Below are 225,523 nucleotides of genomic sequence, written 5' to 3'. Positions count from 1 at the left end.
TGCCCTGGAGACGGGGTGGGAGAGTAGGACGCCGCCGGACAACCCTTCACCGAAGGCCCACCCCACACGGGGTGGGCCTTCGGCATTTCCGCGCCCAGCACGCCGACTCGCTGGTGCCGCAGCACGCCGTGCAGAGCGCGTGCGAGAGCCGCCGACCGGACCGGACGCCACCGCGCGTCCGCCGCCGGGTGCGAAGCCGGGCTGCCGCGTCGTCAGCGCGTCGCCGGTGACACGGCACGAGCCTCGTCGTCCCGTCGTGGGAGGATGGCCTGCGCAAACTTCAGAACGAGAGGGAACCCCGGTGAACGACACCCCCCGTGAGCCCGAGCCGGATCGTCCGTCCTCGGGCGACGACCGCGGCGGTCGCCGCGACCGTGACGGCCGGCAGGAGCCCCCCCGTGAGGGACGTGGCCGGCAGGGCGGCGCGCCGTCGGGCGACCGCCGTGGCGGGCCCGCCCGGGGAGCGGGCCGAGGCGCCGGGGACCAACGGGGCCGCGGCGAGGGCGGATACCGTGGTCGGCGCGACGACGATCGGGGCCGCCCGGGCGGTGACCGGCCCGCACGGGACGGCGCGAGCCGCGGTACCGGCGGACGCCCGGACCGCGACCGGCGCGACGGGGCTCGCGGCACCGGTGACGCCCGGAGCGGCGACCGCTCCGAGCGTCGGGGTGCGTGGGGCGAGCGTGGCGACGCGTCGCGTGGTCCGCGGCGGGACTACGGCGCAGCCCGTGACGATCGGTCGCGTCCTCGGGACGGTGACAGCGGGTCGCGTCCGTGGCGTGACGGTGCGGACCGGCCGGCACGGGGCGGCGACGCGGGTCGGGGTCGCTTCGACCGCGACTCCGCGGGCGGGCGCCGGGGACCGGGCGGACCGCGCGACGATCGCCGCGGTGGTGACCGTCCCGGTGGCGAGCGCCGGGGTCACGCCCCGCGCGCCGGGGCGGGGCGCGACCGCGAGGGCTTCGACCGCCGTCCCGAGCCCCGACACCCTGCCGGCCCGGACCTGCCCGAGGACGTGCAGATCTCCCAGCTCGACCGCGCCGCGCGCGGCAGGCTCCGGACGCTGAGCAAGGACACCGCCGAGGTCGTCGGGCGCCACCTCGTCATGGCCGGCCGCCTCATCGACACCGACCCGGAGCTCGCGTACGAGCACGCCCAGGCCGCGGTGCGTCGTGCGGGTCGCGTCGACGTGGCGCGCGAGGCCGCGGGCCTGACGGCCTACCGGACCGGTCGGTACGCCGAGGCGCTGCGCGAGCTGCGCACGGTGCGCCGTCTCAACGGGTCCTCGGAGCACCTGCCGATCATGGCCGACTGCGAGCGCGGTCTGGGGCGGCCCGAGCGCGCGCTCGCCCTCGCGTCGTCGGACGAGGCCGCGACCCTGGACGATGTCGGCCGGACCGAGCTGGCGATCGTCGTGAGCGGCGCGCGCGTCGACCTCGGCGAGCTCGACGCCGCTCTCGCGGCGCTCGACAACGTGCCGCCGGTCGGCCGCGGCGGCGAGCTCGGCGCCCGCGTGCTCCAGGCGCGCGCGTCCGTCCTGGAGCTCGCCGGCCGCACGGAGGAGGCCGCCGAGATCCTCGCCGGCATCGACGCGCGCCTGCTGGCGGCCGCGCTGGGCGAGGAGGACGAGGACGTCGTCGTCTACGACCTGAGCGAGGAGCTCGAGGAGGAGGACGGCGACACGGACGGCTCGGAAGAGCCCGACGCCACGACCGACGAGCCCGGCGGTGCTCCCCACGCGGACGAGCCCGGGCCGGCGTCGTCCGGCTCGGACGAGCGCGAGACGGACGAGCACGCGACGGACAGGGGCGACCGGTGAGCGCGGGCCTGCTCGCGAGCGACGTCGCCCTCGCGGACCGCTACGACCTCGCGCTCGTCGACCTCGACGGGGTCGCGTACCGCGGGCACGAGCCGATCGAGCACGCGTCCGAGGGCCTCACGGCCGCGCGGGGGCGCGGGATGCGGCTCGTCTTCGTGACGAACAACGCGTCCCGCGAGCCCGAGTCGGTCGCGGAGCAGCTCACCGGTCTCGACATCCCGACGACGCCGGACGAGGTGATGACCGCGGCGCAGGCCGCCGCGGCCCTCCTGCGGACCCGGCTCGAGCCGGGTGCGCGCGTCCTCGTCGTCGGTGGCGCGGGTCTGCTGACGGCGGTCCGCGAGGCGGGCTTCGTCGTCGTGGCGAGCGCGGACGACGAGCCGGACGCCGTCGCGCAGGGTTTCGCGCCCGAGCTCGGCTGGACCCAGCTCGCCGAGGCCGCCTACGCCGTCCAGCGCGGTGCCTGGCACGTGGCGAGCAACCTCGACCTGTCCCTCCCGACGGCCCGCGGGTTCGCGCCCGGCAACGGGGCGCTCGTCGGGGCGGTGCGGGCCGCCACGGGCGTGACGCCCGACAGCGCGGGCAAGCCGTCGCCCACGATGTACGGCCTCGCGATCGACCGGGCAGGCGCGCGGGCGCCGCTGGTCGTCGGCGACCGCCTGGACACCGACCTCGCCGGAGCGCGTGCCGGGGGCTACCCCGGTCTGCACGTGCTCACGGGCGTGAGCACCGCGCGGGACGCGATCCTCGCGGAGCCCGGGCTGCGGCCCCACTACGTGGGCGCAGACCTGCGCAGCCTCCTGGAGCCGCACCCCGCGCCCGAGCGCGGCGCCGAGGGCTGGTGGACGTGCGGTGACAGCGCGGCGCGCGTCGACGACGGCGCACTCCGGCTGGACGTGCGTGGCGCGGCGACGATCGACACGGTGCGGGCCGCGGCGTCGGCCGCCTGGGCGGTGGTCGACGAGGGCCTGCCCGTCGACCCGGCGAGCGTCCCCGACCTCCCGGTGGGGACGCACTGACGGCACGCGGGGCGGACCACGGCGGCGACGCGCGGCGCGCGGCGCGCTTCCGGCACCGCGCACGGTCGTCCGTGGGACGCTACCGGTAGCGTGGTCCGCGGTCCCGGGGCGACCCCGGGCGACGAGCGACCAGACAGGAGGCAGGACATGTCGGACGGTCCGCAGCGACCCGTGCCCGGTCCGCCTCCGGGCCGCGCGGCCGACCCGGGCGTCGGCGACGCCGAGGGGTCGCTCGAGCCCGTGCTCGCCCGTCTCGCCGAGCTGGACGGCCTCGCGACCACCGACCACGTGGGGGTGCTGGAGGCCGTGCACGACGCGCTGGTCGCCGAGCTGGCCCGCGCGGAGGACTGAGCGTGGGGGAGCGGGACGGCGCCCGGCTGGACGGCGAGCTCGTCCGGCGCGGGCTCGCACGGTCACGTCGGCACGCGGCGGAGCTCGTCGCGGCGGGCCGCGTGACGCGTGCCGGGACGGTGCTGACCAAGCCGTCGACCGGCGTCGGCCCGGAGGACGTCGTCGAGGTGGCCCCCGACCCGCACGACCCGGGCTACGCGTCCCGGGCCGCGTTCAAGCTCGCGGGCGTCCTCGACGCGCTCGACGCGCTCGACGCGGTCGCGGGCGAGAGCTCGGCGGAGTCGGGGGCGCTGCCCCGCGGCCCGGTGGTCGACGGCGCGCGGTGCCTCGACCTCGGTGCGTCGACCGGGGGTTTCACCGACGTGCTGCTGCGGCGCGGCGCGCGCGAGGTCGTCGCGGTCGACGTGGGCCACGACCAGCTCGTGCCCGCGCTGCGCGCCGACCCGCGCGTCGTCGTGCACGAGGCGCTCAACGTGCGCGACCTGTCGCCCGAGCACGTGGGGGTCGTGCCCGACGTCGTGGTCGGCGACCTCTCGTTCATCTCGCTGGCGATGGTCCTGCCCGCGGTGGCCGGCGTCGTCGGGCCCGGGACGGACCTCCTGCTCCTCGTGAAGCCTCAGTTCGAGGTCGGCCGCGAGCGGCTCGGCAGCGGCGGGGTCGTGCGCGACCCGGCGCTGCACGTCGAGGTCGTCGCCGCGGTCGCGCGGCACGCCGCGCTGGTCGGCCTTCGGCCGCTCGCCGTCGTGCCGAGCCCGCTCCCCGGTCCGAGCGGCAACCGCGAGTACTTCTGGTGGCTGCGCGCGGGCGACCCGGGCCGGGCCGACGGCGCGGCGTTCGAGGACGAGGCGCTCGAGGCCGCCGCGGCGCAGGCCGTCGCGTGGCAGCCGGGGCCCGACGGCGGCCCGCCCCCGGTCGTCGCGGTCGCCCGCGCCGCGGCTGCGTCCGCCGAGCTGTCCTTCGAACCGCCCGCCGAACCGCCCGCCGAGACGTCCGCCCGACCTTCCGCCGGGGCCGTCCCGCCATCGGCACCGCACGCCGCACCGGGTGCGACCGAGACCACCGACCGACCCCTGACCGGAGGAGCAGCGTGACGCGACGCGTCCTGATCGTCACCCACGGCGGCCGCCCCGAGGCGGTCGTCGCGCTGCACGAGGCGGTGAGCGAGCTCGAGCGCGCCGGGTTCGAGGTGACGCTGCACGACGACGACCTCGCGGAGTCGTTCGGCGACCACATGGCGCGCACGCGGGCGCGCGAGGGCGTCGCGGAGTCCGAGGTCGTCATCGTGCTCGGCGGTGACGGCACGATCCTGCGGGCCGCGGAGCTCACCCACGGCACGGGCGTGCCGCTGCTGGGCGTGAACCTGGGCCACGTCGGGTTCCTGGCGGAGAGCGAGCGCGAGGACCTGCGCGCCGCGGTGGGCCGTCTCGCGGCGTTCGACTACACGGTCGAGGAGCGCACGATCGTCGAGGTGCGCGCCTACCTGCCGGGAGAGCCGGAGCCGCTCGTCGGCTGGGCGCTCAACGAGGCGACGGTGGAGAAGGCGCAGCGCGAGCGCATGATCGAGGTCGTGCTCGGCGTCGACGGCCGCCCGCTCTCGTCGTTCGGGTGCGACGGCGTCATCACGGCGACCGCGACGGGGTCGACGGCGCACGCGTTCTCGGCCGGCGGGCCCGTGATGTGGCCCGAGGTCGACGCGGTGCTCGTCGTGCCGCTCGCGGCGCACGCGCTGTTCGCACGCCCGCTCGTGGTCGGTCCCCGCTCGACGATCACGGTCGACGTCCTGCCCGACTCGGCGTCGTCGGGCGTCCTCACGTGCGACGGCCGCCGCCGCATCGACCTGCCGAACGGCTCGCGCGTCGAGGTGCGGCGCTCGGACACGCCGCTGCGTCTCGCGCGCCTGAGCACGGCGCCGTTCACGGACCGGCTGGTGTCGAAGTTCTCGCTGCCGGTGGTCGGGTGGCGCGAGCGCGCGGCGAGCGTCGCCGCGACGGCGGGCACCACCGCGGAGCGCGCCGCCGCCGCTCCGGACGGCGCGGGCGAGACGGCCAGGCTCCCGGGCGACGGGGGCACCACGGACGAGGAGGAGTGAGCGTGCTCGAGGAGATCGCGATCGAGAACCTCGGGGTCATCCGGTCGGCGCGCGTCCCGGTCGGCGCCGGGCTGACGGTGATCACGGGCGAGACGGGTGCCGGCAAGACGATGGTCCTCACCGGCCTCGGCCTGCTCATGGGCGGCAAGGCGGACCCGGCGACGGTGCGACCGGGCGCGGCGAGCGCCGTCGTGGAGGGCCGGGTGCGCGTCGCGGACCGCCCGGCGGTCGCGCAGCGCGTCGACGACGCGGGCGGGCAGGTCGACGACGACGGCTCGGTCGTCATCCTGCGCACGGTCGCCGCGGAGGGCCGCTCGCGAGCGCACCTCGGCGGGCGCAGCGTCCCGCAGGGCGTCCTCGCCGAGATCGCCGACGACCTCGTCACGGTGCACGGCCAGTCGGACCAGCTCCGGCTGCGCACCGCGAGCCGACAGCGCACGGCGCTCGACGCGTTCGCCGGGCCGCAGCACGCCGAGCTCCTCGGGCAGTACCGCGAGGCGTGGGCCGAGCGGTCGGCGCTGCAGGCGCAGATCGACGACATCGAGACGCGCGCGGGCGAGCGCGCCCGCGAGGCGGAGCTGCTGCGCCTCGGGCTCGCCGAGGTCGAGCGGGTCGCGCCCCAGCCGGGCGAGGACGTCGAGCTCACCGCGCTCGTCGCGCGGCTCGGGAACGTCGAGGAGCTCCGGGTCGCCGCGCAGCTCGCGCACGACGCCGTCGCGGGCGACGAGGCCGCGGAGCCGCAGGAGAACGCCGTCGTGTCGGTGGATCGCGCGCGCCGCGCGCTCGAGTCGGTGGCCGGGACGGATCCCGCGCTCGCCCGCCTCGCAGAGCGGCTCGCCGAGGTGGGGTACGTGCTGGCCGACGTGGCCACGGAGATCTCGGGCTACGTCGAGGACCTGGCGGCGGACCCGGCGGGACTCGAGTCCGCGCACGCGCGCCTCGCCGAGCTGGGGACGCTCACGCGCAGCTACGGGGACACGGTCGACGACGTCCTCGCCTGGGCGAGCGACGCGGGGCTGCGGCTCCTGGACCTGGACGACGGCGGCGAGCGGCTCCAGGCCGCGACGGCGCGCCGCGACGAGCTGGACGCGGAGCTGGACCGGCTCGGCACGGCGATCACGGCCTCGCGCGAGCGGGCCGCCGCCGAGCTCGCCGCGGCCGTGACCGACGAGCTGCGCGGGCTCGCGATGGGCGGGGCGAGCCTCGTCGTGGACGTCGAGCGGGCCGAGGAGCCCGGCCCGTGGGGCGTCGACGCGGTGACGTTCTCGCTCGTCGCGCACGCGGGCGCTCCCGCCCGCCCGCTGGGCAAGGGGGCGTCGGGCGGCGAGCTGTCGCGCGTCATGCTCGCGATCGAGGTCGCGCTCGCGACGGCCGCCGTCGACGGCACCGGCCAGGTGCTGCCCACGTTCGTGTTCGACGAGGTCGACGCGGGGGTCGGGGGCAAGGCCGCCGTCGAGGTAGGGCGGCGGCTCGCGTCGCTCGCGCGGCGCACCCAGGTCGTCGTCGTCACCCACCTCGCGCAGGTCGCCGCGTTCGCGGACGTGCAGCTCGTCGTGACCAAGGCGTCGGGCGAGGGCGACCCGTCGACCGCGGTCACGGTCACCGGTGTGCGCGAGGTCACGGGGGAGGAGCGCGTCCGCGAGCTCGCGCGGATGCTCTCGGGCCAGGAGGACTCCGACGCGGCCCGCCGCCACGCGGTGGAGCTTCTGGAGTCGTCGGTCGTGGGACGATAGGGCACGATGAGACTCACTCTGCGCAAAGCCTCCCTGCCGGAGGCCGGGTCCGGCACGCTCGGCCCGGCCAAGGTCGACGCGCGCACGAAGGCGCTCACGAAGCGGCTCAACCCGGGCGACGTCGCGGTGATCGATCACGTCGACATCGACCGGGTCGCTGCCGACGCGCTCGTCGCCGCGAAGCCGTCCGCCGTGCTCAACGCGGCCAAGTCGGTCTCCGGCCGCTACCCGAACCTCGGCCCCGACGTCCTCGTCGAGGCCGGCATCGTGCTCGTCGACGACCTCGGCCCCGCGATCATGGCGATCCCCGAGGGACGCGTGGTACGGCTCGACGGCGGCAAGGTCTACCTGGGCGACGACCTCGTCGCCGAGGGCGTGCTGCAGAGCGAGGAGACGGTCGCGCGCAGCCTCGAGGAGGCGCGCGCCAACCTCTCGGTCGAGATCGAGTCGTTCGCCGAGAACACGATGAACTACCTGCGCCGCGAGCGGGACCTCCTGCTCGACGGCGTCGGCGTCCCGGACATCCGCACGTCCATCGAGGGGCGTCAGGTCCTCATCGTCGTGCGCGGCTACCACTACCGCGAGGACCTCGCGACGCTGCGCCCCTACATCACCGAGTACCGCCCGGTGCTCATCGGCGTGGACGGCGGCGCGGACGCGATCCTCGACGCGGGGTGGAAGCCCGACATGATCGTCGGCGACATGGACTCGGTCTCCGACCGCGCGCTGAGCAGCGGCGCGGAGATCGTCGTGCACGCCTACCGCGACGGCAAGGCGCCCGGTCTCGAGCGCGTGCAGGAGCTCGGCGTCGAGCCCGTCGTCTTCCCGGCGACCGGCACGAGCGAGGACATCGCGATGCTTCTCGCCGACGACAAGGGCGCCGAGGTGATCGTGGCCGTCGGCACGCACGCGACGCTCGTCGAGTTCCTCGACAAGGGCCGTGCGGGCATGGCGAGCACGTTCCTCACCCGGCTCCGGGTCGGCGGCAAGCTCGTCGACGCCAAGGGCGTGTCGCGCCTGTACCGGCACCGGATCTCCAACCTCCAGCTCTGGCTCCTGTCGATCGCCGGGCTCCTCGCCGTCGTCGCGGCGCTGTGGTCGACGGCGGCGGGCCAGACGTTCTTCGGGATCGTGGGCGCCCGGTTCGACGACCTCTGGTCGTGGATCGGGACGCTCTTCTCGGGCGGCGGCTGATCCCGCCGGGCCGTCGTGGTCGACGGCCCGCGCACGTGCCTGCGGCCCGTGCCCTCCGGCGGCCAGCGCCGACCCTGACCCTTGCCAGCACGCAGCAGCTCGAACCGAAGGACACCACCGCACAGTGATCGACTTCAGGTACCACATCGTCTCGTTGATCTCGGTCTTCCTGGCGCTCGCCGTGGGGATCATCCTCGGCGCGGGCCCGCTCCAGGGCGCGATCGGCGACCAGCTCACCGGGCAGGTGGAGCAGCTGCGCACCGAGCGCAACGAGCTGCGCGACCAGCTCGACCAGGCGAACGTGACGCTCGGCGACGACGCACGGTACATCGAGGCCGCAGGTCCGCAGCTCGTCGCGGGCTCCCTCCAGGACCGTCGCGTGGCGGTCGTCGACCTGGACGGGGCGGACGACGAGCGCGACGACGCGATCGCCGCGCAGCTCGAGACGGCCGGTGCGTCCGTCGTCGGGCACGTGCGCCTCACGGACTCGTGGACGAGCCAGGACGAGGAGAGCGCGCGGCAGACGGTGGCCGAGGGCCTCGGCGACAAGCTGGGGGACGTCCCGCAGGACGCGACCCCCGAGCAGCGCCTCTCGCGCGCGCTCGCGCTGTCGCTCACCGGGGCGGCGCCGTCGAGCACGGAGGAGCGCAGTCCCGAGGCGCTCGAGCTCGAGGCGCTGCTCGAGCGCTTCGCGCTCGTCGACGTGGTCTCCGAGCAGACGCTGCCGGCGGACGTGGTCCTGCTGCTCGGGGGCTCCGCGCCCTCGTCGGCCACCCCCGCCGCGGAGGGCGAGGAGCCGCCCGCACCCGACACCTATGCGGTCGACATCGAGGTCCAGGTGGCCGTCGCCGCGCAGGAGGTCGCCGGAGCCGCGCTGGTCGCCGGCCCGACGGCGGTCTCGGGCGACGTCGTCTCGACGATCCGCGCGAACGAGGACCTTGCCTCGACCGTCTCGACCGTCAGCGGCATCGAGGCCGAGCCGGGCCGGATCAACGTCCCGCTCGCGCTCGCGGCGCGGCTCGCGGACCAGGTGGGGCAGTTCGGGTTCGAGGAGAATGCGACGGCCGTCCTCCCGCCCGCGGTCGAGCTCCCGCCGGTGACGCGCACGACGGCGTCCCCCACCGGTGCGCAGGACGCCGCGGCGGACGACACCACGGGCGAACCGGCCGGTGACGGGGCCGACGTCGAGCAGGCCGGCGACGGCGCGGGGGAGGGCTGACGTGGGGCGCGCGCTGCGCACGCTCGCGGCCGCCGGCGTCGCCGCGACGGTGACGGCCGCGGCACGCCGGGCGGCCGGGTCGCGCGCGCCCGGGGGTGCGGAGCGCTGGACCCGGACCAACCACCGGGGCGAGCCGATCAGCCTGCTCGAGGGCCCGGCCGTGGCCGCCGGCCTCGTCGCCGGCACGCTCGCGGCGGGAGGCGACGCCCGCACGCGCGCGGCGGTCGCCCTCGCGACGGCGAGCGCGGGCACGTTCGGCCTCGTCGACGACCTCGCGGAGGACACGACGAGCCGCACCAAGGGGCTGCGCGGCCACCTCGGCGCGCTCGCGCAGGGTCGGGTCACGACGGGTGCGCTGAAGATCCTCGGGATCAGCGGCGTCTCGCTCGTCGCGGCGGCGATCGGCACGCGACGCACGGGCGGTGCCTTCGGGCACCTCGTGGACGTGGGCGTGAACGGCGCGCTCATGGCCGGCACCGCGAACCTGCTCAACCTCCTCGACCTGCGGCCGGGGCGCGCCCTCAAGGCCGCCGGCGCGGCGTCGCTCCCGTACCTCGGCACCGCCGCCGCGCCGACGACGGGCGCCGTCCTGGGTGCCGCCGTCGCCGCAGCCCCGGGGGACCTCGGCGAGCGCGACATGCTCGGCGACTGCGGCGCGAACGCGCTCGGTGCCGCGCTGGGCTCCCAGGTCGCGTTCACGGCGCCCCGCCCGATGCGCTGGCTCGCGCTCGCGGGCGTCGTGGGGCTCACCCTCGCGAGCGAGAAGGTGAGCTTCTCGAAGGTCATCGAGGGCAACGACGCGCTGCGGCGCGTGGACGCGTGGGGCCGGCGCCCGGCGTGAGCGCGCGGGCGGGGCGGCTGCGCGCCGCCACGGGCACCCTGGCGGGCGCCGCCGCGATGATCACGCTCGTGACGATCGCGAGCCGCCTCGTCGGGTTCGCACGGTCGCTCGTGCAGTCCGCCGCCGTCGGCACCGAGGGCGTCGGGTCGGCGTTCACGGCGGCGAACCTCCTGCCGAACGTGCTGTTCGAGGTCGCCGCGGGCGGCGCGCTCGCCGGCTCGGTGGTCCCGCTCCTCGCCGGGCCCATCGCCCGGCGCGCGGGCGGCGAGGTCTCGCGCATCGCCTCGGCCCTGCTCGGGTGGACGCTCGTCGTGCTCGTCCCGCTCGGGGCGCTGCTCGCGCTCCTCGCGCAGCCGATCGCCGGTCTCCTCATGCGCGAGCACCCGGAGCTCGTCGACGTCACGGCGACCTTCGTGCGCGTGTTCGCCCTCCAGGTCCCGCTGTACGGGCTCGCGGTCGTGCTCGGCAGCATCCTCCAGGCGCACAAGCGGTTCTTCTGGCAGGCGTTCTCGCCGCTCCTGTCGAGCCTAGCGGTCATCGTCGTCTTCCTCGTGTTCGCGGGTCTGGCGGGGGGCCACCAGAAGGACGTCGCCGCGTTGTCGGGCCAGGCCATCGCGTGGCTCGGCTGGGGCACGACGGCGGGCGTCGCCGTCCTCGCGCTGCCCCTCGTGCTCCCCGTGCACCGGCTGGGTGTCCGCCTGCGCCCCACGCTGCGCTTCCCGGGCGGCGAGGCGGTCCGGGCGCGCAACCTCGCGTTCGCGGGAGTCGGGGCGCTCGTCGCGCAGCAGCTCTCGGTGCTCGCGATCATGGGCGCCGCCTACGAGTTCGGACCGGAGCAGACCTTCCCGACCTACTGGTACGCCCAGCAGGTCTACCTGCTCCCGTACGCGGTGCTGGCGTTCCCGCTCGCGACGAGCACGTTCCCGCGCCTCGCGGAGCACGTCGCGCACGCCCGGCACGACGCCTACCGGCGCCTGCTCGCTGCCACGACGCGCACGCTGCTCGTCGTCGCGGGGCTCGGCGTCGCGGCCCTGATCGCCGCGTCGGCGGCCGTCGAGGCGGTCTTCGCCCGCATCGCGACGGGCTCGGTCGACGGGCTCGGGGGAGCGGTCGCCGCGATGGCGGTGGGCATCGTCGGGTTCTCGCTGATCCTGCACCTGTCCCGCGCGCTGTACACGATCGACCGCCAGCGGGTCGCCGTCGTCGTGACCGCCGCGGGCTGGCTCGTCGTCGCGGCGGCCGCCTACGTGCTCCCCGCCCTCACGGGCGCCCGCGACCAGGCCGGGGTGCTCCTGCAGCTCGGCCTCGCGACCGCGGTCGGGATGTCGGTCGCGGGCGCGGGGCTGCTCCTCGCGACGCGGCGCCACGCCGGCCCGGACGCGACGCGCGGCGTCCCGCGCACCCTCGTCGTCCTCGCGGTCGGCGTGACGCTGGGCGCGCTCGCGGGCTCGGCGCTGTCGAGCGTCCTGCTGCCCGACGACGCGGGCTGGCTGCCCGCCGTCGGCGTCGGCGCCCTCGCGGCCCTCGTCGCGGGGGTGGTGGTGCTCGGCGTCTCGCTCGTCGGCGACCGCGCGGCCCTCCTGGGCGTTCTGCGCCGTGGTGCGCCAGGCGCAGGCGACCCGGCCGCTCCCGGGGCGGGCGACGCCGTCGGGCCCACGACGGACACGCCTGCGGGGGACGAGCCCGCGGCGGGCGAACCCACGACGAACGGCCCCGGCGACACGTCGCCGAGGTGACGCGCAAGTGACGCGCGCCGGGTCGCGCATCGAGGCGAGGGAGACCTCGCCGTGCCGCCCGGTGTGAGCGGACCGACCCTGGGGTCCGCGTGCCGTCGTCGGGCACGCTGTTAGGATGGAGTTCCGTGGCAGATCACCTGAACCGGCCCTCCTCCCGCCTCAACGCCTCGGGCGCTCGTACCGAGCACCGCACCGCGCACGTCTTCGTCACCGGCGGCGTCGCCTCCTCGCTCGGCAAGGGCCTCACGGCGTCCAGCCTCGGTCGTCTGCTCCGCTCGCGCGGCCTGCGCGTCACCATGCAGAAGCTCGACCCGTACCTCAACGTCGATCCCGGGACGATGAACCCGTTCCAGCACGGCGAGGTGTTCGTCACCGAGGACGGCGCCGAGACGGACCTCGACATCGGCCACTACGAGCGCTTCCTCGACGTCGACCTCGAGGCGTCCGCGAACGTCACGACCGGTCAGGTCTACTCCCAGGTCATCGCGCGCGAGCGGCGCGGCGAGTACCTGGGCGACACGGTCCAGGTCATCCCGCACATCACCGACGAGATCAAGACGCGCATGCGCGCCCAGGCCGGTGAGGACGTCGACGTCATCATCACCGAGATCGGCGGCACCGTCGGCGACATCGAGTCGCAGCCCTTCCTCGAGGCGGCCCGCCAGGTGCGCCACGAGCTCGGCCGGGACGACGTCTTCTTCCTCCACGTGTCGCTCGTGCCGTACATCGGCCCGTCGGGCGAGCTCAAGACGAAGCCCACGCAGCACTCGGTCGCGGCGCTGCGTTCCATCGGCATCCAGCCCGACGCGATCGTGCTGCGCGCGGACCGCGTGGTGCCCGAGCCGGTGAAGCGCAAGATCGCCCTCATGTGCGACGTCGACAACGAGGCGGTCGTCAACGCGATCGACGCGCCGAGCATCTACGACATCCCGCGCGTGCTGCACGCGGAGGGCCTCGACGCCTACGTCGTGCGCCGCCTCGGCCTGCCGTTCCACGACGTCGACTGGGACGGCTGGAGCCAGCTCCTCGAGCGCGTGCACCAGCCCGCCCACCGCGTCGAGGTCGCGCTCGTCGGCAAGTACATCGACCTCCCGGACGCCTACCTCTCCGTCACGGAGGCGCTGCGCGCCGGCGGGTTCGCGAACGACGCCAAGGTCACGATCCGCTGGGTCGCGTCCGACGAGTGCCAGACGCCCGAGGGCGCGGACGACGCGCTGCACGGCGTGGACGCCGTCCTCGTGCCCGGCGGGTTCGGCGTGCGGGGCATCGAGGGCAAGCTCGGCGCGCTGCGCTGGGCGCGTGAGAACAGGGTGCCGACCCTCGGCATCTGCCTCGGCCTGCAGTCGATGGTCATCGAGTACGCGCGCAACGTGCTCGGCATCGACGACGCGTCCTCGACCGAGTTCGACCCGGGCACGTCCCACCCTGTCATCGCGACCATGGAGGAGCAGCTCGCGATCGTCGGCGGCGACGGCGACCTCGGCGGCACGATGCGCCTCGGCTCCTACGAGGCCGCGCTCGCCCCGGGCTCGGTCGTCGCGAAGACCTACGGCGCGGAGCGCGTCACGGAGCGCCACCGTCACCGCTACGAGGTGAACAACACCTACCGCAAGCAGCTCGAGGAGGCGGGGCTCGTCATCAGCGGGACGTCGCCCGACTCGTCGCTCGTCGAGTTCGTCGAGCTCCCCGCGGACGTCCACCCGTACTACGTGAGCACGCAGGCGCACCCGGAGTTCAAGTCGCGCCCCACGCGTTCGCACCCGCTGTTCAGCGGCCTCGTCCGCGCCGCGCTCGAGAACCAGGCGGACTGAGTGGCCGGCGAGCACCCGGTCGTGGACGCGCTCGCGCCCCGACCGGTCGTCGAGACGACGGTCGTGCACGAGGGTCGCGTGTTCGACCTGCGGTCCGACGTCGTCGACCTCGGCGACGGCGGCCGCGTCACGCGCGAGTACCTCGACCACCCCGGTGCGGTCGCGATCGTCGCCCTCGACGCGGACGAGCGCGTCCTGCTGCTGCGCCAGTACCGCCACCCGGTGCGGCGCGAGCTGTGGGAGGTGCCCGCGGGGCTGCTCGACGTCGTGGGCGAGGACGGGCGCGTCGCGGCGGCCCGCGAGCTCGCCGAGGAGGCGGACCTGCGGGCGGCCCGGTGGGACGTGCTCGTGGACTACTTCACGACGCCCGGCGGGTCCAACGAGGCGCTGCGGGTGTTCCTGGCGCGCGACCTGTCGCCCGTGCCGGACGACGAGCGGTTCGCGCGCGAGGCCGAGGAGCTCGACATCGAGCTGCGGTGGGTCCCGCTCGACGAGGCGGTGTCCGCCGTCCTCGGGGGCGCGCTGCACAACCCGTCGGCGGTCGTCGGGATCCTCGCCGCCGCGACGTCGCGCGCGGGCGGCTGGGCCTCCCTGCGCCCCGCCGACGCGCCGTGGCCCGAGCGCCGCGGGGGCTGACGCGCCCTCGCGGGCGGGACGGCGTCGGCCCCGAGGACTAGTGTTCTCCGTCGTGCGCGACCACGAGGACCTCCCGGCACCGCCCGAGACGATCGTGCGCGTCCTCGGGCCGGTCCGCGTGCCCGGGCCCGACGGCCGGGCGGTCGCCCCGCGCGGGCCGCGTGCGGCGGCGCTCGTGGTCGCGCTCGCGCTCGCGGGCGGTCGGACGCTCGGCGTGGCCTCGCTCGTCGAGGACCTGTGGGGCCCGGACGCGCCCCAGGACCCGCGCGCCGCGCTGCAGAGCCTCGTGTCGCGCCTGCGGCGGGACGCGGCGCCGGGGACCGTGCTGTCGCGCTCCGAGGGCTACGCGCTCGGCGCGCCGAGCGACCTCGAGCTCGCACGCGGGGCGCTCGCCCGCGCGCGCGGCGCGCTCGCCCGGGCCCGGGAGGGCGGTCGGGACACCGACGGCGCCGCCGCGGTCGTCGCCGACCTGCGCGGCGCGCTCGCCTCGTGGAGCGACGAGGAGCCCGGCACGGGCGTTCCCGGTCCCGTCGCCCAGGCGCTGCGCACCGAGGCCGCGCGGCTCCGGGCCGGACTGACGGCCGCCCTGCGACCGGCCGCCGCGGTCGCCGGGGACCACGCGACCGTGACGGCGCTGGCGTCCGCGGCGCTCGACGAGGACGCGACCGACGAGGACGCCGCGCGCGACCTCATGACGAGCCTCGCGGCGTCGGGCCGGGAGGGCGAGGCCCTCGCCGCCTACGCGCGCCTGCGGCACGCGCTCGTCCGCGAGCTCGGCACCGACCCGGCCCCGGACCTCCAGCAGCTCGCCGCGAACCTGCTCGGCAGGTCGTCGTCCGCGCCCGATGCGGTGCCCACCCGCGTGTCTGCCCCCGTGAACGTCCCCGTGCCCGGTCCTCCGGCCGAGCGCGGCGGTCCGGGGGACGGCGGGGGACCCCGCCCCGGCGGTGAGTCGCCGGTCGAGCCGGTCGGTCGCACCACGTCCGTGCGTGGCCTGCGGGCGGCGCCGGACGCGCTCGTCGGCCGGGACGAGGACGTCGACGCTGTCCGGGACGCGCTCGCGCGGGCCCGGCTCGTGACCGTCCTCGGCCCCGGCGGTCTCGGCAAGACGCGCCTCGTGCAGGAGGTCGCGCGGCGCACGGCGGCGACCGGCTCGGTCGACCTGGTGGTCGTCGTCGAGCTCGCGGGCGTGCGCTCGGACGACGACGTCGTCGTGGGGCTGGCCGACGGCCTGGGCATCTCGCCGCCGGCCCGCACCGGGCGGCTCGCCGACCGCCTGGCCGCGCCCGAGCTGCGCGAGCAGGTGCTCGACCGGGTACGCGGACGCGCGGCGCTGCTCGTGCTGGACAACTGCGAGCACGTCCTCGACGGCGCCGCGCGCTGGGCCGCCGACCTGCTCGGCGCGGCGCCCGGGCTCGTGGTGCTCACGACGAGCAGGTCGCCGCTCCGGCTCGCCGCCGAGCTCGTCTACCCGCTCGAGCCGCTCGGTGCGGCCGCGGGCGACGGTCCCGCCGTGCGCCTCTTCGTCGAGCGTGCGCACGCGGTCCGGCCGGGTGCGAGCCTGCCGCCGGCCGTCGTCGCGCGGCTGTGCGACCGCCTCGACGGGCTGCCGCTCGCCATCGAGCTCGCCGCCGCGCGCGTGCGGACCCTGAGCGTCGAGGAGGTGGAACGTCACCTCGACGAGCGCTTCGCGCTCCTGCGCTCCGGGGACCGGACCGCCCCGGACCGGCACCGCACGCTCGAGGCGGTGATCGAGTGGAGCTGGAACCTGCTGGGCCCGGCCGAGCAGGACCTGCTGTGCCGCGTCGCCGTCTTCCCGGACGGCTTCTCCGCCGAGGCGGCGCAGGCCGTGTCCGACGCCGGTAGCCGGGCGCCGGCCTGGGAGGTCCTCGACGCGCTCGACGGGCTCGTCGCGCAGTCGTTGCTGCGCGTCACCGAGGACGACGGCGTCGTGCGCTACCGGATGCTCGAGACGGTGCGCGAGTTCGGCGCCCTCCGGCTCGAGGCGACCGGGACGACGGGCCCGGCGCGCGAGGCCGTGCAGCGCTGGGCGGCCCGCCTCGCGACGCGGTGCGCCCACGCGCTGGTGGGCGGGGACCAGGCCGCCGCGGCGACGGACCTGCGCCGCGAGCAGGAGAACCTCGTCTTCGCGCTCCGCGAGGCGGTGCAAGACGAGCGCCCCGACGTCGTCGTGCGCGTGTTCACCGCGCTCACCGGATCGTGGCTCCTGCTCGGCGTCGAGGACCAGGCCACCGGGCTCGTCGAGGTGGTCCTCGACTCGGTCGTCGGGTGGGACGTGCCGCCCGGCGACGTCCAGCCCGCCGCGCTCGCGCTCGCCGCCGTCGCGGGGGCGAGCGCGTTCGCCCGGCCCGAGCTGACGGCCCGAGCCCTCGGCCGCCTGCGCCGGCTGCTGCGACGCCCCGAGGCCGGGCCGCGGACCCGTGCCCTCGCGCGCCTGCTCACCGTCCGCAGCCAGGAGGAGATGGAGGCGACGCTCGCCGGGCTCCGCGCGTCCGACGACGCGTTCGTGGCGATGCTCGCCGAGTTCACGACGGCGCAGACCGCGGAGAACGAGGGCCGGCTCGCCGAGGCCCGGCGCTGGGGCGAGCGCGCGCACGACCGCGCGGTGGCCCGCGGCGACGTCGCGGCCCGCGCCACCACGGCGATGTTCCTCGCGTCGTGCGCGAGCGAGGCGGGGGACGCCGTGGACGTCGGACGCTGGGCGCACGCCGCGCGCGCCCACCTGCGGGCCCTCGGCGCGACGGCGACGCTGCAGCAGCTCGACTGGGTCGAGATGTCGGCCGCGGTGACGCTCGGGGAGACGGAGCGCGCCGAGCGGAAGCTCGCGGCGCTCGCGGGCGCGGTCGAGCACGGTCCCGTGGGCCCGGACGTCCCGGCGGACGTGCGGTCCGTCGTCGCGATGGCGCGCGCGGAGGTCGCGGCGCTGCACGGCGACGACGCCGGCGCCCTCGAGCTCTACGGGCAGGCCGCGGCGTCGTTCGACGGCGACGCGCGCTGGTCGCCCTGGTACGTGCTCCTCGTGTCGTCGTGGCTGGTACGTCTCGCCGGGACCGGCGCGGGTGCCGGACCAGGGGCGTCCGCGGCCCGGGCGCGGGCCGCGGACGTCGCCGCGGAGCTCCGCGAGGTCGTGCTCGCGATGCACCGGGCCCGGCCGCACTTCGTCGACTACCCCGTCGCCGGGACGGCGTTCCTCGCGCTCGGTGTCGCCGCGGTGCTCGACGCCGGCCGGCACCCGGGGCCGGGAACGGGGGAGGGAGCCCTCCTCGTCGCGCTCGCCGAGCGGATGGGCTCGCGCCAGGACCAGCCCGCGCTGCGGCACGAGAGCGCCTGGGCCCAGGTCGCCGGAGCGGCGGGCGCGGATGCGGCGGAGCGCGCCCGGACGAGGGCTCGCGAGCTGTCTCGCGCCGACCTCGCCCGGCAGGGCTTCGCGCTGCTCGCCGCCGCGGACGGGGCCGACGACCCGACCGCCGCGGGCGGCCCGGACGACGGCGGGGCCGGCGCCCGTGGGGGCGCCGGCCCCCTCTGAGGACGGCTCGGCCGTGCGGCGTCAGGCCTTGCGCATGTAGGCCCGCACGGTGAGCGGCGCGAAGACCGCCACGATGACGGCGGCCCCGACGAGCGAGACCACGGCGTCCGACCCCAGGCTGCCGGTGTTCGCCAGCTCGCGGACCGCAGTGACGAGGTGCGACACGGGGTTCACGGCGACGAATCCCTGGAGCCAGCCGGGCATCGTGTCGGGCTGCACGAACGCGTTCGACAGGAACGTCAGGGGGAACAGGACGATCATCGAGATGCCCTGCACGCTCGACGCGGTCCGCGCGACGACGCCGAAGAACGCGAAGATCCAGCTCACCGCCCACGAGCAGACGATGACGAGCAGGCCCGCGAGCACAACCGCCCCGAGCCCGCCGCCGGGCCGGTAGCCCATGACGTAGCCCATCGTGAACGTGAGCGTCGTCGCGATGAGGTACCGGACGGTGTCGGCGAGCAGCGCGCCGGACAGCGGCGCGATCCTGGCGATGGGCAGCGACCGGAACCGGTCGAACACGCCCTTGTCCATGTCCTCGCGGAGCTGGGTGCCCGTGACGACCGACGTCGTGATGACGGTCTGCACGAGGATGCCGGGGATGATCGTCGGGAGGTAGCTCCCGACGTCGCCCGCGATCGCCCCGCCGAAGATGTACGTGAACATCAGCGTGAAGAGGATCGGCTGGAGCGTCACGTCGAACAGCTGCTCCGGCGTGCGCTTGATCTTCAGCAGGCCGCGGTAGGCCATGGTCAGGGTGTGCTCGGCGGTCGCGCGGAGCGACGGCCGGTCGGCGAGGACGCGGTCGACGCCGGCCTCGATCCGGCCTCGTGCCGTGGGGACGGCCGGTGCGGTGGTCGTGGTGGTGGTGCTCATCGCAGCGCCGCCTCTCGTGTCGTGGCCGCGCGGTCGCCGCGCGGGCCGGGGCCAGAGTCCGTCGGGCCGGGATCCGTCGGGCCGGGGTCGTCGTCGGCCGGGCTGCCCGCCGCGGTGCCGTGCCCGGTGAGCGTGAGGAAGACCTCGTCGAGGCTGGGCTTGTCCATGCTCAGCGAGCCGACCTCGATCCGGGCCTCGCGCAGGCGTACGAGGAGGTCGGTCACCGAGCCCGGTCCAGGCACGGGGACGGTGAGCCGTCGGGCCTCGGGGGAGACGGTCGCGGTGAGGCCGAGGGTGCGCTCGACGATCTCCAGCGCGGGCGCCACGTCGTCGCCGTGGGCGAGCGAGAGCTGCAGCGACTGGTCCCCGACGGCGTCCTTGAGGTCGTCCGCGGTGCCCTCCGCCACGACGCGCCCGCGGTCGATCACCGCGATGCGGTCCGCGAGCTGGTCCGCCTCGTCGAGGTACTGCGTCGTCAGCAGGACCGTCGAGCCGCTCGCGACGAGGTCGCGGATCGTGCCCCACATCTGGGCGCGCGTGCGCGGGTCGAGGCCCGTCGTCGGCTCGTCGAGGAAGATGAGGGGCGGCTGGGCGATGAGGCTCGCGGCGAGGTCCAGCCGGCGGCGCATGCCGCCCGAGAAGTTCTTCAGCGGTCGCGACGCCGCCTCGGAGAGCCCGAACGCGTCGAGCAGCTCCGCGGCCTTGCGCCGCGCCTGCCCGCGCGAGAGTCCCAGCAGCCGCCCGAAGATCACGAGGTTCTCCGTCGCGCTGAGCGTCTCGTCGACGGACGCGTACTGACCCGTCACGCCGATGAGCTGGCGCACCCGGTGGGGGTGCGCGACGACGTCGTGCCCGAACACGCGGGCCTGACCGGCGTCGGGACGCAGGAGCGTGGCGAGCATGCTGATGGTCGTCGTCTTGCCGGCGCCGTTGGGCCCGAGGACCCCGTAGACGGTGCCCGTGCGCACGGTGAGGTCCACGCCGTCGACGGCGCGGTGCGCGCCGAAGACCTTCACGAGGCCCTCGGCCTCGATCGCGGGGATGGTCATGTGTCCTCCTGGTCGGTGGGTTCACGACCAGGCTGGACGGGTGGCCTCGCACCGCGCTGTCACGGGAGCGCGGCCCGCTGTCACGCCGCTGTCACGCCGACGCGCAGCCGTCGTCCTCGGCGGCGCGTGCTAGCGTCGACGACGGTCGTGAACCGAGCCGAGGAGGTGAGCCCCGTGAACCCTGTGTCCCTACCGGGCGCTCCCTCGCTGCCCACGATCGCGCGACGGCCGTAGCCGTCCCCGGGAGCGCTCGCCGCACCATCGCGAGAGGCGACTCCCATGAGCACCACCACACCTTCTTCTGCACCCGGCTCCTCAGCAGGCGCCGCGGCCCCTGGCCCGGCGGCAGTCCCGGTCCCGGCCCCGATCCCGGTCCCGGCCCCGGCCCCGACGACGGGCGAGCGCGCCCTCGTGCTCGGGGGCGGCGGGTCCACCGGCAACGCGTGGCTGATCGGCGTCGTCGCCGGTCTGGCCGACGCCGGGGTCGACGTCACGACGGCCGACCTCACGGTCGGGACGTCGGCCGGCGCCACCACCGCCGCCCAGCTCGCCGGCGCGACGCCCGCCGAGCTCTACGCCGCCGTCGTCGCCGGAGCCCCGACGCGGCGCGCACCGGCTCCCGGGCGCGACGACCGCCGGGAGCGGACGCGCCAGGCGGCGGACCAGATGGCCCGCACGGCCGCCCTCATCGCCGCGTCGCGCGACGCTGCGGACATGCGGCGCCGGCTCGGCGCCGCGGCGCTCGACCTCCCGGCGGCCTCGGACGCGTCCGCGCAGGCGCGCTGGCGGGCGACGGTCGCGGCGCGCCTGCCCGGCACGGCGTGGCCGCGCCGCGCGCTGCTCCTCACCGCGGTCGACGCGCGGACCGGGGAACCGGTCGTCCTCGGCGCGCACAGCGGGGTCGACCTGGTGGACGCGGTCGCGGCGAGCTGCGCGGGCGGGTTCGCGTACGGCGTCGGGCCGGACCGGTTCATCGACGGCGGGTACCGCCGCAACGAGAACGCCGACGTCGCGGCGGGCTACCGCCGCGTGCTCGTGCTGTCGCCGCTGGGCGGCAGGACGCGCACCCCGCGGGAGTGGGGCATGCAGCTCGACGCGCAGGTCGCGGAGCTGCGCGCGCAGGGCAGCGCGGTCGAGACGCTCGTCCCCGACGGGTCCGCCGAGGGCCTCGTGGGACCGCGAGCGATGGACCTGACGCTGCGCCCGGCCGCCGCCCGCGCGGGCCACGCCCAGGGCGTGGAGGCCGCCGACCGCGTCGCGCGCCTCTGGCGCTGAGCGCGGGCCCGGCCCGGCGCGTCGTCCGTCGACGCGCCGCACCCCGGCGTCAGGCGCGCGTGCGGGTCGTGAGGACGACGCGCGTGGACCCGGCGACGAGCAGCGCCGAGCCGAGCATGTGCAGGCCCACGAGCAGCGCGGGCAGGCCCGTGAAGTACTGGACGTAGCCGACCGCGCCCTGGGCGAGCGTGATGGCGAGGAGGATCCACCCGGCGCGACGCACCTCCTGCGGCCCGCGGCGGACGCTCACGAGGTACGCGACGAGGACGGCGACGAAGACCCACACGGCCCACGCGTGGACCTTGCTCATGAGCGCCGGGTCGACGGCGAACCGGTACCCGACCTCCTCGTCACCGCTGTGCGGGCCCGCGCCCGTGACGATCACGCCGAGGACCACGACGACCGCGGTGAGCCCGTACAGCGCCCACGCGAGCGCGCGCGAGCGCGGCGCGACCGTCGGGACGGGCGGGCTGTCGCCCTCCCCGGAGCGGTGCAGCAGCAGCAGCGAGACGGACACGAGCGCTGCCGAGACCACGAAGTGGAGCGACACCCAGCCCGGGTGCAGGTGCAGCAGCACGATGACGCCGCCGATGACCGCCTGCGCGGCGACGCCGAGGAGCGGCACGGCGCCCAGGAGCCGGTAGGACAGGACGCGCGAGCGGTCGGTCCACACGAGCACGAGGGCCGCGATCGCGATGACGCTCAGCACCCCGGTGAGCGTGCGGTTCCCGTACTCGACGAACTGGTGGTACGTCGTCTCCGGGTGGAAGCGCGCCGCGAACTGCCCGGGCTCGCACTGCGGCCACGTGGAGCACCCGAGGCCCGAGCCGGTCAGCCGGACCGCGCCGCCGGTGACGATGATGCCGATCTGCGCCACGAGGTTGGCGACGAGCACCGGCCGGGTCCAGCGGCGCAGCGGCGCGAGCCGGTCCGGTCGGGCGACGCCGTCGCCGGCGGGGCGGTCGGTCGTGCCGGGGTCGAGCGCGGGGGGCGGGGTGCTCACGGTCCCACGGTATCGGGACGCGCGCGCAGCCCCGGAATCCTGCGGGTGTGAGATGTGCCCTGGGAGAGTCAGGTCCAGCGGAAGAGCTTGCCCGCGCCCCAGCCGAGCGCGGCGGTCCAGCCCAGCAGCACGACGACCGAGAACGGCGGGACGGAGCCGTCGAGCAGGGCGCCGCGCATCGCCTCGCCGAGCGCGCCCGACGGCAGCAATAGGGCGACGTGCGCGAGCGGTCCGGGCAGCTGGTCCGCCGGGACGAGCACGCCGCCGCCGACCGTGAGGAGCACGAGCACGAGGTTGGCGACCGCGAGCACGCCCTCGGCGCGCAGCGTGCCGGCGAGCAGCATCGCGAGCGACGTGAACGCCGCCGTGCCGAGCAGGACGGCGAGGAGCGCGGCCGGGATCCCCGCGACGTCGGGCTGCCAGCCGAGGGCGAGCGCGACGGCGGTGATGACGACGACCTGCACGACCTCGACCGCGAGCACGCCCAGCACCTTGCCCGCGAGCAGGCCGCCCCGGCCGAGGGGGGTCGTCGACATGAGGCGCAGCACGCCGTTGCGGCGGTCGAACGCGGTCGCGATGGCCTGGGACGTGAACGCCGTCGACATCACGGCGAGCGCGAGCACGCCCGGCGTCACGAAGTCGACGCGCGACGCACCGCCCGTGTCGAGGTCGACGAAGGACGTGAGCACGAGGCCGAGCAGGAGCATGACGGGCAGGATGATCGTCACGAGCAGCTGCTCGCCGTTGCGCAGGATCATCCGGGTCTCGAACGCCGTCTGGGCGGCGACGCGGCGCCACGCGGGCGCGGCGAGCTCGGTCCCGGCCGGTCCCCGGGCCGCGGCGGCGGCCGACGGCGTCTCGTTGGAGGTCATCGCAGGTGCCGTCCCGTGAGGTCGAGGAACACGTCCTCGAGCGTGCGGCGGCCCACCGTGACGCGCGACGCGAGGACGCCGCGCGCGGCGAGCCACGTCGTCAGCGCGACGAGCGTCGCCGGGTCGGCGGGGCCGGTGAGGGTGTACGAGCCGGGCTGCGGCTCGGCGACGGTCCACGACCCGGGGCCGGGGGCGCCGTCGGCCGCGGCGAGCGCGTCGCGCAGCCCGCCGAGGTCCAGGCCCGCCGTCGCCTCGACGCGGACCGTGCGGTCCGTCTCGCCGTCGGCACCGGACTCGAGCAGGTCCCGCGTCGCGCCCGCCGCGATCACCTTCCCGTGGTCGACGACGTACACCCGGTCCGCGAGGTCCTCCGCCTCGTCCATGAGGTGCGTCGTGAGGACGATCCCCACGCCCTCGGCGCGCAGCTCGCGCACGAGCTCCCACACCGCGTGGCGGCTCTGCGGGTCCATGCCCGCGCTCGGCTCGTCGAGGAAGACGACCTCGGGCCGCCCGACGATCGCCGCGGCGAGCGCGAGGCGCTGCCGCTGGCCGCCGGACAGGCGCCGGACGGTGGTGCGGGCGAAGCTCTCCAGCCCGAGGCGCTCGGTGAGCTCGCCGACGTCGCGCGGGCGGGCGTACATCGACGCGACGTGCCGCAGCATCTCCAGCGCGCGCACGCCCGTCGGCAGCCCACCGTCCTGGAGCATGACGCCCACGCGGGGGCGCAGCTCGCGCGCGTCGGTCAGCGGGTGCAGCCCGAGCACCTCGACGCGTCCGGCGTCGGGGGAGCGCAGGCCCTCGCAGCACTCGACGGTCGTCGTCTTGCCGGCGCCGTTGGGGCCGAGCACCGCGGTGATCGCGCCGCGCTCGGCGGTGAGGGACACGCCGTCGACGACGGCACGACCGTCGTAGCGCTTGACGAGGTCGTGCACGAGCACGGCGGGGGCGGGCACCCGGCCGATTCTAGGCGGAGCGCGCGCGCCCGCCGACCCGCGCCCGCCCAGGTCGCGCGGGGTGTCGCGTACGCCACATCCGCCGTGTCAGGGCCCCGTCTGAGGGTCGCCTTGCTTGCGCCGGAACAATTAGGGAACAACCATGTTGTCTATATCGAGGGCGCTGCGCGCGCAGGCGTGCCCCCGACCGACCACGGAGGTGAGCATGGGAGCAGGAGCCGTCCGACCGGACGCGCTGCGTACCGTCGCCCCCTCCGGCGCGCCCGCTGCCGACGTCGACCGGCGCACGCGCGAGCGCGTGCTCGAGCTCGTCGCGAGCGCGGGCCCCGTCAGCGCGGCCGACCTCGCCGCGACGCTAGGCCTCACGCCCGCCGCGGTGCGCCGCCACCTTGCCCTCCTCGAGGAGGACGACCTCGTCGCCGTGCACGACGCCGGGCACCCCACCGGGATGCGCGGCCGCCCCGCGCGGCGGTACGTGACGACGTCGGCCGGCCAGGGCGAGCTCAGCGGCACCTACGCCGACCTCGCCGCGCAGGCGCTGCGCTACCTGCGCGACGTCGCGGGACCGGGCGCCGTCGAGCGCTTCGCCCAGGACCGGCTGTCCGAGCTCGCCGACCGCTACGCGGACCGGCTCGACGCGCCGGACGTCGAGGGCCGCGCGGCCCAGCTCGCCGCCGCGCTCGCCGACGACGGCTACGCCGCGAGCGTGCGCCCCGTGCCGGGCACCTCCGCCGTCCAGCTGTGCCAGGGGCACTGCCCGGTGCAGCACGTCGCCGAGGAGTTCCCCCAGCTGTGCGAGGCGGAGGCCCAGGTCTTCGCCAAGCTGCTTGGCTCGCACGTGCAGCGCCTCGCGACCCTCGCGACGGGCGCGCACGCGTGCACCACGAACGTGCCGGTCGGGATCTCCGTCCCGGCCCCCGCACCGCGGGTGGCGCGAGCCGCCCTGGCCCACGACGTCCGGGCGCGGGGGCGCCCGTCGTCGGGCGAGACCTGACCCCGAGGGGCGCCCCGCCCCGCCCGTACGACCTCCCCCGAAGAACCTGTACCGACTGCCCCCGCCCGCAACGACGGACAGTGGAAGGACGACCATGAGCGCTCCCACCCAGGACGCCGCCGGCACGGCCCTGCCGACCGGTGAGAAGCAGACCGACGACGAGATCATCGCCTCGATCGGCGCCTACGAGTACGGCTGGCACGACTCCGACGAGGCGGGCCAGATCGCGCAGCGCGGCCTCAACGAGGACGTCGTGCGCAACATCTCCCGGCTCAAGAACGAGCCCGAGTGGATGCTGAACCAGCGCCTCAAGGCGCTGCGCCTGTTCGGCAAGAAGCCCATGCCGAGCTGGGGCTCCGACCTCACCGGCATCGACTTCGACAACATCAAGTACTTCGTGCGCTCCACGGAGAAGCAGGCCGCCGCGTGGGACGACCTGCCCGAGGACATCAAGGAGACGTACGACAAGCTCGGCATCCCCGAGGCGGAGAAGCAGCGCCTCGTCGCGGGCGTCGCCGCGCAGTACGAGTCCGAGGTGGTCTACCACCAGATCAACGAGGAGCTCGAGCGCCAGGGCGTCATCTTCCTCGACACGGACACCGCGCTGCGCGAGCACCCGGAGATCTTCCAGGAGTACTTCGGCACCGTCATCCCGTCGGGCGACAACAAGTTCGCCGCGCTCAACTCGGCCGTGTGGTCGGGCGGGTCGTTCGTCTACGTGCCGCCGGGCGTGCACGTCGAGATCCCGCTGCAGGCCTACTTCCGCATCAACACGGAGAACATGGGCCAGTTCGAGCGGACGCTGATCATCGCGGACGAGGGCTCGTACGTGCACTACGTCGAGGGCTGCACCGCGCCGATCTACTCGTCGGACTCGCTGCACTCCGCGGTCGTCGAGATCGTCGTGAAGAAGAACGCCCGCGTGCGCTACACGACGATCCAGAACTGGTCGAACAACGTCTACAACCTCGTGACCAAGCGGGCGACCGCGGCCGAGGGCGCGACGATGGAGTGGGTCGACGGCAACATCGGCTCCAAGGTCACCATGAAGTACCCGGCGATCTACCTGCTCGGCGAGCACGCGCGCGGTGAGACGCTGTCGATCGCGTTCGCGGGCGAGGGCCAGCACCAGGACGCCGGGGCCAAGATGGTCCACGCGGCGCCCCACACGTCGTCGTCGATCGTCTCGAAGTCGGTCGCGCGCGGCGGTGGCCGCACGTCCTACCGCGGTCTGGTCCAGGTGCTCGAGGGCGCCTCGCACTCGGCCTCGACGGTCCTGTGCGACGCGCTGCTCGTCGACCAGATCTCCCGGTCCGACACCTACCCGTACGTCGACGTCCGCGAGGACGACGTGTCCATGGGGCACGAGGCGACGGTCTCGCGGGTGAGCGAGGACCAGCTGTTCTACCTCATGTCCCGAGGCATGGAGGAGACCGAGGCGATGGCCATGATCGTGCGCGGGTTCGTCGAGCCCATCGCGCGCGAGCTGCCCATGGAGTACGCGCTCGAGCTCAACCGCCTCATCGAGCTGCAGATGGAAGGGTCCGTCGGCTGATATGACCACCACCACCGTTCCCGAAGAGGCCGGTCTGACCACCGACCACTCGCGCGCGCAGGCCGACGGGGCGCACTCCCACGGCGTCGTCGTGCCCCAGGGCTCGCGCGCCGAGCGGCTCACGTCGTTCGACCTCGCCGACATCCCCGTGCCCTCCGGGCGCGAGGAGGAGTGGCGCTTCTCGCCCGTGGCGCGCCTCGCGCCCCTGTTCGACGACAAGATCGTCGGGCAGAGCGGCGGCGGCGACGTGCGCGTCACGGTCGTCGAGGCGCCCGAGGTCGAGGTCACGATCGTCGGCCGCGACGACGAGCGTCTCGGCACCGCCGGCAAGCCCGGCGACCGCACGGCCGTGACGGCGTGGAACGCCTTCGAGCAGGCCACGGTCGTCACGGTGCCGAAGGAGGCCGTCGCCTCCGACGTCACCTCGGTCCGCATCGAGGGCCACGGCCCCACGCCGACGGCGAGCCACGTCCTCGTGCGCGCCGAGCGGCACTCCGAGGCCGTCGTCGTGCTCGACCACGTGGGCGCCGCGACGCTCAACGAGACGGTCGAGATCGTCGTCGAGGACGGCGCGCACCTCACCGTCGTGTCGGTCCAGGACTGGGCCGACGGCGCCGTGCACGCGTCGTCGCACCGCGCGCGGATCGGGCGCGACGCGCGCCTCAAGCACGTGGTCGTCACGCTCGGCGGCGACGTCGTGCGCGTCACCCCGGACGCGGAGTTCACCGCCGAGGGCGGCGAGGTCGAGATGGTGGGCCTCTACTTCGCCGACGCGGACCAGCACCAGGAGCACCGCCTGTTCGTCGACCACGCCGTCCCGCGCTGCAAATCCCGCGTGACGTACAAGGGCGCGCTGCAGGGTGAGGGCGCGCACGCCGTGTGGGTCGGGGACGTGCTCATCCGGGCCGAGGCCGAGGGCACGGACACGTACGAGCTCAACCGCAACCTCGTCCTCACGGACGGCGCGCGCGCGGACTCCGTGCCGAACCTCGAGATCGAGACGGGCGAGATCGAGGGCGCGGGGCACGCGTCCGCGACCGGCCGCTTCGACGACGAGCAGCTCTTCTACCTGCAGGCTCGCGGCATCCCGGAGGTCGAGGCGCGCCGTCTCGTCGTCCGCGGCTTCTTCGCCGAGCTCATCCAGGAGATCGGCGTCGCGTCGGTCGAGGAGCGCCTGCTCGAGGCGATCGAGCGCGAGCTGAGCAAGTCCATGTCGATCATCGACGGGAGCGCCGAGCCCGCCGAGGCGACGGCGTGACCGCACAGCCCGCCTGCACGACGTCCGACCTCGGCCCGGAGGAGGCGCTCCGCGTCGAACTCCCGGCCGAGGACGGGCGCGTCGTCGAGGTCGCGGTCGTGCGCGACGGCGACGGCGGGTGGCACGCGATCTCCGACATCTGCTCGCACGGGGCCGTGTCCCTGTCCGACGGGGAGGTCGAGGGCTGCTTCGTCGAGTGCTGGCTGCACGGCTCGCAGTTCGACCTGCGGACCGGCATGCCGACCGCGCTGCCCGCGATGCGGCCCGTGCCGGTCTACCCGGTGACGGTCGACGGCGAGCAGGTGCTCGTCGACGTCGACCGTGTCGTCGCTCCCACCTGACCCGACCTCCTCTGACCCGGCGCGCCGCGCGCGCCCCCCAGCTCAAGAACCTCTTGGAGAACCACTGATGTCCACTCTCGAGATCCGCGACCTGCACGTCAGCGTCGAGACCAAGGAAGGGCCGAAGCCGATCCTGCGCGGCGTCGACCTGACGATCGCCAGCGGCGAGGTCCACGCCATCATGGGCCCGAACGGCTCGGGCAAGTCCACGCTCGCCTACTCGATCGCCGGCCACCCCAAGTACCAGGTCACCGGCGGTACCGTGACGCTCGACGGCGAGGACGTCCTCGCCATGAGCGTCGACGAGCGCGCCCGCGCGGGCCTGTTCCTCGCCATGCAGTACCCGGTCGAGGTCCCCGGCGTCTCCGTGTCCAACTTCCTGCGCACCGCGAAGACCGCGATCGACGGCGAGGCCCCCGCGCTGCGCCACTGGGTCAAGGACGTCAAGGGCGCCATGGAGCGACTGCGCATGGACGACTCGTTCGCCGAGCGCTCGGTCAACGAGGGCTTCTCCGGCGGTGAGAAGAAGCGCCACGAGATCCTCCAGATGGAGCTCCTCCAGCCGAAGTTCGCCGTCCTCGACGAGACCGACTCGGGTCTCGACGTCGACGCGCTGCGCATCGTCTCCGAGGGCGTGAACCGCGTCCACGGCGAGACCGACGCGGGCATCCTCCTCATCACGCACTACACGCGCATCCTGCGCTACATCAAGCCGGACTTCGTCCACGTCTTCGTCGACGGCAAGGTCGCGGAGGAGGGCGGCCCGGAGCTCGCCGAGCGCCTGGAGGAGGAGGGCTACGACCGTTACCTCTCCGGCGCGGTCGAGTCCGCCTCGGCCGCCTCGGCCTGAGCGCTCGCACCACCTCCGAGGAGACGACCATGACGACCACCGCGCACCCCGCAGGGCAGCACGCCGGTCCGGCGCGCCTGACCGACGTCGAGCTCGCCGCCGTGCGGGCGGACTTCCCGCTGCTCGAGCGCACCGTGCGCGGTGGTCGTCCGCTCGTCTACCTCGACTCCGCGGCGACGTCGCAGAAGCCGCAGGTCGTCCTCGACACCGAGGTCGACTTCTACGAGGAGCGCAACGCGGCCGTGCACCGCGGCGCGCACCAGCTCGCCGAGGAGGCGACCGAGGCGTTCGAGGACGCCCGGGACGACGTCGCGGCGTTCGTCGGTGCGCGCCCGGGCGAGATCGTCTGGACGTCCGGCGCGACGGCCGCGATCAACCTCGTCGCGTACGGGATCTCGAACGCGACGCTCGGCCGCGGGGGAGAGGCGGCCCGCCGCTTCGCGCTCGCGCCGGGCGACGAGATCGTCGTCACCGAGGCGGAGCACCACGCGAACATCGTCCCGTGGCAGGAGCTCGCGGCCCGCACCGGGGCCGTCCTGCGCTGGTTCGAGGTGGACGACGACGGCCGCGTGCGTGTCGAGGACGCGGCGACCGTCATCACCGAGCGCACCCGCGTCGTGGCCTTCACGCACGTGTCGAACGTGACCGGCGCGGTGACGCCGGTCGAGCCGATCGTGGCCCGGGCACGCGAGGTCGGGGCGCTCACGGTGCTCGACGCGTGCCAGTCCGTGCCGCACCTGCCGGTCGACCTGCCCGCGCTCGGCGTCGACTTCGCCGCGTTCTCGGCGCACAAGATGCTCGGGCCCACGGGCGTGGGCGTGCTGTACGGGCGGCGCGAGCTGCTCGAGGCGCTGCCGCCCGTGACGACCGGCGGGTCGATGATCGAGGTCGTCACGATGACCGAGTCGTCGTACATGGCGCCGCCGCAGCGGTTCGAGGCGGGCACGCAGCCCGTCGCGCAGGTCGTCGGGTTCGGCGCCGCCGCGAAGTACCTGCACGAGCTCGGCATGGACGGCGTCGCCGCGCACGAGCACGAGCTCGCCGCGGAGCTGCTGCGCATCGCGGAGATCCCCGGCGTGCGCATCATCGGCCCGCGCGAGCCGGAGGGCCGGCTCGCCGTCGTGTCGTTCGTCGTGGACGGCGTGCACGCGCACGACGTCGGCCAGGTGCTCGACGACGCGGGCATCGCCGTGCGCGTGGGTCACCACTGCGCCCAGCCCCTGCACCGCCGCTTCGGGATCGCCGCGACCGCGCGCGCGTCGGCGTCGGTGTACACCACGCGCGAGGACGTCGACGCGTTCCGGGAAGCATTGGCCGGGGTGCGCGCGTTCTTCTCGGTGGACTGAGAGAGGACCCGATGAGCTCGATCGAGCAGATGTACCAGCAGGTCATCCTGGACCACGCCAAGACCCCGCACGGTCGGGGCCTGGTCGAGGTGGCCGACGGCGCGGCCAGCGGCCAGTCGCACCAGGTGAACCCCACGTGCGGCGACGAGGTGACGCTGCGCGTCGAGCTCGCCGGCGACACGATCGACCGCGTGAGCTGGGAGGGGCAGGGCTGCAGCATCTCGCAGGCGTCCCTGTCCGTGCTCACCGACCTCGTGACGGGACGCCCCGCCGCGGAGGCCGAGCACCTCGGCGACGTGTTCCGCGAGCTCATGGGTTCGCGGGGCAAGGGCCTCGACGAGGCCGCGGAAGACGAGCTCGGTGACGCCACGGTGTTCACGGGCGTCTCGCGCTACCCTGCACGGATCAAGTGCGCCCTGCTCGGCTGGGCCGCGCTGCGCGACTCGCTCGTCACCTCGGGCGCCCTGAACCCGCTGGGCGACGCATCGACCGCAATGGCTTCCGACGCGGCGCTCGCCGCGCGGGGAACGACGGAGGAGAACCGATGACCACCGAGACCGGCGCGCCCGCCGAGGGCGCCACGCCGAGCCCGCCGAACGTCGCGGACGTCGAGGAGGCGATGCGCGACGTCATCGACCCCGAGCTCGGCATCAACGTCGTCGACCTCGGCCTCGTCTACGGCATCCAGATCGACCAGAACAACCACGCCGTCATCGACATGACGCTCACGTCCGCGGCGTGCCCGCTGACCGACGTCATCGAGGACCAGTCCGCGCAGGCGCTCGAAGGCCTCGTGGACGGCTTCCGCGTCAACTGGGTCTGGATGCCGCCGTGGGGCCCGGAGAAGATCACCGACGACGGCAAGGAGCAGCTCCGCGCGCTCGGCTTCAACGTCTGAGACCACCGCTGCGACCGACGCCGCGTCCCCGTCCGGGGGCGCGGCGTCGTGCTGTTCCCGGCAGGTCGTGCGGTGCCGGTCGTGCCTGCCCGCGGTTCGCCCCTTCCGGTACGTTGACGCGGATCGTCCTGAGTGTTGGGATATGTGCGCCCACACCACTTTTCGGAGGACGACGTGACACAGCAGGACCAGACCGGCGCGGGCGGTTCCCCGCGGCAGGTGCGCTATCGCGGCCGGCACCTCCCGATGGTGGCGGTGGTCATCGCGGCGACGATCGCCACCGCCCTGGCGTACAGCGGCATGGTCCTGTTCGGTCTCGAGGTGGCGCACATGTCGCCGCTCGAGGCGTACGGGCTCGCGGGCTTCCTCGAGATCAGCCTCGTCGCCGTGGCGCTCATGGCACGCAACGCCGCGCTAGAGGGGCGGCCCTACGGCGTGCTCCTCGCGCTCACGTGGGTGCTCTCGGGAACGTCGGGCCTGTTCGCCGCTCTCCACGAGATCGCCGTCCCGACGGCGAGCACCCCGTACATGGTGGTGTTCCGGTTCGTGCCGCCGCTGGTCGCCGCCCTCATGTGGCACCTCGCCCTCGTGGGGGAGCGGCACATGGTCACGGGCCACACGCTCGAGGAGCGCCGTCGTGAGCTGCGCGTCCACGGGTACGTGTCCGCCCTGGAGCAGTGGCGCGACGCGCGCGCCGACAGCGCTGGCTCGCCCGCGGACCTGCGCAAGGTCCGCGCCGCGCACGAGCGCCAGCGCGCCGCCCGTGATGCCGCGCTCAAGCTGCTGACGGTCGAGGACTTCGAGCGCCGCATGCAGGTCTGGGTCGACCGCCTGGAAGCCGCGGAGCGGCACGGCAACCGGCTCGACCTCATCGGAGCGAGCTCCGCGAAGCGCGGCACCGCGCGGGGCAGGGGCGGCGTCGCGGCGCCCGGGGCGCCCGCGCCCGCCGAGGCGCCCGCGGTCGTGGCTGTCGCGGCGGCAGTGTCCGCCGCGACGAGCGGCCCGGCTCCGCTCGCACCCCAGCCCGCGAGCGGTGACGAGTCCGATGCGGTCGAGGCTCTCCCCGCGGTCCAGCCGGCCGACGCCGTGACGCCCGACGCCGTGACGCCCGACGCCGTGACGCCCGACGCCGTGACGCCCGACGCCGGCGCGCCCGACGCCGACGTGCCCGACGACGTCGCGTCGGACGCCGCGCCGTCGTCCGACCTGCCGGTGCGCGAGGTGACCCGCGAGCTCCCCGCCGCCGAGACGGCTGCCGAGGTCCCCGAGGCGGAGACCGCGCAGGAGGCGCGCGCCGCAGAGCCTGCGTTCGAGGCCCTGCCGGACCTCGAGGCGCGGGTGAAGGAGATCTTCGGGCGCACGCGGCCGCTCCCGTGGGAGCAGCCCGTCCCCGAGGAGGCGGAGACGTCGTCGGCCCCCGAGCCCCCGGCCGTGACGGGCCACACGCGCCGCGTGGAGGTCTTCGACCTCCCGCGGCCGCAGGACGTGGAGGCGACGAGGGCGGACGACGTCGAGGCGACGCTCGGCGAGGACCCGACCGCCGAGCGCGACCGGCGCATTGTCGAGCTCGCGCGCGAGGGCCTCAACCAGCGCGAGATCGCCCAGCGGGTCTCGGCGTCGCGGTCGACCGTGAGCCGCGTCGTGCGTCGCTACGAGGACCAGCTGGCCGACGAGGCCCGCGAGCTCGCGAACGCCTGAGCCCCCGCCGAACGATCGGCGCCACGACGCCGCGTCCCGTCCGGGGCGCGGCGTCGTGCCGTTCCCACCGCACGCATGGTCGGCGGGTGGCTTTCGCCGTGGGTACCGAGGACCTTGGTCCCCGGGGGCGGCTGTGGTCGGACCGCGTCGCCTAGGGTCGGGGCAGGCACCGGTCGCACCCCGGTCGGGGCCTCGACGCAGCCCCCGCCTCTCGAAAGTGCTCCCCGTGGCCTCCCTCTCTCAGCCCCCGTCCCCCGACGGCCCCCTGGACGGCGACCGGATCGTCGTCGTCGGCGCCGGCATGACGGCCCACCGCCTCGTCGCGGGCCTGCGCACGCGCGACCCCGAGGGCGCCTGGTCCGTCACCGTGATCGGTGACGAGCCGCACGAGCCGTACGACCGCGTGCACCTGTCCGAGTGGTTCGACGCCCGCGACGTGGACGCCCTCACCCTGGACCGCGCGGTGTGGGACGACCCGCGCGTCACGCTCGTCACCGGGGACGCGGTCGCGTCGCTCGACCGCACGGCGAGCGTCGTGACGACACGGTCGGGGCGCCAGGTCCACTACGACCGCGCGGTGCTCGCGACCGGCTCGTGGGCGTGGACGCCGCGCGCGGAGGGCACGGACCTGCCGGGACTGTTCACCTACCGCACGCTCGACGACGTCGAGCGGCTCGCCGAGTGGGTGCGCCTGCGCGAGCGGGCGCTGGGGCGGGCGGTGCGCGGCGTCGTCGTCGGCGGTGGCGTGCTGGGCCTCGAGGCGGCGGCGGCGCTCCAGCGGCTCGGCGCGGAGGCCACGGTCGTGGAGTTCGCCGACCGGCTCATGAGCGTCCAGCTCGACCAGGGCGGCGGCGAGATGCTGCGCCTGCTCATCGAGGACCTCGGCGTCACGGTCCGCACCGGTGCGGGCGCGCACCGGTTCCTGCCTGCGGGCGACGGGTCCGTGGGCTCGGTCGAGCTCACCGACGGCTCCGAGCTGGCGACGGACGTCGTCGTCTTCTCCGTGGGCATCCGTCCGCGCGACAGGGTGGCGCGCGAGGCGGGCCTGGCGATCGGCGAACGCGGCGGCGTCGTCGTCGGCGAGGCGTGCCAGACCTCCGACCCGGGCGTGTGGGCGATCGGCGAGTGCGCGTCGGTCGACGGCGCGTGCGCCGGCCTGGTCGCGCCCGGGAACGACATGGCCGACGTCGTCGTCGACCGCTTCCTCGGCGGCGAGCGCGTGCACCGGCGCACCGACGACGGCACCAAGCTCAAGGGCGTGGGCGTCGAGGCGGCGTCGTTCGGCGACGTCAACGCGGTGAGCGCGGGCGCGCTCGAGGTCTCGTTCGTCGACCCGATCCACCGCCGGTACCGCAAGCTCGTGCTCTCGGACGACGCGACGACGCTGCTGGGCGGCGTGTTCGTCGGCGACATCGAGCTCTACTCGGCGCTGCGTCCGCTCCTGGGCCGTCCGCTCGGCGCCGACCCCGCGGCGGTGATCGCGCCCGACGGCGAGGGCCTGGCCGAGACCGAGCTGCCCGACGAGGCCGTCGTGTGCTCGTGCAACAACGTCGACGCCGGGACGGTCCGGGCTGCGGTGACCGAGCACGGTTGCCGGACGATCGGGCAGGTCAAGGACTGCACGACGGCGGGCACGGTGTGCGGGTCGTGCGTCCCGGCGCTCACCAAGCTGCTGAACGGCGAGCTGTCCCGGGCGGGCGTCACCGTCTCGGACGCGCTGTGCGAGCACTTCGCGATGTCCCGGGCGACCCTGTACCGGATCGTGCGGGAAGAAGGGCTGCGCACGTTCTCCGAGATCGTCGCGGCGCACGGGACGGGCCGCGGCTGCGCGGTCTGCCGCCCGACCGTCGCGTCGATCCTCTCGACGCTGCGCCGCGGGCACGTCCTCGAGGGCGAGCAGGCCGCGCTCCAGGACACCAACGACCACGTCATGGCGAACCTGCAGAAGAACGGCACCTACTCGGTGATCCCGCGGATGCCCGGGGGCGAGGTGCGTGCGGACCAGCTCCTGGAGTTCGCGAAGGTCGCCGACGAGTTCGGGCTCTACGTGCGCGTGACCGGAGGACAGCGGCTGGCGATGTTCGGCGCGCGCCTCGACCAGCTCCCGGAGATCTGGCGGCGCCTGACGGCCGTGGGGTTCGAGTCCGGGCACGCGTACGGGAAGTCGCTGCGCACCGTGAAGACGTGCGTCGGGCGTACGTGGTGCCGGTTCGGCGTGCAGGACTCGTCGGCCATGGCGGTGCGGCTCGAGCTGCGCTACCGCGGTCTGCGCTCGCCGCACAAGATCAAGTTCGGCGTCTCCGGGTGCGCGCGCGAGTGCGCCGAGGCTCGTGGCAAGGACGTCGGCATCATCGCGACCCACAAGGGGTGGAACCTCTACGTCGGCGGGAACGGCGGAGCCCAGCCGGCCCACGCCCAGCTCCTCGCCGAGGACCTCGACGACGAGACCCTGGTCCGCTACGTCGACCGGTTCCTCATGCTCTACGTCCAGGAGGCCGACCGTCTCCAGCGCACGGCGCCCTGGGTCGCGGAGCGCGCGGGCGGGCTCGAGGAGCTGCGCCGCGTCGTCGTCGAGGACTCGCTCGGGATCGCCGAGGAGCTCGAGGCGGCGATGGCCGAGCACGTGCGCGACTACGAGGACGAGTGGAGCGCGACGCTCGCGGACCCGGCGAAGCTGCGCAAGTTCACTCCGTTCGTCAACGCGCCGGAGGCGGTCGACGGCGACCTCGCGTTCGTCCCCGAACGCGGGCAGGTCCGTCCCGCCGACGAGACCGACGCCGTCGCCTACCCGGACCCCCGCGCAGCGCGCGACGTCGCGCTCGTCGCCGCCCGCACCGAGCTGGAGGACGCCCGATGAGCACGTTCGTCGACATCTGCGCGCTCGACGACCTCGAGCCCGAGCGCGGGGTCGGGGCCCTCCTGGGCGGGACCCAGATCGCCGTCTTCCGGCTCGCCGACGGCACCGTACGCGCCGTCCAGCAGCGGGACCCGTACTCCGGCGCCAACGTCATGTCGCGCGGCCTCGTCGGCACGCACCGCGTCACGCTCGACGACGGCACGGAGCGCGACGTCGACACCGTGACCACCCCGATGCTCAAGCAGGTCTGGGACGTCGACACCGGCGAGGTGCTCGACGCCGGGGGCAAGGACCGCAGGCCGCTGGCGGTCTTCGCGGCCGAGGTGCGCGACGGGCGCGTCCTCGTCGCGGACGTCGCGACCTCGACACCGGGGACGGCGGGGCGCGCGACGACGTGAGCGGCAGGGCCGTCGTCGGCTGAGGCCCTACTGGCCGGTCCTGCCGTCGATCCGCTCGCGCAGGAGGTCGGCGTGCCCACAGTGCCGGGCGTACTCCTCGATCCGGTGGACCAGGACCTCGCGGACCGCGACCCGGTCCGCGCCGAGCCTCTCCCCGAGGTCCGGGTGCCGCGCCAGCACCGCGTCGGTCGCGGCCTGCTCGCGCGCCAGGTTCGCGTACGCCTCGTCGACCACGCGCCGGTCGGCGACCGCGCCGTCGAAGTCCGCGTCGTGCCCGCCGTACAGCGCTGGCTCGCCGTCGTCGTCGGAGACCCACCCCCGCCACTCCCGCTCCACCTCCGCGAGATGACGGACGAGGCCGAGCAACGACATCGTCGACGGCGGCACGGAGCGTCGTGCGAGCTGCTCGGGGTCGAGGCCCTCGCACTTCATGAGCAGCGTCGTCCGGTAGCTCGCCGTGTAGTCGAGCAGCGTCGCGAGCTCGCCGTCCGGGCTCACGCCGTCGGTGTTGCGCGGGTCCTCGTCCGGGTCCACCCACATGTCCGGGTAGACGGCTGCGCGGGTCCACCGCACGGGCTCGGTCATCGCCCCATGCTCGCGCGCACCGGGGTGCCCCACAAGGTCATTCGCCACGGTCCCAGGCGCTAGGATCGGCCACCGCCGGCAAGGATGCCGGTGCACGACCGAAGGAGTCTCCTCGCCCATGTTCGTCGCGTGGGGCGTGCTCGCCCTGCTCACTCTCGTCCACCTCGCTGCCCACCTCCTGGGCGCCGAGACGCTCGCCGACGCGTCGCAGTGGTTCCTCATGCCGGTCCTGGCGGGGTGCCTCTGGCTCGCCACACGGCGCCACACCGCCGACGACCCGGGCCGGCGCTCGCAGCTCGTCCGGCTCACGCTCGTCGCGCTGGGCTTCTCGTGGCTCGGCGACACCGCACCCGACCTCGCCGACGGTGACACCGCCTTCCTGGTCATGGTCGGGTTCTTCCTCTGCGCCCAGGTCGTGTACACGATCGCGTTCTGGCCCTACCGCGCGGGCTCCGTCCTGCGCCGCCCGCTCGCGCTCGTGCCGTACGGCCTCGCGTTGCTCGCCCTCGTCGTCGCGTGCGCGCCCGACGCCGGGTCGCTGCTCGTCCCCGTCGTCGTCTACGGGGTGTGCCTCGTGACGATGGCCGTGGTCGCGACGGGCGTCGACCGGCTCGCCGCGGTCGGCGGTGCGGTCTTCCTCCTGTCCGACGCGCTCATCGCGCTGAACGCCTTCGCCCCGTGGTACGACCTGCCCGGGCACGGCTTCTGGGTCATGCTCACCTACGTCGTCGGCCAGGTGCTGCTCGTGCTCGGCGTGCTGCGTCGTGAGCGCGGGCTACCGGTCGTCGACGCGGAAGGTGACCGCGCGCGGGTGTCGACCTGACGCTCGCGCACGGAGACCCCTCGGGCGACGTCGTCCTCGGCAGGTCCGCGACGCGGGGGCGCGCAGGCGCACGAGGGTCGCCGTGCCCGGCGAGGAGTCCTGCCCCGGCAGGCTCGGGCGGCACAGGGCTAGGCGCCGCCCGCGGCCGTGCGCTCGTCGTCGACGTGCACCATGACGAGCGCGACGTCGTCCTGCGAGCCGAGCGGCACGAGCTCGGCGAGGAGGGCGCCGAGGAGCGCGTCGGGCGGCACAGCGCCGAGCGCCTCTACGCGGCCCGGCAGCTCGTCGAGCACGTCCCGCAGCGACCGGTCCCGGCGCTCGACGAGCCCGTCGGTGTAGAGCAGGAGCGTGTCGCCCGGGTCGAGCGACGTCTCGTGCTCGGCGCGCGGGCCGCCCAGCCCGACGCCGAGCATCGCCGAGGGGCGCGCGGTGAGCAGGTGCGCGGTCCCGTCGGCGCGACGCACGACGGGCGGGACGTGCCCGGCGCTCGCCCAGCACACGGCGCGCCGCCCCGTCAGGCCGGGGGTGCCGATGCGTGCGACGGCGACGGTGGACAGCGCCTGCAGCCCGAGACCCTCCGCGGTGCGCTCGGCGGCGTCGAGCGCCTCGGCAGGACCGGCGTCCGTCGCGAACGCGACCGAGCGCAGCACCCCGCGCAGGTGGCCCATGTGAGCCGCGGCGGCGACGTCGTGCCCGGTGACGTCGCCGACCACGACCGTCGTCTCGCCGTCGGGGTGCACGAACGCGTCGTACCAGTCGCCGCCGACGTGGACCTCCGGCACCGCCGGCCGGTACCGCACGTCGATGGTCAGGCCGGGGATGCGCGGGGGAGGCGTGAGCACGGAGTCCTGGAGGGCCAGCGACGCGCTGCGCTCGCGCGTGATCACGTCCGCGTACCGGTCGACGGACGACCCGAGCAGCAGGGCCTGGTCGACGACCGAGAGCGCGGTGGGGTCCGCAGGGCCGGCCGGGGGCTCGGGCGCCGTCGTCCCGCCGGCCTGCACGACGGACGTCACGTCCTCCGCGCGGTGGACGACGGCCGTGACCCGGCCCGCGGCGTCGAGCACGGGGAGGTTCGTCGTGATCCACCAGCGCTCGGCCCACCCGCCGTCAGGACCGCGCAGGTCGTACCGGTGCGGTCCGATCATCTCGAGACGTCCCGTCCGCGCGACGCGCTCGAGCGACAGCACGACCCGGTCGACGGCGCTCCCGTCCGGCCCGTGGACGGGGAAGACATCGAGGTAGTGGCGCCCGACGACGGCGCTCGCGGGCGCGCCGATGGTGCGCAGGAGGGACTCGTTGGCATCGAGGATGGTCAGGTCGGGCGAGAGGACCGCCTTGGGCGCCGTGAGGACCGAGAAGACGGCGTGGTAGTCGACGGGGCCGGCGGCCCCGTCCACGTCCGAGGGCGTGCGGACGCCGCCCCCTTCGTTCTCTGCCACACATCGAGCCTGCCCCGATCCCGCGCACTCGCAAGGGCGGGCGCGCGCGGAGCGACCCGCCCGGCGCACGACGACGACCGGGCGGGAGGACCGAGCGCTACCCGACGGCCGTCACCGGGGACGCGAGCGGCGTGCCCGACCCGTCGCGGCGCTGGTCGACCGGCGGCAGGTCGACCGACTGCCCGCCCGACCCCGTCGCCCGCGCCGGACCCTGCCCGACCCACGCGAGGATGAGCGCGTCCTCGCCCTTGAGGAACCGGTGCGCGCGGACGCCGCCGGTCCCGCGGCCCTTGCCGGGGTAGAGCTCGTACGGGGTCACCTTGCCGGCGCCGGTCTGGGTCCCGGGGAGCGCGTCGGACGACCCGGCCACGGTGACGACGACGCCGAGGTCGCGCACGTCGGCCGGGACGACGCCGAAGAACGCGACCCGCTGGCCGTCGGCGAGCCGGATGCCGGCCATGCCGCCCGCCGGGCGGCCCTGGGGCCGCACCGCGGACGCGTCGAAGTGCAGCAGGGACGCGTCGCTGGAGACGAAGACGAGCTCGTCGGCGTCCGTCGCGGGCGCCGCGCCCACGACGGTGTCGCCGTCCTTGAGCCCGATGACCTCCCACTCGTCGCGGTTGCCCGGCACGTCGCCCGGCGTGACGCGCTTGACGACGCCCTGCGCGGTGCCGAGCGCGAGCGGGGGAGCGTCGGGGTCGAGCGACGCGATGGTCACCGCCTCCTCGCCCGGCTCGAGCGCGACGACCTCGCTGAGCGGGACGCCGCCGGACAGGCTCGGCGCGTTGTCCGTCGGCGGGAGGGCGGGCAGGTCGAGCACGGACACGCGCAGCATGCGGCCCCGGCTCGTGACGAGGCCGACCTCGCCGCGCGCGGTCGTGCGGACGGCGGCGCGCAGCACGTCGTGCGCGGCGCGCGGCCCCGAGCGCGCGGGCTCCGTCTCGTCGCTCGTGCGCGCGAGGAGCCCGGTCGCGGAGAACAACGCCCAGCACGTGGTGTCGGCGACCTCGAGCGGGACCGCCGCGGTCGTCGTCGGTGCCGCGCCCGCGGACTCCAGCAGGATCGTGCGGCGCGGGGTGCCGTACGTCTTCGCGACGTCGGCCATCTCGCCCGACACCACGGCGCGCAGCCGTGCGTCGCTGCCGAGGATCTCCTGGAGCTCCTCGATCTCGCGGCGCAGCGTCTCCTGCTCCTTCTCGAGCTCGATGCGCGAGAACTTGGTGAGGCGACGCAGCTGGAGCTCGAGGATGTACTCCGCCTGCGGCTCGGACAGGTCGAACACCGTCTGGAGGCGCCCGCGGGCGGTCGCCGTGTCGTCGGACGAGCGGATCACCTGGATCACCTCGTCGATGTCGACGATCGCGATGAGAAGGCCGTCCACGAGGTGCAGGCGCTCGGACCGCTTGCGCAGGCGGTAGGCCGAGCGACGGCGCACCACGTCGATCCGGTGGTTCACCCAGACCGTGAGCATCTCGCGCAGGCCGAGCGTGCGCGGCTGGCCGTCGACGAGCGCGACGTTGTTCATGCCGAACGAGTCCTCGAGCGGCGTGAACTTGTAGAGCTGCTCCAGCACCGCCTCGGGGTTGAAGCCCGTCTTCACCTCGACGACGATGCGCAGCCCGTGCTCGCGGTCCGTGAGGTCGGTCGCGGCCGTGATCCCCTGGATCTTCTTCGTCTTGACGCCCTCGGCGATCTTCTCGATCACCTTCTCCGGGCCGACGAGGTAGGGCAGCTCGGTGATGACGATGCCCTTGCGGCGCGGCGTGAGGTTCTCGACGCGTGCCGTGGCGCGTGTGCGGAAGGTCCCGCGGCCCGTGCGGTAGGCGTCGCGGACGCCGTCGAGACCGACGATCTTGCCGCCCGTGGGCAGGTCCGGGCCGGGCACGAACCGCATGAGCGACTCGAGGTCGGCGTCCGGGTGCGCGACGAGGTGGCGTGCCGCGGCGACGACCTCGACGAGGTTGTGCGGCGCCATGTTGGTCGCCATGCCGACCGCGATGCCCGACGCGCCGTTGACCAGCAGGTTGGGGATCGCGGCGGGCAGGACCTCGGGCTGCTGGAGCTTGTTGTCGTAGTTCGGCACGAAGTCGACGACGTCCTCGTCGAGCCCCGCCGTCATCGCGAGCGACGGCGGCGCGAGACGCGCCTCGGTGTACCGGGAGGCCGCGGGGCCGTCGTCGAGCGTGCCGAAGTTGCCGTGCCCGTCGACCAGCGGCAGCCGGAGCGAGAAGTCTTGGGCGAGGCGCACGAGCGCGTCGTAGATCGCGGCGTCGCCGTGCGGGTGCAGCTTGCCCATGACCTCGCCGACGACGCGCGCCGACTTCACGTGGGCGCGGTCGGGGCGCAGCCCCATGTCGGCCATCATGTAGAGGATGCGGCGCTGGACGGGCTTGAGGCCGTCCCGCGCGTCGGGCAGGGCGCGCGAGTAGATGACGGAGTAGGCGTACTCGAGGAACGACGTCTCCATCTCCGCCTGGACGTCGACGTCGACGATCTTCTCGTTCACCTCGGCCGGGTCGATCGAGGGGGTCGAGGACTTGCGCGCCATGGGCCTGCGGGCTCCTGCCGTTCGGTGCGCCGCGGTGGCGCGGGGTCTGTGCCGTCGTGGCCGGTGCTGTGCCGGCCGGGGTGCTGCGGTTGCGTGCCGCACGCGAGGGTACGCCACGGGTCCGACACGCGGCGCCACGGCGCCTGCCACGGCACGTGCCGGGACCGCCTGCCGGGACCATTGTCCTCCCGGCTCGGGCCGGGGTGGCGCAGGCGCACCGCGCGCGCGACCGCATAGCCTGGGGTCGTGGACGACGGCGCGCCGGGGCGGGACCCGGACCGGTACCCGGTGGAGTGGGAGGCCGACGTCGTGCTGCGCGACGGGACCACCACGCACGTGCGCCCCATCCGCCCCGAGGACGCCGACGCGCTCCAGCGCTTCCACGTCGGCCAGTCCGAGCGATCCACCTACCTGCGGTTCTTCGCGCCCATGGAGCGGCTGTCCGAGCGCGACCTCGAGCGCTTCACGCGCGTCGACCACGTGGACCGCGTCGCGCTCGTCGCGGTGCGCCCGCGCGACGGCGCCCCCGGGGACGGCGGCGAGGACATCATCGGCGTCGCGCGGTTCGACCGCACCGGCCCCGCCGAGGCGGAGGTCGCCTTCAACATCGCCGACTCTGCGCAGGGCCGGGGCCTGGGCTCCGTGCTGCTGGAGCACGTCGCCGCGGCGGCGCGCGAGCGCGGCGTGCGCCGCTTCACGGCCGAGGTGCTGCCCCAGAACGGCAAGATGCTCGCGGTGTTCCGGGAGGCGGGGTACGACGTGCGCCAGCAGATGGACGACGGCTTCGTCCAGGTCAGCGTCGACCTCGACCCCACGGAGCGGTCCCGGGCCGTCATGGCCGACCGCGAGCACCGCGCGGAGGCCCGGAGCATGCAGGGGCTGCTGGGCGCCACGAGTGTCGTGCTCGTCGGCCCCGACGCCCCGGCCGACGCGGGCGCGGAGCACGACGGCGAGGCCCTCGACCGCCTGCTCGCGCAGCGCGCGCTCGCCGCGCTCGAGCGCAGCGACGTGACGGTCCACGTCGTGGGGGCCGCGCGCGGCCCGGGGGAGGAGCGGTGGTCCGCGACCCTCGCCGACGTGCCCGGTCCCGTCGACCTCGCCGTCGTCGCGCTGCCCCCGCCCGCGGCGATCGACGCCGTCCGCCGGCTCGCGCGCCTCGAGGTGCGCGGGGTCGTCGTGCTGTCGGCCGGCTTCGCCGAGACGGGTCCGGACGGGCTCGCGCTGCAGCGCGAGCTCCTGCGCGTCGCGCACACGGCGGGCCTGCGCGTCGTCGGGCCGGCGAGCTACGGGCTGCTGCGCACAAGCGACGCGCCCGACCGCCCGGCGCTCGCCGCGACCCTCGCCCACGACCTGCCGGCCCCCGGCGTGGTGGGCCTGTTCAGCCAGTCCGCGCCCATGGCCGTGACGCTCCTCGCGACGACGGCGCGGCGCGGCCTGGGCGTGTCGTCGTTCCTGTCCGCCGGGCACCGCGCGGACGTCTCGGGCAACGACCTCATGCAGTACTGGCAGGACGACGCCACGACGCAGGTGGTGTGCCTCTACCTCGAGTCCATCGGCAACCCGCGCAAGTTCTCGCGCATCGCGCGCCGCCTCGCGTCGGTCAAGCCGGTCGTCGTGGTGACGGCCGGGCGCTCGGGGCACGTCGTGCCGCCGGGGCACGCGGTCCGCTCGACGCGCGCGCCGCGGCGGACGCTCGAGGAGATGCTGCGGCAGTCCGGCGTCGTCCGGGCCGAGAACACGCACCACATGATCGACATCGCCCAGCTCCTCGCGCACCAGCCGCTCCCGGCAGGGCGCCGCGTCGGCATCCTCGCGAGCTCCGCGTCGCTCGCCGCGCTCGTCGCCGAGGCGTCGTCCTCGGCGGGCCTCGTCGTGGCGCGCTCGGACTTCCTGCCCGAGGACGCGTCCGCCGACGAGCTCGCCGCCACGGTCGACGCGCTCTACGCGCCCGACGCGTGCGACGTCGTCGTCGTGGTGCAGGTCCCGGTCGTCGGGCCCCGGCGCGCGGACGTCTCGCGCGCCGTCGCGGACGCGGCGGCCCGCACGGGCCGCACGACCGTGGCGAGCATGCTCGGCCTGCACGGCCTCACCGACGAGCTCTCGGCCCCGGCCCCGGGGGCGCAGAGCGGGGCGGCCCCCGTGCGCGTCCCCGCCTACTCGACGCCGGAGGACGCCGTCGCCGCGCTCGGCGCGGTCGTGCGCTACGCGCGGTGGCGCGAGGCCGACCACGGCACGCCCGTGCGGCCGGCCGGCGTCGACCCGGTGCGGGCGCGCGCGCTCGTCGAGGAGGCGCTCGCCGGTCAGGACGCCGTCGACCTCGACCCGACGACGACGGCGGAGCTGCTCGCGTGCTACGGCGTGCGGGTCTGGCCCGCGCGCCGGGTGCGGACCGCCGACGAGGCGGTCGAGGCGGCGCGCGAGGTCGGCTGGCCCGTGGTGCTCAAGAGCACCGCGGCAGGCCTGCGGCACCGGGCCGACCTCGGCGGCGTGCGGCTGGACATCGCGGACGAGACCGAGCTGCGCACGGACTTCGCGCAGATGCGCGAGGCGCTCGCGGCCGTGCTGCCGGGCGCCGCGGACGAGCCGTTCGAGGTCCAGGCGATGGCCGACGCCGGGGTCGCGTGCGTGGTCCGCTCGACCGAGGACCAGCTCTTCGGCCCCGTCGTCTCGTTCGGGCTCGCGGGCGACGCCGTCGACCTCCTCGGCGACGTCGCGTACGGCGTGCCGCCCCTGACCGACGTCGACGTCGCCGCGATGGTCCGCTCGGTGCGGGCCGCGCCGCGCCTGTTCGGCTACATGGGCACGCACGTGGTGGCCACGGCCGCGCTCGAGGACGTCCTGGCGCGCGTGTCCGTGCTCGCGGACGACCTGCCCGAGGTCCGCAGCCTCGAGCTGTACCCCGTCGTCGTCTCGGAGCACGGGGCAGCGGTCCTCAGCGCGCGCGTCACGCTCGCCGACGCCCAGCGGGCCGACGCGCTCCGGCGGGCCCTGCCGGGCTGACGGGCCGGCCGCGACCCGCCCGGGCCCCCGACGGCGGGTGGCCCCGGCCCGGCGCCGGATGGGACAATGCGCGGGTGCCCTCTGCTACCTCCAACGCCTGGACCGACCTGACGACCCAGCTCCACCGCGCCGGCTACTACCCGGAGCTCGTCGCGGACGTCCTCGACCTCGCGGTCGCGGGGGAGGAGATCGTCTCGCACCTCGTGCTCCCCGAGACGACGTTCGACGCGACCGAGGTGCGCCGCCACCTCACGGTGCTCGTCCTCACGCCCACGCGGCTCGTCACGGCGCACGTCGACGACCACCCGGCGGACAGCGAGAACCCGTCGGCCTCCGCCGCCGCCACGACCGAGGCGGTGCCCCTGTCCGAGGTGCGGTCCGTCTCGCTCACGCACGTCGTGGCGGAGCCGCACGAGCACCGTGCGGGCGCCGCGCCGCTCGAGGTCACGCTCGCGCTCGGCTGGGGCGCGGTCTCGCGCGTCGACCTCGAGCCCGCCGGCTGCCCCGACCCCGCGTGCGACGCCGACCACGGGCTCACCGGCCAGATCACGCCCGACGACGTCGTCGTCCGCGTGAGCGCCGAGGCGGAGGGCCGCGACGCCGTCCGGGCCGCGGTGGACTTCGCGCGGGCGCTGTCGCGCTCGACCACCCGGCACAGCGCCCGGTGAGCGAGGCACCCGCGGACGCGCCGGCTCCGGTCGCCGACCCGGCGCTCCCTCCGGGCCTCGTCGCGCCGGAGTACGGGACACGCGGTCTCGCGGCGGTCCTGCCCGCCGCCGCGGGCGCGCTCGGCGTCGGCCTGACCACGGCCACGGGGCTCGCGAGCGAGACGGCGCGCGGCGCGCTCGACCTGCCGCGCGCCGAGCGCGTGTGCGTCGTGCTGGTCGACGGCCTCGGCCACCTCAACCTCGCCGAGCGCGCGGGGCACGCCCCGTTCCTGCGCTCGCTCCTGCCCGACGCCCGGCCCCTCACCTCGACGTTCCCCAGCACGACCGCCGCCGCGATCGGCGCGTTCGGCACGGGCACCGCGCCGGGCCGCACGGGCATGCTCGGGTACACGCAGCGCAACCCGGTGACGCGCGGCCTCGCCAACATGGTGTCGTGGGAGGGCGCGCCCGCGCCCGCCGAGCTCCAGCGCGAGGAGCCGGTGCTCGCGCGCCTGGCCGGGGCGGGCGTCGCGGTGACCTCCACCGGCCCCGCCCGGTTCGCCGGGTCGGGCATGACGGTCGCCGCGCTGCGGGGCGGCACGTACGCGTCCGCCGAGCCGCTGGCGGGGCGCGTCGACGCGGCCGTCCGCGCGCTGTCCCGGCCCGGTCTCGTCTACCTCTACTGGGGCGAGGTGGACAAGGCGGGCCACCACCACGGCAGCGCGTCGTGGCAGTGGGGCGACGAGCTCGAGGCGCTCGACCGCGAGCTCGCGCGCCTCGTGCGGTCGGTGCCGCGCGGCACGCTCGTGCTCGTCACCGCGGACCACGGCATGGTCGACGTCGACCCGGCGCTGCGCCGCGACGTCGCGACCGACCCCGCGCTCGCCCGCGGCGTCGAGCTCGTCGGCGGCGAGCCGCGCGCCGTCCACGTGTACACCGAGCCCGGCCAGACGGCGGCCGTCGCCGCGCGCTGGCGCGACGTCCTCGGCGACGACGCGCTCGTGCTGGAGCGGGACGAGGTGCTGGCCCGCGGCTTCCTCGGGCCCGACCCCCGGCCCGAGGCCGTCGCCTCCGCCGGCGACGTGGTGGTCGCGCTGCGGGGGCGGGCGACCGTCGTCGACTCGCGCACCCAGACGCCCGCGTCGCTCACGCTCGTGGGCGTGCACGGCTCGCTCACCGAGCGCGAGATGCGCGTGCCGCTGCTCGTCGCGGCCACCTGACCCGACCGCGTCCCGTCGCGCCGGAGCCACCCGGCGCGGACGCACCGACCGACCTCGCGGAGGACCGCCGATGGCAGAGCTCGTCTTCTTCTCCGGGACCATGGACTGCGGAAAGTCCACCCTGGCGCTCCAGCTCGACCACAACCACGCCGCGCGCGGCCGCCGCGGGCTGATCTTCTCGCGCGACGACCGCGCCGGGTCCGACCGCCTCTCCTCGCGCCTCGGGCTCGAGGTCGTCGCGCGCGAGGTCCACGACGACACCGACTTCTGGACGCTCGTCACCGCCGAGCCGGTGCCCGTGGACTACCTGGTGTGCGACGAGGCGCAGTTCTACTCCCCGACGCAGGTCGAGCAGCTCGCGCGCCTCGTCGACGAGACGGAGATCGACGTCTTCGCGTTCGGCATCACCGCCGACTTCCGCACGCGCCTGTTCCCGGGCTCCGCACGCCTCATCGAGCTCGCGGACCGGGTCGAGGTCCTCCAGGTCGAGTCGCTGTGCTGGTGCGGACGCCGCGCCACGCACAACGCGCGCACGGTGGACGGGCGCATGGTCGTCGAGGGCGACCAGGTCGTCGTCGGGGACGTCCGGGCCGGCTCGGGGGAGATCGGCTACGAGGTGCTGTGCCGGCGCCACCACATGCGGCGCATGACGACGGCGGTCGCGCGCCGGCACGCGACGGAGGACGGGCTGCCGCTCGACCTGCCGCGCTGACGCGCCGCGGCCGTCACTCGGGGCGGGCCCCGAACACGATCTCGTCCCAGCTCGGGACCTTCGCGCGCGACCGGTTCTTGCCCTTGCGGACCTCGCGCGCGGCCGGGGGCCGCACCGTGCTCGAGGCGCCGTCGGCGTCGGAGGCCGACGGGGCGTCGCCCTCCGTGCCAGCCTCCCCGGACGGATCGGTCTCCGGGCGCCCGGGCTCGTCGGGGCCGTCCTCGGACGCGTCGGCGGCGACCGGGCCCTGCGGGGGCCGGATCGTCGGCAGGTGCACCACGGTCGCGCCCGCGGGCAGGCCGCCGGAGAACCCGCCCTCGTCCTCGTCCTGCTCACGGTTCCCCGGGGCGAGCGGGCCGAAGCCCTCGAACGGCTCCTGCCCGACGGTGTCGCCCGCGGGCGCCGGGTCCTTGCGCGGGCGCACGCCGCGCCGCTGGCTCAGGTCGTCGAGCAGCTCGGCCGTCCCGTCGTCGGCGGGCGCTGCGGCCCGCAGGCCGCGGGCGCCGCGCGCGGTCGCGTCCACGTCGAACACCGCCGCGGCCCCCGGCGCCGGGTCGCGCGGGGCGTCCGTCCCGGAGAGCCAGCGGGCCTCGTCGTCGAGCGCCTGGAGCGCGCGCGTCGCCGGGTCGTAGGTCCAGCGGGCCGTCCGCTCGCCGGTGCCGGCCTCGAACGTCGCCGTCACGACCCACGGGGAGCCGTGCGCGCGCGCCGCGCTCCACGCGACCGCTGCGGCGTCGACGTCGCGCGCGGCGAGCCGCTGCGCGACGAGCTCGCCCACCGTCGGGGAGTCCTCGTCGTGCCCCGGGCGCAGCCCGCGCACGCGCTCGACGACGTACTCCTGCTCGGCGACGACCGGCCCGGCGAACCGGCGCACGTGCTCGACCCCGAGCCCCGCGGCCTCGGCGACCGCCTCGACGGAGTCCCCGGCCCGCAGCCGGGCCTGGATCTCGCGCGGGGCGAGGTTGCGCTCGCCCTCGGCGCGCAGGTGCTCCAGGTGCGGGCGGTCGCGCCGTACGGCCGCGCGCAGCGCCTCGGTGATGGGCAGCACGAACTGCGCGCCACCCGTCGCGCGCAGGACGAGGTGCTCCCCGTCCTCGTGCAGTCTCACCAGCTCCAGCTCGTCCATGGACCCTCCCGTGTCGCCGCGCCCGGTGGCGCTCGCGGTGCCGCTCGTGTGCCGCTCGCGTGCCGTCCCGATCGCCCGGGGCCGGCCGCGTGCCGGACCGCCGTGCGCCGTGGACCGCGACGCCCGCGCCACCGCTCCCTCGAGGGTGCCATCGTCCCATCCCCGAGCGGCGCAGCACGCGCGGTGTGCCGCCCATTCGCACCGGCCGGCCCGGCCCCGGCCCGGCCCCGGCGGGCCGCGGCTGGGATGATGCGGGGGTGATCCTCGACCTCGTGCCCGGCGACGCCCTCGAGCTCGGCGGCGTGTTCTTCGCGGCGCTGTCCGGCGGGCTCGCCGCGGTGCGCAAGCGGTTCGACCTCGTCGGCGTCCTCGTGCTCGCGTGGGCCGCGGGACTGGGCGGCGGGCTCCTGCGCGACGTCCTCATCGGGGCCATCCCGCCCGTCGGCATCTCGGACTGGCGGCTCGTGGCCGTCGCCGCGCTCGCGGGCGTCGTCACGTTCTTCTGGCACCCGCGGCTCGAGCGGCTGCGGCGCAGCATCATCGTGCTCGACGCCGGCGCCCTCGCGCTCTTCGTGCTGTCCGGGACCATGAAGGCCCTGGAGTACGGCGTCGGCCCGCTCGCCGCGGTCTTCGCGGGTGTACTCACGGGTGTGGGGGGCGGCATCCTGCGCGACCTGCTGACCAACGAGGTGCCGCTGCTGTTCCAGGACAAGCAGCTCTACGCCATCCCGGCGCTCGCGGGGGCCGCGCTCACCGCGGCGCTCGCCGAGGCGGGCCTGCTCGGCCCGTTCTCGCAGGCGGCGGTCCTCGCGCTCGTGTTCGGCTTCCGCCTCGTCTCGCTGCGCCTCGGCTGGTCCGCGCCCGGCCCGTGGGAGGGTCGCCGGACAGGCCGCGGGTCGGGCAGGATGTGAGCCGTGCGCCTCTTCATCGACGACCCCCGGCAGCCCGACGACGTCACCGTGGCCGACCTGCGCGACCTGGCCGAGCGCCTCGCGCGCGAGGCCGGCGAGCTGGTCCGCTCCGGCCGTCCCGACCGGGTCGAGGTGGCCGCGACGAAGTCGACCGCGACCGACGTCGTGACGCGGATGGACGCCGACTCCGAGGCGCTGCTGCGCCGCGGCATCGCCGCCGCCCGCCCCGACGACGCGATCCTCGGCGAGGAGGAGGGCGCCTCGGCCGGGACGTCGGGCGTCACGTGGGTCATCGACCCGGTCGACGGCACCGTGAACTACCTCTACGGCGTCGCGTCGTACGCGGTGTCGGTCGCCGCGGTGGTCGGCCCGCCCGACCCGCTGGAGTGGACGGTGCTCGCCGGCGCGGTGCACTCCGTCGTCGACGACCGCACGTGGACGGCGGGGCTGGGAGCGGGGGCGACCCTCGACGGCCGGCCCGTGCACGTCAACGCCGAGACCGACCTCGGCCAGTGCCTCGTGGGCACGGGCTTCGGGTACGACGCCGACCGTCGCCGCGCGCAGGCCCGCGTGCTGCTCGACGTGCTGCCGCAGGTGCGCGACATCCGCCGCCTCGGCTCGGCCGCGATCGACCTGTGCCTCGTCGCCACGGGCGAGCTCGACCTCTACTACGAGCGCGGTCTCAACCCGTGGGACATGGCCGCGGGAGCGCTCGTCGCGCACGAGGCCGGGGCGCGCGTGACGGGCCTGCGGGGCCGCGCCGCGGACCGCGAGATGACGGTCGCGGGACCGCCCGAGGCGGTCGCGCGGCTCGTCCGGCTCCTCGAGGACGCGGGAGCGGACTCCGACTCCTGACGGGGCGCCGTGCACCCGTGACCAACGACACCCGGGCGGGTGCCCGGCCACAGGGTGCATCACTCAGGGAAATGGTGCAGAATCCGGGGGCCCACCGGGAACAATTCCGGTGCGCCGCGCATTGATGAGCGTGCAGTGCCACGAACCCCCTCGGGGCACGACACGTCACGGGGTGCCCCCGCACCCCGCACCCGTGCCGCCCGGCACGACCGGCCGTCGCCGGTGGTCCGGACGCGCACAGTCGCGATCGACGATATTCCGGAGAGTGACCCCACAGATGGCAACAGACTACGACGCCCCCCGCAAGAGTGAAGAGGAGCTCAGCGAGGACTCGCTCCAGGAGCTCCAGGCTCGTCGCTCCGACAAGAGCTCGGGCGTCGTTGACGAGGACGAGACCGAGGCGGCCGAAGGCTTCGAGCTGCCCGGTGCCGACCTGTCCGGCGAGGAGCTCTCCGTCCGGGTCCTTCCCCGTCAGGCGGACGAGTTCACGTGCGCGAGCTGTTTCCTCGTGCACCACCGCAGCCAGCTCGCCTACGAGAAGAACGGCCAGCAGATCTGCTCGGAGTGCGCTGCCTGACCCGCCGCGCACCACGGCCGACGGCCGCCGCCCCCTCCCCGGGGCGGCGGCCGTCATCGTTCGCGGGGACCGGCTGACGCGCGGTCGAGCGGACGACCCGCCGCCGCGTGCGAGCGCCCTTGCTCAGGCGGCGTGCGCGGTGCGGACCGCGTCCGCCAGGCGCTGCGGGTGCCGGGTCGAGACGAGCCAGTACGGCGTCGGGTCCTGCGGGTCCTCGAGCACGACGTGCACCCCGGTGCGCGCCCACGCGCGCAGGCACACGTAGGCGCGCGCGTCGAGGCGGGGGCCGAGCTGGACGCGCATCGCGTCGGCGTCGAGCGTCGTCACCTGGCCGAGCAGCGACACCGGGACGTGGGCCCGGCCCGCGCGCAGCTCGCCGTCGGCGACCTCGACGACCGGCGACGTCCACCACAGCGCGACGACGCCCGCGACGGCGGCCAGGCCGCCGACCCCGAGGGCGACGGCGTGGCTCGCCGGCCACAGGGCGATCCCGAGGACGAGCGCGAAGCCGAGCGCCGCGGCCCAGCCGCCGACGCCCGGGACGAGGCGCTCGCGGTAGGAGGCCGGGCTCGCGGTGCCGGGCGTCCCGGCGGCTCCGCGGGTCGAGGACGGGGTGCTGCGGTCGGCGGCGTCGGTCATGGGTCCATCATCCCAGCCCCGCGCACCGCGGCCGACGTGCTCGCAGCGCGCCGCGCGCACTAGGCTCTGCGGGTGCCGAACCACCAGCAGCCCCCGACCGGCGACGTCGACGTCCTCATCACGCTCCTCGACGACGTCCCCCTGCCCGCCTACGCCCACCCGGGCGACGCGGGCGCGGACCTCGTGACGACCGTCGACGTCGAGCTGGCGCCGGGGGAGCGCACCATGGTCCCGACGGGCGTGTCGATCGCGCTGCCCGACGGCTACGCGGCGTTCGTGCACCCGCGCTCGGGTCTCGCGGCGAAGCACGGCCTCACGGTCGTCAACGCGCCGGGGACCGTGGACGCCGGGTACCGCGGCGAGATCAAGGTGACGCTGCTCAACACCGACGCGCACGAGCCCGTCGTGCTGCGGCGCGGGGACCGGGTCGCGCAGCTCGTCGTCCAGAAGGTCGAGCGGGCGCGGTTCGTGCAGGCCGAGCGCCTGCCCGGCTCGCACCGCGGCGAGGGCGGGTTCGGGTCGAGCGGCGGCTGGACGCCCGCACCCTGACCGGCGCACCCGGCCCGCCGCTGCGCGGGCTAGTGTGGAATCAGTGCGGGGCGAGCGCCCCGTGAGGAGACCCGGCCGAGTGCCGGGCAGGTGAAGGAGTTCGTCCGTGGGTCTGTTCCGTCGCTCCAGGTCGTCCGAGCCGGCCGAGTCGCCCGAGCCGTCGGGCACGACGTCCGAGCAGGTCGGCGACGGCGCGCCCGCCCCGGAGGCGGCTGCCGAGGCCCCCGCGCGCGGCCCGTACGACTCCGCCCAGGTGCCCGAGCGCGGCCCGCGCCTCGACCTCGGCGCGGTGTGGCTCCCCGGCGTGCCGGGCATGGAGCTGCGCATGGAGGTCGACAAGAAGACGCAGCGCATCACGGGCGTGGCGTGCGCGGTCGGCGGCTCCGGGCTCCAGGTGCAGGCGTTCGCCGCGCCGCGCACCGAGGGCATCTGGGACGAGATCCGCGGCGAGATCGCGGCGTCCGTCACCAAGCAGGGCGGTACGGTCGACGACCTGCCGGGCCCGTTCGGGCGCGAGCTGCTCGCGCGCATCCCCGCGCAGACGCCGGACGGCCGCCCGGGCGTGCGGCCCGCGCGCTTCGTGGGCGTCGACGGCCCCCGCTGGTTCCTGCGCGGCGTGCTCACCGGCAAGGCCGCGGTCGACCCGGCCGAGGCGCGCCTGCTCGAGACCGTGTTCGCGAACATCGTCGTCGTGCGCGACCAGAACCCGCGCCCGCCGCGCGACCTGCTCACCCTGCACCTGCCGGGCAAGGGCCCGGAGGCCGCCCCGGCACCGACCCCGGCCGGTGCCCCCGAGACGCCGTCGTTCGACCCGCTGACCCGTGGGCCGGAGATCACGGAGATCCGCTGACATGATCCCCACCCTGCGTGACGCCTGGCGCACCGCTCTCGCCTCCCAGGAGGAGCTCGCGGCCGACGAGGAGCGCACCGAGGCGGCCCGGCAGAAGGGCTGCCGTGCCGTCGCCGAGCTGCCGAACCGCCGCCGCGCGAAGATCTCCGGCGTCCTGCGGTCCGTCGTGCTCCGCCCGCGCGAGGGCGTGCCGACCGTCGAGGTCGAGCTCTTCGACGGGTCCGGCGTCGTCGACCTCGTCTGGCTCGGGCGCCGCCGGATCGCGGGCATCGAGCCCGGGCGCCGCGCGCTCGTCGAAGGGCTGGTGTGCGACGTCGACGGCCGCCGCACCATCTTCAACCCGCGCTACGAGCTGCTGGCCAAGCCGGGGGAGTGAGCCCGGCGGCCGTCGTGGACGGCCGTGCCGTACGATCCTGCGCACCCGACCCGGCCGCACCGGCCCTCCCGCCGGCGCCACCCACCCGAGCCCCGAGGACGCCACGACATGACGAGCAGCAGCGACGCGACCGGCGGCCCCGTGGGCGGGCGCCCCGACCCGGGACGCGTGCCCGAGCCCGTCGCGCACGACGCCGAGGTGGTCGAGACGGTCGTCGACGACGTCGCGGCGCCCGAGGACGGCCGCGCCCGCGGCGTGCGCGCCCTCGCAGGCGAGGACTTCTCGGTGGCCGACGCGATCGGCGGCGTGCGCGGGCTCGTGGAGTCCGTCGCGCCCGGGCTCGTGTTCGTCGTCGTCTACGTCGCGACGACCAACCTGCGCTGGGCGCTCGTCACGTCCGTCGCGGCCGCCCTCGTGGCCGTCGTCGCGCGCCTCGTCCAGCGCACGCCCGTGACGCAGGCGTTCGGCGGCCTGCTGGGCGTCGGCATCGGCGTCCTGTGGGCGTGGCGCTCGGGGGAGGCGCAGGACTACTTCGCGTGGGGCCTGTGGACCAACGCCGCGTACCTCGTCGCGCTCCTCGTGTCCGTGGTGGTCCGCTGGCCGCTCGTCGGGCTCGTCGTGGAGGGCTTCCGCAGCGGCTTCGGCGTGGGGACGGCGTCCGCCGGCACGACGGCGGACGCGACCGACGGCGAGCACCGCGAGGGCGCGGACGTGCCCACGCCGCAGCCCGCCGAGCCGGCGGCCGGGAGCGCGGGGGAGCCCGGCGCGTTCGCCCGCTGGGCGCGGGCGTGGCGGTCGGACCGCGCGCTCGTGCGCCGCTACACCGCCGCGACGTGGCTGTGGATCGGGCTCTTCGGAGCGCGTCTCGCGGTCCAGGTGCCGCTCTACCTCGACGGCGACGTCGGCTGGCTCGGCACCGCGCGCCTCGTCATGGGGATCCCGCTGTGGGCCCTCGTGCTGTGGCTCACGTGGATCCTGGTGCGCCGCCCCGCGACCGCCGGGCCGCGGCCCGCGGCGTAGCCGCCCCGGCGCGCAGGCCGCCCCGGCGCGCGGGCCGCGCCGTCAGAGCAGGTCGCCGCCGAGCTCGGGAGCCTCGACGGGCGCGTCCGGCGCCGTCGGGCCGTCCTCGCCCTCGCCGGCGAGCAGCCGCGCGAGCGCGCCCTCGTCCGCCTCGTTCCCCGTGACGAGCAGGAGCTCGTCGCCGACCTCGAGCGTGTCGTCCGCGCTCGGCGCGATGGGGCGCGTGCCGCGCACGATCGCCGCGAGCACGGTGTCCGCCGGCCAGCGCACCTCGCCCACGCGGCGACCGAGGAGCGGCGACGACGGCGGCAGCGTCACCTCGAGGATGTCCGCGCCGGACTGGTGGAACGTGAAGATGCGCACGAGGTCCCCCACGGCGACGGCCTCCTCGACCATCGCCGTCATGATGCGCGGCGTGGACACGGCGACGTCGACGCCCCACGACTCGTCGAACATCCACTCGTTCTTCGGGTTGTTGACGCGCGCGACCGTGCGCGGCACGCCGAACTCGGTCTTGGCGAGGAGCGACACGACGAGGTTCACCTTGTCGTCGCCCGTCGCGGCGACGATGACGTCGCACTCGTCGACCTTCGCCTCGGCGAGCGACGACAGCTCGCACGCGTCGGCGAGGAGCCAGTCGGCGTCCGCGACCTGCGCGACGCGCATCGCCGCGGGCTGCTTGTCGACGAGCATGACCTCGTGGTCGTGGCTGAGGAGCTCGCGGGCGATCGAGCGGCCGACGGAGCCCGCTCCGGCGATGACGACGCGCATCACTCGGCCTCGACCTTCGGTGCGTGGGTGAGCTTGCGTTCGACGACGGCGGCCCGCTCGTCGTCCATGAGCACGTGCAGCACGTCGTTCTCCTGCAGGACGGTGCGGTCGGTGACGAGGACGCCGTCGCCGAAGCGGCTGACGAACGCGACGCGCGCCTCGGTCGCGTCCTCGATGGCGCGCACGGTGCGGCCGATCCAGCCGGGGTGGAAGTCGACCTGGGCGAGCCGCACGCGCCCGGACGGGTCGCGGTACTCGTCGGTCGCGCCGAACGGGAGCATGCGGCGCAGCACCTGGTCGGAGGTCCAGCGCACGGTCGCCACGGTCGGGATGCCGAGCCGCTGGTAGATCTCGGCGCGCTGCGGGTCGTAGATGCGCGCGACGACCTTCTCGACGCCGAACGTCTCGCGGACCACGCGCGCGGACAGGATGTTCGAGTTGTCGCCGTCGGAGACGGCGGCGAACGCGTACGCGTCCTCGATCCCGGCCTGCACGAGCGTGTCGCGGTCGAAGCCGACGCCGGTCACCTTCTTGCCCGTGAACTCCGCGGGCAGGCGCCGGAACGCGTCGGGGTTCTGGTCGACGACGGCGACCGAGTGGCCGCTCGACTCGAGGGACTGGGCGAGAGTCGCACCGACGCGCCCGCAGCCCATGATCACGAAGTGCACGCACCGAACGCTACCGCCCGCCGGGCCCGCGAGCGCGCACCAGCGCGACCGGGCGCCGTCGGGCATAGCATGTGGCCTCGTGTCGGAGATCGCTGATGCCGCGAAGCGGCTGCTGCTCGGACGGCCTGTCCGTTCCGAGCACCTGGGGCACACGCTGCTCCCCAAGCGCGTCGCGCTGCCCGTGTTCGCGTCCGACGCGCTCTCGTCCGTCGCGTACGCCCCGGACGAGATCCTCCTGACGCTCGCGCTCGCGGGCCTCAGCGCGACGATGATCTCGCCGTGGGTCGGTCTCGCGGTCGTGGTCGTGCTGCTCACGGTCGTCGCGTCGTACCGCCAGAACGTGCGGGCGTACCCGTCGGGCGGCGGCGACTACGAGGTCGCGACGGTCAACCTCGGCCCGACGGCGGGCGTCGGCGTCGCCTCGGCCCTCATGGTCGACTACGTGCTCACGGTCGCGGTCTCGATCTCCTCGGGCGCGCAGTACGCCGCGAGCGCGATCCCCGCGCTGCGCGACCACGAGGCGGCGTTCGCGATCGGGCTCGTCGTGCTGCTCACGCTCGTCAACCTGCGCGGGGTGAAGGAGTCGGGCACCTTCTTCGCGATCCCCGTCTACCTGTTCATGCTCGCGATCGGCACGACGGCGGTCGTCGGCTTCTTCCAGTACGTCACCGGCAACCTCGGCCCGGCGGAGAGCGCGGAGTTCGAGCTCACGGCGGAGAGCGGGTTCGACCAGGGGCTCATGGGCATCGCGGGCGCGTTCCTCGTGGCGCGCGCGTTCGCGTCCGGGTGCGCCGCCCTCACGGGCGTCGAGGCCATCAGCAACGGCGTGCCCGCGTTCCGCAAGCCCAAGTCGCGCAACGCGGCCACGACGCTCGCCCTGCTGGGCGGCATCTCGGCGGCGATGATGCTCTCCATCCTCTTCCTCGCCCGGGCGACGGGCGTGCACTACGCGGAGGACCCGCACGCGCAGCTCTCGCTCAACGGCGAGCCGCTCCCGGTCGACTACGTGCAGCACCCCGTGATCGGGCAGCTCGCGGAGACGGTGTTCAGCGGCGCCCCGATCCTGTTCTACGTCGTGTCGGCCGTGACGGGGCTCATCCTCGTGCTCGCGGCCAACACCGCGTTCAACGGGTTCCCGGTGCTCGGCTCGATCCTCGCCAAGGACGGCTACCTCCCGCGCCAGCTCCACACGCGCGGCGACCGCCTCGCGTTCTCGAACGGGATCATCACGCTCGCGGTCGCGGCGATCGTGCTCATCTGGGCCTTCGACGCCGAGGTGACGCGCCTGATCCAGCTCTACATCGTGGGCGTGTTCGTGTCCTTCACGCTGTCCCAGCTGGGCATGGTGCGGCACTGGACCCGCGCGCTGCGCACCGAGCACCAGCCGCGCGAGCGGTCCCGCATGCGCCGCTCGCGCGTCGTGAACACCGTGGGTCTCGGCATGACCGGCACGGTGCTCGTCATCGTGCTCCTCACGAAGTTCACCCACGGCGCGTGGATCGCGATCCTCGCCATGGCGATCGTCTTCGTGCTCATGAAGTCGATCCGCAAGCACTACGACACCGTGCGCGACGAGCTCGCGCTCGGCGACGACGCCGCGGCCGCCCGCGCGCTGCCGAGCCGCGTGCACGCGATCGTGCTCGTCTCGAAGATCCACCGCCCGACGATGCGGGCGCTCGCGTACGCGCGGGCGTCACGGCCGTCGGTGCTCGAGGCCGTCACCGTCGGCGTCGACGCCGAGGACGTCGAGGACCTCATGCGGCAGTGGGAGGCTCTCGACCTCCCGGTACCGCTGCGCGTGCTGGACTCCCCGTTCCGCGAGATCACGCGCCCCGTGCTGTCGTACGTGCGGTCGGTCCGCCGCGAGTCCCCGCGCGACCTGGTGGTCGTCTACATCCCGGAGTACGTCGTCGGGCACTGGTGGGAGCAGCTCCTGCACAACCAGAGCGCGCTGCGCCTCAAGGGCCGGCTCCTCTTCACACCGGGCGTCGTCGTGGCGTCGGTGCCGTGGCAGCTCTCGTCGACGGAGGGGCAGACCGGGCTCGAGGGCGAGGGCTTCCGCCAGCGCTTCACCGGGTACTGATCGCGCCGACGTGACTCCCGAGGAGGCCCGGTCCCGACGTCGGGGCCGGGCCTTCGCGCGTCCGCGGCGGGGGGCCGGCGGCAGCCCGGGGGAGAGTGCGGGGGGAGCGCGCGGGAGAGTCCGGGATACTGGGGGCATGCCGTCCTCCTCGCGTGGTCCTGCCGTGCCCTCCGACCGACCGTCCGACCCCGGCGCGGGTCGTCCCGAGCGCGCGCCCCGCCGGTCCGGCCGCCGACCCGGCCGGCAGACCCGGCAGTCGCCGCGCGTGCTCCCTCGACCTGAGGTCGAGGTCGAGCTCGAGGTCGGCCCGGTGGCGCACGGCGGTCACTGCGTGGCACGGCACGAGGGCCGGGTCGTCTTCGTGCGGCACGCCCTGCCGGGCGAGCGCGTGCGCGCCCGCGTCACCGAGGGCGGCGACGCGGCGAAGTTCTGGCGCGCCGACGCGATCGAGGTCCTCGAGGCGTCGCCCGACCGCGTGACGTCCGCGTGGCCCGAGGCGGGACCGGGCGGCGTGGGCGGCGGGGAGCTCGCGCACGTCGCCCTCGGCGCGCAGCGGCGGTGGAAGCGCGACGTCCTGGCCGAGCAGCTGCGCCGCCTCGCGCACGTGGACCTGGACGATCTTCACCCTCAGGTAGAGGTCGAGGGTCTGCCGGGGGACGACGAGCGCGGCGGCCTCGCCTACCGCACGCGCGTGGACCTCGTGGCCGACGGCGGCGGCCGCGCCGGGATGCACCGCTTCCGCTCGCACACCGTCGTCCCGCTCGACGCGATGCCGCTCGCGAGCGAGGACGTCGCCGACCTCGCGGCCCACGAGAAGGTCTTCACCCGCTCGTGGCGCCCGGGCACCCGGATCGAGCTCGTCGCGCCCGTCGGGTCCGCGCCGGTCCTGCTCGTCGACGGCGAGCCCTGGCGCGCGGGGTCGCCCGACCACCGGCCCAACGCGCGGCGCAGCGTCACCGAGCGCGTGGTGCTCGGCGACCGCGAGCACACGTACCGGGTCGCCGCGGACGGGTTCTGGCAGGTCCACCGCGAGGCGCCCGCCGCCCTGACGCGCGCGGTGCTCGACGGCGTCGGCGACGTCGACGGCGCGCGCGTGCTCGACCTCTACTCGGGGGCCGGGCTGTTCACGTCGCCGCTCGCGGCCGCCGTCGGGGACGCGGGCACCGTGCTCGCGGTCGAGGGCGACGAGCGGGCCGTGCGCGACGCCCGGCGCAACGCGCACGGGCTCGACCGGGTCGAGCTGCGGCACGGGCCGGTCGAGCAGGTGCTCGCCCAGGACGGGAGCGGCGCGGACGTCGTCGTGCTCGACCCGCCCCGCGTCGGTGCCGGGCGCGCCGTCGTCGAGGCCGTCGCGGGCCGCGAGCCGTCGCGCGTCGTCTACGTCGCGTGCGACCCGGCCGCGCTCGCGCGCGACGTGTCGTACCTCGCGGAGCACGGCTACGGGCTCACGTCGCTGCGCGCGTTCGACCTCTTCCCCATGACCCACCACCTGGAGGCGGTGGCGGTCCTCACGCGCTGACCGCGAGGCGGCGCGGGCGCGCCGCCACGGGCGCATGATGAGGGGGAGACCCCTACGAGCACGGACGGTGAGGCGCGCATGACGAGCACGGCGGCGACGGGGACCCGGGCGGACGTCCGGGCGGCGAGCCAGGACGGGCCCGGCGGCGAGCCGGACGACGTCCGGGACGTCGTCGGCGTGGGCGTCCTGATGCCGAACGGGCGGCTCGCGGGCCGGAGCTTCGCGTCGCGCGCCGAGGCGGAGGCGTGGGCGCGGCCCGAGGAGGGGGAGCAGGTCGTCGAGCTCAACGTCCTGTGCGACTGCGACCTCTGAGCCGTCGCCTACCCCATATATCTTGACGTCAAGATATATGGGGTATGCTGGTCGCGGTGCAGGTCGCAGCGGGTCGTGGACGAGCCGCCGACCACCGCCCCGCCCGTCCTCCGGGACGTGGCCGGAGCGGCGCACCGGCCCGGCGTAGTCTGGGCGAAGCCCCCTGAACCATGGCATCCGTGCCACCGTCTCGCCACGAAGGAGCTACGAGTGAGCAGCGTCGACACGTTCGGGTCGAAGGGAACGCTGGAGGTCGGTGAGAACTCGTACGAGATCTTCCGCCTCTCCGCCGTCGAGGGTGTCGAGCGCCTCCCGTACAGCCTGAAGATCCTCGCCGAGAACCTCCTGCGCACGGAGGACGGCGCCAACATCACCGCGGACCACGTCCGCGCGCTCGCGTCCTGGGACCCGGACGCGCAGCCGGACACCGAGATCCAGTTCACGCCGGCGCGCGTGATCATGCAGGACTTCACCGGTGTGCCGTGCGTCGTGGACCTCGCGACGATGCGCGAGGCCGTCGCGGAGCTCGGCGGCGACCCGTCGCGCATCAACCCGCTGGCGCCGGCCGAGATGGTCATCGACCACTCGGTCCAGATCGACGTCGCGGGCCGCTCGGACGCGTTCGAGCGCAACGTCGAGTTCGAGTACCAGCGCAACCACGAGCGCTACCAGTTCCTGCGCTGGGGCCAGACGGCCTTCGACGACTTCAAGGTCGTCCCCCCGGGCACCGGCATCGTGCACCAGGTCAACATCGAGTACCTCGCGCGCACCGTCATGACCCGTGAGGTCGGCGGCGTGCTCCGCGCCTACCCGGACACGTGCGTCGGCACCGACTCGCACACGACGATGGTCAACGGCCTCGGCGTGCTCGGCTGGGGCGTCGGCGGCATCGAGGCCGAGGCGGCCATGCTCGGCCAGCCCGTCTCGATGCTCATCCCGCGCGTCGTGGGCTTCAAGCTCAACGGCTCCATCCCGGCGGGCGTGACCGCGACGGACGTCGTGCTCACCATCACGCAGATGCTGCGCCAGCACGGCGTCGTCGGGAAGTTCGTCGAGTTCTACGGCGAGGGCGTGGCCCAGGTGCCGCTCGCGAACCGCGCGACCATCGGCAACATGAGCCCCGAGTTCGGTTCGACGGCCGCGATCTTCCCGATCGACGGCGTGACGATCGACTACCTGCGCCTCACGGGCCGCAGCGACGAGCAGCTCGCGCTCGTCGAGGCGTACGCCAAGGAGCAGGGACTGTGGCTCGACCCGGAGTCCGACGGCTACGTCGAGCCGGTGTTCTCGGAGTACCTCGAGCTCGACCTCTCGACGGTCGTCCCGTCGATCGCCGGACCGAAGCGCCCGCAGGACCGCATCGAGCTCGGCGAGGCGAAGGAGTCGTTCGCCTCCGCGATCCTCGACTACGTCGACGCCCAGGAGGCGGCGCCGTTCACGGGTCTCGACGAGTCCGTCGAGGAGACGTTCCCGGCGTCCGACCCGATCGCCGCCGCCGCGCACGACGACCCGTCCGACCAGCCGGTCGCGCCGGGCCACGCCGACAGCGCGAAGCGCCCGCACAAGGTCGTCCCGGTCACGCTCGAGGACGGCACGACGACCGAGCTCGACCATGGGCACGTCGTCATCGCGTCGATCACGTCGTGCACCAACACGTCGAACCCGTCGGTCATGCTCGCGGCGGCCCTGCTCGCGAAGAAGGCGGTCGACCGCGGTCTCGCGTCGAAGCCGTGGGTCAAGACGTCCATGGCGCCCGGCTCGCAGGTCGTGACGAACTACTACGAGAAGGCCGGCCTGTGGCCGTACCTCGAGAAGCTCGGCTTCCACCTGGTCGGCTACGGCTGCGCCACGTGCATCGGCAACTCGGGTCCGCTCGCCGACGAGATCTCGGCGACGGTCAACGAGCACGACCTCTCGGTCGTCTCGGTCCTCTCGGGCAACCGCAACTTCGAGGGCCGCATCAACCCCGACGTGAAGATGAACTACCTCGCGTCGCCGCCTCTCGTCATCGCCTACGCGCTGGCCGGCACGATGGACTTCGACTTCGACGGCGAGCCCCTGGGCACCGACCCGCACGGCGAGCCGATCTTCCTCCAGGACATCTGGCCCTCCCCGGAGGAGGTCCAGGCGACGATCGACGCGTCGATCGACCGCGACATGTTCACGAAGGACTACGCGGACGTCTTCACGGGTGACGACCGCTGGCGCGCGCTCGAGACGCCCGAGGGCGACACGTTCGCGTGGGACACCGAGTCGACCTACGTGCGCAAGCCCCCGTACTTCGACGGCATGGGCATGGAGCCGTCGCCCGTCACGGACATCTCCGGCGCGCGCGTGCTCGCGAAGCTCGGCGACTCGGTGACGACCGACCACATCAGCCCCGCCGGTGCCATCAAGGTGGACTCGCCGGCCGGCAAGTACCTCGCGGAGCACGGCGTCGCGCGCCGCGACTTCAACTCCTACGGCTCGCGCCGCGGGAACCACGAGGTCATGATCCGCGGCACGTTCGCGAACATCCGCCTGCGCAACCAGCTTCTCGACAACGTCGAGGGCGGCTACACCTTCAACTTCGTGAAGGACGCGCAGGACACGATCTACGACGCCGCGCAGGACTACGCCGCGCAGGGCACCCCGCTCGTCATCCTCGGCGGCAAGGAGTACGGCTCCGGCTCGTCGCGCGACTGGGCGGCCAAGGGCACCGCGCTCCTGGGCGTCAAGGCCGTCATCACGGAGAGCTTCGAGCGCATCCACCGCTCGAACCTCATCGGCATGGGTGTCCTCCCGCTGCAGTTCCCGGCGGGCGAGAACGCCGAGTCGCTCGGCCTCGCGGGCACGGAGACCTTCGACATCGAGGGCATCACCGCGCTCAACGACGGCACCACGCCGTCGACGGTCAAGGTCACCGCCACGAAGCCCGACGGCACGAGCGTCGAGTTCGACGCCGTCGTGCGCATCGACACCCCGGGCGAGGCGGACTACTACCGCAACGGCGGCATCCTGCAGTACGTGCTGCGCTCGCTCGTCGCCTGACACGCACGCGCGTCCCGACGGCGCGTCCACCCCGGCCGGGGTGGGCGCGCCGTCGCGTTTTCCACCAGGCCCTGCGCGGGTGTCGGGAGTCCGGCGTAGCGTCGGTCGCATGACACAGCGGTCGTGGTCGGTCCTGGGCGTCCCGTCGAGCGCGGCCGCCCACGGCCCCGGTCTCGAGAAGGCGCCGTCGGCGCTGCGCGCGGCCGGTCTCGTGGACGCGCTGCGGGGGCGCGGGCTCGCGGTCGTCGACCAGGGCGACGTCGAGATGGCCCGCTGGCGCGCGCGCCACGAGCCCGGGCGCCTGAACGACGTCGAGCGCGTCGCCGCGGGCGTCGGTCGCGTCCGCGAGGCGGTGGGGCGCGAGCTCCGAGCGGGTCGTGTGCCGCTCGTGCTCGGCGGCGAGTGCACCGTGACGCTCGGTATCGTCGCCGCGGTGGTGGACGTGCACGACGACTGCGGGCTGGTCTACGTCGACGGCGGGCAGGACCTCTTCACGGTCGCGTCGCACCCCGAGGAGCCCATCGCCGACGCGACGGGCGTCGCCCACCTCCTCGACCTCCCGGGCGCGAGCCCGGAGCTGAGCGCCGTCGGGGCGCGGCGACCGCTCCTGGACGCGCGACGGCTCGCGTTCCTCGGCTTCTCCGACGCCGAGGAGGACGAGGACGGCCGCGTCGCCGCGACCCGGGTCCCCGCCGCCGAGGTCTCCGCAGGTCCCGAGGCGGCGGCCCGTCGTGCCGTGGACGGCGTGGGCGGCGGGCCGTTCGTGCTCCACGTGGACGTGGACGTCCTCGACTTCTTCGCGCTGCCCGCGGCCGACGTGCCCGTCTTCGGGCGCGGGCTCGTCCCCGCCGAGCTGGAGCGCGTCGTGCGCGAGGTCGTCTCCGACCCGGACCTCGTCGCGGTCACGCTGGTCGAGTTCAACCCGGACCACGGCGGGTCGGCGACGGCCCGCGCGCTGGTCGACCTGCTCGCCCGCGCGCTCGCGCCCGGCTGACGCGGGGTGCGGCCACCGAGGGGCGGGCGGGCCGTCAGAGCGGGGCGTCGAGCGTGCGCGTCCGGTCCCACGGCTCGGTCCAGCCGAGCCGGTCGAACAGCGCGTCGAGGATGCCGCCGGTGAAGCCCCAGACGAGGTGCTCGCGCCCGTCGGCCTCCACGAGGAAGCCGGGGCTCTTGTGCACCCGGCGGTCACGGCGGACCGTCACCGTGCGGCGCCGGCCGGGGTCGAGGAGGTCGGCCACGGGGACCCGGAACACGTGGGCCGACTCGGCGGCGTCGACGGCGCGGACCGGGGTGGGCCGGGCCCACCACCCGAGCACGGGCGTGACGACGTGGTTGCTCACCGGCACGGGCAGCCGGCCGAGCGTGCCGAGCACCTCGACGCCGCCCGGGTCGAGTCCGGTCTCCTCCTCGGCCTCGCGCAGCGCGCCGCCCACCGGGCCGTCGTCGTCGGGCTCGAGCCGGCCGCCCGGGAACGCGACCTGGCCCGGGTGGTGGCCGAGCGTCGTCGCGCGCGCGAGCAGGAGCACGTCGAGGTCGGCGGGGACGGCCGCGCCCGGGTGCTCCGCGGGCACCCCGTCGAGGACGCCGAAGAGCAGCAGCACGGCGGCGTCGCGCGCGTCCGGGCGCAGCGTGCCGACGGCGTGGCGCCACGGCTCGGGCCAGGCGCCGCCGTCCCGGGCGAGCGTCGCGAGCTGCGCGCGCGCCGACGCGCGCGCTGCCTCGGGCGGGGTCGTCACCAGCTCACCGGGAGCGGGCGGCCCTCCTCGTAGCCCGCCGCCGACTGCACGCCCACGACGGCGCGGTCCGCGAACTCGGCGAGGCTCGACGCCCCGGCGTAGGTCGCGGAGCTGCGCAGCCCGGACGTGATCTGGTCGAGCAGGTCCTCGACGCCGGGCCGCTGCGGGTCGAGGAACATGCGGCTCGAGCTGATGCCCTCCTCGTACAGCGCCTTGCGCGCGCGGTCGAACGGCGAGCCGCCCGCGGTACGGGCGGCGACGGCGCGCGCCGACGCCATGCCGAAGCTCTCCTTGTAGAGGCGGCCCGTGCCGTCGTCGTGCAGGTCGCCCGGCGACTCGTAGGTGCCCGCGAACCACGAGCCGATCATCACCTGCGAGGCGCCCGCGGCGAGCGCGAGGGCGACGTCGCGCGGGTGGCGTACGCCGCCGTCGGCCCAGACGTGCTTGCCGAGCTCGCGCGCCGCGGCGGCGCACTCCAGCACCGCGGAGAACTGCGGGCGGCCGACGGCCGTCATCATGCGCGTGGTGCACATGGCCCCCGGCCCGACGCCCACCTTGACGATGTTCGCGCCCGCGGCGACGAGGTCGCGCACGCCGTCGGCCGTGACGACGTTGCCCGCCACGACGGGGACGTCCGGGCCCACCGAGCGCACGGCGTCGAGCGCCTGGAGCATCTTGGCCTGGTGGCCGTGCGCCGTGTCCACGACGAGCACGTCCACCCCGGCCGCGAGGAGCTCCTTCGCCTTCGCCGCGACGTCGCCGTTGATCCCGACGGCAGCGCCGACGCGCAGGCGCCCGGCGTCGTCCAGCGCGGGCGCGTAGACCGACGAGCGCAGCGCGCCCTTGCGCGTGAGGACGCCGACGAGCGCACCGTCGCGCGTCACGGGCGCGACCTTGAGGCGCGCGGTGTGGAGCTGCTCGTAGGCCGCCTCGAGCCCGGCACGACCGCCGTCGAGCACGGAGGCGTCGAGGACGAGGGGGTGGTCGGTCATCACCTGGTGGACCTGGGTGAAGCGGTCGACGTCGGCGCAGTCGGCCTCCGTGACCACGCCGACCGGGCGCCCGCCGTCCACGACGACCGCGGCGCCGTGCGCGCGCTTGCCGATGAGCGTGAGGGCGGTGTGGACGGTGTCGTGCGGGCCGACGACGACGGGCGTCTCGATGACGGGGTCCTTGGACTTCACGTCCGCGACGACGTCCGCCACGACGTCGGTCGGCACGTCCTGCGGGATGATCGCGATCCCGCCGCGGCGCGACACGGTCTCCGCCATGCGGCGCCCCGCGACGGCCGTCATGTTGGCGACGACGACGGGGATCGTCGTTCCCGTCCCGTCGGCGGAGGAGAGGTCGACGTCGAAGCGCGACGTGACCTCGGAGCGCGACGGGACGAGGAAGACGTCGCCGTAGGTGAGGTCGGTCGCGGGGGACTGTCCGGGCAGGAAGCGCATGGCTCCATCCTACGAGGTCGCACCCCACCGTTGTCCGCAGTGCGGAAGGAGAGTTCCACGGACGCCGCGTCCGTGCGTCCGGGGCGCGAGTGTGCGTCAATGACGTGAAGGTCCCGTCGCCCGGCGCACCGCGGCGCAGGTCATCGGCCCGGACGGCCTAGAGTTGTCGGGCTGGTCGCACGGGAACGGAACGGAGCATCTGCATGAGCCTGCTTGGCACGATCACCTCGCCCGAGGACGTGCAACGGCTGACCCCGGGGCAGGCGCGCGAGCTCGCCGCGGAGATCCGGGCGTTCCTCGTCGACTCCGTCTCCCGCACGGGCGGCCACCTCGGCCCGAACCTCGGCGTCGTGGAGCTGACCATCGCGATGCACCGCGTGTTCTCGTCGCCCACGGACACCTTCGTGTTCGACACGGGCCACCAGTCCTACGTGCACAAGCTCCTCACGGGGCGCCAGGACTTCTCCGCGCTGCGCAAGCAGGGCGGGCTGTCCGGGTACCCGTCGCGCGCCGAGTCCGAGCACGACGTCGTCGAGAACTCGCACGCGTCCACCGCGCTCTCGTGGGGCGACGGCATCGCGAAGGCGAACGTCGTGCGCGGCCTCACCGACCGGCACGTCGTCGCGGTCATCGGCGACGGCGCGCTCACCGGCGGCATGGCCTGGGAGGCGCTCAACAACATCGCGGAGAGCCAGGACCGGCGGCTCGTGGTCGTCGTCAACGACAACGGGCGCTCGTACTCGCCCACGATCGGCGGCCTCGCGCACCACCTGTCGACGCTGCGCACCACGCACGGCTACGAGAGCTTCCTGCAGTGGGGCAAGCGCACCCTCAACCGGTCCGGCGCGCCCGGGCGGTTCGCGTACGAGTGGCTGCACGGCCTGAAGAAGGGCCTCAAGGACGTCGTCGCACCCCAGGGCATGTTCGAGGACCTCGGCATCAAGTACGTCGGGCCTGTCGACGGCCACGACGTGGAGGCCATGGAGCACGCGCTGCGCCGCGCGAAGGCGTACGGCGCGCCCGTGATCGTGCACGCGCTCACCGAGAAGGGCCGCGGCTACACGCCCGCCGAGCAGGACGTCGCCGACCGCTTCCACGCCGTGGGCAAGATCCACCCGGAGACCGGGCTCCCGGTCGCACCGTCGCGCTTCGGCTGGACGAGCGTCTTCGCCGACGAGATCGTCCAGATCGGGCGACGACGCTCCGACGTCGTCGCGATCACCGCGGCGATGCTCGAGCCGGTCGGTCTCAAGCCGTTCTCGCAGGCGTTCCCCGAGCGCACGTTCGACGTCGGGATCGCGGAGCAGCACGCGGCGACGTCGGCGGCCGGGATGGCGTTCGCCGGGCTGCACCCCGTGGTCGCGGTGTATGCGACGTTCCTCAACCGCGCGTTCGACCAGGTGCTCATGGACGTCGCGCTGCACAAGGCCGGCGTCACGTTCGTGCTCGACCGCGCGGGCATCACGGGCGACGACGGCGCGAGCCACAACGGCATGTGGGACATGGCGATGCTGCGCATCGTGCCAGGCCTGCGCCTGGCAGCGCCGCGCGACGAGGAGACGTTGCGGGCCGCGCTGCGCGAGGCCGTGGACGTCGACGACGCCCCGACGGTCGTGCGCTACCCGAAGGGCGCGCTCTCGGACGCGCTGCCCGCGGTCGAGTCCGTCGACGGCGTGGACCTGCTCGCGGTGCCCGCGGGCGCGGGCGCCGAGGCCGCCCCCGCTGCGGCGGCTCCGGGTGGTCCGCGCCGCGTCCTGCTCGTCGGCCTGGGCTCGATGGCCCGCGTCGCGCTCGACGCCGGGGAGTCGCTCACCGCGCACGGCGTCGACGTCACGGTGGCGTCGCCCACGTGGGTGCTCCCGCTGCCGAGCGCGCTCGTCAAGCTCGCCGGGGAGCACGACCTCGTCGTCACGGTGGAGGACGGCGTCGTGGACGGCGGCGTCGGTGCGCTGCTGGCCCAGCGGGCGCTGGAGTCGGGCGTGCGCACGCCCGTGCACCCGATCGGTCTCCCGGCGCAGTTCCTCGACCACGCCACGCGCGACCAGGTCGTGTCGGCGTACCGCCTCACCGGAGCAGACGTCGCGCGCGACGTGCTGGACGCGCTCGCGGCGCTCGCGCGCGGCTGACGACCCCCGCCGCGCTCCCGGCTCCCGGGCGCACGGCCCCGGACACGCGGACGGCCCGCGGCGCACCTGCGCCGCGGGCCGTCGCGTCGGTCAGGAGTGGGTGACCTCGACCGCGTGCTCGACGACGGCGCGCAGGTCGCCGCCGGACGCCGCGTGCCACGCGCGCTGCCGGGCGGCGCCGTTGCCCCCGGACCACAGGCGGCCGAGCAGCTCGGTCACCGCGTCCAGGTCGCCGGCGTCGACGAGCGCGTCGCGCACGTGCGCGACGAGCTGGCCGACGACGTCGTGCGCGGGGGCCGGGCGCCACGTGAGGGGCGAGACGAGGTCCTCCTCGAGGCCCGAGCGGCCGGCGCGCCAGGACGCGGTGCGCAGGATCTCGGGCCGCAGCTCGGGTGCGGGCGTGCCGTCGGCGGACTCGCGGGCCGCCGTCTCGACGAGGCCGCGGGCGAGCGCCGCGAGCAGCGTCGCGGTGTCCGGGTCGAGGCACACGTCCGCGACGCGGATCTCGACCGTGGGGTAGCGCGACGACAGGCGGGCGTCGAAGTAGACCATGTTCTCGTCGAGGATCGTGCCGGTCGCCACGAGGCCGTCGACCGCCGCGCGGTACGCCTCGGGCGAGCCGAACGCGCGCGTCGGGCCCGAGGTGGGCCAGCGCGACCAGACCTGCGACCGGAAGCTCGCGTACCCGCTGTCCTGGCCCTGCCAGAAGGGCGAGTTCGTGCTCAGCGCGAGGAGCGTCGCGAGCCACGGCCCGATCCGGTCGAGCACGGCGACGCCCTCGGTGTCGTCCGCGACGGCGACGTGCACGTGGCAGCCGCTCGTCAGCTGCTCGCGCGCGGTGAGGCCGAACGCGGCGCGCGCCTCGAGGTAGCGCAGGCGCGACACGGTCGTGCCCTCGAACGGCAGGGGAGACGTCGAGAGCGCGGCGACCCGGGCCCCGACGCGGTCCGCGGCCTCCTGGGCACGGCGCCGGCCGTCGCGGATCTCGGTCGCGAGCTCGTCGATCTCGCGGCGCGGGTGCGTCGCCGTCTCGAGCTGCTCCTCCATGAACTCCGACTCCAGCGAGCCGGTGCCCCCGCCCTTGTCGTCGCTGCCGGAGGCCTCGAGGGCCTCGGCCGCGCGGGCGACGGGCTGCCCGTCGTCGCCGACGAGCAGGAACTCTTCCTCGACCCCTACGGTGCGTTTCACCCGGGCAGTCTCACACGGATGCGCGCGGCACGTCCGGCGAGCGTGTGACGGGCGCCCGTGTCGTGCGTCACGACGGCGGTGCGGGGTCCCCAGGGTGAGGGCCGGAGGGCTTGTGAAGGTCATCACAAGACCTCCTCGGCAGGGGTGTTGCGGGGGCGAGGAACCGCGGAATCTCGCCGTTTCTGCCGGGTCCCGCCCGCCTCGGGACCTAGGTCCCCAGGCGGTCCCGAACGCCTCCGCGGCGGGCTCCGGGAACCTAGCCTGGAGGTGGCGAAGGAGCCCGTCGGAACCTCGGCCGAGGGCCCCACCCGGGACCTCGCGAGGCCGGCGGGTCCGGCCGGCGCGCGGACCCGCGCGTCAGGCACGAGGGAGGTCCAGATGACCAGCGTTTCCGAGGCAACCGGCACGACGAGCGGCGGCCGCGCGACGGGGGCGGGCGCCGTCGACCCGCAGCGCGACACCGCGCACGTCCCTGCGTGGGAGGGCTTCACCGACGGCCCGTGGCGCGACACGGTCGACGTGCGCGACTTCATCCAGCGCAACTACCGCCCGTACACGGGCGACGCGTCGTTCCTCGCCGGCCCCACGGAACGCACGACGGGCATCTGGAGCACGCTGTCCGCCATGTTCCCGGAGGAGCGGGAGATGGGGATCTACGACGTGGACACCCGCACGCCCGCCGGCATCACGGCGCACGCGCCGGGCTACATCGACAAGGCGCACGAGGTGATCGTCGGTCTGCAGACCGACGCCCCGCTCAAGCGCGCGATCATGCCGAACGGCGGCTGGCGCATGGTCGAGGGCGCGCTGGAGACGTACGGCTACGAGGTCGACGAGACCCTGCGGAAGGTCTTCACCGAGTACCGCAAGACGCACAACCAGGGCGTGTTCGACGTCTACCCGCCGAACGTGCGCGCGGCCCGCAGCTCGCACATCATCACGGGCCTGCCCGACGCCTACGGCCGCGGCCGGATCATCGGCGACTACCGCCGCGTCGCGCTCTACGGCGTCGACGCGCTGATCGCCGCGAAGAAGCTCGACAAGCTCGGTCTCGACACGCAGCCCTTCAGCGAGAAGGTCGTGCGCGAGCGCGAGGAGCACGCGGAGCAGATCCGCGCGCTGGGCGAGCTCAAGGAGATGGCGGCCTCGTACGGCTACGACATCTCCGGCCCGGCGACGACGGCCCGCGAGGCCGTGCAGTGGCTCTACTTCGCCTACCTCGCCGCGGTGAAGGAGCAGAACGGCGCCGCGATGTCGCTCGGCCGCACGTCGACGTTCCTCGACGTGTTCATCGACCGCGACCTCGAGGCCGGCCGCATCACGGAGTCCGAGGCGCAGGAGATCATCGACGACTTCGTCATCAAGCTCCGCATCGTGCGGTTCCTGCGCACACCCGAGTACGACGCCCTGTTCTCCGGCGACCCGACGTGGGTCACCGAGACGATCGGCGGCATGGGCGAGGACGGGCGCCCGCTCGTCACGAAGAACTCGTTCCGGTTCCTCCAGACGCTCTACAACCTCGGCCCGGCCCCGGAGCCGAACATGACCGTCTTCTGGAGCCCGGAGCTGCCGCAGGGCTTCAAGGACTACTGCGCGCAGGTCTCGATCGACACCTCGGCCGTGCAGTACGAGTCGGACGAGCTCATCCGCCAGCACTGGGGCGACGACGCGGCGATCGCGTGCTGCGTGTCCCCGATGCGGGTCGGCAAGCAGATGCAGTTCTTCGGCGCTCGCGTGAACCTCGCCAAGACGCTGCTCTACGCGATCAACGGCGGCCGCGACGAGATCTCCGGCAAGCAGGTCTCGCCCGTGGCGGCGCCCGTCGAGGGCGACGTGCTCGACTTCGACGACGTCATGGCGAAGTTCGACGCGACGATGGACTGGCTGGCCGCGACGTACGTCGAGGCGCTCAACTGCATCCACTGGTCGCACGACAAGTACGCGTACGAGCGCATCGAGATGGCGCTGCACGACAAGGACGTGCTGCGGACCATGGCGTGCGGCATCGCGGGCCTGTCCGTCGCGGCGGACTCGCTGTCGGCGATCAAGCACGCGAAGGTCTCCGTCGTCCGCGACGAGCGCGGCCTCGTCGTCGACTACGTCACCGAGGGCGAGTACCCGACGTTCGGCAACGACGACGACCGGGCCGACGCGATCGCCGTCGACCTCGTCGAGCGGTTCATGGCGAAGGTCCGCACGCACCCGACGTACCGTGACGCGGTGCCCACGCAGTCGGTCCTGACGATCACGTCGAACGTCGTGTACGGGAAGGCGACGGGCAACACGCCTGACGGCCGCCGCGCCGGCGAGCCGTTCGCCCCGGGTGCCAACCCGATGAACGGGCGCGACACGCACGGCATGCTCGCCTCGGCGCTGTCGGTGGCCAAGCTGCCGTACGACGAGGCGCAGGACGGCATCTCGCTGACCAACACGGTCGTGCCGAGCGGCCTCGGGCGCACCAAGGAGGAGCAGGTCACCAACCTCGCCGGCCTCCTGGACGCCTACATCGGGTCCGAGGGGTACCACATGAACGTCAACGTGCTGAACCGCGAGACGCTCCTGGACGCCATGGACCACCCGGAGAACTACCCGCAGCTGACGATCCGCGTGTCCGGGTACGCGGTGAACTTCGTCCGCCTGACGCGCGAGCAGCAGCTGGACGTGCTCTCGCGCACCTTCCACGGCGCGCTCTGACGAGCGCTGAGGAGCCAGCCATGACCGTCACCCTTCCCGGCCCCGCCGTCCGCCCGTCGCGCGGGTGCGGCGTCGCCGGGGGCACCCTGCCCGACGACGCCACGCGCCTCGACGTCCCGGGCGTCCCGACCTCCGCGGCCGAGCCCGCGGCGTCGGGCACGCCCGTGGGCCACGCGCGCCGGGCCGGCGCGGGCCTGGACGGGCTGACGGTCGCGGACGTGGACCGGGCCGACAAGCTCGCGGCGATGCGCGCGGGCGAGCTCGGCTCGGTCCACTCCTGGGAGCTCGTCACCGCCGTGGACGGGCCGGGGACCCGGCTCACCGTGTTCCTCAACGGGTGCCCGCTGCGGTGCCTGTACTGCCACAACCCCGACACGTTCGCGATGAAGGACGGCAGGCCCGTCACGGCGGACGAGCTCCTCGGGCGCGTCCGGCGCTACCTGCCCGTCTTCCGGGCCACCCACGGAGGGCTCACGCTCTCGGGGGGCGAGGTGCTCATGCAGCCCGCGTTCGCGGCGCGCGTCCTGCGCGGTGCCAAGGCGATGGGCGTGCACACCGCGCTCGACACGTCCGGCTTCCTCGGCGCGAACGCGACCGACGCGATGCTCGACGACACCGACCTCGTGCTGCTCGACGTGAAGTCCGGCGACCCGGAGACCTACACGAAGGTCACGAGCCGCGACCTCGAGCCGACCCTGCGGTTCGGGCGACGGATCGCCGAGCGCGGGCTCACCGGCCACGCGCCCGAGGTCTGGGTGCGCTTCGTGCTCGTCCCGGGCCTCACCGACGACCCGGACAACGTCGAGAAGGTCGCCGCGTACGCGGCGTCGCTCAACGCGATCCGGCCCGGCACGGTGACGCGCGTCGAGGTGCTGCCCTTCCACCAGATGGGCCGTGACAAGTGGGACGCGCTCGGGCGCACCTACGAGCTCGACGACACGCCCGCGCCGTCGGCCGAGCTCACCGAGCGCGTGCGCGGCCAGTTCCGCGCCCACGGCCTGACGACGTACTGACCCGACCCGCCGACGAGCGCCCGCTCGCCGAGACGTGAGAAGTGGCCCCGGACCGCCGTGCTCCAGGGGCCACTTCTCCCGTCTCGGCGGGTGTGCGCTCCCCGGGGCGGGGTCAGGTCGTAGGGTGCGCGGGTGCCTGCAGCGACCGTCGACGCCCACGACGACCCTCGATGGACCGACGCCGGGAGGCGGTGGACGGAACGCGTCGCCGCCGCGCTCGCCGACCTCGCGAGCCCCGACGGCACGAGCCCGGTCGTGGTCGAGCACATCGGGTCGACGGCGGTCCCCGGGCTCGCGGCGAAGCCGATCATCGACCTCCAGGTGCGCGTCGCGCCGCTGCCCTCCGAGGCGGAGCTCGACGCCGCGCTCGGGCCGCTCGGGTTCTCGATCGAGCGCGGCGCGCGCCCGGACTCGCCCGGCGTGTACCGGGACGTCCCGCGTCCGGGCGCCGACGCCGCCCCCGAGCTCTACGCCAAGCGACTGCTCACCCGCCCCGGCGACGAGGACGAGCCGCCCGTGATCCTGCACGTCCGGCGCCTCGACTCGCCGTTCGCGGCGTACGTCGTCGCGTTCCGCGACTGGCTGCGCGCCGTCCCCGCCGAGGCCGCGGCGTACGAGGCGACGAAGCGCGACCTCGCCGCGCGCCACGCGGTCGCCGACGACTACGACGACTACACGCGCGACAAGACGGCGTTCCTCGACGCGGCGCAGTCACGGATGGAGCGCTGGCTCGCCGAGCGCGCGAACGGTCCTGCCTGATCCCTGCACGGTGCCGCCCGAGCACTGATACCGTGGTGGTACCAAACGAGAGGAGCCCACGTGGCTATGACCTTGCGGCTCGACGACGACGCGCAGGCGGCGCTGGAGCGTATCGCCCGCCGCGAGGGCGTCTCCGCGAACACAGCCGTCGCACGCGCCGTCGTGGAGTACGACGCGAAGCGGCGCGAGATGCGTGACCGGCTGCTCGCCGACATCGTGGCGGAGGACCAGGAGCTGCTCGACCGGCTCGCGCAGTAGCCGTGGTCGTGTACCTCGACGAGGACGACCTCGTCGCCGCCGCCACGGCGTTCCTCGGGCACCCGCCCGCCGTCCGCGACTTCGGGCTCCTGTCGTCCGCACTGGCGCGTCCGGCCGCGTCGATGTACGGCGTCGAGGCCTACCCCGCCCTCGACGAGAAGGCAGCGGCGCTGCTTCTCTCCGTCACGAAGAACCACGCGCTGATCGACGGGAACAAGCGACTGGGCTGGGTCGCGGTCAGACTCTTCTACGCGCTCAACGGGGTGCGGCTCGTCATGCCGCAGGACACCGCGTACGCCCTCGTCGTCGGTGTCGCAGCCGGCGAGATCGACGACGTCGAGACCGTGGCGCGGAGGCTCGCGGAGCACGTCGTGCGCCGCGAGTCGTGACCGCCGCGAGCGGCGCGCTGCCCGACGTCGCCACCGCTCGGGCGGTCGTCGCGGACGCGGACGCCCTCGCCGCGCTGCTCGCGACCCTCTCCGCCGCGCCCGGGACGGCCCGCGAGCAGGTGCGCGCCGCGTTCGGCGACAGCCGCGAGGAGAAGGTCCTGGCGCGCCTCGACGCCGTCGACGTCGCGTCGCTGCGCGACGTCACGCGCGAGCGCCTGCGGCTCGGGGCGCTCGCGGACGCGGGCGTGCGGACGGTCGGCGAGGTCGCGCGGCTCGGGCGCGACGGGCTGGAGAAGCTCCCCGAGATCGGCCCCCAGACGGCGACGCACCTGCTCGCCGCCGCCGAGCAGGTGGCGCGCGCCGTGCGCGAGAGCCTGCGCTTCCGGATCGACCTCACGCCGACGGACCCGGTCGCGACCGCGCTCGTCCAGGCGCTCCACACGCTCGACCAGGCCGACGCCGCCGTCGCGCGCTACGGCGACCAGGTGCGAGCCGCGCTCGCGGAGCACGAGCGCGTGCGCGCCGACGCGCTGGTCGCCGCGAGCGCGGCGCGCCGCCTGCTCGCGTGGGGCGAGCGGCGGCGTCGGGCCTCCGCGGCGGTCACGGTGCTCGCCGCGGTCGTCGAGCGAGCTCATGCGTCGGGGCTCGCCGAGGAGGCGCGGCGCGTCGTCGGGCTGCTCGCCGAGCCCGCGCGCCCGTACGACGTCTGGGAGGACTTCCGCCGCCGGTCCGCGGCGTACTACGCGCTGCTCGACGGCGTCGCCCCCACGGGCCGCGACGTCGCCGCCGCGGCCGGGCACCTGCCTGCCGAGCTGGTCGACCGCGTGCAGACGCAGGCGCTCGACGAGTCGTTGCTGACGGTCTCGCTGCGCGGGTACCAGGCGTTCGGGGCCCGCTTCGCGCTCGCCCAGCGCCGCGTCGTCCTGGGCGACGAGATGGGCCTGGGCAAGACGGTGCAGGCCGTCGCCGTCGTCGCGCACCTGGTCGCCCGCGGTGCGACCCACGCGCTCGTCGTGTGCCCGGCGAGCGTGCTGGAGAACTGGGTGCGCGAGCTGCGCGCGCACGCGAGCCTCCCGGTGCACGCCGTCCACGGCGAGGACCGGGAGGAGGCGGCCGCGGCGTGGCGCGCTGCGGGCGGTGTCGCCGTCGTGACCTTCGCGGGCCTGCGGCGCACGGGGACCGAGGCGTTCGCCGCGGCGGCGCCGGCGGTGCTCGTCGTGGACGAGGCGCACTACGTGAAGAACCCGCTCGCGAAGCGGTCCGTGGCCGTCGCGGCCCTCGCGCGGACGACCGAGCACGTGCTCCTGCTCACCGGCACGCCCATGGAGAACCGGGTCGAGGAGTTCCGCACCCTGCTGGGCTACCTCCAGCCCGAGCTCGCGGCACGGCTGGACGCCGCGCACGGCGCCGCCGGCCCCGACGCGTTCCGGCACGCCGTCGCGCCCGCCTACCTGCGCCGCAACGCCGAGGACGTGCTCGAGGAGCTGCCCGAGCTCGTGCAGGTCGACGAGTGGGAGCGGCTCGGCACGGTCGACGGCGCCGCGTACCGGGAGGCGGTCGCGGCGGGGTCGTTCATGGCCATGCGGCGGGCGGCGTTCGCCGTCGAGCACCCCGAGGACTCGGCGAAGCTGCGCCGGCTCGTCGAGATCGCGCGCGAGGCGGCCGAGAACGGGCGCAAGGTCGTGGTGTTCTCGTATTTCCGGGACGTCGTGGACGTGGTCGTGCGCGCGCTCGGCGACCTCGCCCTCCCGCCCCTCACCGGCTCCGTGCCCGCCCGCACGCGCCAGACGATCGTCGACGACTTCACCGCGGCCGAGGACCCGCGCGTGCTCGTCAGCCAGATCGACGTTGGGGGAGTGGGTCTCAACCTCCAGGCGGCGTCCGTCGTGGTCCTGTGCGAGCCGCAGACCAAGCCGACGACCGAGGCGCAGGCCGTCGCGCGCGCCCACCGCATGGGGCAGGTCGAGACCGTCCAGGTGCACCGCCTGCTCACCGTCGACAGCGTCGACGAGCACCTCGTGCGCCTTCTCGGCACCAAGGCCCGGCTGTTCGACGCCTATGCGCGCCGCAGCGCGCTCGCCGAGGAGGTCGCGGGCGCGGTCGACGTGTCCGAGGCGTCGCTCGCGCGCGCGGTGGTCGACGCCGAGCGCGCCCGCCTGTTCGTCGACCCGGCCGTGACGTCGGTCGAGGACGCGCCCGTCGGGGGAGCGCCCGCCGACGGGGTCCCTCCCGCCGTGGCGCTCGGTCACGCGACCGAGGACGCGACCGCCGAGCACTGACGGGGCCCGGGCCTGCGCCGTCGTCGCGCTCGGCGCCGGGACGCGGCATAGCGTGGCGTCATGACCGAGACCGACACCGTGCCCCCGCTCACCCCGCTGCGAGAGGACTGGTCGACGGCGCTCGCGGTCGTCGCGCACCCGGACGACATGGAGTTCGGCGCGGCCGCCGCCGTCGCGCGGTGGACCGCGCAGGGCAAGCGGGTCGTGTACTGCATGGTCACGAGCGGCGAGGCGGGGATCGACGGCATGGACCCGGACGAGGCGCGCCGCGTGCGGGAGGCGGAGGAGGTCGAGTCGGCACGGATCGTCGGCGTCGACAAGGTCGAGTTCCTCGGGCTGCCCGACGGCGTCCTCGAGTACGGCCTGCCGCTGCGGCGCGCGATCGCGGGGGCGATCCGGCGCCACCGGCCCGACGTCGTGATCACCGGGAACTATCGCGAGACGTTCCCGGGCGGGATGCTCAACCAGGCGGACCACGTCGCGACGGGGCGGGCCGTCGTGGACGCCGTGCGCGACGCGGGGAACCGGTGGGTGTTCCGCGAGCAGGTCGAGTCGGACGGGACCGAGCCGTGGGGCGGCGTGCGCCAGGTGTGGGTCGCCGCGTCGCCCGACGCCCGGCACGGCGCGGACGTCAGCGCGACCTTCGACGCGGGCGTGGCGTCCCTGCGCGCGCACGCCGCCTACCTCGACGGCCTCGGCTGGGAGGACTTCGACCCGGCGGCGTTCCTCGCGTCGATGAGCGCCCCGACGGGCGAGCGGATGGGCGTGGAGCACGCCGTGGCGTTCGAGCTCCTGCTCATGAACGGAGAGGACTGACTCACCCCCTCTGGCAGCCGCCGAGCAGGCGGTCGTGGCTCGTCCTGTACTCGGGACGGGCCACAACCACCTGCTCGGCGGAGGAGGAGGGGTTTGGTCAGACGCGCGATGTCGCCGGGACGTTCGCGACGCCGTCGGGCAGGAAGCGGCGGCCCAGGACCTTCTCGCTGTAGCCCGTGCGGTCGAGGTACGGCGTGATGCCGCCCAGGTGGAAGCCCCACCCCGCGCCGAGGATCATGCACAGGTCGATCTGCGACGGGCTCGCGACCACGCCTTCGTCGAGCATGAGCCCGATCTCCTGCGTGAGCGCCGTGAGCACGGAGTCGAGGACGCCGGCCTCGTCCAGCGCCCCGTCGCCGCCCGCCTCGCCCGTGCCGAAGACCCGCTGGATCGCGGGGTCGACGGGCTTGGGCAGGCCCTTCGGCGCGTCGAGGACGACGGGGATCTGCTCGTCCACGATGCGCTGCAGGCCGGGGGACTCGGGGAACCGGTCGCCCAGGTCCTCGCGCAGCGACGTGAGGACGTGCAGGCCGACGGCCGGGCCGACGAGGTCGAACAGCGCGAACGGCGGCATCGGCAGGCCGAGCGGTGCGACGGCGCGGTCCGCGACCTCGACCGACGTGCCGTTCTCGACCGCCTCGACGATCTTGCCCATGAGCAGGATGAGCAGGCGGTTGACGACGAACCCGGGGCGGTCGGCGACGAGCACGGCCGTCTTGCGGAGCTTCTTCGTCATGGCGAACGCCGTCGCGAGGGCCGCGTCGTCGGTCTTCGCCGCCTGGATGATCTCGACGAGCGGCATCTGGGCGACGGGGTTGAAGAAGTGCATCCCGACGACGCGCTCGGGGTGCTGCAGGTCGGCCGCCATCTCGGTGATCGACAGCGCGGACGTGTTGGTCAGCAGCACGGCCTCGGGCGACAGGACGCCCTCGAGCTCGGCGAAGACCTTCTTCTTGAGCCCGAGGATCTCCGTGACCGCCTCGATGACGACGTCGCAGCCCGCGAAGTCGCCGAGCTCGGTCGTGCCGTGCACGGAGCCGACGATGCGCGCGCCGGTGTCCGTGGACATGCGGCCCGAGCGTACGAGCTTCTCGACGGTGGAGCGGACGTAGCCGAGGCCCTTGTCGACGCGCTCCTGGTCGAGGTCGCGCATGACGACCGGCACCTGGAGGCGCTGCGCGAACAGCAGCGCGATCTGCGCGGCCATGAGCCCAGCGCCCACGATCCCCACGCGGGTGACGGGGCGGGCGAGCTTCGCGTCCGGCGCGCCCTGGGGCCGCTTGCCCTTCGAGACGAGCTGGAACGCGTAGACGCTCGCGCGCATCTCGTCGCTCATGATGAGGTCCGCGAGGGCTTCGTCCTCGGCGGCGAACGCCTCCTCGCGCGACGCGGTGCGCGCGGCGGCGACGAGGTCGAGCGCGCGGTACGGGGCGGGGCGCGAGCCCGCGACCACGGCGTCGAGGCGCTGACGCGTCCCGGCGACGACGGCGTCCCACACGGGCTGCGGGTCGAGCTCGCGCCGCTCGACGACGATCTCGCCGCGCAGCACGGCCTCGGCCCAGCGCAGCGACGACTCGAGGAAGTCGGGCGCCTCGAAGAGCGCGTCGACGAGCCCGATCTCGTACGCCTCCTGCGCCTTGAACGGCTTGTTCGCGGCCGGGCGGGCGAGGATGACGTCCATCGCCTTCTCGACGCCGAGCAGGCGCGGCACGAGGTAGGCGCCGCCCCAGCCGGGGACCAGGCCCAGGCCGACCTCGGGCAGTGCGAGCGCGCCGGCGTCGGACGCGACGGTGCGGTACGTGCAGTTCAGCGCGACCTCGAGGCCGCCGCCGAGCGCGACGCCGTTGACGAACGCGAACGTCGGCACGCCCATGTCCTGGAGCAGCGTGTACGCGGCGTGGCCGGCGCGCCCGAGGGCGAGCGCGTCGTCGCGCACCTGGACGGCCGCGGCCTGCGTGAGGTCCGCGCCGGCGGCGAGGAAGTACGGCTTGCCCGTGATCGCGACGGCGACGATCTCGCCGTCCGCGGCCCGGCGCCGCAGCGTCTCGAGGGCCGCGTGCAGCTCCGCGAGGCCCTCTGGGCCGAGCGTCGTCGGCTTGGTGTGGTCGAGCCCGTTGTCGAGCGTGACGAGGGCGAGCGTGCCCGTCCCGCCGGGGAGCGCGACGTCGCGCACGAGCGAGTGCGTGACGCGCTCCCCGCGCGTGGCGTCCTTCGTCGCGTCCGCGGAGGTGGTGGGCGTGGTGTCGGTCGGTGCGCTCATCGTCAGTTCTCCGCGGTCTCGAAGGTGTGGCCGGAGTAGTCGGCGTGGTGCGGGTTCTCCCAGATGACGGTGCCGCCCATGCCGAGGCCGACGCACATGGTCGTCAGGCCGTAGCGCACCTCGGGGTGCTGCTCGAACTGGCGCGCGAGCTGCGTCATGAGGCGCACGCCCGACGACGCGAGCGGGTGGCCCATGGCGATGGCGCCGCCGTACTGGTTGACGCGCTCGTCGTCGTCCGCGATGCCGAAGTGGTCGAGGAACGCGAGCACCTGGACCGCGAACGCCTCGTTGATCTCGAACAGGCCGATGTCGTCGATCGTCAGGCCCGCGGACGCGAGCGCGCGCTCGGTCGCGGGGACCGGCCCGATGCCCATGACCTCCGGGTCGACGCCCGCGTACGCGTACGCGACGAGGCGCATGCGCGCCGGGAGCCCGAGCTCGTCGGCGACGTCGCCCGCGGCGAGCAGGCACGCCGTCGCGCCGTCGGTCAGCGGCGAGGCGTTGCCCGCGGTGACCTTCCCGCCGGGGCGGAACGGGGTCTTGAGGTCGCGGATCGAGTCGACCGTGGTGCCGGGGCGGGGGAGCTCGTCGGCCGTGGCCAGGCCCCACCCGAGCTCGGTCGACCGGGTCGCGACCGGCACGAGGTCGGGGGAGATGTCGCCGTTCGCGAGGGCCTTGGCGTACTTGGCCTGGCTCGCGACAGCGTACGCGTCGGCACGCTCCTTGGTGAGGTGCGGGTACCGGTCGTGCAGGTTCTCGGCCGTCGCGCCCATGACGAGCGCGGAGGAGTCGACGAGGCGCTCGGCGACGAACCGCGGGTTCGGGTCCGACCCCTCGCCCATGGGGTGGTGGCCCATGTGCTCGACGCCGCCCGCGACGACGACGTCCTGCGCGCCCACGGCGACGTTCGCCGCGGTGGTCGTGACCGCGGTCATCGCGCCCGCGCACATGCGGTCGATCGCGAAGCCGGGCACCGACTTGGGCAGCCCGGCCAGCACGGCGACGCTGCGGCCGAGGGTGAGGCCCTGGTCGCCGGTCTGCGTCGTCGCGGCGAGCGCGAGCTCGTCGATCCGCTCCACGGGCAGCTCGGGGCGGCGGCGCAGGAGCTCGCGGACCGTCTTCACGGCGAGGTCGTCCGCGCGGGTCTCGGCGTAGATCCCGTCGGGGCGTGCCTTGCCGAACGGGCTGCGGACGCCCTCGACGAAGACGACGTCGCGCACGGGGCGTCGGCGCGAGCGCTGGGTAGCCGCCTGGGTGGGTGCCGAGGTGGGAGAGGGGGCCTCGTTGGCCACGGTCATGGCATCTCCATCCGATGCAGATGGTCGGGACGGCGGTGTCCGGAGCGGCACCGCTCGGGGGGTCGTACGTGCGATACACGCTACCGCGGGTATCGGGAAAGCACGAGACCGATGCTACGACATGAAGAGACCCGGTATCGCATCGCGCGATACCGGGTCTCTTCGGGGTTCGGGGCGCTCGGGAGCCCGCGTCAGCGGCTCCCGCGGAGCTTGCGCACGACCTTCTTCGCGGTCGGCAGGCCCTTGTTCCACGCGGAGTACCACATCGAGAACGGCACGTCGACGCTGTGCACGAGCTCGTCGTCGTGCTGGGCGAAGCTGCGCTTGAACTCGCTGATCCCGTCGTTGAGCAGACCGTTCATGTCGTACCGGACCAGGCCGGCCTGCTGCGCGAGCGTGATCGCGTGCCACTTCACCGGCGCGTTCGCGCGCAGCTTGCGACCCGCGTCGTTGATGCCGCCGTAGAGCTCGAACGACGTCGTCGCCGACGACACGCACCACACGAACGACACCGGGGCGCCCTCGGAGAACGCGGCGACGAGCACCGAGTGCTCGCCGAGCTCGCGGTGGATCGCGAGGTAGTACTCGTCGTCGTGCAGCGCGAAGCCCGCTCGCTCGGCGGTCTCGTGGTAGACGTCGAGCACCTGGCGCACCTCGGCCTCGTCCGTCACGCGCCGCACCTCGAGGCCGGTGCGCGCCGCCTTGCGGATGTCGTACCGCGTCGACTTGCCCATGGCCTTCGTCAGCTCGTCCTCGGACTTCGTGAGATCGAGGATCAGCGTCACCGGGTAGAGGATCGGGTTCGCCGCGGGGCGGGCGTCGGGCAGCGCGAGGTGCGTCCCGACCGGCCAGTCGGGCTCGATCGTGACGCCGACGCCGCCCACCGTCGTCTTGCACCACGCGACGACCGCACGGGTCACGGCGTCGCGCGTCGCGTCGTCGCCCACGCCCGGGCCGGCGCCCCAGCCGTCTCCCGCCGGCGCGATCACGGGCCCGCGGGGCACGTGGCACAGCGCCTTGAACTGCGCCGGGAGGGACCGCACGAGGACCTGCGCCAGGCCGCGGACGCGGCCGTCGCCGTCCACCGCCTCCACGCGGTGCGGGGTCCAGGCGCCCGTGGCCTTGACCTCGCCCCAGCCCCACAGCTGCAGGGGGTGGCCGCCGAGCTCGTTCACCCGGGCGTCCCAGGAGGCTCGGTCGGTGACTGTCCGGATCGTCAGGTTCGCGTCGTGCACGCGGACGACCCTACCCTCCCGCTACCGCTCGCCGGCGCGCTCGAACGCGTCCGCGAGGGGCTCCGCGACGAGCCCCACCTGCCACTCGCGCGCCCCGCGGCCGCGCAGGAACGCGGCGATCCCCGCCGCGTCGGCGGGCTCCGGCGGCGTCCAGCACAGGCGCCGCAGGGCGTCGGGCTGGAGCACGTTCTCGACGGGCAGCGCGTACCGCTCGGCGAGCTCCTGCACGACGCCGCGCGCCGCGTCGAGCCGTGCCGCGGCGCCCGGGTCGCGGTCCGCCCACGCGCGCGGCGGGGGCGGGGCGTCCGTGCGCGGCCCGCGCGTGGTCGGCAGCGCGCTCGCGGGCAGCGCGAGCGCCGCGTCGACGGCCCGCTGCCAGTACGCCGCGCGACGGCGCGTGCCCTTGCCCGCGAACGGCGGCAGCTCCACGAGCTGGCCGGCCGTGCGCGGCAGCGCCTCCGCCGCGGCGACGATCGCGCGGTCGGGCAGGACGCGCCCGGGAGCGATGTCCCGCGCCCGTGCGGTCGCGTCGCGGGCCTCCCACAGGCTGCGGACCACGGCCAGGCGCCGCGGGTCGCGCAGCGTGTGCGTGCCGGACGTCCGACGCCACGGCTCGGGTCGCGGGGCCGGCGGCCCCGCGGTGCGGACGGCCTCGAACTCCTGTGCCGCCCAGTCCGCCTTGCCCGCCTCGTCGAGCCGCTCCCCGAGCGCGCGGCGCAGCGGGACGAGCACCTCGACGTCGAGCGCCGCGTACCGCAGCCAGTCCTCGGGCAGGGGCCGCGTCGACCAGTCCACCGCCGAGTGCTCCTTGGCGAGGCCGAGCCCGAGGACCTCGGCGACCACCGCCGCGAGGCCGACGCGCTCCATCCCCAGCAGGCGGGCGGCGAGCTCGGTGTCGAACACGCTCGCCGGGACGACCCCGTGCTCCGCGAGCCCCGGCAGGTCCTGGGACGCGGCGTGCAGGACCCACTCGGCGTCCCCGACCGCCTCGCGCAGCGGCGACAGGTCGGGCACGGCGACCGGGTCGACGAGCGCGGTGCCCGCGCCCTCGCGGCGCACCTGCACGAGGTAGGTGCGCTGGCCGTACCGGTAGCCGGACGCGCGCTCGGCGTCGGCGGCCACGGGGCCGCTCGCGGCGGCGAACGCCTCGACGACGCGCGCGAACGCCGCGGGCGTGTCGACGACGGGGCCGACGCCGTCGGACGGCTCCGTCAGCGGCGTGACGACGGTCGGGGCACGCTCCGCCCCGGGTGCGGGGTCGAGCGGAGGGGGAGCGGGTGCTGCGGTCGAGCTCATGAGCCCACGGTATTGCGTCGCGCGGGGGGTCGAGCACCGAGGGGGGTCACGCCCTCGGGCAGCGGCGGCAGCCCGGCGGCCGTGCACAGGAGCTGCGCCCACGCCGCGAGGTGGTCCCCGAGGTCGGCCGTGCCCGGGCCCGGCGCGACGGGCGTCCACGACGCGCGCATCTCGAGCTCGACGTCGTTGTGCTTGCCGGCCAGCGCCCCGAAGCTCTGCGACAGCACGCGCGTGACCGTGCCGCCCTCCGCGCGCACGACGGCGCCCGTGTCGTGCAGGGCGTCCTCGAGCCACGTCCACGCGACCTCGGCGAGCACGTCCTCCGCCGCCATCTCCGGCTCCAAAGTCGCGCGCACGAGCGTGACGACGCGGAACCGGCCCTCCCACGCCTCCTGGCCCGCCGGGTCGTAGAGGACGATGAAGCGCCCCGACGCGAGCTCGGGGTCGTCGGAGCGCGCCGCCTCGACCTCGCCCGTGAGCGCGACCGACCACGGCGCGATCCGGCGCGGGGCGGGGACTTCGCGCAGCGTCACCTCGGGCCGCAGCCGGCGCGCGCCCAGGGCGTCGAGGACGGCACGGAACTCCGGGGGAGCGTCGGTCCCGTGAGGGGTGGTCACCCCGGCACAGTACGAGCGCGAGGGGCGGGAGGGACGCACGCCGCGCGGGTGTCATCGAATCGTGATCCCGACTTCGTCACGATCCCTGCGGGTGACCGGATCGTGGCACCCCCGGGGCTCGACGGCGCCCGAGGACTAGGCTGGCAGCGTATCCATCCCCGGTGCACCCGGCCGCGCGCCCGCGCCCGGCCCGGTTCCGCGCCCTCCCGCGCGCAGCCGTCGTGCGCCGGGACCGACCCTCGAGGAGCAGGGAAGCAGATGTCAGCACGCGCACAGATCGGTGTGACCGGACTCGCCGTCATGGGTCGCAACCTGGCCCGCAACTTCGCCCGGCACGGCTACACGGTCGCGGTGCACAACCGCTCGTACGCCAAGACCGAGTCCCTGATCGCCGAGGCGGGCACCGAGGGCGACTTCGTGCCGTCGGAGTCGATGGCGGACTTCGTGGCCTCGCTCGAGCGCCCGCGCAAGGTCGTCATCATGGTCAAGGCGGGCGCGGCGACCGACGCCGTCATCGACGAGCTCGTGCCGCTGCTGGAGGAGGGCGACATCGTCGTCGACGCCGGCAACGCGCACTTCCCCGACACGATCCGCCGGGAGAAGGCCCTCGCGGCGTTGGGCCTGCACTTCGTCGGCACGGGCGTCTCGGGCGGCGAGGAGGGCGCGCTCAACGGCCCGTCGATCATGCCGGGCGGCACGCGCGAGTCGTACCAGAGCCTCGGCCCGATCCTCGAGGACATCTCGGCGAAGGTCGACGGCGTGCCGTGCTGCACCTACGTCGGGCCCGACGGCGCCGGCCACTTCGTCAAGATGGTGCACAACGGCATCGAGTACGCCGACATGCAGCTCATCGCCGAGGCGTACGACCTGCTCAAGCAGGGGCTCGGCGCGTCCGCGCAGGAGATCGGCGAGATCTTCGCGCAGTGGAACACGGGCGACCTCGAGTCGTTCCTCATCGAGATCACCGCGGACGTGCTCCAGCACGTCGACGCGGAGACCGGCAAGGCGTTCGTCGACGTCGTGCTCGACCAGGCGGAGCAGAAGGGCACCGGCCGCTGGACGGTGCAGAACGGCCTCGACCTCGGCGTGCCGATCACGGGCATCGCCGAGGCGACGTTCGCGCGCGCGCTGTCCGGCTCGGTCCCGCAGCGCGAGGCCGGTCGCGCCGCGCTGCCCGCCGACGCCGCGGCGTGGGACGTGCAGGACCGCGACGCGTTCGTCGAGGACGTGCGCCTCGCGCTCTACGCGTCGAAGGTCGTCGCGTACTCCCAGGGCTTCGACCAGATCGCGGCCGCGTCGGCCGAGTACGGCTGGGACATCGACCGCGGCGCGATGGCCCGCATCTGGCGCGGCGGCTGCATCATCCGCGCGCGCTTCCTCAACCGCATCACCGAGGCGTACGAGCGCGACGCGCAGCTCCCGCTGCTCCTCGCCGACGAGTACTTCACCGGCGCGGTCGGCAACGGCCTCGCGGCGTGGCGTCGCGTGGTGGCGCAGGCCGCCCTCAACGGCGTGCCGACGCCCGCGTTCTCGTCGTCGCTCGCCTACTACGACGGCGTGCGGGCCGAGCGCCTGCCCGCCGCGCTCATCCAGGCGCAGCGCGACTTCTTCGGCGCGCACACCTACCGCCGCGTCGACAAGCCGGGCGTCTTCCACACCGAGTGGTCGGGCGACCGCACCGAGTCCGACGCCTGACGTTTCTCTCCGACGTCCCGACGGCGGTCGTCGCGCTCCGGCGCGGCGGCCGCCGTCGCGCGTCCCGGGCCCGTACCTCGTGTCGCCCGCACGTCCGGTCGCGCGCGGTCGGTCCCCGCGCGTGACGAGCGGCTCGGCCCGGCCGGCCCGCCGACGTGGCAGGCTAGGCGCGCGGGCCGCTGCGTCGGCCCCGACCCCCTGACGCCGGACGACACGGAGAACGATGAGCCGCCACCCGCAGGACGCGACCGCGACGAGGATGCTGGCCGACCGGACGGGCACCGACCCGGCTGACTGGTTCCTCGTCTTCAAGGCCCGCTACGGGATGGAGGTCGTGTTCCGCGCGCTCGCCGAGGCCCGGGGCCCGGGCGACGTGGTCACGCAGGTGTTCACGTGCTCGACGGCGGTCGACCCGGTGCTCGTGGCCGGGCTGCGGCCGGTCTACGCCGAGGTGTCCCCGGCGACGGTCGCGATCGACCCCGACCGGCTCGCCGTCGGCCCGGGCACGCGGGCGGTCGTGCTGCAGAACACGTTCGGCATCGTCGACGAGGCGGCGGCGCGGCGCCTGCGCGACGCCGCGCGGTCCGTCGGGGCGCTGCTCGTCGAGGACAGCGCGCACTGCGTGGGGCGCCTCGCGCGCGACGCCGACGGCACGCCCGTCGCCGACGTCTCGTTCCACTCGTTCGGCGTCGAGAAGCTGCTGCCCACGCGGTTCGGCGGGGCGGTGTGGGTGAGCCCCGCGCTCGACCCGGCGCTGCGCGCCGCGACGGTGGCGGCGCTCGACGCGCTCCCCGTCGTCGGGCCGCGGCTCGACCTCGCCGCGCGCAGCTTCCGCACCCAGGTGCGCGTGCTCAACCGCCTCCCCGGCGCGGCGGCGGGCAAGGTGCGTGGCGCGCTCACGGCCGTCGGTGCGTACGAGCCGGCGATCGCTCCCGTGGAGAACCGGGGCGGCCTCGCGCACCCGCCGCAGCGCCCGTCCGCGTGGGTCGTGGACCGCATGGTCGACGCGCTGCGGTCCAGCGGCGACACCGAGGCGCGCCGCGCCGACACGGTCGCGGAGTACGTGCGGGGGCTGTCGGGCGTCGTCGAGGTCCCGGCGGGGATCGGGGAGCGCGCGCCGCTCGTGCGGTTCCCGTTCTTCGCGCCCGACGCCGCGACCGCCGACCGCCTGGTCGCCGAGCTCACGGCCGCCGGGTTCTACGTCGGCAAGTGGTACCGACCGGCGCTGTTCCCCGGTCCGGACGACCCCGCGGTCTACGGGTACACCCCGGGCGACCCCGCGCTCGCGACGACGGAGGACCTCGTCGCGCGCGTCGTCAACCTGCCGACCACGGTCGGGGTCGCGACGGCGCGCCGCCTCGTCGAGGCCGTCCGGTCCGCCCTGGGCGCCTGAGCCCCACGACCAGGCGGTCCGTGGCGGCCGACCAGGTGATCCCGGCGCGTCCGCGACACCGGACGGGCCACGACCACCTGGTCGGCGCCGCGACTCCCGCGGTTACGCCGACGGGCGCGAGCGCGCGAACTTCACGTAGTCGAGCGTGTGGCGCAGGTCCACGCGCCACACGTCGAGGCGGCGGCGCAGGCTGCGGTCGGGCGCGTACCGCAGGGTGTGCCACACGCCGTGCTTGCGGGCCTTCTTCACGCGGTGGCGCAGCGACACCGGGACGAGCGCCCGGACGACGGGGTAGGGCACGTTGACCCACAGGCGCGCGTCCGACGTGACCTGCTCGGGCAGCTCGCGCCCGTACACGAGGTCCTCGACGTAGCAGCGCGCGAGGTTGCCGCCGGCGGCCATCGTGTAGAAGCTCGCCGCGCCCTGGCGCAGGTTGACCTCGAGGATCTTGCTCGTGCCGGTGCGGCGGTCGTACATGACGTCCAGGTTCGCGGCGCCGACGTAGCCGAGGCTGTCGAGCAGGTGCCGGACGGACTCCGTGAGCCGGTCGTCCTTCATCGTCACGACGGCGTTGTAGTTCCCGACGAGCTTCGGGTCGTACTCGCCGAGCACGATCTGGGCCGCGGACAGGAACCGCAGGCGGCCGTGGCGGTCGGAGTACGTGTTGACCACGCGCATGACCGACTCGTCGCCCGCGAGGTACTCCTGGACGATGAGGTCGTCCGTGTAGCCGGCGGCGTAGATGCGGCGGCCGACGTCGCGCAGCTCGGCCGCGTCCTGGACGAGGTACACCTTCTTCTTGCCCTCGAACCGCAGGCGCGGGTAGGTGTCGGTGTCGGCCGGCTTGAGGATGAGCGGGTACGGGAAGGGCAGGTCCTCGCCGAAGCCGGGGGCGTCGACGTCGGCCGCCGTGGCGACCACCGTCTCCGGGTGCGGCACGCCGAGCTCCGCGCACGTGCGCGCGAAGTCCGTCTTGTTCATGAGGCGCGCGGCCAGGTCCTCGCCGACGAGCGGGATGACGTAGAGGTCCTCGAGCTCGGCCCGGTGGGCGACGACGACGTTCGTGTAGAACTCGATGTTCGCGATGAGCAGGCGCTTGCGGCCCGGGAACTCCTCGGCGAGCTCGCGCAGGACGGCGACGATGCGCTCCGGGTCGTCGAAGTCGCGGTAGGTGCGCACGTCGACGATGCGGGAGTCCGCCGTCTCGCGCAGGGGGAAGCGGCCCAGGGCCAGCGTGCGGACGCCGTACGCCTCGTGCAACGACCTCGCGATGTTGTAGGTGTTGAGGTTGGTCCCCAGGACGATGGGGAGGAACTCGGCGTTGCCGTACGTCATCGCGGAGGGTCGTCCGTTTCTCTGTCGGGTCGGCGGGCGTCCGCCATCCTACGGTCCGCGCGGCCCGCTCCCCGGGACGCGGGCGCCGTAGGATCCACGGGTGACGTCGCGACCGGACCAGGACCACGCCCAGCCCCTCGTCGGAGTGCTCGGAGGTGTCGGGCCGCTCGCCACGGCCTACTTCCTCCAGCTCCTCGTCGCGCTCACGGAGGCCGAGCGCGACCAGGACCACGTCGACGCCGTCGTGCTCAACCACGCGACGATCCCCGACCGCACGGACTTCATCCTCGGGCGGTCGGACGCGGACCCGGGCCCGGTGCTCGCGCGCGACGCGGAGCGGCTCGAGCGCTTCGGCGCGGACTTCCTCGTCATGCCGTGCAACACCGCGCACTACTTCACGCAGCAGGTGCTCGACGCGATCAGCGTCCCGTTCGTGTCCATCATCGACACGACGGTCGACGCGGCGCGGGCGCGGGTCCACGACCTGCACGCGGTGGGCCTGCTCGCGACGGCGGGGACCGCGGCGTCGGGCGTGTACCAGGACGCGTTCGCGCGCCACGGGGTCGAGGCGCTCGTGCCCGACGACGCCGACCAGGCGCTCGTGTCGCAGATCATCTACGAGCAGGTGAAGGCGGGGCGGCCGGTCGACATCGAGACGTTCCGGGCCGTCGCGGGGCGGCTCGTCGAGCGCGGGGCCCAGGTCATCGTGCTGGGCTGCACGGAGCTGTCCGTGGTCGCCGTCGACCACGATCTGCTCGCCGACCCGCTCTACCTCGACTCGACCGACCAGCTCGCCCGCGCGACGATCCGCCGCGCCGGGCACCGCGTCCGCGGGGCGTGACCCCGCGGGTCCGCCGACCGCCGGACCGGCAGGCGTCCTCGCCGGCCGGACGCCGGGAGGGTCAGCCCAGCTCGCTCGTGCCCGAGTAGAGGTGCAGCACGGGGACGTGCAGCTCCTCGCGCGCGCGGGAGGCCCAGTCGGTGTGGAACGTGTCCTCGACCGCGTGCGGGTACGTCACGACGACGATCTCGCGCGCCCCGCCCGACGCGACGGCCGTGCGCAGCGCCGGCAGCGGGTCGTCGTCGACGACGACGCCGTCCGCCTCGCGGCCCGCCGCGCGGAGCTCGGCCACGCTGCGCTCGAGCTGCTCGCTCGCCTCCGCCTTCGCCGTCGTGGGCGAGGGCTCGCGGCCCAGGACCTCGTCCCACGCCTCCTTGAGCTCGCCCACGCTGAGGTGGTCGATGATCCCCGAGATGACGTTGCGCTCCGTGTCCGCCGGGACCAGCACCCGGTAGGCGAGCTGCTCGTCCTCGTGCAGCGACAGGATGTGCTGCACGTCGGCCGGGTTGAGCGTGTCTTCGGTCAGGACGAGGATCGTGTCGGTCACGCGGGTCAGCCTAGCGGGAGGAGCCAGCGCGCGGCGGTCGTACCGGCGGGCGACCCGGGCCGGTCCTCGGGGGCGTGCAGCAGGTGGGCGAGGCGTGCCCCGCGGGGGAGGGCCGTGGTCGTCCCCGGAGCCGGGGCGCCGCCCACGATCCGTCCCGGTCCGGGCCCCACGAGCATCGGGGTGGTCGTCACGCACAGCTCGTCGACGAGGTCCGCGGCGAGGAGGTCCGCCAGCAGCGACGGGCCGCCCTCGGTGAGCACGCGCGTGAGGCCGCGCCCGGCGAGCGCGGCGAGTCCCGCGGCGAGGTCGAGCGCGTCGTCCCCCGCGTCCTGCCCGACGACGAGCACCCGGTCCGCGGGCACGTCGCCCCGGGCGGTGGCGGCCCCGGCCGGGCCGGTCAGCACGAACGGCGGGCGGTCCGTCCCGGCGAGCGCCGGGGGCACGCGGCCGCTGCGGCTGACGACGGCGAGCTCGAGCGGGGCGTCGCGCAGGTGCCGCAGCCCGCGCGGCCGGCCGAGCGGGGTGTAACCCTCGGCGCGCGCCGTGCCCGCCCCGACGAGCACCACGTCCGCCAGCGCCCGCAGGACGCGGAACACGCGCCAGTCCGCGTCGTCGTTGATCGACCCCGAGCGCTCGTCGGGGCCCCACGCCGCCCCGTCGACGCTCGCGACCATGTTCGCGCGCACGACGCTCGCCCCGCGCACCGGGGGCCCGTAGGCGTAGAGCGCGGCGAGCCGGTCCTCGCGCGGGTCGGGCGGGAGGTGCTCCGGGGCGGGCAGGAGCACGTCGAGCACGGGGAGGTCGGTGCGCCCGCCGGGCGGGGTGGTGGTCGAGGTCACAGCGGCCAGGCTAGCCGCAGGCGTAGGCTGGATCCTCGTGACTGCGCCCGCCTCCGGTGGTCCCTCGGCCCCGGCAGCCCTCCCCGGCACCGCCCGCGCGTCGGCCTCCTCGCCGACCCCCGGCGGGCCCGTCCGCGCCCTCGCCGACGTCCGGCCCTCCGTGCCTCCCGCCCGGCTCCTCGCCGACCTCGTGCCGCCGCGGCACTTCGCCGACGCGCGGTTCTCGACCTACCGCGCCAACGCCGCCTACCCCAGCCAGGCGCGCACCGTCGCGCGGCTCGAGGAGGTCGCGGCCGCCGTCGTGAAGCCCGCGCGCAAGGGGCTGTTCGGCGCCCGGAAGCAGACGGCGCCCGCGGTGTACATGGACGGTGGGTTCGGCGTCGGCAAGACGCACCTGCTCACGTCCCTCGCGCACGCGGTAGGCCTCGACGTCAGCGCGTACGGCACGTTCGTCGAGTACACGAACCTCGTGGGCGCGCTCGGCTTCCGGGCGACGGTGGACGCGCTCGCCACGAAGAAGCTCGTGTGCATCGACGAGTTCGAGCTCGACGACCCGGGCGACACCGTCCTCATGTCCCGGCTCCTGCGCGAGCTCGCGGACCGCGGCGTAGCGCTGGCCGCGACGTCGAACACGCTCCCCGAGGCCCTCGGCGAGGGCCGCTTCGCCGCCGAGGACTTCCTGCGCGAGATCCAGGCGCTCGCGGCCCGGTTCGAGGTGCTGCGCGTCGACGGCGAGGACTACCGGCACCGCGCGGTCGTCACGGACTCCGCGCCGCTGCCCGAGGCCGACGTGCGGGCGGCCGTCACCGGCCGGCCCGGCGCGACCCTCGACGTGTTCGACGACCTGCTCGCGCACCTGTCGCAGGTCCACCCCAGCCGGTACCGGGCGCTGCTCGACGGCGTCGAGGTCGTCGCGCTCACGGGCGTGCATCCCGTCACCGAGCAGTCCGCGGCGCTGCGCCTCGTCGTGCTCGTCGACCGCCTCTACGACCGCGACGTGCCCGTGCTCCTCGCCGGGACCGGCGCGTACACGGGGGAGCGGAGCCTGTTCACCGAGGAGATGCTGCGCGGCGGGTACCGCAAGAAGTACTACCGCGCGCTGTCGCGCCTCGGCGCGCTCGCGGAGGACGGCCGCACGGTCGCGCGCGGCGCGGCCTGAGCGTCACGTCGCGGCGAGGCGCGCCTTCTCGACCGCGACGTCGAAGTCGGCCGGGGGCCACCCGAGGTCGAGGCCGCGCAGCGCGTCGAGCAGGAGCTCGCTCACCGCGAGGCGCGCGAACCACTTCCGGTCGGCCGGGACCACGTGCCACGGCGCGACGTCGGTGCTCGTCCGGTCGAGGACGGCCTGGTACGCCTCCTGGTACGCAGGCCACTTCTGGCGCGAGTCGACGTCGTTCGGGTTGTACTTCCAGAACTTGTCCGGGCGCTCGAGCCGCTCCATGAGCCGCGCGCGCTGCTCCTCGTAGGAGACGAGCAGGGCGACCTTGACGATCGTGGTCCCCGCCGCGGCGACCTCGGCCTCGAAGCGGTTGATCTCGTCGTAGCGCGCCTCCCACACCGCGGGCGGCACGAGCGCGTCGACGCGCGCGACGAGCACGTCCTCGTAGTGCGACCGGTCGAAGACGCCGATGTACCCCGGCTCGGGCAGCGCGCGGCGGATCCGCCACAGGTAGTCGTGCCGCCGCTCCTCGGGCGTGGGCACCCCGAACGACCGGTGCGCCACGCCCTGCGGGTCGACGAGCCCGACGACGTGCCGCACGATCCCGCCCTTGCCGGCCGTGTCCATGCCCTGCAGCACGAGGAGCACCGACCGCGACCCGCCCGAGCGGCCCTCGGCGAACAGGCGCTCCTGCAGCTCGGACAGCTCGTCCGCGTGCTGCGCGACGAGGGCCTTCCCGGCGGCCTTGTCGCCCGTGAACCCCGGGGTCGACGCGCGGTCGAACGCCGCGAGGTCGAAGCCCTCCGGCACCCGCAGCGCCTGCTCCGGCGGGACCTCCCAGGCGCCCTCCGCGCCCTTGCCGTGCGTGGCCTTCGTCTTCGTCGTCGCCATGGGCGCGAGCGTAGTCACCCGCGCGCCAGGACGGCGACCGAACGCGCGGGCAGGTCGACGTGGTGCCGGCCTGCCCGGGTCGCCGGGTCCCAGCCGGCGAGCACGCGCGGCGTGCCGCCGAGCGCGAGCCGCAGGCGCCGCGGGGCGTCCCCGAGGTTCACCGCGACCGCGACGGTGCGCCGGTCGACGACGAACGCGGGCCCGCCGTGCGGGGCGGCGCCCGTCGTCGGCTCCTCGCCCGCCGCGTCGTCCTCCGGGCCGCCCGGGCCGTGGACGCGCACGAGCGAGAGGTCGCCCGAGCGCACGTCGGGCCGCGACCGCAGCGCCACCAGGTCCCGGTACCAGGCGAGCAGGCGCGCGTGCTCGCCGCGCTCCCGCTCGGACCAGTCGAGGACGCTCGCGTCCCGCGTCGAGCGGGCCTGCGGGTCGGGCACGGGGTCGCCGCCGCCCCACCCGTGGTCGGCGAACTCGGCCGCCCGGCCCGCGCGGACCGCCTCCGCCAGCTCCGGCTCCGCGTGGTCCGTGAAGAACTGCCACGGCGTGGACGCCCCCCACTCCTCGCCCATGAACAGCATCGGCGTGAACGGCGACACGAGTACGAGCGCCGCGGCCGTCGCGAGACCGCCGCCGTCGACAGTCGCCGATGTCCGGTCGCCGTGCGCGCGGTTGCCGACCTGGTCGTGGTTCTGCGAGCTCACGACGAACGCGTGGCCGTCGGTCCCGACGGGGACCGGGTGACCCCAGTCGCGCCCCCGGAACGTCGAGAACGTGCCGTCGTGCACGAACACGCCCGTGAGGGCCTTGCGCAGCACCGCGACCGAGCCGAAGTCGACGTAGTAGCCCTGGCGCTCCCCGGTGAGCAGCGCGTGCACGGCGTGGTGGACGTCGTCCGCCCACTGGGCCCGCATCCCGCGCCCGCCCTGCTCCACGCCCGTCACGGTCGCCGGGTCGTTCTCGTCCGACTCGGCGACGAGCGTCAGCGGCCGCCCGAGCTCCTGCTCCACGCGGTCCACGCGCCGCGCGAGCTCCGCGAGGAGGTGCGTCGGGGAGTCGTCGACGAGGGCGTGCACCGCGTCGAGCCGCAGCGCGTCCACGTGGAACTCGACGAACCACCGCTCGGCGTTGTCGATCACCCACTCGCGCACCTCTCGGCTGCCCGGGCGGTCGAGGTTCACGGCTGAGCCCCACGGGGTCGTGTGTGCGTCCGTGAAGTACGGGCCGAACTCCGGCAGGTAGTTCCCCGACGGGCCGAGGTGGTTGTAGACGACGTCGAGCACCACCGCGAGCCCCCGGGCGTGCGCGGCGTCCACGAACCGCTGGAGGGCGCGCGGGCCACCGTACGCCTCGTGCACCGCGTACAGGTGCACGCCGTCGTAGCCCCAGCCGCGCTCGCCCCCGAACGCCGCGACCGGCAGGAGCTCGACGGCGCCGACGCCCAGCGCGACCAGGTGGTCGAGCCGGTCGATCGCCGCGTCGAGGGTGCCCTGCGGCGTGAACGTCCCGACGTGCAGCTCGTAGAGCACCTCGCCGCGCACGTCGCGGCCCGGCCACGCGGCGTCCGTCCAGGCGAACGCCGGGTCGAACGTGCGGCTCGGCCCGTGCACCCCGTACGGCTGCCACGGGCTGCGCGGGTCCGGACGGCCCGGACCGCCGTCGACGGAGTACCCGTAGTCCGTGCCCCACGGCAGCTCGTGGTCGTACCCCCACCAGCCCGGCACGTGCGCCCCCACGAGGCGCAGCGGGAGGCGCTCGGCGCCCTCGAACGTGCCCGAGCCCTGCTCCGGCAGCAGGAGCTCGACGCTGCGCGCAGTCGGCGCCCACACCACGGGCCGTGGCCCCGGCACGGCGAGCAGGGGCGTGGCCTGGGGTGCGGGGACGCGCGGGGGCGGGACCGGTGCGCCCGCCGTCATGGTGCGCCCTCGCCCGTCGCGGCGGCGCCCTCGCCCGTCGCCGCGGCGCTCGCGGCGGAGCCCGGCGCGACGAGCAGCGCGACCGGCAGGTCGGTGAGCAGGTCCGCGACGCGGACGGTCCCCGCCGGGTGCTCGCGCCCGGTGAGCACGTCGACCCACGCGCCCGTGCCCGCGGGGAGCGCGACGACGTGGTCGCGCCACCCGCCGAGGCGGTCGACCGTCCCGGCGAGCCGGGTCGCCACCGTGACGACGTGCGCGACGGACGCGTCGTCCGTGCGGTCGCCACCGGACGCGTCGGCGGTCGCGGGGTCGCCCGTGGGGGTGCCGGCCGGGGCCGTGCGCGCGAACGCGAGCGCGCACGGCGTCGACGACGCGACGGGCGCGTACCCGGCTCCGTCGCCGACGAACGCGGCGGCGAGGGCGCGGCGCACGCGCAGGGCGCGCGCCGTGACGAGCAGCTTCTCGTCCGCGAGCGTCCGCGCGGGCGCCCCGCCGTCGAGCCGCGCGAGGCGGTCGGTGAGGTCGTCGACGTCCACGGGGCGGCGGTTGTCCGGGTCGACGAGCGTGGGCGCGTACGACTCGGCGCCCTGGTAGACGTCCGCGACGCCCGGGGCCGTGAGCCGCGTGAGCGTGATCCCGAGGCTCGCGGCGCGCAGCTCCTCGCGGTGCTCGCGCGCCCACCGGGCGAACGCCCCGGTCACGGCGGGGTCGGCGAGCGCGCGGCGGGCGAGCTCGGCCACGGCCTCCTCGTACGCCTCGTCCGGGCTCGTCCACGACGTCGCGACCTTCGCCTCGCGCAGCGCCTTGCGCAGGTAGTCGACGAGCCGGTCGGGAGCGATCGCGGCCTCGGACGTGCCGTCGGGCGCGTCGTCCGGCGTGGTCGCGTCGGGGAGCCAGGTCCCGGCCACGGTCTGCCACAGCAGGTTCTCGGCGAGACCGTCGACGAGGACCCCGCGGTAGGGGGCGGTCGCCGCGCGCACCTCGTCGACGAGCCGCGACCACGCGCCCGCGTCCTCGGACAGCACGCCGAGGGCCGCGCGCGTGTCCTCGCCGCGCTTGGTGTCGTGCGTCGACCCGGCGGTGAGGGCGTGCGGGGTGAGCGCGGCGAACCGCTGCGCGAACGCGTGCCAGTCGTGCGCGCCGAGGCTGAACCGGTCCGGCTCGCCCCCGACCTCGCACAGGCTCACGAGCTCGGTCCAGCGGTAGAACGCCGTGTCCTCGACGCCCTTCGCCGTCACGGCCCCGCACACCTGCTGGAAGCGCACGACGAGCTCGTCGCGGCGTGCCTCGCGCCGTCGTCCCGCGCTGCCGACCTCGCGGCCGAGCACGAGGTCCACGACGACGGCGAGCGTCTCCGCGCGCTGCGGGTCGAGGTGCGCGCGGGCGCGCTCGGCCGCCTCCTCGACGGCCCGGACCGCCTCGTGCCGCGGCGGGGTGCCCGGCACCACGTACGCGCGGTAGCGGTCGAACGCGACGAGCAGCTCGCGCAGGCACTGGTGCAGGCCGCGCCACGTGTGGTCGCGCAGGCGCGGGTCGTCGTGGCAGACGGCGGCCGCCAGGTCCGTGAGCCGGTGCACCTCCGCGTAGAGGGGCCCGGCGACGACCTCGCGCTTCGCCTCCTCGACGAGCGCGCCGAGGCCGCCGGGCGGCGCGCCCGTGAGGCGCGTCATCACCGCGTCGAGGCCCGACCGGCCGCCCGGGTCGACGAAGAGCTGCTGCAGGCGCCACGCGACGTCGTAGCCGGTCGTCCCGACCGTCGCCCAGTCGGGCGGCACCTGCTCCTCGCCCGCGAGGATCTTCTCGACGACGACCCACGCGCCGTCGGTGCGGTCCGCGAGGCGCTGGAGGTACTGCGCCGGGTCCGCGAGGCCGTCGGGGTGGTCGATGCGCAGGCCGTCGACGACCCCGGACGTGACGAGGTCGAGCACGAGCGCGTGCGTCGCGTCGAAGACCTCCTCGTCCTCGACCCGGACCGCGACGAGGGATCCGACGTCGAAGAACCGGCGGTAGTTGAGCTCCTCGTCGCCCACGCGCCAGTAGGCCAGCCGGTAGTGCTGGCGCTCGACGAGCTCCGCGAGCGGCAGGTCCTCCGTCCCGGCGCGCACCGGGAACACGTGGTCGTAGTAGCGCAGGACGCGCCGGGGTCCGGGCGTGCCCGGCACCTCGACCTCGTCCAGCACGAGCTCGCCCGCCGCGAGCACGTCGCCGAGGCGCGCGCCGAGGACGGGCATGAGGACCGCGCCCTCGCCCGCCGACCAGTCGACGTCGAACCACCGGGCGTACGGGGAGTCGGAGCCCTCCTCTAGGACCGACCACAGCGCACGGTTGTGCCACGCGGGAGTGGGGACCGCCATGTGGTTCGGGACGACGTCGAGCACCATGCCCAGGCCCGCGTCGCGGGCCGCGGCGGCGAGCCGTCCGAGGCCCTCGCGGCCGCCGAGCTCGTCGCTGATCCGCGTGTGGTCGACGACGTCGTACCCGTGGGTCGACCCGGGCGCCGCCTGGAGCACCGGCGAGAGGTAGAGGTGCGTGACACCGAGGCTGGCGAGGTACGGCACCTGGCGCGCGGCGTCGTCGAACGTGAGGTCGGGGCCGAGCTGGAGCCGGTACGTCGACACCGGGACGCGGGGCGGCGCGCCCGGCGTGCCGGCGGGGGAGACGGCGGTCATCGCAGCGGCGGGCGGGTCAGGACGATGACGCTGCGGCCCGTCACGGACACGGTCTCCCCGGGCTGCAGCACCTCGCCGACGTCGACCGTGCCGTCGGTGTCCAGCACGACGTCCCAGCTCTCCCCGTAGGCCGCCGGCGGCACGGTGAAGTCCAGCTCCTCGGAGTGCGCGTTGAGCAGCAGCAGGAACGAGTCGTCGACGATCGGCTCGCCGCGCCGGTCCTGCTCGGGGATCGCGTCGCCGTTGAGGAACACCATGACGGTGCGCGCGTAGGCGTGGTCCCAGTCCTGCTGGTCCATGCGCGAGCCGGTGATGTCGAGCCACTCGATGTCCGGGAGGTCGTCGGGACCCTCGGGCATGCCCGGCTCCGCGCCGCCCTGCCGGCCCACGAAGAAACGCCGCCGGTGCAGCACGGGGTGGTCGCGGCGCAGCCACACGACCCGGCGCGCGAAGTCGAGGAGCGCGGCCCGCTCGTCGTCGAGGCCCTCCTCGCCGCCCCAGTCCATCCAGGTGATCTCGTTGTCCTGGCAGTAGCCGTTGTTGTTGCCGCGCTGGGTGCGCGCGATCTCGTCGCCGTGCGCGAGCATGGGCACGCCCTGCGAGAGCAGCAGCGTGGCGAAGAAGTTCCGGCGCTGGCGCGCCCGCAGCGACCGCACGTCGGGGTCGTCCGTCGGGCCCTCGACCCCGCAGTTCCAGGACCGGTTGTGGCTCTCGCCGTCGTTGTTGTCCTCGCCGTTCGCCTCGTTGTGCTTCTCGTTGTACGACACGAGGTCGTTGAGCGTGAAGCCGTCGTGCGCGGTGACGAAGTTGATCGACGCGATGGGCTTGCGCCCGCCGTGCTCGTAGAGGTCGGACGAGCCCGTGAGCCGGCTCGCGAGCTCGGGCAGCGTCGAGGGCTCGCCGCGCCAGAAGTCGCGCACCGTGTCGCGGTAGCGCCCGTTCCACTCCGTCCACAGGGGCGGGAAGCCGCCCACCTGGTAGCCGCCGTCGCCGAGGTCCCACGGCTCGGCGATGAGCTTGACCTGGGAGATGACCGGGTCCTGCTGCACGATGTCGAAGAACGCCGAGAGGCGGTCGACCTCGTGGAACTGGCGCGCGAGCGTGGCCGCGAGGTCGAAGCGGAACCCGTCCACGTGCATCTCGGTCACCCAGTACCGCAGCGAGTCCATGATGAGCTGGAGCACGTGCGGCGAGCGCATGAGCAGCGAGTTGCCCGTGCCGGTCGTGTCGAAGTAGTGCGCCTCGTCGCCGTCCACGAGCCGGTAGTAGGCCTTGTTGTCGATGCCGCGGAAGCTCAGCGTCGGGCCGAGGTGGTTGCCCTCCGCGGTGTGGTTGTAGACCACGTCGAGGATGACCTCGATGCCGGCCTCGTGCAGGGCCTTGACCATGGTCTTGAACTCCATGACCTGCTGCCCGCGCGTCCCGTAGGCCGCGTACCCGTTGTGGGGCGCGAAGAACCCGATGGTGTTGTAACCCCAGTAGTTCGACAGCCCCTTCTCGACGAGCGTGGGGTCGTTGACGAACTGGTGCACCGGCATGAGCTCGACCGCCGTGACGCCCAGCGTCACGAGGTGCTCGATGACGGCCGGGTGCGCCATGCCCGCGTAGGTGCCGCGCAGCTCGTCGGGGACGTCCGGGTGGAGCATCGTCATGCCCTTGACGTGCGCCTCGTAGATGACGCTGTCGTGGTAGTCCCGGTTCGGCGGGCGGTCGTGGCCCCAGTCGAAGAACGGGTTGATGACGACCGACATCATCGTGTGCCCGGCCGAGTCGTCGTCGTTGAGCGGGGGAGCGGGCGGGGGTGCGTCGTCCTCCTCGCCCTCGGCGGGCTCGACCGCCTGCGCGACCTCGTCCGCGTCGGCGAAACGGTAGGAGAACAGCGACTCGTCGCCGTCGATCTGCCCCTCGATCGCCTTCGCGTACGGGTCGAGCAGGAGCTTCGCCGGGTTGCAGCGGTGGCCGTTCGCGGGGTCGTAGGGACCGTGCACGCGGTAGCCGTAGCGCGTGCCGGGGCCCTTGCCCGGGAGGTAGACGTGCCAGACGTGCGCGTCGATCTCCTCGACGTCGACGCGGGTCTCGTTCCCGTCGTCGTCGAAGAGGCAGAGCTCGACGCGCTCGGCGATCTCGGAGAAGAGCGCGAAGTTGGTCCCCGTGCCGTCGTACGTGGCGCCGAGGGGGTAGGGGTGGCCTGGCCAGGTCTGCATGTCCCTGAGGATGTCACGGGGTCCTGTTCGCTGTCGTCGCAGGAGACCCCTCGGTGACGCGATCGGTCTCGACCGGGGTCTCCCGTCGCGATCAGCGCAGTAATAGTGTGCCAAGCGACGATCGCCCTGGTGGTCGCCCCGCCCGTGCGACGCACCGACCCGCCCGGAGGCGGACGGTCGTGCATCGCGGGGTCGGACCTGGTAGACCCGTGCCATGAGCACCCACGCACACCACCGCGACGACCTCAACCAGTCCGACATCGCGTCCGCCCGGCTGTCCCCGCGCCGCGAGGACGAGGGAGAGGGGTCCGGCGACGTGCTCACCGGGGGAGACGCGACGAAGGCGCCGCAGTCGCTCTCGGAGAACGAGCGCCGGCCCATCGACGGCGCGTCGTCGGGCACGTCCTGGGACGACCCGGACGAGCTCTAGGACGTTCGCGCCCGGCCCCTCAGTCGACGCGCGGCAGGCGGTCGGCGTCGACCGCGATGAGCCGTGGCATCCCCGCGGGGGCGACGGCGCTGAGGGCGAGGTAGCGGGCCTCGGCCCGGTGCAGGCGGATGTGCTCGTCGACGGTCCAGTCGGGACCGTTGGTGAGCGGCATGCCGCACGAGCAGTCGATGGTGACGCGCCCGGCGGCGTCCTCGCGGACCTGCCCGATCGTCACGTGCTCCGACCGCGCGTCCGCCTTGGCCCGGCGCATGGTCGCGCTCACGGGCTCGGGCCGGTGTGCCTGGGGCGGGGGCGAGGCAGGTGCGTCGGTCACGGGTTCCGAGCCTAGACGCCGTCGGGACCCCGCCGCACCCGCCGTGGCGGCGCGCCTCAGTGGGTGTGCGCGATCCCGAGCGCGTGCGCCCGCTCGTGCTCGCGCTCGGCGGCCTCGCGGGCGGCGATGCGCGCCCGGACCTCCTCGCGCCGCAGGGGCGGGACCGTCGTCGGCGGGTTGCGGCGCTCGGGCAGCTCGTCGAGCAGGCGCGCGACGATCGCGGTCACCTCGTCGACCGCGCGCTCGAACGGCTCCTCGGTCGCGGCGCTCGTGCGCTGGATGCCCGTGACCTTCCGGACGAACTGGCGCGCGGCCGCCTCGATCTCCTCGTCGGTCGCGGGCGGTTCGAGGCCGCGCAGGGTCGTGATGTTCCGGCACATGCCTCGACGCTACGTGTGTGTGAGGAGCGCCACAAGAGACCGGGGTCAGGCGAGCCGGGCCGTCACCGCGAGGTGCTCGCCCGCCTCGACCCGCACGTCCGCCACCCGCACCCCCGGTGGCAGGTCGGCCGCGAGGTCGACGTGGCGCCCCTCGACCTTCGCCAGCTCGCCGCGGGCCACCACGAGCAGCGCCGCGACGACGGGGTTGCGGCTCGACAGCTCGAGGTCGCGGACGGTGAGCACCATGCGCGCGTCGACCTCGGCGGTCCCGGTCGCGCGCACGCTCGCCGAGAGCAGTCCCTTGCGCACGCGGGCGAACGCCTGGAGCGACATCGTGCGCGGCCCTGTCGCGACGAGGTCGACGTCGAGCGAGGCCAGCGTGAGGCCGATGTTCTGCAGCTCGGTGGCGACGATCCTCCGGGCGGTGGCGAGGACCGCCTCGCGCGGTGCCGAGACGCGGACGTGCCCGCCGAGGGGCGCGGCGTCGTCGGGCTCCACGCCCTCGACGGCGAGCGACCCGTCGGCGCCCTCGACCCAGCGGAAGCGCAGCCCCTCGATCTCGGCCGTGACGTCCACGGGGACGTCGTCGACCAGGAGCGGGTGCGCGTCCACCCGGAGCCGGCGCACCACCGCGTCCTCGCGCGAGCGGACGTGCTCGACGTCGACCGTCGGGGAGGTGCTGCGCCCGGACGAGGAGGCGGGACGGTCCGCTCCGAGGCGGACCCGGACGCCCGTGAGGTCGACGTCGAGGCGAGACACGTCCGGGCCCTCGAGATCGGCGTCGAGCCGGACGGCCGCCGTGCCCTCGACCTCGGGGCCCAGCGTGTCGAGGACCGCCGGCCGCAGGCGTGCGAGCAGCTCGGGGGCGGTCGTGGGACGCGGGGCCGCGCCGAGCGGCAGGACGTCGTGGGCGGGGCGCTGGTCGGGCATGGGCCGAGAGTAGACGACGAAGGCCGCCCCGGCGCCGGGACGGCCTTCGAGTGGTGGGCGATACTGGGATCGAACCAGTGACCTCTTCCGTGTCAGGGAAGCGCGCTACCGCTGCGCCAATCGCCCGGGTGCTGCATACGAGGTGGAGATGGGATTCGAACCCACGTATACGGCTTTGCAGGCCGCTGCCTCGCCTCTCGGCCACTCCACCTTGAGACGCGTCCTCTCATGCTCCCGGGGGAGCGGGCCAGAGAGTGGGCCTCCGAGCGGATGACGGGACTCGAACCCGCGACCCTCACCTTGGCAAGGTGATGCTCTACCAACTGAGCCACATCCGCGCGGCCGGTCCGTCGGGGGCTCTCACGAGCCCCGTGGTGATCGGCGCGAAGCACATACTAGCCGACTTCCGGCCGGACCCGTGCATCCGGTCCAGGTGATGGTCGGCGCGAGAGAGGCCGCTCCGGACGGTGCCGGGGCGGCCTCTCACGTCGTGCTCGTGGGCGATACTGGGATCGAACCAGTGACCTCTTCCGTGTCAGGGAAGCGCGCTACCGCTGCGCCAATCGCCCCAGAGGGGTGGTGCTGTTTGCGAGGTGGAGATGGGATTCGAACCCACGTATACGGCTTTGCAGGCCGCTGCCTCGCCTCTCGGCCACTCCACCGCGACCTGCCCTCCGCCACCACGAGGGCGGCAGGAGGGTGGGCCTCCGAGCGGATGACGGGACTCGAACCCGCGACCCTCACCTTGGCAAGGTGATGCTCTACCAACTGAGCCACATCCGCGCGGCCGGACCCTGGAGCTTCGGGGAGCGTTTCCCCCGGCCCTCCGGCGTTCCGGCGCGTCCCAGACATTAGTCCACGTTCGCGTCCGGCGTCCAACCGGCCCCGCCGAGCCCGCGGTCGGTGCTCGGGGGCCGGGGTCCGGGGCGGAGGGCGTGCCCTGGGTAGCGTGGTCCCGTGCCAGGACCTGGGAGAACACCCGCGCCGGGGTTCGCTCGCTTCGCCGGGCGCGCCGCGAGCGGCGTGCTCGAGTGCGTCGACCTCCGGCGCGAGCCGGAGCGGCTGGCCGACGACGGGCCGTGGTTCGTGGTCGCCGACTTCGACGACCCCGCCCGCGGCGGCCGGGCGCGCGCGTGGCGGTTCGCCGAGCGGCTCGCCCCGTCGGACCTGGACGCGGCGACGCCCGCGGGGGCCCGGGCCGCCTCGTGGCGCGGGCCGGAACCGACCGCGTGGCGCAGTTCCCTGGACCGGGCCGGCTACGAGGCCGCCGTCGCGCACGTGCGCGACGAGGTCCGGGAGGGCGAGGTCTACCAGGCGAACGTCTGCCGCGTGCTGGCGGCCCCGCTCGTCGGCCCGGGTGGCGGCGAGCCCGACGCCCGGGACCTCGCGCGTCGTCTCGCCCGGGGCAACCCCGCTCCCTACGGGGGCGTCCTGCACGTGCCGGCGGGGTCCGGCGTCGACCCGGTGTGGGTCGTCAGCGCCTCGCCCGAGCTGTACCTCCGGGTCGTTGGGGGCACGGTGACGTCCGGGCCCATCAAGGGCACCGCGCCCACCCCCGCGGGGCTCACGGCCAAGGACCGGGCCGAGAACGTGATGATCACCGACCTCGTGCGCAACGACCTCCAGCGCGTGTGCGACCCGGGGACCGTCGAGGTCACGGACCTCCTCGCGCTCGAGCAGCACCCGGGTCTCGTGCATCTCGTGAGCACGGTGACAGGACGCCTGCGCGCCGGGCTCGCGGGGTCGGCCGCGCTGTGGCCCGCGCTGCTCGAGGCCACCTTCCCGCCGGCGTCGGTGTCCGGGGCGCCCAAGTCGTCCGCGCTGCGGATCATCGACGCGCTGGAGCCCGTGCCGCGCGGCCCCTACTGCGGCGCCGTCGGCTGGGTCGACGGCGACGAGGCCGTGCTCGCCGTCGGGATCCGCACCTTCTGGTGGTCCGACGGCGTCCTGCGCTTCGGCACGGGCGCCGGGATCACCTGGGGGAGCGACCCCGCGCGCGAGTGGGAGGAGACCGAGCTCAAGGCGCGCCGCCTCGTCGGCCTCGCCTCGGGCACACTGGAGCCATGAGCACCCCTGCCGCCATGACACCGACGTCCGCGAGCACGACCGAGAACCTCGTGATCTGGGCCGACGGGCGCCTCGTGGCGCCCGGCGAGGTCGCGCTCAGCGCGGTCGACCACGGCGTGACCGTCGGGGACGGCGTGTTCGAGACGTGCGCCGTGTTCGAAGGGCGCGCCTTCGCGCTCACGCGCCACCTGCGCCGGCTCGCGCGGTCCGCCGCCGGGCTCGGCCTCGACGCGCCGGACGAGCGCCGCGTGCTCGACGGCGTCGAGGCGGTGCTCGCCGAGGCCGACGCGCGCACGCGCGCCGGCGCGGGGCCGGTGGGCCGGCTGCGCATCACGGTGACGGCCGGCGTCGGGCCGCTCGGGTCCGGGCGCACCCCCGGCGAGCAGACCGTCGTCGTCGCGGTCGGCCCGGCGGTCATCCGTCCCGCCGGCCGTGCGGTGCGGTCGCCCTGGACGCGGAACGAGCGCTCCGCCGTCGCCGGGCTCAAGACGACGTCGTACGCGGAGAACGTCGTGGCGCTCGCCGACGCCGTCCGCAAGGGCGGCGACGAGGCGCTCCTCGCGAACACGGCCCGCGACCTGTGCGAGGGCACCGGGGCGAACGTCTTCGTCGAGCGCGGGGGCGAGCTCGTCACCCCGCCCCTGTCCTCGGGCTGCCTCGCGGGCATCACGCGCGAGCTGCTGCTCGAGTGGGCGGCGGAGGACGGTCTGCCCGTGCGCGAGGCGCGTCCCGGCGAGCTCCCGTTCGCCGTGCTCGACGAGGTGACCGCGGGGGAGTCGGCGCTGCTGCTCACCGGCTCCGTGCGCAACGTCCAGCCGGTGACCTGGCTCGACGGCGCGGACGTGGCCGCGGGGGAGCTCTCCGTGGCGGCGCGAGACCTGTTCGAGCGGCGTCGTCGCGAGCGTCTCGACCCGTGAGGGCGGCCGGTTTTTCGATCCGGTCCGTTTCAGGCTAGTATCGACCACGCACTCGGGCGATTGGCGCAGTGGTAGCGCGCTTCGTTCACACCGAAGAGGTCACTGGTTCGAACCCAGTATCGCCCACCGAGCAGAGGCCGTCCCCGCACCCGCGGAGGCGGCCTCTTTCGTGTCCCGGGTGCGCCGGCGGCCCGAGGCGTCGGGACCCGTCCGCCCCCGCCGTGCTGCAGCGCCTCGGAAGGGTCGCCGCGTGCTGAGCCCTCGCGGGTCCCGGGCCGGCGGCGGTCGTCCGGAGTCAGCCGGTCGTGGCGTCCGGCTCGCTCGGCGTCCCGACCTCCAGCCCGACGCCGGCTCCCGCGGCCTGGTCGGCCAGGTGCTGCCACGCGGCGGCGTCCGGGACGGCGCCGGGCGGCGGGGTGACGGTGATCGCGCGGTCCGTGACCTCGACGTCGTCCACGCCGAGCTCGAACGCCCCGCTGATCAACGGTGCCAGGACCGCCATGTCCGCGTCGGGCGAGAGGTCTGCCACCAGAGGTCTCGTCGCCGAGGTGCCCGGGTCGCGGTCCTCGTCCCACCACCCCACGTAACGGAGCGGCAGCGCCGCGCCCTCGTCGTGGAGCGCGCGGAGCGCGTCGAGCAGGCGGGCGCGCTCGGCGGACGTCGTCACGACGACGAGCGCGCGGTCGGGGTCGTCGGGGGAGGGCGCCGCTCCCGCCGTGAACCCCGGCGAGGAGAAGTCGCCGTCGTACCCCGGCAGCAGACGACCCATCGCGGTGCTCGCAGTGGCGAACCCGGCCACCGTCTCCTCGGCGAGGCACGCGGTGTCGTACGGCGCCGCGTTCTGGAGGGTCACCGACCCGGCCTCGTCGGTGTCCGGCGCCGCGGTGGTGAGCGTGAGGCGCGTGAGAGGTGCGTCGCGCGCGCAGCTCGCCTCGGCGATCCGGCGCACCTGCTCCACGTCGAGGTCGTCCTCGAGCCGGACGGTCATCTCGTGGTCGTCGGGTCCGACGAGCTGGTTGTCCCGGGACAGGTACTCCACCGACACGACGCCGTCGACGTCCTCCATCGCCTCCGCCCAGACGTCCTGGCCGGAGGAGCACCCGGCGAGGAGCCACGTCGTCGCCAGGCCGAGGGCCGCGAGCGTCGGCGCGGGGCGCCGTCGCGCGGTGGGGCGTCGTCCTCGGTTCGCGGGTGAGAGGTCCACGGTGTTCGTCCTCCGGCGTGCACGGTGCGGGTCCGGGCCCATCCTCGACCGGTTCGCGTTCGCGGGCCAGCACGGTAGCGCCGACGTCGAGGTCCCTCGCCCGGTGCGAGCCGGGACGATGCCTCCTAGGGTTCGAGGCATGTCGAGCAGGGGAACGTACGTCCTGGCGTCCGTGTCACGTGCGGTGCGCACCGTCGAACTGGTCGCCGCGGCGGGCGCGCTGCGCCTCGCCGAGCTGGCCGCGTCTCTCGGGGTGAGCCGTCCGGGCGCGTTCCGCATCGCCCAGACCTTGGTCGCCCACCGGTGGCTCGTGCAGGGTGAGGACCGCCGGTACCGGATAGGGCCCGCGGCGCGGGACCTTGCGGAGACCGCCGAGCCCGTGCGGGACGACACGAGGGGCGGGTGAAGCCCTGCCCGATCTCACTATGTGAGCGTTCCCATGGCACACGTGCACCGGATGAAACCGGACGAAGGGTGCTCGAAAAGCACGCATCCCGGTCCGAACCGCGCAAGCCGCCGGATCCTGGTCGAGCGTCCAGCCTGCACCGATCCCCGCAGCGGTGCACAGTGCTCGCGGGACCCGGTGCGGGCAGCGGCCCGCAGGCGTCCCCGCAGCAGCGACGGTGTCCTCGCCGGCAGCGCCCGGACCGCCTCGGCCGCGGTCGGCGAGGAACGGTCGTGGCGGTCGTCCTCACGGTGCTCCGGAGACCGTGAGGACGGACGGTCCTCCTCCGTGCGCAGGGGGCAAGGAGGAGGACCGGTCACCGCCGCAGCGCGGCGACGAGCCGGGCGATGTCCGCGCCGATGCGGTCCACGACCCGTCGGTGGACTTCCTCGGGGCGCCCGTACGGGTCTTCCACGTCGGGCGCCTCTCGCGTGAGGTCGACTCCCGCTCGTGCGCGCGGCGCGACGCCGAGCACCTCCGTGAGCCGCTCGGCGTCGTCCGCCCGGCCGGGCCACGGGCCCACGCGCTCCGCGAGCGCCGAGAGCTCCGTGAACAGCAGCGACCTGCGCAACGCCGACGGCGCCACCTCGAGCACGGCGGCCCGGTGACGGCGGGTCATCGCGAGCACCACGTCCGCGGACGCCACCAGTGCGGTGTCGAGGGGGCGGGCCACGAACCCCGAGGGGTCCAGGCCACGGTCCTCCAACAGGCGCGCCACGGGAGGGGCGACCGGGGCACCGACGACCGCGGCGGTGCCGGCGCTGGCGACGTCGACGGAGCCGTCGAGCGCAGCGGTAAGCAGGAGCTGGGCCGCGGGAGACCGGCAGATGTTGCCGGTGCAGACGACGAGGACCGAGAGCACCGTTCATCCTTCCTGCGGTCGAGGGTCTGGGTAATGTAGCGCGGGCGACGGCCCCGTGACGGGGTCGTGTCATCGGGGGCGAGTCGCGGGGGGCGGCATGGTGCACGACGGGTGGGGCCCGGGCTGGTCCGGGGCGGCGACGGTGGTCGCGTCCGACGAGGCCCCGGTGGCCGAGCGCGGACGACCCGCGCGGCGGGCGTCGACCGGGCGACGGCCGTCCCGGCGGACCCGACGACGGGTGGCCGCGGTCGTGGCGCTCGTGGTGGTGCTGGGCCTCGTCTGGCTCGCCTGGCTCGTCGCGGACGTGTTGCGCGCCCGTGCCGCGCTCGAGGACGTCGCGGCCCGGCTCCCGGGTCTCCAGGAGCAGGTGCGCGCCGGGGAGGACGCCGGCCGGTCCGTCGACGAGGTGCGTCGGTCCGCGGCCGTCGCGGCCGCCGCGACGCACGGCCCACCCTGGGTGGTGGCGCGCGCCCTGCCGTTCGTCGGCGACGACGCGCGCGCCCTGGGGGACGTGACGAGCGCCGTCGACCGGGTCGCGCAGGACGCGCTGCCGCGGCTCGCCGACGCCGTGGCGATCGCGTCGCCTGCGGTCGTCGCGCCGTCGGGTGGTGCCGTCGACCTCGCCCCGCTCGTCGAGGCGCGCGACGGCGTCGTGGCGGCCGACCGGGCGGTCGCGGCGTCGTTCGCGAGCGTCGCGAGCATCGACACGTCGACGCTCGTGGGCCCGCTCGCGTCGGCCGTGGACGACCTCCGCGACGAGCTCGGGGACGTCGCCTCGCAGACGGCGACCGCCGCGCGCGCGGTCGAGCTCGTCCCGCCGATGCTCGGGGCCGACGGCACCCGCGACTATCTCGTGCTCGTGCAGAACAACGCGGAACCGCGCGCGACCGGCGGGATCGCGGGCTCGGTGCTCCACCTCCGTGCGGAGTCGGGCGGCGTCGAGCTCGTGGACGTCCGTGCGGGGAGCGACCTCGGTACGGACCAGAGCGTCGTCGAGCTGAGCGGCGCGGAGGCGGCCCTGTTCGGCGACGACCTCGGCCGGTACATGCTCAACGTCACCTCGACGCCCGACTACCCCCGCGCGGCGCGCGTCGCGCGCGAGGCGTGGGCCCGCCACACCGGTGAGGACGTCGACGGCGTGCTGGCCGTCGACCCCGTCGCGCTCGCCGGGGTGCTGGGCGCGGTCGGGCCCGTCGCCGTCACGACGCCGGGGGGAGAGGAGCTGCGCCTCACGGGGGACGACGCCGCGGGCTACCTCCTCAACGGCGTCTACCGGGACTACGACGACCCGGCGGAGCAGGACCAGGTGCTGGGGCTCGTGGCGCGCCAGGTGTTCGCCGCGCTCACCGCGGGCACCGCAGACCCCGCGGGGGTCGTCGAGACGCTCGCGCAGTCGGCCCGGGAGGGTCGGCTGCTCGTCTGGTCCGCGCGCAGCCCGGAGCAGGAGCGTCTCTCGGGGACGGTGCTCTCCGGCGAGCTGCTGGGCCGGCGCCCCGCGGCCGGCGGCGAGCCGATCTCCCCGGTGGTGGGCGTCTACCTCAACGCGACGACGGCGTCGAAGACCGGGTACTACCTCGACTCGAGCGTCGCGCTCGACGACGTGACCTGCCGGCCCGACGGCTCCCAGGCGTTCACGCTCCGCGTCACGCTCACGTCGACCCTCTCCGCGGACGCGGCGGCCGAGCTCCCGGAGTACGTCCTGGGCGCGGGCGGCGACGGGACGATCCGCACCAACCTCCTCGTCTACGCGCCGGCCGGCGGAGGGATCCGCGGGTCGTCCGGCGCCGACGGCGACCCCGGGCTCTTCGCCCAGGTGCACGACGGCCTCGTGGTCGGAGGCCGGACCGTCGCGCTCGCCCCCGGGGGGTCGGCGACCTACGCGTACGAGGTCGTGAGCGGTCGGAACCAGCGCGGTGATGTTTCCGTGAGGAAAACTCCTGGTGCCAGGCATGAGACAACGGCCGTCTCCGCTACCGGGTGCCCGTGAGGTGTGTTCTTCTGGAGAGGCACACGGCGGGGGCCCGTGCGCACGGACGGCGCGGTGACGACGTCCACGTCGGGCTCCCGCACCAGTCGACAGGGCAGGGGGCCTCTGACATGAAGATCCGATACGCCGCGACCACGCTCGTCCTCGCCGCCGCGCTCGCCGCGGCTCCGGCCGTCGCGAACGCCTACGAGGCCGACGAGTACGAGGTGGGAGTCTCCACCACCACACCCGCCGTCGGGGAGTCGTTCACCGTCACGGTGGGCGGCCCGGCCGGGAACCCGACGATCACGCTGACGATCTCGTCGCCCGACGTCCCGGACGGCGCGATCACCATCGCGGGCACGAAGGCGCTCACGAAGAGCACCACCGACGGGTTCGCCTCCTTCGAGGTCACTCTGTCGCAGCCGGGCACCTACTCCCTCGTGGCGACCGACGCGGACGGCACGGTGCTCTCCAGCCAGCAGATCGTCGCCGTCCCGGCGGACGGCGCGGGCAGCGGGAGCGGCTCGGGCTCCGGCGCGGCCGGTGGCTCCGCGGGCAGCGGCTCCACCTCGGGGGGCGGCGGGCTCGCGCAGACCGGTTCCGACGACGTGCTGCTCCTCGGCGGAGCAGCGCTCCTCGTCGCCGGCGGCGCGACCGCGGTCGTCGTCGCGCGGAACCGCCGCCGGTCCACCGGCACCCAGGCCTGACGGGGGTGCCCGCTCCGGCGGGCACTCCCTCGGACCACCCCGGTCGTCCGACGACCGGCCGTCGCCGTGACGAAGACGTCCCGGTCCGCGACGGAGACACTCGCCAGGCCACCGCTTGGACGGTGGCGCGAGCGCGCCCCCGGGCAGCCGCGCCGTCGGACCTCGCGTGCGCCGCCAGGACGTCGCAGGGGGCACCATGACGTTGGAGAAGGACCACGAGATCGGCACGGTCGAGCGGGAGGGTGCGGGCACGCCCGCAGACGCGCCGGCGTTCGACACCGGGCAGCTGGTCCGGATCGCCCTGGGCGCGTACCGACGCCCGGGCTGGAAGGCGCGGCTGTCTCGCCGCGTGGCGGTGGTCGACGCGCTCGCCATCTCGGCGGCGATCGCGACCGCCTATCTCGTCCGGTTCGACGGGATCGACGGGACGGTGCTGGACCTCCGGTACCTCGCCATCTCGGTCGGCCTGCTGGTCGGCTGGTGGTGCGCGCTGCGGGCGGCGTTCTCCCGGGACAGCCGCAGCCTGGGCTCGGGGGCGCCGGAGTACGCGCGCGTCGTCAACACGACCGTCGCCGTGTTCGGAGTCGTCGCGATCGCGGCCTACCTGTTGCGCTACGACCTCGCTCGGGGCTACGTCGCGATCGCGCTCCCCGTCGGCCTGGTGCTCCTCGTGTTGGGCCGCTGGGCGGTACGGCGCCGGCTCGTGAGCCTGCGCCGGCGTGGCCGCTGCCGCTCCCGGAGCCTCGTGGTCGGTGGCCGCGACGGCGCCGCGCACCTCGTCGAGCGGCTGCGCGAGGCCGCGGACAGCGGGTACGAGGTCGTCGGAGCCTGTGTGCCCGGCGGACCCGTCGAGCCGCACGAGAGGGTGGCGGGCGTGCCCGTCGTCGGAGAGGTGTCCGACACCGCCCGTCTCGTCGAGCCGCTCCGTGCCGACACGGTCATGGTCACCGGGTCCGACCTCGTCACGCCCCGGACCGTCAAGCGCCTCGCGTGGGACCTCGAGCCCTGGGGTGCCGACCTCGTGCTCGCCCCCGCGCTCACGGACGTCGCAGGCCCGCGCATCCGGACGCGCCCCGTGGCGGGGCTTCCGCTGCTCCACGTCGAGGCGCCCGGATACTCCGGTCCGCAGCACGTGCTGAAGCGTGCTTTCGACGTGGTCGGGGCGCTCTGCCTCATCGTGCTGTTCTCCGTGCCGCTGCTCCTCACGGCGCTCGCGGTCCGGCTCACGAGCCGCGGACCGGTGCTGTTCACCCAGGAGCGGGTCGGGCTGCGCGGCGAGCCCTTCACTGTGCTCAAGTTCCGCTCGATGGTCGTCGACGCCGAGGAGCACCTCGGGGACGTCCTCGGGGCCGACACGGTCGGGGTGTTCTACAAGCCCAGGCAGGACCCGCGCGTGACCCGGGTCGGCGCGTTCATCCGCCGCTACTCGATCGACGAGCTCCCGCAGCTGTTCAACGTGCTGGGCGGGTCCATGAGCCTCGTCGGACCGCGCCCGCAGATCGCGCTCGAGGTCGACCAGTACGACGACGAGATCGGCCGTCGGCTGCTGGTCAAGCCGGGGCTCACGGGTCTGTGGCAGGTGTCGGGGCGCAACAACCTCACGCTGGAGGAGAGCGTCCGGCTCGATCTCTACTACGTGGAGAACTGGACGGTGACGGGAGACCTGCTCATCCTGCTGCGGACGCTGCGAGCGGTGGTGGGTCGTGACGGCGCCTACTAGCCGGCGGGTCGTCATCACGCAGCCGTACGTCCCCGCCTACCGCGAGAGGCTGCTCGGCCTCGTGGTCGAGGGCCTCGCCGAGGTCCGGGTGGACACGCACGTCTTCTACGGCGGCGACGTCGAGCAGATGCGGCGCCGTCGAGAGCGCGGCGACCTGGTCGAGCCACCCTGGGCGACGGAGGTGCCGGTGCGCACCGTGCGGGTCGGGAGAGGCGGCCGGCATCTGCTCCGCCGTGTCGTCCCGCCGGAGTGGCGCGACGCCGTGCTCGTCACCGAGATGCAGGCGGGCAACCTGGACGCGCTCTCGGCGGCGCTCCGCGGGAGGCCGTACGTGACGTGGGGCCACGGCGCGTCCTACACGGCGGACGAGGTGGGCCTCGCGGAGCGCTGGGAGGCGTGGCTGAACCGCCGGGCGCGGCACGTGCTCACCTACACCGACGCGGGCAGGCGGCACGTCGTCGAGACGGCCCGCGTGCCGGCCGACCGGGTGACCTCGTTCGGGAACAGCACGGACACCCGGACCCTCCGCCGCGAGCGGGACGCGCTCGACGGGGGAGCGGTCGACGCGTACCGGGCGGCCGTAGGTCTGCCGGCGGACGCGCGCGCCGCGCTCCTGCTCGGTGCGCTGAACGAGCACAAGCTGCCGGAGCTGGTCGTCGAGACCGCCCGGACCGTGCTCCGGCGCGACCCGGCAGCCTGGCTGCTCGTGGCCGGCGACGGGCCCGCCCGGGGCCTGTTCGAGGGCCTGGCCGCCGAGACCGGACGCGTCGTCCTGCTGGGGCAGGTCGACGCGCGGGGGACGGCGCGCGCGGCGGCCGTGTCGCGGGTGCTGCTCAACCCGGGACGGGTCGGGCTCGTCGCGGTCGACGCCCTGGTGCTGGGCCTGCCGGTGCTCACGAGCGACGCCGGGCGGCACGCACCGGAGATCGAGTACCTCACCGAGGGCTCCGACCTCTTCACGGTCCCCGCGACGCCCACCGACCTCGCGGACGCCTGGCTGCGTCTCACGGCACAGGACCGTCGCCCGCGCACCGACGGCGAGGTGCCGTCGACGGAGGCGGCGGCCGAGCGGATCGTCCGCGCGGTGCACGCGGTCGTGATGGAGGCGGCATGAGGGTCGTGCACTACTACGCCAGGTTCCTGGCCCACCCGTCGGGCGTGACCGAGTCGATCGAGAACTGGGTACGGCAGGCCCACCGGGCGGGCCGGGAGGCCGTGGTCCTGTGCGCGAGCGTCCCCGACCCGCGCGAGCTGCCCACCGACCTGTGGGGGTGCGTCCGGACCGTCTCCCACGTGGGGCGCGGACGCACGAGCTGGGTGCCGACCGGCCTCGCCGGCGAGGTCGGCGAGGGGGACGTCCTCTACCTCCACGAGGGCTGGGTCCTGAGCAACGTCGCGGCGGCGCGCAGCGCCCGGGCGCGCGGTGCCGTCGTCGTGCTCATGCCGCACGGCGTCTACGAGCCGGGCGTCACGACGCGCCTGCGCGACCTCGCCGGCGCGCGACGGGCCGCGGAGGCCTCCGTCGTGCGTCGGGCCGACTGGCTGCACGTCTTCTACGCGTCCGAGGGCCCGCTCGCGGACGGCGTGGCGGGCGGCCGGTCCGGGAACACGCTCGTGCTGCCCAACGGCGCACCGTCCCCGGCCGAGGTGCCCCGGTGGGTGGGCGGGGGCGACTACTTCTTCTGGATGGGACGGTACGACCCCGACCACAAGGGGATCGACAACCTCCTGCGCCGCTGGGCCGAGCTGCCCGCGCCGCGCCCGCGCCTCGTGCTCGCGGGCCCCGACTTCCGGGGCGGTCGTGAGCGGACCGCTCGACTGGTCCGCGACCTCGGGCTCGGTGACTGCGTGGAGCTGCGCGGGAACGCGCGGGGCGAGGAGAAGTGGCTCCTCGTCACGGGCTGCCGTGCGTACCTGCATCCGTCGCGCTGGGAGTCGTGCAGCATCACGGTGCTCGAGATGCTCGCCGCGGGGGTGCCCGTCGTGGTCTCGTCGACGATCCACGCGGCCGAGCCGTTGCGCGCTGCGGGCGTGGCCGTCGTCGCCCACGTCGACCGTCCTGGGGGCCTGCTGGGCCCGCTCCAGGAGGTCGACGAGAACCGGGACCTCGGCCGCCGCGCCCGGGAGTGGACCGAGCGCGCGGCGACGTGGGACCGCGTCGGTGCTCGGTACGGCGACTGGCTGAGCAGGGTCGAGGAGGGAGCGGTCCGATGATCGTGGTGGTGGATCCAGGAGCGGCGTCGACGAACGTCGGCGACCAGATCATCTCGGAGGCGGTCGACGCCGAGCTCGTGACGCCGCTGCGCGAGCAGGGCCACGAGGTCGAGCTCGTGCCCATGCACGGGCGGCTGACCACGGCGCACCGGGCCGCCCTGCGGCACGCGCGCTCCGTGATCGCGTGCGGGACGAACCTCCTCTCCGACCACATGCGGTTCCGCCGCGCGTGGCACTGGCCGGCCGACGACGTCGACCTGTGCCGAGGTCGGCTGACGTTCCTCGGCGTCGGCTGGTGGCAGTACCAGCGGGCCGGGATCGACCCGGTCTCAGCCGCGTGGCTGCGCTCGCTCGCCGGCGACGTGCCGTGGGCGGTGCGCGACGAGTACTCGCTCGCCCGGCTCCGCCGCGCGCGCGTGCCCGCCGTCCACACCAGCTGTCCGACACTCTGGGGCGTGGAGAAGCAGACGCTCCCGTCCGACGAGCGGCGGGTCGTGGTCACGTTCACCGACTACAGCCAGGACCCGCTGGCGGACAGGAGGCTGGTGCACGCGCTCGCCGAGCGGTTCGACGAGCTCCTCTTCTGGCCGCAGGGCCCGGGCGACCGCGAGTACGTGGACGGCGTCCGTGGCGGGACGGGCACGATGCTCGGCCCCCGCCTCGAGGACTTCGACGCGGTGCTCGACGAGCCGGGGACCGCGTACGTGGGCCTGCGGCTCCACGGCGGTATCCGGGCCATGCAGCGGGGCGTGCCCACGCTCGTCCTGTCCATCGACAACCGCGCACGGGAGATCGCGCGGTCCGTCGGGCTGCGCGCGCCGTCGCGGAACGCGGCGCGGCGCTACCGGGAGGACCTGCGGTCGGGCGAGGTGGTCCGCATCGACGTGCCACGGGACGCCGTCGACTCCTGGCGTGCACGATGGGGGATCGGGTCGTGACGGGGCGTCGGCCGGAGGCGACGGCCGTGCTGTCCGTCCCCGGGCACGCCGCCGCTCGCGCGGACCGTGCCGCCGACTACGTGCTCGTCACCGACGAGCAGGGGTGGCACGACGCGGTGGCCGCGGGCCTGGACCCCGTGGCCACGCACCTGCGGTTCAGCGTCACGGACCGCCGCTCCGACGCCGCGGCTCGGCTCGGGCGGCTCGTCATGCCGTGGCGGTGGCGGCGGACCGTCCTCAACACCGGGATCGGCGTCGTGTACTGGCGGCGCGGGGCCCCGCTCGCGCCGCGCCTCGGCGCGCTCCTCGCGGGGAGCAGGCTCGTGAGGCTGACGCATGACCCCTCCTGACGTGCTGCGCCGCTCGCTCGCGGCCCCGGCGACGGCCCTGACCCGCCCGCTCGTCCTCTCCCAGGCGGCGGCCAGCGCGGCGGGCGCGTTCGTCGTGCTCCTGGGCGCGTGGCACATGGAGCCCGCCGAGTTCGCGAGCTTCAGCCTCGCGCTGCTGGTGCTGAACGTCGGCACGGGCCTGGTGCGCAGCGGTCTCTTCCAGCCCGCGCTCATCGAGCGGCGCACGGACCCGCACGCCGTGGTCCCGGCCCGCTACGTCGTCGTCGCGGCGGGGGCGGTCGCGGTCCTGGTCGCCGCGGCGGACCTCGCCGTGACCGCGCTCGCTGCCGGCGGAGCGGTCGCGCTGGGGTCCCTCAGCGTCGCGCCCGTCGTGCAGGACTGGCTGCGGTTCCGGTGCATCGGTCAGGGCCGCAACGGCGCGGTCGCGCTCTCGGACGGGGTCCGTCTCCTGCTCGTGCCCGCGGTCCTCCTCGTCAGCGGCTCCTCGCAGCCGCTCGTGGCCTTCTACGCGGTGTGGTGCGCGGCCTACGCCGTCGCGGCAGTCCCGCTCGCGCTGGCCGCCCGACGCGTGGACCGGTACTCGCGGTACGCGGGGTACGGGGCCCGGGCGCGCTCCCAGGCGTACGAGTTCCTCGTCGCGCAGCTCGCGACGACGGTGCCGCTCCTGGTGCTCGGGGCGCTCTCCGTGAGCGCGAGCATCGGTGCGTTCCGGCTCAGCCAGACGCTCTACGGTCCCGTGAACGTCCTCTTCGCCGCGGTCGCGCTGAACCTGCTCTCGGACGCGGTCGGCACGGCCGACCGGCCCGACGACGCCACGCTCGTCCGGCGCGCACGACGTCTCGGCCTCCTCTCCGCGGGGGGCGCGACGGTGCTCGGAGTCGCGCTGGTCGTCGTCGCCGCAGCCGGGGCGGTGCACCCGTCGGGCATCGAGCGCGGGGAGCTGGCCGTCGCGCTCGCTGCGGTGGGTTGCTTCGCGGCCTGCGGCGGCCTCGTCGGACCGCACCTCGTGGTCATGCGGATCTTCAAGGCGCAGTCCGTCGTGACCCGGGCACGGGTGGGGATGGTCGCCGTGACATGGTGCGGGTTCGTGCTCGGATACCTGGCCGGGGGGCCTTTCTCGAGCCTCGTCCTCGGGTTTGTCCTCGGGGGCGCGGGATACGTCGCGTTCTTCCTTCCCGCCGCGGTCCGGACGTACCGCGGGGTGGCGGTGTGAAGTGCGTTCCAGGGGGTGGCGAGAAGTCGATGCGCAGGTATTTTCCGGCGCGGCGGTGGAAATGCGTACGAAGCGCTTCCACGCATTCTCGCGCGGGTGCGGCACGCGAGGTCACGGAGCCTGTTCCCGACAGCGGGACGGTACGCCGTCCGCACGCAGGGGAGGACGCCCGCGGCCGCTTCGTGGGGCGCTCGGCGGGGCCGGTGCGGGACCTGACACGAGGACAGGTGATGGACTGTGCATGACCGTTCGATGGCTCGCGCTGTCCGGCCGCAAGGAGCCGCGGTGCGGCCTGGTCGCGTCGAGGACCGCGCCGGCGGCCGGGGCTCCTCCGGGCAGACGGGCGGATCCGGGCGCCCCGGCGGCAGCGTGGCGGAGAGCCGTGGGGGCTCGCGCGACCCCGTGCTGGCGCTGGCACGCGTGCTGCTGTACTGCGGGCTCGTCCTCGTCTCCCTGCTGGTCCTGCGGGTGGGCGTCGGAGTCACGGCGGGGGACGTCGTCCTGCTCGCGAGCCTCGCGCTGTGCCTCGCGGCGGTGGGGCGGCCGCCGACGCCTCATCCGTACGGCGCGTGGGCGCTGCCCGCGTGCCTCCTGCTCGTCGTCGGGGGCTGCCTCGCGACCGCGGGCTCGCCGGCGCCCGTGGAGAGCCTCGTCAGCCTGCTGCGGGTGCTCTACGTCGCCCTGGCGCTCCCGTGGCAGCTCGCGGTCCTGCTCGACGACGAGCGACGCCTGCGCCGCGGGCTCGTCGCGTTCGGCGTCGGAGCCGCTGTCTGCTCGCTCGGCACGCTCGTGCAGTACGCGCTCGGGCCCGGGGCGATCCCGGGCGGCGTCGTCACGACGGCCGGGCGCTACACGGGGTTCACCGGGCACGTGAGCGACACGGGTGCCGTCGCGTCGCTCGCCGTGGTGATTGGCCTGTCCGGGCTGACGCGCGGCCTGGGGCGCCTGCAACGGCTCCTGCTCGTGGGCGTGGCGCTCTCGGGGATCGTCGGGCTCGTCCTCAGCGGCAGCGTGAGCGGCATGCTGGCGGCCGTCCTCGGGAGCGCGACGCTCCTCGTCCTGCGCGGGATCCCGCTCGGACGGGTCGCCGTCGCTGCGGTCGTCGCGGGCGCGGCGCTGTGGTTGGCGGGTGGCGTCCTCGGGGAGACGCAGGGTGCGCTGCGCCCCGCCGAGCGTGTCAAGCAGGTGCTCGGGCTCTCCGGCGGGGATGCGTCGCTCAACACGTCCGCGTCGCGGTGGGACACCATCGTGCTCGGTTGGCGCGGCTTCCTGGAGGACCCGTTCACCGGAGCGGGCCTGGACGCGCGGTCCTCCCTGGTGGTCGAGACGCTCGGCGTGCACAGCCTGCCGGTCGCGGCGCTGTACCAGGGCGGCGCGGTCTTCGCCCTCGGACTGCTCGGCTGCCTCGTCGTCGCGGTCGTCAGGGCCGTGCGGGCCGTGCCTCGGACGCCGATCCAGGTCCGGGTCCTCGCGGTGGGGGTCACGGCGCTCGTCTTCAGCGCCACGGCCCCCAGCCTGTACAACCGCTACCTGTGGGTCCCGGTCGCCCTCGTCGCCGCGGCTGCCGTGCTCGCGCCGGGGGACCGCCCGGGTCGCGAGGCTCACCGCGTGTAGGCCTGCTCCAGCTCCTCGGCCACGGTCTCCATCGAGTAGTCCTCGCGGACGAGCTCGCGGGCCCGCACGCCCGTCGCCCGGCGGTGGGCCGGGTCCTCGAGGAACGCCGCCACCGCGGCGACGAGGTCGTCGACGTCCTCGCCGACGACCGCCCCGGCGCCCGCACGCTCGACGGGCGCCGCCAGACCGCACGACCGCGTGACGACGACCGGGACCCCGCACGACATCGCCTCGAGCACGCTCATGGGGAACGGCTCGTCGACCGACGGCAGGACGTACAGCGCGGACCGGGCGAGGCGTCGCGCCGTCCGCTCGGGGGGCAGCGCGCCCTCCCACGTCACCCGGGCGCGAGCGTCGCCGGGCAGGTCGGCGATCCGCTCGCGCACCGCCGCGGCCTGACCCTCGTCGGGCCCGACGAGGGTGAACCGCGCCGTGGGAAAGCGGGCTGCGAGACGAGCCGCGGCCTCCACGAAGGCCAGGGGGCGCTTGCGCGCGTGCAGCCGCGCGAGGAACAGGACCTCCGGGTGGCGCGGTTCCGCGAGCGGCACCCCCTCGGCGGGCAGAGGCACTCCGTTGACGAGGCGGCGCACGGTCGCCGCGCGGCCGAAGAGCGTGCGCAGGCCGGCTTCCTCGACGGGGGTGAGCGCGAAGCTCGTGGACGCCCGGGCGACGACGCGACGGGTGAGGACGGCGTCGAGGGGTGCGGCGAACGGGTGCCCGGACGGCATGACCATGCCGTGCGTCTGCGTCACGAACGGCTTGCCCGAGCGGCTCCAGGCGGCGGCCGCCGGCAGGGTGACGAGGTCGCGTGCGAGATGGACGTGGGCGACGTCGGCGCGCGCACCGTGGGTGCGGATCCACCGCACCATCGCCGGAGCGGCGAGCCCCGCGAAGCCGGTGCCCGGGACGGCCCGCACCGCGGGGAAGGTGACGACGGGCACGCCGTCCCACGTCGTCGGGAGGCGGTCGAAGCCGGACGCCGCGGCGACCAGGACCGCGTCGTGGCCCCGCGCGCGCAGGGAGCGGACCTGGTTCGTCGCGACGCGGACCGGGCCGCCGTAGGCGCCGTCGGGCGTCAGGAGCGTGGCGACGTGCAGGACGCGCAGGCGGGGCGGCACGTCAGAACCGTGTGCGGTCGGAGAGCGACCGCCCGTCCCAGACCCCGCCGTCGGGCACCTCGCCACGGACGACGGACCCCGGTGTGACGAGCGCGGAGCGCCCGATCCGCGTGCCTCCGAGGACGACGCACCGCGCCGTGACCCACGCGCCCGGACCGACGCGCACCGGGGCCGTCACCAGCCCCATGTCCGTCCGGTGTCGGTGGCTGCCGGTGGTGACGAGGGTGTCCTGGGACAGCACGGCGTCGTGCCCGATCCAGACGTCGTCCTGGTTGTGGATCCAGACACCTTCACCGATCCAACAATTTGCTCCGACATGAATCTTCCATGGGAATCGCACGCGCGTACGAGGGCGGAAGACGACCCCCTCGCCGATGTGGGCACCGAAGGCGCGCAGCACCGCGACGCGCAGGCGCGAGCTGATCTGCCACGGGTTCGAGACGAACAGCAGCTCGGCCGCACCCCAGAGATACACGAGCGCGCCCGGGCGACCCCAGGACGTCTTTTCCCCGGGTGCCTCCGAGAGCGGTACGACCCGAATTCCGTCGCGTTCTTCCTGTGCTGTCATCTGCCCCCCAGCGAATGTGCCCGAACGTCGTTATCGTGAGTGCGTGAGCATCTCGGGAACGCGCATCCTGGTGATCGGCGCCAACTATGCCCCTGAACCTACCGGAAATGCGCCCTACACGTCGGCGCTGAGCCGTGCGCTCGTCGCGCGCGGCGCTCGGGTGCGCGTCGTGACGACCTACCCCCACTACCCGCAGTGGCGCGTGCGCGTGGGTGATCGAGGGTGGGCGCGCCGAGAGCGCATCGACGGCGTCGACGTGCTGCGCCTGCGGCACTACGTCCCGCGGTCGCCGACCTCGGCGCGCCGTCTGCTCGCCGAGCTGAGCTTCGGGGTGCGGTCTGCCGCGGTCCGCTGGCCCGACGCCGACGTCGTCCTGCTCGTCTCGCCCTCGCTGTTCGCGGCGGCCGTCGCGATGCTGCGCCTGCGGGCCGGCCGTGCCCTGGCCCCCCGCCGCGCGCGGAGGACGGCGCTCCCGGGGGCTGTCCTGTGGACCCAGGACCTCTACTCGCTCGGCGTCGCGGAGACCGGTACGGCCTCGGGTCTCGCTGCGCGGGCGGTGAGCGCCGTCGAGCGGTTCACCGCCCGCGGTGCGGACGGCGTGGTCGCCATCCACGAGAGCTTCGCGCGCCACCTCCGCGAGTCGCTCGGTGTCGACGCCGCTGCCCTGCGCGTCGTGCGCAACTGGACCCACCTCGCGGACGACGTGGAGCCTGCGGAGCGACCGGCCGTGCGCGCGGCCCACGGGTGGGCCCAGGACGAGACCGTCGTGCTGCACGCGGGGAACCAGGGGGTGAAGCAGGGGCTCGAGAACGTGGTCGAGGCGGCGCGCCGCGCCGACGCGCAGGGGGCTGCGGTGCGTTTCGTGCTCCTGGGGGACGGGAGCCGGCGGGCCGCCCTCGAGGCCGCCGGGGCAGGTGTCCGCAGCCTGCAGTTCCTCGACCCCCTGCCCGACACGCAGTTCCGTGCCGCGCTCCGTGCTGCGGACGTGCTGCTGGTCAACGAGCTCGCCGGGCTCGCGGAGATGTCCGTACCGAGCAAGCTCACGTCCTACTTCCACGCGGCGCGACCCGTGCTCGCCGCGTCGTCTGAGCGTTCGACGACCGCGGTGGAGCTGCGCGCGTCCGGCGGGGGCGTCCGGGTCGACCCGGAGGACCCGCAGGCGCTCCTCGACGCCGCGCTCGTGCTCGCGGCCGACCCAGCACGGCGGGACCGTCTCGGGGCCGCGGGTCGTCGATACCGCGACGAGAGGCTCACGGAGGGCGCGGCGGTCGACGCGTTCGCGGCGGTCCTCGCCGCGACCGCCCGCCGCCCGGTCCCGGAGCCGCGCACGAGCGCGGTCGCGACGGACGCGACGGCCACCGCTGCCCTCGCCACCGCGACGACCACCGCGACCGCGGGCACCGGGGCTCGCGGCACCGCACGGGCGGCCGACGGCGCTCCCCGTGCCCCGGACGTCGCCCGCACGTAGCCATCGGCCGCCGCGCCGCCGCACACCACACGGGGGGAACCATGAAAAAGGCACTCATCTCCGGCATCACCGGACAGGACGGCTCCTACCTGGCGGAGCTCCTGCTCCGCAAGGGCTACGAGGTGCACGGCCTGATCCGCCGCGCCTCGACGTTCAACACGGCACGGATCGACCACCTCTACCAGGACCCGCACGAGGAGGGCGCGCGCCTCTTCCTGCACTACGCGGACCTGTCCGACGGCGCCCGGCTCGTCACGCTCCTCTCCCAGATCCGTCCCGACGAGGTCTACAACCTCGCGGCGCAGTCCCACGTGCGGGTGTCGTTCGACGAGCCCGAGCACACCGCGGACACGACCGGGACGGGCGCGATCCGGCTGCTCGAGGCGGTGCGGCTCGCGGGCGTGGACACGCGCTACTACCAGGCGTCGTCGTCCGAGCTGTTCGGGTCCACCCCGCCGCCGCAGGGCGAGACGACGCCGTTCCACCCGCGGTCGCCGTACGCGGCGGCCAAGCTCTACGCCTACTGGATCACGAAGAACTACCGCGAGGCGTACGGCATGTTCGCGGTCAACGGGATCCTGTTCAACCACGAGTCCCCGCGTCGCGGCGAGACGTTCGTGACACGCAAGATCACTCGCGCGGTCGCCGCGATCAAGGCCGGCCGGCAGCAGCACCTGTACCTGGGCAACCTGGACGCGGTCCGCGACTGGGGGTACGCGGCCGAGTACGTCGAAGGCATGTGGCGCATGCTGCAGGCCGAGACGCCGGACGACTACGTGCTCGCCACGGGGACGGGCCTCACGGTGCGCGACTTCCTCGAGGAGTCGTTCTCGCACGCAGGTCTCGACTGGGAGCAGCACGTGCGGTTCGACGAGCGCTACCTCCGTCCGGCGGAGGTCGACGCGCTCGTCGGCGACCCGAGCAAGGCCCACGCCGACCTCGGGTGGAAGGCCACGGTCGACGGCCGCGAGCTCGCCCGGATCATGGTGGACGCCGACCTGCAGGCGCTCGACCACGCGGGCTCGCCGTGGATCGACGAGGTGGCGCTCGCGACGTGGGACGCCGCGTGAGCGCGCAGGACCCGGTGGCCTTCGAGCCCGGACCGCTCGACCGCGACGCGGTCTTCTACGTCGCGGGCCACCGTGGGCTCGTCGGCTCCGCCGTCTGGCGCCGCCTCGAGGCGGCGGGGTTCGGTCGGCTCGTGGGCCGCACGTCGGCGGAGCTGGACCTCACCGACCGCGACGCCGTCTTCGAGCTCTTCCGCGCCGAGCGGCCGCGCTACGTCGTGCTCGCGGCGGCGAAGGTGGGCGGGATCCTCGCGAACGCGACGCACCCGGTGGACTTCCTCTCCGAGAACGTCCGCATCCAGGTCAACGTCCTGGACGCCGCGCGCGCGGTCGGGGTGGAGCGGCTGCTCTTCCTCGGGTCGTCGTGCATCTACCCGCGCCTCGCGCCCCGGCCGATCGTCGAGGAGTCGCTGCTCACGGGGCACCTCGAGCCGACGAACGACGCGTACGCGATTGCGAAGATCGCGGGCATCCTGCACGTGCAGGCGGTGCGCCGCCAGGACGGCCTGCCCTGGATCTCCGCGATGCCGACGAACCTCTACGGGCCGGGTGACAACTTCTCCCCGCAGGGCTCCCACGTGCTGCCCGCGCTGATCCGGCGCTACGACGAGGCGGTGCGCAACGGCTCGCGCGTGGTGACGAACTGGGGGACGGGGACGCCCCGGCGCGAGCTCCTGCACAGCGACGACCTGGCCGACGCGTGCCTGCACCTCCTCGAGCACTACGACGGCGCCGAGCACGTCAACGTGGGTACCGGCCACGACGTGACGATCCGAGAGATCGCGGCAGCGGTCGCGGACGTCGTCGGCTACGACGGCGAGACCCGGTGGGACACGTCGAAGCCGGACGGCACGCCGCAGAAGCTGCTCGACGTGTCGCGCCTGCGCGCGACCGGCTGGGAGGCGCGCACCGGGCTGCGCGAGGGCCTCGAACGGACCGTGGCGTGGTACCGCGAGCGGGCCGGGCTGGTGCGCGGATGACCCGCGCCGGCGCGGGTGCGCCCAGGCTCGCGACGGGCGAGGGGCTGTGCGAGATTGGGGCGGTCGTGGGTCGACGCTCAGGGGGAGCGGGCCGGTGAGGGGGACGACGATGGAGCTCAAGGACTACCTGCTCCTGCTGCGCAGGCGGTGGGTCACGGTCGCCGTCGCGGCGGCGCTCGGACTGGTGCTCGCGGGTGCCTACTCGTTGCTGAGCACACCGACGTACTCCGCGCGGTCCCAGGTCTACGTGTCCGTGCAGGGCTCCGACTCGACGACGGACCTCCTCCAGGGCTCGAACTTCACGGTGCGCCAGGTGAAGTCGTACATCGAGCTCGTGACGAGCCCGCGCGTCCTGGACCCCGTCGTCGACGAGCTGGGGCTCGCGGACGACGCGGCGTCCCTCGCCCAGCGCGTGCAGGCGGACTCGCCGCTCGACACGGCGCTCGTCAACGTCACCGCGACCGACGAGTCGCCCCAGCTCGCGGCCGAGATCGCGAACGCGACCGCGCGCTCGCTCGCCTCGGTCGTCGCCGAGCTCGAGACGCCGGTCGGCGGCGGGGACTCGCCGGTGCAGATCAGCACGGTCAGGGCGGCGTCCGTGCCGACGGCGCCCGCGTCGCCGAACCTGCGGCTCAACCTCGTGCTGGGGCTCGTGATCGGCCTCGCGGTCGGGGTCGCGGTGGCCGTGGTCCGCGAGCTGCTCGACACGCGCGTCCGGTCCACCGCCGACGTCGAGGACGTGACGGACGCGCCGGTGCTCGGCGTCATCGGGTACGAGGCCGACGCGCCGGAGCACCCGCTCATCGTGCAGGAGTCGCCGCAGGCGGTACGTGCCGAGGCGTTCCGACGGCTGCGTACCAACCTGCAGTTCCTCGAGCTCGGACCGGCGGCGCGCACGTACGTCATGACGTCCGCGCTGCCCGGCGAGGGCAAGACCACCACGAGCGTCAACCTCGCGATCACCCTCGCGGACGCCGGCCAGCGCGTCGTGCTCGTCGACGCCGACCTGCGCCGTCCCGCGGTCGCCCGGTACCTGGGCATCGAGGGGTCGGTCGGGCTCACGACGATCCTCATCGGCAAGGTCGCCGTGGAGGACGCGGTCCAGCCGTGGGGCAACGGGAACCTCGACGTCATCGCGTCGGGCCAGATCCCGCCGAACCCGAGCGAGCTGCTCGGTGGCGAGTCCATGGCGCAGCTCCTGGAGCGGCTCCGGACGGAGTACGACGTGATCGTCGTCGACACGCCCCCGCTTCTCCCGGTCACGGACGCGGCCATCCTCGCGAAGGGGGTCGGGGGAGCGATCGTCGTCGTCGGCGCGGGCACGGTGCACCGGAACCAGCTCGAGACTGCGCTGTCGGCACTCGGCACGGTGGGTGTGCGGCCGCTGGGCATCGTGGTGAACCGCGTGCCGGTCAAGGGGCCGGGCGCGGGCCCGTACGAGTACGGCTACTACGAGTACACGGCGGACGCCGCGGGGGAGGCCTCGCAGGGTCGCTCCGCACGACGGTCGGCCGTGCGGGGAAGCCGGCACGCTCGCGGCGCGGCACGGCAGGCGGCTCCCGCGACCGGCACGGGGCCGTGGGCACCCGTCGCCTCGGAGGGTCCGGCGGGCGGGGCTCCGGCCGCGGAGGCAACGCGCGGTGCGGTGCCCGCCCCACCGCCGACGGGCGTCGCGACCGCCGTCGACGGCGCGGAGGCCGACCTCGGCCCGGGGCGCCCCGGGAGCGAGGCGGCGGTGGCGGTCGGGTCGCGCCCGGCGACGGGGACCTTCGACGAGGTGGTGCTGCCGCGCGAGCGGCGGTGAGGTGCAGGCCGCGGGCCGTGGCCCGGTCGCCCGGCGGCGGGACGGACGCGCGCGGCCATCGGCGGGACGAGCAGGGGGACGGCATGAGGATCTCGGTGATCGGTTGCGGGTACCTGGGCGCGGTGCACGCCGCCTGCATGGCCCGGCTGGGGCACGACGTGGTGGGGGTGGACGTCGACGCGCGGAAGGTCGCGTCGCTGCGCGAGGGGCGGGCGCCGTTCTACGAGCCCGCGCTCGACGAGCTGCTCGCGGAGGCGCGCGCGTCGGGGCGCCTGACCTTCACGACCGACGTGGCCGAGGCCACGGACGCGGAGGTGCACTTCGTGTGCGTCGGGACGCCGCAGCGGGCCGACTCCTACGCCGCCGACCTGTCGTACGTCGACACCGCGTTCCGCGCGCTGCTGCCGCACCTGGCCGCAGACGCGGTCGTGGTGGGCAAGTCCACGGTGCCCGTCGGCACCGCGACGCGCCTGGCGGCGGACCTCGCCGCGGCGGCGCCGGGCGCGACGCTCGTCTGGAACCCGGAGTTCCTGCGCGAGGGCTTCGCCGTCCAGGACACGCTGCGGCCGGACCGGCTCGTGTACGGCGTCCCCGACGACGCAGCGGGCGCACGGGCCGCGGAGGTGCTCGACGCCGTGTACGCCGCGGCGCTCGCGGACGGCACGCCGCGTCTCGTGGTGGACCGCGCGACGGCGGAGCTCGTCAAGGTCGCGGCGAACTCGTTCCTCGCCACGAAGATCTCGTTCATCAACGCGATGGCGGAGCTCTGCGAGGTCGCCGGGGGAGACGTCACCCTCCTCGCCGACGCGATCGGGCTCGACGAGCGCATCGGACGCCGGTTCCTCAACGCGGGCCTCGGCTTCGGCGGGGGCTGCCTGCCGAAGGACATCCGGGCGTTCATGGCGCGCGCCGAGGAGCTCCACGCCGACCCGGCGGTGAGCTTTCTGCGCGAGGTCGACTCGATCAACCTCCGGCGTCGCGAACGGATGGTCGACCTCACGGTCGGCGTCCTCGACGGCCGCCCGCTCGCGGGCGCGCGCATCGCGGTGCTGGGCGCGGCGTTCAAGCCCGACAGCGACGACGTGCGCGACTCGCCCGCGCTCGACGTGGCGGAGCGGCTCCACCAGCGCAGCGCGCGCGTCGTCGTCACCGACCCCCGCGCGCTCGCGAACGCGCGGGCCAAGGCGCCCGCCCTGGGCTTCGCGGAGACCGTCGAGGAGGCGGTGGACGGCGTGGACGCCGTGCTCGTCCTCACCGAGTGGCGCGAGTACCGCGAGCTGGACCCGGGAAAGCTGTTCGGCCTCGTCGCGGCTCCGCGCGTCGTCGACGGGCGCAACGCGCTCGACGCGAGGGCGTGGCGCGCCGCCGGCTGGACGTACCGCGCGCTCGGGCGGCAGTGAGCGCCGCGCGGCGTCCCCGGCGGCGCCCGTGGCTGCGCACCGCGCGGGGGGCCACCGTCCTCGCCCTGGTGGCGACGCTCGGACCTCTGGCGGCGTGCTCGCCGGACGGCGACGCCGACCACCGGGAGAGCGGTGGTCCGGCGTCCGACCACCCGGCGACGGACGCGCCCGCCCAGGCCGCGCCCGGCGCCGTGCCTCCGTCGCCCGGTGCGTCGGGGGCGGCGGACCTCGACGAGTATGCCGCGGGCCTGCTGCGAGGGACGCAGGAGGTACGCCGGGACGAGGGGCTGCCCCCGCTCGACGAGAGCGCGTGCGCGATCTCCGCGGCTCGTTCGCGCGCCGCGGCGCTCGTCGGTGCGCCGCTGGAGCACGCGCCGCTCGACGAGGTCCTCGCCGCGTGCGACCCGCCGGCGGGGAGCGCGGCGGAGAACCTCAGCCGCACGGCCGCGGACCCCGCCGAGGTGGTGGACGCGTGGATGGCGTCGCACGGGCACCGGGCGAACCTGCTCGATCCGACGCTGACCTCGGTCGGCATCGCGTGCGCCGTCGACCCCGGCGCCGGGCCGGCGGAGGTCGTGTGCGCGCAGGTGTTCCTCGGTTGACGGCGCTGAACCGTTGAGATTTCAACTGTGAGGCACGTTGCGCCCCCGTGCGTCTGTCTGTAGGTTGAGCCCGCCCGCCGAGGCCCGGCGCGGGGGCAAGCGCGCAGGGGGAGCTTGGCGTCGGGCCCGGCGGGCTCAGACGCCCGCGAGGACGCGGGCCGTCCCTTCCGTGCTCGTCCGGTCGCGCAGCGCGCGGCCCAGCCGACGCAGCGCGTCGTCGTCCGCGAGCAGGTCGGACCAGTCGTCCGGGTCGACGCTCGGGGCGTCACCCCGGGCCCGCCGCGTCGCCGCGAGCTGGAGCTGGTAGGCGAGGATCACCTCGCGCGGGCTGCCGGGGACGGCGACGCGCACGTGGTCGACGTCGTCCCGACGCGAGTGCAGCGCGAGCGCGGCGAGACCGTCGAAGATCTCGATGGTGCGGTGGTACTCGTCCACCGCCGCGCTGGACCCGGGGATGCCCCCGCCGCCCACGGTCGCCAGCACGAAGGCGTGCAGGTGCCCGAGATCGCGCCGGCGCTCGCGGGCGAACGCCGCCGACGACGCGAGCTGGCCCACGATGCCGACCGTCAGCAGGACGCTCGCCGCGAGTACGAGATACCGGGTGCGCACGCCGAGGACGAGGTACGGCTCGGCGCTGCCGGGCTCGTGCAGCAGCGCGGCCACGAAGCTGACGACGGCCCACACCATGGCGACGACCGCCCCGGCCGCCGCGACGTCCATGCCCCACCGCAGCCGCACGGGGCGGCGCGAGCGCGTGCGGACGCACGACACGGCGAACGTCGCGGTCGCCGCCACGAACGCGCCGTAGTACAGCGCGCGGTACACCCACATGAGCGGCCGGCCGGAGGCCTGGGCGTCGAGGTCGAGCGTCGTCCACGGTCCGCTCGCGGCCGCGAGCGCGACCATCACTGCGCCGACGAGACCGGCCGCGAGGGCCACGTACCGCGTCCGTGGCGCGTGTCCGGTCGTCGTGCTGTACGCCCACACGCCGACGAAGAGGCACCCGGCGACGAGCGCGACGTGCTTGGCGACCTCGTGCGTGCCGCCGGGGGCGTGCGTCTTGAGGAGCTCGGCCACGGCCGGGACCCGCAGCACGGACGCCACGGCGACGAACGCGAGGCCGAGCGGGAGAGCCGCGTCGGTGCCCGTGCGGGCACGCAGCGCCGTCCACGTCGCGGCGGTGGCGAACAGCGCCGTGGCGAGGAGGTCGGGCACCGGGCTCACCGGTAGAGCTCGAGGGACGTGAGGCGTGCGGCCGAGCTCCCGTGCGACGCGATGGAGATCATCAGCTCGCTCGCGAGGCGCTCGACCCGCTGCTCGGCGGGGTCGTCGTGCTCGTCGCGGCACCCGGCGGGGACCGGGCCCGGAGCGGGGCCGGGGCGGATCGAGTCGAGGACGTGCACGAGCTCGTGCGCGACGACGTGGTCGCGGTGCGGTCCGGGGAGCGTCTGGCGGGCGTCGACGAGGACGAGGTCGCGCTCGGGGAACGCGAGCCAGAGGCCGGTGACGCCGGGGCCGAGGTCGCCCTCGACGACCTCGAGCGGCTTGCCGCGGGCCGCGGCGACAAGGCGGCACGCCTCCTCGATGCTGCGGGCGCGGTCGAGGCCCGCGGCGCGCAGGAGGTCATCCACGGTCGGCCCCCGGTGCAGGAGGATGCCCGTTCGGCGTGCCGGGCGGTGCCACCGGAGGGAGGTGCTCGAGGCTGCGTACGCGGTCGACGATCTCGATGATGGCGCGGACGTTCTCGGGCGACAGCCCCTGGGCGCGCAGCGCGAACTGCTCCACGCCCTCGTCGGCGAGCGCGGCGCGCAGGCGGTCGTCGGGGCTCTCCTCGGGGTCGACGAGGCTCCCGGTGCTGACCCCGAAGAACGCGGCGATGCCCTCGACGACGCGCAGGCTGGGCGACGAGCGGTGCCCGCCGCGCAGGGCGCTGAGGTACGCCTCGTTGATCGAGTAGCCGCGCTCCGTCATCCAGTGGGCGGCCTCCCGGTTGGTCACGGGACGCCCGCCGCGGCCGCGCGCGAAGAGCTCGTTGAGCCGGTGCCGGAAGACGCGCGCGGTGCGCTCCCCGGGTGCCACGTCGTCGTCCATGGGCCGATTCTGGCAGGCCCGGACCGCGCGTGCGCCGGTCCGGGTCGGCGGGTCACGCGGGTCGTGGCCCCTGCCCGTGCCCCGTCGCGCGACGTGGTGGCGCCGGGTAGCGTTTCGTGCGGGCGCGGGACGGCCGCCGCCCGGCGCTGGACGCGCGCACCACGACCCCCGAGGGAGCCGGTATGAGCGAGCAGACACCGAAGGACCGGGGCGGACTCGGCGACCTCCTCGGCAAGGCCAAGGAGTTCATGACCGAGGAGCGCATCGACAAGGCCAAGGAGTTCATGACCGACGAGCGCATCGACGAGGTCGCGGGAAAGATCAAGTCGGTCGCCCCGGACTCCGTCGACCGGCACGTCGACACCCTCGCCGAGAAGGCGAAGAAGGCCAACGACTGAGCTGCGGGTCGGTACGATCGGGGGGCGCCGTCCACGACGGCGCCCTTCGTGCTGTCGGGGACGCCCCGGCTCCGGGGGACTTGACCGGGCGCTGCGCGCGCCTCCCGCCACAGAACGGAGCACGGACGTGTCTGACGTCGTCTCGTCACCACTCACCATCACCCTCGACGCGGAGGAGACCACGGTGACGACGGGCACGACGGGCACGGACCTGTTCGCGTCGCGTCGCGACGTCGTCGTGATCCGCGTGAACGGGGAGCTCAAGGACCTCGACACGCCCGTCGCGGACGGCGACGTGGTCGAGGGCGTGACGATCGACTCGCCCGACGGCCTCGCGGTGCTGCGGCACTCGGCCGCGCACGTGCTCGCGCAGGCCGTCCAGCAGGTCAACCCGGACGCGAAGCTGGGCATCGGCCCGCCGATCACGGACGGGTTCTACTACGACTTCGACGTCGAGACGCCGTTCACCCCCGAGGACCTCAAGGCGCTCGACAAGGCGATGTCGCGCATCATCAAGGAGGGCCAGACCTTCCGCCGCCGCGTGGTCACCGAGGACGAGGCGCGCGCCGAGCTCGCGCACGAGCCGTACAAGCTCGAGCTCATCGGGCTCAAGGGCTCCGGCACCGCGGACGACACCGAGGGCGCGAACGTCGAGGTCGGCGGCGGCGAGCTGACGATCTACGACAACGTGCGCGGCGCCGGGCGCGAGAGCGAGACGGTGGTCTGGAAGGACCTGTGCCGTGGCCCGCACCTGCCGAGCACGCGCCTGATCGGCAACGGCTACCAGCTCATGCGCTCGGCCGCGGCCTACTGGCGCGGCAGCGAGAAGAACCCGCAGCTCCAGCGCATCTACGGCACGGCGTGGCCGACGAAGGACGAGCTCAAGGCGTACCTCGAGCGGCTCGCGGAGGCGGAGCGGCGCGACCACCGCCGGCTCGGCAACGAGCTCGACCTGTTCTCCTTCCCGGAGGAGATCGGCTCGGGCCTGCCCGTGTTCCACCCCAACGGCGCGACGATCCGCATGGAGATGGAGGAGTACTCGCGCAAGCGGCACGTCGAGGCCGGTTACTCGTTCGTCAGCACGCCGCACATCACCAAGGCGAACCTGTTCCAGACGTCGCGCCACCTCGACTGGTACGCCGACGGCATGTACCCGCCGATGCACCTGGACGAGGAGCTCGACGACGACGGCAACGTCAAGCGGGCGGGCCAGGACTACTACCTCAAGCCGATGAACTGCCCGATGCACAACCTCGTGTACCGCTCGCGCGGGCGGTCGTACCGCGAGCTGCCGCTGCGGCTGTTCGAGTTCGGCACGGTGTACCGCTACGAGAAGTCGGGCGTCGTGCACGGGCTCACGCGGGCGCGCGGCTTCACGCAGGACGACGCGCACATCTACACCACGCGCGAGCAGATGCGCGACGAGCTGGGCTCGCTGCTCTCCTTCGTGCTGGACCTCCTGCGCGACTACGGGCTCGACGACTTCTACCTCGAGCTGTCGACGCGCGACCCCGAGAAGTCGGTGGGCGACGACGCCACGTGGGAGGAGGCGACCGAGGTCCTGCGCCAGGTCGCGACGGAGTCGGGCCTCGAGCTCGTCGCCGACCCGGGCGGCGCGGCGTTCTACGGCCCCAAGATCTCGGTCCAGGCGAAGGACGCGATCGGCCGCACGTGGCAGCTCTCGACGATCCAGCTCGACTTCTTCGAGCCGGAGCTGTTCGAGCTCGAGTACACGGCGTCCGACGGCACGCGCCAGCGTCCCGTGATGATCCACCGCGCGCTGTTCGGCTCGATCGAGCGGTTCTTCGGCATCCTCGTCGAGCACTACGCCGGCGCGTTCCCCGCGTGGCTCGCGCCCGTCCAGGTCGTGGCGGTCCCCGTCGCGGAGCCGTTCAACGACTACGTGGCCGATGTCGTCGCGCAGCTCAGGGCACAGGGGATCCGCGCGGAGGTCGACTACTCGGACGACCGGTTCGGCAAGAAGATCCGCAACGCGAGCACGCGCAAGGTGCCCTTCGTCCTCATCGCGGGCGGCGAGGATGCCGAGGCGGGCGCCGTGTCGTTCCGTTACCGGGACGGCCGCCAGGACAACGGCGTGCCCGTCGCCGAGGCCGTCGAGCGGATCGTCTCCGCCGTGCGCGACCGCGTCCAGGTCTGACGGCGCGTGAGCGACGAGCGCACGGGGGCACCCGGCGCGGCCGACGAGGCCGCGCCGGGCGCCGCACCCGACCCCGCGACCGGTGCGACGGTCGAGACGTCGGACGCGCACCCACGGTTCGACGACGGCCTGGACCGGCTCTGGACGCCGCACCGCATGGTGTACATCGGCGGGCAGGACAAGCCCGCTGACGACTCGCGCGGCGAGTGCCCGTTCTGCCGCGTGCCGGACCGCACGGACGAGGACGGGCTGATCGTCGCGCGCGGCCGGACGGCGTACGTCGTGCTCAACCTCTACCCGTACAACCCGGGCCACCTCATGGTCGTGCCGTACCGGCACGTCTCCGACTACACGGACCTCACGGAGGCCGAGACGGTCGAGGTCGCGCACCTCACGCAGACGGCCATGCGGGTCGTGCGCGCGGTGTCCGCGCCCGACGGCTTCAACCTCGGCATGAACCAGGGCGCGGTCGCGGGCGCGGGCATCGCCGCGCACCTGCACCAGCACGTCGTGCCGCGCTGGGCGGGGGACGCGAACTTCCTGCCGATCGTCGCGCAGACGAAGGCCGTGCCGGAGCTGCTCTCCGACACGCGGGCGCGGCTCGCGGACGCGTGGCCGACCACCGGCGAGGGGGACGACGCCTGATGTTCGGTCGTCTGCGCGCGCTCACCACGCGCCTGTTCACGCCGCTCGCCGCGTTCCTCCTGCGCGTCGGGGTGAGCCCGGACGCGGTGACCGTCACCGGGACGCTCGGCGTCGTCGTCGGCGCGCTGTGGCTCTTCCCCACGGGCCACCTCTTCGCCGGGGTCATGGTCGTCATGGTCTGCGCCTTCGCCGACGTGCTCGACGGCGTCATGGCGCGCCGCGCCGGCCGGTCGGGCCCCTGGGGCGCGTTCCTCGACTCGACGCTCGACCGGCTCGCCGACGCCGCCGTGTTCGTCGGGCTTACGCTGTGGTTCGTCCGCGCCGACGACCCGCGCCTCACGCCCGACCTCGCCGCGTGGGGGACCGTCGTCGCGCTCGCGTGCCTCGCTCTCGGCGCCGTCGTGCCGTACGCGCGGGCCCGCGCCGAGAGCGTCGGCATGACCGCGCAGGTCGGGATCGCCGAGCGTGCCGACCGCCTCGTCGCGGCCCTCGTCGCCGCCGGGCTCGTCGGCCTCGGCCTGCCACCCGTCGTGCTCGTCGTGGTGCTCGGCCTGCTCGCGCTCGCGAGCGCGGTGACGGTTGTGCAGCGCGTCGCGACGGTGCGCCGCCAGGCGCTCGCCCTCTCCGCGAGCGCCTCCCGGACCGACGACACGGAGGACGGTCGCTGATGGCCCTCGACGCCGGCAAGGCGTTCACGTTCGCCTGGCGCAACGCGCGCAAGGTGCCCGACCCGCTGCTGCGCGGGCTGTTCGACGCGATCGCCGACGTGACGTGGCTCCTGCACGGCGGGGGAGTGCGCCAGCTCGAGCGCAACCTCGCGCGCGTCCGGCCCGGGCTCTCGCCGCGCGCCCTGCGCCGGCTCTCGCGCGCGGGCATGCGGTCGTACATGCGGTACTACCGGGAGGCCTTCACGCTCCCCGCCTGGACGCCGGAGCAGGTCGAGGCGCGCGTGCGGCTCGTCGGGTACGAGAACCTGGCCGAGCACCTCGACGGCGACCGGAGCCCGGTGCTCGCGCTGTCCCACCAGGGCAACTGGGACCTCGCGGGCGCGTACGCGACCCCGCACATCGCGCCCGTGCTCACGGTCGCGGAGCGGCTGAAGCCCGACGAGCTGTTCGAGGAGTTTCTCGCGTTCCGCACCGGGCTCGGGCTCGAGATCCTCGCGCTCGGCGACGGCGACGTCTTCCGCGACCTGGTGCGCGGCGCGAGCCGGCCGGGGAAGATCATCCCGTTGCTCGCCGACCGCGACCTCACCCACCGCGGCGTCGAGGTCGACCTCTTCGGCGAGCGGGCGCGGGTCGCGGCCGGGCCCGCGGCGCTCGCCGTGAGCACGGGCGCGCCGCTCGTGCCGGCCGGCATCCACTACGAGCGGCTGCGCGGGGAGCGGCGCCGGGCCGCGGGCTCGCCCTGGGGCCTGGTCATCCGCTTCTTCCCGCGCGTCGAGATCGCGACGGACGTCCCGCGCGCCCAGCGAGTGGCCGCGGCGACGCAGTCCTGGGTCGACGCGCTGAGCGTCGCGATCCGCGAGCACCCGCAGGACTGGCACATGCTCCAGAAGGTGTTCGTCGACGACCTCGACCCCGAGCGCTACGCGCGCACGCGCGCCGCGGCGGGCGAGCCGGCCCCGGGCGCGGAGCGTGCCGCATGAGCCTGCGCGTGGGCATCGTGTGCCCCTACTCGTTCGACGCCCCCGGCGGTGTGCAGTTCCACGTCCGCGACCTCGCCGAGGCGCTCATGGCGCGGGGCCACGAGGTCTCCGTGCTCGCCCCGGCCGACGACGACACGCCCGTCCCGGACTACCTCACCTCCGCCGGCGGTGCGGTGCCGGTGCGCTACAACGGCTCGGTCGCGCGGCTCACGTTCGGCCCGCGCACGGCGGGCCGCGTGCGCCGGTGGCTCGACGCCGGACGGTTCGACGTGCTGCACCTGCACGAGCCCGTGACGCCCTCGCTGAGCATGCTCGCGCTCTGGATCGCGCAGGGCCCGATCGTCGCGACGTTCCACACGTCGCTCGTGCGCTCGCGCGCGCTCCAGGTCGCCTACCCGCTCGTGCGGCAGAGCCTGGAGAAGATCGACGCGCGCATCGCCGTCTCGGAGGACGCGCGGCGCACGCTGGTGGACCACCTGGGCGGGGACGCCGTCGTCATCCCCAACGGCGTGTACGTCGACACGTTCGCCGACGCCGTGCCGAGCCCGGCCTGGCAGGGCACGCCCGAGGCGCCGACGATCGCGTTCCTCGGGCGCCTCGACGAGCCGCGCAAGGGCCTGCCCGTCCTGACGGCCGCGATCCCGCGGATCCTCGAGCAGCTCCCCGGCGCGAGGTTCCTCGTCGCCGGGCGCGGCGACGACGGTCGGGACGCCGCGATCGAGGCGCTCGGCGCGCACGCGTCCTCCGTCGAGTTCCTCGGTGGTGTGAGCGACGAGGACAAGGCGAGCCTGCTCGCGTCGGTGGACCTCTACATCGCCCCGCAGACCGGGGGCGAGAGCTTCGGGATCGTCCTCGTGGAGGCGATGAGCGCCGGGGCGTGCGTCGTCGCGAGCGACCTCGGCGCGTTCCGCCGCGTGCTCGACGACGGCGCCGCGGGCGTGCTGTTCCCCGTCGGCGACCCCGAGGCGCTGGCCCGGGCGGTGGTCGACGTCCTCGCGGACCCCGACGCCCGTGCCGCGCACCGGGCGCGTGCGGCCGAGTTCGTGCGGCGGTTCGACTGGTCCGCGGTGACCGACCAGGTCTCCGCGGTGTACGACATGGTGCTCGCGGCGTCCGAGGCGGTCATCCCCGTGCACGAGGACCCGCGCTCGCGCCGCGGCGGGCGGTTGCTGGGCCGCGCCCGCGAGGAGGAGGTGGGTCGCCCGTGACCTGGTCCGAGACCGCCGTCCTCGTCCTCGTCGTCGCGGCCCTGGCCGCGTGGCTGCTGTGGGTCGCCGCGTCGCGGCTCGACCGCCTCCACCGCAAGGTCATGGCGTCGAGGCTCGCGCTGGACGCCCAGCTCGTGCGCCGCGCGTCGGCCGCCGTGGACCTCGCGGCGTCCGGCGAGCTCGACCCCGCGAGCTCCGTCCTCGTCGCCGAGGCGGCGCACGCCGTCCTTGACGACGACGCCGACGCGCGCCGGCTCCGCGAGCAGGTGCCCGGCCTCGTGCCGGCGGACGGCCCGCGGCCCCGGCGCCTGCTGGGCGGCATGGCGGAGTCGCGCGCCCTCGCGGAGAGCGACCTCACCGCGACGCTGCGCTCCGCGCTGGAGGACGCCGACGACCTCGCCGAGGTGCGGTCGGTCCCCGCCGGCGACGAGCTGCTCGCCACGCTGTCCGCCGCCTGGTACCGCGCCCAGCTCGCGCGCCGCTTCCACAACGAGGCCGTCGCCCAGGCGCTGCGCGTGCGCAGCAAGTGGTGGGTGCGTCTGTTCCACCTCGCGGGCCACGCGCCGATGCCCGTCACGGTCGAGCTCGACGACGCCGCGCCCGACGCGCTCGTGCGCCCTGTCGCCACCGCGGCCACGCCCGACTGAGAGTCGGCCCTCGCGGGTCGTACCGGGCTCGGCGGCCCGCTCCCGGCCGGTCCGGGGACCGGGGCCGTGGACGGCCCGACGTTAGGATGGGGAGCGCGTGGGAGCATGTGCCGTCGAGCCTGTTCGACGGCGTCCGCGCGCGATCGCGCGACGTTCCCCTGACCTGAAGGTGTGAGGTACCGGTGACCAACGTGGCCGACCAGAACGTCCCTGCCGAGAGCGCCCCGGGCGCCGCGACCGCGGAGGGTGCCGGCGCGGTCGGCACCGCGAGGGTCAAGCGGGGGATGGCGGAGATGCTCAAGGGCGGCGTCATCATGGACGTCGTCACGCCCGAGCAGGCGAAGATCGCCGAGGACGCCGGGGCCGTGGCGGTCATGGCGCTCGAGCGCGTGCCCGCCGACATCCGCGCGCAGGGCGGAGTCTCGCGCATGTCCGACCCGGACATGATCGACGGGATCATCGAGGCCGTCTCCATCCCCGTGATGGCCAAGGCGCGCATCGGCCACTTCGTCGAGGCGCAGGTGCTGCAGTCGCTCGGCGTGGACTACGTCGACGAGTCCGAGGTCCTCACGCCCGCGGACTACGCCAACCACATCGACAAGTGGCAGTTCACCGTCCCGTTCGTGTGCGGGGCGACCAACCTCGGCGAGGCGCTGCGCCGCATCACCGAGGGCGCCGCGATGATCCGCTCCAAGGGCGAGGCCGGCACGGGCGACGTCTCCAACGCGACCACGCACATGCGCACCATCCGCGGGGAGATCCGCCGCCTCACGTCGCTCCCCGAGGACGAGCTGTTCGTCGCCGCGAAGGAGCTCCAGGCGCCGTACGAGCTCGTCAAGGAGGTCGCCGCGACCGGCAAGCTCCCGGTCGTCATGTTCACCGCCGGCGGGATCGCGACCCCGGCCGACGCCGCGATGATGATGCAGCTCGGCGCCGAGGGCGTGTTCGTGGGGTCGGGCATCTTCAAGTCCGGCAACCCCGCCCAGCGCGCGGCCGCCATCGTCAAGGCGACGACGTTCTACGACGACCCCGACGTGATCGCCAAGGTCTCGCGCGGCCTCGGCGAGGCGATGGTCGGCATCAACGTCGACGACATCCCCGTCCCGCACCGCCTGGCCGAGCGCGGCTGGTGACCGACCGCCGCGCGTCGCAGCCGTCCGTCGTCGTGCCGACGACGGACGGCTGAGCCGTCGTGGCCGAGGCCGCCGGAGCGCCGTCGTCCCTGGGCCCCGACTGGGTGCTCGGGGACGACGGCCTGTACTTCCGCCGCGGCGCGCGCGTGCTGCTCCTCGACGACGCCGACCGGATCCTCCTCGCACGCGGGCACGACGTCGACCAGCCCGAGCGCTCGTGGTGGTTCACGATCGGCGGGGGAGTCGACCCGGGCGAGAGCGACGTCGACGCCGCGCTGCGCGAGGTCCGCGAGGAGACGGGCCTGCGTCTGGACCCGGGCGCGCTCGTCGGCCCGGTGTACACGCGCAGCGCGATCTTCGACTTCTACCGGCAGCACTGCCGCCAGGACGAGGTGCTGTTCCTCGCGCGGGTCACCGGGGCCGACCGCGACGGCGGGCTGAGCCGCGCCGGGTGGACCGACGTCGAGCTCGACGTCGTCGACGAGATGCGCTGGTGGGCGCTCGACGACCTGCGCGGCGTCCAGATCGAGGTCTTCCCCGAAGGGCTGCCCGACCTCGTCGCACCGCTGCTGCGCGGGTGGGACGGCGTGACGCGGCACCTCGGCACGGCGCGCGCGGACTGACCGGCTACGCCCGGCGGGCGATCACCCGCCACACGATCCCGCCGACGAGCAGTCCCGCGCCCAGCAGCCCGCCGCCGATCGCGACGAACCACAGCACGATCGTGCCGCCGAGCGTCGCGAAGAACGTGCCGAAGCGCCAGCCCTCGGTGACGACGAACGTCGTGCCCGCGGGCGCTGCGCCCTGCGCGACGGTCACCGTGCACGTCCCGGACGCCGGCGGCGTCGCCTCGGCCACCGTCGTCGCCTGGGAGGAGCCCAGGCCGGAGCTGCCGGACACCGACGGGGCGCTCACCGTGAGGTCGCCGTCGGCGCAGGTCACGGTCACGTCCTCGACGTCGAGGCCCGCGCCGTCCGAGGACCCCGCGCGGCCCACCGCCCAGATGCTGTACGGCTGGCCGCCCGAGACCTCGAGCTCCGCCTCGCCCGGCACGTCGCCCGACGCGAGCGCCGCCGACCCGGGCCGACCCGCGCCGTCGATCACGCCGGTCGGCAGCGCCCGCACGAACGTCGTGACGCCGAGGACCCCCGCCACGAGCGCGAGCACGAGCACGACGGCGCCGACCACGATCATCGTCGTGGCGCCGCGCGTGCTGCGCGGGGGCCGCGGCGCCGCCCCGGGGTACGGCGCCGGACCGGGCGCGGGGTAGGGCTGGCCGGGGGCGGGCGGGTACGTCACGACGGCGAGGCTAGCAACCGTGGGCGCGGCCGGAGGCCCACCGCGGGACAAGCGGCGGAGCCGCCGACGTATCATTCCCCTTCGTGACGATCACCATCGGTGTCCTCGCCCTCCAGGGCGACGTGCGCGAGCACCGCGCCGCGCTCGAGGCCGCGGGCGCCCGCACGGTCGGCGTCCGCCGCCCCGAGGAGCTCGCCGCGGTCGACGGGCTCGTGCTCCCGGGCGGCGAGTCGACGACCATCGACAAGCTCCTGCGCATCTTCGAGCTCGACGAGCCGCTGCGCGCGCGCATCGCCGAGGGCCTGCCCGTCTACGGCTCGTGCGCCGGCATGATCCTGCTCGCCGACCGCATCCTGGGCGGCACCGCCGACCAGCGCACCATCGGCGGGCTCGACGTGACGGTCCGGCGCAACGCGTTCGGCCGGCAGGTCGACTCGTTCGAGACCGACCTCGCGTTCGCGGGTCTGGCGCCGGCGGACGACGGGCGCGACGGCGCACCGAGACCGGGCCAGGACGGGGACGCGGTGCACGCCGTGTTCATCCGGGCGCCCTGGGTCGAGGAGGCCGGGCCCGGGGTCGAGGTGCTCGCACGGATCCCCGAGCACGGCGCACCCGGCATCCCGGCGGCTGCCGCCGGTAGGATCGTCGCAGTCCAGCAGGGATCGCTGCTCGCCACCTCGTTCCACCCGGAGATCTCCGGGGACGCGCGCGTGCACGAGCTGTTCGTCAGAATCGCGAAGGGGTAGGAACGCATGTCAGGGCACTCCAAGTGGGCCACGACCAAGCACAAGAAGGCGGCCATCGACGCCAAGCGCGGCAAGCTCTTCGCGAAGCTCATCAAGAACATCGAGGTCGCGGCGCGCACGGGCGGCGGTGACCCCGCGGGCAACCCGACGCTGTTCGACGCCATCCAGAAGGCGAAGAAGTCGTCGGTCCCCAACGACAACATCGACCGCGCCGTCAAGCGCGGCTCGGGCACCGGCGCCGACGCCGTCGACTACCAGACGATCATGTACGAGGGCTACGGCCCCAACGGCATCGCCGTCCTGGTCGAGTGCCTCACCGACAACAAGAACCGCGCGGCCTCCGAGGTCCGCCTCGCGTTCAGCCGCAACGGCGGCAACCTCGCCGACCCGGGCTCCGTGTCCTACCTCTTCGCGCGCAAGGGCCTCGTCGTCGTGCCGAAGGCGGAGGGCGTGACCGAGGACGACGTCATGCTCGCCGCGCTCGAGGCGGGGGCCGAGGAGGTCACCGACTCCGGCGACGTCATCGAGGTGCTGTCCGAGGCGAGCGATCTCGTCGCCGTGCGCAGCGCGATCCAGGAGGCGGGGATCGAGTACGACTCCGCCGACTCGATCTGGCACCCGTCGATGGAGGTCGAGGTCGACGCCGAGGGCGCGCGCAAGATCCTGCGCCTCATCGACGCGCTCGAGGACAGCGACGACGTGCAGAACGTCTACGCCAACTTCGACGCGTCGGACGAGGTCATGGCGGAGCTCGAGAACGACGACTGATCCCGTCGGCTCGGTCACCGAGACCGACGGCGTGGTCCCCCGGGGTGGCGGGGCGGGTGAGGTGCGCGCGGTCTACCATCCGCGGCGCTCGTTCCTCGCGCCGCTCCCGCCAGGCCCGCCACGACCGCGCGCACCTCACCCGCCCCGCCGGTCTCGGCTCGCCGTGGTCGGCGGCCCGCGAGGCGCACGGGTTCCGTGGTCGGGTCGTGGGAGGGTACTGGGGTGCGCGTTCTCGGAGTGGATCCTGGGCTGACCCGGTGCGGTGTCGGGGTGGTGGACTCCGCGCGGGGGCGGCGGGCCGAGCTCGTCGCGGTCGGGGTGATCCGGACGGACCCGGAGCTGAGCGTGGACCTGCGGCTGCTGCGGATCGCGGAGCGGCTCGACGCGTGGTTCGACGAGCACGTGCCCGACGTCGTGGCGGTCGAGCGCGTGTTCGCGCAGCACAACGTCGGGACGGTCATGGGGACCGCGCAGGCCGCGGGCATCGCGATGGTCGGGGCCGCGAAGCGGGGCGTCCCCGTCGCGCTGCACACGCCGTCGGAGGTCAAGGCCGCGGTCACGGGGAGCGGACGCGCCGGCAAGGAGCAGGTCCAGCGCATGGTCGCGGGGATCCTCGGCCTCGCGGAGCCGCCGAAGCCCGCGGACGCGGCCGACGCGCTCGCGCTCGCGATCTGCCACCTGTGGCGCCCCGCGGGTGCCCTGCAGGGCGGCGAGCGGCACGAGCTCACGGCCGCCCAGCGCGCCTGGGCGGCCGCCGAGCACGCGGCGAAGGGACGGCGCGCGCCGCGCTAGCGGCGACGCTGCCGCCGGTCGTGCCGGTGGGGGTGCCGGCGGTCCGTGTCGGTCGGTCGGCGGGTGGGCGGCCCTTGCTAGAGTGACCGCGGTCGTACGGGTGTTCGACGCGCCTCTCGGTGCGCGGCCCGACGGCGGTCCTCGGGGCCGGCGGACCATCGGACCAGGCCGGGGCTGCCGGCCGGGAGAGGAGCCTGCGTGATCGCGTCCCTGAGCGGTGTCGTGGCGAGCGTCCAGCTCGACCGCGCCGTGCTCGAGGTCGGAGGAGTGGGCTACCTCGTCCACGCCACGCCCGCCACGCTCGCCGGCCTGCGCGTCGGGGAGACGGCGCGCCTCGCGACGAGCGTCGTCGTGCGCGAGGACTCGTTCACGCTCTACGGCTTCGCCGACGACGACGAGCGCGCCGTCTTCGAGACCGTCCAGACCGTGAGCGGCGTCGGTCCGCGCCTCGCGCTCGCGATGCTCGCCGTGCACACGCCCGACGGCCTGCGTCGTGCGGTCGCGGGCGCCGACATCGCCGCGCTCGTGCGCGTCCCGGGCATCGGCAACAAGGGCGCGCAGCGGATCGCGCTCGAGCTCGGCGACAAGCTCGGCCCGCCCACGGGCGCCGACGCTCCCGAGGCGGGATCGACCGCCTCGGCGTCGGCGCCGCGTCCGGAGGACCGGCGCGACCAGGTGGTCGAGGCGCTCGTCGGGCTCGGCTGGAACCTCAAGGCCGCGGACGACGCGGTGTCCACCGTGCTCGCCGAGGCGGGCGTCGACGTCGTCGAGGCACCCGACGTGGCGGGCGCGCTGCGTGCCGCGCTGCGGGTGCTCGGCGGGCCGAGGAGCTGACGATGGCGACCTTCGACCAGGTGGGACTCGACGACCTCGGCGGAGACGGCACGTTCTCGTCCGAGCGCATCGTCGCGGCGGGCGCGGACGACCTCGAACGCGCGGCCGAGGCCGCGCTCCGGCCGCGCCGGCTGGAGGAGTTCGTCGGCCAGGCCGTCGTGCGCGACCAGCTGTCGCTCGTGCTCCAGGCCGCGCTCGCGCGGGGGAGCGCGCCGGACCACGTGCTCCTGTCGGGTCCGCCCGGGCTCGGCAAGACGACGCTCGCCATGATCATCGCCGCGGAGCTCGGCACGTCGCTGCGCGTGACGTCCGGGCCCGCGATCCAGCACGCCGGCGACCTCGCGGCGGTGCTGTCCTCGCTCGAGGAGGGCGAGGTCCTGTTCATCGACGAGATCCACCGGCTAGCGCGACCGGCCGAGGAGCTCCTGTACATGGCGATGGAGGACTTCCGCGTCGACGTCGTCGTGGGCAAGGGGGCCGGGGCGAGCGCCATCCCGCTCTCGCTGCCGCCCTTCACGGCGGTCGGCGCGACGACGCGCGCGGGGCTCCTGCCCGCGCCGCTGCGCGACCGGTTCGGCTTCACCGGGCACCTGGACTTCTACTCGGGCGACGAGCTCGAGCGCGTGCTGACGCGCTCGGCCGGCCTGCTGGGCGTCGCGCTCGACCCCCAGGCCGCCCGCGAGATTGCGGGGCGTTCGCGCGGCACGCCCCGCATCGCGAACCGCCTCCTGCGGCGTGTGCGTGACTGGGCGCAGGTGCGCGGCGACGGGACCATGGACCTCGCGGCCGCGCGCGCGGCCCTCGAGGTCTACGAGGTGGACCCGATCGGCCTCGACCGGCTCGACCGGGCGGTGCTCACCGCGCTGTGCACGCGCTTCAACGGCGGTCCCGTGGGCCTGACGACGCTCGCGGTGACGGTGGGCGAGGAGGCGGAGACGGTCGAGACCGTCGCCGAGCCGTACCTCGTGCGCGAGGGGCTGATCGGGCGGACGCCGCGGGGTCGCGTCGCGACCCCGGCCGCCTGGGCGCACCTCGGGCTCACCCCGCCGCGCGAGGGCGGGACGCTCTTCGACGCCTGAGGCGACGCCGGAGGTCACGAGCCCGCGAGGACGCTCCGTGACGGCGGTCACAGGCGCTCCGCGGGTGGTCCTAGAATGGTCGGGACCCGGGCGGGCGGAACTCCGCGGCGAGACGGCTCGTTGGTGAACCGTGCGCGCACGCCTAGACTGCGCGCAGATCCCGCACAGAACAGGACACGAGACTCCGTCATGGATATCAGCTTCATCCTCATCCTCGCCCTCGCGGCGGGTGCGATGTTCCTCATGACCAGCCGCACCCGCAAGCAGCAGCGCGAGGCCCAGAACTTCCGGGCGACCCTCGCCCCCGGGCAGGAGGTGATGACGGGCTCGGGCATGTTCGGCACGGTCGTCGACGTCGACGACGAGGCCGACGTCATCACCATCGAGTCGACACCGGGCAACCAGTCCCGGTGGCTGCGCGCCGCGATCGCCAAGCTCGTCGAGCCCCCGGTCGAGGAGACCGAGGAGACGACGGCGGACGACGCGTCCGAGGACGCGGCCGAGTACGGCACCGCCGGTGCCGACGCCGGGACCACCACGAAGGGCGACGTCGACGACCTCGTCGTGCCCGACGACCTCTCCGGTCTGACCGACGACCGGTCGGAGAAGGACCGCGGACGCCGGGACGACGGCACCGACATCAAGTGACCCTATGCCGGTCGCTGCCGCGACCGGCCTGACGCGGTGGGCCGCGAGGCCCACCGCACACGCACGAGAAGAGACGGACAGTTGGCCACCAGCAGCACACGAGCGAGGCCCGTACGGACCCTCGTCACCCTGGGAATCCTCATCGTCGTCCTCTTCGGGTCCCTCTTCGCGGGCACGAAGCTCGACCCGAAGACCGAGGACAACCCGGGCGGGGCGAGCCTCACCCCGGGCCTCGCGCTCGATCTCGAGGGTGGCACGCAGATCATCCTGGAGCCCGTCACCACCGACGGCTCGCAGCCGACGGCCGAGGACATCAACCAGGCGATCAACGTCATCCGCCAGCGCATCGACGCGCAGGGTGTCTCCGAGGCCGAGATCACGAGCCAGGGCCGCAACAACATCGTCGTCGGCATCCCGGGGCAGCCGTCCCAGGAGACCATCGACCTCGTCAGCACCTCGGCCCAGATGCGCTTCCGCCCCGTGCTCTCCGTGGGCATGCCGACGGCGACGCCCGCCGACGAGTCCACCGACCCGGCCGCGGGCGACGACGCCGCGGCCGAGGACGCCCCGGACGCGACGGAGTCCGCGGACGCCGCCACCGACGGCGCGACGGACCCCGCGGCCGAGGACGGCACGGACCCGGCGGCCGACGCAGCGACGGGCGCCCCGGCGGACGACGCGACGACGGACCCGGCGCCGGAGACGACCCGCCCGGAGAACCCGAGCGACCTCGCGCAGATCACGCCGGAGCTGCAGGCGCAGTTCGACGCTCTCGACTGCACGCTCCCCGAGAACCTCGTGGGCGGCGACAGCGGCCCGACCGACAGCGCGTTCGTCTCGTGCGCCGACGACGGCACGGCCAAGTACATCCTCGGCCCGGTCGAGATCGAGGGCACCGACATCTCGAACGCGAGCTCCGGCCTGCGCGTCGGGCAGAACGGCGTCGTCACCAACGAGTGGGTCGTCAACATCGAGTTCGACTCCGAGGGCACCAAGGCCTTCCGTGACGTCACGACGCGTCTCACGACGCTGCCGTCGCCGCAGAACCAGTTCGCGATGGTCCTCGACGGCCTCGTCATCTCGGCACCCGTCTCGCAGGTCGCGATCCCCGACGGCAAGGCCGAGATCTCGGGCAGCTTCACGCGCGACAGCGCGGCGACGCTCGCGAACCAGCTCAACTTCGGCTCGCTGCCCCTGACGTTCGAGGTGCAGAGCCAGGAGCAGATCTCCGCGACGCTCGGCTCCGAGCAGCTCGAGAAGGGTCTGCTCGCGGGCGCGATCGGCCTGCTTCTGGTCGTCATCTACTCGCTCTTCCAGTACCGCGTGCTCGGCCTGGTCACCGTCGCGTCGCTCGGCATCGCGGCCGTCGTGACGTTCGGCGTGATCTCGGTGCTCTCGTGGACGATCGGGTACCGCCTGTCGCTCGCCGGCGTCGCGGGGCTCATCGTCGCGATCGGTATCACCGCGGACTCGTTCATCGTGTACTTCGAGCGCATCCGCGACGAGCTGCGCGACGGCCGGACGCTGAACTCCGCGGTGGAGAAGGGCTGGCAGCGTGCCCGCCGCACGATCCTCGCCTCGGACGCGGTGAACTTCGTCGCCGCGGTGGTCCTGTACTACCTGGCGGTCGGCGGCGTGCGCGGCTTCGCGTTCACGCTGGGCCTGACCACCCTGGTCGACCTGATCGTGGTGTTCCTCTTCACGCACCCGCTCATGCAGCTCCTCGCCCGGACCAAGTTCTTCGCGAACGGCCACCCGGCGTCGGGCCTCGACCCGCGGCGCCTCGGGGTGCGCGGCACGCGGTACGCCGGTCGCGGCCGCGTCGTCGGGGCGACCTCGACGGCACCCGCGGACGGCGGTGACGTCGTCGAGGACGCGCCGGTGCAGGACGCCCCGGCGCGCGAGCGCACGGCGCCCGTCCGGGAGACGGTCGGTGCCGGCGTCGGCCGGTCAGACGGCCCGCGCATGACCATCGCCGAGCGCCGTGCCGCCGAGCGGCGGGCCGCCGCCTCCGCGGACGGCGACGAGGGGTCCCCGGCCGCTGACGCGGCGGGCGACGAGAACGAGGAGAAGCACTGATGGCCAGCGGTTTCGCCCAGTGGGGCAACGACCTGTACACGGGCCGCCGGTCCTACGCCATCGTCGCCAAGCGGCGCGCCTACTTCGTGGTGGCGCTCGTCCTGGTCGTCCTGTCCCTCGGCATCATCGGGGTCCGGATCGCCGGTGACGGGCTCAACCTCGGCATCGAGTTCCGCGGCGGGTCGGAGTTCACCGTCTCGGGCGTCTCGGACACCTCGCAGCAGCCGGCGCTCGACGCCGTCGCGGCGGTCGCCCCCGAGGAGGTGCCGCGCGTCACCTCGGTGGGCTCCAGCACCGTGCGGGTGCAGACGGCGGAGCTGAGCAACGCGCAGGTCGAGCAGGTCGCCGTCGAGCTCGCGAACGCGTACGACGTGTCCGAGGGGGAGGTGACGAGCTCGTACATCGGCCCCACCTGGGGCAAGGACGTCTCCCAGAAGGCGATCGTCGGCCTCGTCGTCTTCCTGCTCCTCGTGAGCCTGGTCATGACGATCTACTTCCGGAACTGGCGCATGGCGCTCGCCGCGGTCATCGCGCTGTTCCACGACCTCATCGTCACCGTGGGCATCTACGCGGCGATCGGCTGGGAGATCACGCCGGCGACGGTGATCGGCCTCCTGACGATCCTCGCGTACTCGATCTACGACACCGTCGTGGTCTTCGACAAGGTCCGCGAGAACACCGCGGGTGTGCTCGACCAGACGCGCAGCACCTACGCCGAGCGGGCCAACCTCGCGATCAACCAGACGCTCGTGCGCTCGATCAACACGTCCGTCGTCGCGTTGCTCCCCGTCGCAGGCATCCTCTTCATCGGGGCGTTCCTGCTGGGCGCGGGCACGCTGCGCGACATCGCGCTCGCGCTCTTCGTCGGCATGGCCGTCGGCGCCTACTCCTCGGTGTACCTCGCGACGCCGCTCGAGGTCGCGCTGCGCGAGCGGGAGAAGCCCATCCAGGAGCACACGGCCAAGGTCCTCGCGCTGCGCGCGGAGCGGGCCGAGGTCGCGGGCGACGAGGAGGACGCCGCGCTCGCGGCGGCCGGCGTCGGGGCAGGGCACCGCCAGCTCCAGCCGGGCGCGCACCAGGGCAACAAGGCGCAGCCGCGCCGCCGTCGTCCCCGATGACGGCACCCGGTCACGTGCCGGCCGGCGAGGCGGGCGGCCTGCGCGCCGTCCACCTCGCCGGGCTCGGCCCGGAGCGCGCCTCGCGCGTGCTCGAGCTCGTCCGTGCCGTCCCGGACTACCCGGGACCGGGGATCGTCTTCCGGGACATCACCGGCTTGCTGGCCGACGGCGACGCCTTCGGCCACGTCGTCGAGGCGCTCGGCGACGTCGCGCGCGCCGCGGGCGGGGTCGACCTCGTCGCGGGCATGGAGGCGCGGGGGTTCCTCATCGGGGCGCCGCTCGCGACGCACCTCGGCGTCGGGTTCGTGCCGCTGCGCAAGGCGGGCAAGCTCCCGCCGCCGACGGACACCGTCACCTACGACCTCGAGTACGGCACCGCGACCATCGAGCTCCGGTCGGGAACACTGCCCCCGGGTGCGCGTGTTCTCGTGGTGGACGACGTGCTCGCGACCGGGGGCACGGCGGCCGCGGGCGCCGAGCTCGTCGAGCGCGGGGGAGGCGTCGTGGTGGGCCTGGCGTTCCTGCTCGAGCTCGAGGGCCTGGGAGGCCGCGAGCGGCTCGCGGGCCGCGAGGTGGCCACGCTGGTCCACGTCGAGTCGTAGGATTGCCACTCCGGTCGTCTCGGCTGGTCGCCGGCATCGTGCCGGTGGCGGCCGCCCTGCGGAAGGAGGCGCGCATGAGCGAGAACACCCGGACGTCGCGCGCTCCTGAGCGCGCGGGCGCCCCGACCTCCGGCACCGGCGGCTCGGGCGGGCGCGGTGTGCGCTCGCGCCTGGTCCGCTTCGGCGCGCGCCCCAACGCGGGCAGCCCGGCGCTCGAGCCGGTGCTCCAGGCCGTCCGTACCAACCACCCGCGCACGGACCTGAGCGTCATCGAGCGCGCGTACGAGACCGCCGAGCGCGCCCACCGCGGCCAGCTGCGCAAGAGCGGCGACCCGTACATCACGCACCCCGTCGCGGTCGCGACGATCCTCGCCGAGCTCGGGTTCGACGGGTCGACGCTCGCCGCCGCGCTGCTGCACGACACGGTCGAGGACACCGACTACTCGCTCGCGCAGCTCACCGAGGAGTACGGCGAGGAGATCGCCATGCTCGTCGACGGCGTGACCAAGCTCGACAAGGTCACGTACGGCGACGCGGCGCAGGCCGAGACGGTGCGCAAGATGGTCGTCGCCATGGCGCGCGACATCCGCGTGCTCGTCATCAAGCTCGCCGACCGCCTGCACAACGCGCGCACCTGGAAGTACGTGTCGTCGTCGTCGGCGGGGCGCAAGGCGCGCGAGACCCTCGAGATCTACGCCCCGCTCGCCCACCGCCTCGGCATGAACACGATCAAGTGGGAGCTCGAGGACCTGTCGTTCCAGGCCCTGTACCCCAAGGTGTACGACGAGATCGTCCACCTCGTCGCCGAGCGCGCGCCGGCGCGCGAGGAGTACCTGGCCGTCGTTCGCGAGCAGGTCACGGCCGACCTGCGCAGCGCGAAGATCAAGGCCATCGTCACCGGCCGGCCGAAGCACTACTACTCGATCTACCAGAAGATGATCGTGCGCGGCCACGACTTCGCGGAGATCTACGACCTCGTCGGCGCGCGCGTCCTGGTGGACAGCGTCCGGGACTGCTACGCGGCGCTCGGCGCGCTGCACGCGCGGTGGAACCCCGTGCCGGGGCGGTTCAAGGACTACATCGCGATGCCGAAGTTCAACATGTACCAGTCGTTGCACACGACGGTCATCGGGCCGGGCGGCAAGCCGGTCGAGATCCAGATCCGCACGCACGAGATGCACCGGCGCGCGGAGTACGGCGTCGCGGCGCACTGGAAGTACAAGGAGACCGCGAAGTCGGGCGGCAAGACGGCGAAGGACGACGCCGCGGCCAACGACATGCGGTGGCTGCGCCAGCTCGTGGACTGGCAGCGTGAGACGGCCGACCCGGCCGAGTTCCTCGACTCGCTGCGCTTCGAGATCGGCGGCGCGGAGGTCTACGTCTTCACCCCCAAGGGCGACGTGATGGCGCTGCCGGCGGGCTCGACGCCGGTCGACTTCGCCTACGCGGTGCACACCGAGGTCGGGCACCGGACCATGGGCGCGCGCGTCAACGGGCGGCTCGTCCCGCTCGACTCGACGCTCGAGAACGGCGACTCAGTCGACGTCCTCACCTCGAAGTCCGAGAACGCGGGTCCGAGCCGTGACTGGCTCGCGTTCGTCAAGAGCCCCCGGGCGCGCAACAAGATCCGGCAGTGGTTCTCCAAGGAGCGCCGCGAGGAGGCCGTCGAGCACGGCAAGGACGCGATCGCCAAGGCGATGCGCAAGCAGAACCTGCCGATCCAGCGCCTGCTGTCGCACGAGTCGCTCGTCGCGCTCGCCAACGAGCTCCGCTTCGCGGACGTCACCGCCCTGTACGCGGCGATCGGCGAGGGCCAGGTGTCGGCGGCGAACGTCGTCTCCAAGCTCGTCCAGGCGATGGGAGGCGAGGAGGGCACGGTCGAGGACGTCGCCGAGACCGCGCGCCCCGGGAACACCGCGCGCCGCGTGCGCACGGGCGACCCGGGCGTCATGGTCAAGGGCGTCGACGACATCTGGGTGAAGCTCGCGAAGTGCTGCACCCCGGTCCCGGGCGACGAGATCATCGGCTTCGTCACGCGCGGGCAGGGCGTGAGCGTGCACCGCGCGGACTGCGCGAACGTCGTCGGGCTGCGCAACCAGCCCGAGCGGATCGTCGACGTCTCGTGGACCACGGGCAGCAACGCGATGTTCCTCGTGCAGATCCAGGTCGAGGCGCTCGACCGTGCGCGCCTGCTCTCCGACGTGACGCGCGTCCTGTCGGACAACCACGTGAACATCCTCTCGGCGACCGTCTCGACCTCGAACGACCGCGTGGCGATGTCGCGCTTCGTCTTCGAGATGGCGGAGCCCGCGCACCTCGCGCAGGTCCTCAGCGCGGTGCGCAAGGTCGACGGCGTGTTCGACGTCTACCGCATCACGGGGACGAAGGCCGCCGAGACGGCGCAGCTCCCCGCCTGAGCCCGCGGGTCGCACGCTGACCGAGGCCACCACGCCGCGCAGGGCGGCAGACCCGGTGGCAGCATCGGCACATGGACCTGCCCGTCATGCCTCCCGTGCTGCCCATGCTCGCGAAGTCCGTGCCCGCCGTGCCCGAGCCCGACGCCGTCGACGGCGGGTACGTGTACGAGCCGAAGTGGGACGGCTTCCGCGCGATCGTGTACCGCGACGGCGACGAGGTGCGGCTCGACAGCAGGAACGCGCGGCCCATGGACCGCTACTTCCCCGAGGTCGTCGAGGCGGTGCGGGCCGCTCTGCCGCCCCGGTGCGTGGTCGACGGCGAGATCGTCGTCGCGCGGGACGGCCGCCTCGAGTTCGAGGTGCTCCAGCAGCGCATCCACCCGGCGGCGTCGCGCGTGCGCCTGCTCGCGGAGCAGACCCCCGCGGCCCTCGTCGTGTTCGACGTGCTCGCGCTGGGGGACGAGGACCTCACGCGCGCGCCGCTCGCGCGGCGGCAGGAGGTGCTCGACTCCCTGGGCCTCGACGGTCCGGCCGTGCACGCCACGCCCCGCACCCGCGACGTCGCCGTGGCGCGGGAGTGGTTCGACACGTTCGAGGGGGCGGGCCTGGACGGCGTGGTCGCCAAGCCGCTCGACGGCACCTACCAGCCGAACAAGCGCGTGATGCTCAAGATCAAGCACGGCCGCGATGCGGACGTCGTGCTCGCGGGGTACCGCCTGCACAAGACGTCGACCCCCGCGAAGCCGCTGCTCGGCTCGCTCCTGCTCGGCCTGTACGACGACGCGGGCCAGCTCCAGTTCGTCGGCGTCGCCGCGTCGTTCCCGACGGCGCGGCGCGCCGCGCTGGTCGAGGAGCTCGCGCCGCTCGTCGTCGAGCCGGGCACGCCGGACGCGGACGCGCACCCGTGGTCCGGGTGGGAGAACCCCGCCGGCGAGCGGATGCCGGGTGCGGTGTCGCGCTGGAGCTCGGGCAAGGACCTGTCGTTCACGCCGCTGCGCCCGGAGCGCGTGCTCGAGGTCGCCTACGACCACATGGAGGGCTCTCGGTTCCGGCACACCGCGCAGTTCCGGCGCTGGCGCGACGACCGGGACCCGGGGTCGTGCACCTATGAGCAGCTCGAGGAGCCGGTGCGCTACGACCTCACGGGCATCCTGCCCGGGGCGCCGGGCGTCGGCTGACGCGGCGAGCGCCCCGGGGGCACGCCATGTCAGTCCCGGGCGCGGTCCCGGTCCTTGCTCGGCTGGACGCGCTTGGGCTCGCCGGGCATCTTCGGGTACTCGGGCGGGTAGGGGAGGTCCCCGAGACCGTGCTCGGCCTCGTCGCGCCGGGACAGCTCCAGGGCGGGCTCGAGCGACGCGCCCGGGTCCTCCCGGTCGGCGCGCAGGGGTGCGAAGAGGTCGCCGACCGCGGCGAAGCGCGCGGGCATCGACAGCACGTCGAAGTCGTCCGGGTGGACGTCGCCGAGCTCCTCCCAGCGCAGGGGAGCGGACACCGTCGCGCGCTGGTTGGAACGGATCGAGTAGGCCGACGCGATCGTGCGGTCGCGCGCCATCTGGTTGTAGTCGACGAAGATCTTGGCGCCGCGCTCCTCCTTCCACCACTTCGTGGTGACCTGGTCCGGCAGGCGGCGTTCGAGCTCACGACCGATCGCGATCGTCGCGCGGCGCGCGGCGACGAAGTCCCACTCGGGCGCGACCGGGACGAACACGTGGATGCCGCGGCCGCCCGACGTCTTGGGGTAGCCGGGGAGGCCGAGCTCGTCGAGGATCTCGCGCAGGTGCGGTGCGACGCGCACCGCGTCGTCGAAGTCGGTGCCCGGCTGCGGGTCGAGGTCGATGCGGAGCTGGTCCACCGCCTCGACGTCGCCGCCGCGCACGGGCCACGGGTGGAACGTCAGGGTGCCGAGGTTGGCCGCCCAGGCGACGACGGCGAGCTCCGTGGGGCACACCTCGTCGGCCGTGCGCCCGCTCGGGAACGCGATGCGCGCGGTCTGCACCCACTCCGGGGCGCCCTTCGGGATGCGCTTCTGGTAGAACGCGTCGCCGGTGTTGTCCGTGCGCGTGCTCATGCGCGCGCCCTCGAACACGCCCTTGGGCCAGCGCTCGAGCGTCGTCGGGCGGTCGACCAGGGCGCCGAGGATGCCGTCGCCCACGTCGAGGAAGTACTGCACGACGTCGAGCTTGGTGAGCCCGCGCGCGGGGAAGACGACGCGGTCCGGGCTCGTGACGCGCACGGTCCTTCCTCGGACGTCGAGCTCCACGGGGGGAGTCGTGGCTGCGGCCATGCCGACCAACCTAGACCGGGTCGTCGGTCCCGGCGAGCAGGAGCGCGAGGGTGCGTCGCGCCTGCGGCCGGCCGGCCCACCGGTGGCGCAGCTCGAGCGACCGCGCCGCCGTACGAGCGTCGAGCCCGCACACCGCCTCCAGCCGGCGCAGGGTGCTCAGCGCCTGCACCGGCTCGCACCGGGTGGCGACGTCGAGCGCGGTCCGCAGCACCGACGTGACGAGGACGCCCGCGACGAGGCTCGTCTCGTCGCGCAGCACGTGCGCCTGCCGCGCCGCCCGGCCCCGCCGCGGCGGCGGGCGATGACGCCCGGGCGGGTGGACGACGTCGAGCACCCGGGGCGGCGCGGAGCCGCACAGCACCCACGCGGCGGCCGCGCCCGCGAGCACCGTGCCGCGCGGCACCTGGTCGCGGACGGCGAGCGCGCGCAGCGTGGGGGTGACGGGGACGCTCGCCGGAGCGGCGACGTCGCCCCACAGCCGACGCAGGGCGCCCGCGCGGACGAGCTCCTGGAAGGCCGCCGGCCCGCCGACCTCCTCCGGGACGACGAGGAGGCCGACCTCCGGTCCCGGCGGCGCGAGCAGGTGCGCGAGCGCGGCGGCGGGGACGTGCCCCGTGGCGCGGGCGGGTACGGCGTGGTCGGGCGCGGTCGTGGCTGCGGGCACGGCCCTACCGTGCCGCACGGCCGTGGGGACACGGAAGGGCCGGCGCTCGTCTGTGGACGAGCGCCGGCCCTGCGACCGAGCGGGAGTGCGTCAGCCCCGCGAGTCCTCCGCCGCGCGGACGACCTGCTCGAGCCAGGAGCGCCGCGCGGCGAGCGCCGTCTCGGCCTCCTTGACCGCGCGTGCGTCCCCGCGGCTCTGCGCGGCGGCGAGGTCGGCCTCGAGCGCCTCGATCGCGGCCTCGAGCTGTGCCGCCGCACCCTCCGCGCGGGCGCGCGTCTCGGGGTTGCTCCGCGTCCACTGCGCCTGCTCGGCGTCGCGGACCGCGTTCTCGACGGCACGCAGGCGGCCCTCGACGCGCTGCAGGTCGCCGCGCGGCACGCGGCCGGCCTCCTCCCAGCGCTCCTGGAGGTCGCGCAGCGCCGCCTTGGCCGCGGCGAGGTCCTTGACGGGCACGAGCGCCTCCGCCTCGGTGAGCAGCGCCTCCTTGACCTCGAGGTTCGCCGCGTACTCGGCGTCCGTCGCGGAGTTCACCGCGTCGCGCGCCTGGAAGAACGTGTCCTGGGCGGCGCGGAAGCGGGCCCACAGCGCGTCGTCGTCCTTGCGGCTCGCCCGGCCCGCGGCCTTCCAGCGCGCCATGAGGTCGCGGTACGCGCCCGCCGTCGGGCCCCAGTCGGTGCTCGACGACAGCGCCTCGGCCTCTGCGACCAGCTTCTCCTTCGCGGCCTTGGCGGAGGCGTTGCGCTGCTCGAGCTCGGCGAAGTAGTGCCGGCGCTCGCGGTCGAACGCGGTGCGCGCGTGGCTGAACCGCTTCCACAGCGCCTCCTCGCTCGCGCGGTCGATGCGCGGTCCCGAGCGCTGGGCCTCCTTCCAGCGCTCCAGCAGTCCGCGCAGCTCCTCGCCCGCGGGCCGCCACTGCATGCGGCTCGGGTCGGTCGCGGCGATCTTCTCCGCAGCCTCGATGATCTCTGTGCGGGCCTCGAGAGCCGCGGCCTTCGCCGCGGCGCGCTCCGCCTCGAGCTGTGCGCGACGCTCGGCAGCGGCGCCGCGCAGCGACTCGACCTGCGCCCGGAGCCCGTCGAGGTCGCCGACCGCGGAGGGCTCCGCGGTCTCCTCGGTGAGCCGGGCGATCGTCTGGTCGATCTCCTTGACCGACAGGTCTGTGCTCGTCAGCCGCGCCTCGAACAGCGCGACCTTCGCCTGGAGGTCGAGGTAGCGGCGCACGTACAGCGTGAGGGCCTCGTCGGCGCCGACGCCCGGGAACTGCCCGACGGAGCGCTCGCCCGCGCTCTCGCGGACGTACACCGTGCCGTCCTCGTCGACCCGACCGAACGCGGCGGCGGCCTTGGCGGCGGCCGAGTCGTCGGCCAGCGCCGGGACGGCCGGGACCTCCGGCACGACGGCCGCTGCGGCGGGAGCGCCCGCGGCCGGGGCGGCCGGCTTGCGCGGTGGGTGCGGGAGCGCCGACGGCTTGGGCCGCGGCCCGGGACGCGGGGCGGCGGGCCGGGGTGCCGCCCCGGCGGGTGCCGTCGTCTCAGCGGGTGCCGTCGCCCCGGTGGTGGGAGCTGCGTCGTCGGCTGCGTCGGCGGCAGGCGCCTCCGCTGCCGCGGCAGCGGGCGTGTCGGTCTCGGCCTCGGCGGCGGGAGCGTCGTCGGCCGCGGGGGCCCCGGTCTGCTCGGCCGCGGGGGCGGTCTCGGCCTCCGCTGCCGGTGCGTCGGTCGCCTCGGCCTCGGCGGCAGGCGTGGCCTCCACCTGCTCGGCCGGGGCGGCGACCTCGGCCGCGGCGGAGGCGGGACCCTCGTCGGTGGCCTCGGTGGCCTCGGTGGCCTCGGTGGCCTCGGTGGCCTCCGGCGTCGGCTCCACGTCTGTCGCGTCGACCCGTCCGGTCTCGCTCGCCTCCGCGGGCTCCGGTGCCGGTGCGCTCGCCTGGTTCTGGGCGGGATCGCTCACTGGGTCTCAACTCCTTCGATGGTGACCGGGGTGGCGGGGGACCCGTCGCCGGATCCGTCCTGCGTCCCCGCGTCAGCGACTGCCTGGACGACGTCCAGGCCGGACGTGATGGTGCCGAACACCGTGTAACCACCCGCCGCGTCGGACGGGATGGTCGAGTTCTCGTAGACGAGGAAGAACTGCGAGCCCATCGAGTCGCCGTCCCCGCCCTGGCGGGCCATCGCGACGGTCCCCGCGGGGTAGACGTCGTCGGTGGGGGCGTTCTCGACGGGGCCGAACTTGTAGCCCGGGTCGCCCGTGCCGGTGCCCGTCGGGTCGCCGCACTGGAGCACGTAGATGCCCGACGTCGTGAGGCGGTGGCACGACGTGCCGTCGAAGTACCCGGACTCGGCGAGGGACACGAAGCTCGCGACCGCCTGCGGGGCGGCCGCGCCGTCGAGCGTGAGCGTGAGGTCGCCCGCGCTCGTGGTGAGCGTCGTGGTCCAGTCACGGCCCTCGGCGGCGGACGCGGGCGGCAGGGTGTGCTCGCCCGACGGCGCCGCGCCCGTGCCTCCGCCCGGGTCGGTGCCGGGATCCTGGGTGGCGGCGAGCGCCCACCAGACGGCGACGCCGATCACGACGAGCGCGACGACGACGCCCACGATCGACCACGTGCGCTGGCGCTTCGCCCGGAGCTGGGCCACGTGACGGTCCCACTTCTCCTCACGACGACGCGCCTGCTCGCGCTCGCGACTCTTCGTCGACACCCCAGCTCCTTCGTCCGGCGCCGCGACGGCGCGCACGGTCGACCCCGGTGCGGCCGTGGTCGGTACGGGACAGTCTAGGCACCGAGAACCCTGGTGGCGGGTGGATTTGCCGCGCGCAGGTCACGGTCCGGTATCGACGCCGCCGCCCGAAACCCGTCCTGCGCTCGCCCGGAGCCGCCCCGCCGCCCGTGCCGCGGGCTACCCTCGCCCTCGTGGACCGACCTCGTGGCACGACGCCGACTCCCTCTACCGAGCACGGCCCGACCCCGCCCGGACCGGCCGTGCACGTGGTGGTGGCGCCCGTCTTCGGCACGAACTGCACGGTCGTGAGCGCCCCGGGCGGCGACTGCGTCGTGGTCGACGCGGGGGCGGGGGTCGCGGACGCCGTCGTCGAGCACGTCCGCTCCGCGGGCCTCGTGCCCCGCGCCGTCCTCGCGACGCACGGCCACGTGGACCACACGTGGGACGCCGCGGCGCTCGCCGACCGCTTCGGGGTGCCCGTCGTGCTGCACGCGGCCGACGCGTACCGGCTCGCGGACCCGTTCGGGAGCCTGGAGCACGGCGGGTCCGCCGCGAGCCGGCCGGGCGCCGTCGTGTCCGGCCCGCTCGGCGCGGCGCTCGCGGCGGCAGGCGCCGGGCCGCAGGACTACCGCGAGCCGGGCCGCGTCGAGACGTTCGACGTGCCCGCGGGCGGCGAGCGGGAGCTGCGCTGGGGCGGCGTCGCGCTGCGCGCGGTGGGCGCGCCCGGGCACACCGAGGGCTCCACGCTCTACCTGGTCGGCGAGCCGGGATCGGGCCTCGTGCTCAGCGGCGACGTCCTCTTCGCGGGCTCCGTCGGCCGCACCGACCTGCCGGGCGGGGACGGCGCGACGATGGCCCGCACCCTGCGCGACGTCGTCGCGCACCTGGACCCGGCCTGGGACGTGCTCCCGGGGCACGGCCCGGCGACGACGGTCGCGCGCGAGCTGGCGACGAACCCCTTCCTCGCCCGCTGAGCGCGGGTCCGGGGGCCGGACGATGCGGTCGCGGGTGCCGGCGTCTGGGAAGATCTGACCCATGGCCAGGCCCACACCCCTCTCCGGTTTCCCCGAATGGCTCCCCGACGGTCGCATCGTCGAGCAGCACGTCCTCGACACCCTGCGCCGGGTGTTCGAGCTGCACGGGTTCGCCGGGATCGAGACGCGCGCGGTCGAGCCGCTCGACCAGCTCCTGCGCAAGGGCGAGACGTCGAAGGAGGTCTACGTCCTGCGCAGGCTCCAGGAGGAGCCGCAGGACGACGCCGCGGCCGGGTCGGCCGCGAAGGGCGACAAGCAGCTCGGCCTGCACTTCGACCTGACCGTCCCCTTCGCGCGCTACGTGCTCGAGAACGCCGGGCACCTCGCGTTCCCGTTCAAGCGCTACCAGATCCAGAAGGTGTGGCGCGGCGAGCGCCCCCAGGACGGGCGCTTCCGCGAGTTCACCCAGGCCGACGTCGACGTCGTCGGCGCGGGCGAGCTGCCCTACCACTACGAGGTCGAGCTGCCGCTCGTCATGGCCGAGGCCCTGGGCGCGCTGCGCGACATCGGCGTGCCCGAGGTCCGCGTCCTCGTGAACAACCGCCGGGTCGCCGAGGGGTTCTACCGCGGACTCGGCATCGACGCGGTCGACGACGTCCTGCGCCAGATCGACAAGCTCGACAAGGTCGGCCCCGAGAGGGTCGCCGCGCTGCTCGAGTCCGAGGCCGGCACGACGCCCGAGCAGGCGCAGGCGTGCCTCGCGCTCGCGGGTATCAGCGGGAGCGACTCCGGCGTGGTCGACCGCGTGCGGGCGCTCGCGGCCGAGCACGGCGTGGAGAACGAGCTGCTGGAGACCGGGCTCGGCGAGCTCGGCGCGCTGATCGAGGCCGCGAGCGTGCGCGCCCCGGGCGTCGTCGTCGCCGACCTCAAGATCGCGCGCGGCCTCGACTACTACACCGGGTCCGTCTACGAGACCGTGCTCGTGGGCCACGAGCAGCTCGGCTCGATCTGCTCGGGCGGGCGCTACGACACGCTCGCGTCCGACGGCGCGAACACCTACCCCGGCGTCGGCCTGTCGATCGGCGTGTCCCGGCTCGTGTCGCGCCTGCTCTCCGCCGGCCTCGTGCGCGCGACGCGGTCGGTGCCGAGCGCCGTCGTCGTGGCCGTCACGAGCGAGGAGACGCGCGACGCCTCCGACGCCGTCGCGCACGCGCTGCGCGCCCGCGGGGTCCCGGTCGAGGTCGCGCCCGCCGCCGCGAAGTTCGGCAAGCAGATCCGCTACGCCGACCGGCGCGGCATCCCGTTCGTCTGGTTCCCCGGGCGCGTCGAGGACGACGGCACGCGCTCGCCCGACCAGGTGAAGGACATCCGCTCGGGGGAGCAGGTCGACGCCGACGCGGCGACGTGGGAGCCGCCCGCCGAGGACCGCTTCCCGCGCGTCGTGCCCGCGGAGGGCTGACCCCGCCGCACCGGGGAGGGGAGGGCGCCGTGACGCGACCGGTCGAGCTCGCCCTGCCCTTCCAGGGGACGTGGCTCGTGCGCAACAGCCCGGCGCGCCGCGTGCCGAGCCACGGCACCGACCTCTTCGCGACGACGTACGCGATCGACTTCGTCGCCGTCCGAGGGCGGCGCACCGCCGCCGTGCGCGACTGGCGCACCGCGCTGAGCACCGAGCCGCCCGAACGGTTCGTCGCGTTCGGGCGGCCCGTGCTCGCCCCGGCGGCGGGCACCGTCGTCGCGGTGCACGACGGCGAGCCCGACCACGAGGCCCGCCGGTCGCCCATCGCGCTGCTCGGCTACGCGCTCACGCAGGCGGCGCGGGCGCGCGGCGGTGCCGCGGCGCTCGCGGGCAACCACGTGGTGCTCGCCCTGGACCCGCCCGGCACGTACGTCGTCCTCGCGCACCTGCGCGCCGGGTCCGTGGCCGTCGTGCCCGGCCGACGGGTCGAGGCGGGCGACGAGCTGGGCCGGTGCGGGAGCTCGGGGAACTCGACGCAGCCGCACGTGCACCTGCAGGTCATGGACGCGCCGGACGCGCTCGCCGCCCGCGGGCTGCCGCTCGTCTTCCGGGGCTTCCGCGAGCGGTCCCGCGACGGCTCGTCGCGCGTCGTGGACCTCGGCGTCCCGGCGGAGGGCGCGGTCGTCGAGCCTGCGTGACCGCGGTCCGGCAAGCCTCACGCCGTGAGCGCGCCCAGCCCCGTGACCCAGCCCGCACGGACCCCGACGACGACCACCGCCGCGGCGACGGCGAGCACGGCGACCGCAGCGACGACGTCGGGCACGCCGAGCGGGACGGGCCGCGCCGTGGTGCGTGGACCGGAGCCCAGGCCGCGCGACTCGAGCGCCACGGTCAGGCGCTCGGACCGGCGCACGGCGCCGACGAGGAGGGCGTACGCGGCGGTCCCGAGCGCGCGGGGGGACCGGGGGAGCGTGCCGGGCCGCCGCCGCGGGTCGCGCACGGCCTGCGCGCAGCGGATCGTGTGCCAGGCGTCGGGCAGCTCGACGAGCAGCCGGTGGGCCGCGAGCACCGCGTACGTCCACGTCAGGGGCAGCCGCCCGTGCTGGTGGAGGCTCGTCATGAGGTGCACCGGGCCGGTCGTCACCGCGACCGTGAGCGAGAGGGCGCCGACGAGAAGCGTGCGCACGGCGAGCCCGGCGCCGATCGTCAGGCCGTCGGAGCCGACGGTGACCGGGCCCAGGTCGACCGGGTCGCCGCCGGGCCGGGTGGCGACGTTGACGACCAGCAGGCTCGTCGCGAACACGAGGAAGGGCACGTGCGCCAGGGCGAGCGTGCGCACGGGGACGCGTCCCGCGACCAGCAGCGCCGCGACCGTGAGCACCCACCCGATCGCGGGGGTGTACGGGTCGGTGACGAGCAGCGCACCCGTCGACACGACGAGGACGGTCGCGAGCTTGACCGTCGGGTTCCAGCGCCCGAGGGGCGTGCTGTGCGGAGCGGTCACGGGGCGACCTCCGCGAGGGCTGCGGGCGCGGTCTCTGCGGGGTCGGCTGCGACGGCGCCGACGGTGGCGTCGAGCGCCCGGACGAGCGCGCCCGGGTCCACGCCGTGGCGGCGGCCCGTGCGGGCCCACCACGCGAGCAGGGGAGGACGGCGCAGGCTGGCGCGCCGGCACAGCGCGTCGTCGGCCAGCACGGTGGCGGGCGGCCCCAGCGCCACGAGCCGGCCGCCGACGACGACGGCGACGCGGTCGGCGAGGGCCGCGACGAGCGCGAGGTCGTGCGTGACGACGACCACCGCGCCGCCCGCGTCGGCGCGCTCGCGCAGCGCGTGGGCGACGGCGTCCGCCTGGGCGCGGTCGAGCCCCGACGTGGGCTCGTCGGCGAGGAGGACGGGCGGGTCGAGCACCGTCGCCGTCGCGAGGGAAAGGCGCCGCTGCTCGCCGCCGGAGAGCCGGTACGGGTTCGCGTCGGCGAGGTGCGTGAGGGCGAACGCGTCCAGGGTGCGCGCGACGCGTCCGTCGACGCCGTCGAGCCGCGCGAGCCGGGCCGACCAGGCGACCTCGTCGCGGACCGTGCGCGCGAGGAGCTGGTGCTCCGGGTCCTGGAACACCATCGCGACGGGCGCACCGGGCGCCGTCGCGACCTCGCCCGTGGTCCGTTCGAGTCCCGCCAGCCCGCGCAGGAGGGTCGACTTGCCGCCGCCGTTCGGCCCCACCACCGCGAGCACCTCACCCGCGTGCACGTCGAGGTCGACGTCGCGCACCACCGGCGTCTCGTCCCGCCCGCGCCGCCGGTGGCCTGCCGCGGCACGGTGCACCGCGAGGCGTCGGGCACGCAGGGCGACCGGGCCGGCGTCCGCGGCGCGGGGGTCGACGGTGCGGGCGGCGGCGCGCGCGAGGTCGACGAGCCAGGCGTCGGTCGCGGGCGCGCCGAGCGTGCCCGGGGCTCCTGCCTGCCGGAGCCGGACGTCGAGCGGCAGCCAGCACCCGAGCGCGGCGAGCGTGGCGGCGTGCGCGCGCAGGACGGCGGTCGTGGGGCCGTGCGCGACGACGCGACCGGTGCCGTCGAGCACGAGCGTCGCGGCCGGGAGGGTCCCGACGTCGTCGAGGCGGTGCTCGACGAGCACGACCGACCGGCCGGGGGTGTCGGGCGCGTCCCGTCCGGGCGCCCGGACGAGCCCGCCCACGAGCGTCCCGACCTCGTGCGCCGCGGCCGGGTCGAGGAACGCCGTCGGCTCGTCGAGGACCACGAGCTCGGGGTCGGCGACGAGCGCCGCCGCGAGGGCGACGCGCTGCGCCTCGCCCCCCGACAGCGCGTGGGTCGGCCGGTCGTGCAGATGGTCCGCGCCGACGGCGGCGAGCGCGGCGGTCGCGCGGGCGTCCATCGTGCGCGGGTCCGCCGCCCGGTTCTCGAGCGCGAACCGCAGCTCGTCGTCGACGCGGGCGAGACAGAGCTGGTCGCCCGGCCGCTGCTGGACGAGGCCGACGCGCGCGGCGAGCGCCGCCGGGGTCGTGTCGCGCGGGTCGACGCCCGTCACGCGCAGGTCGCCCGTGACCGACCCCGGGAGCGTGTGGGGCACGACGCCGACGAGCGCACGCAGCAGCGTGGACTTCCCGCAGCCCGAGGGGCCGAGCACGAGCAGCCCGGTGCCCGCGGGGACGGTGAGCGTGAGGTCGTCGAGCACGCGCGTGCCGTCGTGGCCCACGGCGACGGTCAGACCGGCGGCGGCGACGGCGTCGGGCACGTCGCAGGGCACGTCGCAGGGCATGTCGCCGGGCACGGCGTCCGGCGTGACGTCCGGTGCGGCGGTCGGTGCCTCAGCCACGGCGGTCGGCCCCGATTGCGAAGGCGTCGAGCGCGCCGGTGCGGGCGAGGGCGTCGCCGAGGAGGCGCGCCGCGATCCCGCACAGCACGACGCACGAGACGACCTGCACGCCGAGCCGGAGCATCGCGTGGTCCTGCCCGAGCCAGCCGAACCGGACCGCGTTGAACGCGTACGTGACGAGCGCCGCGCTGACGCCCGACGCGACGAAGACCCACCAGCCGTAGCGGCGGTACCGGGTGAGGGCGAAGGGGATCTCGGCCCCAGCGCCCTGGACGAGCCCGACGAGGACGAGCAGCGGGCCGGCGGGCGACGCGAGGAAGACCACCTCGACGAGCGCCGCGAGCGTCTCGGTGAGGATGCCGACGCCCGGCTTGCGCACGATGTACGTCGCGAGGGGGCCGACGACGATCCACGCGCCCGCGAGCACGTTGGCGGCGAGGTCCGCGAGCGGTCCCATGGCGAGCTGGAGCGGGGCCCAGAGCTGCACGAACGCCCAGTAGACGAACCCGAACACGACCCCCAGCACGGCGACGAGGACCGTCTCGTGGAGGGTGAGGCCGCGGCGACGGGCACGGCTCGGGGGAGCGGCGACGGCCTCGTGGAGACCAGGGGCGGGCCGCGGGCCGTCGGGCACGCCGTCGGGCGTGGCGCCGGGCGTGGGGGTGGGCGGGGTCGCCCGGGGCGGCGTGGTGCGGGGCTCGGTCATGCGGTTCCCTCCGTCGGGCCCCCGGGGCGAGGGGTGCACGACGGCGCGCCACCGCGGCCCCCGCGCGGACGGCACGCGCGGGGCGCGGGCACGAGCGCGCAGGGGACGGTGACGTCGGCCCTGCTCCCTTCGCTGGTACGAACCAGATCAGGTTCCACGGGTCTGCAGGAGGGACGGGTGTCCGGCCTGCACTCTCAGCGCTCGTGCGCTCCCCGGGGGCGTTCGGCCCGACCCTAGGGCCTGGACGCCCGCCGGACAATCCCGGCGTCTCACCCACCGGGACGCCCGGCCGCCGTGAGAGGGTGGCGGCGACGAGGCGCCCGCGCGGACCGGGGACGGGCTCCGACCACGAGGAACGAGGCAGTGCGCATGACCCGAGACAACGACCCCGCCGCGGTCGCAGAGCTGGACCGCCTCGACGAGGCCGTGCGGAGCGCGCCCGCGGGCGACACGTCGGCCCAGATCGCGCTGTGGCGGCAGACGGTGCGCCTCGGCACGTGGTTCTTCATCGCGCGGGGGTCCGAGGACCAGCCGCGTCCGTACGCCGTCGCTGCGGACCAGGGGCCCATGATCTGCCTCTACAGCAGCGCCGCGCGCGCGGACGAGGCGGCCCGGGCGCTCGGTCTGGCGGACGACGAGACAGGCTCCGTGCCGCTGCTCGGGGTACCCGTGCCGGCGGCGATCGACTACGTCGCGTCCTTCGGCGCGGCCGGGGTCGTCGGTGTCGCGCTGGACCACCCGCGCGTCGGCCACCACATCCCCCTCGGGAACCTGGCGCTGCTCAAGGCGTGGTCCGCCGACGGCTGACCCGCCCTTGACAGCGCGTTCGAACGTTTGTTCGAATAGCGCGATGCGGTGGGACGGACAGGCGCTCGGCGCGGACGACGGCGCGCTCCCCGGGCTGGAGCGGGTCGGCCTCGTCCGCAGCGTGCGCACGCCCGAGTTCGCGGGCATCACGTTCCACGAGGTCACGGCCAAGAGCGCGCTGTCCCAGGTGCCGGCGATGTCGCGCATGCCGTTCCGCTGGACCGTCAACCCGTACCGCGGGTGCAGCCACGCGTGCTCCTACTGCCTCGCGCCCGCCACGCCCGTGCTGCTGGCCGACGGCACGCAACGGCCGATCGGCGAGCTGCGTGTCGGCGACGAGATCGTCGGCACCGCTCCGCACGGCGCGTACCGGCGCTACGTGCGCACCCGGGTGCTCGACCGCTGGACCACCCGCAAGCGCGCCTACCGCGTGACCCTCGCCGACGGCACGCGCCTCGTCGCGAGCGGCGACCACCGGTTCCTCACCGAGCGCGGGTGGCGGCACGTCGTCGGCGGCTCCGGGCACCGCGCCCGCCTGGCGCTCGGCGACGTGCTCGTCGGGCCGGGCGCCGCGGCGCTCGCGGACGGGCGGCCCGTCCTCGACGGCCAGGACGTCACCGGCGGCGAGGCGCTACGCGTCGACTCCCTGGAAGCACTCGACGGGCCGGGGGAGACGACGGAGCTGGTCGACATCACGACCGGCACGCGTGACTTCGTCGCCGCGGGGGTCGTGAGCCACAACTGTTTCGCCCGCCCCACGCACGAGTACCTCGACCTCGACGCGGGCGAGGACTTCGACCGGGAGGTCGTGGTCAAGGTCAACGTCGACGACGTGCTGCGCGCCGAGCTCGCCCGCCCGTCCTGGGCGCGCGAGGCCGTCGCGCTCGGCACCAACACCGACCCGTACCAGCGCGCCGAGGGTCGCTACCGCCTCATGCCCGGCATCATCGACGCGCTCGCCGGGTCGGGCACGCCGCTGTCCGTGCTGACCAAGGGCACGCTCCTGCGCCGCGACCTGCCGCTGCTCGTCGACGCAGCCTCGCGCGTCGAGGTCGGGATCGGCGTGTCCCTCGCGCTCCTGGACCCCGAGCTCCAGGCGAGCGTCGAGCCCGGCACGCCCTCGCCGCGCGCGCGGCTCGACCTCGTCCGCACGGTCCGGGAGGCCGGTCTGCCGTGCGGCGTCATGGTCGCTCCCGTGCTGCCGTGGCTCACCGACTCGACCCGCGCGCTCACCGAGCTGCTCGACGCCGTCAAGGATGCGGGCGCGACGGGCGTCACGGTGCTGCCGCTGCACCTCAAGCCCGGCACGCGCGAGTGGTACATGGGCTGGCTCGCGCGCGAGCACCCGCGCCTCGTCCCCGGGTACGAGCGCGTGTACGCCCGCGGCACGTACGCCTCGACGGCGTACCGGTCCTGGCTGTGGGACCGGGTGCGGCCGATGCTCGAGGCACGCGGGTTCGGGGTCGCGGGCCACCGCGGCCCCGCGGGCGTCGAGGGCCGGTTCCGCCGCGGCGAGCCCGGCGACCGGCACCGCCGGCCAGGGCCGCCGACGGACGGCGCCTACCCGGCCGGCAGCCTCGCCGTCGACCCGGCGCCGCAGGACGCGCGCGACGGCCACGGTGGTGCGCTCGCGGGCATGCCGGTGGACGGCGGCGGGCTCGACGTCGTCGGCGGGGGAGTGGAGCAGGTCCTGTTCTGACCTGTCTCAGGCGTCGGCGAGGCGCGCCGGGAAGCCGCCCGTCGCCACCGGTCCCCAGCGCGTGATCGTCAGCCGCACGAGCGACTTGCCCTGGGTGACCATCGCCGCGCGGTACTCGTCCCAGTCCGGGTGCTCGCCGCCGACGGCGCGGTAGTAGTCGACGAGCGGCTCGACCGACTCGGGCAGGTCGATCACCTCCGCCTCGCCGTCGACCTGCACCCACGGGTCGGAGAACCGCTCGCCCAGGGACAGCAGCGACGCGCGCGGGTCGCGGCGCACGTTGACCGCCTTGGCGCGCTCCGGGTACGTCGACACGACGACCCGACCCGCGTCGTCGACCCCGTACGTGACCGGGCTGAGCTGGGGACGGCCGTCGGCGCGGGTGGTGACGAGGACGCCGTCGTGCCGGGAGCGCAGGAACTCCTCGAGCTCGTCGCGCTCGACGCGCCGGTTCGTCGCGATGGTGCGTGCCACGGGTGACCCTCCTTCGTGCGGGCGGCGGGCCGGACGGCCCTGCCGCGGCCGGTCGGCCCGTGCGCCCGCGGGCGCGGCGCCGGTCCCGGCGGTGCCGCCACGGGACGTCGCGGCGGCACCGCCACGGTATCCGGTCGGCCCGCCGGTCGAGAGCGGACCGTCGACCGCCTCCGGTCGGAGGTATCCGGTCGAGCCGCCCGCCCGCCCGCACTAGACTTCAGCGGACGCGCCCCCGCTCCGGGAGCGCGACCCCCCACCGCCCACCTGGAAGGAACCCTCCGTGCTGCGCACCCGAACGGCCGGCTCACTGCGGGCCGAGCACACCGGTCAGACCGTCACCCTCACGGGCTGGGTCGACCGTCGGCGCGATCACGGCGGCGTCGCCTTCATCGACCTGCGCGACGCCTCCGGCATCGCCCAGGTCGTCATCCGCGACGAGGCCGTCGCGCACCCGCTGCGCAACGAGTTCGTCCTCCAGGTCACGGGCGAGGTCTCGCGCCGCCCCGACGGGAACGAGAACCCGTCGCTGCCCACGGGCGAGATCGAGGTCGTCGCGACCGACGTCGTCGTGCTCAACACCTCCGAGGCCCTGCCGTTCCAGGTGTCGACGGCGCTCGCGGACACCGAGACGATCGGTGAGGAGGCGCGCCTCAAGCACCGCTACCTCGACCTGCGCCGGCCCGCCCCCGCGCACGCCCTGCGCCTGCGCGCCAAGGCGAACCAGGCCGCACGCCGCGTGCTCGACGCCGAGGAGTTCGTCGAGATCGAGACGCCGACGCTCACCCGCTCGACGCCCGAGGGTGCGCGCGACTTCCTCGTGCCCGCGCGCCTCGCGCCCGGCTCCTGGTACGCGCTGCCGCAGTCGCCCCAGCTGTTCAAGCAGCTCCTCATGGTCGCGGGCATGGAGCGCTACTACCAGATCGCGCGCTGCTACCGCGACGAGGACTTCCGTGCGGACCGCCAGCCGGAGTTCACGCAGCTCGACGTCGAGATGAGCTTCGTCGAGCAGGACGACGTCATCGCGCTCGCCGAGAAGATCCTCGTCGCGCTGTGGGAGCTCATCGGGTACACGATCCCGACGCCCATCCCGCGCATGACCTTCCACGACGCCATGCGGCTCTACGGGTCCGACAAGCCCGACCTGCGGTTCGGCAACCCCCTCGTCGAGCTCACGGACTACTTCCGGAACACCCCGTTCCGGGTGTTCCAGGCCGAGTACGTCGGCGCCGTCGTCATGGCGGGCGGGGCCTCGCAGCCGCGCCGCCAGTTCGACGCGTGGCAGGAGTGGGCCAAGCAGCGCGGCGCTCGCGGCCTCGCGTACGTGACGTTCGGCGAGGACGGCACGCTCGGCGGCCCCGTGGCCAAGAACCTGTCCGACGCCGAGCGCGAGGGCCTGCGCGAGGCGACCGGCGCGCAGCCGGGGGACGCCGTGTTCTTCGCCGCGGGCAAGACGTCGGACTCGCGTGCCCTGCTCGGTGCCGCGCGCCAGGAGATCGCGAAGCGGACGGGTCAGATCGACGACGACGCATGGGCGTTCGTCTGGATCGTCGACGCGCCGCTGTTCAAGCCGACCGGCGAGGACGACGACGTCGACCTGGGCCACTCCGCCTGGACCGCCGTGCACCACGCGTTCACGTCGCCCACGCCGGACTGGGTCGACACGTTCGAGCAGAACCCGGGCGAGGCGCTCGCCTACGCCTACGACATCGTGTGCAACGGCAACGAGATCGGCGGCGGGTCCATCCGTATCCACCGTCGCGACGTGCAGGAGCGCGTCTTCGACGTCATGGGGATCGGGCCCGAGGAGGCACAGGAAAAGTTCGGCTTCCTGCTCGACGCCTTCAAGTTCGGCGCGCCCCCGCACGGCGGGATCGCGTTCGGCTGGGACCGCATCGTCGCGCTGCTGACGAAGTCGGACTCCATCCGCGACGTCATCGCGTTCCCCAAGTCGGGCGGCGGGTACGACCCGCTGACGCAGGCACCGGCCCCGATCACGCCCGAGCAGCGCAAGGAGGCGGGCGTCGACGCGAAGCCCGCCGCCCCGTCGCGCGACGGCGGCACCGAGGGTGGCGCGGACGGCGACACGGCCGGCGAGAGCGGGCGCACGGACGCCTGACCCCAGCACGCTCGACGCCGAGGGCGCGCCACCCCGCCGGGTGGCGCGCCCTCCGCGCGTCCGGGCCACGGGGACCGCTGCCGCGGTGCGGCACGAGGCCCGGACCGGGCGAGGACGAAGGCCTGAGCACGTCCCGCGCCCGGATCTTGAGCAGATCCTGAGGTTTCGCTGCGCCGACCCGGCGGGTGCCTCGCGCCGGGGCGCGCAGGATCGTGCTCGTTGAACCCCACGACGAACGAGGCACTCATGACCGCCCTGCTCACCGACCGCGCCCCGGTCGACGTCGACGAGCCCGTGCCCTTCGGTACGGAGCTCGACCGCTACCAGTTCACCCCCGACGAGGTCGTGGTCCAGGAGCCCGCCCGCCGCGCGACGATCGGCGCGATCATCCCCGCGTACAACGAGGGCTCGACGATCAAGTCCGTGCTCAAGGGCATCCTGCGGCAGACCCGCCTGCCGGACGTCGTGCACGTCGTGGTCAACAACACCAGCGACCGCACGTTCGCCAAGGCGTCCAAGCTCGCCGGGGAGCACACGACGCGCCGCCGCGGCGTCGAGCAGACCACGCGCGTGTACGTCCACGACCTGGGCGCCCTCGCGGACAAGAAGGTCGGCGCGCTCAACTACGGGTACCGCCTCGTGCGCGGCGCCGACTACCTCCTCGGCGTGGACGGCGACACCGTGCTCGCCAAGGACGCCGTGGAGCGGCTCGAGGCCGAGATGTCGTCCGACCCGCGCATCGGCGGGATCTCCGCGATCTACACGGTCGACAACGTCTCTCCACGCGGACCCCTCGGCAGGTTCCTCCTCACCGGCCAGCGCGCCCAGTTCGCCGCTTTCAACATGCAGAACCTCCTGCGCGGGCGGAACATGGCCGTCCTCGGCGGTCAGGCCTCGCTGTTCCGCATGTCGGCCCTCGAGGCCGTCATGCTCGCGCACCACCAGCGCGACCCGTGGGTCTCCGACTCCGAGGTCGAGGACTCCCTCCTCAGCCTGCAGATCAAGTCGCTCGGCTACTCGACCAAGATCTCCGCGACCGCTCGCGCGACCGTCGGCGGCATGACGACGCTGCGTGCGCTCGACGGCCAGCAGGTCAAGTGGAACTACGGCGCCATCGACCTCATGTGGCCCGGCCAGCGTGGTGACACGCGGGGCCAGCCGTTCCACCCCAACCTGCGGCTGCGATGGATGGAGAACGTGAGCATGCTCGTCAACGCCGCCACGCGCATCCTGTTCGGACTGCTCGTCGCCGGCGCGCTGAGCCTTCACGCGTTCCGCTTCTCGCCCGTCTGGCTCGTGCCGCCTGCCGTCGCGGTCGCGCTCAACCTCCGGACCGCGCTCTCCATCAACGGCCGTACCTGGCGCGACGTGCTCTTCGCCGCGACCCTCGTCCCGGCCGAGCTCTACATGTGGATCCGCATCGGGCACTTCGTGCGCGCGTGGTCCAAGTTCCTCTCGCGCTCGCGCACCGACAACTGGGCGGCGCAGGCCAAGGCCGAGCGGGGCAGCGGCTGGGCCTACCTCAGCCCGCTCCTCGTCGCTCTGGTCGCCCTCGCCGCCGTGGTGTGGGCGTGGACCACGTTGACGCCAGGCGTCCAGTCCGCCGTCCTGTCCCTCGGGTGGCCGGTGCTCGGCGTGGTGACGATCCTCCAGACGTTCTTCATGCTGCGCCGGCTCGTGCGCCGCCACCACGGTCTCCGCGCGTGAGAGAGGACCTGCGCCGGGCGTGGACGGCGCTCGAGGACGACCTGGACGGTGACGTGCAGGCCGTCCGGCGCTTCTTCGTCGCGTACCGGGACCTCGTCGTCCCACGCGTCGACGCGGCGGCGGTCGCGCTCGCCCGGGGCGACGACGAGGAGGCGCGCAGCACGCTGCTCACCGTGCGGTCGACGTCGCTCATGGTCGGGGCCGCGGAGGTCGGGGACGCCGCCTCCGCGCTGCTCGACCGGCATTTCGCCTCGCACCGTACGACCGCGGACGAGGCGCGCGCGCTCGGGACGCTGCGGGCCGTCGCGCGCAGCGCGTGCGACGAGGTGGCGCTGCTGCTCGGCGACCCGCCGCCCGCCGCCGGTCAGCCCGTGGGGTCGAACCGGTAGCCGACGCCGCGCACGGTGCGGATCCACCGGGGCGACGACGGACCGTCGCCGAGCTTGCGGCGCAGGTTCGCGATGTGCACCTCCACGCTGCGCCGGTCCGCGTCCGTGACGTACGTGCCGGCGTCGTACTCCTCGCCCCACAGGACGCGGACGAGCTCGTTGCGGCTGACGACGCGACCCGCCGCCTCGACGAGCGCTCCCAGGAGGTCGTACTCGCTGCGCGTGAGGTGGACGGCCTCGCCGTCGACCGTGGCGGTGCGGCGCGGGACGTCCAGCAGGAGCCCGTCCGACCCCACGAGGGTCGGCTCGTGGTCCGCCGGGGCGGGCCGGGCGGCGTCGGCGCCGTCCGACGGCAGGCCGCGTCGCGGGCGCCGCAGGAGGGCCTCGATGCGGGCGCGCAGCTCGCGCGGGCGGAACGGCTTCGTCTGGTAGTCGTCGGCACCGGCGTCCAGGCCCATGAGGGTGTCGATCTCGTCGGTGCGCGCGGTGAGCATCACGATGTAGGTGTCGGAGATCTGACGGATGCGCCGGCACACCTCGAACCCGTCGATGTCGGGCAGGCTCACGTCGAGGGTCGTCACGACCGGGTCGGTCCGCCGGACGAGCTCCACGCCCTCGACGCCGGTCGCGGCCGCCTCGGTGACGAAGCCTGCCTGACCGAGCACCGTCTGCAGGAGATCACGGATCTCCGCGTCGTCCTCGACGATGACTGCGGTGCGTGTGTTGTCCGCCATCCGTCTCCCCCCGTGCGACTGAGTCTGCCGCCTACCGTAGCCGCCCGCGGGAGTGCCCGCGCACGAACCGTCCCCGCCGGTCGGAGCGTCTCAGTGGGTGATCGCGAGCCGGCGGTGCACCCGGCGCAGCGGCCCGGGTGCCCACCAGTTGTACCGCCCGAGCAGCGTCATCGTCGCGGGGACCAGCAGGAGGCGCACGATCGTCGCGTCGATGAGGACGGCGACGGCGAGCGCGAACCCGACCTCCTTGATGACGAGCAGGTCGCCGAAGACGAAGCCCGCGAACACGACGACGATGATCGCCGCCGCCGACGTGATGATCCGCCCGGAGCGCTGCAGGCCCAGGCGGACCGCCTCGTCGTTGGAGAGCCCGGCGTCGTACAGCTCCTTGATGCGTGCGAGCAGGAACACCTCGTAGTCCATGGCGAGACCGAACGCGAACGCGACGACGAGCGCGACGACGTACGTCTCGATCCCGCCCACGGACGAGAAGTTCAGGAGCCCTTCGAGGTGGCCGTCCTGGAAGGCCCACACAAGGACCCCGAGCGAGGCGGCGAGCGACAGCGCGTTCGTCAGGAGCGCCTTCACCGGCACCACGACGGAGCCGGTCATGAGAAACAGCAGCACGAGCGTCGCGCCGACGACGATCCCCACGGCCCACCACACGCGCTCGCCGAGCGCCTCGAGGAAGTCGACCTGCCCCGCCGCCTGACCGGTGACCCACACGTCGAAGCCCGGGTCCGTCGCACGGACCTCCCGCACGACCGACACGGCCTCCGGCCCGCCGGCGTCGTCCGCGTCGACGTGCACGCCCACGACGGCGTACGACCCCAGCGGCGCCGCCGGGTCGACGCTCTCGACCCCGTCGAGCGTCGCCACGTCGTCGGCCCACGCCTGGGCGTCCTCGACGCTCGCGTCCACGACGGCGACGACCTGGGCACCCGCACTGGACGGGTACTGCGCGGCGAGCTCGTCCACGAACTCGCGCTGGGGAGAGCCCTGGGGGAGCAGCTCGATCCCGGAGTTCCGCAGCTGCAGCCCGAGCACCGGCAGCGCGAGGACCACGAGGAGCGCCGCGGTGGTGAGCAGCACCCACAGCGGGTGCCGCTGGACGCGCCCGGCGAGACGGGAGAACGCGCCCTCGTCCGACTGCACGTCCGCGGTCCGGGCGAGGACGCGGCGCAGGCCCGGGACCCGGCCGAGCAGCCCCGGGCGGGCGAGGCGACGGCCCGAGTACGCGAGCAGCGCCGGGACGAGGGTGAGCGCCGTCGCGACGGCCACGAGCACGACGCCGAGCCCGGCCGCCCCGACCGCGCGCAGGATGTCCGGGCGGAACACCATGAGCCCCGCGATGGAGATCGCGACCGTCAGCGCCGAGAACGCGACCGTGCGGCCGGCGGTCTCCATGGTGCGCACGAGCGCCGCGTGCACCACGCCGTCGCCGCGCCGCCGGCGCAGCGACGGGTCGTCGCCCGCCTCGATCAGCCGGTGCAGCTCCTCCCGGAACCGCGACACCACGAGCAGCCCGTAGTCGATGGACAGGCCCAGGCCGAGCAGGGTGACGACGTTGACGATGGAGGCGTCGACGTCGAGCACGTACGTCAGGCCCAGCAGCACCCCGAGACCGGCACCGATCGACGCGACGGCCCCGGCCATCGGCATGGCCGCGGCGAGGAAGCCGCCGAAGACGAGCACCATGATGAGCAGCGCCACGGGGAGGGCGACGGCCTCTCCCGTCGTGAGGTCCTCCTTCACCTGGCTCGTGATCGCCTCGACGATGAGCCCGTTCGACCCCACGAGGCCTGTCGCGTCGCCCGCCGCCTCCGGGGCGGCGTCCGCGAGCACGCCCGGCACGGCCTCGAGCTGCTCGACGACGCGGTCCGCGACCGCGTCGGTGCGTTCGGCGTCGAGGTCGGTGCGCAGCGTCACGACCGAGAGGAAGCCGCGCCCGTCCTGCGCGACGAGCGACTGCGCCGCCGGGTCCTCCACGCCGCCCGGGATCACGTACGGGTCGATGACCGTGTCCACGCCCTCGACGGCGACGAGGTCGGCGTCGACCCCCGTCATCGCCTCCACGACCTGCGGGTCCGCCGGGTCGACGCCGGACACCAGGAGCGTGATCTCCGTCCCGCCCTCGTCGTTCTCCGCGAGGACCTGCGACGCCCGCTCGCTGTCCGAGCCCGGGATCGTCGGCGCGCCCGTCGTCACACGGTCGAACACGCTCTCCCCGTGGACGCCGAACAGCGCCAGCGCGAAGCCGAGCGCTGTCAGCAGGACCCACACGACGACGGTGAGACGCGGGTGGCGGGCGACACGACGACCGAGGCTCGAGAACACGAGCGCCAGCATCCCACCCGCCCGCGCCGCGTGTCAGATCCCCCGCGCCCCGGGGCCGGACGTTCACCCGACCTCCTCGACCCGGCACCGCCGCGTGGGCGGCGGTGCGTAGGCTCGAGCCATGTCCACCGGTGATCTCTTCGGCGGCGACCTCTTCGGTGCCGCCACGTCCGGCGCGCAGGGCACGCCGCGACCCGGACCGGGGGCCCCGCTCGCCGTGCGCATGCGCCCCGCCACCCTCGACGAGGTCGCGGGCCAGTCCCACCTCCTCGTGCCCGGCTCGCCCCTGCGGCGGCTCATCCGGTCCGGCAGCGAGAGCGACGCGTCCGGCGGCCGCGCCGCGCCCGGCTCCGTCATCCTCTGGGGCCCGCCCGGCACCGGGAAGACGACGCTCGCCTACCTCATCGCGACCGCCTCCGGCCGCCGCTTCGTCGAGCTCTCCGCCGTGACCGCGGGCGTCAAGGACGTGCGCACCGTCGTCGAGGACGCCCGGCGCCGCCTCGCCACCGGCGGCGAGGAGACCGTCCTCTTCATCGACGAGGTGCACCGCTTCTCCAAGTCCCAGCAGGACGCGCTCCTGCCCAGCGTCGAGAACCGTTGGGTCACGCTCGTCGCGGCGACCACGGAGAACCCGAGCTTCTCCGTCAACTCGCCCCTGCTCTCCCGCTCGCTCCTGCTCACGCTCCAGCCCCTCGGGGACGACGACGTCCGCGCCCTCGTGCGGCGCGCCGTCGCCGACGAGCGAGGGCTGGGCGGCCTCGTCGCGCTCACCGACGAGGCCGAGGACCACCTCGTGCGCCTCGCGGGCGGCGACGCGCGCAAGGCGCTCACCGTGCTCGAGGCCGCCGCGGGCGCCGCGCTGTCCGACGCCCCGGTGCCCGTGCCCGCGACGGCCGTACCGGCCGACGACGACGCCGCGCTCCCCGAGGGTGCGGGGAGCGGCACGCCCGACGCGGGCCCCCCGCCGGTGCCCGTCGACCTCGACGCGGTCGAGCGCGCCGTCGACGTCGCCGCCGTGCGGTACGACCGCGACGGCGACCAGCACTACGACGTCGTGTCCGCGTTCATCAAGTCGATGCGCGGCTCCGACGTCGACGCCTCGCTGCACTACCTCGCCCGCATGATCGCGGCGGGGGAGGACCCACGCTTCATCGCCCGCCGCATCGTCATCGCCGCCGCGGAGGACGTCGGCATGGCCGACCCCTCGGCGCTCCAGACCGCCGTCGCCGCCGCCCAGGCCGTCCAGCTCATCGGCATGCCCGAGGGACGCATCGTCCTCGCCGAGGCCGTCGTGCACCTCGCGACCGCGCCCAAGTCGAACGCCGCCTACCTCGGGATCGACGCGGCGCTCGCGGACGTGCGGGCCGGTCGGGCGGGGTCCGTCCCGCCGCACCTGCGTGACGCGCACTACCCGGGCGCCAAGCAGCTGGGGCACGGCGCGGGCTACCGGTACGCGCACGATGCGCCGCACGGTGTCGCGGCGCAGCAGTACCTGCCGGACTCTCTCGTGGGGTCGCGGTACTACACGCCGACGGACCGCGGGTACGAGCGGCAGGTCACGGAGCGCCTCGGGCGCATCCGCGACATCCTCGACCAGGACGGCCCCGCGCGCTGACGGGGCGGGGACCACGGCGCCCCGCGTGCGGTAGACTGCTCAGGTTGCCTTCGCGGCGACCACCTGGGACCTCGGCCCCGACCCCTCGCTCCTCCTCGCGGTGGAGCGTGCGGTCCATCGGCTGGTCCCGCACCCGGACCCGGTTCTCGGGACCAGGTGTGACGTCAGAACCCGAACGACAGGAATGAGATACCGCTGTGACGTCTGTCAAGCGCTCGCGCCGCCAGGTCCGCCTGAGCCGCGCCCTGGGCATCGCCCTCACCCCGAAGGCCGTCAAGCACTTCGAGAAGCGCCCGTACCCCCCGGGTGAGCACGGCCGCGCCCGCCGCCGCACCGAGTCGGACTACGCGGTCCGTCTCCGCGAGAAGCAGCGTCTGCGCGCCCAGTACATGCTCCGCGAGAAGCAGCTCGCGCGTGCGTACGAGGACGCCCGCAAGGACAAGGGCCTGACCGGTGAGGCGCTCGTCGAGAACCTCGAGATGCGTCTCGACGCCCTCGTGCTCCGCGCCGGCTTCGCCCGCACCATCCTGCAGGCGCGCCAGGCGGTCACGCACCGCCACATCCTCGTCGACGGCAAGATCGTGGACCGCCCGTCGTTCCGCGTGAAGCCCGGCCAGACCCTCCAGGTCAAGCCGAAGAGCCAGGCGACGACGCCGTTCCAGGTCGCGGCCGCGGGTGCGCACCGCGACGTGCTGCCGGCCGTCCCGGGCTACCTGGACGTCCAGCTCGAGAAGCTCAGCGCGGTGCTCACGCGTCGCCCGAAGCGCGCCGAGGTCCCCGTGCAGTGCGAGGTCCAGCTCGTCGTCGAGTACTACGCTCGCTGATTTCTGCCCCGGACGCCTCGCTCACCGCTTCGTCGGCGAGCGGGGCGTTCGTGCGTCCGGGCCGGTGCGTCGGCACGTCCCCGCGTGGGCGCCGTCGCGCCGTGCCCGACGACGGTCCCCGCCCTGGTGCGGGTAGTGTTTCGCGGAGCCGTGGGTACGTCCGCGAGGAGCCCGCGGCGACGACCGTCCCGCGCGTACGGCGCACGGGTGCCGCGCCCGCGGCACCGTGACTGGCACTGGAGGAAGAATGTCCCTGGGAGATGTGGCCGGCCTCATCGCAGCCGTCGCGTTCGTGCTGCTCGTCGGCCTGCTCGCGGTGCCGCTCCTCAAGCTCGGCCGCGTGCTCGACGAGGCGCGCGCGAGCATCAAGGAGGTCACCGACCACTCGGTGCCGATCCTCGACGAGGCCGCGACGACCGTCGCCACGACGAACAGCCAGCTCGTCAAGGTCGACACCATCACCACGTCGGCCGCCCAGGTGAGCGAGAACGTCTCCGCGCTCACGGGCCTGTATGCCGCCACGTTCGGTGCGCCGCTGGTCAAGGTCGCCGCGTTCACGTACGGCGTGCGCCAGGCTGCCGCGCGCTCGTTCGGCCGCCGGCGGCCGTCGGGCAGCTCCGCGAGCCGCGCCGAGGGGTCGCGCTGATGCGCCGGGTCTTCTGGATCGGCGTCGGGGTCGCGATCACGGTCGTGGTCGTCGTGCGCGGCAAGAAGGTCCTCGCGCGCTACGCGCCGGCGTCGCTCGTGGACCAGGCGACGGAGCAGGTGAACGGCCTCGGCGAGAAGGTCGTCGAGATCGCCCGCGACTTCCGCACGGAGTTCGCGCTCGCGCGCGACGCGCGCGAGCAGGAGCTCATGGCGGCGCTGCTCGCCGAGGGCCAGGAGGACCCGGACGCCGTCCGCGCGCGTCGCGCGGCCGGACGCCACGCGCGCCCCGCCGGCGCCGACCGTGACGCCTTCGACGACACGGACGACGTCGAGGACCTGCTCGGCTACTCCTTCTAGGACGCCGAGCCCGCGGCGCCCACCGCACCACCCCGCACGACCACCGACCTCTTTCCGAAGGACATCATGCGCACCGCCGAGATCCGCAAGCGCTGGCTCGACTACTTCGCCGACCGCGACCACACCGTCGTGCCGTCGGCGTCGCTCGTCTCCCCGGACCCGTCCACGCTGTTCACCATCGCGGGCATGGTCCCGTTCATCCCGTACATGACGGGCGAGCAGACCCCGCCGTGGGACCGCGCGACGAGCGTCCAGAAGTGCGTGCGCACCCTCGACATCGACGAGGTCGGCAAGACGACGCGCCACGGCACGTTCTTCCAGATGAACGGCAACTTCTCGTTCGGGGACTACTTCAAGGAAGGCGCGATCACCTACGCCTGGGACCTGGTCACGGGCTCGCGCGACGAGGGCAAGTACGGGTTCGACCCGGAGACCGTCTGGGTCACCGTCTACCACGACGACGACGAGGCGCGGCAGCTCTGGAAGCGCATCGCCGGCCTGCCGGACGAGCGCATCCAGGCCCGCGGCAAGAAGGACAACTACTGGTCCACGGGCCAGCCCGGCCCCGCGGGCCCGTGCTCGGAGATCTACATCGACCGCGGTCCGGAGTTCGGCCAGGAGGGTGGCCCCGTCGTCGACGAGGACCGCTACCTGGAGATCTGGAACCTCGTCTTCATGCAGTACGCGATCGACGACGTGAAGTCCAAGGAGGAGTTCCGGATCGTCTCGGAGCTCGCGCGCAAGAACATCGACACGGGCATGGGCCTGGAGCGCGTCGCCTACCTGCTTCAGGGCAAGGACAACCTATACGAGATCGACGAGGTGTTCCCCGTCATCACCGCGGCCGAGGCGCTCTCGGGCAAGCGCTACGGCGCGAACCACGAGGACGACGTCCGCATGCGCGTCGTGGCCGACCACGTCCGTTCGGCCCTCATGATCATGAGCGACGGCGTGCGCCCGTCCAACGAGGGCCGCGGCTACGTGCTGCGCCGTCTGCTGCGCCGCTCGGTGCGCGCGATGCGCCTGCTCGGCGTCGAGGACCGCGCCATGCCCGCGCTGCTCCCGGTGAGCCGCGACGCGATGGCGCCGTCGTACCCGGAGGTCGCGACGGACTTCGCACGCATCTCCGACGTCGCCTACACCGAGGAGGACGCGTTCCGTCGCACGCTCACGGCCGGCACGACGATCCTCGACACCGCCGTGTCGCGGGCGAAGGCCGCGGCCGGCTCGGGCGGGACGCCGCTGCTCGGCGGCGACCAGGCGTTCGCGCTGCACGACACGTACGGCTTCCCGATCGACCTCACGCTCGAGATGGCCGCCGAGCAGGGCGTCCAGGTCGACGAGAAGGCGTTCCGCGCGCTCATGACCGAGCAGCGCCAGCGCGCGCGCGCCGACGCGCTCGCGAAGCGCTCCGGCGGCGTCGACACGGCCGCGTACGAGTCGCTCGCGTCCGAGCTCGCGGCACCCGTGGAGTTCCTCGGGTACACCGAGTCGTCCGCGGCGGTGCGCGTCGCCGGCCTGCTGGTCGACGGCGTCCCCGCGCCGGCCGCGACGGCCCCGGCGGACGTCGAGGTCGTGCTCGACCGCACCCCGTTCTACGCGGAGGCCGGCGGCCAGCTCGCCGACCACGGCACGATCGTGCTCGACGGCGGCGCGACCATCGAGGTCGACGACGTGCAGCGCCCGATCAAGGGCCTGTCGGTGCACCGCGGCCGCCTGGTCGAGGGCACCGCGGCGCTCGGCGACCCGGGCACGGCGACGATCGACCGCGACCGCCGCAAGGCGATCAGCCGTGCCCACTCGGCGACGCACATGATCCACAAGGCGCTCCAGGAGTCGCTCGGCAAGGACGCGACGCAGGCCGGGTCGGAGAACGCGCCCAGCCGCATCCGCTTCGACTTCCGCCGCTCGTCCGCCGTGCCCTCGGGCGCGCTCTCGGAGATCGAGGAGCGGGTCAACACGCAGCTCCAGGAGAACCTCGAGGTCACGGACCAGCTCATGCCGATCACCGAGGCGCGCGCCCTGGGGGCGATGGCGCTGTTCGGCGAGAAGTACGGCGACACCGTGCGCGTCGTCTCCATCGGCGGCGACTGGTCGCGCGAGCTCTGCGCCGGGACGCACGTGCAGCGCACGGGCCAGCTCGGTCTCGTCACGCTGCTCGGCGAGTCGTCGATCGGCTCGGGCGTGCGGCGCGTCGACGCGCTCGTCGGGGACGGCGCGTACGGGTTCCAGGCGAAGGAGCACGCGCTCGTGGGCCAGCTCACGGGTCTGCTCAACGTGCGGACCGAGGAGCTGCCCGACCGCGTGAGCACGCTCGTGTCGCGCCTGCGCGACGCCGAGAAGGAGCTCGCCCAGCTCCGGCAGGCGCAGCTCCTGGCCGCGGCCGGCACGCTCGCCGCCGGGGCGGAGCTCGTGGGCGGCACGCGCGTCGTCGTGCACGACGCCGGCGAGGTCGCGTCGGCGGACGACCTGCGCGCGCTGGCGCTCGACGTGCGCGGCCGGATCGGCGAGGCGGAGCCTGCGGTCGTCGCCGTCGGCGGCGTCTCCAAGGGCCGCCCGCAGGTCGTCGTCGTGACGAACGCCTCCGCGCGCGCGGCCGGGCTGCGTGCCGGCGTGCTCGCCAAGGCCGCGGCCCAGACGCTCGGCGGTGGGGGCGGCGGCAAGGACGACATGGCCCAGGGCGGCGGCACGGACGTGTCCGCGCTGCCCGCCGCCCTCCGGGGCGTGCGCGACGGCGCCGCGGCGGGCGCGTGACCGGCCTGCCCGTGCAGCCCGCCGACGACGGGCGCGCCCCCCTCCCGCGGGGGGCGCGCCTCGGCGTCGACGTGGGCAGCGTCCGCGTCGGCCTGGCCGCGAGCGACCCCGACGGGCTCGTCGCGACCCCCGTCGAGACCCTCGCGCGCGACACGCGCGGCGGCGCGGCGGTCCCCGCCGACGTCGCCCGCATCGCGGCCGAGGTCGAGGAGCGCAACGCCCAGGTCGTGTACGTGGGCCTGCCGCGTCACCTCTCGGGCGGGGAGGGGGCCGCCGCCCAGGGCGCGCGGGCGTACGCTGGTGCGGTGGCTCGCGTCGTCGCACCGGTGCCGGTGCACCTCGTCGACGAGCGGATGACGACCGTCAGCGCCCACCAGGCGCTGCACGCGTCGGGACGCGCCGGTCGCAAGCACCGGAGCGTCGTCGACCAGGCCGCCGCCGTTATCATTCTGCAATCCGCTCTCGAGGCCGAGCGGGGCGCGGGGGTGCGCGCCGGAGAACCTGTAGACCCGACAGGAGACCACCGACCGTGACCGACCTGTTCGAACGGCCCGCAGTCCAGGGCGAGCAGCAGCCCGCGCGCTCCTCGCGCGCCGAGCAGCGCGCGCGCCGGGCCGCGAAGAAGCGACGCCAGCGCCGGCGTCGCCGGGCCCTCGTGGTCCTGCTCGTCTCCCTCCTCGTGGTGGGCGGAGCGGGCTATCTCCTGCTCAACAACGCCTCGGACCTCTTCGGGTTCGCCAACCCGCTCGAGGCGAAGGACTTCGAGGGCCCGGGGACCGAGCCCGTCGACGTCGTGATCGAGCCCGGGTCGACGGGCCGCGACATGGGGGCCGTGCTCACCGAGGCGGGCGTCGTCGCGAGCTCCGCGGCGTTCGCGAACGCGTTCGAGGACAACCCGAACGCCGGCAAGATCCAGCCGGGCACGCACACGCTGCTCCTCGGCATGTCGGCGAAGGACGCCGTCGCGCGTCTCGTGGCGAACGACTCGCGCGTCGAGACGAAGATCACGATCCCCGAGGGGAGCACGGTCTCGCAGATCCTCGAGAAGGCGTCCTCCGTGACCGACATCCCGGTCGCCGACTTCCAGGCGGCGATGGCGGACACCGCCGCGACCGGTCTCCCGGCCGAGGCGAACGGCAACTACGAGGGCTGGCTCTTCCCGACCACGTACGTCCTCGAGCCGCAGGACAAGAACGCGCTGGCGATCATCCAGGGGATGGTCAGCCAGACGGTGATGAAGCTGGACGAGCTCGGCGTCGCCCCCGAGAACCGCGAAGCGGTGCTCATCAAGGCGTCGCTCATCGAGCGCGAGGCCGGTCGGGACGAGGACCGTCCCAAGATGTCTCGGGCCATCGAGAACCGTCTGGCGACGGGGATGCCGCTGCAGATCGACGCGGCGGTGGCCTACGGGACCGGTAACCCGCCCGGGTACCAGGTCAAGCCGGAGGACACGCGCGACGCCACCAACCCGTACAACACCTACGCGCACAACGGTCTGCCCCCGGGGCCCATCGCCTCCCCGGGCGCGGCGTCGATGCAGGCGGTGCTCAACCCTGAGCCCGGTGAGTGGTTGTTCTGGACGACGGTCAACTACGACACGAAGGAGACCCGTTTCGCGGTCACCCTCGCGGAGCACAACCGGAACGTCGACGCGTTGAAGCAGTGGCTCGCGGAGAACGAGGGGTGAGCACGACGCGCCCACCACGACGTGCGGCCGTCCTCGGCCACCCCGTCGCGCACTCGCTGTCCCCGGTGCTGCACCGTGCCGCGTACGACGCGCTCGGGCTCGACGGGTGGTCGTACGAGGCGATCGACACGACCGAGGAGCAGCTCCCGGCCTTCGTCAACGGCCTCGACGCCTCGTGGGCGGGCCTGAGCCTCACCATGCCGCTCAAGCACGCGGTGATCCCGCTGCTGGACCACGTCGACCCGCTCGCGAACGTCGTCGGGGCGGTCAACACGCTCGTGGTGCAGCCCACGGGCGGGACGCGACCGACGTTCGTCGGGACGAACACCGACGTGCACGGCCTCGTCGCGGCGCTGCGCGAAGGGCTGGGGGAGCGGGAGGTCCGTTCCGCCGTCGTGCTGGGCGCCGGCGCGACCGCCGCCTCGACGCTCGCCGCGCTCGCGCAGCTGGGCTGCGCCGCGCCGACCGTCCTCGTGCGCTCGCTCGGGCGCACGGGCAGCCTCCAGCGCGCCGCGCACCGGATGGGCGTCGAGCCGCGGTTCGAGGTGCTGGACCCGGCGTCGCCCGCGCTCGTCGACCGCCTCGCGCGCTCGGACGCCGTCGTGGCCACCCTGCCGTCGCGTGCCGCCGACCCGGTGGCGGACGCGCTGTCCCGGGCCGGGGCGACGCCCGGCGGGGTCCTCCTCGACGTCGTCTACGACCCCCGGCCCACCGCGCTGTCCGTCGCCTGGACCGCGGGCGGCGGCACCGTCGTCGGCGGCGAGCGCATGCTCCTGCACCAGGCGGCCGAGCAGGTGCGGCTCATGACGGGCAGGGCCGCGCCGCTGGCGACGATGGACCGCGCCCTCGGCTCCGCGCTCGGCGCCCCGGTCTGAGCCCGACGGCGCGCTCAGCCGCCGAGGACCGCGCCGGTCGTCGTCTGCCCCCAGCCGGCGGCGACGCCCGCGCCGAGCACCATGAAGGGGCCGAAGGCCACCGCGGTGTCGCGGCGAGCGCGCCGCGAGACCACCAGGCCGAGCGCCCACGCACCGCCGAGCAGGAACGGCAGGAGGAGCCCGGCGACGAGCTCGGCCCACCCGAGCCACGCGAGCGGGGTGCCGAGCGTCCCGGCGAGCTTCACGTCGCCGAACCCCAGCCCGGGTGGGTGCGCGAGCCGCAGCGCGGCGGCGCGGCGTAGGCGCAGAAGCCCAGGGCGCCGCCGGCGAGCGCGCGGACGAGCGGCGCACCGTCGCCCGCCGCGAGCGACGCGACCGCGAGCAGCGCGACGACGGCAGCCCCCGTCGGGACCACGATCACGTCCGGCAGGCGGTGGGTGCGCACGTCGACCACGGCGAGCAGCGCACCGGCCGCGGCGACGACCACGACGGCGGGCGTCGCCCACGACGCGCCCGACCACCACACTGCGGCCAGCGCCGCGAGCAGCGCGAGCACTCCACCCGCCCGGCCCGCGACCCGGAGCTCCCGGGCGAGGTCGGCGCGACGGCGTCGTCCCCACGTCCTCGGCGCACCCGCGGTGACCACGGCCTCCCGTGCCTCGTCCGGTTCGTCGTCACCCGACCCGCGGAGCGATGCCGCGGCGTGCCTCGTCCCGTCCCCCTGCTGGACCATGCGCGGCACCGTAGCGCGCCCGCGGTGGCGTGGGACGTCGTCGTCCACAGACCGCCGCGTCGGCGGGCACGGCGCGGGCCGCGGCGTCACCTCAGCAGCCCTCGACCGCCGTCGGTCCGTACTGCGGGCGCCCGCCGGGACGGGCGCGCCGACGTGGGAGGATGGCGATCATGCTGCGTTGGTTGACATCGGGTGAGTCGCACGGCGAGGCGCTGGTCGGGATCCTCGACGGGCTGCCCGCGGGCGTCGAGCTCACGACGGACGACGTGCGCGCCGCGCTCGCGCGCCGCCGCCTCGGGTACGGCCGCGGTTCGCGGCAGAAGTTCGAGCAGGACGAGCTGCGCGTCCTCGGCGGCCTGCGCCACGGCGTGACCCAGGGCGGGCCGCTGGCCATCGAGATCGCGAACTCCGAGTGGCCCAAGTGGGTCGACGTCATGTCGTCGGACCCGGTGCCGCCCGAGGCCCTGCTCGTCGACGCCGGGACGGGCGACGTCCGGGAGATCGCGCGCAACCGCCCGCTCACCCGGCCCCGCCCGGGGCACGCCGACCTCGTCGGCATGCGCAAGTACGGCTTCGAGGACGCACGCCCCGTGCTCGAGCGCGCCTCGGCACGCGAGACGGCGACGCGCGTCGCGCTCGGCACGGCCGCGGCGAAGTTCCTCGAGCAGGCGCTCGGCGTCCGGCTCGTGTCGCACGTCGTCGCCATCGGGCCGGTCGAGGTCCCCGAGGACGCGCCGGTGCCCGGCCCCGACGACGTCACGGCGCTCGACGCGGACCCGGTGCGCTGCTTCGACCCGGACGCCTCCGCGGCCATGGTCGCGGAGATCGACGAGTGCCAGAAGGCGGGCGACACCCTCGGCGGCGTCGTCGAGGTGCTCGCGTACGGGGTCCCCTCCGGCCTGGGCACCTACGCGCAGAGCGACCGTCGCCTCGACGCGCGCCTCGCCGCCGTCCTGATGGGTATCCAGGCGATCAAGGGCGTCGAGGTCGGCGACGGCTTCCGCACCGCGCACCGCCGCGGGTCCGCCGCGCACGACGAGATCGAGCGCGGCGCCGACGGCCGCATCCACCGTCGCAGCAACCGTGCCGGCGGCGTCGAGGGCGGCATGTCGAACGGCGAGGTGGTGCGCGTGCGCGCCGCCATGAAGCCGATCTCGACGGTGCCGCGCGCGCTCGCGACGGTCGACGTCGTCACCGGCGACGTCGCCAAGGCCCAGCACCAGCGCTCCGACGTGTGCGCGGTCCCGCCCGCGGCGGTCGTCGCCGAGGCGATGGTCGCGCTCGTGCTCGCCGAGCAGGCGCTCGAGAAGTTCGGCGGCGACTCCGTCGCGGAGGTCCGCCGGAACGCCGAGGCGTACCTCGCCGCGATCCCCGAGCTGCAGCGCTGATGACGCCCGTCGCCCCGGGGACCCGCCCGGTCGTCGTGCTGGTCGGCCCGCCCGGCAGCGGGAAGTCGACCGTCGCGCGCCACCTGGCCGAGCTGCTCGGCCTCGCGCAGCGCGACACGGACGTCGACGTCGAGACCACGGCCGGGAAGCCGGTCGCGGACATCTTCGTCGACCACGGCGAGCCGCACTTCCGCGAGCTCGAGCGCGAGGCGGTGACGACCGCGCTCGCCACGCACGACGGCGTCCTCGCCCTGGGCGGCGGCGCGGTGCTCGACGAGCACACGCAGACCGCGCTCGCGGCGTACGTCGCCGCGGGCGGGACGGTCGTGTTCCTCGACGTGAGCCTCGCGCACGCCGCGCCGCGCGTCGGCCTCAACCAGGCGCGCCCGCTCCTGCTCGGCAACCCGCGGGCGCGCTGGGCCGCCCTCATGGAGGCGCGTCGCCCCGTCTACGAGCGGGTCTCGACGCTGCACGTCGTCACCGACGCGCGCACGCCCGCCCAGGTCGCGCGCGAGATCCGCGGGCACCTCGCGGGCGACGTCGCGCCCGGCACCCCGGGGCGCACGACGCCCGCACCCGCGCCGGCCGACCCCGCCGGCACCCCGGTCGAACAGGAGAACGCGTGACCCCCGACGCCACCACCCCCGCCCAGGACCCGGCCGCCGCCGCGCCGACGCGCGTGCGGGTCGCGGGCGAGCAGCCGTACGACGTCGTCGTGGGGCGCCACCTGCTCGGCGAGCTGCCCGCGATGCTCGGCGGCTCGGTGCGCCGGGTGCTCGTCGTGCACCCCGCGGCCCTCGCCGCGACGGCCGAGGTCGTCCACGAGGACCTCAAGGCGTCGGGCTACGAGGCGTACGTCGCGGAGGTGCCGGACGCCGAGGAGGCCAAGACCGCTCAGGTCGCCGCATTCCTGTGGGGCGTGCTCGGGCAGCTGGACTTCACGCGCACGGACGCGGTCGTCACGGTCGGCGGCGGCGCGACGACGGACCTCGGCGGCTTCGTCGCCGCGACCTGGCTGCGCGGCATCCGCGTGGTGCACGTGCCGACGACGCTCCTCGCGATGGTCGACGCCGCGGTCGGGGGCAAGACCGGCATCAACACCGCCGAGGGCAAGAACCTCGTCGGCGCGTTCCACCCGCCGGCCGGCGTCCTGTGCGACCTCGCGGCCCTGGAGTCGCTCGGGCGCTGGGACTTCGTCGCGGGGCTCGCGGAGGTCGTCAAGACGGGGTTCATCGCGGACGAGCGCATCCTCGAGCTCGTCGAGGCGCACGCCGACGCGCTCGCCGCGTGGGGCACCCGGCCGACGACGGACGAGACCTGGGCCGTCGTCGCCGAGCTCGTCGAGCGCTCGGTCGCGGTCAAGGCGCGCGTCGTGGGGGAGGACCTCAAGGAGGCCGGGCTGCGCGAGATCCTCAACTACGGCCACACGCTGGGCCACGCCGTCGAGCTCACCGAGCGCTACCAGTGGCGCCACGGAGCGGCCGTCTCCGTCGGCATGGTGTTCGCCGCCGAGCTCTCGCGCCTCGCCGGGAAGCTGGACGACGCCGTCGTCGACCGCCACCGCGCGATCCTTGGCTCGCTCGGGCTGCCCCTCACCTACCGGGGCGACCGGTGGGAGCAGCTGCTGTCCGCCATGCGCCGCGACAAGAAGTCGCGCGGCGACCTCCTGCGCTTCGTGGTGCTCGACGACGTCGCCCGCCCGACGCGCCTCGAGGGCCCGGACCCGACGCTCCTCGCCGCGGCCTACGCCGAGATCGCGGCGGACGCCCCGGTGGGCCGCGGGCCGATCGCCCTCTGACGGATCCCCGGCAGGGTCAGGCCCAGAGCCCTCGTCCGCGGAGCACGTCGCGCAGCACGTCCGAGCGGTCGGTGACGATGCCGTCGACCCCGAGGTCGAGCAGCCGGTGCATCGTCGGCGCGTCGTTGACCGTCCAGGCGTGCACCGCGACGCCGGCCCGGTGCGCGGCCCGCACGAACGCCGAGTCCACGACCCGGACCCAGCCCTCGCGCACTGGGACCTGGAGGCAGTCGACCGAGCGGGCCGCGAGGCGGGCGAGCGCGTCCGCGCGCGCCCGCCCTGCGAGCAGCATGCCCACCACCGCGCCTCGCGCGCCGGACACGGTCACGGGGCGCGAGAGCCGCGCCACGGTCGCCTCCCGCCGCGACGCGGCGAACGACGCGACGCACACGCGGTCGTGCGCGCGCGTGCGCTCGATCGCGCGCGCGACGGGCTCGGCCGCCGCGGCCGACTTGACGTCGACGTTCACGCGGAGGTCCGGCCACGTCCCGAGGACGTCCTCCAGCGACGGCACCGGCTCCCGGCCGCCGATCCGGGCGGTGCGCACCGTGCGCCACGGGAGGTCGGCGACCAGGCCGCGCGCGTCGGTCGTCCGGTCCAGCGAGGCGTCGTGGAGCGCCACCGCGACGCCGTCCGACGTCGCGTGCGCGTCCGTCTCGACGTACCGGAGCCCCAGCTCGCGGGCCGCCGCGAACGCCGCCATCGAGTTCTCGAGACCGTCGCGCGAGAAGCCGCGGTGCGCGAGCGCCGCGAACGGGGCGTCGAGGTAGCGCGTCGCGCTCATGCTGCTGTCCGCGGACGCGCGCCGGACGATGCGGGGACGGGCGCGGAGCGCAGGTGCGGGTGCCGTGCCGGAGGTCGGGGACGGGCAGCGCTGAAGGTCACCCCGCCAGCCTGCCCGAGGCCGTGGTCCGTCGCCCGTCGGGAGCGGCCCCGGACGTGTCGCCGTCGCTCGCTCCGGCACGGCTAGGCTCGGGCGCCATGGAACGCGTGCTCGTCCTCAACGGACCCAACCTCGGCCGGCTCGGCGTGCGCGAGCCGGAGATCTACGGCTCGGCCTCGATGGCGGACCTCCGCGAGTCGGCGACGACGTGGGGGAGCGCGCTCGACCTCGCCGTCGACGTGCGGCAGACCGACGACGAGTCCGAGCTCGTCGGCTGGCTGCACGAGGCCGTCGACGCGCGGGCCCACGTGGTGCTCAACCCGGCCGCGTTCACGCACTACTCGTACGCGGTGCGCGACGCCGCCGCGCAGGTCACGACGTCCGGCCTGCTGCTGGTCGAGGTCCACCTCAGCAACCCGGCGGCGCGCGAGGCGTTCCGCAGCCACTCCGTCGTGGGGGCGGTCGCGACCGGCACGGTCGCGGGCTTCGGCTTCGACTCCTACCGGCTCGCGCTCGAGGCCGTCGCCGCGCGCCTGCGCGGGACCCGGGCTTGATCTGCCCTGATCAAGCCTGGGGGCTTGATGGTCGACGAACAAGGGTCTAGCCTTGATGTCATGTACGTGCTGACCGTCGACCAGCGGGGGAGCACCGGTCGTCCCGACCGCGTCCCCGAGGTGCTCGCGCGGCTCGACGAGATGCTGGCGGGCCGCGGCGGCGTCGTCGTCCCGTTCGCCCGAACGGTCGGCGACGAGGTCCAGGGCGTCCTCGACGACCCGGAGGCCGTCGTCGAGGTCGTGCTCGACCTCCTGCGCGACGGCGGCTGGAGCGTCGGCCTCGGCGTCGGGCCGGTCGACGAGCCGCTGCCCGCGGTCTCGCGCGAGGCGTCGGGCACGGCGTTCGTGCGCGCCCGCGAGGCGGTCGAGCAGGCGAAGTCGCGCGCGGCGACCGCGCCCGTGGCCGTCCGTGGGGAGCCCGCGGCGCGCGCCGCGGAGGTCGAGGCGCTCCTGCGCCTCCTCGCGGCGGTCGTGGACCGGCGCACCGCGCCCGGGTGGGAGGCCGTCGACGCGCTGGCGCGTGTGGGTGGTACCCAGAAGGATGTGGCTCGCGCGCTCGGCGTGTCCGAGCAGGCGGTCAGCCAGCGGCTGCGCACCGCGCTGTGGCCCGAGGAGGCGGCGGCGCGGCCCGTGGTCGCGAGGCTGCTGGGCGAGCTCCACGAGGGGCCGCCGGTGGACCGGCAGGAGGAGAAGGCGTGACGGACCCGGTGACGGTCGTGCTCGTGGTGCTCGTCTGGGTGGTCGCGCTCGCCGCGAGCGTCCTCGGCGGCGGCCCCGTGACCCAGGGGGTCCTGCGCGCGGCGGCGCGCGCGGGCGGCTCCGCCGCCCCGGGTCGCGCCGGCCGGCCGCGGCGCGGTGCCCCGGCGGACCCGGCGGCCGTCCCGGTGCCCCCGCCGCCCCCTCCGACGACGGGGCCGATCGGGACGGAGGCCGTCAAGGCCCTGCGCGGCGGGACGTGGATCGGGATCCTCGAGCGGTTCGCGATCACGGGCTGCCTCCTCGCGGGCGAGCCGGGCGGCATCGCCTTCGTCGTCGCGATCAAGGGCCTCGGCCGCTACCCCGAGCTGCGCGAGCACCCCGTCGCGTCGGAGCGCTTCGTCATCGGGACGCTCGCCTCGATGTGCTGGGCGGCGACCCTGGGCGTCGTGGCGAACGCGGTCCTCGCCGCGCTCCGGTAAGATCGTCAAGGCCCATTTCCGCATCCCGCTCTCGTGGCCCCGTCGTGCCGTCCCGGCACGCGGCAGCGCGTCGACGGGACCGCTGACCCTCCGACAGGAAGACGAACGTGGCGACCACCAACGACATCAAGAACGGCACCGTGCTGCGACTCGACGGCCAGCTGTGGACCGTGATCGAGTTCCAGCACGTCAAGCCCGGCAAGGGTGGCGCGTTCGTCCGCACCAAGATCAAGAACGTCATGACGGGCAAGACGATCGACAAGACGTTCAACGCCGGCCTCAAGATCGAGACCGCCAACGTCGACCGCCGTGACTTCCAGTACCTGTACCAGGACGGCGCGGACTACGTGTTCATGGACACCTCGACGTACGACCAGATCACGGTGGGTGCCGAGATCGTGGGCGACGCCAAGGACTACATGCTCGAGAACCAGAACGTGCTCATCGCGTCGAACGACGGCCAGCCGCTCTACATCGAGCTGCCCGCCTCGGTCGTCCTCGAGATCACGTACACCGAGCCGGGCCTGCAGGGCGACCGCTCGACGGGCGGCACCAAGCCCGCGACGCTCGAGACGGGCGCGCAGATCCAGGTCCCGCTCTTCCTCGAGCAGGGCACCAAGGTCAAGGTCGACACGCGTGACGGGTCGTACCTCGGCCGCGTGAACGACTGACCGCCGGCACCGACGGACAGACGACGGACTGACATGGCCGCACGCACCAAGGCGCGCAAGCGCGCGCTCGACGTCCTCTTCGAGGCGGAGCAGCGTCACGTGGACCCGACGACCCTCCTCGCGGAGCGCGTCGCCGACCCCGGGACGGCGCAGACCGCGCTGCCGCAGTACGCGGTCGACATCGTCGAGGGTGTGCTCGCCCACCGCGAGCGCATCGACGAGCTGCTCGAGACGTACTCCCACGGGTGGACGCTCGAGCGCATGCCCGCCGTCGACCGGGCGCTGCTGCGCATCGGCGGCTGGGAGATCCTCTTCAACGACGACGTCCCCGACGTCGTCGCGATCGACGAGGCCGTCGACCTCGCGCGCTCCCTGTCGACCGACGACTCGCCGTCGTTCGTCAACGGGCTGCTCGCGCGCATCGTCGAGATGAAGCCGACGATCACGGCCTGACCGCGGCGCCCGGCCCCGGCCGGGACGACGCCTCGCGCGGCGTCGGTCACGGGTGTGACCGACGCCGCGTCCCACCGGGCGGGACGCGCACCCGGCCGCCGGACCACCGGCGGTAGGGTGGGTGACCGTCAGACATCCTTTAAGGCCCGTCCTGTGAGGCGGGGAAGGAGGTCGCCGGACATGAGCTCTGGCGCTGCTGTGCCCACACCATCCGTACCTCGGCCGGGGTCCGACCCCGAGACGGGGCCGACCGCCGGGACCGTCGTCCTCACGGCGGCGGACATCTCCCGCGCGCTGACGCGCATCGCCCACGAGATCGTGGAGCGCAACAAGGGAGCCCACGACCTCGTCCTCCTCGGCATCCCGACGCGCGGCGTCCCGCTCGCGGCCCGGCTCGCCGAGCGCCTCGCCGCGATCGAGGCAGACGGCGCGCCCGACCCGCACGCGATCGTCGGCGAGCTCGACGTGACGATGTACCGCGACGACCTGCACCGCCACCCGACGCGCACGATCGGCGCGACGCGCCTTCCCGCGTCGGGGATCGACGGCAAGGTCGTGGTCCTCGTCGACGACGTCCTGTACTCCGGCCGCACGATCCGGGCCGCGCTCGACGCGATCAGCGACCTCGGCCGCCCGCGCGCGGTGCAGCTCGCGGCGCTCGTCGACCGCGGCCACCGGGAGCTGCCGATCCGCCCCGACTTCGTGGGCAAGAACCTGCCCACGTCGACGTCCGAGCGCGTGAGCGTGCGCCTCGCCGAGATCGACGGCGCTCCCGCGGCGGGCGACGCGTCCGCCGACGCGGTGGTCATCCGGCCCGCTGCTGCGCAGCCGGGCTCCTCCGAGGACGGGGAGGCCCGCGCATGAGGCACCTGCTCTCGACCCAGGACCTCGGGCGTGCCGACGCGATCCGCATCCTCGACACGTCCGCCCAGATGGCCGCGACGCAGTCCCGCGAGATCAAGAAGCTCCCGACGCTGCGCGGTCGCACGGTCGTCAACCTCTTCTACGAGGACTCCACCCGCACGCGCATCTCCTTCGAGACCGCCGCGAAGCGGCTGTCCGCGGACGTCATCAACTTCTCGGCCAAGGGGTCGAGCGTGTCCAAGGGCGAGTCGCTCAAGGACACCGCGCTGACGCTCCAGGCGATGGGCGCGGACGCGGTCGTCGTGCGGCACCAGGCGTCGGGCGCCCCGCACCTGCTCGCGCATGCGGGCTGGCTCGACGCGGCCGTGGTCAACGCGGGCGACGGCATGCACCAGCACCCGACGCAGGCGCTCCTCGACGCGTACACGCTGCGCCGCCACCTCACCGGGACGGGACTGACGTCGCCGGGGGCGAGCGGTCCCGACGACGCCGCGGCGCGCGGCGCGGGCCTCGACGGGCGCCACGTCGCGATCGTCGGCGACGTGCTGCACTCGCGGGTCGCGCGCTCGAACGTCCACCTGCTGCACACGCTCGGGGCCCGCGTGACGCTCGTCGCGCCGCCCACGCTCCTGCCGGTCGGCGTCCAGACGTGGCCGTGCGAGGTCTCCTACGACCTGGACGCGGCCCTCGCTGGAGACACGGCGCACGGCGGCCCCGACGCCGTGATGATGCTGCGCGTCCAGCGCGAGCGCATGAGCGGCGCCGGCGCGGGGGGCGGGGCCTTCTTCCCGAACCCGCTCGAGTACAGCCGCAAGTACGGGCTCGACGCTCGGCGCCTCGGGCTCCTCGCCGAGCACGCCGTCGTCCTGCACCCCGGCCCCATGAACCGCGGCCTCGAGATCTCCGCGCAGGCGGCGGACTCGCCGCGCGCGGTGATCGTGGAGCAGGTCGCGAACGGCGTCGCCGTGCGCATGGCCGTGCTCTACCTCCTCCTCGCGGGCAGCGACGAGGCCGACGCCGCGGCGTCGGCCGCGCCCCTGCCCTCCGCCCAGCCCGTCCCCGCCGTCGAAAGGGTCTCCGCCTCGTGAGCAGCGCCGCAACCACCACGTACGTCCTGCGCGGCGCGCGCCCGCTCGGCGGCGACCCCGTCGACCTCGTCCTCGCGGACGGTGTGGTCGCCGAGCTCGCTCCCGTCGGCGCAGCGCGCGCGGCGGACGACGACGGCACGGTCGTCGTCGACGCGACGGGCCTCGTCGCCCTGCCCGGGCTGGTCGACCTGCACACCCACCTGCGCGAGCCGGGGCGCGAGGATGCCGAGACGATCGCGTCCGGCACCCGCGCCGCGGCGGCGGGCGGCTTCACGGCCGTGCACGCGATGGCCAACACGACCCCGGTCGCGGACACGGCGGGCGTCGTCGAGCAGGTGTGGCGCCTCGGGCGCGACGCGGGCTGGGTCGACGTGCACCCGGTGGGCGCCGTCTCCGTCGGGCTCGCGGGCGAGCAGCTCGCCGAGCTCGGCGCGATGGCCGACTCCGCGGCCCGCGTGCGGGTGTTCTCGGACGACGGGAAGTGCGTCGACGACCCGATCCTCATGCGCCGCGCCCTCGAGTACGTCAAGGCGTTCGACGGCGTCGTCGCCCAGCACGCGCAGGAGCCGCGCCTCACCGAGGGCGCCCAGATGAACGAGGGCGTCGTGTCGGCCGAGCTCGGCCTCGCGGGCTGGCCCGCGGTCGCGGAGGAGGCGATCATCGCGCGCGACGTGCTCCTCGCGGAGCACGTGGGCTCGCGCCTGCACGTGTGCCACCTGTCGACCGCCGGCTCGGTCGAGATCGTCCGCTGGGCCAAGGGCCGCGGGATCGACGTCACGGCCGAGGTCACGCCGCACCACCTCGTCCTCACCGACGACCTGGCGCGCGGCTACGACCCGACCTTCAAGGTCAACCCGCCGCTGCGCACGGCCGCGGACGTCGAGGCGGTGCGCGAGGGTCTCGCGGACGGCACGATCGACATCGTCGCGACCGACCACGCGCCGCACGCGCGCGAGGACAAGGACTGCGAGTGGGCCGCGGCCGCGTTCGGCATGACGGGCCTCGAGACGGCGCTGAGCGTCGTGCAGCAGACCATGGTCGACACGGGCCGCATGACGTGGGCCGACGTCGCGCGCGTGCTGTCGAGCGCGCCCGCGCGCATCGGCCGCATCGACACGGGGGAGCGCGCCCAGGGCCGCCCGCTCGAGGTCGGCGAGCCTGCCAACGTCACGCTCGTCGACCCGGCCGCGCGGCGCGTGGTCGACGGGGCCGGGCAGGCCACCGCGAGCACCAACACGCCCTTCCAGGGCCGCGAGCTGCCCGGTGCGGTCGTCGCGACGTTCCTGCGGGGCCGGGCCACCGTGCTCGACGGCGCGCCCGTCGAGGCGGTCGCGGCCGGTCGGGGGGTGGGGGCGTGAACCTGCCGCAGCCCGTCGCGGCCGGGATCTGGATCGTGCTCGGTGTCGTCCTGCTGACGCTCGTGCTCGTCGGCCGCCGCCGGCTCGTGCGCCGCTCCGCCGGCTTCGTCCCGACGCCGCCCGCCGTGCCGGCGGAGGCCGCGCGCGGCGGCGTCGTGCTCGGCCCGCTCGACGCGCTGTACGTGTCGAGCACGCTCGCGGGCGACTGGCTCGCGCGCGTCGGCGCCCACGGGCTCGGCGACCGGGCGCAGGCCCAGGTCACCGTGCACGACGGCGGCCTGCACGTCGCGCGCCGCGGCGCCGACGACGTGTGGGTCCCCGCGGCGGCCGTCGAGGACGTGGCGCTCACCCCGGGCATGGCGGGGAAGTTCGTCGGGAAGGAGGCCATCGTCGTGGTGACGTGGTCCGTCCCGGCAGAGCCGGTCCCGGCCGACGCGCCCGAGGCGCCGGCGCACCCTGAGGTCCGGTTGGACACCGGGCTGATGCCGCGCCACGACCACGACGTCCCGCGTCTCCTGGAGGCCGTGCGCGACCTCGCCGGCCGACCCCGGAGCCCGGGCGCCGACGGTACCCGCGAACGACGAACCGGGGCGCCGAGCAGCGCCACCGACGACGCACCCACCGACCAGGACGGCCCGGCGCCGACGCGCGAGAGCGCGGCACCCGGCACCGACGAGAACGACGAGGAAGCACCTTGACCGCCTCAGCGAACGCAGTGAGCTCACCGACCGCAGTCACCTCGGTGACCGGCGCACCCGCCCCCGACCGGGCCCTGATCGTCCTCGAGGACGGCACGGTGCAGGCCGGTCGCGCGTACGGCGCGCGCGGCACGACCGTCGGCGAGATCGTCTTCAACACCGGCATGACCGGCTACCAGGAGACCCTCACCGACCCCTCCTACCACCGGCAGATCGTCGTCATGACGGCCCCCCACATCGGGAACACGGGCGTCAACGACGAGGACCCGGAGTCCGGCAAGATCTGGGTCGCCGGGTACGTCGTGCGCGACGCGGCCCGCCGCGCGTCGAGCTGGCGCGCGCAGCGCACCCTCGACGAGGAGCTCGCGGCCCAGGGCGTCGTCGGCATCAGCGACGTCGACACGCGCGCCCTCACGCGCCACCTGCGCGAGCTCGGCGTGATGCGCGCGGGCATCTTCTCCGGCGACGCGCTCGTGCGCGACGGCTACCCGCGCACCGTGGAGGACCTCGTCGCCGAGGTGAAGGCGGCGCCCGCGATGGCCGGCGCCGACCTCGCCCGCGAGGTGAGCACGGAGACGGCGTACGTCGTCGAGCCCTTCGAGGGCACGACGCCGGACGGCGAGCCCGTCGCGACGGTCGTCGCCGTGGACCTCGGCATCAAGTCGATGACGCCCCAGCGCCTCGCGCAGCGCGGCGTGCGCGTGCACGTGGTGCCCGCCGCGTCGACGGTCGCGGACATCGAGGCGTACGCGCCCGACGGCGTGTTCTTCTCCAACGGCCCGGGCGACCCGAGCGCCGCGACGCACGAGGTCGAGCTGCTGCGCGGCGTCCTGGACCGCGGCACGCCGTTCTTCGGCATCTGCTTCGGCAACCAGATCCTCGGGCGTGCGCTCGGCTACGGCACGTACAAGCTCGCGTACGGCCACCGCGGCATCAACCAGCCCGTCATGGACCGCCGCACCGGCAAGGTCGAGGTCACGGCGCACAACCACGGGTTCGCGGTCGACGCGCCGCTCGACGGCGAGTCCGTCGCCCCGCACGACGGCGGCCGCTACGGGCGCGTCGTCGTGTCCCACGTCGGGCTCAACGACCAGGTGGTCGAGGGGCTCGAGTGCCTCGACCTGCCCGCCTTCTCCGTCCAGTACCACCCCGAGGCCGCGGCCGGCCCCCACGACGCCGCGTACCTCTTCGACCGCTTCGTCGAGCTCATGACGTCGCGTCGCGCCGCCGGCGCGGCGGGCGCAGGCTCCGACGCCGTCGAGCAGACCACCAAGGAGAGCTGACCGTGCCTCGCAGAACCGACATCTCCAGCGTCCTGGTCATCGGGTCCGGCCCGATCGTCATCGGCCAGGCGTGCGAGTTCGACTACTCCGGCACCCAGGCGTGCCGCGTGCTCAAGGAGGAGGGCCTGCGGGTCGTCCTCGTGAACTCGAACCCCGCCACGATCATGACCGACCCCGAGTTCGCCGACGCGACCTACGTCGAGCCGATCACCACCGAGGTCCTCACGTCGATCATCGCCAAGGAGCGCCCCGACGCGCTGCTGCCGACGCTCGGCGGCCAGACGGCCCTCAACGCGGCGATCGCGCTCGACGAGGCCGGCGTCCTCGCCGAGTACGGCGTCGAGCTCATCGGCGCGAACATCGCGGCGATCCAGAAGGGCGAGGACCGCCAGCAGTTCAAGGACGTCGTCGAGGTCTGCGGCGGCGAGTCCGCCCGCTCGGTCATCGTGCACACGGTCGACGAGGCGATCGCGGCCGCGGACGACCTCGGCTACCCGATGGTCGTGCGCCCGTCGTTCACGATGGGCGGCCTCGGCTCGGGCTTCGCGTACGACGAGGACGAGCTGCGCCGCATCGTCGGGCAGGGCCTGCACTACTCCCCGGTGACGGAGGTGCTCCTCGAGGAGTCGATCCTCGGCTGGAAGGAGTACGAGCTCGAGCTCATGCGCGACAAGAACGACAACGTCGTCGTCGTGTGCTCGATCGAGAACGTCGACCCCGTCGGCGTGCACACGGGCGACTCGATCACGGTCGCGCCCGCGCTCACGCTCACCGACCGCGAGTACCAGAAGCTGCGCGACATCGGCATCGCCGTCATCCGCGAGGTCGGCGTCGACACGGGCGGCTGCAACATCCAGTTCGCCGTCGACCCGGACACGGGCCGCGTCATCGTCATCGAGATGAACCCGCGGGTCTCGCGGTCGTCCGCGCTCGCGTCCAAGGCGACCGGGTTCCCCATCGCGAAGATCGCGGCGAAGCTCGCCGTCGGCTACACGCTCGACGAGATCCCCAACGACATCACGCAGGTCACGCCGGCCTCGTTCGAGCCGACGCTCGACTACGTGGTCGTCAAGGTGCCGCGGTTCGCGTTCGAGAAGTTCCCGGCCGCGGACCCCACGCTCACGACGACCATGAAGTCGGTCGGCGAGGCGATGGCGCTCGGGCGCAACTTCACCGAGGCGCTCGGCAAGGCGCTGCGCTCGATCGACAAGGGCGGCTCGGTCTTCCACTGGGACGGCGAGCCCGTCTCCGGCGCGGAGCTCGACGAGCTGCTCGTGCGCATCGCGCGCCCCACGGAGAACCGGATCATCGGCGTCCAGCAGGCGCTGCGCGCCGGGGCGAGCGTGGAGCAGGTGTTCGAGGCCACGAAGATCGACCCGTGGTACCTCGACCAGATCCAGCTGGTCAACGAGGTCGCGGCGGCCGTCGCCGACGCGCCCGCGCTCACGGAGGACGTGCTGCGCGAGGCGAAGAAGCACGGCCTGTCCGACGCGCAGGTCGCGCGCCTGCGCGGCATGGGCCCGGCGGGCGAGGCGACCGTGCGCGAGGTCCGCTACGCGCTCGGCGTCCGGCCCGTCTACAAGACGGTCGACACGTGCGCGGCCGAGTTCGCCGCCCGCACGCCGTACCACTACTCGTCGTACGACCTGGAGACCGAGGTCGCCCCGCGCGAGCGCGAGGCCGTGATCATCCTCGGCTCGGGCCCGAACCGCATCGGCCAGGGCATCGAGTTCGACTACTCGTGCGTGCACGCGGCCCTCACGCTGCGCGAGCGCTACGAGACGGTCATGGTCAACTGCAACCCGGAGACGGTCTCGACCGACTACGACACGTCCGACCGCCTCTACTTCGAGCCGCTGACGTTCGAGGACGTGCTCGAGGTCTACCAGGCGGAGCTCGCCGCGGGACCGGTCAAGGGCATCATCGTCCAGCTCGGCGGCCAGACCCCGCTCGCGCTCGCGCAGCGCCTCGCCGACGCGGGCCTGCCGATCCTCGGCACGAGCCCCGAGGCGATCGACGCCGCCGAGGACCGCGGCGAGTTCGGACGCGTGCTCGTCGAGGCGGGCCTGCCCGCCCCGGCGTTCGGCACGGCGCGCTCGCTGGACGAGGCGAAGGACGTCGCGGCCGGCATCGGGTACCCGGTGCTCGTGCGCCCGTCCTACGTGCTCGGCGGGCGCGGCATGGAGATCGTGTACTCGGCCGAGCAGCTCACGGGCTACGTCGAGCGCGCCCTCGTGGCGGCCGCGGCGGAGGACCGCACGGCCGGGACGCTGCCCGCGCCGCTGCTCATCGACCGGTTCCTGGACGACGCCATGGAGATCGACGTCGACGCGCTCTACGACGGCACCGAGCTCTTCCTCGGCGGCGTGATGGAGCACATCGAGGAGGCGGGCATCCACTCGGGCGACTCGGCGTGCGTCCTGCCGCCGGTGTCGCTGTCGGAGCAGGAGATCGAGCGCATCCGCCGCTCGACCGAGGCCATCGCGAAGGGCGTCGGCGTGCGCGGCCTGCTCAACGTGCAGTACGCGCTCGTCTCCGACGTGCTCTACGTCCTGGAGGCCAACCCCCGCGCGTCGCGCACGGTGCCGTTCGTCTCGAAGGCGACGGGCACGTCGCTCGCGAAGGCCGCGGCGCGCGTCATGGCGGGCGAGTCGATCGCGGAGCTGCGCGCCGCGGGCGTGCTGCCCGCCGACGGCGACGGCGGCACGCTCCCGCTCGACGCGCCGATCGCGGTCAAGGAGGCGGTCCTGCCGTTCAAGCGCTTCCGCACCGCGGACGGCGTCGTGGTCGACACGGTGCTCGGCCCCGAGATGCGCTCGACGGGCGAGGTCATGGGCTTCGACCGCGACTTCCCGCACGCGTTCGCCAAGTCGCAGGCCGCCGCGTTCGGCGGGCTGCCGACGTCGGGCCGCGTGTTCGTCTCGGTCGCGGACCGCGACAAGCGCTCGATCGTCTTCCCGGTCAAGCGCCTCGCGGAGCTCGGGTTCGAGATCCTCGCGACGGACGGCACGTCGAGCGTGCTGCGCCGCAACGGCATCGCGTCGCGCGTGGTGCGCAAGTTCTCCGCGGGCCGCGGGGCGGACGGCGAGCCGACGATCGTCGACCTCATCACGGCCGGCGAGGTGGACATGGTCATCAACACGCCGTCCGGGCAGGGCGCGCGCGCCGACGGCTACGAGATCCGCGCGGCCACGACGGCGGCCGACAAGCCGATCGCGACGACGGTCGACCAGCTCGCCGCCGCGGTGCAGGGCATCGAGGCGGTCCTCGCGGGGCCGTTCGCGGTCGCGAGCCTCCAGGAGCACATGGCGGGCGAGGGCCTGACCGACGGCGTCGAGCTGCCCGCTCCCGCCGCGGAGCGGGTGGGCGCGTGAGCGCGGGCTTCGGCGCGCGCCTCGCGGCCGCGACGGCGGACCACGGGCCGCTGTGCGTGGGCATCGACCCGCACCCGGGCCTGCTCGCGGACTGGGGCCTGCCCGACGACGCCTCCGGGCTGCGAGAGTTCGGCCTGCGGGTCGTCGAGGCGGTCGGGGGCCGCGTGGCCGCGGTCAAGCCGCAGTCGGCGTTCTTCGAGCGCCACGGGTCGCGCGGCGTCGCGGCGCTCGAGGAGGTCCTCGCGGCGGCCCGCGCGGCGGGGACGCTGACGATCGTGGACGCCAAGCGCGGCGACATCGGCTCGACCATGGCCGCGTACGCCGACGCGTACCTGCGCGACGGCTCGCCGCTCGCGGCGGACGCGCTGACCGTGTCCCCGTACCTGGGGTTCGGGTCGCTGCAGCCGGCGGTCGACGCGGCGCTGGAGACGGGGCGCGGCCTGTTCGTGCTGTGCCTGACGTCGAACCCCGAGGGCGCCGAGGTGCAGCACGCGCGCCGGGGCGCCGGGGCGGGCGTGGAGTCCGTCGCGGCGCACGTCGCGCGCGAGGCGGCGCAGGTGAACGCCCCGGTCGTCGCCGCGGGCGACGCGCTCGGGCCGGTCGGGCTCGTGGTGGGCGCGACGATCGCGGACGCCGCGGCACGTACGGGGACCGACCTCGCGGCCGTGCGCGGGCCGCTCCTCGCGCCCGGCGTGGGCGCCCAGGGCGCGGGCGCGGCCGAGCTCGCCGCCGTGTTCGGCGACGCGCGGCGCCAGGTGCTCGCGTCGTCGTCGCGCGGGGTGCTGCGCGCCGGGCCGGACGCGGACGCGCTGCGGGCGGCTGCCCGCGCCGCCACGGACGAGGCGGCGCAGGCCCTGCGCGGCTGAGCTCCGCACCGCGCGGGACCGGGCCGGCACCCTCGTGGGTGCCGGCCCGGTCGCCGTCGTGCCCGGCGGTCCCGTGCCAGACTGCGCCCATGACCTCCCGCGACGAGACGACCGACCCCGCCCCGACCGCTGCCGGTACGCCTCCGGAGCTGCCCCCGCCGGGCACCGTGCCGGGCGCCCTGGACGTGCCGGGCACGTGGAACGCGCGCGACGTGGGTGGTCGGGCGGTACCGGCCGGTCACGACGCGCCGCTGCGGACGGGCGTGCTGCTGCGCACGGCGAGCCTGTCCCGGCTCACCCCCGCGGGCCAGGCCGCGCTCGTCGACCTGGACGTGCGGACGGTCGTCGACCTGCGCGGCGGGGACGAGCTCGCGCGCGACGGCGCGGACGCCGTCCCGGGCGGCGTGCGCGTGCTGCGCCGGGGCATGGACCCGACGCCGGGCCTGGTCGACGGGGGAGCGGGCGCGGGCGCCTCGGCGGACCCGGCGGCGCTCGTCGCGGGCCTGCTCGCGGCCGACGACCCGGCCGCGGTCGCGCGGCGCCTCATGCACGGCGTGTACGCGACGTTCGTCACGGACCCGGGCATCCGGGAGACGGTCGGCCGTGTCCTGGCGGACGTCGCCGCGGCCGACGGCGCGAGCGTCGTGCACTGCTCGGCGGGCAAGGACCGCACGGGCTGGGTCGTGGCGCTCGTGCAGTACGTCGCGGGGGTCCCCGAGGAGGAGCGCATGGCCGAGTACCTCGCGAGCGCGGCCGCGGCCGAGGGGCTCGCCGCGCTCGTGCCCCCGCTGCCGGGGCTGTCGCCCGAGGCGCTGGCGCCGGTCCTCACCGTCGAGCCCGCGTACCTGGAGGGCGCGTGGGAGCTCGCGGTGCGCGAGCACGGGAGCATCGACGACTACCTCGGGGCGTGCGGCGTGACGACGGCGGTGCGCGACGCGCTCGTGGCGCGCCTCGTGGCGTCCTGAGCCGCCCCCGATCCGCGTCCCGCCCTCGTTCCGCCGTCGTTCCCGGTCCGCTGCCGGGGCCGTGACGGAGAACGTCCCGGGTACGGCCGCGGACGACGCGCCATGCCCAGTCGTTGCCCGATCGCCCGAGGCTCGCTACTTTCGAGGGGTCGGCTCCGTGCGTCGGCGCAGGTCGCCCGGGTGATCCACCCGGTCGGGGCTCCACCTGCGGGCACGCCGGGACGACTGAGTGGGCCCATCCGCCTGACGAGGAGTAGGTGACTTGCGTGGCACTTCCACCCCTGACCCCAGAACAGCGCGCGGCGGCGCTCGAGAAGGCCGCGGAGGCACGACGCGTGCGCGCCGAGGTGAAGAACCGGCTCAAGTACTCCCAGGGCTCCCTGAAGGAGGTCATCGAGCGCGGCCAGACGGACGACATGATCGGCAAGCTCAAGGTCGTCTCGTTGCTGGAGTCCCTGCCCGGCGTGGGTAAGGTGAAGGCTCGGGCGATCATGGAGGAGATCGGGATCGCCGAGACACGTCGTGTCCGCGGCCTCGGCCCCCACCAGTCCGCGGCCCTCATCGAGAGGTTTGGCTGACATTTCCGCGCACCCGTCCGAGCCGACGCCGTCCGTCCCCGCCGGGGAGACCACGGAGCCGGCGTCGCCGCCCGTCGTCCCCGGCCCCGCCCGCCTGACCGTCCTGGCCGGCCCGACCGCCGTCGGGAAGGGCACGGTGTCGGCCGACATCCGGGCCCGTTACCCGGAGGTGTGGTTGTCCGTGTCGGCGACGACGCGCGACCCGCGGCCGGGCGAGGTGGACGGCGTGCACTACCTGTTCGTCGGCCCGGACGAGTTCGCGCGCATGGTCGCGGACCGTGAGCTGCTGGAGTGGGCCGTCGTGCACGGGCGCAACAGCTACGGCACGCCCCGGCGCGCGGTCGAGGAGAAGCTCGCCGCGGGCGTGCCGGCGCTCCTGGAGATCGACCTCCAGGGTGCGCGCCAGGTCCGGGCGTCGATGCCTGAGGCCCGGTTCGTGTTCCTGGCGCCGCCGAGCTGGGACGAGCTCGTGCGTCGCCTGGTCGGCCGCGGCACGGAGGACGCGGAGGAGCGGGAACGCCGTCTGACGACGGCCCGGGTCGAGCTCGCGGCGGAGTCGGAGTTCGACCACGTCATCGTCAACGACGAGGTGCACCGCGCGACGGACGAGCTGGTGCGCGTCATGGGGCTCGAGCCCCGTCCCGTCCCGGCGGAGGGCTCGTCCCCGGCGTCGTCCCCCGTGCCGTCCGGGCACGGCGAGGGGCACAGCGAGTAGACTGTCCTGCGGTGCCCGTGCGCGGGCGTTCCCCCGTGGGCCCGAGGCCCGGTCGGCGGCCCGTCCTGCGACGTGGTGCCGCGGCCGCCCGGTCCCGGACGGGGGCGCCGTGCGCGCCGCCGCCATCGACCAGCTGCAGCGCCCGCTGCAGACCCTTGAACCCACGGAGCGAACTGTGTCCGGAACCGTCGCCGCCCCCGAGGGCATCACCGACCCGCCCATCGACGACCTGCTCGAGCACGTCGACTCGAAGTACGCGCTGGTCATCTACTCGGCCAAGCGCGCGCGCCAGATCAACGCGTACTACTCGCAGCTCAGCGAGGGCCTGCTGGAGAACGTCGGGCCGCTGCTCGAGACGCGCAACCAGGAGAAGCCGCTCTCGATCGCGATGCGCGAGATCAACGCGGGCCTGCTGACGATCGAGGCCGAGCCCGACGAGGCCCCCGAGGCCTGAGCCCGCACGCCGCGCACCTCCACCGGAGGGCGCGGCGTTCGTGCGTCCGCGCCCGGGTGCGCGGGCTCCCTGTCCCGCCGCGGTCGGCGGCGGGTCTGAGCCGGACCTCCAGGAGGAACGACATGCGGATCGTGCTCGGTGTGAGCGGCGGGGTCGCGGCGTACAAGGCCGTGCTGCTGCTGCGGCTGCTGCGGGAGCAGGGTCATCGGGTGCGGGTGGTGCCGACGGCGTCCGCCCTGCGTTTCGTGGGCGCGCCCACGTGGGAGGCGCTGTCGGGCGAGCCGGCCACGGACCAGGTGTTCGAGGACGTCGAGCACGTGCCGCACGTCGCCCTGGGGCAGGGCGCCGACCTCGTGGTCGTGGCGCCCGCCACGGCGGACCTGCTGGCGCGCGCGGCGGCCGGGCGCGCGGACGACCTGCTGACCTCGACGCTGCTCACCGCGCGCTGCCCGGTGGTCATGGCGCCCGCGATGCACACGGAGATGTGGGAGCACCCGGCGACGGTCGCGAACGTGGCGACGCTGCGGGCGCGGGGCGTGCACGTGATCGAGCCGGCGTCCGGCCGCCTCACGGGGGCGGACACCGGGCCGGGGCGCCTGCCCGAGCCGGACGAGATCGCGCGCGTCGCGCTCGCCGTCGTGGAGGACGCGTCCCGCGCGACCGCCGCCGCCGCCGACGCGGGCGCGGAGCCCGGCCACGGGCCGCGCAGCGGGCCCGCGCAGGATCTCGCGGGCCGGCGCGTCGTGGTGTCGGCGGGCGGGACGCGCGAGCCCATCGACCCGGTGCGGTTCATCGGCAACCGGTCGAGCGGGCGCCAGGGCGTCGAGCTCGCGCGGGCCGCGGCGGCGCGCGGCGCGCACGTCACGCTCGTGGCCGCGAACCTGTCCCCCGACGTGGCCGCGCTCGTGCGCGCGCCCGGGGGCGTGCCCGACGCCGTGGTGGAGGTCGAGACGACGGCGCAGCTGCGCGACGCGGTGCGGTCGGCGGCGGCCGGGGCGGACGTCGTGGTCATGGCGGCGGCCGTCGCGGACTTCCGCCCGGCCCACGCGCCCGACGCGAAGATCAAGAAGGTGCCGGGCCAGGGGCCCGAGCCGATCGCGCTCGTGGAGAACCCGGACGTGCTCGCCGAGCTCGCCCGCGACCGGCTGCGCCCGGGCCAGGTGGTGGTCGGCTTCGCGGCGGAGACCGGTGACGCGCACGGGTCCGTGCTCGACCACGGCCGGGCCAAGGCGCGGCGCAAGGGCGCGGACCTGCTCGTGGTCAACGCCGTGGGCGAGGGGCGCGGGTTCGCGGTCGACGCGAACGACGTGACCGTGGTCGACGGCGCGGGGGACGTCGTCGCGACGGCGAGCGGGTTGAAGGGCGAGGTCGCGGACGCGGTGTGGGACGTCGTCGTGCCGCGCGTGGCGCCGTCGGACGAGCGGGCCGGGGTGGGCGAGTGACCCGCGTCTCGTCTCGCCTGCCGGATACGCTCGCTCACCTTTCGGGACAGTAGGCTGTGCGCCATGGCTGAGCTGCGTCTGTTCACGTCCGAGTCCGTCACCGAGGGGCACCCGGACAAGGTCTGCGACCAGATCTCCGACGCGATCCTCGACGCGCTCCTCGCGCAGGACCCGACGTCCCGCGTGGCCGTGGAGACGATGGTCACCACGGGCCTGGTGCACGTCGCCGGCGAGGTGACGACCGACGCGTACGTCGAGATCCCGCAGATCGTGCGCGACGTCGTGCGCCGGATCGGGTACACGTCGTCGGTGATCGGCTTCGACGCGGACTCGTGCGGCATCTCGGTGTCGATCGGCCAGCAGTCGCCGGACATCGCGCAGGGCGTCGACAAGAGCCTCGAGGAGCGCGACGACCAGGGCGACCACGACCCCCTCGACGCGCAGGGCGCGGGCGACCAGGGCCTGATGTTCGGGTACGCGAGCGACGACACGCCGAGCCTCATGCCCCTGCCGGTGTGGCTCGCGCACCGTCTCGCGGAGCGCCTGGCGGCGGTGCGCCGGGACGGCACGGTGCCGGGCCTGCGCCCGGACGGCAAGACGCAGGTCACCGTCGGGTACGACGGCGACCGCGCGGTCAGCCTCGACACGGTGGTGCTCTCGACGCAGCACGACCCGGACGTCCGTCAGGACGAGCTGCACCGACAGGTCGCGGCGCAGGTCGTGGCCCCCGTGCTCGACGCCGCGGGCCTCGACCTCGACGTGCGCGCGACGCGCCTGTTCGTCAACCCCACCGGCACGTTCGTCGTGGGCGGCCCGCAGGGCGACGCGGGCCTGACGGGCCGCAAGATCATCGTCGACACGTACGGCGGCATGGCCCGCCACGGCGGAGGCGCGTTCTCCGGCAAGGACCCGTCGAAGGTGGACCGCTCGGCCGCGTACGCGACGCGCTGGGTCGCGAAGAACGTCGTCGCGGCGGGTCTGGCACGGCGCTGCGAGGTGCAGGTCGCGTACGCGATCGGCAAGGCGCACCCCGTCGGCCTGTACGTGGAGACGTTCGGCACGGAGAAGGTCCCGGTCGAGCGCATCACGGCCGCGATCCGGGAAGTGTTCGACCTGCGCCCGGCGGCGATCATCCGCGACCTGGACCTGCTGCGTCCCATCTACGCCCCGACGGCGGCCTACGGGCACTTCGGGCGCGAGCTCGAGCAGTTCACGTGGGAGCGCACGGACCGCGTCGCGGACCTGCAGTCCCAGGTGTGAGGAGCGTCGTCGCGGCGTCGACGGGTGCGCCGGTCGTGACGGCGGCGCGTGGTTCGATGGCGTCGTGAGCGAGCCGGAGGACACGTCGCGGGCGGTGCAGGACACCCTGCTCACCGTCGCGCCCGCTGCGCCCCGCCGGGGGCCCGCGCCGCCGGCGTCGCACCAGATCGCCGCGCACCTGCCGGTGGCGCGCCTCGCGCTCGACCTCGCGCCCCCGCACCTGGACCGCCCCTTCGACTACCTCGTGCCCGCCACGATGTCCGACGACGCGCGCCCGGGGGTGCGGGTCAAGGTGCGGTTCGCGGGCCGGGACGTCGACGGGTACGTGCTGGAGCGCGTCGACCGCTCGGACCACGACGGGCGCCTGCTGCCGCTGCGGCGCGTTGTGTCGGCCGAGCCCGTGCTGGCACCGGCCGTCGCCCGGCTCGCGCGGGCGGTCGCCGACCACTACGCCGGCACGCTCTCGGACGTGCTGCGCCTCGCCGTGCCGCCGCGGCACGCGCGCGCCGAGCAGTCCTTCGCGGCACGGACCGCCCCCGGCCCGGTGCCCGCGCCGGGAACGCCCCCGACCGGGGACGCCCCGGTCGCCACGAGCGAGGGCGCCGTCGCCGCCGAGGCGGCTCCTGCGGGTCCTCCCGTCGACGAGCCCGTCCTCGCGCCTGCCGAGCCCGTTCCCGCGTCGGCGCCCGCCGCTGCGGCGCGGGCGCCGCACCAGGAGTCCGTGTGGGCCCCGTACCGGGCCGGCGCCGCGTTCCTCGCGCACGTCGCGGGCGGCGGGGCGCCCCGCGCCGTGTGGACCGCGCTCCCCGGGCTCGCGCCCCCGGCACCCGAGGCGGCGTCCGAGGGTCGGCGCGGCGCGGGCCGCTCGCGCAAGGAGCCCGACGCGCTGCCCGTCACGCACTGGGCGGCGGCGGTCGCCGAGGCGGTGCGCGCGGCCCGGTCGGGCGGGCGGGGCGCGCTCGTCGTCGTGCCGGACGCGCGCGACGTCGACCAGGTCTGCGCGGCGCTCGCGGCCGCCGGGCTGCCCGCGTGGGACGCGGCGACCGGGGGCGAGGTGGTGCGGCTGACGGCCGACGAGGGGCCCGCGCCGCGCTACCGCGCGTTCCTCGCCGTCCTGCACGGTGACGCGCGCGTCGTCGTGGGGACCCGTGCGGCGGCGTTCGCACCCGTGGTCGACCTCGGGCTGGTGGTCTGCTGGAACGACGGCGAGGACACGCTCGCGGAGCCGCGCGCCCCGTACCCGCACGCGCGCGAGGTGCTCGCGCTGCGCAGCGACCAGGAGGGCGCGGCGTTCCTGCTGGGGTCGCACGGGCGCACGGTCGCGGCGCACGCGCTCGTCGTACGGGGCTGGGCGCACGAGCTCGCGGCGCCGCGCGACGTCGTGCGGGCCCGGGCGCCGCGCGTGCGGGCGCTGACCTCGGTCGAGCTGGCGGCGGAGGGACCGGGCGCCGCGGCGCGCATCCCGACGGCCGCGTGGCGCACGGCGCGTGCGGCGCTGGAGCAGGGGCCGGTGCTGGTGCAGGTGCCGCGGTCGGGGTACGTGCCGGTCGTGGCGTGCGGCCGGTGCCGCACGCCCGCGCGCTGCACGGTGTGCCACGGGCCGCTCGCGCTGTCCGGCCCGCAGGCGACGCCCCAGTGCGCGTGGTGCGGGGCGCTCGCGGGCGGGTGGTCGTGCGCGGAGTGCCACTGGACGGGGCTGCGGTCGGTGCGCGTGGGGTCCCAGCGCACCGCGGAGGAGCTGGGGCGCGCGTTCGCGGGGGTCCCGGTGCAGGTGTCGGGTGCCGCGGCGGCGGGCGGGGTGCTGGGGGCGGTGTCCGCGCGGCCTGCGCTCGTGGTCGCGACGCCGGGTGCCGAGCCGGTCGCCGAGGGCGGGTACGCGGCGGCGCTGCTGCTGGACGCGGCGGTGAGCACGGCGCACGTCGGGCTCGACGTCGCGCAGGACGCGCTCGCGCGCTGGCTCGCCGCGGCGGCGCTCGTGCGGCCCGCGACGGCGGGCGGGCAGGTGCTGCTCGTGGGCGACGCCGCGCCCGCGCCGACGAACGCGCTCGTGCGCTGGGACCCGGCGCTCCTCGCGGACCGCGAGCTGGACGAGCGGGTCGAGCTGTCGCTGCCGCCGGCGGTCCGGGTGGCGGCGGTGACGGGCGACCGTCCCGCGGTCGCGGCGGTGCTGGGCCGGGTGGCGCTCGCGGGCCCGGAGACGGTGCTGGGTCCGGTGGAGGTGGCGGCGTCGCCCCGCGGGCGGGGTGCTGACGGGGCGGACGGCGCGGCGCCCGGGCTGGTCGACGCCCCGCCCGTACGAGCGGTGGTGCGGGTCCCGGTGCGCGACGGTCGCCGGCTGGCGCGCGAGCTCGGCGCGTCCGTCGCGGTCCGGTCCGCGCGGCGCGAGCCGGGTAGCGTGCGGGTGGAGCTCGACCCGAAGGAGATCCTGTGACGCACCGCCCTGTGACGCACCGCCCCGTGCCCGACGCCCCGACCGTCGCCTCCGTCACCGGGGCGTCCGCCGACGAGACCCCCGACCGGGGCCCGGCACCCGCCGCCCGCGAGATCGACGCCGTGCTGTACGACTTCGGCAACGTCCTGGTGGGCTGGGACCCGTACGGCGCGTACGACGGCGTCGACCGGCGGGACGTGGACGCGTTCTTCGCCGACGTGGACTTCCGCGTGCTCAACCACGAGCGGGACGCGGGTGCGACGTGGCAGGACGCGCGCGACCGCGTGGCGGCGAGCCACCCGCACCACGTCGCGCTGCTGGACCGGTACGTCGAGCGGTTCCCCGCGACGCTCACCGGCCCGGTCGAGGGCTCCGAGGAGCTCGTGCGCGAGCTGCGGGACCTGGGCCTGCGGCTGTACGGGCTGACGAACTGGTCCGCGGAGCTCTTCGGGCACGCCGCTCCGGCCGCTCCGGCCACGGCCCTCATGGAGGACGTGCTGGTCTCCGGGCGCGAGGGCCTGGCCAAGCCCGACCCGGCGATCTTCGCGCTCGCGGTCGAGCGGTTCGGTCTCGACCCGGCCCGGACGCTGTTCACCGACGACAGCGCGGCCAACGTCGACGCCGCGGCGCGCCTCGGGCTGCGCACCCACCTGTTCGTGGGCACGGCGGGCCTGCGCGCGGCGCTGCGCGACCTGGGCGTGCCGGTCGGCCCCGAGGGCGCTGGGTCGTGATGGGCGCTGGGTCGTGATGGGCGCCGGGTCGTGATGGGCGCCGCGTCGTGACGGGTGCCGGGGTGCCGCGCGCGCTCACGGCCCGTGAGCGCGACGTGCTCGTCTGGATGCTCGGCCACGGGTGCCGCGGCGAGGCGGTCGCGCCGGACCGGGACGCGGCCGACCGTGGGCGCTGGTTCGCCCAGGTCGACGCGGTGCGCGTGCACGGCACGTGCGCGTGCGGGGCCTGCCCGACGATCGACCTGGGGGACGACGACGGTCCCGTCCCCGCGCAGGGCCCGCGCGTCGTGCTGGAGGCGGGCACGGACCGCTTCCTCCTGCTGCTGTTCGTCGACGACGACCGGCTGAGCTGCCTCGAGCTCGCTCCCGTGGACGACGAGGCGTTCCCCGCCTTCCCGCCGCTCGCCACGCTGGCGACCTGACCTCCGGGCCCGTACCGGGCGCCTGCGCATACCGGGCGCCCGACCCGTGCACGGGGCCGCTCCCGGGTCTGCCGCCCTGCCCGGCCACCTAGAATCGGGCCCATGCGCCTGCTGTTCGCGGGGACCCCGGATACCGCGGTCCCGTCCCTCGACGCCCTCCTCGACTCCCGCCACGAGGTGGTCGCCGTGCTCACGCGCGCCGACGCGCCGTCGGGCCGCGGACGGCGCCTGACCCCCAGCCCCGTCCGCGTGCGTGCCGAGGAGGCCGGGATCCCGGTCCTCACGGACCGGCCCCGCGGCGAGGAGTTCCTCGCGCGCCTCGCCGCGCTCGACGTCGACGCGGCACCCGTCGTCGCGTACGGGGAGATCCTGCGCCCCGACGTGCTCGCCGTGCCGCGGCACGGGTGGGTCAACCTGCACTTCTCCGTCCTGCCCGCCTGGCGCGGCGCGGCGCCCGTGCAGCGCGCGATCATCGCGGGCGACGAGGTGACCGGGGCGACGACGTTCCTCATCGAGGAAGGGCTGGACTCGGGGCCCACGCTCGGCACCACGACGGAGACGATCCGGCCCCGGGACACCGCGGGCGACCTCCTCGGCCGTCTCGCCGTCTCCGGTGCGGGCCTCCTCGTCGCCACCCTCGACGCCCTCGAGGACGGCACCCTGCGCCCGCAGCCCCAGCCCGCCGACGGCGTCTCGCACGCCGCCAAGCTCACGACCGCGGACGCCGAGGTCCGCTGGGACCACCCGGCGCTCGCGGTCGACCGCCTGGTGCGCGGCTGCACCCCGGCACCCGGGGCGTGGACGACCCTGCCCGGCGCCGACGGATCGCCCGCGCGCCTGGGGCTCGGCCCCGTCACCCCGCGGCCCGACGTCGTCGACCTCGCCCCCGGGCGCGTGCGCGCCGGGAAGAAGGAGGTGCTCGTCGGGACCGCGACCCACGCCGTCCAGCTGGGGGAGGTGGCGCCCGTGGGCAAGAAGCACATGGCCGCCGCGGACTGGGCGCGCGGTGCCCGGCTCGACGACGCCACGGTCCTCGGTGCGGAGACCGCCCGATGAGCGCCGAGCGCCGCGACCGCGACGGTTCGAACGCACGTTCGAACGGAAACGGGCGACCGCAGCGCCGGGAGGGCGCCGCGTCGAACAAGCGTTCGATCGATGGCGGCCAGGGTGGGGGCGACAACTCGAACGCGCGTTCGAGTTCTGGAGCGGCGCCGGCCGGCGGGGGAGGCGCGCGCCGCGACGCCCGGGGGCGCCAGCGCGGCGCCGCCCGCTCCCGCGGGGAGGTGCACCGCGGCTCCGCGGCACCCTCCCAGCGTCGCAAGGGCACCGACCCCGCACGGGCCGTCGCGTACGACGTCCTGCGCCAGGTCGACGGCTCCGACGCCTACGCCAACCTCGTCCTGCCGCCCCTGCTGCGTGAGCGCGGCATCCGCGGGCGCGACGCGGGCTTCGCGACCGAGCTCGCCTACGGCACGCTGCGCCTGTGCGGCCGCTACGACGCGATCCTCGCGCACTGCCTCGACCGCCCCCTCGACCGCCTCGACCCGCCCGTGCTCGACGTCCTGCGCCTCGGCACCCACCAGCTCCTCGCCATGCGCGTCCCGCAGCACGCCGCCGTCTCCGAGACCGTCGGCCTCGCCCGCGAACGCACCGGCGCCGGCAGCGCCCAGCTCGTCAACGCCGTCCTGCGCCGCGTCGCCCGCACCCCCCTCGACGACTGGCTCACGACCCTCGCCGACGACGCCCCCGACCCCCTCGCGGCGCTCGCGGCCACCCAGAGCCACCCCGTGTGGATCGCCCGCGCCCTGCGCGACGCCCTCGCCGGCAACGGACGCCCCGTGGACGAGCTCGACGCCCTCCTCGCCGCCGACAACGACGCCCCCCGCGTCACGCTCGTCGCGCGCCCCGGCCTCGCCGACCCCCACGAGCTCGCCGACGGCGACGGCCGCGTCACCCCCGCTCGCTGGGCACCCACCGCGCTCACCCTCGACGGCGGCGACCCCGCCGCGTTCGGCGCCGTGCGCGACGGCCGCGCCGGCGTCCAGGACGAGGGCAGCCAGCTCGTCGCCCTCGCGCTCGCCGCCGCACCGCTCACCGGACCGCAGCCCGGCTCCACCGGCGACGACGCGCGCTGGCTCGACCTGTGCGCCGGTCCCGGCGGCAAGGCCGCGCTCCTCGCGGCGCTCGCGGCCGAGCGCGGGGCGCGCCTCGTCGCCAACGAGGTCCAGCCGCACCGCGCACGCCTCGTGGAGAAGGCGCTCGCCGCCGTCCCTGCGGACGCCGTGGAGGCCGTGCGCACGGGTGACGGGCGCGCCGTCGGGCAGGACGAGCCGGGCGCGTACGACCGCGTGCTCCTCGACGCCCCCTGCACGGGCCTCGGGGCCCTGCGCCGCCGGCCCGAGTCGCGGTGGCGCCGCACCCCGGCGGACCTCGCGACCCTCACCGGGCTCCAGCGCGAGCTCCTCGACTCCGCGCTCGACGCCGTCCGGCCCGGGGGAGTGGTCGGGTACGTCACGTGCTCGCCCCACCTCGCCGAGACCCAGGTCGTCGTCGCCGACGTGCTGCGCCGCCGCGACGACGTCGAGGTCCTCGACGCCCCGGACGTCGTGCGCGACGTCGTGCGTCCGGAGGTGCGCGACACCGTCGAGCTCGGGGACCGTCAGGACGTCCAGCTGTGGCCGCACATCCACGGCACCGACGCCATGCACCTCACGCTCCTGCGCCGCACGGTGTGAGCGCCGCGCCCCGCGTCGCGATGTCGTCATATCTCGACAACGCGGGGGTGTCAGAGTAACCTGACACCGTGTCGTGTCAGGGAATCCCGACACGGCCGCACGTCAGGGCACCCCACGGCAGGAGAGCGAGCATGGCCGACACCTGGACCACCCCCCGCAGCCCCCGCGACCTCGGCGCCTACCTCAGCCGCGTCCGCCGAACCCGCGGACTCACCCAGGCCCAGGTCGCCGACGAGCTCGGCATCACCCGCCAGTACCTCTCCGAGCTAGAGAACGGCGTCGAGAACCTCTGGGTCCAACGACTCTTCGAGCTCCTCGACACCCTCGACGTCGACCTGCGACTCCAGGAACGCCGATGACCACCCTCACCGCCTGGCTCTACGGCACCCCCGTCGCGACCCTCGCACCCACCGGCCTGCGCACCACCGACGGCACACCCCGCGTCACCCTCACCTGGACCACCGACGCCCTCGACCGCTGGGGGCACGACGCCCGTGTCCTGTCCCACCTGCTGCCCATCACCCCACCCGACGACCCCCCGCCCCACCCCGCGCGCGTCGCCGCCTGGCTCGACGGACTCCTCCCCGAGGGCCGCACCCGCGACGCCATGGCCATCGACGCCGGCATCGACCCCGACGACGCCCTCGCCTTCCTCGTCCACTACGGCCACGACACCGCCGGCGCCGTCCTCCTCGCACCCGAAGGACAACCCCTCCCCACCCCCGGCACCCCCGAACGCCTCGACGACGCCGCCGTCGCACGACTCCTGCGCGCCGCCGTCGCACGCAGCGGGGGAGAAGGCCGCACCGACCACCTCACCAGCTCCCTGCCCGGCATGGAACCCAAGATCACCCTCCTCCACGACGAGCACGGCTGGGCCCGACCCCACGGCTCCGCACCGACCACCCACATCCTCAAGGTCGCCCGCCCCGCCGACTCACCCACCGCCGACCTCGTCAACACGGAGGCCGCCGCCCTCGACCTCGCCCGCCGCGTCGGCCTCACCACCGTCCACGCCCACGTCACCGAGCTCGACGGCGAACGCGCCATCGTCGTCACCCGCTACGACCGCGTCCCCGACCCCACCGACCCCACCGGCACCGCACGCCTCCACCAGGAGGACGCCGCCCAGGCCCTCGGCATCAACACCCGCGACCCCGAACGCAAGTTCCAGCACGGCCGCCGCTTCCCCTCCCTCGCCGCCATCGCCCGCACCCTGCGCGACGACGGCACCCGCCCCGACCCCCTCCTCGCCCTCACCACCCTCAACCTCGCCCTCGGCAACACCGACGCCCACGCCAAGAACATCTCCGTCCTGCGCCACGCCGACGGCACCGTCCGCCTCGCCCCCGCCTACGACATCGCCATGCACCTCCACCACGACCACGCCTCCCGCGTCTTCGCCATGGACGTCGCCGGCGAACGCGACATGGACCGCCTCACCGCCGACCACCTCGTCACCGAGGGCACCACCTGGGGACTGCCCCGCCGACGCGCCCAGCGCGCCGTCGCCCAGACCCTCGACGGACTCCTCGCGGCGCTCGCGGACATCGACCGCGACGCCCACCCCGGCGTGAGCCGTCACGCCTGGCGCACGGTCGAGCGCCGTACCACCGACCTCCGCCGAACCCTGGTCGTCTAACGGTCTCCTTCTCACGCCGAGCAGGTGGTCGCGGCGGGTCCGCGCGCCCTCACCCACCAGGACCGCCTGCTCGCCCCGCCGGGTCGGGGCGCCCCAGGGTGCTCAGAGGGTGCGCTGGAGCAGGATCGTGTCGACCCAGCGGCCGTGCTTGAACCCGACGGCGGTGAGGCGGCCGGTCTCGACGAAGCCGAAACGGCGGTGCAGCGGGAGCGACCCGGCGGCCTCGGGGACGTCGGCCACGACGGAGACGACCTGGCGGACCCCCGCGGCGGCGACCGCCTCCAGGAGCGCGGCGAGCAGCGCGGTCCCCACCCCGCGCCCGGCGTGCGCCGGGTCGAGGTAGATCGTGTCCTCGGCGGTGTGCCGGTAGGCGGGCTTGGGGCGCCAGGCCGACGCGTACGCGTAGCCCGCGACGACGGCGCCGGTCGGGGAGCTCGGCCCGCCCGGGGCGTCGACCTCGGCGACGAGGAACGGCAGGCCGCGCGCGGTGACGTCGTCGAGCTTGCGGTGCCACGCCGGGACGTCCCAGACCTCCTCCTCGAACGTCACGCACGTGTCGCGCACGAACGGGGCGGCGATCTCCGCGACCCGCGGCAGGTCGTGCACCGTGGCCGGGCGCACCGTCACGACGGGTGCGGAGGCGTGCGGGTCCCCGGGGCGGTGCGGCGTGCCGCGGACGGAGGCAGGGGCCGGGCCGGGGGAGGGGGAGGAGAGGTCGCTCACGCGACGAGGGTACGAGCACCGGGCTCCGGCACGCGCCCCTAGGCTGGGGCCCATGGCAGCCCTCATCGCACCGAGCATCCTGTCCGCCGACTTCGCGAACCTCGAGCGCGACCTGAACGCGATCGCCACGGCGGACTACGCGCACGTCGACGTCATGGACAACCACTTCGTGCCGAACCTCACGCTCGGGCTGCCGGTGTTCGAGCGCCTGGCGCAGGTGTCGCCCGTCCCGATCGACGCCCACCTCATGATCGAGGACCCTGACCGCTGGGCGCCGGCCTACGCGGAGGCGGGCGCGGCGTCGGTCACGTTCCACGCCGAGGCCGCTGCTGCCCCTGTGCGGCTCGCTCGCGAGCTCCGCCGCCTGGGAGCCCGCGCAGGCGTCGCGCTGCGCCCTGCGACGCCGGTGGAGCCCTTCCTGGACCTGCTGACCGAGGTGGACATGATCCTCGTCATGACGGTCGAGCCGGGCTTCGGCGGGCAGTCCTTCATCGAGGGGACGCTGCCGAAGATCCGGCGGGCGCGCGAGGCCGTGAGCGAGTCGGGACTCGACGTGTGGATCCAGGTCGACGGGGGAGTGTCGCGGTCGACGATCGAGCGGGCCGCGGACGCGGGGGCGAACGTCTTCGTCGCCGGGTCGGCGGTCTACGGGGCGGAGAACGTGCCCGAGGAGATCCAGGCGCTGCGCGAGCTGGCGGAGGCATCGGCGCACGCCCACTGACGTCAGGACGAGAGGGGGCTCACTACGGGCCCCTTCTTCGTTCCCCATAAAATAGTGTGCCAAGCGTCTATCTCACTCCTGACAGACCGCGGAAAACTCACCACCAAGCACGGAGGAACGGGCTGGCGGTCGTCGGACGGCGAAGGGCGGCCGCTCGGGGTGAGGCGGTTCTCGCGAGCGCGGACCTCGACGGGAGCGGGCGAGAACGCGTCGGACCGTCGGTCGCGCCCGCGCGGCGCGCACCCGGAGTAACATCGGCGGTTGCAGAACGCAGTACGCACGAACGTGCTCCGGGGTCGGTGCAATTCCGAGCCGGCGGTGACAGTCCGCGACCCGCGCCCACGCGCGGTTGACCTGGTGGAACTCCAGGACCGACGGTGAAAGTCCGGATGGGAGGAAGCACGTGCGGCGTGGCCACGCCTCGGCGCGTGGTGCTCCGGCGACCCGCCGGTGCACCCGTCCGGGACGGTGACGGCCTCGCCGTGGTGAGCGACGCCGTCGAGCCCTCGTGGCTCGACCCGCCGCCCGCCCTCACCCCGGAGCGCCCGTGCCCGGGAGGAGGACGATGGGCGAGCACCCCCGCACCCTGACGGTCGACGACGCGATGACGCGCGCGCTCGAGCTGGCGGCCCGAGGGCCGGCGCACGGGCCGAACCCCCGCGTCGGTTGCGTCCTGCTGGGCCCTCCGCCCGGCGCGACCCTGCCCGACGGCGCCGCGCCCGGTTCGATCGACCCGCACCCGCGGCCCGTGCTCGCCGAGGGGTGGCACCGTGGCGCGGGCACGCCGCACGCCGAGGCGGCGGCCCTCGCGGACGCCCGGGCGCGCGGCGTCGACGTCGCCGGCGCGACGGCGGTCGTGACGCTCGAGCCGTGCGCCCACACCGGTCGCACCGGCCCGTGCGCCGACGCCCTCGTCGCCGCGGGCGTGGCGGAGGTCGTGCTCGGCGTCGACGATCCGAACCCCGTCGCCACGGGCGGCGCGCACCGGCTGCGGGCCGCGGGGGTCCGCGTCGTGCGCGGCCTGCGCGCCGCCGAGGGCGAGGAGCTCCTGCGGGTGTGGCTCGCGGCCGTCCGGCGCGGCACGCCGTACGTGACGCTCAAGACGGCCACGACGCTCGACGGCTACGTCGCCGCCGCGGACGGGACGAGCCGGTGGATCACCGGGCCCGCGGCGCGCGAGCACGCGCACCGCGTGCGGGCGGAGGTGGACGCGATCGTCGTCGGCACGGGCACGCTCCTGGCCGACGACCCCGAGCTCACCGCGCGGGTGCGCGGCCACGGCCCTTCCCACGTCGCCGCGCACGAGGCCGCGAGCGCCGTGCGTCTGGCGGAGCACCAGCCGTTGCGCGTGGTCGTGGGTTTGCGGGGTGTCCCGCCGGCGGCGCGGGTCCGCGGGGAGGGTGGCGAGCTGGTGCACGTGCTGACGCGGGACGTCGGTGAGGTGCTGGAGCGGCTCGCGGAGCGCGAGGTGCGGCACGTGCTGGTGGAGGGCGGTCCGACGCTGGCGACGGCGTTCCTGGCCGCGGGCGCGGTGGACGAGCTGCACGCGTACGTGGCCCCGGTGCTGCTGGGGAGCGGACGACGCGCGGTGGACGGGTTCGGTGTGGCGACGATCGCCGACGCGCACCGGTTTCGCACGGTGGAGGTGAGGCGTGTCGGGGACGACGCGCTGGTGGTGTCCAGGAAGAGCACGGAAGGGCGGGTGGGTTGATGTTCACGGGGATCGTGGAGGAGATCGGCAGGGTCCGGGGGATCGCGTTCCCGGGCGGCGCGGGGGAGGACGCGGTGCTCACGGTCGAGGGGCCGCTCGCGGCGTCGGACGCGGCGCTCGGTGACTCGATCGCGGTGAACGGGGTGTGCCTGACGGTCACGAGCCTCGGGGGCGACGGGTCGTTCACGGCGGACGTGATGCCGGAGTCGCTGCGTCGGACTGCGCTGGGTGACCTCGTGGCGGGGTCGCCGGTGAACCTGGAGCGGGCCGTCCGGGCGGACGCGCGGCTGGGCGGTCATGTCGTGCAGGGCCACGTGGACGGCGTCGGCACGCTCGTGAGCCGCGCGCCGGGGGAGCGGTGGAACGACCTGGTGCTCTCCGCGCCTGGGGGTCTGACGCGCTACGTGGCGGAGAAGGGCTCGATCGCGGTGAGCGGGGTGTCGTTGACGGTGACGCACGTGGACGACGAGACGTTCGGCGTCTCGCTGATCCCGACGACGCTCGAGGCGACGATCCTCGGGCGACTGATGCCGGGCGACCGGGTGAACCTCGAGGTGGACGTGCTCGCGAAGTACGTCGAACGCCTGCTGGTGTCCGGCGTGGTCCCCGGGAGCGCGTCGTGACGGGCGCGGGGTCCGCGAGCGCCGCGGTGCCGGAGGGGTCGGGGGGCGTGCGGCTGGGGTCGGTGGAGGAGGCGTTGGCGGCGATCCGGGCGGGGCGTCCGGTGCTGGTGGCGGACTCGCCGGACCGGGAGAACGAGGCGGACGTGGTGTTCGCGGCGCAGGGGGTGTCGGCGGAGTGGGTGGCGTGGACGATCCGGCACTCGTCGGGGTACCTGTGCGCGCCGATGCCGGCGGCGCGGGCGGACGCGTTGGAGCTGCCGTTGATGGTGCCGCACAGCCAGGATCCGCGGCGGACGGCGTACACGGTGACGGTGGACGCGGCGACGGGGGTGTCGACGGGGATCTCGGCGGAGGACCGGGCGCGGACGTTGCGGGTGCTGGCGGACCCGGGGTCGGGTCCGGTGGACCTGATCCGGCCGGGTCATGTGCTGCCGTTGCGGGCGGTGCCGGGGGGTGTGCTGCATCGTGCGGGGCACACGGAGGCCGCGGTGGACCTGGTGCGTCTGGCGGGGAGGGGTGAGGTCGGCGGTATCGCGGAGCTGGTGCACGACGACGGGACGATGATGCGTCTGGGGGACGCGGCGGCGTTGGCGGAGCATGACGGGTTGGTGCTGATCACGATCGCGGACCTGGTGGCGTGGCGGCGGGTGCACGACCCGGCGCCTGCGGTGGCCACGGAGGTGCCGGGTCGGGAGGCGGTGGCGCGGCGGGTGCACCGCACGTCGTCGGCGGAGCTCCCGACGGCGCACGGCCGGTTCCGGGTGGTGGGGTACCGGGACCTGCGTACGGGGGCGGAGCACGTGGCGCTGGTCCCTGCGGTCCCCCCTGCTGGTGCCTCGGGCCGGGGTGAGGCCGGTGCGGAGGCCGCGAGCGCCGTCGGGACGGAGGTGGTGCCGGTGGTGCGGGTGCACTCGGAGTGCTTGACGGGGGACGCGTTCGGGTCGTTGCGGTGCGACTGCGGTCCGCAGCTGGGGGCGGCGTTGGGGCGGGTCGCGGCGGAGGGGGGTGCGGTGGTGTACCTGCGGGGGCACGAGGGTCGCGGCATCGGGCTGCTGGCGAAGATCGGGGCGTACGAGCTGCAGGACGCTGGTCTGGACACGGTGCAGGCGAACCTGGAGCTGGGGTGGCCGGTGGACCGTCGGGAGTACGGGGCGGCGGCGGCGATCCTGGCGGACCTCGGGTTGTCGCGGGTGCGGTTGCTGACGAACAACCCGGCGAAGGTGACGGGTCTGGTGGCGTCGGGCATCGACGTGGTGGGGGCGGAGCGGATCGAGGTGGGTCACGGTGAGCACAACCGGGCGTACCTGGTGACGAAGAAGGTGGCGATGGGTCATCTGCTGGACACGGTGGCGGTCCCGGACGGGGCTGTCCTGGTGGAGCCGGGCGACGAGCCGGGTACGGAGACGAAGGAGGACGAGGGATGAGCGGGGCAGGTGCGCCGACGGTGAGCGTGGACGGGTCGGGGCTGCGGGTGACGGTGGTCGCGGCGAGCTGGCACACGGAGGTGATGGACGGGTTGCTGGCGGGCGCGCGGCGGGCGTTGGCGGCGGCGAACGTGTCGCACGTGAGCGTGGTGCGGGTGCCGGGGTCGTTCGAGCTGCCGGTGGCGGCGGCACGCGCGGTGGAGCACGGCGCGGACGCGGTGGTGGCGCTGGGCGTGGTGATCCGTGGGGGGACGCCGCACTTCGAGTACGTGTGCCAGGCGGCGACGTCGGGTCTGACGGACGTGAGCGTGCGCACGGGGGTGCCGGTGGGGTTCGGTGTGCTGACGTGCGACGACGAGCAGCAGGCCCTGGACCGGGCGGGCCTGGAGGGGTCGCGGGAGGACAAGGGTGCGGAGGCCGCGGAGGCGGCGGTCGCGACGGTCGTGGCGCTGCGCGACCTGTGACGGGGGCGGTCGGGGCGTGCCCGCTGGGCGGACACGCCCCGGCCGGGTCCGGGTGGCGGATACCCTGGAGCCCGTGAAGACGTTCGAGTCCCTGTTCGCGGAGCTGTCCGAGAAGGCCACGACGCGACCTGCCGGTTCCGGCACGGTCGCGGAGCTGGACGCCGGCGTGCACGCGATCGGGAAGAAGGTGGTCGAGGAGGCCGCCGAGGTGTGGATGGCCGCCGAGTACGAGGGCGACGTGAAGACGGCGGAGGAGATCTCCCAGCTCCTCTACCACCTGCAGGTCCTCATGCTGGCGAAGGGTCTGAGCCTGCAGGACGTGTACGAGCATCTGTGAGCGGCCGCGCCGGTGAGCGTCCCCGCTCCCGGCCGCGAGCGCCGCTCGCCCCTCGCTCGTCCCTGCTGTTCCCCTCTTCCTGCCCGATCCCCTGAACGAAGGTCCTGTCATGCTGCGTATCGCCGTCCCCAACAAGGGGTCCCTGTCCGAGCCCGCCGTCGAGATGCTGCGCGAGGCGGGGTACCGCCAGCGCCGTGACCCGCGCGAGCTGGTGCTGGCGGACCCGGACAACGACGCCGAGTTCTTCTTCCTGCGCCCGCGCGACATCGCGGTGTACGTGGGGTCGGGCACAGTCGACGTCGGGGTCACGGGTCGGGACCTGCTGCTGGACTCGGGCGCGGACGCGGTGGAGCACATGCAGCTCGGGTTCGGGGGGTCGACGTTCCGGTACGCGGCGCCGGCGGGGACGATCACGTCGTTGGAGCAGGTGCAGGGGCTGCGGGTCGCGACGTCGTACGAGGTCCTCGTGGAGGGGCACCTGCGGGCGCACGGGGTGGACGCGACGGTGGTGCACCTGGACGGTGCGGTCGAGTCGGCGGTGCAGCTCGGGGTGGCGGACGTCGTCGCGGACGTGGTCTCGACGGGCACGACGCTGCGGGGCGCCGGCCTGGAGGTGTTCGGCGACCCGATCCTGGTGTCGGAGGCGGTGCTGATCCGGCCGCGCAAGGTTGCGGAGGCGGACGTCCCGGCGGGGGTGGAGGTGCTGTCCCGTCGTCTGCAGGGGGTGCTGACGGCGCACGAGTACGTCCTCATGGACTACGACGTGCCGGTGTCGCTCGTGGACCGTGCGGTCGCGATCACGCCGGGCCTGGAGTCGCCCACGGTGTCTCCGCTGCACGACCGGGACTGGGCGGCGGTGCGGGCGATGGTGCGCCGCGACCGCACGAACCAGGTCATGGACGCCCTGTACGACGTGGGTGCGCGCGCGATCCTCGTGACCCGGATCCACGCCTCGCGCCTCTGACCTCGTGCCGCCGGTGGGTGGTCGGCGGGTGTGAGACGGTGGCGCCATGAGCACCGACCCGTTCCCCGACCCCGGCCTGCCGGGCGACCGCGACGACGACCCGTACCGCACGTTCCGGCCCCGGTTCGGCCTGGTGTCGGCCTGGGCGACGGGCGTGGTCGTCGTCGGCGGGTGCGTCGTGGTGGGGCTGTCCGCGACGGGGCCGCTCGGCACGTCGTGGGTGAACCGGCTGTCCATCGCGGCGTTCGCGCTGTTCGCGGCGTGGCTGCTGTGGCGCCTGGGCGGCGTGCACGCCGTCCCGACGCGCGAGGGCCTGCGGGTGCGCAACGTCATCTACACGCGCCGCCTCGCCTGGCCCCAGATCGTGTCGGTCCGCTTCGGCTCCGGCGACGCATGGGTTCGCCTCGACCTCGCGGATGGGTCCACCCTCGCCGTCATGGGCATCCAACGGGCCGACGGCGCCCGGGGCGAGGCGGAGGCGCGTCGCCTCGCCGCCCTGGTGAAGGCGCACGGCGAGGCCCACGAGTAAGCACCGCAGGCGCGCGGCTACCGTTCCCGCGCCACGGTCACCCCGCACCGACGACGACGGCCCCCGGATCGAGGAGATCCGGGGGCCGTCGTCGTGCGCCGGCGGGGCTGCCGTCGGCGGAGCGGTCAGAACGCGGCGCGGTGGCGCGGCTTGCGCTCGCCCCGGTCGTCGGCACGGTCGAACCGGTCACGACGCTCGTCACGACGACCCGACGGGCCGTGCCCGGCACGCGGGCCCCGTGACGCGGGCGCGCCCTCGTCGAGACGGATGCGCAGCGCCTTGCCCGCGACCCGCGCCCGCGAGATGCGGTCCATCGTGTCCGCGTCGAGCGGCGCGGTGATGTCCACGAGCGAGAACGACGGGAAGATGTCGATCTTGCCGACGTCCGACCCGGCCAGACCCGCCTCGTTCGTCAGCGCGCCCACGATCCCGCCCGGCATCACGCCGTCCTTGTGCCCCACCGACAGGCGGTAGCGCGTCCCGACGGCGTCGCGGCGGATACCGCGCGTCCCGTCACCCTCGCGCCGGCCCGACGCACGGTCGCCGCGCGACGGACGCTCGCCCGCGCGCTCCGTACGACGCGCCTTCGACTGCTCGCGCGCCGCGGCCCGCTCCGCCTCGAACCGCTCCTGCTCCTCACGGGCACGCGGACCGTCGTCACCGACCGCGAGCGCCGCCATGGCCGCGGCGAGGTCGACCGGGTCGACGTCGTGCTCGGCGAGGAAGGTGCGCACCATGTCGGCGTACATCGACAGGCGGCCCGCCTCCTGGCGGGCGGGGACCTGCCCGAGCAGGGCCCGCACCTTGTGCGCGGACACGTCCGCGGGGGAGGGGATCTCGATCTCCTGCAGCGGGGTGCGGGTCGTGCGCTCGATCGCGCGCAGGCGCCCGCGCTCGTGCGGGGTGACGAAGCTCAGGGCCTCGCCGGTGCGGCCCGCGCGGCCGGTGCGGCCGATGCGGTGCACGTACGCCTCGGGCTCGCCCGGCAGGTCGAAGTTCACGACGAGACCGATGCGGTCCACGTCGAGGCCGCGCGCGGCGACGTCGGTCGCGACGAGGACGTCGAGCGCCCCGGAGCGCAGGCGCTCCACGATCCGCTCGCGCTCCTTCTGCGCGACGTCGCCCGAGATGGTCGCGGCCGAGATGCCGCGCTCGACGAGCGCGGACCCGACCTCCTCCGCGGCGCCGCGCGTGCGGGTGAACACGATCGCGGCCTCGGCGTCGGACGTGGCGAGCACGCGCACGAGGGAGCCGGTCTTGTGGCGGAACGGCACGACGGCGTACGTCTGGCGCACGCTCGTCACCGTGGAGGACTGGCGTGCGACGGCGATCTCGACCGGGTCGGTGAGGTGCTCGTTGGCGACGCGGCGGATCGGGGCGGGCATCGTCGCGGAGAACAGCGCGACCTGACGCTCGCGCGGCGCGCGGGAGAAGATTGTGTCGACGTCCTCCGCGAAGCCCATGCGCAGCATCTCGTCTGCCTCGTCGAGCACGAGGAAGCGCACGTCGTCGAGCACGAGGGTGCCGCGCTCGATGTGGTCGATGACGCGCCCGGGCGTGCCGACGACGACCTGCGCCCCGGCCGCGAGCGCCCGCTGCTGCGGCTGGTAGGGCGAGCCGCCGTACACGGCGACGACGTCGACCTTGGGCAGGTGGGTCGCGAACGACTCGACGGCGTCGGCGACCTGCATCGCGAGCTCGCGCGTCGGGGTGAGGACGACGGCCTGCACGCGCCGCAGCGTGGGGTCGATCGCGGCGAGCAGCGGGAGGCCGAACGCGGCGGTCTTGCCGGTGCCGGTCTGCGCGACGCCGGTGATGTCGCGGCCCGCGAGGAGCGCGGGAATGGCCTCGGCCTGGATCGCGGACGGGGTGACGAACCCGAGGTCGGCGACGGCGCGCTCGAGGGGCGCGGGCAGGCCGAGGTCGGAGAACACGGGGCCGGTGGGAGCGGTCTGCTCCGCGACGGCGGGGGAGGTGTCGGTGGAGTGGTCGAGGGCGTGCGAGGGCGCGACGACGTCAGCAGTCATGAAAGGGTGAGGACCGTTCGTTTCGGGGTGTGGAGTGGCGTGCGGTCACCGGGTCGGTTCTCGCAGGTCGCACTCCCGAACACACCAGGCCGGCCACCGCCACGATCGGGGAGATCAGGGGGGTCGGCCACTCTCACGGACACACGCGGGACGAGCGACGAACTCCAAAGGTCCACCCATCGTACCGGAGCGCGCGGGCGGGCCGCGGGGCCGGGCCCGGTGACGTCCCTCACCCGCACCCGCCCCGCCGGTGCCCGGCCCGCCTCGGACACCGGGCGAAGCGGGTGATTTCGGGCCCTGCGGGGCGCCGCGCCGCGAAATGAGGGCCCAGGTCACCGGGGCCGGTACGTAGGATGGTCGCGCGCGGCAGGTCGCCGCGACGGCGCGACGCGAGCACGGGGCGGTGGGTGTGACGGCAGGGCAGCAGGTCAGCTCGCGCGTCCTGACCGTCCCGAACGTCATCAGCCTCCTGCGGCTGCTCCTCGTGCCCGTGTTCGCGGTGCTCATCGTGCGCGGCGACGACGTGTGGGCCCTGGTCGTCCTCGCGGTGTCCGGGGCGTCGGACTGGCTCGACGGCGTGCTGGCGCGCCGCCTGGACCAGGTGAGCCGCGTCGGGCAGATGCTCGACCCCGCCGCCGACCGCCTCTTCATCCTCGTCACCCTCCTCGGGCTCGCGTGGCGCGACGTCGTGCCCGTGTGGCTCGTCGTCGCGATCGTCGCGCGCGACGTCCTGCTCGCGGGACTGCTGCCGCTGCTCGCCCGCCACGGCTACGGGCCGCTGCCCGTGAGCTTCGCGGGCAAGGCCGGCACGTTCGCCCTGCTGTACGCGTTCCCGCTGCTGCTCCTCGCGGAGATGCCCGGCTGGCTCGGCGACGTCGCCGCCGTCACCGGGTGGGCGTTCACGTGGTGGGGCGTGGGCCTGTACTGGCTCGCGGGCGCGCAGTACGTGCTGCAGACCCGGGCGCTCGTCCTGCGCGACCGCGCCGCCCGCACCGACCGGCCCGGGACCGCGACGGAGGAGACGCCGTGACCGACACGCGACCGGACCAGCCCGCCGCCGCGCGCCGCGCACCCGTGGATGCGTCCATGACCCTCCTCAACGAGGTCATGCACCGCCCCCTCGACCCCGGGTACGCCGCCGCGGCCGCGCGCCGCGCCGCCGGGCAGACCCCGCACCGGGGGCGCGCCGGCACCGTCGCGCTCGTCGCCCTCGCCGTCGTCCTCGGCATCGTCACCACCGCCGCCGCCGTGCAGCTGCGCGCCCCGCAGCCCGGCGTCATCGCCGCACGCGAGACCCTCGAGCAGGAGATCCTCGAACGCCAAGCCACCGCCGAGGAGCTCTCCGCGCGCGGCGCAGAGCTGTCCGGCGAGATCGAGCAGCTCCAGGGCGCGGCGCTGAGCGGTGCGAGCGCCGACGTGCTCGACAGCCTCCAGGAGGAGGGCGCGCTCACCGGGACGCAGCCCGTCGAGGGCCAGGGTGTCGTCGTCACCCTCGACGACACCGGCGGTGGCCTGTCCTCCGGGGCCACCGACGCGAGCTCGCTCGTGCACGACTCCGACCTGCAGCGCGTCGTCAACGCCCTGTGGGCCGGCGGCGCCGAGGCCGTCGCGATCAACGACCAGCGCCTGACCGGCCTGTCCGCGATCCGCAGCGCCGGCGACGCCGTGCTCGTCGACCTGCAGCCCCTCGTCGGCCCCTACCGCGTCGAGGCGATCGGCGACCCCGACGCGATGCGCACCTCGCTCCTGCGGTCCGGCACGTCCGACTTCCTCCAGCTCCTCGGCACCCAGTACGGCATCCGCTCCGGCGTCACGACGCAGAGCCGCCTCGACCTGCCCGGCCGGTCCGCGCCCACGCTGTTCTTCGCGCACGCCCCCGAGACGACCGTAGACTCCGACGCACCCGCCGAGGAGAGCGGCCCCGCGCCGGGCACGACCGACGGGTCCGGGACCCCATCCGCACCGCACGAGACAGGGCAGGAGATCGTCGAATGATCGCAGTCGTCGGACTGGTGGTGGGCATCGTCGCGGGCCTCGTCCTGCAACCCACCGTGCCCGTGTCGCTGCAGCCCTACCTCCCCATCGCCGTCGTCGCCGCCCTCGACGCCCTGTTCGGCGGCCTGCGCGCCCGGCTCGACGGCCTGTTCGACGACAAGGTCTTCCTCGTGTCGTTCCTGTCGAACGTCGTCGTCGCCGCCCTCATCGTGTTCCTCGGCGACCAGCTCGGGGTCGGCAGCCAGCTCTCGACCGCCGTCGTCGTCGTCCTCGGCATCCGCATCTTCTCCAACGCCGCCGCGATCCGGCGCCACATCTTCAAGGCGTGAGCATGAGCCGCGACCCCCGCGACCAGGCTCCGGGCGACCGGCCCGAGCACCCCACCACGCCCGCGGACGGTGCCGACGCCGCCGTCGGCACCCCCGCCGTCCCCGGCACCGAACCCGGGACCGACGACGACGCGCGCGACACGGAGCCCGTCCCGCCCCGCACCGACGCCTCCGACGAGGACGCCGCAACCCCCGCCGAGGGCGACCCGGGCCCGGGTGCGCCGTCCGGCGCGCCCCACGACGACCCGGACGACCCCGCAGCGGTCCCCGGCGACCCCACGACGCCGAGCGACGCACCGGCAGCCCGCGACCAGACCACGGTCACCACCGACCACCCCGAGGACGACGGCACCACCACGGCCCGCACGACCCCGACAGGTGCCGCACCGACCGACATGCCCGCGCCGAGCGACCCGGACACCAGCGCCCCGAGCACGACCGAGCCGAGCGACCCCACCGTCCCGGGCTGCGCCGCAGCAGCGGGGGAGCGCCCCGCACCCGACGACCGCACCGACCAGCCCGACGACCCGCGCACCGCCACCACCGCGCCGGACCGCCCGACGCCGGGCGCGACGACCACCCCGGCAGCCGCGGCGCCCGAGCAGGACGCCGAGACCTCGCCCACCGCCGAGCCGGACCCGGTCACCGGGGCGACGGCCGCCGTCGGGCGCCACGGCACCCCCACCCAGCCCGAGCCGCGCGGGCTGCGCGGCCTCGGCCGGGCGATGCGCCCGCGCGCGTCGCGCTCCCAGGTCATGGTCGGCGTCCTGTGCGCGCTGCTCGGCTTCGCGCTCGTCGTCCAGGTGAGCCAGACGCAGGAGGACCAGCTGTCCTCCCTGCGCCAGAGCGACCTCGTACGCCTGCTCGACGACGTCACCCAGCGCTCCGGCGAGCTCGAGGACCAGGTGTCCTCGCTCGAGGCCACGCGCGACGAGCTGCAGTCCGGCTCCGGCCGCGAGCGCGCCGCGCTCGAGCTCGCCGAGCAGCAGGCCGAGACGCTCGGCATCCTCTCGGGCCGGCTCCCCGCCGAGGGCCCGGGCGTCCAGATCGAGGTCGTCGAGGGTGCCGAGCCGCTCAAGGCGTTCGGCCTGTTCAACGTGCTGGAGGAGCTGCGCAACGCGGGCGCCGAGGCCATGGAGGTCAACGGCGTCCGCCTCGTCGCCAGCAGCTACTTCGAGGACACCTCCGACGGCGTGGTCGTCGACGGGCAGGTGATCTCGTCCCCGTACCGGTGGACCGCGATCGGCGACCCCTCGACGCTCGAGACCGCGCTCGAGATCCCCGGCGGCGCCATGGCCTCCCTGCGGGCCGACGGCGCGCGCACCACCGTCACCCAGCAGGACCAGGCCGAGGTCACCGCGACCGTCGAGCCCCGCGCACCCCGGTACGCGACCCCCGTCCCCGCCGACGAGTGACCCGGCTTCCCGCGGGCCCACGGGCCGGGGTAGGTTGGGACGACCGAGGGTCGCACGCACCGCGTGACCTGCAGGTGTAGTAGTTTTCGAGCACCAGTTTCCCGCACCCGGGGCTCGCCCCCCGGTGCGGTTTCCGAGCTCGAGCACGACGTGCGTGAGCCCCGAGGAGGCGTGATGAGTGTCCCAGGCGGTCCTGAGGTGCCGAACCGGGCGACCAGCGACACGACGGTCAGCTTCGGCCGGATCGAGGCCCCGATCGAGGAGGGCGTGCAGCCCGGGGGCCTGAGCCCCGAGGAGCACGCCGCCGTCGCCGCCCTGCCCCGCCACTCGGCCCTGCTCATCATGCAGCGCGGCCCCGGACAGGGCTCGCGCTTCCTCCTCGACGCCGAGCGCACCGTCGCCGGGCGCTCCGAGCACGCCGACATCTTCCTCGACGACGTCACCGTGTCCCGCAAGCACGCCGAGTTCGTGCGCGAGGGCGAGCACTTCGTCGTGCGCGACGTCGGGTCCCTCAACGGCACGTACGTGAACCGCAGCCGGATCGACGCCGTCGCGCTCGGCACGGGCGACGAGGTCCAGATCGGCAAGTACCGGCTCACGTTCCACGCCAGCCCGCACGCGGCGGCGGCGTCGGCGGGCGGCGCGGCCTCCCCGTCGTGAACATGTCGACGGGCGCCGCGCACGCCACGGCCCCGGAGCCCGCGGACGGGCCCGAACCGTGGCCCCAGGGAATATCGCGCCGCGCGACCATGCGCATCTCCGACGTGCTGCGCGCGCTGCGGGCCGAGTTCCCCCACGTCAGCCACTCCAAGCTGCGCTTCCTCGAGGAGCAGGGCCTCATCGAGCCGGTGCGGACCGCGTCGGGCTATCGCCAGTACAGCCCCGCCGACGTCGAGCGGCTCCGGTTCGTGCTCGTCGAGCAGCGTGACCGCTACCTGCCGCTGAAGGTCATCAAGGACCGCCTCGCCGCGCTCGACGCCGGGACCGACGCCGAGACGCTCGCCCCCCGCCTCGCGACCACCGACGGCGAGCCCGGGTCGGCCGCCGTCCGCCAGCGCTACACCGTCGACGCGCTCGTCTCGGCCGCCGGGGTCGAGCGCGAGCTCGTCGAGGGCCTCATCGAGGCCGGCGTGCTCCGCCAGGCACCGGGCGGGCAGCTCGACGCGCGCTCGCTCGACGTCGTCGTGCTCGCCGCCGGCCTCGCGGACTACGGCATCGAGCCCCGCCACCTCCGCTCCCTGCGCACCGCCGCCGACCGCCACGTGAGCCTCGTGCAGCAGGTCGTCTCGCCGTGGCGCGGGCAGCAGAGCCCGTCCGCGCGCGCCCACGCCGGCACCGTCGCGTCCGAGGTCGGCGAGCTGTGCGCGCAGCTGCACACCGTCTTCGTGCGCCAGGGCGTCGACGACCTCACCCGCTGACGCCCGCACCCGCCCCGCCGCACCTCCCGCGGCGCCCTCCGCGTGTCGCGCGCACGCCCGGTGCGCACCCCCTGCCGGATGCCGGGCGGAGTCGTACGGTGGTGGAGTGAGCGACGACGTCCCGATGGTCCCGGTGGAGGT

205 protein-coding genes, 7 tRNA genes and 2 riboswitches (1 of these 214 cut by a window edge) are annotated in these 225,523 nt (G+C 75.0%); of the genes, 153 read left to right on the top strand and 59 right to left on the bottom strand.

Annotation, left to right across the window (positions count from 1 at the left end):
* Positions 1–1,015 precede the first annotated feature (1,015 nt).
* From E1O70_RS05885 to E1O70_RS05825, 13 genes are all read left to right on the top strand, one after another.
* Positions 1,016–1,819: a tetratricopeptide repeat protein gene (locus E1O70_RS05885; protein WP_076404982.1), complete on the top strand. Its 804-nt coding sequence runs from the start codon at positions 1,016–1,018 to the stop codon at positions 1,817–1,819.
* Positions 1,816–2,838: an HAD-IIA family hydrolase gene (locus E1O70_RS05880; RefSeq protein WP_061268237.1), complete on the top strand. Its 1,023-nt coding sequence runs from the start codon at positions 1,816–1,818 to the stop codon at positions 2,836–2,838. The genes E1O70_RS05885 and E1O70_RS05880 overlap by 4 nt, the downstream gene beginning before the upstream one ends.
* Positions 2,839–2,985: 147 nt before the next feature.
* Positions 2,986–3,189, top strand: a complete 204-nt coding sequence (locus E1O70_RS05875; RefSeq protein WP_061268236.1) for a hypothetical protein — start codon at positions 2,986–2,988, stop codon at positions 3,187–3,189.
* A gap of 2 nt (positions 3,190–3,191) precedes the next feature.
* Entirely contained in the window at positions 3,192–4,280 is a 1,089-nt protein-coding gene (locus E1O70_RS05870) for a TlyA family RNA methyltransferase (protein ID WP_276321379.1), read from the top strand.
* Complete coding sequence (locus E1O70_RS05865) at positions 4,277–5,278, top strand: NAD kinase (protein WP_061268235.1); 1,002 nt, start codon at positions 4,277–4,279, stop codon at positions 5,276–5,278. The genes E1O70_RS05870 and E1O70_RS05865 overlap by 4 nt, the downstream gene beginning before the upstream one ends.
* A gap of 2 nt (positions 5,279–5,280) precedes the next feature.
* Positions 5,281–7,011, top strand: a complete 1,731-nt coding sequence (gene recN / locus E1O70_RS05860; RefSeq protein WP_061268245.1) for a DNA repair protein RecN — start codon at positions 5,281–5,283, stop codon at positions 7,009–7,011.
* Positions 7,012–7,017: 6 nt separating this feature from the next.
* Positions 7,018–8,205, top strand: a complete 1,188-nt coding sequence (steA, locus tag E1O70_RS05855; RefSeq protein ID WP_021482582.1) for a putative cytokinetic ring protein SteA — start codon at positions 7,018–7,020, stop codon at positions 8,203–8,205.
* Positions 8,206–8,329: 124 nt separating this feature from the next.
* The gene (locus tag E1O70_RS05850) at positions 8,330–9,424 is read left to right on the top strand and encodes a copper transporter (RefSeq protein ID WP_061268234.1); all 1,095 of its coding nucleotides are present in this window, start codon (positions 8,330–8,332) and stop codon (positions 9,422–9,424) included.
* 1 nt (position 9,425) lies between these two features.
* Complete coding sequence (locus E1O70_RS05845; RefSeq protein WP_061268233.1) at positions 9,426–10,265, top strand: hypothetical protein; 840 nt, start codon at positions 9,426–9,428, stop codon at positions 10,263–10,265.
* Positions 10,262–12,001 (top strand): murein biosynthesis integral membrane protein MurJ, encoded by a 1,740-nt coding sequence (murJ, locus tag E1O70_RS05840; RefSeq protein WP_240696612.1) that lies wholly within the window; start codon positions 10,262–10,264, stop codon positions 11,999–12,001. Before E1O70_RS05845 ends, murJ begins: the two co-directional genes overlap by 4 nt.
* 125 nt (positions 12,002–12,126) lie before the next feature.
* Entirely contained in the window at positions 12,127–13,812 is a 1,686-nt protein-coding gene (locus E1O70_RS05835) for a CTP synthase (protein WP_061268232.1), read from the top strand.
* Positions 13,813–14,448, top strand: coding sequence for an NUDIX domain-containing protein (locus E1O70_RS05830; protein ID WP_061268231.1), 636 nt, complete (start codon positions 13,813–13,815; stop codon positions 14,446–14,448).
* Between the two features lie 52 nt (positions 14,449–14,500).
* Positions 14,501–17,995 carry an AfsR/SARP family transcriptional regulator gene (locus tag E1O70_RS05825; RefSeq protein ID WP_167496835.1) on the top strand — a complete coding sequence of 1,165 codons (3,495 nt, stop codon included), beginning with the start codon at positions 14,501–14,503 and terminating at the stop codon, positions 17,993–17,995.
* A gap of 21 nt (positions 17,996–18,016) precedes the next feature.
* On the opposite strand, the gene E1O70_RS05820 is transcribed toward E1O70_RS05825, so the two are convergent.
* Positions 18,017–18,871, bottom strand: a complete 855-nt coding sequence (locus E1O70_RS05820) for an ABC transporter permease (RefSeq protein ID WP_061268229.1) — start codon at positions 18,869–18,871, stop codon at positions 18,017–18,019.
* Positions 18,868–19,920, bottom strand: coding sequence for an ATP-binding cassette domain-containing protein (locus E1O70_RS05815; RefSeq protein WP_061268228.1), 1,053 nt, complete (start codon positions 19,918–19,920; stop codon positions 18,868–18,870). Before E1O70_RS05815 ends, E1O70_RS05820 begins: the two co-directional genes overlap by 4 nt.
* A 279-nt stretch (positions 19,921–20,199) precedes the next feature.
* On the opposite strand from E1O70_RS05815, the gene E1O70_RS05810 reads away from it, so the two are divergent.
* On the top strand, positions 20,200–21,195 hold the full coding sequence (locus tag E1O70_RS05810) for a patatin-like phospholipase family protein (RefSeq protein WP_240696611.1): 996 nt from the start codon (positions 20,200–20,202) through the stop codon (positions 21,193–21,195).
* 49 nt (positions 21,196–21,244) lie between these two features.
* On the opposite strand, the gene E1O70_RS05805 is transcribed toward E1O70_RS05810, so the two are convergent.
* The 3 genes from E1O70_RS05805 to E1O70_RS05795 all read right to left on the bottom strand — a co-directional run bounded on the left by E1O70_RS05805 (position 21,245) and on the right by E1O70_RS05795 (position 24,023).
* A complete protein-coding gene (locus tag E1O70_RS05805) occupies positions 21,245–22,198 on the bottom strand; it encodes a COX15/CtaA family protein (RefSeq protein ID WP_061268227.1) in 954 nt (317 codons plus the stop codon).
* Between the two features lie 68 nt (positions 22,199–22,266).
* The gene (locus tag E1O70_RS05800; protein ID WP_061268226.1) at positions 22,267–23,070 is read right to left on the bottom strand and encodes an ABC transporter permease; all 804 of its coding nucleotides are present in this window, start codon (positions 23,068–23,070) and stop codon (positions 22,267–22,269) included.
* Positions 23,067–24,023, bottom strand: coding sequence for an ABC transporter ATP-binding protein (locus E1O70_RS05795; RefSeq protein WP_061268225.1), 957 nt, complete (start codon positions 24,021–24,023; stop codon positions 23,067–23,069). Before E1O70_RS05795 ends, E1O70_RS05800 begins: the two co-directional genes overlap by 4 nt.
* A 205-nt stretch (positions 24,024–24,228) precedes the next feature.
* On the opposite strand from E1O70_RS05795, the gene E1O70_RS05790 reads away from it, so the two are divergent.
* From E1O70_RS05790 to E1O70_RS05740, 11 genes are all read left to right on the top strand, one after another.
* Entirely contained in the window at positions 24,229–25,017 is a 789-nt protein-coding gene (locus E1O70_RS05790; protein ID WP_076404969.1) for a helix-turn-helix transcriptional regulator, read from the top strand.
* 94 nt (positions 25,018–25,111) lie between these two features.
* Positions 25,112–26,572, top strand: coding sequence for a Fe-S cluster assembly protein SufB (sufB, locus tag E1O70_RS05785; RefSeq protein WP_061268224.1), 1,461 nt, complete (start codon positions 25,112–25,114; stop codon positions 26,570–26,572).
* 1 nt (position 26,573) lies between these two features.
* Positions 26,574–27,830 carry a Fe-S cluster assembly protein SufD gene (gene sufD, locus E1O70_RS05780; protein WP_061268223.1) on the top strand — a complete coding sequence of 419 codons (1,257 nt, stop codon included), beginning with the start codon at positions 26,574–26,576 and terminating at the stop codon, positions 27,828–27,830.
* Entirely contained in the window at positions 27,827–28,171 is a 345-nt protein-coding gene (locus E1O70_RS05775; protein WP_021480875.1) for a non-heme iron oxygenase ferredoxin subunit, read from the top strand. The genes sufD and E1O70_RS05775 overlap by 4 nt, the downstream gene beginning before the upstream one ends.
* Before the next feature lie 67 nt (positions 28,172–28,238).
* A complete protein-coding gene (sufC, locus tag E1O70_RS05770; RefSeq protein WP_061268222.1) occupies positions 28,239–29,021 on the top strand; it encodes a Fe-S cluster assembly ATPase SufC in 783 nt (260 codons plus the stop codon).
* A gap of 29 nt (positions 29,022–29,050) precedes the next feature.
* Complete coding sequence (locus E1O70_RS05765; RefSeq protein ID WP_061268221.1) at positions 29,051–30,367, top strand: cysteine desulfurase; 1,317 nt, start codon at positions 29,051–29,053, stop codon at positions 30,365–30,367.
* Positions 30,368–30,378: 11 nt separating this feature from the next.
* Entirely contained in the window at positions 30,379–30,915 is a 537-nt protein-coding gene (gene sufU, locus E1O70_RS05760; RefSeq protein ID WP_061268220.1) for a Fe-S cluster assembly sulfur transfer protein SufU, read from the top strand.
* Positions 30,912–31,265 carry a metal-sulfur cluster assembly factor gene (locus E1O70_RS05755; RefSeq protein ID WP_021480871.1) on the top strand — a complete coding sequence of 118 codons (354 nt, stop codon included), beginning with the start codon at positions 30,912–30,914 and terminating at the stop codon, positions 31,263–31,265. Before sufU ends, E1O70_RS05755 begins: the two co-directional genes overlap by 4 nt.
* Before the next feature lie 174 nt (positions 31,266–31,439).
* Complete coding sequence (locus E1O70_RS05750; protein WP_061268219.1) at positions 31,440–32,963, top strand: helix-turn-helix domain-containing protein; 1,524 nt, start codon at positions 31,440–31,442, stop codon at positions 32,961–32,963.
* A 301-nt stretch (positions 32,964–33,264) separates the two neighbouring features.
* Entirely contained in the window at positions 33,265–35,820 is a 2,556-nt protein-coding gene (gene nirB / locus E1O70_RS05745; protein ID WP_082774576.1) for a nitrite reductase large subunit NirB, read from the top strand.
* A complete protein-coding gene (locus tag E1O70_RS05740; protein ID WP_061268217.1) occupies positions 35,817–36,218 on the top strand; it encodes a nitrite reductase small subunit NirD in 402 nt (133 codons plus the stop codon). The genes nirB and E1O70_RS05740 overlap by 4 nt, the downstream gene beginning before the upstream one ends.
* Positions 36,219–36,245: 27 nt before the next feature.
* On the opposite strand, the gene E1O70_RS05735 is transcribed toward E1O70_RS05740, so the two are convergent.
* The gene (locus E1O70_RS05735; RefSeq protein ID WP_061268216.1) at positions 36,246–36,803 is read right to left on the bottom strand and encodes a DinB family protein; all 558 of its coding nucleotides are present in this window, start codon (positions 36,801–36,803) and stop codon (positions 36,246–36,248) included.
* 118 nt (positions 36,804–36,921) lie between these two features.
* Between E1O70_RS05735 and E1O70_RS05730 the strand changes: the two genes are divergently transcribed.
* On the top strand, positions 36,922–37,626 hold the full coding sequence (locus tag E1O70_RS05730; protein WP_061268215.1) for a lysoplasmalogenase: 705 nt from the start codon (positions 36,922–36,924) through the stop codon (positions 37,624–37,626).
* Between the two features lie 128 nt (positions 37,627–37,754).
* Here the strand turns inward: E1O70_RS05730 and E1O70_RS05725 are convergent, their stop codons facing one another.
* Together E1O70_RS05725 and E1O70_RS05720 are read right to left on the bottom strand one after the other, a co-directional pair.
* Positions 37,755–39,068, bottom strand: a complete 1,314-nt coding sequence (locus E1O70_RS05725) for a PP2C family protein-serine/threonine phosphatase (protein WP_128957521.1) — start codon at positions 39,066–39,068, stop codon at positions 37,755–37,757.
* A gap of 97 nt (positions 39,069–39,165) precedes the next feature.
* Positions 39,166–41,616: a DNA gyrase/topoisomerase IV subunit A gene (locus E1O70_RS05720; RefSeq protein ID WP_061268213.1), complete on the bottom strand. Its 2,451-nt coding sequence runs from the start codon at positions 41,614–41,616 to the stop codon at positions 39,166–39,168.
* A 246-nt stretch (positions 41,617–41,862) separates the two neighbouring features.
* Here E1O70_RS05720 and E1O70_RS05715 point away from each other — a divergent pair, with 246 nt between their 5' ends.
* The 4 genes from E1O70_RS05715 (at position 41,863) to E1O70_RS05700 (ending at position 47,195) form a co-directional block, all read left to right on the top strand.
* Complete coding sequence (locus E1O70_RS05715; protein ID WP_061268212.1) at positions 41,863–44,616, top strand: bifunctional acetate--CoA ligase family protein/GNAT family N-acetyltransferase; 2,754 nt, start codon at positions 41,863–41,865, stop codon at positions 44,614–44,616.
* Between the two features lie 74 nt (positions 44,617–44,690).
* Positions 44,691–45,284 carry a DUF5998 family protein gene (locus E1O70_RS05710; protein WP_043652060.1) on the top strand — a complete coding sequence of 198 codons (594 nt, stop codon included), beginning with the start codon at positions 44,691–44,693 and terminating at the stop codon, positions 45,282–45,284.
* On the top strand, positions 45,281–46,483 hold the full coding sequence (locus E1O70_RS05705; RefSeq protein ID WP_061268211.1) for an alkaline phosphatase family protein: 1,203 nt from the start codon (positions 45,281–45,283) through the stop codon (positions 46,481–46,483). The genes E1O70_RS05710 and E1O70_RS05705 overlap by 4 nt, the downstream gene beginning before the upstream one ends.
* 70 nt (positions 46,484–46,553) lie before the next feature.
* A complete protein-coding gene (locus E1O70_RS05700; protein WP_061268210.1) occupies positions 46,554–47,195 on the top strand; it encodes a thymidine kinase in 642 nt (213 codons plus the stop codon).
* A 13-nt stretch (positions 47,196–47,208) separates the two neighbouring features.
* On the opposite strand, the gene sepH is transcribed toward E1O70_RS05700, so the two are convergent.
* Positions 47,209–48,321, bottom strand: coding sequence for a septation protein SepH (gene sepH / locus E1O70_RS05695; RefSeq protein WP_082774575.1), 1,113 nt, complete (start codon positions 48,319–48,321; stop codon positions 47,209–47,211).
* A gap of 257 nt (positions 48,322–48,578) precedes the next feature.
* Here sepH and E1O70_RS05690 point away from each other — a divergent pair, with 257 nt between their 5' ends.
* The 3 genes from E1O70_RS05690 (at position 48,579) to E1O70_RS05680 (ending at position 50,664) form a co-directional block, all read left to right on the top strand.
* Positions 48,579–49,232, top strand: a complete 654-nt coding sequence (locus E1O70_RS05690) for a trimeric intracellular cation channel family protein (RefSeq protein ID WP_061268208.1) — start codon at positions 48,579–48,581, stop codon at positions 49,230–49,232.
* A gap of 3 nt (positions 49,233–49,235) precedes the next feature.
* Positions 49,236–50,087, top strand: a complete 852-nt coding sequence (locus E1O70_RS05685) for an inositol monophosphatase family protein (RefSeq protein WP_240696610.1) — start codon at positions 49,236–49,238, stop codon at positions 50,085–50,087.
* Positions 50,088–50,364: 277 nt separating this feature from the next.
* Positions 50,365–50,664, top strand: a complete 300-nt coding sequence (locus tag E1O70_RS05680; protein WP_021483601.1) for a DUF4193 domain-containing protein — start codon at positions 50,365–50,367, stop codon at positions 50,662–50,664.
* Between the two features lie 123 nt (positions 50,665–50,787).
* Here E1O70_RS05680 and E1O70_RS05675 read toward each other — a convergent pair whose 3' ends face one another.
* Complete coding sequence (locus E1O70_RS05675; protein ID WP_082774569.1) at positions 50,788–51,303, bottom strand: DUF3093 domain-containing protein; 516 nt, start codon at positions 51,301–51,303, stop codon at positions 50,788–50,790.
* 72 nt (positions 51,304–51,375) lie between these two features.
* Here E1O70_RS05675 and dut point away from each other — a divergent pair, with 72 nt between their 5' ends.
* From dut to E1O70_RS05655, 4 genes are all read left to right on the top strand, one after another.
* Entirely contained in the window at positions 51,376–51,852 is a 477-nt protein-coding gene (dut, locus tag E1O70_RS05670; RefSeq protein WP_061268207.1) for a dUTP diphosphatase, read from the top strand.
* Between the two features lie 106 nt (positions 51,853–51,958).
* Entirely contained in the window at positions 51,959–52,702 is a 744-nt protein-coding gene (locus E1O70_RS05665; RefSeq protein ID WP_061268206.1) for a DUF3710 domain-containing protein, read from the top strand.
* 1 nt (position 52,703) lies between these two features.
* The gene (locus tag E1O70_RS05660) at positions 52,704–53,078 is read left to right on the top strand and encodes an OB-fold nucleic acid binding domain-containing protein (RefSeq protein ID WP_061268205.1); all 375 of its coding nucleotides are present in this window, start codon (positions 52,704–52,706) and stop codon (positions 53,076–53,078) included.
* A gap of 108 nt (positions 53,079–53,186) precedes the next feature.
* Positions 53,187–54,098 carry a DUF3159 domain-containing protein gene (locus E1O70_RS05655; RefSeq protein ID WP_082774568.1) on the top strand — a complete coding sequence of 304 codons (912 nt, stop codon included), beginning with the start codon at positions 53,187–53,189 and terminating at the stop codon, positions 54,096–54,098.
* A gap of 42 nt (positions 54,099–54,140) precedes the next feature.
* Here E1O70_RS05655 and E1O70_RS05650 read toward each other — a convergent pair whose 3' ends face one another.
* On the bottom strand, positions 54,141–54,869 hold the full coding sequence (locus E1O70_RS05650; RefSeq protein WP_051028145.1) for a potassium channel family protein: 729 nt from the start codon (positions 54,867–54,869) through the stop codon (positions 54,141–54,143).
* Positions 54,869–55,522 carry a potassium channel family protein gene (locus E1O70_RS05645; protein WP_031316042.1) on the bottom strand — a complete coding sequence of 218 codons (654 nt, stop codon included), beginning with the start codon at positions 55,520–55,522 and terminating at the stop codon, positions 54,869–54,871. The genes E1O70_RS05650 and E1O70_RS05645 overlap by 1 nt, the downstream gene beginning before the upstream one ends.
* Positions 55,523–55,616: 94 nt before the next feature.
* Here E1O70_RS05645 and E1O70_RS05640 point away from each other — a divergent pair, with 94 nt between their 5' ends.
* The 5 genes from E1O70_RS05640 (at position 55,617) to E1O70_RS05620 (ending at position 63,475) form a co-directional block, all read left to right on the top strand.
* Positions 55,617–57,620 (top strand): APC family permease, encoded by a 2,004-nt coding sequence (locus E1O70_RS05640; protein WP_034652378.1) that lies wholly within the window; start codon positions 55,617–55,619, stop codon positions 57,618–57,620.
* Between the two features lie 265 nt (positions 57,621–57,885).
* Positions 57,886–59,139 (top strand): class I SAM-dependent RNA methyltransferase, encoded by a 1,254-nt coding sequence (locus E1O70_RS05635; protein ID WP_061268241.1) that lies wholly within the window; start codon positions 57,886–57,888, stop codon positions 59,137–59,139.
* Between the two features lie 78 nt (positions 59,140–59,217).
* Positions 59,218–59,451: a hypothetical protein gene (locus E1O70_RS05630; protein ID WP_061268204.1), complete on the top strand. Its 234-nt coding sequence runs from the start codon at positions 59,218–59,220 to the stop codon at positions 59,449–59,451.
* A gap of 210 nt (positions 59,452–59,661) precedes the next feature.
* Positions 59,662–62,481 (top strand): aconitate hydratase, encoded by a 2,820-nt coding sequence (locus E1O70_RS05625; protein WP_061268203.1) that lies wholly within the window; start codon positions 59,662–59,664, stop codon positions 62,479–62,481.
* A gap of 109 nt (positions 62,482–62,590) precedes the next feature.
* Positions 62,591–63,475 carry an arginase family protein gene (locus tag E1O70_RS05620; RefSeq protein ID WP_061268202.1) on the top strand — a complete coding sequence of 295 codons (885 nt, stop codon included), beginning with the start codon at positions 62,591–62,593 and terminating at the stop codon, positions 63,473–63,475.
* A 34-nt stretch (positions 63,476–63,509) separates the two neighbouring features.
* Here the strand turns inward: E1O70_RS05620 and E1O70_RS05615 are convergent, their stop codons facing one another.
* Both E1O70_RS05615 and E1O70_RS05610 read right to left on the bottom strand, forming a co-directional pair.
* Positions 63,510–64,217: an NUDIX hydrolase gene (locus tag E1O70_RS05615; protein ID WP_061268201.1), complete on the bottom strand. Its 708-nt coding sequence runs from the start codon at positions 64,215–64,217 to the stop codon at positions 63,510–63,512.
* Complete coding sequence (locus E1O70_RS05610) at positions 64,214–65,665, bottom strand: GuaB1 family IMP dehydrogenase-related protein (protein ID WP_061268200.1); 1,452 nt, start codon at positions 65,663–65,665, stop codon at positions 64,214–64,216. The genes E1O70_RS05615 and E1O70_RS05610 overlap by 4 nt, the downstream gene beginning before the upstream one ends.
* A 203-nt stretch (positions 65,666–65,868) precedes the next feature.
* Between E1O70_RS05610 and dxs the strand changes: the two genes are divergently transcribed.
* Positions 65,869–67,791, top strand: a complete 1,923-nt coding sequence (gene dxs, locus E1O70_RS05605; RefSeq protein ID WP_061268199.1) for a 1-deoxy-D-xylulose-5-phosphate synthase — start codon at positions 65,869–65,871, stop codon at positions 67,789–67,791.
* A gap of 90 nt (positions 67,792–67,881) precedes the next feature.
* Here dxs and E1O70_RS05600 read toward each other — a convergent pair whose 3' ends face one another.
* Entirely contained in the window at positions 67,882–68,979 is a 1,098-nt protein-coding gene (locus E1O70_RS05600; protein ID WP_061268198.1) for a carboxylate-amine ligase, read from the bottom strand.
* Between the two features lie 378 nt (positions 68,980–69,357).
* Between E1O70_RS05600 and pflB the strand changes: the two genes are divergently transcribed.
* From pflB to E1O70_RS05565, 7 genes are all read left to right on the top strand, one after another.
* Entirely contained in the window at positions 69,358–71,673 is a 2,316-nt protein-coding gene (gene pflB / locus E1O70_RS05595) for a formate C-acetyltransferase (RefSeq protein WP_061268197.1), read from the top strand.
* Between the two features lie 20 nt (positions 71,674–71,693).
* Positions 71,694–72,686, top strand: a complete 993-nt coding sequence (pflA, locus tag E1O70_RS05590) for a pyruvate formate-lyase-activating protein (protein WP_082774565.1) — start codon at positions 71,694–71,696, stop codon at positions 72,684–72,686.
* 132 nt (positions 72,687–72,818) lie between these two features.
* Positions 72,819–73,445 (top strand): GrpB family protein, encoded by a 627-nt coding sequence (locus E1O70_RS05585; RefSeq protein WP_082774564.1) that lies wholly within the window; start codon positions 72,819–72,821, stop codon positions 73,443–73,445.
* A 60-nt stretch (positions 73,446–73,505) separates the two neighbouring features.
* Positions 73,506–73,703: a CopG family transcriptional regulator gene (locus tag E1O70_RS05580; RefSeq protein WP_108047630.1), complete on the top strand. Its 198-nt coding sequence runs from the start codon at positions 73,506–73,508 to the stop codon at positions 73,701–73,703.
* Between the two features lie 2 nt (positions 73,704–73,705).
* The gene (locus E1O70_RS05575) at positions 73,706–74,092 is read left to right on the top strand and encodes a type II toxin-antitoxin system death-on-curing family toxin (protein WP_061268196.1); all 387 of its coding nucleotides are present in this window, start codon (positions 73,706–73,708) and stop codon (positions 74,090–74,092) included.
* Positions 74,089–76,371, top strand: coding sequence for a DEAD/DEAH box helicase (locus E1O70_RS05570; protein WP_082774563.1), 2,283 nt, complete (start codon positions 74,089–74,091; stop codon positions 76,369–76,371). The genes E1O70_RS05575 and E1O70_RS05570 overlap by 4 nt, the downstream gene beginning before the upstream one ends.
* Before the next feature lie 60 nt (positions 76,372–76,431).
* The gene (locus E1O70_RS05565; RefSeq protein WP_061268195.1) at positions 76,432–77,187 is read left to right on the top strand and encodes a PIG-L deacetylase family protein; all 756 of its coding nucleotides are present in this window, start codon (positions 76,432–76,434) and stop codon (positions 77,185–77,187) included.
* Between the two features lie 97 nt (positions 77,188–77,284).
* Here E1O70_RS05565 and E1O70_RS05560 read toward each other — a convergent pair whose 3' ends face one another.
* From E1O70_RS05560 to E1O70_RS05540, 5 genes are all read right to left on the bottom strand, one after another.
* Positions 77,285–79,447, bottom strand: a complete 2,163-nt coding sequence (locus E1O70_RS05560; RefSeq protein ID WP_061268194.1) for a 3-hydroxyacyl-CoA dehydrogenase NAD-binding domain-containing protein — start codon at positions 79,445–79,447, stop codon at positions 77,285–77,287.
* 2 nt (positions 79,448–79,449) lie between these two features.
* Positions 79,450–80,745: a thiolase family protein gene (locus E1O70_RS05555; RefSeq protein ID WP_051028501.1), complete on the bottom strand. Its 1,296-nt coding sequence runs from the start codon at positions 80,743–80,745 to the stop codon at positions 79,450–79,452.
* A gap of 191 nt (positions 80,746–80,936) precedes the next feature.
* Positions 80,937–81,980 (bottom strand): lipid II:glycine glycyltransferase FemX, encoded by a 1,044-nt coding sequence (locus E1O70_RS05550; protein WP_228485323.1) that lies wholly within the window; start codon positions 81,978–81,980, stop codon positions 80,937–80,939.
* Positions 81,981–82,001: 21 nt separating this feature from the next.
* Positions 82,002–83,276, bottom strand: coding sequence for an HRDC domain-containing protein (locus E1O70_RS05545; protein WP_061268193.1), 1,275 nt, complete (start codon positions 83,274–83,276; stop codon positions 82,002–82,004).
* Positions 83,273–83,893, bottom strand: coding sequence for a DUF3000 domain-containing protein (locus E1O70_RS05540; protein ID WP_034655857.1), 621 nt, complete (start codon positions 83,891–83,893; stop codon positions 83,273–83,275). The genes E1O70_RS05545 and E1O70_RS05540 overlap by 4 nt, the downstream gene beginning before the upstream one ends.
* Positions 83,894–84,151: 258 nt before the next feature.
* On the opposite strand from E1O70_RS05540, the gene gndA reads away from it, so the two are divergent.
* Together gndA and E1O70_RS05530 are read left to right on the top strand one after the other, a co-directional pair.
* Entirely contained in the window at positions 84,152–85,588 is a 1,437-nt protein-coding gene (gene gndA, locus E1O70_RS05535; protein ID WP_061268192.1) for an NADP-dependent phosphogluconate dehydrogenase, read from the top strand.
* 223 nt (positions 85,589–85,811) lie between these two features.
* Complete coding sequence (locus tag E1O70_RS05530; RefSeq protein ID WP_061268191.1) at positions 85,812–86,981, top strand: DegT/DnrJ/EryC1/StrS family aminotransferase; 1,170 nt, start codon at positions 85,812–85,814, stop codon at positions 86,979–86,981.
* Between the two features lie 102 nt (positions 86,982–87,083).
* On the opposite strand, the gene E1O70_RS05525 is transcribed toward E1O70_RS05530, so the two are convergent.
* Positions 87,084–88,316 (bottom strand): carboxylate--amine ligase, encoded by a 1,233-nt coding sequence (locus tag E1O70_RS05525; RefSeq protein WP_021482717.1) that lies wholly within the window; start codon positions 88,314–88,316, stop codon positions 87,084–87,086.
* 100 nt (positions 88,317–88,416) lie between these two features.
* Here E1O70_RS05525 and cuyB point away from each other — a divergent pair, with 100 nt between their 5' ends.
* The gene (gene cuyB / locus E1O70_RS05520) at positions 88,417–89,157 is read left to right on the top strand and encodes a cysteate racemase (RefSeq protein ID WP_061268190.1); all 741 of its coding nucleotides are present in this window, start codon (positions 88,417–88,419) and stop codon (positions 89,155–89,157) included.
* Between the two features lie 61 nt (positions 89,158–89,218).
* On the opposite strand, the gene E1O70_RS05515 is transcribed toward cuyB, so the two are convergent.
* The gene (locus tag E1O70_RS05515) at positions 89,219–89,704 is read right to left on the bottom strand and encodes a hypothetical protein (RefSeq protein WP_061268189.1); all 486 of its coding nucleotides are present in this window, start codon (positions 89,702–89,704) and stop codon (positions 89,219–89,221) included.
* Between the two features lie 5 nt (positions 89,705–89,709).
* Positions 89,710–90,543 (bottom strand): dihydrofolate reductase family protein, encoded by an 834-nt coding sequence (locus E1O70_RS05510; RefSeq protein WP_061268188.1) that lies wholly within the window; start codon positions 90,541–90,543, stop codon positions 89,710–89,712.
* A 37-nt stretch (positions 90,544–90,580) separates the two neighbouring features.
* On the opposite strand from E1O70_RS05510, the gene zapE reads away from it, so the two are divergent.
* A complete protein-coding gene (zapE, locus tag E1O70_RS05505) occupies positions 90,581–91,702 on the top strand; it encodes a cell division protein ZapE (protein ID WP_061268187.1) in 1,122 nt (373 codons plus the stop codon).
* A 3-nt stretch (positions 91,703–91,705) separates the two neighbouring features.
* Here the strand turns inward: zapE and E1O70_RS05500 are convergent, their stop codons facing one another.
* The 4 genes from E1O70_RS05500 to glgX are packed head-to-tail and all read right to left on the bottom strand — an operon-like array spanning position 91,706 to position 99,376.
* Positions 91,706–92,593 carry a polyphosphate kinase 2 family protein gene (locus E1O70_RS05500; protein ID WP_061268186.1) on the bottom strand — a complete coding sequence of 296 codons (888 nt, stop codon included), beginning with the start codon at positions 92,591–92,593 and terminating at the stop codon, positions 91,706–91,708.
* A gap of 14 nt (positions 92,594–92,607) precedes the next feature.
* The gene (treZ, locus tag E1O70_RS05495) at positions 92,608–94,503 is read right to left on the bottom strand and encodes a malto-oligosyltrehalose trehalohydrolase (RefSeq protein WP_061268185.1); all 1,896 of its coding nucleotides are present in this window, start codon (positions 94,501–94,503) and stop codon (positions 92,608–92,610) included.
* Positions 94,500–97,172, bottom strand: coding sequence for a malto-oligosyltrehalose synthase (gene treY / locus E1O70_RS05490; protein WP_082774562.1), 2,673 nt, complete (start codon positions 97,170–97,172; stop codon positions 94,500–94,502). Before treY ends, treZ begins: the two co-directional genes overlap by 4 nt.
* Positions 97,169–99,376: a glycogen debranching protein GlgX gene (glgX, locus tag E1O70_RS05485; RefSeq protein WP_061268184.1), complete on the bottom strand. Its 2,208-nt coding sequence runs from the start codon at positions 99,374–99,376 to the stop codon at positions 97,169–97,171. Before glgX ends, treY begins: the two co-directional genes overlap by 4 nt.
* A gap of 214 nt (positions 99,377–99,590) precedes the next feature.
* On the opposite strand from glgX, the gene E1O70_RS05480 reads away from it, so the two are divergent.
* On the top strand, positions 99,591–99,806 hold the full coding sequence (locus E1O70_RS05480; protein WP_021482368.1) for a hypothetical protein: 216 nt from the start codon (positions 99,591–99,593) through the stop codon (positions 99,804–99,806).
* A 19-nt stretch (positions 99,807–99,825) separates the two neighbouring features.
* On the opposite strand, the gene E1O70_RS05475 is transcribed toward E1O70_RS05480, so the two are convergent.
* The 9 genes from E1O70_RS05475 to E1O70_RS05435 all read right to left on the bottom strand — a co-directional run bounded on the left by E1O70_RS05475 (position 99,826) and on the right by E1O70_RS05435 (position 102,233).
* Entirely contained in the window at positions 99,826–100,140 is a 315-nt protein-coding gene (locus E1O70_RS05475) for a hypothetical protein (RefSeq protein ID WP_306303318.1), read from the bottom strand.
* A gap of 56 nt (positions 100,141–100,196) precedes the next feature.
* Positions 100,197–100,520: a DUF2277 domain-containing protein gene (locus E1O70_RS05470; protein WP_034653086.1), complete on the bottom strand. Its 324-nt coding sequence runs from the start codon at positions 100,518–100,520 to the stop codon at positions 100,197–100,199.
* Between the two features lie 45 nt (positions 100,521–100,565).
* Positions 100,566–101,450, bottom strand: a complete 885-nt coding sequence (locus tag E1O70_RS05465; protein WP_082774572.1) for a hypothetical protein — start codon at positions 101,448–101,450, stop codon at positions 100,566–100,568.
* A gap of 51 nt (positions 101,451–101,501) precedes the next feature.
* Positions 101,502–101,576 (bottom strand) — tRNA-Val (locus E1O70_RS05460).
* Positions 101,577–101,590: 14 nt separating this feature from the next.
* Positions 101,591–101,661, bottom strand: a tRNA-Cys gene (locus E1O70_RS05455).
* A gap of 54 nt (positions 101,662–101,715) precedes the next feature.
* A tRNA-Gly gene (locus E1O70_RS05450) sits at positions 101,716–101,788 on the bottom strand.
* Between the two features lie 159 nt (positions 101,789–101,947).
* Positions 101,948–102,019: transfer RNA gene (locus E1O70_RS05445), tRNA-Val, on the bottom strand.
* A gap of 22 nt (positions 102,020–102,041) precedes the next feature.
* Positions 102,042–102,112 (bottom strand) — tRNA-Cys (locus tag E1O70_RS05440).
* A gap of 48 nt (positions 102,113–102,160) precedes the next feature.
* Positions 102,161–102,233: transfer RNA gene (locus E1O70_RS05435), tRNA-Gly, on the bottom strand.
* A gap of 174 nt (positions 102,234–102,407) precedes the next feature.
* Between E1O70_RS05435 and E1O70_RS05430 the strand changes: the two genes are divergently transcribed.
* From E1O70_RS05430 to E1O70_RS05420, 3 genes are all read left to right on the top strand, one after another.
* Positions 102,408–103,517: a chorismate-binding protein gene (locus tag E1O70_RS05430; RefSeq protein WP_061267226.1), complete on the top strand. Its 1,110-nt coding sequence runs from the start codon at positions 102,408–102,410 to the stop codon at positions 103,515–103,517.
* Positions 103,514–104,434 carry an aminotransferase class IV gene (locus E1O70_RS05425; RefSeq protein WP_240696609.1) on the top strand — a complete coding sequence of 307 codons (921 nt, stop codon included), beginning with the start codon at positions 103,514–103,516 and terminating at the stop codon, positions 104,432–104,434. The genes E1O70_RS05430 and E1O70_RS05425 overlap by 4 nt, the downstream gene beginning before the upstream one ends.
* A 54-nt stretch (positions 104,435–104,488) precedes the next feature.
* Positions 104,489–104,560 (top strand) — tRNA-Val (locus E1O70_RS05420).
* A gap of 169 nt (positions 104,561–104,729) precedes the next feature.
* Here E1O70_RS05420 and E1O70_RS05415 read toward each other — a convergent pair.
* Complete coding sequence (locus E1O70_RS05415; protein ID WP_061267228.1) at positions 104,730–105,638, bottom strand: hypothetical protein; 909 nt, start codon at positions 105,636–105,638, stop codon at positions 104,730–104,732.
* A gap of 139 nt (positions 105,639–105,777) precedes the next feature.
* Between E1O70_RS05415 and E1O70_RS05410 the strand changes: the two genes are divergently transcribed.
* Entirely contained in the window at positions 105,778–106,044 is a 267-nt protein-coding gene (locus tag E1O70_RS05410) for a helix-turn-helix domain-containing protein (protein WP_163187800.1), read from the top strand.
* Positions 106,045–106,399: 355 nt separating this feature from the next.
* Here E1O70_RS05410 and E1O70_RS05405 read toward each other — a convergent pair whose 3' ends face one another.
* On the bottom strand, positions 106,400–106,945 hold the full coding sequence (locus E1O70_RS05405) for an arsenate reductase/protein-tyrosine-phosphatase family protein (protein WP_061267230.1): 546 nt from the start codon (positions 106,943–106,945) through the stop codon (positions 106,400–106,402).
* 238 nt (positions 106,946–107,183) lie between these two features.
* Between E1O70_RS05405 and E1O70_RS05400 the strand changes: the two genes are divergently transcribed.
* The 9 genes from E1O70_RS05400 to E1O70_RS05360 all read left to right on the top strand — a co-directional run bounded on the left by E1O70_RS05400 (position 107,184) and on the right by E1O70_RS05360 (position 117,670).
* A complete protein-coding gene (locus E1O70_RS05400; RefSeq protein WP_167496836.1) occupies positions 107,184–108,932 on the top strand; it encodes a DUF4012 domain-containing protein in 1,749 nt (582 codons plus the stop codon).
* Between the two features lie 110 nt (positions 108,933–109,042).
* Positions 109,043–109,621, top strand: a complete 579-nt coding sequence (locus E1O70_RS05395; protein ID WP_061267232.1) for a hypothetical protein — start codon at positions 109,043–109,045, stop codon at positions 109,619–109,621.
* A gap of 196 nt (positions 109,622–109,817) precedes the next feature.
* A complete protein-coding gene (locus tag E1O70_RS05390; protein ID WP_082774335.1) occupies positions 109,818–111,341 on the top strand; it encodes a sugar transferase in 1,524 nt (507 codons plus the stop codon).
* Entirely contained in the window at positions 111,325–112,455 is a 1,131-nt protein-coding gene (locus tag E1O70_RS05385) for a glycosyltransferase (protein ID WP_061267233.1), read from the top strand. The genes E1O70_RS05390 and E1O70_RS05385 overlap by 17 nt, the downstream gene beginning before the upstream one ends.
* A complete protein-coding gene (locus E1O70_RS05380; RefSeq protein WP_061267234.1) occupies positions 112,452–113,555 on the top strand; it encodes a glycosyltransferase family 4 protein in 1,104 nt (367 codons plus the stop codon). Before E1O70_RS05385 ends, E1O70_RS05380 begins: the two co-directional genes overlap by 4 nt.
* Positions 113,552–114,493, top strand: coding sequence for a polysaccharide pyruvyl transferase family protein (locus tag E1O70_RS05375; protein ID WP_061267235.1), 942 nt, complete (start codon positions 113,552–113,554; stop codon positions 114,491–114,493). Before E1O70_RS05380 ends, E1O70_RS05375 begins: the two co-directional genes overlap by 4 nt.
* Positions 114,490–114,843: a hypothetical protein gene (locus E1O70_RS05370; RefSeq protein ID WP_061267236.1), complete on the top strand. Its 354-nt coding sequence runs from the start codon at positions 114,490–114,492 to the stop codon at positions 114,841–114,843. Before E1O70_RS05375 ends, E1O70_RS05370 begins: the two co-directional genes overlap by 4 nt.
* Positions 114,830–116,056, top strand: coding sequence for a hypothetical protein (locus E1O70_RS05365; protein WP_128957518.1), 1,227 nt, complete (start codon positions 114,830–114,832; stop codon positions 116,054–116,056). The genes E1O70_RS05370 and E1O70_RS05365 overlap by 14 nt, the downstream gene beginning before the upstream one ends.
* 285 nt (positions 116,057–116,341) lie before the next feature.
* On the top strand, positions 116,342–117,670 hold the full coding sequence (locus tag E1O70_RS05360; protein ID WP_061267238.1) for a hypothetical protein: 1,329 nt from the start codon (positions 116,342–116,344) through the stop codon (positions 117,668–117,670).
* On the opposite strand, the gene E1O70_RS05355 is transcribed toward E1O70_RS05360, so the two are convergent.
* Both E1O70_RS05355 and E1O70_RS05350 read right to left on the bottom strand, forming a co-directional pair.
* Positions 117,658–118,788: a glycosyltransferase gene (locus tag E1O70_RS05355; RefSeq protein WP_240696608.1), complete on the bottom strand. Its 1,131-nt coding sequence runs from the start codon at positions 118,786–118,788 to the stop codon at positions 117,658–117,660. The two genes, E1O70_RS05360 and E1O70_RS05355, sit on opposite strands and share 13 nt — an antisense overlap.
* Before the next feature lies 1 nt (position 118,789).
* Entirely contained in the window at positions 118,790–119,263 is a 474-nt protein-coding gene (locus E1O70_RS05350; protein WP_240696607.1) for an LbetaH domain-containing protein, read from the bottom strand.
* Positions 119,264–119,399: 136 nt separating this feature from the next.
* Here E1O70_RS05350 and E1O70_RS05345 point away from each other — a divergent pair, with 136 nt between their 5' ends.
* The 6 genes from E1O70_RS05345 to E1O70_RS05320 all read left to right on the top strand — a co-directional run bounded on the left by E1O70_RS05345 (position 119,400) and on the right by E1O70_RS05320 (position 126,677).
* Positions 119,400–120,824, top strand: a complete 1,425-nt coding sequence (locus E1O70_RS05345) for a glycosyltransferase (protein WP_240696606.1) — start codon at positions 119,400–119,402, stop codon at positions 120,822–120,824.
* A gap of 41 nt (positions 120,825–120,865) precedes the next feature.
* Positions 120,866–121,894 (top strand): GDP-mannose 4,6-dehydratase, encoded by a 1,029-nt coding sequence (gmd, locus tag E1O70_RS05340; RefSeq protein ID WP_061267240.1) that lies wholly within the window; start codon positions 120,866–120,868, stop codon positions 121,892–121,894.
* Complete coding sequence (locus tag E1O70_RS05335) at positions 121,891–122,871, top strand: GDP-L-fucose synthase family protein (protein ID WP_240696605.1); 981 nt, start codon at positions 121,891–121,893, stop codon at positions 122,869–122,871. Before gmd ends, E1O70_RS05335 begins: the two co-directional genes overlap by 4 nt.
* Positions 122,872–122,965: 94 nt before the next feature.
* Positions 122,966–124,675: a polysaccharide biosynthesis tyrosine autokinase gene (locus tag E1O70_RS05330; RefSeq protein WP_240696604.1), complete on the top strand. Its 1,710-nt coding sequence runs from the start codon at positions 122,966–122,968 to the stop codon at positions 124,673–124,675.
* An 83-nt stretch (positions 124,676–124,758) separates the two neighbouring features.
* Entirely contained in the window at positions 124,759–126,075 is a 1,317-nt protein-coding gene (locus E1O70_RS05325) for a UDP-glucose dehydrogenase family protein (RefSeq protein ID WP_061267319.1), read from the top strand.
* Positions 126,076–126,143: 68 nt separating this feature from the next.
* Complete coding sequence (locus tag E1O70_RS05320) at positions 126,144–126,677, top strand: CAP domain-containing protein (RefSeq protein WP_167496837.1); 534 nt, start codon at positions 126,144–126,146, stop codon at positions 126,675–126,677.
* A 135-nt stretch (positions 126,678–126,812) separates the two neighbouring features.
* Here the strand turns inward: E1O70_RS05320 and E1O70_RS05315 are convergent, their stop codons facing one another.
* From E1O70_RS05315 to E1O70_RS05305, 3 genes are read right to left on the bottom strand one after another with little or no spacing between them, the layout of a single operon-like run.
* A complete protein-coding gene (locus E1O70_RS05315) occupies positions 126,813–127,901 on the bottom strand; it encodes a hypothetical protein (RefSeq protein ID WP_061267243.1) in 1,089 nt (362 codons plus the stop codon).
* Entirely contained in the window at positions 127,898–128,308 is a 411-nt protein-coding gene (locus tag E1O70_RS05310; RefSeq protein ID WP_061267244.1) for a hypothetical protein, read from the bottom strand. Before E1O70_RS05310 ends, E1O70_RS05315 begins: the two co-directional genes overlap by 4 nt.
* Complete coding sequence (locus E1O70_RS05305) at positions 128,301–128,768, bottom strand: hypothetical protein (protein ID WP_061267245.1); 468 nt, start codon at positions 128,766–128,768, stop codon at positions 128,301–128,303. Before E1O70_RS05305 ends, E1O70_RS05310 begins: the two co-directional genes overlap by 8 nt.
* Before the next feature lie 182 nt (positions 128,769–128,950).
* Between E1O70_RS05305 and E1O70_RS05300 the strand changes: the two genes are divergently transcribed.
* From E1O70_RS05300 to E1O70_RS05260, 9 genes are all read left to right on the top strand, one after another.
* The gene (locus E1O70_RS05300; RefSeq protein WP_031316353.1) at positions 128,951–129,166 is read left to right on the top strand and encodes a hypothetical protein; all 216 of its coding nucleotides are present in this window, start codon (positions 128,951–128,953) and stop codon (positions 129,164–129,166) included.
* Between the two features lie 127 nt (positions 129,167–129,293).
* Positions 129,294–131,324: a threonine--tRNA ligase gene (gene thrS / locus E1O70_RS05295; RefSeq protein WP_081599789.1), complete on the top strand. Its 2,031-nt coding sequence runs from the start codon at positions 129,294–129,296 to the stop codon at positions 131,322–131,324.
* Positions 131,325–131,330: 6 nt separating this feature from the next.
* A complete protein-coding gene (locus E1O70_RS05290; protein WP_370670907.1) occupies positions 131,331–131,969 on the top strand; it encodes an HIT family protein in 639 nt (212 codons plus the stop codon).
* The gene (pgsA, locus tag E1O70_RS05285; protein WP_061267246.1) at positions 131,969–132,637 is read left to right on the top strand and encodes a phosphatidylinositol phosphate synthase; all 669 of its coding nucleotides are present in this window, start codon (positions 131,969–131,971) and stop codon (positions 132,635–132,637) included. Before E1O70_RS05290 ends, pgsA begins: the two co-directional genes overlap by 1 nt.
* Positions 132,637–133,617 (top strand): phosphatidylinositol mannoside acyltransferase, encoded by a 981-nt coding sequence (locus E1O70_RS05280; protein ID WP_061267247.1) that lies wholly within the window; start codon positions 132,637–132,639, stop codon positions 133,615–133,617. Before pgsA ends, E1O70_RS05280 begins: the two co-directional genes overlap by 1 nt.
* A 2-nt stretch (positions 133,618–133,619) precedes the next feature.
* A complete protein-coding gene (locus tag E1O70_RS05275) occupies positions 133,620–134,825 on the top strand; it encodes a glycosyltransferase family 4 protein (protein WP_167496845.1) in 1,206 nt (401 codons plus the stop codon).
* Positions 134,822–135,472, top strand: coding sequence for a hypothetical protein (locus E1O70_RS05270; RefSeq protein ID WP_061267249.1), 651 nt, complete (start codon positions 134,822–134,824; stop codon positions 135,470–135,472). Before E1O70_RS05275 ends, E1O70_RS05270 begins: the two co-directional genes overlap by 4 nt.
* Positions 135,473–135,663: 191 nt before the next feature.
* Positions 135,664–136,605, top strand: a complete 942-nt coding sequence (pdxS, locus tag E1O70_RS05265) for a pyridoxal 5'-phosphate synthase lyase subunit PdxS (RefSeq protein ID WP_076405046.1) — start codon at positions 135,664–135,666, stop codon at positions 136,603–136,605.
* A gap of 59 nt (positions 136,606–136,664) precedes the next feature.
* Positions 136,665–137,228 carry an NUDIX hydrolase gene (locus E1O70_RS05260; RefSeq protein WP_061267250.1) on the top strand — a complete coding sequence of 188 codons (564 nt, stop codon included), beginning with the start codon at positions 136,665–136,667 and terminating at the stop codon, positions 137,226–137,228.
* A gap of 4 nt (positions 137,229–137,232) precedes the next feature.
* Here E1O70_RS05260 and E1O70_RS19840 read toward each other — a convergent pair whose 3' ends face one another.
* Positions 137,233–137,904: a hypothetical protein gene (locus tag E1O70_RS19840; RefSeq protein ID WP_061267251.1), complete on the bottom strand. Its 672-nt coding sequence runs from the start codon at positions 137,902–137,904 to the stop codon at positions 137,233–137,235.
* An 83-nt stretch (positions 137,905–137,987) separates the two neighbouring features.
* Between E1O70_RS19840 and pdxT the strand changes: the two genes are divergently transcribed.
* The 11 genes from pdxT to E1O70_RS05200 all read left to right on the top strand — a co-directional run bounded on the left by pdxT (position 137,988) and on the right by E1O70_RS05200 (position 150,165).
* Positions 137,988–138,650, top strand: coding sequence for a pyridoxal 5'-phosphate synthase glutaminase subunit PdxT (gene pdxT / locus E1O70_RS05250; protein WP_043651857.1), 663 nt, complete (start codon positions 137,988–137,990; stop codon positions 138,648–138,650).
* Positions 138,651–138,656: 6 nt separating this feature from the next.
* The gene (locus tag E1O70_RS05245) at positions 138,657–139,418 is read left to right on the top strand and encodes a YebC/PmpR family DNA-binding transcriptional regulator (protein WP_034654766.1); all 762 of its coding nucleotides are present in this window, start codon (positions 138,657–138,659) and stop codon (positions 139,416–139,418) included.
* A gap of 222 nt (positions 139,419–139,640) precedes the next feature.
* A complete protein-coding gene (ruvC, locus tag E1O70_RS05240; protein ID WP_034654762.1) occupies positions 139,641–140,210 on the top strand; it encodes a crossover junction endodeoxyribonuclease RuvC in 570 nt (189 codons plus the stop codon).
* Between the two features lie 198 nt (positions 140,211–140,408).
* Complete coding sequence (gene ruvA / locus E1O70_RS05235; protein WP_061267252.1) at positions 140,409–141,044, top strand: Holliday junction branch migration protein RuvA; 636 nt, start codon at positions 140,409–140,411, stop codon at positions 141,042–141,044.
* Positions 141,045–141,046: 2 nt separating this feature from the next.
* Positions 141,047–142,123 (top strand): Holliday junction branch migration DNA helicase RuvB, encoded by a 1,077-nt coding sequence (ruvB, locus tag E1O70_RS05230; protein ID WP_061267253.1) that lies wholly within the window; start codon positions 141,047–141,049, stop codon positions 142,121–142,123.
* Between the two features lie 189 nt (positions 142,124–142,312).
* Entirely contained in the window at positions 142,313–142,771 is a 459-nt protein-coding gene (yajC, locus tag E1O70_RS05225) for a preprotein translocase subunit YajC (protein ID WP_021483634.1), read from the top strand.
* 81 nt (positions 142,772–142,852) lie between these two features.
* Positions 142,853–144,850 carry a protein translocase subunit SecD gene (gene secD / locus E1O70_RS05220; protein WP_061267254.1) on the top strand — a complete coding sequence of 666 codons (1,998 nt, stop codon included), beginning with the start codon at positions 142,853–142,855 and terminating at the stop codon, positions 144,848–144,850.
* Positions 144,850–145,968 (top strand): protein translocase subunit SecF, encoded by a 1,119-nt coding sequence (gene secF / locus E1O70_RS05215; protein WP_034654760.1) that lies wholly within the window; start codon positions 144,850–144,852, stop codon positions 145,966–145,968. The genes secD and secF overlap by 1 nt, the downstream gene beginning before the upstream one ends.
* Positions 145,965–146,570 carry an adenine phosphoribosyltransferase gene (locus E1O70_RS05210; RefSeq protein WP_081895974.1) on the top strand — a complete coding sequence of 202 codons (606 nt, stop codon included), beginning with the start codon at positions 145,965–145,967 and terminating at the stop codon, positions 146,568–146,570. The genes secF and E1O70_RS05210 overlap by 4 nt, the downstream gene beginning before the upstream one ends.
* Positions 146,571–146,644: 74 nt before the next feature.
* On the top strand, positions 146,645–148,987 hold the full coding sequence (locus E1O70_RS05205) for a RelA/SpoT family protein (RefSeq protein WP_061267321.1): 2,343 nt from the start codon (positions 146,645–146,647) through the stop codon (positions 148,985–148,987).
* A gap of 71 nt (positions 148,988–149,058) precedes the next feature.
* Positions 149,059–150,165 carry an ATP-dependent DNA ligase gene (locus tag E1O70_RS05200; protein WP_061267255.1) on the top strand — a complete coding sequence of 369 codons (1,107 nt, stop codon included), beginning with the start codon at positions 149,059–149,061 and terminating at the stop codon, positions 150,163–150,165.
* 29 nt (positions 150,166–150,194) lie between these two features.
* Here the strand turns inward: E1O70_RS05200 and ligD are convergent, their stop codons facing one another.
* From ligD to E1O70_RS05180, 4 genes are all read right to left on the bottom strand, one after another.
* Positions 150,195–151,271 carry a non-homologous end-joining DNA ligase gene (gene ligD / locus E1O70_RS05195; protein ID WP_043651896.1) on the bottom strand — a complete coding sequence of 359 codons (1,077 nt, stop codon included), beginning with the start codon at positions 151,269–151,271 and terminating at the stop codon, positions 150,195–150,197.
* Positions 151,272–151,281: 10 nt separating this feature from the next.
* Positions 151,282–151,935 carry a hypothetical protein gene (locus E1O70_RS05190; RefSeq protein ID WP_061267256.1) on the bottom strand — a complete coding sequence of 218 codons (654 nt, stop codon included), beginning with the start codon at positions 151,933–151,935 and terminating at the stop codon, positions 151,282–151,284.
* Positions 151,936–152,025: 90 nt separating this feature from the next.
* On the bottom strand, positions 152,026–153,882 hold the full coding sequence (locus tag E1O70_RS05185) for a DUF349 domain-containing protein (RefSeq protein WP_240696603.1): 1,857 nt from the start codon (positions 153,880–153,882) through the stop codon (positions 152,026–152,028).
* On the bottom strand, positions 153,879–154,628 hold the full coding sequence (locus tag E1O70_RS05180) for a peptidylprolyl isomerase (protein ID WP_061267257.1): 750 nt from the start codon (positions 154,626–154,628) through the stop codon (positions 153,879–153,881). The genes E1O70_RS05185 and E1O70_RS05180 overlap by 4 nt, the downstream gene beginning before the upstream one ends.
* Positions 154,629–154,840: 212 nt before the next feature.
* Between E1O70_RS05180 and E1O70_RS05175 the strand changes: the two genes are divergently transcribed.
* The 3 genes from E1O70_RS05175 (at position 154,841) to E1O70_RS05165 (ending at position 157,780) form a co-directional block, all read left to right on the top strand.
* Positions 154,841–155,623, top strand: a complete 783-nt coding sequence (locus E1O70_RS05175) for an MBL fold metallo-hydrolase (protein WP_306303291.1) — start codon at positions 154,841–154,843, stop codon at positions 155,621–155,623.
* Between the two features lie 61 nt (positions 155,624–155,684).
* The gene (gene hisS, locus E1O70_RS05170) at positions 155,685–157,082 is read left to right on the top strand and encodes a histidine--tRNA ligase (protein ID WP_061267259.1); all 1,398 of its coding nucleotides are present in this window, start codon (positions 155,685–155,687) and stop codon (positions 157,080–157,082) included.
* A gap of 29 nt (positions 157,083–157,111) precedes the next feature.
* The gene (locus E1O70_RS05165) at positions 157,112–157,780 is read left to right on the top strand and encodes a M23 family metallopeptidase (RefSeq protein ID WP_061267260.1); all 669 of its coding nucleotides are present in this window, start codon (positions 157,112–157,114) and stop codon (positions 157,778–157,780) included.
* Positions 157,781–157,797: 17 nt separating this feature from the next.
* On the opposite strand, the gene E1O70_RS05160 is transcribed toward E1O70_RS05165, so the two are convergent.
* The 3 genes from E1O70_RS05160 to E1O70_RS05150 are packed head-to-tail and all read right to left on the bottom strand — an operon-like array spanning position 157,798 to position 161,115.
* Positions 157,798–158,586: an energy-coupling factor transporter transmembrane component T family protein gene (locus E1O70_RS05160; RefSeq protein ID WP_061267261.1), complete on the bottom strand. Its 789-nt coding sequence runs from the start codon at positions 158,584–158,586 to the stop codon at positions 157,798–157,800.
* On the bottom strand, positions 158,583–160,409 hold the full coding sequence (locus E1O70_RS05155) for an ABC transporter ATP-binding protein (RefSeq protein ID WP_061267262.1): 1,827 nt from the start codon (positions 160,407–160,409) through the stop codon (positions 158,583–158,585). Before E1O70_RS05155 ends, E1O70_RS05160 begins: the two co-directional genes overlap by 4 nt.
* Positions 160,402–161,115: an ECF transporter S component gene (locus E1O70_RS05150; protein ID WP_082774339.1), complete on the bottom strand. Its 714-nt coding sequence runs from the start codon at positions 161,113–161,115 to the stop codon at positions 160,402–160,404. The genes E1O70_RS05155 and E1O70_RS05150 overlap by 8 nt, the downstream gene beginning before the upstream one ends.
* 105 nt (positions 161,116–161,220) lie before the next feature.
* A riboswitch (TPP riboswitch) is annotated at positions 161,221–161,340 on the bottom strand.
* Positions 161,341–161,484: 144 nt separating this feature from the next.
* Here E1O70_RS05150 and E1O70_RS05145 point away from each other — a divergent pair.
* Together E1O70_RS05145 and E1O70_RS05140 are read left to right on the top strand one after the other, a co-directional pair.
* Positions 161,485–161,922 carry a hypothetical protein gene (locus E1O70_RS05145; RefSeq protein WP_061267263.1) on the top strand — a complete coding sequence of 146 codons (438 nt, stop codon included), beginning with the start codon at positions 161,485–161,487 and terminating at the stop codon, positions 161,920–161,922.
* A gap of 43 nt (positions 161,923–161,965) precedes the next feature.
* On the top strand, positions 161,966–163,621 hold the full coding sequence (locus E1O70_RS05140) for an Rv2578c family radical SAM protein (protein WP_061267264.1): 1,656 nt from the start codon (positions 161,966–161,968) through the stop codon (positions 163,619–163,621).
* Positions 163,622–163,627: 6 nt separating this feature from the next.
* On the opposite strand, the gene E1O70_RS05135 is transcribed toward E1O70_RS05140, so the two are convergent.
* Positions 163,628–164,095, bottom strand: a complete 468-nt coding sequence (locus tag E1O70_RS05135) for a PPOX class F420-dependent oxidoreductase (RefSeq protein WP_043660852.1) — start codon at positions 164,093–164,095, stop codon at positions 163,628–163,630.
* Between the two features lie 280 nt (positions 164,096–164,375).
* On the opposite strand from E1O70_RS05135, the gene aspS reads away from it, so the two are divergent.
* From aspS to E1O70_RS05120, 3 genes are all read left to right on the top strand, one after another.
* Positions 164,376–166,211, top strand: coding sequence for an aspartate--tRNA ligase (gene aspS / locus E1O70_RS05130; protein ID WP_082774340.1), 1,836 nt, complete (start codon positions 164,376–164,378; stop codon positions 166,209–166,211).
* 219 nt (positions 166,212–166,430) lie between these two features.
* On the top strand, positions 166,431–167,918 hold the full coding sequence (locus tag E1O70_RS05125) for a glycosyltransferase family 2 protein (RefSeq protein ID WP_240696602.1): 1,488 nt from the start codon (positions 166,431–166,433) through the stop codon (positions 167,916–167,918).
* Complete coding sequence (locus tag E1O70_RS05120) at positions 167,915–168,307, top strand: hypothetical protein (RefSeq protein WP_061267266.1); 393 nt, start codon at positions 167,915–167,917, stop codon at positions 168,305–168,307. Before E1O70_RS05125 ends, E1O70_RS05120 begins: the two co-directional genes overlap by 4 nt.
* Here E1O70_RS05120 and E1O70_RS05115 read toward each other — a convergent pair.
* Together E1O70_RS05115 and E1O70_RS05110 are read right to left on the bottom strand one after the other, a co-directional pair.
* On the bottom strand, positions 168,283–169,041 hold the full coding sequence (locus E1O70_RS05115) for a response regulator transcription factor (protein ID WP_061267267.1): 759 nt from the start codon (positions 169,039–169,041) through the stop codon (positions 168,283–168,285). The two genes, E1O70_RS05120 and E1O70_RS05115, sit on opposite strands and share 25 nt — an antisense overlap.
* A gap of 90 nt (positions 169,042–169,131) precedes the next feature.
* The gene (locus E1O70_RS05110; protein ID WP_061267268.1) at positions 169,132–171,390 is read right to left on the bottom strand and encodes an MMPL family transporter; all 2,259 of its coding nucleotides are present in this window, start codon (positions 171,388–171,390) and stop codon (positions 169,132–169,134) included.
* 109 nt (positions 171,391–171,499) lie between these two features.
* Here E1O70_RS05110 and E1O70_RS05105 point away from each other — a divergent pair, with 109 nt between their 5' ends.
* The 8 genes from E1O70_RS05105 (at position 171,500) to E1O70_RS05070 (ending at position 180,138) form a co-directional block, all read left to right on the top strand.
* Entirely contained in the window at positions 171,500–172,993 is a 1,494-nt protein-coding gene (locus E1O70_RS05105; protein WP_061267269.1) for a replication-associated recombination protein A, read from the top strand.
* Between the two features lie 197 nt (positions 172,994–173,190).
* The gene (gene rpsD / locus E1O70_RS05100; protein WP_021483439.1) at positions 173,191–173,817 is read left to right on the top strand and encodes a 30S ribosomal protein S4; all 627 of its coding nucleotides are present in this window, start codon (positions 173,191–173,193) and stop codon (positions 173,815–173,817) included.
* A gap of 247 nt (positions 173,818–174,064) precedes the next feature.
* Positions 174,065–174,463 carry a DUF948 domain-containing protein gene (locus E1O70_RS05095; protein ID WP_061267270.1) on the top strand — a complete coding sequence of 133 codons (399 nt, stop codon included), beginning with the start codon at positions 174,065–174,067 and terminating at the stop codon, positions 174,461–174,463.
* Complete coding sequence (locus tag E1O70_RS05090; RefSeq protein WP_061267271.1) at positions 174,463–174,822, top strand: hypothetical protein; 360 nt, start codon at positions 174,463–174,465, stop codon at positions 174,820–174,822. Before E1O70_RS05095 ends, E1O70_RS05090 begins: the two co-directional genes overlap by 1 nt.
* A gap of 66 nt (positions 174,823–174,888) precedes the next feature.
* A complete protein-coding gene (alaS, locus tag E1O70_RS05085; protein ID WP_061267272.1) occupies positions 174,889–177,576 on the top strand; it encodes an alanine--tRNA ligase in 2,688 nt (895 codons plus the stop codon).
* A complete protein-coding gene (gene ruvX / locus E1O70_RS05080; RefSeq protein ID WP_228485331.1) occupies positions 177,573–178,109 on the top strand; it encodes a Holliday junction resolvase RuvX in 537 nt (178 codons plus the stop codon). Before alaS ends, ruvX begins: the two co-directional genes overlap by 4 nt.
* Positions 178,106–179,263: an endolytic transglycosylase MltG gene (mltG, locus tag E1O70_RS05075; RefSeq protein ID WP_061267273.1), complete on the top strand. Its 1,158-nt coding sequence runs from the start codon at positions 178,106–178,108 to the stop codon at positions 179,261–179,263. Before ruvX ends, mltG begins: the two co-directional genes overlap by 4 nt.
* Positions 179,260–180,138, top strand: coding sequence for a shikimate dehydrogenase (locus E1O70_RS05070; protein WP_061267274.1), 879 nt, complete (start codon positions 179,260–179,262; stop codon positions 180,136–180,138). The genes mltG and E1O70_RS05070 overlap by 4 nt, the downstream gene beginning before the upstream one ends.
* A gap of 14 nt (positions 180,139–180,152) precedes the next feature.
* Here E1O70_RS05070 and E1O70_RS20340 read toward each other — a convergent pair whose 3' ends face one another.
* The gene (locus tag E1O70_RS20340; protein ID WP_061267275.1) at positions 180,153–180,383 is read right to left on the bottom strand and encodes an A24 family peptidase; all 231 of its coding nucleotides are present in this window, start codon (positions 180,381–180,383) and stop codon (positions 180,153–180,155) included.
* Positions 180,380–180,871 carry a hypothetical protein gene (locus E1O70_RS19830; RefSeq protein ID WP_061267276.1) on the bottom strand — a complete coding sequence of 164 codons (492 nt, stop codon included), beginning with the start codon at positions 180,869–180,871 and terminating at the stop codon, positions 180,380–180,382. The genes E1O70_RS20340 and E1O70_RS19830 overlap by 4 nt, the downstream gene beginning before the upstream one ends.
* A 170-nt stretch (positions 180,872–181,041) precedes the next feature.
* Here E1O70_RS19830 and aroC point away from each other — a divergent pair, with 170 nt between their 5' ends.
* From aroC to aroB, 3 genes are read left to right on the top strand one after another with little or no spacing between them, the layout of a single operon-like run.
* Complete coding sequence (gene aroC, locus E1O70_RS05060; RefSeq protein ID WP_061267325.1) at positions 181,042–182,259, top strand: chorismate synthase; 1,218 nt, start codon at positions 181,042–181,044, stop codon at positions 182,257–182,259.
* Positions 182,259–182,885, top strand: coding sequence for a shikimate kinase (locus E1O70_RS05055; RefSeq protein WP_061267277.1), 627 nt, complete (start codon positions 182,259–182,261; stop codon positions 182,883–182,885). Before aroC ends, E1O70_RS05055 begins: the two co-directional genes overlap by 1 nt.
* Positions 182,882–184,057, top strand: a complete 1,176-nt coding sequence (gene aroB, locus E1O70_RS05050) for a 3-dehydroquinate synthase (RefSeq protein WP_061267278.1) — start codon at positions 182,882–182,884, stop codon at positions 184,055–184,057. The genes E1O70_RS05055 and aroB overlap by 4 nt, the downstream gene beginning before the upstream one ends.
* Positions 184,058–184,073: 16 nt before the next feature.
* On the opposite strand, the gene E1O70_RS05045 is transcribed toward aroB, so the two are convergent.
* Entirely contained in the window at positions 184,074–184,841 is a 768-nt protein-coding gene (locus E1O70_RS05045; protein ID WP_061267279.1) for a glycerophosphodiester phosphodiesterase family protein, read from the bottom strand.
* A 197-nt stretch (positions 184,842–185,038) separates the two neighbouring features.
* Between E1O70_RS05045 and E1O70_RS05040 the strand changes: the two genes are divergently transcribed.
* The 25 genes from E1O70_RS05040 to E1O70_RS04920 all read left to right on the top strand — a co-directional run bounded on the left by E1O70_RS05040 (position 185,039) and on the right by E1O70_RS04920 (position 210,702).
* Entirely contained in the window at positions 185,039–185,494 is a 456-nt protein-coding gene (locus tag E1O70_RS05040; protein ID WP_061267280.1) for a type II 3-dehydroquinate dehydratase, read from the top strand.
* Between the two features lie 60 nt (positions 185,495–185,554).
* A complete protein-coding gene (locus E1O70_RS05035; RefSeq protein ID WP_061267281.1) occupies positions 185,555–186,193 on the top strand; it encodes a hypothetical protein in 639 nt (212 codons plus the stop codon).
* Positions 186,190–186,672, top strand: a complete 483-nt coding sequence (locus E1O70_RS05030; protein ID WP_206153989.1) for a hypothetical protein — start codon at positions 186,190–186,192, stop codon at positions 186,670–186,672. Before E1O70_RS05035 ends, E1O70_RS05030 begins: the two co-directional genes overlap by 4 nt.
* A gap of 107 nt (positions 186,673–186,779) precedes the next feature.
* Entirely contained in the window at positions 186,780–187,343 is a 564-nt protein-coding gene (gene efp / locus E1O70_RS05025; protein ID WP_021482610.1) for an elongation factor P, read from the top strand.
* Positions 187,344–187,376: 33 nt separating this feature from the next.
* Complete coding sequence (gene nusB, locus E1O70_RS05020; RefSeq protein WP_021482611.1) at positions 187,377–187,796, top strand: transcription antitermination factor NusB; 420 nt, start codon at positions 187,377–187,379, stop codon at positions 187,794–187,796.
* A 180-nt stretch (positions 187,797–187,976) separates the two neighbouring features.
* Complete coding sequence (gene pyrR, locus E1O70_RS05015; RefSeq protein ID WP_061267282.1) at positions 187,977–188,660, top strand: bifunctional pyr operon transcriptional regulator/uracil phosphoribosyltransferase PyrR; 684 nt, start codon at positions 187,977–187,979, stop codon at positions 188,658–188,660.
* Positions 188,657–189,748 carry an aspartate carbamoyltransferase catalytic subunit gene (locus tag E1O70_RS05010; RefSeq protein WP_061267283.1) on the top strand — a complete coding sequence of 364 codons (1,092 nt, stop codon included), beginning with the start codon at positions 188,657–188,659 and terminating at the stop codon, positions 189,746–189,748. Before pyrR ends, E1O70_RS05010 begins: the two co-directional genes overlap by 4 nt.
* Positions 189,745–191,106 (top strand): dihydroorotase, encoded by a 1,362-nt coding sequence (locus E1O70_RS05005; protein WP_051028381.1) that lies wholly within the window; start codon positions 189,745–189,747, stop codon positions 191,104–191,106. The genes E1O70_RS05010 and E1O70_RS05005 overlap by 4 nt, the downstream gene beginning before the upstream one ends.
* Complete coding sequence (locus E1O70_RS05000) at positions 191,103–191,804, top strand: PH-like domain-containing protein (protein WP_061267284.1); 702 nt, start codon at positions 191,103–191,105, stop codon at positions 191,802–191,804. The genes E1O70_RS05005 and E1O70_RS05000 overlap by 4 nt, the downstream gene beginning before the upstream one ends.
* A 44-nt stretch (positions 191,805–191,848) precedes the next feature.
* Positions 191,849–193,087 (top strand): glutamine-hydrolyzing carbamoyl-phosphate synthase small subunit, encoded by a 1,239-nt coding sequence (carA, locus tag E1O70_RS04995; RefSeq protein WP_074806318.1) that lies wholly within the window; start codon positions 191,849–191,851, stop codon positions 193,085–193,087.
* Positions 193,088–193,089: 2 nt separating this feature from the next.
* Positions 193,090–196,461, top strand: coding sequence for a carbamoyl-phosphate synthase large subunit (carB, locus tag E1O70_RS04990; protein WP_061267285.1), 3,372 nt, complete (start codon positions 193,090–193,092; stop codon positions 196,459–196,461).
* Positions 196,458–197,327: an orotidine-5'-phosphate decarboxylase gene (gene pyrF, locus E1O70_RS04985; RefSeq protein WP_061267286.1), complete on the top strand. Its 870-nt coding sequence runs from the start codon at positions 196,458–196,460 to the stop codon at positions 197,325–197,327. The genes carB and pyrF overlap by 4 nt, the downstream gene beginning before the upstream one ends.
* A gap of 89 nt (positions 197,328–197,416) precedes the next feature.
* Complete coding sequence (locus E1O70_RS04980) at positions 197,417–198,292, top strand: tyrosine-protein phosphatase (RefSeq protein WP_061267287.1); 876 nt, start codon at positions 197,417–197,419, stop codon at positions 198,290–198,292.
* A 266-nt stretch (positions 198,293–198,558) separates the two neighbouring features.
* Positions 198,559–198,870 carry an integration host factor, actinobacterial type gene (gene mihF / locus E1O70_RS04975; protein ID WP_021482878.1) on the top strand — a complete coding sequence of 104 codons (312 nt, stop codon included), beginning with the start codon at positions 198,559–198,561 and terminating at the stop codon, positions 198,868–198,870.
* Positions 198,871–198,973: 103 nt separating this feature from the next.
* Positions 198,974–199,585, top strand: a complete 612-nt coding sequence (gene gmk, locus E1O70_RS04970; protein WP_198163233.1) for a guanylate kinase — start codon at positions 198,974–198,976, stop codon at positions 199,583–199,585.
* 175 nt (positions 199,586–199,760) lie between these two features.
* Positions 199,761–200,039, top strand: a complete 279-nt coding sequence (gene rpoZ, locus E1O70_RS04965; protein ID WP_031316460.1) for a DNA-directed RNA polymerase subunit omega — start codon at positions 199,761–199,763, stop codon at positions 200,037–200,039.
* Positions 200,040–200,161: 122 nt separating this feature from the next.
* A complete protein-coding gene (locus E1O70_RS04960; RefSeq protein ID WP_061267288.1) occupies positions 200,162–201,481 on the top strand; it encodes a bifunctional phosphopantothenoylcysteine decarboxylase/phosphopantothenate synthase in 1,320 nt (439 codons plus the stop codon).
* A gap of 63 nt (positions 201,482–201,544) precedes the next feature.
* Complete coding sequence (gene metK / locus E1O70_RS04955) at positions 201,545–202,741, top strand: methionine adenosyltransferase (protein WP_034653075.1); 1,197 nt, start codon at positions 201,545–201,547, stop codon at positions 202,739–202,741.
* Between the two features lie 64 nt (positions 202,742–202,805).
* Positions 202,806–205,172, top strand: coding sequence for a primosomal protein N' family DNA-binding protein (locus E1O70_RS04950; protein WP_061267289.1), 2,367 nt, complete (start codon positions 202,806–202,808; stop codon positions 205,170–205,172).
* Positions 205,169–205,903: an HAD family hydrolase gene (locus tag E1O70_RS04945; RefSeq protein WP_240696601.1), complete on the top strand. Its 735-nt coding sequence runs from the start codon at positions 205,169–205,171 to the stop codon at positions 205,901–205,903. Before E1O70_RS04950 ends, E1O70_RS04945 begins: the two co-directional genes overlap by 4 nt.
* A gap of 47 nt (positions 205,904–205,950) precedes the next feature.
* Positions 205,951–206,325, top strand: a complete 375-nt coding sequence (locus E1O70_RS04940; protein ID WP_061267290.1) for a hypothetical protein — start codon at positions 205,951–205,953, stop codon at positions 206,323–206,325.
* A gap of 102 nt (positions 206,326–206,427) precedes the next feature.
* The gene (fmt, locus tag E1O70_RS04935; protein ID WP_061267291.1) at positions 206,428–207,381 is read left to right on the top strand and encodes a methionyl-tRNA formyltransferase; all 954 of its coding nucleotides are present in this window, start codon (positions 206,428–206,430) and stop codon (positions 207,379–207,381) included.
* A complete protein-coding gene (locus E1O70_RS04930) occupies positions 207,378–209,060 on the top strand; it encodes an RsmB/NOP family class I SAM-dependent RNA methyltransferase (RefSeq protein WP_082774342.1) in 1,683 nt (560 codons plus the stop codon). The genes fmt and E1O70_RS04930 overlap by 4 nt, the downstream gene beginning before the upstream one ends.
* Positions 209,061–209,191: 131 nt before the next feature.
* Positions 209,192–209,419, top strand: a complete 228-nt coding sequence (locus E1O70_RS04925) for a helix-turn-helix domain-containing protein (RefSeq protein ID WP_031316417.1) — start codon at positions 209,192–209,194, stop codon at positions 209,417–209,419.
* Positions 209,416–210,702 (top strand): type II toxin-antitoxin system HipA family toxin, encoded by a 1,287-nt coding sequence (locus E1O70_RS04920; RefSeq protein ID WP_061267293.1) that lies wholly within the window; start codon positions 209,416–209,418, stop codon positions 210,700–210,702. The genes E1O70_RS04925 and E1O70_RS04920 overlap by 4 nt, the downstream gene beginning before the upstream one ends.
* 102 nt (positions 210,703–210,804) lie before the next feature.
* Here the strand turns inward: E1O70_RS04920 and E1O70_RS04915 are convergent, their stop codons facing one another.
* The gene (locus E1O70_RS04915) at positions 210,805–211,425 is read right to left on the bottom strand and encodes a GNAT family N-acetyltransferase (protein WP_240696600.1); all 621 of its coding nucleotides are present in this window, start codon (positions 211,423–211,425) and stop codon (positions 210,805–210,807) included.
* A gap of 52 nt (positions 211,426–211,477) precedes the next feature.
* Between E1O70_RS04915 and rpe the strand changes: the two genes are divergently transcribed.
* The 8 genes from rpe (at position 211,478) to E1O70_RS04875 (ending at position 218,198) form a co-directional block, all read left to right on the top strand.
* Positions 211,478–212,146 (top strand): ribulose-phosphate 3-epimerase, encoded by a 669-nt coding sequence (gene rpe, locus E1O70_RS04910; RefSeq protein WP_009863278.1) that lies wholly within the window; start codon positions 211,478–211,480, stop codon positions 212,144–212,146.
* A 281-nt stretch (positions 212,147–212,427) separates the two neighbouring features.
* Positions 212,428–212,553, top strand: a riboswitch (FMN riboswitch).
* Positions 212,554–212,711: 158 nt separating this feature from the next.
* Entirely contained in the window at positions 212,712–213,857 is a 1,146-nt protein-coding gene (gene ribD, locus E1O70_RS04905; protein WP_061267294.1) for a bifunctional diaminohydroxyphosphoribosylaminopyrimidine deaminase/5-amino-6-(5-phosphoribosylamino)uracil reductase RibD, read from the top strand.
* On the top strand, positions 213,857–214,480 hold the full coding sequence (locus tag E1O70_RS04900; RefSeq protein ID WP_061267295.1) for a riboflavin synthase: 624 nt from the start codon (positions 213,857–213,859) through the stop codon (positions 214,478–214,480). The genes ribD and E1O70_RS04900 overlap by 1 nt, the downstream gene beginning before the upstream one ends.
* Positions 214,481–214,527: 47 nt before the next feature.
* Positions 214,528–215,904: a 3,4-dihydroxy-2-butanone-4-phosphate synthase gene (ribB, locus tag E1O70_RS04895; protein ID WP_128957515.1), complete on the top strand. Its 1,377-nt coding sequence runs from the start codon at positions 214,528–214,530 to the stop codon at positions 215,902–215,904.
* On the top strand, positions 215,901–216,368 hold the full coding sequence (gene ribH / locus E1O70_RS04890; RefSeq protein ID WP_047234219.1) for a 6,7-dimethyl-8-ribityllumazine synthase: 468 nt from the start codon (positions 215,901–215,903) through the stop codon (positions 216,366–216,368). The genes ribB and ribH overlap by 4 nt, the downstream gene beginning before the upstream one ends.
* A 73-nt stretch (positions 216,369–216,441) precedes the next feature.
* The gene (locus tag E1O70_RS04885) at positions 216,442–216,705 is read left to right on the top strand and encodes a phosphoribosyl-ATP diphosphatase (RefSeq protein WP_024839663.1); all 264 of its coding nucleotides are present in this window, start codon (positions 216,442–216,444) and stop codon (positions 216,703–216,705) included.
* Between the two features lie 109 nt (positions 216,706–216,814).
* Positions 216,815–217,669: an ATP phosphoribosyltransferase gene (gene hisG / locus E1O70_RS04880; RefSeq protein ID WP_009865157.1), complete on the top strand. Its 855-nt coding sequence runs from the start codon at positions 216,815–216,817 to the stop codon at positions 217,667–217,669.
* Positions 217,670–217,715: 46 nt separating this feature from the next.
* A complete protein-coding gene (locus tag E1O70_RS04875; protein ID WP_009865158.1) occupies positions 217,716–218,198 on the top strand; it encodes a PH domain-containing protein in 483 nt (160 codons plus the stop codon).
* Between the two features lie 125 nt (positions 218,199–218,323).
* On the opposite strand, the gene E1O70_RS04870 is transcribed toward E1O70_RS04875, so the two are convergent.
* The gene (locus E1O70_RS04870) at positions 218,324–220,225 is read right to left on the bottom strand and encodes a DEAD/DEAH box helicase (protein ID WP_061267296.1); all 1,902 of its coding nucleotides are present in this window, start codon (positions 220,223–220,225) and stop codon (positions 218,324–218,326) included.
* A gap of 409 nt (positions 220,226–220,634) precedes the next feature.
* Here E1O70_RS04870 and clsA point away from each other — a divergent pair, with 409 nt between their 5' ends.
* The 7 genes from clsA to E1O70_RS04835 all read left to right on the top strand — a co-directional run.
* The gene (gene clsA / locus E1O70_RS04865) at positions 220,635–221,255 is read left to right on the top strand and encodes a cardiolipin synthase ClsA (protein WP_061267331.1); all 621 of its coding nucleotides are present in this window, start codon (positions 220,635–220,637) and stop codon (positions 221,253–221,255) included.
* The gene (locus tag E1O70_RS04860) at positions 221,252–222,220 is read left to right on the top strand and encodes a DUF881 domain-containing protein (RefSeq protein WP_240696599.1); all 969 of its coding nucleotides are present in this window, start codon (positions 221,252–221,254) and stop codon (positions 222,218–222,220) included. The genes clsA and E1O70_RS04860 overlap by 4 nt, the downstream gene beginning before the upstream one ends.
* On the top strand, positions 222,217–222,549 hold the full coding sequence (locus E1O70_RS04855) for a small basic family protein (protein ID WP_021483549.1): 333 nt from the start codon (positions 222,217–222,219) through the stop codon (positions 222,547–222,549). Before E1O70_RS04860 ends, E1O70_RS04855 begins: the two co-directional genes overlap by 4 nt.
* A 2-nt stretch (positions 222,550–222,551) precedes the next feature.
* The gene (locus E1O70_RS04850; RefSeq protein WP_061267297.1) at positions 222,552–223,964 is read left to right on the top strand and encodes a DUF881 domain-containing protein; all 1,413 of its coding nucleotides are present in this window, start codon (positions 222,552–222,554) and stop codon (positions 223,962–223,964) included.
* 174 nt (positions 223,965–224,138) lie between these two features.
* Entirely contained in the window at positions 224,139–224,624 is a 486-nt protein-coding gene (locus E1O70_RS04845; protein WP_061267298.1) for an FHA domain-containing protein, read from the top strand.
* 89 nt (positions 224,625–224,713) lie between these two features.
* The gene (gene ftsR, locus E1O70_RS04840; RefSeq protein ID WP_306303296.1) at positions 224,714–225,382 is read left to right on the top strand and encodes a transcriptional regulator FtsR; all 669 of its coding nucleotides are present in this window, start codon (positions 224,714–224,716) and stop codon (positions 225,380–225,382) included.
* Positions 225,383–225,506: 124 nt separating this feature from the next.
* Positions 225,507–225,523: the start of a bifunctional nuclease family protein gene (locus E1O70_RS04835; protein ID WP_024839673.1), read on the top strand. It continues 457 nt past the right edge of the window; 17 of the gene's 474 nt are visible here — the first part of the coding sequence; the start codon lies at positions 225,507–225,509; the stop codon falls past the right edge of the window.

This window comes from Cellulosimicrobium funkei, from assembly GCF_004519295.1.
Lineage (GTDB): Bacteria > Actinomycetota > Actinomycetes > Actinomycetales > Cellulomonadaceae > Cellulosimicrobium > Cellulosimicrobium funkei.
Note: the sequence above shows the minus strand (reverse complement) of the source record. Positions and strands in the feature narration are given on the sequence as shown.

Bases quoted from the DNA above. Each gene is read 5' to 3' on its own strand.
- E1O70_RS05325 (WP_061267319.1), top strand. From the start codon at position 124,759: ATGAGGATCTCGGTGATCGGTTGCGGGTACCTGGGCGCGGTGCACGCC.
- E1O70_RS05115 (WP_061267267.1), bottom strand. From the start codon at position 169,041: ATGGCGGACAACACACGCACCGCAGTCATCGTCGAGGACGACGCGGAG.
- E1O70_RS05480 (WP_021482368.1), top strand. From the start codon at position 99,591: ATGAGCACCCACGCACACCACCGCGACGACCTCAACCAGTCCGACATC.
- E1O70_RS05700 (WP_061268210.1), top strand. From the start codon at position 46,554: ATGGCAGAGCTCGTCTTCTTCTCCGGGACCATGGACTGCGGAAAGTCC.
- E1O70_RS04960 (WP_061267288.1), top strand. From the start codon at position 200,162: ATGCGGATCGTGCTCGGTGTGAGCGGCGGGGTCGCGGCGTACAAGGCC.
- fmt (WP_061267291.1), top strand. From the start codon at position 206,428: ATGCGCCTGCTGTTCGCGGGGACCCCGGATACCGCGGTCCCGTCCCTC.
- metK (WP_034653075.1), top strand. From the start codon at position 201,545: ATGGCTGAGCTGCGTCTGTTCACGTCCGAGTCCGTCACCGAGGGGCAC.
- E1O70_RS05675 (WP_082774569.1), bottom strand. From the start codon at position 51,303: ATGACCGACGCCGCCGACCGCAGCACCCCGTCCTCGACCCGCGGAGCC.
- E1O70_RS05300 (WP_031316353.1), top strand. From the start codon at position 128,951: ATGAGCGAGCAGACACCGAAGGACCGGGGCGGACTCGGCGACCTCCTC.
- sufC (WP_061268222.1), top strand. From the start codon at position 28,239: ATGTCCACTCTCGAGATCCGCGACCTGCACGTCAGCGTCGAGACCAAG.
- E1O70_RS05095 (WP_061267270.1), top strand. From the start codon at position 174,065: ATGTCCCTGGGAGATGTGGCCGGCCTCATCGCAGCCGTCGCGTTCGTG.
- E1O70_RS05610 (WP_061268200.1), bottom strand. From the start codon at position 65,665: ATGCGCTTCCTGCCCGGACAGTCCCCCGCGACCGACCTCACCTACGGC.
- E1O70_RS05280 (WP_061267247.1), top strand. From the start codon at position 132,637: ATGGCCCTCGACGCCGGCAAGGCGTTCACGTTCGCCTGGCGCAACGCG.
- E1O70_RS05205 (WP_061267321.1), top strand. From the start codon at position 146,645: ATGAGCGAGAACACCCGGACGTCGCGCGCTCCTGAGCGCGCGGGCGCC.
- E1O70_RS04855 (WP_021483549.1), top strand. From the start codon at position 222,217: ATGATCGCAGTCGTCGGACTGGTGGTGGGCATCGTCGCGGGCCTCGTC.
- E1O70_RS05045 (WP_061267279.1), bottom strand. From the start codon at position 184,841: ATGAGCGCGACGCGCTACCTCGACGCCCCGTTCGCGGCGCTCGCGCAC.
- dxs (WP_061268199.1), top strand. From the start codon at position 65,869: ATGAGCCTGCTTGGCACGATCACCTCGCCCGAGGACGTGCAACGGCTG.
- pflA (WP_082774565.1), top strand. From the start codon at position 71,694: ATGACCGTCACCCTTCCCGGCCCCGCCGTCCGCCCGTCGCGCGGGTGC.
- E1O70_RS04870 (WP_061267296.1), bottom strand. From the start codon at position 220,225: ATGACTGCTGACGTCGTCGCGCCCTCGCACGCCCTCGACCACTCCACC.
- E1O70_RS05380 (WP_061267234.1), top strand. From the start codon at position 112,452: ATGAGGGTCGTGCACTACTACGCCAGGTTCCTGGCCCACCCGTCGGGC.
- E1O70_RS04980 (WP_061267287.1), top strand. From the start codon at position 197,417: ATGACCTCCCGCGACGAGACGACCGACCCCGCCCCGACCGCTGCCGGT.
- E1O70_RS05090 (WP_061267271.1), top strand. From the start codon at position 174,463: ATGCGCCGGGTCTTCTGGATCGGCGTCGGGGTCGCGATCACGGTCGTG.
- E1O70_RS04850 (WP_061267297.1), top strand. From the start codon at position 222,552: ATGAGCCGCGACCCCCGCGACCAGGCTCCGGGCGACCGGCCCGAGCAC.
- aroC (WP_061267325.1), top strand. From the start codon at position 181,042: ATGCTGCGTTGGTTGACATCGGGTGAGTCGCACGGCGAGGCGCTGGTC.
- E1O70_RS05645 (WP_031316042.1), bottom strand. From the start codon at position 55,522: ATGGGCTGCGGGCGCGTCGGTGCGACTCTCGCCCAGTCCCTCGAGTCG.
- sufB (WP_061268224.1), top strand. From the start codon at position 25,112: ATGAGCGCTCCCACCCAGGACGCCGCCGGCACGGCCCTGCCGACCGGT.
- E1O70_RS05545 (WP_061268193.1), bottom strand. From the start codon at position 83,276: ATGAGCTCGACCGCAGCACCCGCTCCCCCTCCGCTCGACCCCGCACCC.
- E1O70_RS05465 (WP_082774572.1), bottom strand. From the start codon at position 101,450: ATGCCCGACCAGCGCCCCGCCCACGACGTCCTGCCGCTCGGCGCGGCC.
- E1O70_RS05470 (WP_034653086.1), bottom strand. From the start codon at position 100,520: ATGTGCCGGAACATCACGACCCTGCGCGGCCTCGAACCGCCCGCGACC.
- E1O70_RS05145 (WP_061267263.1), top strand. From the start codon at position 161,485: ATGACCCGAGACAACGACCCCGCCGCGGTCGCAGAGCTGGACCGCCTC.
- E1O70_RS05210 (WP_081895974.1), top strand. From the start codon at position 145,965: ATGACGGCACCCGGTCACGTGCCGGCCGGCGAGGCGGGCGGCCTGCGC.
- treY (WP_082774562.1), bottom strand. From the start codon at position 97,172: ATGACCGCCGTCTCCCCCGCCGGCACGCCGGGCGCGCCGCCCCGCGTC.
- gndA (WP_061268192.1), top strand. From the start codon at position 84,152: ATGTCAGCACGCGCACAGATCGGTGTGACCGGACTCGCCGTCATGGGT.
- E1O70_RS04925 (WP_031316417.1), top strand. From the start codon at position 209,192: ATGGCCGACACCTGGACCACCCCCCGCAGCCCCCGCGACCTCGGCGCC.
- hisS (WP_061267259.1), top strand. From the start codon at position 155,685: ATGGCCAGGCCCACACCCCTCTCCGGTTTCCCCGAATGGCTCCCCGAC.
- ruvB (WP_061267253.1), top strand. From the start codon at position 141,047: ATGGCGACCTTCGACCAGGTGGGACTCGACGACCTCGGCGGAGACGGC.
- E1O70_RS04920 (WP_061267293.1), top strand. From the start codon at position 209,416: ATGACCACCCTCACCGCCTGGCTCTACGGCACCCCCGTCGCGACCCTC.
- E1O70_RS05730 (WP_061268215.1), top strand. From the start codon at position 36,922: ATGTTCGTCGCGTGGGGCGTGCTCGCCCTGCTCACTCTCGTCCACCTC.
- E1O70_RS19830 (WP_061267276.1), bottom strand. From the start codon at position 180,871: ATGGTCCAGCAGGGGGACGGGACGAGGCACGCCGCGGCATCGCTCCGC.
- glgX (WP_061268184.1), bottom strand. From the start codon at position 99,376: ATGCAGACCTGGCCAGGCCACCCCTACCCCCTCGGCGCCACGTACGAC.
- alaS (WP_061267272.1), top strand. From the start codon at position 174,889: ATGCGCACCGCCGAGATCCGCAAGCGCTGGCTCGACTACTTCGCCGAC.
- pgsA (WP_061267246.1), top strand. From the start codon at position 131,969: ATGTTCGGTCGTCTGCGCGCGCTCACCACGCGCCTGTTCACGCCGCTC.
- E1O70_RS05525 (WP_021482717.1), bottom strand. From the start codon at position 88,316: ATGACGTACGGCAACGCCGAGTTCCTCCCCATCGTCCTGGGGACCAAC.
- ribD (WP_061267294.1), top strand. From the start codon at position 212,712: ATGGGCGAGCACCCCCGCACCCTGACGGTCGACGACGCGATGACGCGC.
- E1O70_RS05375 (WP_061267235.1), top strand. From the start codon at position 113,552: ATGATCGTGGTGGTGGATCCAGGAGCGGCGTCGACGAACGTCGGCGAC.
- gmd (WP_061267240.1), top strand. From the start codon at position 120,866: ATGAAAAAGGCACTCATCTCCGGCATCACCGGACAGGACGGCTCCTAC.
- E1O70_RS05035 (WP_061267281.1), top strand. From the start codon at position 185,555: ATGTACGTGCTGACCGTCGACCAGCGGGGGAGCACCGGTCGTCCCGAC.
- E1O70_RS05790 (WP_076404969.1), top strand. From the start codon at position 24,229: ATGGGAGCAGGAGCCGTCCGACCGGACGCGCTGCGTACCGTCGCCCCC.
- E1O70_RS05105 (WP_061267269.1), top strand. From the start codon at position 171,500: ATGTCCACCGGTGATCTCTTCGGCGGCGACCTCTTCGGTGCCGCCACG.
- E1O70_RS05680 (WP_021483601.1), top strand. From the start codon at position 50,365: ATGGCAACAGACTACGACGCCCCCCGCAAGAGTGAAGAGGAGCTCAGC.
- E1O70_RS05655 (WP_082774568.1), top strand. From the start codon at position 53,187: ATGACGAGCAGCAGCGACGCGACCGGCGGCCCCGTGGGCGGGCGCCCC.
- E1O70_RS05630 (WP_061268204.1), top strand. From the start codon at position 59,218: ATGACGAGCACGGCGGCGACGGGGACCCGGGCGGACGTCCGGGCGGCG.
- yajC (WP_021483634.1), top strand. From the start codon at position 142,313: ATGGATATCAGCTTCATCCTCATCCTCGCCCTCGCGGCGGGTGCGATG.
- E1O70_RS05815 (WP_061268228.1), bottom strand. From the start codon at position 19,920: ATGACCATCCCCGCGATCGAGGCCGAGGGCCTCGTGAAGGTCTTCGGC.
- secF (WP_034654760.1), top strand. From the start codon at position 144,850: ATGGCCAGCGGTTTCGCCCAGTGGGGCAACGACCTGTACACGGGCCGC.
- ligD (WP_043651896.1), bottom strand. From the start codon at position 151,271: ATGGCCGCAGCCACGACTCCCCCCGTGGAGCTCGACGTCCGAGGAAGG.
- E1O70_RS05650 (WP_051028145.1), bottom strand. From the start codon at position 54,869: ATGCGCGTCGTCATCGCCGGAGCGGGCTCCGTCGGCCGCTCGATCGCC.
- E1O70_RS05875 (WP_061268236.1), top strand. From the start codon at position 2,986: ATGTCGGACGGTCCGCAGCGACCCGTGCCCGGTCCGCCTCCGGGCCGC.
- E1O70_RS05820 (WP_061268229.1), bottom strand. From the start codon at position 18,871: ATGAGCACCACCACCACGACCACCGCACCGGCCGTCCCCACGGCACGA.
- pflB (WP_061268197.1), top strand. From the start codon at position 69,358: ATGACCAGCGTTTCCGAGGCAACCGGCACGACGAGCGGCGGCCGCGCG.
- E1O70_RS05720 (WP_061268213.1), bottom strand. From the start codon at position 41,616: ATGGCGCGCAAGTCCTCGACCCCCTCGATCGACCCGGCCGAGGTGAAC.
- sufD (WP_061268223.1), top strand. From the start codon at position 26,574: ATGACCACCACCACCGTTCCCGAAGAGGCCGGTCTGACCACCGACCAC.
- nirB (WP_082774576.1), top strand. From the start codon at position 33,265: ATGACGGCCCACCGCCTCGTCGCGGGCCTGCGCACGCGCGACCCCGAG.
- E1O70_RS05660 (WP_061268205.1), top strand. From the start codon at position 52,704: ATGATCCCCACCCTGCGTGACGCCTGGCGCACCGCTCTCGCCTCCCAG.
- E1O70_RS05620 (WP_061268202.1), top strand. From the start codon at position 62,591: ATGACACAGCGGTCGTGGTCGGTCCTGGGCGTCCCGTCGAGCGCGGCC.
- treZ (WP_061268185.1), bottom strand. From the start codon at position 94,503: ATGACGGCGGGCGCACCGGTCCCGCCCCCGCGCGTCCCCGCACCCCAG.
- E1O70_RS05390 (WP_082774335.1), top strand. From the start codon at position 109,818: ATGACGTTGGAGAAGGACCACGAGATCGGCACGGTCGAGCGGGAGGGT.
- E1O70_RS05530 (WP_061268191.1), top strand. From the start codon at position 85,812: ATGAGCCGCCACCCGCAGGACGCGACCGCGACGAGGATGCTGGCCGAC.
- rpe (WP_009863278.1), top strand. From the start codon at position 211,478: ATGGCAGCCCTCATCGCACCGAGCATCCTGTCCGCCGACTTCGCGAAC.
- pyrR (WP_061267282.1), top strand. From the start codon at position 187,977: ATGAGCTCTGGCGCTGCTGTGCCCACACCATCCGTACCTCGGCCGGGG.
- E1O70_RS05765 (WP_061268221.1), top strand. From the start codon at position 29,051: ATGACGACCACCGCGCACCCCGCAGGGCAGCACGCCGGTCCGGCGCGC.
- ribH (WP_047234219.1), top strand. From the start codon at position 215,901: ATGAGCGGGGCAGGTGCGCCGACGGTGAGCGTGGACGGGTCGGGGCTG.
- E1O70_RS04930 (WP_082774342.1), top strand. From the start codon at position 207,378: ATGAGCGCCGAGCGCCGCGACCGCGACGGTTCGAACGCACGTTCGAAC.
- E1O70_RS05500 (WP_061268186.1), bottom strand. From the start codon at position 92,593: ATGGCGACGACGAAGACGAAGGCCACGCACGGCAAGGGCGCGGAGGGC.
- E1O70_RS04875 (WP_009865158.1), top strand. From the start codon at position 217,716: ATGAGCACCGACCCGTTCCCCGACCCCGGCCTGCCGGGCGACCGCGAC.
- E1O70_RS05110 (WP_061267268.1), bottom strand. From the start codon at position 171,390: ATGCTGGCGCTCGTGTTCTCGAGCCTCGGTCGTCGTGTCGCCCGCCAC.
- E1O70_RS05040 (WP_061267280.1), top strand. From the start codon at position 185,039: ATGGAACGCGTGCTCGTCCTCAACGGACCCAACCTCGGCCGGCTCGGC.
- E1O70_RS05010 (WP_061267283.1), top strand. From the start codon at position 188,657: ATGAGGCACCTGCTCTCGACCCAGGACCTCGGGCGTGCCGACGCGATC.
- E1O70_RS05560 (WP_061268194.1), bottom strand. From the start codon at position 79,447: ATGAGCGCACCGACCGACACCACGCCCACCACCTCCGCGGACGCGACG.
- E1O70_RS05810 (WP_240696611.1), top strand. From the start codon at position 20,200: ATGAGCACCACCACACCTTCTTCTGCACCCGGCTCCTCAGCAGGCGCC.
- E1O70_RS05565 (WP_061268195.1), top strand. From the start codon at position 76,432: ATGACCGAGACCGACACCGTGCCCCCGCTCACCCCGCTGCGAGAGGAC.
- hisG (WP_009865157.1), top strand. From the start codon at position 216,815: ATGCTGCGTATCGCCGTCCCCAACAAGGGGTCCCTGTCCGAGCCCGCC.
- E1O70_RS05055 (WP_061267277.1), top strand. From the start codon at position 182,259: ATGACGCCCGTCGCCCCGGGGACCCGCCCGGTCGTCGTGCTGGTCGGC.
- E1O70_RS05800 (WP_061268226.1), bottom strand. From the start codon at position 23,070: ATGACCTCCAACGAGACGCCGTCGGCCGCCGCCGCGGCCCGGGGACCG.
- E1O70_RS05365 (WP_128957518.1), top strand. From the start codon at position 114,830: ATGACCCCTCCTGACGTGCTGCGCCGCTCGCTCGCGGCCCCGGCGACG.
- E1O70_RS05740 (WP_061268217.1), top strand. From the start codon at position 35,817: ATGAGCACGTTCGTCGACATCTGCGCGCTCGACGACCTCGAGCCCGAG.
- sepH (WP_082774575.1), bottom strand. From the start codon at position 48,321: ATGGACGAGCTGGAGCTGGTGAGACTGCACGAGGACGGGGAGCACCTC.
- E1O70_RS05395 (WP_061267232.1), top strand. From the start codon at position 109,043: ATGAAGATCCGATACGCCGCGACCACGCTCGTCCTCGCCGCCGCGCTC.
- E1O70_RS05245 (WP_034654766.1), top strand. From the start codon at position 138,657: ATGTCAGGGCACTCCAAGTGGGCCACGACCAAGCACAAGAAGGCGGCC.
- E1O70_RS05755 (WP_021480871.1), top strand. From the start codon at position 30,912: ATGACCACCGAGACCGGCGCGCCCGCCGAGGGCGCCACGCCGAGCCCG.
- E1O70_RS05425 (WP_240696609.1), top strand. From the start codon at position 103,514: ATGAGCACCCCTGCCGCCATGACACCGACGTCCGCGAGCACGACCGAG.
- E1O70_RS05305 (WP_061267245.1), bottom strand. From the start codon at position 128,768: ATGGACGACGACGTGGCACCCGGGGAGCGCACCGCGCGCGTCTTCCGG.
- E1O70_RS05140 (WP_061267264.1), top strand. From the start codon at position 161,966: ATGCGGTGGGACGGACAGGCGCTCGGCGCGGACGACGGCGCGCTCCCC.
- steA (WP_021482582.1), top strand. From the start codon at position 7,018: ATGAGACTCACTCTGCGCAAAGCCTCCCTGCCGGAGGCCGGGTCCGGC.
- ftsR (WP_306303296.1), top strand. From the start codon at position 224,714: ATGCGCATCTCCGACGTGCTGCGCGCGCTGCGGGCCGAGTTCCCCCAC.
- E1O70_RS05555 (WP_051028501.1), bottom strand. From the start codon at position 80,745: ATGACCGTGGCCAACGAGGCCCCCTCTCCCACCTCGGCACCCACCCAG.
- E1O70_RS05735 (WP_061268216.1), bottom strand. From the start codon at position 36,803: ATGACCGAGCCCGTGCGGTGGACCCGCGCAGCCGTCTACCCGGACATG.
- sufU (WP_061268220.1), top strand. From the start codon at position 30,379: ATGAGCTCGATCGAGCAGATGTACCAGCAGGTCATCCTGGACCACGCC.
- E1O70_RS05200 (WP_061267255.1), top strand. From the start codon at position 149,059: ATGGACCTGCCCGTCATGCCTCCCGTGCTGCCCATGCTCGCGAAGTCC.
- nusB (WP_021482611.1), top strand. From the start codon at position 187,377: ATGGCCGCACGCACCAAGGCGCGCAAGCGCGCGCTCGACGTCCTCTTC.
- E1O70_RS04900 (WP_061267295.1), top strand. From the start codon at position 213,857: ATGTTCACGGGGATCGTGGAGGAGATCGGCAGGGTCCGGGGGATCGCG.
- E1O70_RS05150 (WP_082774339.1), bottom strand. From the start codon at position 161,115: ATGACCGAGCCCCGCACCACGCCGCCCCGGGCGACCCCGCCCACCCCC.
- E1O70_RS05410 (WP_163187800.1), top strand. From the start codon at position 105,778: ATGTCGAGCAGGGGAACGTACGTCCTGGCGTCCGTGTCACGTGCGGTG.
- E1O70_RS04845 (WP_061267298.1), top strand. From the start codon at position 224,139: ATGAGTGTCCCAGGCGGTCCTGAGGTGCCGAACCGGGCGACCAGCGAC.